The 212,941-nt window shown below is 36.9% G+C and carries 161 protein-coding genes, 7 tRNA genes and 3 pseudogenes; 101 read left to right on the forward strand and 70 right to left on the reverse strand.

What is annotated here, in order from left to right; translation table 11 throughout:
- Window positions 1-68: 68 nt before the first annotated feature.
- Window positions 69-1,061, reverse strand: a complete 993-nt coding sequence (locus BWI92_RS11310) for a DUF6089 family protein (protein WP_141234757.1) — start codon at window positions 1,059-1,061, stop codon at window positions 69-71.
- A gap of 499 nt (window positions 1,062-1,560) precedes the next feature.
- Between BWI92_RS11310 and BWI92_RS11315 the strand changes: the two genes are divergently transcribed.
- The 22 genes and pseudogenes from BWI92_RS11315 to BWI92_RS11425 all read left to right on the forward strand — a co-directional run bounded on the left by BWI92_RS11315 (window position 1,561) and on the right by BWI92_RS11425 (window position 25,651).
- A complete protein-coding gene (locus BWI92_RS11315; RefSeq protein ID WP_095163378.1) occupies window positions 1,561-3,207 on the forward strand; it encodes a hypothetical protein in 1,647 nt (548 codons plus the stop codon).
- A 20-nt stretch (window positions 3,208-3,227) separates the two neighbouring features.
- Window positions 3,228-4,028, forward strand: a complete 801-nt coding sequence (locus BWI92_RS11320) for a polysaccharide biosynthesis/export family protein (RefSeq protein ID WP_095163379.1) — start codon at window positions 3,228-3,230, stop codon at window positions 4,026-4,028.
- 18 nt (window positions 4,029-4,046) lie between these two features.
- Window positions 4,047-4,277, forward strand: a complete 231-nt coding sequence (locus tag BWI92_RS11325; RefSeq protein ID WP_095163380.1) for a hypothetical protein — start codon at window positions 4,047-4,049, stop codon at window positions 4,275-4,277.
- A gap of 62 nt (window positions 4,278-4,339) precedes the next feature.
- Window positions 4,340-6,376, forward strand: a complete 2,037-nt coding sequence (locus BWI92_RS11330; protein ID WP_176464399.1) for a tyrosine-protein kinase — start codon at window positions 4,340-4,342, stop codon at window positions 6,374-6,376.
- A 457-nt stretch (window positions 6,377-6,833) separates the two neighbouring features.
- Entirely contained in the window at window positions 6,834-7,703 is an 870-nt protein-coding gene (locus BWI92_RS11340) for a lipopolysaccharide biosynthesis protein (RefSeq protein WP_095163383.1), read from the forward strand.
- Window positions 7,704-7,714: 11 nt separating this feature from the next.
- The gene (locus tag BWI92_RS11345; RefSeq protein WP_095163384.1) at window positions 7,715-8,905 is read left to right on the forward strand and encodes a glycosyltransferase family 4 protein; all 1,191 of its coding nucleotides are present in this window, start codon (window positions 7,715-7,717) and stop codon (window positions 8,903-8,905) included.
- An 89-nt stretch (window positions 8,906-8,994) separates the two neighbouring features.
- Window positions 8,995-10,230 (forward strand): hypothetical protein, encoded by a 1,236-nt coding sequence (locus tag BWI92_RS11350; protein ID WP_141234758.1) that lies wholly within the window; start codon window positions 8,995-8,997, stop codon window positions 10,228-10,230.
- A 19-nt stretch (window positions 10,231-10,249) separates the two neighbouring features.
- The gene (locus tag BWI92_RS11355; protein ID WP_095163386.1) at window positions 10,250-10,687 is read left to right on the forward strand and encodes a hypothetical protein; all 438 of its coding nucleotides are present in this window, start codon (window positions 10,250-10,252) and stop codon (window positions 10,685-10,687) included.
- Window positions 10,684-11,358 (forward strand): glycosyltransferase family 4 protein, encoded by a 675-nt coding sequence (locus BWI92_RS11360; protein ID WP_176464400.1) that lies wholly within the window; start codon window positions 10,684-10,686, stop codon window positions 11,356-11,358. The genes BWI92_RS11355 and BWI92_RS11360 overlap by 4 nt, the downstream gene beginning before the upstream one ends.
- A 13-nt stretch (window positions 11,359-11,371) precedes the next feature.
- The gene (locus BWI92_RS11365; RefSeq protein WP_095163388.1) at window positions 11,372-12,463 is read left to right on the forward strand and encodes a glycosyltransferase family 4 protein; all 1,092 of its coding nucleotides are present in this window, start codon (window positions 11,372-11,374) and stop codon (window positions 12,461-12,463) included.
- On the forward strand, window positions 12,441-12,992 hold the full coding sequence (locus BWI92_RS11370; RefSeq protein ID WP_095163389.1) for a WcaF family extracellular polysaccharide biosynthesis acetyltransferase: 552 nt from the start codon (window positions 12,441-12,443) through the stop codon (window positions 12,990-12,992). The genes BWI92_RS11365 and BWI92_RS11370 overlap by 23 nt, the downstream gene beginning before the upstream one ends.
- 7 nt (window positions 12,993-12,999) lie before the next feature.
- Window positions 13,000-14,172 carry a glycosyltransferase family 4 protein gene (locus tag BWI92_RS11375; protein ID WP_095163390.1) on the forward strand — a complete coding sequence of 391 codons (1,173 nt, stop codon included), beginning with the start codon at window positions 13,000-13,002 and terminating at the stop codon, window positions 14,170-14,172.
- 7 nt (window positions 14,173-14,179) lie between these two features.
- Window positions 14,180-15,120, forward strand: a pseudogene (locus BWI92_RS11380) (GDP-L-fucose synthase family protein).
- Window positions 15,121-15,183: 63 nt separating this feature from the next.
- On the forward strand, window positions 15,184-16,248 hold the full coding sequence (gmd, locus tag BWI92_RS11385; RefSeq protein ID WP_095163391.1) for a GDP-mannose 4,6-dehydratase: 1,065 nt from the start codon (window positions 15,184-15,186) through the stop codon (window positions 16,246-16,248).
- A 57-nt stretch (window positions 16,249-16,305) separates the two neighbouring features.
- Window positions 16,306-17,610: a UDP-glucose/GDP-mannose dehydrogenase family protein gene (locus BWI92_RS11390; RefSeq protein WP_095163392.1), complete on the forward strand. Its 1,305-nt coding sequence runs from the start codon at window positions 16,306-16,308 to the stop codon at window positions 17,608-17,610.
- A gap of 213 nt (window positions 17,611-17,823) precedes the next feature.
- The gene (locus BWI92_RS11395) at window positions 17,824-18,813 is read left to right on the forward strand and encodes a UDP-glucuronic acid decarboxylase family protein (RefSeq protein ID WP_095163393.1); all 990 of its coding nucleotides are present in this window, start codon (window positions 17,824-17,826) and stop codon (window positions 18,811-18,813) included.
- 303 nt (window positions 18,814-19,116) lie between these two features.
- The gene (locus BWI92_RS11400) at window positions 19,117-19,551 is read left to right on the forward strand and encodes a VanZ family protein (RefSeq protein ID WP_095163394.1); all 435 of its coding nucleotides are present in this window, start codon (window positions 19,117-19,119) and stop codon (window positions 19,549-19,551) included.
- Window positions 19,548-20,405: a dTDP-4-dehydrorhamnose reductase gene (rfbD, locus tag BWI92_RS11405; protein ID WP_095163395.1), complete on the forward strand. Its 858-nt coding sequence runs from the start codon at window positions 19,548-19,550 to the stop codon at window positions 20,403-20,405. The genes BWI92_RS11400 and rfbD overlap by 4 nt, the downstream gene beginning before the upstream one ends.
- A gap of 304 nt (window positions 20,406-20,709) precedes the next feature.
- Entirely contained in the window at window positions 20,710-21,390 is a 681-nt protein-coding gene (locus BWI92_RS11410) for a hypothetical protein (RefSeq protein WP_141234759.1), read from the forward strand.
- Window positions 21,391-21,413: 23 nt separating this feature from the next.
- The gene (locus tag BWI92_RS11415; RefSeq protein WP_095163397.1) at window positions 21,414-23,009 is read left to right on the forward strand and encodes a hypothetical protein; all 1,596 of its coding nucleotides are present in this window, start codon (window positions 21,414-21,416) and stop codon (window positions 23,007-23,009) included.
- Window positions 23,010-23,166: 157 nt separating this feature from the next.
- Window positions 23,167-24,543: an undecaprenyl-phosphate glucose phosphotransferase gene (locus BWI92_RS11420; RefSeq protein ID WP_255406693.1), complete on the forward strand. Its 1,377-nt coding sequence runs from the start codon at window positions 23,167-23,169 to the stop codon at window positions 24,541-24,543.
- Window positions 24,544-24,580: 37 nt separating this feature from the next.
- Window positions 24,581-25,651 carry a mannose-1-phosphate guanylyltransferase gene (locus tag BWI92_RS11425; protein WP_229362980.1) on the forward strand — a complete coding sequence of 357 codons (1,071 nt, stop codon included), beginning with the start codon at window positions 24,581-24,583 and terminating at the stop codon, window positions 25,649-25,651.
- Window positions 25,652-25,705: 54 nt separating this feature from the next.
- On the opposite strand, the gene BWI92_RS11430 is transcribed toward BWI92_RS11425, so the two are convergent.
- Window positions 25,706-26,116, reverse strand: a complete 411-nt coding sequence (locus tag BWI92_RS11430; RefSeq protein WP_095163399.1) for a LytTR family DNA-binding domain-containing protein — start codon at window positions 26,114-26,116, stop codon at window positions 25,706-25,708.
- 414 nt (window positions 26,117-26,530) lie between these two features.
- Window positions 26,531-27,211, reverse strand: a complete 681-nt coding sequence (locus BWI92_RS11435) for a tyrosine-protein phosphatase (protein ID WP_141234761.1) — start codon at window positions 27,209-27,211, stop codon at window positions 26,531-26,533.
- Window positions 27,212-28,425: 1,214 nt separating this feature from the next.
- On the opposite strand from BWI92_RS11435, the gene BWI92_RS11440 reads away from it, so the two are divergent.
- The gene (locus tag BWI92_RS11440) at window positions 28,426-31,158 is read left to right on the forward strand and encodes a PAS domain S-box protein (protein ID WP_095163401.1); all 2,733 of its coding nucleotides are present in this window, start codon (window positions 28,426-28,428) and stop codon (window positions 31,156-31,158) included.
- Window positions 31,159-31,497: 339 nt separating this feature from the next.
- Complete coding sequence (locus BWI92_RS11445) at window positions 31,498-31,905, forward strand: response regulator (RefSeq protein ID WP_217903406.1); 408 nt, start codon at window positions 31,498-31,500, stop codon at window positions 31,903-31,905.
- A gap of 248 nt (window positions 31,906-32,153) precedes the next feature.
- On the opposite strand, the gene BWI92_RS11450 is transcribed toward BWI92_RS11445, so the two are convergent.
- The 3 genes from BWI92_RS11450 to BWI92_RS11465 all read right to left on the reverse strand — a co-directional run bounded on the left by BWI92_RS11450 (window position 32,154) and on the right by BWI92_RS11465 (window position 35,207).
- Window positions 32,154-33,167 (reverse strand): sensor histidine kinase, encoded by a 1,014-nt coding sequence (locus tag BWI92_RS11450; protein WP_095163403.1) that lies wholly within the window; start codon window positions 33,165-33,167, stop codon window positions 32,154-32,156.
- Between the two features lie 373 nt (window positions 33,168-33,540).
- Window positions 33,541-33,981 (reverse strand): response regulator, encoded by a 441-nt coding sequence (locus BWI92_RS11460; RefSeq protein WP_095163405.1) that lies wholly within the window; start codon window positions 33,979-33,981, stop codon window positions 33,541-33,543.
- 383 nt (window positions 33,982-34,364) lie between these two features.
- On the reverse strand, window positions 34,365-35,207 hold the full coding sequence (locus BWI92_RS11465) for an MBL fold metallo-hydrolase (RefSeq protein ID WP_095163406.1): 843 nt from the start codon (window positions 35,205-35,207) through the stop codon (window positions 34,365-34,367).
- Between the two features lie 59 nt (window positions 35,208-35,266).
- Between BWI92_RS11465 and BWI92_RS11470 the strand changes: the two genes are divergently transcribed.
- From BWI92_RS11470 to BWI92_RS11550, 19 genes are all read left to right on the forward strand, one after another.
- Entirely contained in the window at window positions 35,267-36,181 is a 915-nt protein-coding gene (locus BWI92_RS11470) for a patatin-like phospholipase family protein (protein WP_095163407.1), read from the forward strand.
- A 370-nt stretch (window positions 36,182-36,551) separates the two neighbouring features.
- Entirely contained in the window at window positions 36,552-39,743 is a 3,192-nt protein-coding gene (locus tag BWI92_RS11475; protein WP_095163408.1) for a SusC/RagA family TonB-linked outer membrane protein, read from the forward strand.
- Between the two features lie 83 nt (window positions 39,744-39,826).
- Complete coding sequence (locus BWI92_RS11480; RefSeq protein ID WP_229362982.1) at window positions 39,827-41,428, forward strand: SusD/RagB family nutrient-binding outer membrane lipoprotein; 1,602 nt, start codon at window positions 39,827-39,829, stop codon at window positions 41,426-41,428.
- A gap of 33 nt (window positions 41,429-41,461) precedes the next feature.
- The gene (locus tag BWI92_RS11485; RefSeq protein WP_095163410.1) at window positions 41,462-42,037 is read left to right on the forward strand and encodes a hypothetical protein; all 576 of its coding nucleotides are present in this window, start codon (window positions 41,462-41,464) and stop codon (window positions 42,035-42,037) included.
- A 489-nt stretch (window positions 42,038-42,526) separates the two neighbouring features.
- Window positions 42,527-42,883 (forward strand): carboxypeptidase-like regulatory domain-containing protein, encoded by a 357-nt coding sequence (locus BWI92_RS28670; protein ID WP_310588898.1) that lies wholly within the window; start codon window positions 42,527-42,529, stop codon window positions 42,881-42,883.
- A 3-nt stretch (window positions 42,884-42,886) separates the two neighbouring features.
- Complete coding sequence (locus tag BWI92_RS11490; RefSeq protein WP_310588900.1) at window positions 42,887-45,703, forward strand: TonB-dependent receptor plug domain-containing protein; 2,817 nt, start codon at window positions 42,887-42,889, stop codon at window positions 45,701-45,703.
- 81 nt (window positions 45,704-45,784) lie between these two features.
- Entirely contained in the window at window positions 45,785-47,419 is a 1,635-nt protein-coding gene (locus tag BWI92_RS11495; protein ID WP_095163411.1) for a RagB/SusD family nutrient uptake outer membrane protein, read from the forward strand.
- 767 nt (window positions 47,420-48,186) lie between these two features.
- Window positions 48,187-49,833, forward strand: coding sequence for a TldD/PmbA family protein (locus BWI92_RS11500; protein WP_095163412.1), 1,647 nt, complete (start codon window positions 48,187-48,189; stop codon window positions 49,831-49,833).
- 24 nt (window positions 49,834-49,857) lie between these two features.
- Window positions 49,858-51,174: a TldD/PmbA family protein gene (locus BWI92_RS11505; protein WP_095163413.1), complete on the forward strand. Its 1,317-nt coding sequence runs from the start codon at window positions 49,858-49,860 to the stop codon at window positions 51,172-51,174.
- Window positions 51,175-51,603: 429 nt separating this feature from the next.
- Window positions 51,604-53,244, forward strand: coding sequence for a TldD/PmbA family protein (locus BWI92_RS11510; RefSeq protein WP_095163414.1), 1,641 nt, complete (start codon window positions 51,604-51,606; stop codon window positions 53,242-53,244).
- Between the two features lie 42 nt (window positions 53,245-53,286).
- Complete coding sequence (locus tag BWI92_RS11515) at window positions 53,287-54,627, forward strand: TldD/PmbA family protein (protein ID WP_095163415.1); 1,341 nt, start codon at window positions 53,287-53,289, stop codon at window positions 54,625-54,627.
- A 230-nt stretch (window positions 54,628-54,857) separates the two neighbouring features.
- Window positions 54,858-55,472 (forward strand): DUF4159 domain-containing protein, encoded by a 615-nt coding sequence (locus tag BWI92_RS11520; RefSeq protein ID WP_095163416.1) that lies wholly within the window; start codon window positions 54,858-54,860, stop codon window positions 55,470-55,472.
- A gap of 108 nt (window positions 55,473-55,580) precedes the next feature.
- Window positions 55,581-56,567: an AAA family ATPase gene (locus BWI92_RS11525; RefSeq protein WP_409024748.1), complete on the forward strand. Its 987-nt coding sequence runs from the start codon at window positions 55,581-55,583 to the stop codon at window positions 56,565-56,567.
- Window positions 56,568-56,656: 89 nt separating this feature from the next.
- Window positions 56,657-57,235, forward strand: coding sequence for a DUF58 domain-containing protein (locus tag BWI92_RS11530; RefSeq protein ID WP_229362984.1), 579 nt, complete (start codon window positions 56,657-56,659; stop codon window positions 57,233-57,235).
- Entirely contained in the window at window positions 57,232-57,516 is a 285-nt protein-coding gene (locus BWI92_RS28185) for a hypothetical protein (RefSeq protein ID WP_229362986.1), read from the forward strand. Before BWI92_RS11530 ends, BWI92_RS28185 begins: the two co-directional genes overlap by 4 nt.
- Before the next feature lie 39 nt (window positions 57,517-57,555).
- The gene (locus BWI92_RS11535; RefSeq protein ID WP_095163417.1) at window positions 57,556-58,740 is read left to right on the forward strand and encodes a BatA domain-containing protein; all 1,185 of its coding nucleotides are present in this window, start codon (window positions 57,556-57,558) and stop codon (window positions 58,738-58,740) included.
- Window positions 58,737-60,944, forward strand: coding sequence for a hypothetical protein (locus tag BWI92_RS11540; protein ID WP_095163418.1), 2,208 nt, complete (start codon window positions 58,737-58,739; stop codon window positions 60,942-60,944). The genes BWI92_RS11535 and BWI92_RS11540 overlap by 4 nt, the downstream gene beginning before the upstream one ends.
- A gap of 94 nt (window positions 60,945-61,038) precedes the next feature.
- Window positions 61,039-62,697, forward strand: coding sequence for a hypothetical protein (locus BWI92_RS11545; protein WP_095163419.1), 1,659 nt, complete (start codon window positions 61,039-61,041; stop codon window positions 62,695-62,697).
- A 165-nt stretch (window positions 62,698-62,862) separates the two neighbouring features.
- Window positions 62,863-62,946: transfer RNA gene (locus tag BWI92_RS11550), tRNA-Leu, on the forward strand.
- A gap of 71 nt (window positions 62,947-63,017) precedes the next feature.
- On the opposite strand, the gene BWI92_RS11555 is transcribed toward BWI92_RS11550, so the two are convergent.
- Complete coding sequence (locus BWI92_RS11555) at window positions 63,018-63,983, reverse strand: 1-aminocyclopropane-1-carboxylate deaminase/D-cysteine desulfhydrase (protein ID WP_095163420.1); 966 nt, start codon at window positions 63,981-63,983, stop codon at window positions 63,018-63,020.
- Window positions 63,984-64,222: 239 nt separating this feature from the next.
- Between BWI92_RS11555 and BWI92_RS11560 the strand changes: the two genes are divergently transcribed.
- From BWI92_RS11560 to BWI92_RS11585, 5 genes and pseudogenes are all read left to right on the forward strand, one after another.
- Entirely contained in the window at window positions 64,223-65,242 is a 1,020-nt protein-coding gene (locus BWI92_RS11560) for an RluA family pseudouridine synthase (protein ID WP_095163421.1), read from the forward strand.
- Window positions 65,243-65,476: 234 nt separating this feature from the next.
- On the forward strand, window positions 65,477-65,695 hold the full coding sequence (locus BWI92_RS11565) for a hypothetical protein (RefSeq protein WP_095163422.1): 219 nt from the start codon (window positions 65,477-65,479) through the stop codon (window positions 65,693-65,695).
- Between the two features lie 156 nt (window positions 65,696-65,851).
- Window positions 65,852-66,301, forward strand: a complete 450-nt coding sequence (locus tag BWI92_RS11570) for a GNAT family N-acetyltransferase (RefSeq protein ID WP_095163423.1) — start codon at window positions 65,852-65,854, stop codon at window positions 66,299-66,301.
- Window positions 66,302-66,573: 272 nt separating this feature from the next.
- Window positions 66,574-67,257, forward strand: coding sequence for a pseudouridine synthase (locus BWI92_RS11580; RefSeq protein ID WP_095163425.1), 684 nt, complete (start codon window positions 66,574-66,576; stop codon window positions 67,255-67,257).
- 90 nt (window positions 67,258-67,347) lie between these two features.
- A pseudogene (locus BWI92_RS11585) lies at window positions 67,348-71,138 on the forward strand (hydantoinase B/oxoprolinase family protein).
- A 118-nt stretch (window positions 71,139-71,256) separates the two neighbouring features.
- Here the strand turns inward: BWI92_RS11585 and BWI92_RS11590 are convergent.
- Both BWI92_RS11590 and BWI92_RS11595 read right to left on the reverse strand, forming a co-directional pair.
- A complete protein-coding gene (locus tag BWI92_RS11590; RefSeq protein WP_095163426.1) occupies window positions 71,257-72,060 on the reverse strand; it encodes a ThuA domain-containing protein in 804 nt (267 codons plus the stop codon).
- A gap of 104 nt (window positions 72,061-72,164) precedes the next feature.
- Window positions 72,165-73,181: a GntR family transcriptional regulator gene (locus BWI92_RS11595; RefSeq protein WP_095163427.1), complete on the reverse strand. Its 1,017-nt coding sequence runs from the start codon at window positions 73,179-73,181 to the stop codon at window positions 72,165-72,167.
- Between the two features lie 805 nt (window positions 73,182-73,986).
- Here BWI92_RS11595 and BWI92_RS11600 point away from each other — a divergent pair.
- From BWI92_RS11600 to can, 6 genes and pseudogenes are all read left to right on the forward strand, one after another.
- Window positions 73,987-74,343, forward strand: coding sequence for a hypothetical protein (locus BWI92_RS11600; protein WP_095163428.1), 357 nt, complete (start codon window positions 73,987-73,989; stop codon window positions 74,341-74,343).
- A 684-nt stretch (window positions 74,344-75,027) separates the two neighbouring features.
- A pseudogene (locus BWI92_RS11605) lies at window positions 75,028-75,704 on the forward strand (response regulator).
- Between the two features lie 13 nt (window positions 75,705-75,717).
- Window positions 75,718-77,100, forward strand: a complete 1,383-nt coding sequence (locus tag BWI92_RS11610) for a HAMP domain-containing sensor histidine kinase (protein WP_095163429.1) — start codon at window positions 75,718-75,720, stop codon at window positions 77,098-77,100.
- A gap of 502 nt (window positions 77,101-77,602) precedes the next feature.
- Window positions 77,603-77,926: a hypothetical protein gene (locus BWI92_RS11615; RefSeq protein WP_095163430.1), complete on the forward strand. Its 324-nt coding sequence runs from the start codon at window positions 77,603-77,605 to the stop codon at window positions 77,924-77,926.
- Between the two features lie 208 nt (window positions 77,927-78,134).
- Window positions 78,135-79,730: a SulP family inorganic anion transporter gene (locus BWI92_RS11620; protein ID WP_095163431.1), complete on the forward strand. Its 1,596-nt coding sequence runs from the start codon at window positions 78,135-78,137 to the stop codon at window positions 79,728-79,730.
- 187 nt (window positions 79,731-79,917) lie between these two features.
- Window positions 79,918-80,547 (forward strand): carbonate dehydratase, encoded by a 630-nt coding sequence (can, locus tag BWI92_RS11625; protein WP_095163432.1) that lies wholly within the window; start codon window positions 79,918-79,920, stop codon window positions 80,545-80,547.
- 186 nt (window positions 80,548-80,733) lie between these two features.
- Here can and BWI92_RS11630 read toward each other — a convergent pair whose 3' ends face one another.
- The 4 genes from BWI92_RS11630 to BWI92_RS11645 all read right to left on the reverse strand — a co-directional run bounded on the left by BWI92_RS11630 (window position 80,734) and on the right by BWI92_RS11645 (window position 83,603).
- Entirely contained in the window at window positions 80,734-81,210 is a 477-nt protein-coding gene (locus BWI92_RS11630; protein ID WP_095163433.1) for an NUDIX domain-containing protein, read from the reverse strand.
- Window positions 81,211-81,226: 16 nt separating this feature from the next.
- Complete coding sequence (locus BWI92_RS11635) at window positions 81,227-82,375, reverse strand: MFS transporter (RefSeq protein ID WP_095163434.1); 1,149 nt, start codon at window positions 82,373-82,375, stop codon at window positions 81,227-81,229.
- Between the two features lie 36 nt (window positions 82,376-82,411).
- Window positions 82,412-82,945: a 5' nucleotidase, NT5C type gene (locus BWI92_RS11640; RefSeq protein ID WP_095163435.1), complete on the reverse strand. Its 534-nt coding sequence runs from the start codon at window positions 82,943-82,945 to the stop codon at window positions 82,412-82,414.
- A gap of 271 nt (window positions 82,946-83,216) precedes the next feature.
- The gene (locus tag BWI92_RS11645) at window positions 83,217-83,603 is read right to left on the reverse strand and encodes a VOC family protein (RefSeq protein WP_095163436.1); all 387 of its coding nucleotides are present in this window, start codon (window positions 83,601-83,603) and stop codon (window positions 83,217-83,219) included.
- Between the two features lie 101 nt (window positions 83,604-83,704).
- Between BWI92_RS11645 and BWI92_RS11650 the strand changes: the two genes are divergently transcribed.
- Window positions 83,705-84,454, forward strand: coding sequence for a DeoR/GlpR family DNA-binding transcription regulator (locus BWI92_RS11650; RefSeq protein WP_095163437.1), 750 nt, complete (start codon window positions 83,705-83,707; stop codon window positions 84,452-84,454).
- A 186-nt stretch (window positions 84,455-84,640) separates the two neighbouring features.
- Here the strand turns inward: BWI92_RS11650 and BWI92_RS11655 are convergent, their stop codons facing one another.
- The 5 genes from BWI92_RS11655 to BWI92_RS11675 all read right to left on the reverse strand — a co-directional run bounded on the left by BWI92_RS11655 (window position 84,641) and on the right by BWI92_RS11675 (window position 92,560).
- Entirely contained in the window at window positions 84,641-86,092 is a 1,452-nt protein-coding gene (locus BWI92_RS11655) for a hybrid sensor histidine kinase/response regulator (protein WP_095163438.1), read from the reverse strand.
- 8 nt (window positions 86,093-86,100) lie between these two features.
- A complete protein-coding gene (locus tag BWI92_RS11660) occupies window positions 86,101-87,654 on the reverse strand; it encodes an ATP-binding protein (protein WP_095163439.1) in 1,554 nt (517 codons plus the stop codon).
- 375 nt (window positions 87,655-88,029) lie between these two features.
- Window positions 88,030-89,436: a sigma-54 dependent transcriptional regulator gene (locus BWI92_RS11665; RefSeq protein WP_095163440.1), complete on the reverse strand. Its 1,407-nt coding sequence runs from the start codon at window positions 89,434-89,436 to the stop codon at window positions 88,030-88,032.
- A 327-nt stretch (window positions 89,437-89,763) separates the two neighbouring features.
- Entirely contained in the window at window positions 89,764-90,834 is a 1,071-nt protein-coding gene (locus tag BWI92_RS11670; RefSeq protein ID WP_095163441.1) for a M42 family metallopeptidase, read from the reverse strand.
- A gap of 169 nt (window positions 90,835-91,003) precedes the next feature.
- The gene (locus tag BWI92_RS11675) at window positions 91,004-92,560 is read right to left on the reverse strand and encodes an acyl-CoA carboxylase subunit beta (RefSeq protein WP_095163442.1); all 1,557 of its coding nucleotides are present in this window, start codon (window positions 92,558-92,560) and stop codon (window positions 91,004-91,006) included.
- Window positions 92,561-93,001: 441 nt separating this feature from the next.
- Between BWI92_RS11675 and porQ the strand changes: the two genes are divergently transcribed.
- From porQ to BWI92_RS28500, 4 genes are all read left to right on the forward strand, one after another.
- A complete protein-coding gene (porQ, locus tag BWI92_RS11680) occupies window positions 93,002-94,030 on the forward strand; it encodes a type IX secretion system protein PorQ (RefSeq protein ID WP_095163443.1) in 1,029 nt (342 codons plus the stop codon).
- Between the two features lie 153 nt (window positions 94,031-94,183).
- A complete protein-coding gene (gene hslU / locus BWI92_RS11685) occupies window positions 94,184-95,575 on the forward strand; it encodes an ATP-dependent protease ATPase subunit HslU (RefSeq protein WP_095163529.1) in 1,392 nt (463 codons plus the stop codon).
- 120 nt (window positions 95,576-95,695) lie between these two features.
- A complete protein-coding gene (locus tag BWI92_RS28495; RefSeq protein WP_095163444.1) occupies window positions 95,696-96,193 on the forward strand; it encodes a serine hydrolase domain-containing protein in 498 nt (165 codons plus the stop codon).
- Window positions 96,190-98,070: a ChbG/HpnK family deacetylase gene (locus BWI92_RS28500; RefSeq protein ID WP_176464402.1), complete on the forward strand. Its 1,881-nt coding sequence runs from the start codon at window positions 96,190-96,192 to the stop codon at window positions 98,068-98,070. Before BWI92_RS28495 ends, BWI92_RS28500 begins: the two co-directional genes overlap by 4 nt.
- A 168-nt stretch (window positions 98,071-98,238) precedes the next feature.
- Here BWI92_RS28500 and rpoN read toward each other — a convergent pair whose 3' ends face one another.
- Window positions 98,239-99,645: an RNA polymerase factor sigma-54 gene (gene rpoN, locus BWI92_RS11700; protein ID WP_095163446.1), complete on the reverse strand. Its 1,407-nt coding sequence runs from the start codon at window positions 99,643-99,645 to the stop codon at window positions 98,239-98,241.
- Window positions 99,646-99,884: 239 nt separating this feature from the next.
- Here rpoN and BWI92_RS11705 point away from each other — a divergent pair, with 239 nt between their 5' ends.
- On the forward strand, window positions 99,885-101,285 hold the full coding sequence (locus BWI92_RS11705; RefSeq protein ID WP_095163447.1) for an ATP-binding protein: 1,401 nt from the start codon (window positions 99,885-99,887) through the stop codon (window positions 101,283-101,285).
- Window positions 101,282-101,716 carry a response regulator gene (locus BWI92_RS11710; RefSeq protein ID WP_095163448.1) on the forward strand — a complete coding sequence of 145 codons (435 nt, stop codon included), beginning with the start codon at window positions 101,282-101,284 and terminating at the stop codon, window positions 101,714-101,716. Before BWI92_RS11705 ends, BWI92_RS11710 begins: the two co-directional genes overlap by 4 nt.
- An 84-nt stretch (window positions 101,717-101,800) precedes the next feature.
- Here the strand turns inward: BWI92_RS11710 and BWI92_RS11715 are convergent, their stop codons facing one another.
- Window positions 101,801-102,001, reverse strand: a complete 201-nt coding sequence (locus tag BWI92_RS11715) for a YtxH domain-containing protein (RefSeq protein WP_095163449.1) — start codon at window positions 101,999-102,001, stop codon at window positions 101,801-101,803.
- A 249-nt stretch (window positions 102,002-102,250) separates the two neighbouring features.
- Here BWI92_RS11715 and BWI92_RS11720 point away from each other — a divergent pair, with 249 nt between their 5' ends.
- The gene (locus tag BWI92_RS11720; protein WP_095163450.1) at window positions 102,251-102,637 is read left to right on the forward strand and encodes a response regulator; all 387 of its coding nucleotides are present in this window, start codon (window positions 102,251-102,253) and stop codon (window positions 102,635-102,637) included.
- A gap of 665 nt (window positions 102,638-103,302) precedes the next feature.
- On the opposite strand, the gene BWI92_RS11725 is transcribed toward BWI92_RS11720, so the two are convergent.
- The 10 genes from BWI92_RS11725 to BWI92_RS11770 all read right to left on the reverse strand — a co-directional run bounded on the left by BWI92_RS11725 (window position 103,303) and on the right by BWI92_RS11770 (window position 112,058).
- A complete protein-coding gene (locus tag BWI92_RS11725) occupies window positions 103,303-103,803 on the reverse strand; it encodes a Spy/CpxP family protein refolding chaperone (protein ID WP_176464403.1) in 501 nt (166 codons plus the stop codon).
- A gap of 57 nt (window positions 103,804-103,860) precedes the next feature.
- Window positions 103,861-104,313 carry a hypothetical protein gene (locus BWI92_RS11730; RefSeq protein WP_095163451.1) on the reverse strand — a complete coding sequence of 151 codons (453 nt, stop codon included), beginning with the start codon at window positions 104,311-104,313 and terminating at the stop codon, window positions 103,861-103,863.
- A gap of 185 nt (window positions 104,314-104,498) precedes the next feature.
- On the reverse strand, window positions 104,499-105,044 hold the full coding sequence (locus tag BWI92_RS11735; RefSeq protein WP_095163452.1) for an RNA polymerase sigma factor: 546 nt from the start codon (window positions 105,042-105,044) through the stop codon (window positions 104,499-104,501).
- Between the two features lie 152 nt (window positions 105,045-105,196).
- Complete coding sequence (locus BWI92_RS11740) at window positions 105,197-106,156, reverse strand: transketolase family protein (protein ID WP_095163453.1); 960 nt, start codon at window positions 106,154-106,156, stop codon at window positions 105,197-105,199.
- Window positions 106,157-106,166: 10 nt separating this feature from the next.
- Window positions 106,167-106,751 carry a hypothetical protein gene (locus BWI92_RS11745; RefSeq protein ID WP_095163454.1) on the reverse strand — a complete coding sequence of 195 codons (585 nt, stop codon included), beginning with the start codon at window positions 106,749-106,751 and terminating at the stop codon, window positions 106,167-106,169.
- Window positions 106,745-107,770 carry an AAA family ATPase gene (locus BWI92_RS11750; RefSeq protein WP_095163455.1) on the reverse strand — a complete coding sequence of 342 codons (1,026 nt, stop codon included), beginning with the start codon at window positions 107,768-107,770 and terminating at the stop codon, window positions 106,745-106,747. The genes BWI92_RS11745 and BWI92_RS11750 overlap by 7 nt, the downstream gene beginning before the upstream one ends.
- Before the next feature lie 54 nt (window positions 107,771-107,824).
- A complete protein-coding gene (locus BWI92_RS11755; protein WP_095163456.1) occupies window positions 107,825-108,682 on the reverse strand; it encodes a transketolase in 858 nt (285 codons plus the stop codon).
- 42 nt (window positions 108,683-108,724) lie between these two features.
- Window positions 108,725-109,177 carry a thioredoxin-dependent thiol peroxidase gene (gene bcp, locus BWI92_RS11760; protein ID WP_095163457.1) on the reverse strand — a complete coding sequence of 151 codons (453 nt, stop codon included), beginning with the start codon at window positions 109,175-109,177 and terminating at the stop codon, window positions 108,725-108,727.
- Between the two features lie 180 nt (window positions 109,178-109,357).
- The gene (locus tag BWI92_RS28560) at window positions 109,358-111,232 is read right to left on the reverse strand and encodes a M23 family metallopeptidase (RefSeq protein WP_095163458.1); all 1,875 of its coding nucleotides are present in this window, start codon (window positions 111,230-111,232) and stop codon (window positions 109,358-109,360) included.
- Between the two features lie 214 nt (window positions 111,233-111,446).
- A complete protein-coding gene (locus tag BWI92_RS11770) occupies window positions 111,447-112,058 on the reverse strand; it encodes a fumarylacetoacetate hydrolase family protein (protein WP_095163459.1) in 612 nt (203 codons plus the stop codon).
- A gap of 315 nt (window positions 112,059-112,373) precedes the next feature.
- On the opposite strand from BWI92_RS11770, the gene BWI92_RS11775 reads away from it, so the two are divergent.
- Window positions 112,374-113,225, forward strand: a complete 852-nt coding sequence (locus tag BWI92_RS11775; protein WP_095163530.1) for a M48 family metallopeptidase — start codon at window positions 112,374-112,376, stop codon at window positions 113,223-113,225.
- A 264-nt stretch (window positions 113,226-113,489) separates the two neighbouring features.
- Here BWI92_RS11775 and sucC read toward each other — a convergent pair whose 3' ends face one another.
- Complete coding sequence (gene sucC, locus BWI92_RS11780; RefSeq protein WP_095163460.1) at window positions 113,490-114,689, reverse strand: ADP-forming succinate--CoA ligase subunit beta; 1,200 nt, start codon at window positions 114,687-114,689, stop codon at window positions 113,490-113,492.
- 540 nt (window positions 114,690-115,229) lie between these two features.
- Here sucC and BWI92_RS11785 point away from each other — a divergent pair.
- The 3 genes from BWI92_RS11785 to BWI92_RS11795 all read left to right on the forward strand — a co-directional run bounded on the left by BWI92_RS11785 (window position 115,230) and on the right by BWI92_RS11795 (window position 120,532).
- Entirely contained in the window at window positions 115,230-118,283 is a 3,054-nt protein-coding gene (locus tag BWI92_RS11785) for a TonB-dependent receptor (RefSeq protein WP_095163461.1), read from the forward strand.
- Between the two features lie 40 nt (window positions 118,284-118,323).
- Window positions 118,324-119,685 carry a RagB/SusD family nutrient uptake outer membrane protein gene (locus tag BWI92_RS11790; protein ID WP_095163462.1) on the forward strand — a complete coding sequence of 454 codons (1,362 nt, stop codon included), beginning with the start codon at window positions 118,324-118,326 and terminating at the stop codon, window positions 119,683-119,685.
- 193 nt (window positions 119,686-119,878) lie between these two features.
- Window positions 119,879-120,532 carry an ABC transporter ATP-binding protein gene (locus tag BWI92_RS11795; RefSeq protein ID WP_095163463.1) on the forward strand — a complete coding sequence of 218 codons (654 nt, stop codon included), beginning with the start codon at window positions 119,879-119,881 and terminating at the stop codon, window positions 120,530-120,532.
- Between the two features lie 57 nt (window positions 120,533-120,589).
- Here the strand turns inward: BWI92_RS11795 and BWI92_RS11800 are convergent, their stop codons facing one another.
- Window positions 120,590-120,997, reverse strand: coding sequence for a VOC family protein (locus tag BWI92_RS11800; RefSeq protein ID WP_095163464.1), 408 nt, complete (start codon window positions 120,995-120,997; stop codon window positions 120,590-120,592).
- 741 nt (window positions 120,998-121,738) lie between these two features.
- On the opposite strand from BWI92_RS11800, the gene BWI92_RS11805 reads away from it, so the two are divergent.
- The 7 genes from BWI92_RS11805 to BWI92_RS11835 all read left to right on the forward strand — a co-directional run bounded on the left by BWI92_RS11805 (window position 121,739) and on the right by BWI92_RS11835 (window position 129,390).
- Window positions 121,739-123,076 carry a hypothetical protein gene (locus BWI92_RS11805; protein WP_095163465.1) on the forward strand — a complete coding sequence of 446 codons (1,338 nt, stop codon included), beginning with the start codon at window positions 121,739-121,741 and terminating at the stop codon, window positions 123,074-123,076.
- 1 nt (window position 123,077) lies between these two features.
- On the forward strand, window positions 123,078-124,226 hold the full coding sequence (locus BWI92_RS11810) for a glycosyltransferase family 4 protein (protein ID WP_095163466.1): 1,149 nt from the start codon (window positions 123,078-123,080) through the stop codon (window positions 124,224-124,226).
- A gap of 84 nt (window positions 124,227-124,310) precedes the next feature.
- Complete coding sequence (locus BWI92_RS11815) at window positions 124,311-125,399, forward strand: acyltransferase (protein ID WP_095163467.1); 1,089 nt, start codon at window positions 124,311-124,313, stop codon at window positions 125,397-125,399.
- Window positions 125,396-126,550 carry a glycosyltransferase gene (locus BWI92_RS11820; protein WP_095163468.1) on the forward strand — a complete coding sequence of 385 codons (1,155 nt, stop codon included), beginning with the start codon at window positions 125,396-125,398 and terminating at the stop codon, window positions 126,548-126,550. Before BWI92_RS11815 ends, BWI92_RS11820 begins: the two co-directional genes overlap by 4 nt.
- An 11-nt stretch (window positions 126,551-126,561) precedes the next feature.
- Window positions 126,562-127,470 carry a glycosyltransferase family 2 protein gene (locus tag BWI92_RS11825; protein WP_095163469.1) on the forward strand — a complete coding sequence of 303 codons (909 nt, stop codon included), beginning with the start codon at window positions 126,562-126,564 and terminating at the stop codon, window positions 127,468-127,470.
- A 54-nt stretch (window positions 127,471-127,524) separates the two neighbouring features.
- Window positions 127,525-128,076, forward strand: coding sequence for a WcaF family extracellular polysaccharide biosynthesis acetyltransferase (locus tag BWI92_RS11830; protein ID WP_095163531.1), 552 nt, complete (start codon window positions 127,525-127,527; stop codon window positions 128,074-128,076).
- Window positions 128,077-128,187: 111 nt separating this feature from the next.
- The gene (locus BWI92_RS11835) at window positions 128,188-129,390 is read left to right on the forward strand and encodes a glycosyltransferase family 4 protein (RefSeq protein WP_095163470.1); all 1,203 of its coding nucleotides are present in this window, start codon (window positions 128,188-128,190) and stop codon (window positions 129,388-129,390) included.
- Between the two features lie 55 nt (window positions 129,391-129,445).
- On the opposite strand, the gene BWI92_RS11840 is transcribed toward BWI92_RS11835, so the two are convergent.
- The 8 genes from BWI92_RS11840 to BWI92_RS11875 all read right to left on the reverse strand — a co-directional run bounded on the left by BWI92_RS11840 (window position 129,446) and on the right by BWI92_RS11875 (window position 138,445).
- Window positions 129,446-130,570: a hypothetical protein gene (locus BWI92_RS11840; RefSeq protein WP_095163471.1), complete on the reverse strand. Its 1,125-nt coding sequence runs from the start codon at window positions 130,568-130,570 to the stop codon at window positions 129,446-129,448.
- Between the two features lie 132 nt (window positions 130,571-130,702).
- Complete coding sequence (locus tag BWI92_RS11845; RefSeq protein WP_095163472.1) at window positions 130,703-131,680, reverse strand: hypothetical protein; 978 nt, start codon at window positions 131,678-131,680, stop codon at window positions 130,703-130,705.
- Between the two features lie 17 nt (window positions 131,681-131,697).
- Window positions 131,698-132,729 carry a glycosyltransferase family 9 protein gene (locus BWI92_RS11850; RefSeq protein ID WP_095163473.1) on the reverse strand — a complete coding sequence of 344 codons (1,032 nt, stop codon included), beginning with the start codon at window positions 132,727-132,729 and terminating at the stop codon, window positions 131,698-131,700.
- Between the two features lie 59 nt (window positions 132,730-132,788).
- Window positions 132,789-133,769, reverse strand: a complete 981-nt coding sequence (locus tag BWI92_RS11855) for a glycosyl transferase (RefSeq protein WP_095163474.1) — start codon at window positions 133,767-133,769, stop codon at window positions 132,789-132,791.
- Window positions 133,770-133,843: 74 nt separating this feature from the next.
- On the reverse strand, window positions 133,844-134,998 hold the full coding sequence (locus tag BWI92_RS11860) for a glycosyltransferase family 4 protein (RefSeq protein ID WP_095163475.1): 1,155 nt from the start codon (window positions 134,996-134,998) through the stop codon (window positions 133,844-133,846).
- Between the two features lie 94 nt (window positions 134,999-135,092).
- Complete coding sequence (locus BWI92_RS11865; protein ID WP_229362989.1) at window positions 135,093-135,923, reverse strand: glycosyltransferase; 831 nt, start codon at window positions 135,921-135,923, stop codon at window positions 135,093-135,095.
- 219 nt (window positions 135,924-136,142) lie between these two features.
- Window positions 136,143-136,922, reverse strand: a complete 780-nt coding sequence (locus tag BWI92_RS11870; protein WP_095163476.1) for a queuosine precursor transporter — start codon at window positions 136,920-136,922, stop codon at window positions 136,143-136,145.
- Between the two features lie 296 nt (window positions 136,923-137,218).
- On the reverse strand, window positions 137,219-138,445 hold the full coding sequence (locus BWI92_RS11875; protein ID WP_095163477.1) for a pyridoxal phosphate-dependent aminotransferase: 1,227 nt from the start codon (window positions 138,443-138,445) through the stop codon (window positions 137,219-137,221).
- A gap of 720 nt (window positions 138,446-139,165) precedes the next feature.
- On the opposite strand from BWI92_RS11875, the gene BWI92_RS11880 reads away from it, so the two are divergent.
- Window positions 139,166-141,766, forward strand: coding sequence for a carbohydrate-binding domain-containing protein (locus BWI92_RS11880; RefSeq protein ID WP_095163478.1), 2,601 nt, complete (start codon window positions 139,166-139,168; stop codon window positions 141,764-141,766).
- A gap of 251 nt (window positions 141,767-142,017) precedes the next feature.
- Here BWI92_RS11880 and BWI92_RS11885 read toward each other — a convergent pair whose 3' ends face one another.
- The 3 genes from BWI92_RS11885 to BWI92_RS11895 form a co-directional block, all read right to left on the reverse strand.
- Window positions 142,018-143,376, reverse strand: a complete 1,359-nt coding sequence (locus tag BWI92_RS11885; protein WP_095163479.1) for a Gfo/Idh/MocA family protein — start codon at window positions 143,374-143,376, stop codon at window positions 142,018-142,020.
- A gap of 59 nt (window positions 143,377-143,435) precedes the next feature.
- Window positions 143,436-144,311 (reverse strand): sugar phosphate nucleotidyltransferase, encoded by an 876-nt coding sequence (locus BWI92_RS11890; RefSeq protein WP_095163480.1) that lies wholly within the window; start codon window positions 144,309-144,311, stop codon window positions 143,436-143,438.
- Between the two features lie 246 nt (window positions 144,312-144,557).
- A complete protein-coding gene (locus tag BWI92_RS11895; protein ID WP_095163481.1) occupies window positions 144,558-145,631 on the reverse strand; it encodes a mevalonate kinase in 1,074 nt (357 codons plus the stop codon).
- Between the two features lie 179 nt (window positions 145,632-145,810).
- On the opposite strand from BWI92_RS11895, the gene BWI92_RS11900 reads away from it, so the two are divergent.
- The 7 genes from BWI92_RS11900 (at window position 145,811) to BWI92_RS11930 (ending at window position 153,399) form a co-directional block, all read left to right on the forward strand.
- A complete protein-coding gene (locus tag BWI92_RS11900; protein ID WP_095163482.1) occupies window positions 145,811-146,812 on the forward strand; it encodes a LacI family DNA-binding transcriptional regulator in 1,002 nt (333 codons plus the stop codon).
- A 190-nt stretch (window positions 146,813-147,002) separates the two neighbouring features.
- Complete coding sequence (locus BWI92_RS11905; protein WP_166576821.1) at window positions 147,003-147,848, forward strand: VWA domain-containing protein; 846 nt, start codon at window positions 147,003-147,005, stop codon at window positions 147,846-147,848.
- A 76-nt stretch (window positions 147,849-147,924) separates the two neighbouring features.
- Window positions 147,925-148,584, forward strand: a complete 660-nt coding sequence (locus BWI92_RS11910; RefSeq protein ID WP_095163484.1) for a lipopolysaccharide assembly protein LapB — start codon at window positions 147,925-147,927, stop codon at window positions 148,582-148,584.
- A gap of 66 nt (window positions 148,585-148,650) precedes the next feature.
- On the forward strand, window positions 148,651-149,826 hold the full coding sequence (locus BWI92_RS11915; RefSeq protein ID WP_095163485.1) for an acetyl-CoA C-acyltransferase: 1,176 nt from the start codon (window positions 148,651-148,653) through the stop codon (window positions 149,824-149,826).
- Window positions 149,827-150,058: 232 nt separating this feature from the next.
- Window positions 150,059-151,000 carry a phosphoribosylaminoimidazolesuccinocarboxamide synthase gene (locus BWI92_RS11920; protein WP_095163486.1) on the forward strand — a complete coding sequence of 314 codons (942 nt, stop codon included), beginning with the start codon at window positions 150,059-150,061 and terminating at the stop codon, window positions 150,998-151,000.
- 274 nt (window positions 151,001-151,274) lie between these two features.
- Window positions 151,275-151,694: an anti-anti-sigma factor gene (locus BWI92_RS11925; RefSeq protein WP_095163487.1), complete on the forward strand. Its 420-nt coding sequence runs from the start codon at window positions 151,275-151,277 to the stop codon at window positions 151,692-151,694.
- A gap of 781 nt (window positions 151,695-152,475) precedes the next feature.
- A complete protein-coding gene (locus tag BWI92_RS11930; RefSeq protein ID WP_095163488.1) occupies window positions 152,476-153,399 on the forward strand; it encodes a ribonuclease Z in 924 nt (307 codons plus the stop codon).
- A 52-nt stretch (window positions 153,400-153,451) separates the two neighbouring features.
- Here BWI92_RS11930 and BWI92_RS11935 read toward each other — a convergent pair whose 3' ends face one another.
- Entirely contained in the window at window positions 153,452-155,671 is a 2,220-nt protein-coding gene (locus tag BWI92_RS11935) for a gliding motility-associated C-terminal domain-containing protein (protein WP_095163489.1), read from the reverse strand.
- Window positions 155,672-156,569: 898 nt separating this feature from the next.
- On the opposite strand from BWI92_RS11935, the gene gltB reads away from it, so the two are divergent.
- Window positions 156,570-161,138, forward strand: coding sequence for a glutamate synthase large subunit (gltB, locus tag BWI92_RS11940; RefSeq protein ID WP_095163490.1), 4,569 nt, complete (start codon window positions 156,570-156,572; stop codon window positions 161,136-161,138).
- Window positions 161,139-161,212: 74 nt separating this feature from the next.
- Complete coding sequence (locus tag BWI92_RS11945) at window positions 161,213-162,703, forward strand: glutamate synthase subunit beta (protein ID WP_095163491.1); 1,491 nt, start codon at window positions 161,213-161,215, stop codon at window positions 162,701-162,703.
- A gap of 314 nt (window positions 162,704-163,017) precedes the next feature.
- Here the strand turns inward: BWI92_RS11945 and BWI92_RS11950 are convergent, their stop codons facing one another.
- On the reverse strand, window positions 163,018-164,055 hold the full coding sequence (locus BWI92_RS11950) for a hypothetical protein (protein ID WP_095163492.1): 1,038 nt from the start codon (window positions 164,053-164,055) through the stop codon (window positions 163,018-163,020).
- 332 nt (window positions 164,056-164,387) lie between these two features.
- Here BWI92_RS11950 and BWI92_RS11955 point away from each other — a divergent pair.
- The 4 genes from BWI92_RS11955 (at window position 164,388) to BWI92_RS11970 (ending at window position 164,879) form a co-directional block, all read left to right on the forward strand.
- Window positions 164,388-164,477: transfer RNA gene (locus tag BWI92_RS11955), tRNA-Ser, on the forward strand.
- Window positions 164,478-164,503: 26 nt separating this feature from the next.
- A tRNA-Pro gene (locus BWI92_RS11960) sits at window positions 164,504-164,580 on the forward strand.
- 72 nt (window positions 164,581-164,652) lie between these two features.
- Window positions 164,653-164,726 (forward strand) — tRNA-Arg (locus BWI92_RS11965).
- A 79-nt stretch (window positions 164,727-164,805) separates the two neighbouring features.
- Window positions 164,806-164,879 (forward strand) — tRNA-Pro (locus BWI92_RS11970).
- Window positions 164,880-165,015: 136 nt separating this feature from the next.
- Here the strand turns inward: BWI92_RS11970 and BWI92_RS11975 are convergent.
- The gene (locus BWI92_RS11975; protein WP_095163493.1) at window positions 165,016-166,533 is read right to left on the reverse strand and encodes a malate:quinone oxidoreductase; all 1,518 of its coding nucleotides are present in this window, start codon (window positions 166,531-166,533) and stop codon (window positions 165,016-165,018) included.
- A 644-nt stretch (window positions 166,534-167,177) separates the two neighbouring features.
- Here BWI92_RS11975 and BWI92_RS11980 point away from each other — a divergent pair.
- Complete coding sequence (locus BWI92_RS11980; protein ID WP_095163494.1) at window positions 167,178-168,068, forward strand: SMP-30/gluconolactonase/LRE family protein; 891 nt, start codon at window positions 167,178-167,180, stop codon at window positions 168,066-168,068.
- A gap of 38 nt (window positions 168,069-168,106) precedes the next feature.
- Here the strand turns inward: BWI92_RS11980 and lysM are convergent, their stop codons facing one another.
- From lysM to BWI92_RS12010, 6 genes are all read right to left on the reverse strand, one after another.
- Window positions 168,107-168,574: a peptidoglycan-binding protein LysM gene (gene lysM, locus BWI92_RS11985; RefSeq protein ID WP_095163495.1), complete on the reverse strand. Its 468-nt coding sequence runs from the start codon at window positions 168,572-168,574 to the stop codon at window positions 168,107-168,109.
- Between the two features lie 171 nt (window positions 168,575-168,745).
- Window positions 168,746-171,976: a S41 family peptidase gene (locus BWI92_RS11990; protein WP_095163496.1), complete on the reverse strand. Its 3,231-nt coding sequence runs from the start codon at window positions 171,974-171,976 to the stop codon at window positions 168,746-168,748.
- Window positions 171,977-172,168: 192 nt separating this feature from the next.
- A complete protein-coding gene (locus BWI92_RS11995) occupies window positions 172,169-172,990 on the reverse strand; it encodes an aminotransferase class IV (protein WP_095163497.1) in 822 nt (273 codons plus the stop codon).
- 17 nt (window positions 172,991-173,007) lie between these two features.
- On the reverse strand, window positions 173,008-173,850 hold the full coding sequence (locus tag BWI92_RS12000; RefSeq protein ID WP_095163498.1) for a transglutaminase family protein: 843 nt from the start codon (window positions 173,848-173,850) through the stop codon (window positions 173,008-173,010).
- Window positions 173,851-174,201: 351 nt separating this feature from the next.
- Complete coding sequence (locus BWI92_RS12005) at window positions 174,202-174,942, reverse strand: peptidase (RefSeq protein WP_095163533.1); 741 nt, start codon at window positions 174,940-174,942, stop codon at window positions 174,202-174,204.
- Window positions 174,943-175,306: 364 nt separating this feature from the next.
- Entirely contained in the window at window positions 175,307-176,275 is a 969-nt protein-coding gene (locus tag BWI92_RS12010) for an alpha-E domain-containing protein (RefSeq protein WP_095163499.1), read from the reverse strand.
- Between the two features lie 781 nt (window positions 176,276-177,056).
- Here BWI92_RS12010 and BWI92_RS12015 point away from each other — a divergent pair.
- Both BWI92_RS12015 and BWI92_RS12020 read left to right on the forward strand, forming a co-directional pair.
- Window positions 177,057-179,771 carry a TonB-dependent receptor gene (locus BWI92_RS12015; RefSeq protein WP_095163500.1) on the forward strand — a complete coding sequence of 905 codons (2,715 nt, stop codon included), beginning with the start codon at window positions 177,057-177,059 and terminating at the stop codon, window positions 179,769-179,771.
- Window positions 179,772-179,964: 193 nt separating this feature from the next.
- A complete protein-coding gene (locus tag BWI92_RS12020; protein ID WP_095163501.1) occupies window positions 179,965-180,453 on the forward strand; it encodes a Spy/CpxP family protein refolding chaperone in 489 nt (162 codons plus the stop codon).
- A 92-nt stretch (window positions 180,454-180,545) separates the two neighbouring features.
- Here the strand turns inward: BWI92_RS12020 and BWI92_RS12025 are convergent, their stop codons facing one another.
- Entirely contained in the window at window positions 180,546-180,926 is a 381-nt protein-coding gene (locus BWI92_RS12025; RefSeq protein ID WP_095163502.1) for a hypothetical protein, read from the reverse strand.
- Between the two features lie 424 nt (window positions 180,927-181,350).
- On the opposite strand from BWI92_RS12025, the gene BWI92_RS12030 reads away from it, so the two are divergent.
- A complete protein-coding gene (locus BWI92_RS12030; RefSeq protein WP_095163503.1) occupies window positions 181,351-181,809 on the forward strand; it encodes a hypothetical protein in 459 nt (152 codons plus the stop codon).
- Between the two features lie 139 nt (window positions 181,810-181,948).
- Here the strand turns inward: BWI92_RS12030 and BWI92_RS12035 are convergent, their stop codons facing one another.
- From BWI92_RS12035 to BWI92_RS12065, 7 genes are all read right to left on the reverse strand, one after another.
- Entirely contained in the window at window positions 181,949-182,872 is a 924-nt protein-coding gene (locus BWI92_RS12035) for a sugar phosphate isomerase/epimerase (RefSeq protein ID WP_095163504.1), read from the reverse strand.
- Window positions 182,873-182,924: 52 nt separating this feature from the next.
- Window positions 182,925-184,640, reverse strand: a complete 1,716-nt coding sequence (locus tag BWI92_RS12040; RefSeq protein WP_095163505.1) for a GMC oxidoreductase — start codon at window positions 184,638-184,640, stop codon at window positions 182,925-182,927.
- 150 nt (window positions 184,641-184,790) lie between these two features.
- Window positions 184,791-185,777: an alpha/beta hydrolase gene (locus tag BWI92_RS12045; protein ID WP_095163506.1), complete on the reverse strand. Its 987-nt coding sequence runs from the start codon at window positions 185,775-185,777 to the stop codon at window positions 184,791-184,793.
- 431 nt (window positions 185,778-186,208) lie between these two features.
- Window positions 186,209-187,477 carry a DUF4105 domain-containing protein gene (locus BWI92_RS12050; RefSeq protein ID WP_095163507.1) on the reverse strand — a complete coding sequence of 423 codons (1,269 nt, stop codon included), beginning with the start codon at window positions 187,475-187,477 and terminating at the stop codon, window positions 186,209-186,211.
- 180 nt (window positions 187,478-187,657) lie between these two features.
- A complete protein-coding gene (gene rsmI, locus BWI92_RS12055; RefSeq protein ID WP_095163508.1) occupies window positions 187,658-188,335 on the reverse strand; it encodes a 16S rRNA (cytidine(1402)-2'-O)-methyltransferase in 678 nt (225 codons plus the stop codon).
- A 24-nt stretch (window positions 188,336-188,359) separates the two neighbouring features.
- Entirely contained in the window at window positions 188,360-188,590 is a 231-nt protein-coding gene (locus BWI92_RS12060; protein ID WP_095163509.1) for a 4a-hydroxytetrahydrobiopterin dehydratase, read from the reverse strand.
- A gap of 221 nt (window positions 188,591-188,811) precedes the next feature.
- Window positions 188,812-189,960 (reverse strand): DNA-binding transcriptional regulator, encoded by a 1,149-nt coding sequence (locus BWI92_RS12065; RefSeq protein ID WP_095163510.1) that lies wholly within the window; start codon window positions 189,958-189,960, stop codon window positions 188,812-188,814.
- A 132-nt stretch (window positions 189,961-190,092) separates the two neighbouring features.
- Between BWI92_RS12065 and BWI92_RS12070 the strand changes: the two genes are divergently transcribed.
- Window positions 190,093-191,178, forward strand: a complete 1,086-nt coding sequence (locus BWI92_RS12070; RefSeq protein WP_095163534.1) for a mandelate racemase/muconate lactonizing enzyme family protein — start codon at window positions 190,093-190,095, stop codon at window positions 191,176-191,178.
- 2 nt (window positions 191,179-191,180) lie between these two features.
- Window positions 191,181-191,936, forward strand: a complete 756-nt coding sequence (locus tag BWI92_RS12075; RefSeq protein WP_095163511.1) for an SDR family NAD(P)-dependent oxidoreductase — start codon at window positions 191,181-191,183, stop codon at window positions 191,934-191,936.
- A gap of 194 nt (window positions 191,937-192,130) precedes the next feature.
- Here the strand turns inward: BWI92_RS12075 and BWI92_RS12080 are convergent, their stop codons facing one another.
- From BWI92_RS12080 to BWI92_RS12100, 5 genes are all read right to left on the reverse strand, one after another.
- A complete protein-coding gene (locus tag BWI92_RS12080) occupies window positions 192,131-192,928 on the reverse strand; it encodes a DUF3667 domain-containing protein (protein ID WP_095163512.1) in 798 nt (265 codons plus the stop codon).
- A 224-nt stretch (window positions 192,929-193,152) separates the two neighbouring features.
- Entirely contained in the window at window positions 193,153-193,335 is a 183-nt protein-coding gene (locus BWI92_RS12085; protein WP_095163513.1) for a hypothetical protein, read from the reverse strand.
- A gap of 238 nt (window positions 193,336-193,573) precedes the next feature.
- Window positions 193,574-193,661, reverse strand: a tRNA-Ser gene (locus BWI92_RS12090).
- A 209-nt stretch (window positions 193,662-193,870) separates the two neighbouring features.
- Entirely contained in the window at window positions 193,871-195,115 is a 1,245-nt protein-coding gene (gene fabF / locus BWI92_RS12095; protein WP_095163514.1) for a beta-ketoacyl-ACP synthase II, read from the reverse strand.
- A 151-nt stretch (window positions 195,116-195,266) separates the two neighbouring features.
- A complete protein-coding gene (locus BWI92_RS12100; RefSeq protein WP_095163515.1) occupies window positions 195,267-195,851 on the reverse strand; it encodes a TetR/AcrR family transcriptional regulator in 585 nt (194 codons plus the stop codon).
- Window positions 195,852-196,183: 332 nt separating this feature from the next.
- Here BWI92_RS12100 and BWI92_RS12105 point away from each other — a divergent pair, with 332 nt between their 5' ends.
- Window positions 196,184-196,534, forward strand: a complete 351-nt coding sequence (locus tag BWI92_RS12105) for a hypothetical protein (protein WP_141234762.1) — start codon at window positions 196,184-196,186, stop codon at window positions 196,532-196,534.
- 36 nt (window positions 196,535-196,570) lie between these two features.
- Here the strand turns inward: BWI92_RS12105 and BWI92_RS12110 are convergent.
- Window positions 196,571-196,658: transfer RNA gene (locus tag BWI92_RS12110), tRNA-Ser, on the reverse strand.
- Window positions 196,659-197,071: 413 nt separating this feature from the next.
- Here BWI92_RS12110 and BWI92_RS12115 point away from each other — a divergent pair.
- Window positions 197,072-199,663 carry a penicillin-binding protein 1A gene (locus BWI92_RS12115; RefSeq protein ID WP_095163517.1) on the forward strand — a complete coding sequence of 864 codons (2,592 nt, stop codon included), beginning with the start codon at window positions 197,072-197,074 and terminating at the stop codon, window positions 199,661-199,663.
- Between the two features lie 155 nt (window positions 199,664-199,818).
- Window positions 199,819-200,715 carry an oxygen-dependent coproporphyrinogen oxidase gene (gene hemF / locus BWI92_RS12120; RefSeq protein WP_095163518.1) on the forward strand — a complete coding sequence of 299 codons (897 nt, stop codon included), beginning with the start codon at window positions 199,819-199,821 and terminating at the stop codon, window positions 200,713-200,715.
- Between the two features lie 184 nt (window positions 200,716-200,899).
- Here hemF and BWI92_RS12125 read toward each other — a convergent pair whose 3' ends face one another.
- The 3 genes from BWI92_RS12125 to BWI92_RS12135 form a co-directional block, all read right to left on the reverse strand.
- A complete protein-coding gene (locus BWI92_RS12125; protein WP_229362992.1) occupies window positions 200,900-201,703 on the reverse strand; it encodes a murein L,D-transpeptidase family protein in 804 nt (267 codons plus the stop codon).
- A gap of 61 nt (window positions 201,704-201,764) precedes the next feature.
- On the reverse strand, window positions 201,765-202,169 hold the full coding sequence (locus BWI92_RS12130) for a hypothetical protein (RefSeq protein WP_095163519.1): 405 nt from the start codon (window positions 202,167-202,169) through the stop codon (window positions 201,765-201,767).
- 152 nt (window positions 202,170-202,321) lie between these two features.
- The gene (locus tag BWI92_RS12135; RefSeq protein ID WP_095163520.1) at window positions 202,322-203,416 is read right to left on the reverse strand and encodes an o-succinylbenzoate synthase; all 1,095 of its coding nucleotides are present in this window, start codon (window positions 203,414-203,416) and stop codon (window positions 202,322-202,324) included.
- Window positions 203,417-203,839: 423 nt separating this feature from the next.
- Here BWI92_RS12135 and lpxK point away from each other — a divergent pair, with 423 nt between their 5' ends.
- The 4 genes from lpxK to BWI92_RS12155 all read left to right on the forward strand — a co-directional run bounded on the left by lpxK (window position 203,840) and on the right by BWI92_RS12155 (window position 211,018).
- Complete coding sequence (gene lpxK / locus BWI92_RS12140) at window positions 203,840-204,898, forward strand: tetraacyldisaccharide 4'-kinase (protein WP_095163521.1); 1,059 nt, start codon at window positions 203,840-203,842, stop codon at window positions 204,896-204,898.
- A 51-nt stretch (window positions 204,899-204,949) separates the two neighbouring features.
- Window positions 204,950-206,920, forward strand: a complete 1,971-nt coding sequence (locus tag BWI92_RS12145; protein WP_095163522.1) for a putative porin — start codon at window positions 204,950-204,952, stop codon at window positions 206,918-206,920.
- Window positions 206,921-207,134: 214 nt separating this feature from the next.
- Window positions 207,135-207,716 (forward strand): tRNA-(ms[2]io[6]A)-hydroxylase, encoded by a 582-nt coding sequence (locus BWI92_RS12150; protein WP_095163523.1) that lies wholly within the window; start codon window positions 207,135-207,137, stop codon window positions 207,714-207,716.
- A gap of 287 nt (window positions 207,717-208,003) precedes the next feature.
- On the forward strand, window positions 208,004-211,018 hold the full coding sequence (locus BWI92_RS12155) for a PD-(D/E)XK nuclease family protein (protein WP_095163524.1): 3,015 nt from the start codon (window positions 208,004-208,006) through the stop codon (window positions 211,016-211,018).
- A 97-nt stretch (window positions 211,019-211,115) separates the two neighbouring features.
- On the opposite strand, the gene BWI92_RS12160 is transcribed toward BWI92_RS12155, so the two are convergent.
- Complete coding sequence (locus BWI92_RS12160; protein ID WP_095163525.1) at window positions 211,116-211,553, reverse strand: FKBP-type peptidyl-prolyl cis-trans isomerase; 438 nt, start codon at window positions 211,551-211,553, stop codon at window positions 211,116-211,118.
- A gap of 179 nt (window positions 211,554-211,732) precedes the next feature.
- On the opposite strand from BWI92_RS12160, the gene BWI92_RS12165 reads away from it, so the two are divergent.
- On the forward strand, window positions 211,733-212,737 hold the full coding sequence (locus tag BWI92_RS12165; RefSeq protein ID WP_095163526.1) for an oxygenase MpaB family protein: 1,005 nt from the start codon (window positions 211,733-211,735) through the stop codon (window positions 212,735-212,737).
- The last annotated feature ends 204 nt before the right edge of the window (window positions 212,738-212,941 follow it).

A 212,941-nucleotide genomic window follows, 5' to 3' on the forward strand; every position in this document is an offset into this window, starting at 1 on the left:
CCTAAMTCCTAAGCCCTAAGCCCTAAGCCCTAAGCCCTAAGCCCTAAGCCCTAAGCCCTAAACCTAAATCAATAGCTCGGGCATCTAACAGCATTCGGGAGATGATAAATCAAATGAACACTTAGCGTCATGTAACTATCCTTAAGTTTTGAAGTACCTCTTACAGAACCGGGAGACCCAAAGTTCAATAAAGTTCTCGAGGTAAAGGGATTCAAACTAAGGTCTGCGCCGTAGATAGGTTCATATTGTGCCACAAAACTTCTAACACCATCAATACGACTTTTACCACTATAAGCATCAACAAGCTCAGTAGAGCGATTGGCCATGGTCACCGATAAACTTCCATTCGCGATCAAATCATTAGGATTAGCATATTTGCCATTAACATCATCTAAGTAGTCTGTCAATGAATACTGGAATAGAGCTTCTAGACCAAGATCAAACTTCTCATTAAGTTTAATTTTTATCCCTGCCCCCCCTGTAATAGCACCTGCCCAAGCCTTGTAAGGAGAGTCATATCCCGCCAAACCTTGTCCTTCGGTACCCAGAGGACGCAAGCTTACCCAATCACCATTAGGTGTTTTGGCAACAGGGTTATGCAACAAGAAATTGATACCACCAACCAGATAAGGTGAAAAAGCATTTCTTTTGCTGTAATAGATCGCAGCTTTATTAAAATCATAAATCCCTGCGACACTCAATTCCTTGATATCGTTCCTAAAATGCAGGTTTCGGATATATCGGTCAGATTTGTCATTGGTATTTAGCATGTGGATATCATTGCCTGCAATCCTAACATAGCGAAGCCCAAGGCGCGCACTCCAGTGCCCCCCAAAACTATGCGTATAATAGCCACCTACATTCCAACGGATTTCATTGAGTGTCGATTGGATTGGATGACTGTAAGAAGATAAGTCTCCATAATAGCTAGCACTACCCAAGGCAAAAGAAAGAGTATTATGAGGAACCTTATAGGAGTTTTGAGCCTTTGCACTCATAAAAAATAATACCATTATGGCAGCAGCAACAGCCCTAAAATTGATAACTATCCTCCTAAGCATGAAATGAAATGGTTTTATTAACAAGAAATTTTCTGCAAATGTAACTAATAATTTGTGTTTAAAATCTTGTAAGTTGTTCAAATAATATTTAACGGAGTAAATTAATTGTTATTGTTCTATGGAAAGTACAAAAAAAATGTGAGTGCTTTTTGACATTTATTTAAACATTCGTTTGGTAAGGATTAATCTAGTATATGAGTATATTTAGATAAAATTAGATTATACTGAAATGTTTTACCGTTTAATAAATATAGTATTGAAGACTAATGGTTATCTAATTCTTTGCTATTATTTTTGGTAAATAGTTTAGGCGAAATAAAAAGTTAAGATCATGCTGAAAGAGGTAAAGTAGAATTTCTAATCGACTATTACTGAGGGTTGATTTTTGTTTAATAATTTCTTACATAATCCTAGTTTAGAAGTTATCAGATAACAAATTAGCTTTGAAAAGGAAGCTAAAATTGACTATTCCAAGTCTTACCATACTTACACGTTAGCGATGATACAAAAATATTTACTCATATTCATACTCATATTAAATGCAATTTTTAGCAGAGCTCAGGTAGTATATGAACCTGCATATCACACAGTATACCCATTTCTATCAAGATTATCACAAAAAGGAGCTGTCGATTTGGATGATATTGTTTTACCTCTATCTAAAGACTATATTTATTCAAAACTTGATGAACTCTCTAAAAAAATACATCTTTTAACGCCTCTAGAAAGAGAGGAGTTAGCATTCTATCTTAAAGAATATACACTTTGGTGGCGAAAAGATCCTAAAAGCGGCTTTGAGGGAGAATTTAAGGCTTTACTTAATACCAGAATTGGAGATAGGTTTCGAACATACGCCTATCAAGATAGAGACTTTTCTTTGAATATTCAGCCTATTATTGGGTTTAGGAGTGAATCCAGAAATGAATATTCTTACATCAAAAATTGGAAAGGTTTTTGGGTATATGGAATGCTTGGAAAGCATCTAGGTTATAGTATGGACTTTCGGGCAACTAGTGAAACAGGTAGATTGGAAGACTATCAAAGAAGATTTTCAACAGAGACAGGTGTAATTGGTACAATGCCTAATTTTAAAACTTTTGATTTTAATGAGACAAATATATCGATAAATTATTCCTGGAATTGGGCATCTGTGTCATTGGGTAAGAATTATATGCCTATAGGATATGGTTATGGTGGTAAGATTATTTTATCCGACAAGGCTCCATCGTTTCCTCAAATTAGATTAGATATAAAACCTAAAAGTTGGTTGTCTTTCAATTATGCGCATGCGTGGTTGAATTCTAATATTGTAGATTCAGCCACCATAAGGTCTACTTCAATTCTAGGGAAATTTGAATTTCAGTACAGAAATAAATATTTAGCTACTCATAATGTTACAATTAGACCTACTTCAAACTTTGCTTTAACTGTCGGAGAATCCGCTATATATTCAGATAAACTAAGGATAGAATATCTTATACCTTTGTCTCTTTTCAGTGGAATGAGTCATTATATGGGTGAATTGGAAAATAATTCCATATCCAACTCATCACTTTATGGTCAGCTATCAGTTAGGAATATCCCAAGAAATACTCACATTTTTGCAAGTATATTTATAGATGAATTAAGATTAAAAAATGTTCAAGGTGATTCTACAAGTTCTAGAAATCATACCGCATACCAATTAGGTATTAGTCTAACAGACCTACCGATTAAAAATTTATTCTTTCAATTAGAATATATTAAAGTTCAGCCGTTTGCATACATTCATTTTTTGCCAGCACAAACTTATCAGAATAATGGTTACAATTTGGGTAATTGGACTGGTCCAAATTCTGATGAAATATATATACAATTACTTTACAGAATTGCAAGGGGGTTAGAACTAAGAGCTGATTACTATCATGTTAGAAGAGGTACTGTAGGCACTGCGAAAGAGCAGGTTGCAGATAACCGAAATTTATACCCTTTTCTATGGGGTGATGTTGTTAGTGATGATATATTTCAACTACAAGCACAGTATGAGCCTATACATGACCTTTTCTTCAGGCTCGGTTACAAGCACCAAAGTTCTGTAGATTTTAAAAAGAACAATTTATTAGTTAATTTTGATCATGTTTTTTTTAGTGCAAGCTTTGGTTTTTAGATATAATAACAAATTTAAATATGAAAATTTCTAATCAGTTTTTATGGGTAGTAGTTTTACTACTATTAGGTGGTTGTTCAACAGTAAAACAAACTGTTTATTTCCAAGGTGACACAGCTCAAAATGTTCAATTGGCTAAAATAAAGCCTCAAGTCCTACAAATATTACCAAATGATATTCTAGGTATCACAGTAGTAAGTTTGGATGATGAGTCAAATAAATTATTTGAAATGCCATTAGCCCTCGGCCTAAGATATTCATCATTTGCTGGCTCTCAATTAGGAGCACAAGGAATGCAACCCCTCGGTTACTTAGTTGATTCTCTTGGATTTATAGAGATGCCACTAATTGGGAGAATTCAACTAGAAGGATTAACTCTTAGTCAAGCTTCAATCAAGGTAAAAGAATCTCTTGAACCTTATTTAAAAAAGCCTTCGGTGAATGTGAGAATATTGAATCACAAATTTACAATTTTAGGTGAAGTGGGTAAACCTTCAATTTATAACTTACTTGATGACAACACAACATTACTGGATGCACTAGGTCAAGCAGGAGATTTAACTATATATGGTCGTAGAGATAATATTATGTTGATTAGAGATTCAAATGGTACAAGAGAATATATTCGTTTAAATCTATTGGATAAAAATATTTTGAATTCTAAGTACTTTTATTTGAAGAATGGTGACGTGATTTATGTTGAACCTTCCCAAGTAAAATCAACATTTAATGATAGAAATTATCAGTTGGTGCCTATAGCTACTGGTATAATCTCTGCCGTGACTGCACTTGGGGTTTTGATGTTAAATTTATCCAAATAACAAAATTTATAATTATTTATGGAAAATATGTTTGTTGAAAGTTCAACTGATACAGGAATCGATTTTAGAGTTTTGCTTACCAAATATTTAAGAAATTGGTATTTATTTGTTGGATTTTTACTCTTTGCAATTGGTGCAGTTTTTTTATACACAAGATATTCTCCAAAGGTATATCAGGTATCCTCTGTAATATTGATTAAAGATGAAAAAAAGGTATTGATGCTGGGAATAATATTCTTAAAGATTTAGAACTGTTGGGAGGGAATAAGATTGTCGAAAATGAAATGGAAGTCTTCAAATCTAGAACTTTGATGAAAAAAGCAATAGAGGCGTTAAACTTAAATGTACAATATTTCTCAGAGGCAAATCCCTATGATATTGATTTATATGGAAAAAGTCCAATCATTGTGACCTTGATAGACGTGGATTCTTCATTAGGTGTTAGTAAAATGAAGATTCAAAAACTTTCAAATAGTAAATTCAAGCTTTATCTTAATAAAAAAAATTTGGGTGTTTATGAGTTTAATAAAATATTAAACGTATCAACTATTGGTAAAATTACGATAAGACTAAATGCAAATTTTGTATTTCCTGACAATAATAATGTATTGGTCAATATAGTTCCAATCGATAGAATAATAGAGGCTAACCTTGAAAAATTAGATGTGTCATTGTTAAATCAAAAAAGTACTGTATTAAAATTAGCGTTTCAAGAAACAATTATTGCGAGAGGAAAAGATATTTTAAGACAGTTGCATCACGAATATCTTCTATCTTCACTAGTTGATAAAAATATAGAGGCTTCCAATACGCTTAAATTTATTGATGAGAGATTGGGACTTATTACATCTGAGTTGCAGCAAGTAGAGAGGGATGTACAAAATTATAAAAGTAAGGAGGGATTTACTGACTTGAGTTCAGAAGCAAATTTATTTTTAGAGAAAGTTAAAGAAGCAGATTTAAAATTGAATGAAGCATCAATCAGGTTGAATGTGCTAGATAATCTTGAAAAAAGTATTCAGAGCCCTTCTTCGAATCTAAACGGACTATTCAGTTTGATTGAAGATCCAATTCTTTTTAGACTACTAGGTCAATTAGAGGAGTTGGAAGTTCAGAAACAAAAATTAGACAAGACTGTGCAACCTAGCAATCCACAATATCAAGTTGTGCTTAATCAGATCAATTCTGTGAAACAATCAATCAGGGAAAATATAAATAATCAAAAACGTACTATATTAATCACAAAAAATACTATTGTTAAATCAAACAGCGCACTTGAAACATCGATAAAACAAATACCTAAAAAAGAAAGGGAATTCATTTCAATTAAGCGCCAACAGGAGATAAAAGAGAGTCTTTATCTTTTGTTGTTACAGAAGAAAGAAGAAACAGCTATTTCATATGCTTCAACCGTAGCAGACAGCAGATTAATTGATGAAGCTTTTGTAAATCCTACGCCAATAAAGCCCAAACCTGTTGTTTTGTACACTTTAGCTTTGTTATTCGGAATAGTTATTCCTCTTTTAATTGTTAATCTTAAGACTGCATTAAATGATAAAGTTGTAACAAGAGCAGAACTAGAGTCATTTATAAAGAATCTTCCAATTTCTGGAGAAATATCACTTAAACCAAAGAGTATTGGAGGACCATTGCTTGATTTTAGTGGCAACCAATTTATTCATGAGCAATTCAGAATGCTTCGTTCTAATTTGAAATTTCTTACTCGGTCGGAAGGAAGTAATGTTTTGTTATTAACGTCAAACATCTCTGGAGAGGGGAAAAGCTTCATAAGTTTGAATGTAGCCGCATGTATCGCTTCATATGGAAAAAGAGTGCTGCTTATTAATGCGGATTTACGAAAACCTAAACTACATGAATATTTAGGTGTGGATAACACAATAGGATTTGTAAATTTTCTTATTGGGGAAGAGACACTTTTGAAAGTTATTAGAAATACATCACATGACCATTTCGACTTTATATCGTGTGGTCCTATTCCACCTAATCCATCCGAACTTCTAGAAAATACAAAGTTGAATGAGCTTATATCTGAAGCAAGAACATTATATGATTATATCATTTTTGACTGCCCTCCAGTTGGTTTAGTATCTGACGCGTTAAATATTGCTAATTTTTGTGATACAACTTTATTTGTAGTTAGAAGCGAATATACTCCCAAAATTGTATTACCAACAGTTTTAAATTTGTTCAAAGAAAAAAAATTCCCTTCTATGTCTGTTGTATTTAATGGTACAAAAGGGATGAATGGTTATTATGGTTATGGCTATGGTTATGGCTATGGTTATGGATATGGAGAGAATTTTTTTGGAAAAAAGAAGAAGTCATAAGAATGCTTTTAATTATTTAAATGAACATATTAAAATCTTTGTTCGGTGATAGGAGTATAGCATCCTCCATAGGTGCGAATTTGTTAACAAAAGTTGTTTTGACAATATCACAGCTTATTTTAATCCCTATTTATTTGAAGTATTGGGGAAATATCATCTACGGGGATTGGTTGATAATCACCACAATCCCCAATTATTTAATGATTTCGGATTTTGGATTAAATGCAACTGCATCCAATGAGTTTTGTAGATTAATTGCCCAGCAAAAGCATCAGGAGGCATTTAAACTTTTTCGAGCCGTGAATAGTTGCTTTTTAGTTTTTGGTATATGCTTGTTGTGTCTTTTTTATACAACTATTTCAATAGCTAACCTTAAAGAACTACTTAGCATAAACGAATTATCAGAAATTGATACTAGGCTTATCATTTTTTTTATTGTATAAATATAACAGCATCTTTGCTTCAAACATTTATTTCTTGTGTTTTCAGGGCACATGATAAATTCTTTATATCACAAAACTATACAACATTAGTTTATCTAGTTGATTTAGTCATCATTGTTTTTGTAGTAGTATCTGGTAATAAGGCATTTTTTATTCCTCTTTTGTTTATTTTTAACAGAACTCTGATAATTATTTTTCAGTTAACACATGCTATAAAAATGAGTTGGTTGGGGGAGATAAATGTATTTTCGAAAAATTTGAGAAGTGCAGTTACTTTAATTCCCACATCTTTCAATCACTCACTAATTACTCTAGGATTTGCCATCGTATTGCAAGGAAATACGTTTTTGGTTGGCCGTTATTTAGGATCACAAGCAGTTGTTGAGTTTAATACCATCAGAACTTTAGTAAATTCAATGAAGTCTTTCTTTAGTGTTGTCTATGCTTCTTTTTTTCCTAAGTTTACAGTCTTGTATGCGAAAGGAAATTTAGAAGAACTTGGTTCTAGGTTTAAAGACCTCATGGTTATTGTAGTGGTAGGATCGTTGATTGCATGTGGTATATTTTTATTTTGGGGTAATGATATTTTTTTAATATGGACAAAAGGTAAAGTTTTATTGCGATTCCCGTTTTATTACATTATGTTGGTTGGTGCATTAATACAGATTATTTGGAATGGTGCAAGTTCCTTACCTTTTTCCTTGAATGAAAATAAACTCCTAAAATATTATCCACTTATAGCAATCTTAGGTATAATTTTATGTATCCCCTTTATGTCAAAGTGGGGTTTGAATATCGTCGCCGTAAGTTTAGTTTTTGTCGATTTTATAATGTTAATTTTAGTTCTATATGTCTCTAGAAAAATTATAAACGGTAAAATTTAAATTGCTATTTCATGAAATCAAGTGGTATTAAAATCGATTATCTTATTTGTGGACGCTTTCATCTACATAAGTATCTTAAATTTGTAGAAAAAAGAGGTGCACTTGGAAATTTCTATTACTCATATAAAGTCAACTATAACTTTGGCGTAATTAATAAAACGAGATTACATAATTTTCCACTAAAAGAGTACCTTCTTTATGCTGGTTTGAAATTTTTACCAAGGATTTTTTTTGATAGATATCTACGTTTTTTACATAAAATTTGGCAAAAGCAAGTTTTAAATAGTTGTACATATAATGGCGATATTGTTGTCTCTTTACTTCACGGAAACACTCATGAGATTCTGAAGGAATATAAAAAGAAAGGCATTCCTGTAGTTGGATATGCAGTTAATGCCCATCCTTTACATCAATATGAAATACTTGACCTTGAATATCGTAAAAATGGTATTGAATATAAGCATGGCGAATTATTTTTTTCGGATTTAATCCAAAAAGAAGTAGAGTTGTGTGATGCAATAATTTGTCCTTCTAATTGGGTAAAAGAGTCATATTTACGTTACTCTAAAAAAGATTTAACAAAAAAAATATTTGTAATTAACTACGGCTTAGAGGTTGAAGATAAAATATCTACAGAATCTGAAATAAAAACCTTAGATAGAACTAAAGAAATAAAATTGTTATACGTTGGCCTTCTAACCTTTAGAAAAGGTATTTCTTACCTGTGTGAAGCTTATGAAGTTTTACTACAAGAAGGTTATAAGGCGAGCTTGACATTGGTAGGATCATTGGATGATTTGTATGCTCCAATAATATCCAAGTTTTTAAAAATGAAAGGTGTAACTCACGTACCTCACATAGAAAACGGTAACATGATATCATTCATGAAGAGGTATGATTTATTTATTATGCCTTCCTTAGAAGATGGCTTTGGTGTTGTTATTTCAGAGGCATTATCTAGTCATTTACCAGTAATAGTCACTCAGTCATGTGGGGGGGCTGATTTAATTCAAAATGGAATTAATGGTCTAATAATTCAGCAAGCTAATTCATTTAAAATAGTTGAGGCCATAAAACAATCTTTTGACATTCAGTTTAAATTTAACAATAAGGAATTGAAGCAGAAATCTTGGGAGCACTACGCTGAGGTCATGATTTCTACGCTTTCAAGTATTGAAAATAATATAAACTTATTTCAATGATTTACATTATTATTGCGATCATCTCGCTCCTATGCATAAGAACTATACTTAAAAAAGATGTGATATCTTTCACTTTCTTATTCTCAATTATGGTGTTATTTCTTTACGTAATACCGTATATTTTATTATGGGATGTCTTTAAATACAATCTTTTAGTTTCTGAAAAATATATAAATGAGTTCTTTTTTTATATATTATTGTGTTTTGGCGCTTTTTTATTGGGAGATGAAGTTCATAATTTTAGCTACAGATTTAGAAAGTCGTTGCTAATACAAGAAGAGTCAACAGAAAAATTAAGTTCTAACAAAGTCGAATACTATTCAATAATTATTGGAATTATTGGTGTCATATTTTACAGCTATTTTATAGCTGTATCTGGTGCTGAATATTTTAAAGGACATGGACAGGGAGACTACTCTATAGGCGGATATATTTATGAGCTTAGATACTTTGTCTTTTCAAGCATTCTTCTCCTATACAATTTGTATTTAAGAAAGTCGCTTTCTTCAATAGGTAAAATTTGGCTTTTAATGTTTTTTATATTTTTGTTATTTGATGCTTATGTTCAACAGCAGAGGGGAAGTTGGATAAGATTTGGAATAATTTTTCTGTTTTCAAATATTTTTTATGGTTATGATGTGGGGCAAAAGACAAAAAAATTTACAACATTATTCAAAGAAAATAGAAAGATCCTTTTTGGAGGTATGTTTTTTCTTTTCATTTTAGTTTTTACTGTTCAATCTAGAAATTTTTACAGCTCTTCGGCTAATGTTGTGGATGTAATATCTGGAACTTTGGAACTAATGACTAAATCTCCAGAATTGCTAATTGCTGGATCTGGTATAGATCATGGTAATGAATTTGTGGTTGCATACAATGCATTTTATGGTATGTCTGAAAGTAGTGGTATAGACTATGGTTTTAAATGGCTATATCCTTTCTTAAATTTTATCCCAAGAGCGTTATGGAAAGACAAACCTACGTGGGAAACTTTTTCTACGAATGCTCATCAATATATTGATAAATACTCTGTTATTGTTCATGCTGTTGGGTCAGCGGAAACGGGTTTAGTTGATACTTTTTATAGATTCGGGTGGTTTAGTCCCATATTTTTCTTTTTCATGGGTTATTCCTTGAGTTTATTGTACAGACGTGCTTCTAAGACAATATCCAGTAGGTCTCTATACATATGTTTATTTGTTGGTTTTTTTTATTTTTTAACACAAACTATGCTCCCTCTAATAATTTTCTCCATATATATGTATTTACCAATTAGGCTTGTATTAGCTGGGAGTAAAGTGAAAACATTTAGATTGGCCAAGTAAGAGGCACATAAAAATAGAAATGAGAAAAGAAAGATTAATTTTTTTTACAAATATACCTACTCCGTATCAGCTTGATCTATTTAGTTCCTTGTCGAAAATTGTTCATTTAACAGTTGTGTATTCAGCCAAATCAGAGAATAATCGTAGTTGGGTTCTTTCAGATCATAAAGATTATAAATCGATTTATCTCGATAATAATTTTTTTGCGAGGATTGTTCAAAATAAGTTTGTTGACTTTCACTACGCAGGGGATTTAAAAAAGGTATTAAATAACCTTAAATCTGACGGTCAATTTGATTACGCAATTGTTGGAGGATCTTACTGGAATCCAAATGGTGTTCGTCAGTTATATTGGGCTCGAAAAAATTGTAGAAAAGTCGCCTACTTTTCAGAACCACTTTATGATACTAATTCTATAATAAAAAAAATATTAAGCGGTTGTTCATTAAAAACTTGAATAAATCGATTGATTATTTATTTTGCATTGGCCAGAAAGCGATCTCAACATTTTTATCTTATGGTATTACAAAGCCTGTTGTGAACATTCCATATTCAATAGACAATAACAAGTACGATTGTTCTCATTCTGTTCAAAGTGAGGCAGATGGTTTAGTTTTTCTTTGTGCTGGTGCTCTCATTTATAGAAAAGGAATTGATATTGCAATAAAAGCATTTAAAGAGAACAGGGCTTTTTTAAATTCAAAGTTACTAATTATTGGAGGAGGTGAACTTGAATTTGAATTGAAAAACCTTGCCTCAGATGATTCTAGAGTTGAATTTCTAGGTTTTTTACCACACGATGAAATAGTTAAATATTTCAATAAGGCAGATGTATTTCTATTTCCTAGTAGATATGATGGATGGGGTGTTGTCGTTATGGAAGCCATTGCATCCGGATGTGTTGTGATTAGTAGTGATAATGTTGGTGCCTCATTAGATTTAATCAATTCGATGGAAAATGGCATATTATGTAAATCTGAATCTATTTCAGAGTTTGCTAATGCCATTAATTTATTACAGTCCAATATAGAGTTATACCATTCCATGAAGAACTCTTCAATGTCTTTAATCCATAAGGTTTCATCAAACTATCGAGCAAAACAAATCATGGAAATATTTAATAGTTAGAAAATTTTAATCTATGAGAATTACTGTAATTGGTCCATTCCCTAATCCTATCACAGGGTGTTCCTTAGCGAATAAAGTTCTTTCTGAAAATTTAGAAAGAAAGGGTGTGATTGTTAATAAAATCGATACTAAATCAGAACAACTAGTTTCTAATAAATTTGGAGAGTTTAGTTTTAGAAAAATTTTCAGTTTCTTCAAGGTATATTTTAATATTTTGTCTATCTCCAATAGCGAGCTTGTTTACTCTACCCCAGGTCAAACATTTTTTGGTATTTTAAAATACTCACCCTTTTATTTATACTGTATTTTTTTCAAAATACCTTATTTAATTCATCTACATGGTAATTTTCTTGGTGAAGAGTTTTCTCATCTAAAAGGAATAAAAAAAAGCTTATTTAAATATTTTATCTCGAACGCTTCTGTCGGAATAGTGTTGTCAGAATCTTTACAAGCTAACTTTAATCAATTATTAAGTCCATCAAAAATAAGAGTAGTATATAACTTTGCCGAGGACACATTTTTCAAAACTGATTTAGAACTTAAAAACAAAATACCAACAATACTTTTTCTGAGTAATCTAATGGAAGAAAAAGGCATTCTTGATTTTCTAGACGCCTTAATATTACTGAAAAAGTCCAAAATACAGTTTGAAGCTCACATTGCTGGTCAAGTTGAACCCTCAATTGAGAACGTTATCAATGAAAAATTATCTAAACTAGGTAAAAATGTGATTTTCCATAATTCAGTTCACGGAGTTACGAAAACTCGTTTGCTGACTATGTCAAATATTTTTATCCTTCCAACCTATTATAGAATGGAAGGACAACCTATAGCGATACTAGAAGCTTTAGCTACAGGAAATATTATTTTGACCACGAAACATGCTGGGATAAACGATATTATTTCTGATAGAAATGGATTTTGGATAGATAAAAGAAATGCTAGTAAAATTACTGACACTTTATTAAATATCATACCACTTCTTGATTTTTACATTGCTGAAAAAGGCTTACCTAATCGTGAGTATGCATTTTCCAGGTTTACAGAAAAATTATTCACGGAACAACTATTTTTAATATTTAATGAAGTTGCAAGAATTAAATAAGTTTAAGCTCCCTAAAAATTTTAGAGGAAGATCAGGATTTATCGTACAAACTTGGTGGATTATTCAATCAATTTTCTTTAAGAATTCTCCTCAATTTATGTACAGTTGGCGAAAATTTTTATTGACATTATTTGGTGCCAAGATCGGAAGAAATGTTTTGATTAGACCATCTGTTCATATACAATTTCCGTGGAAATTGGAGATTGGAGATGACTCTTGGATTGGTGATGAGGTTGTCCTCTATAATTTGGGGAATATAATAATAGGATCTAACGTTGTTATATCTCAACGAAGTTACATATGTACAGGAACTCATGACTACGCCAAAAGTGATTTCCCTATAATAGCTTATACAAACATTATCGAAAATGAAGTCTGGATTGCTACAGATGTATATGTTGCTCCTGGAGTAAAAATAGGCAAAGGGGCGGTTGTAGGTGCTCGAAGCTCAGTATTTAAGAATGTAAGAGAAAATACTATTAATTTCGGCAGCCCTGTAAAAGAAGTAAGTTCAAGATACATTAAATAACGAAGACATGAATATAGTTGTACATGATTATGGAGGTTATCCATTTATTTATGATTTAAGCCTTGGGTTATCTGAGCAGAATCATAATGTCATTCATATTTTTTCATCAGCTAGCGGTTCACCAAATGGAGTATTTCCGAGTAATCAGAATTTGAGAATAATAGATTTAGGTGAATTAAATAAAAAAGTCAATAAATCAAATTTTTTTAAACGCTTTATTCAGGAGTATCAATATGGCAGAAAACTAGTTAAAACATTAGGACATTTTTCCTCTGACATTGTACTATCTGCAAATACACCACTTCTAGCGCAGATTCAATTAGCTTTCTTTTGTAAACGAAAAAATATTAGGTTCTTATTTTGGCTACAAGATTTATTAAGTATTGCTGCAAAAAATGTAATTAAAGAAAAAATACCTATTTTGGGTAATATAATCGGAGCTCTATTTTTTCAAATTGAAAGAAAAGCGCTTTTATTGTCAAACCATTGTATAATAATCTCAGAGGAATTTAAAGAATTCGTACTAAAGTGTGGGGTCGACAATAATAATATTACTGTTATTCATAATTGGTCGCAGATTGACTCTATTTCAATTACTCCCAAGAGGAATTCATTTGCTGAGGAATATAATATTCAAAAAACTTTTAACTTAGTTTACACTGGTACGTTGGGTATGAAACAAAATCCTGATATACTATTAAAAATTGCCAAATCTTATAAACATGATAATAACTTTAAGCTTATAGTAATTGCTAATGGAATAGGTAATACTTATTTGAAAAAATATTGTAAGGATAATAATCTTGACAACATTATCTGTCTTCCACTTCAACCATATGAAAAACTATCAGAAATACTGGGTTGTGCTGATCTTTTGATAGCGACTCTTACTAGTGCTTCTAGTGAGTATTGTGTACCTTCTAAAATATTAACATACTTTTGTTCTGGAAAGTGTACTTTATTAATTATGCCTCAGTCAAATCCTGCGGCTAAACTTGTAAGTTCTAATAATTTAGGCTTTGTTGTTTCACCAGATGATTTTGATTCAATTAAGTCTCAGATTGATTATTGTTTGGAAAATCCTCAAGTATTATTTGATAAAGGGCAAAATGCACGAAAATATGCTGAAGACAATTTTAATAAGCGAACTATTGTTAAACTGTTCCTTGAGGTAATTTGATATAGACATGAATAAAAATAGTAAAATTTTTATCGCGGGCCACAAAGGCATGGTGGGTTCTGCTTTACATAGACTTTTAATCAGTTCAGGTTATTCTAACATCCTTGTTAGAAATTCTAAAGAATTGGATTTAAGAAATCAAAAGTTAGTTAATGATTTCTTCATCGAAAATAAGCCAGAATATGTCTTTTTAGCTGCAGCCAAGGTAGGAGGTATAATTGCGAACAATACTTACAGAGCTGATTTCATTTTTGAGAATTTGTCTATTCAGAATAATGTAATTCATAGTTCTTATTTAAGCAACGTAAAAAAGTTAATGTTTTTAGGTTCCTCTTGTATTTATCCTAAGTTGGCTCCTCAACCGTTAAAAGAGGAGTATTTACTAACGGGACCACTAGAATTTACTAATGAACCATATGCAATTGCTAAAATTGCAGGTATAAAGATGTGTGAGGCTTATAGATCACAGTATGGGTGTGATTTTATATCAGTCATGCCTACAAATTTATATGGGCCAAATGATAATTACGATTTGGAGAATTCTCACGTATTACCTGCAATGATACGAAAGTTTCATGAAGCAAAAAAAATAATGATTTGTCGGTTACGCTATGGGGAACCGGTTCACCGATGCGAGAATTTCTTCATGCAGATGATTTAGCAGCAGCATGTTTGTATTTGATGGAGAATTATAGTGAATCTGAACTTGTAAATGTGGGAACAGGTGTTGATGTTACTATTAAAGAACTGGCAGAAACAGTAAAAGAAATTGTAGGTTTTGATGGTCAAATTATATGGGATACGGCTAAACCTGACGGAACACCTCGTAAGTTGATGGATGTATCAAAGCTTCATAATGTAGGTTGGCGACATACTATTGATTTAAAAGAAGGTATTGCATTAGCCTATGATGATTTCCTTGTAAATCATAGCTCTTTGAGATTATAAATCCTCATTTCTTGCTATTCTTAATACATGGTTTATTATATAGAGCATTAATTATAATATAATATGAAAAAAGCCCTTATTACTGGTATTACAGGTCAGGATGGTGCCTACCTGGCGGAATTTTTATTAGCGAAAGGTTACCAAGTGCATGGTATCAAACGTCGTAGCTCTTTGATTAATACAGCTCGTATTGACCATTTATATGAAGATTTGCATGAAGAAGGAGTAAACTTTATTATGCATTACGGAGATCTTTCTGACTCTACCAATATCATTCGCATTATTCAAGAAGTGCAACCAGATGAAATTTATAATTTAGGTGCGATGTCTCATGTAAAAGTATCTTTCGATGAGCCTGAATATACAGCTCAAGTGGACGGTATAGGTACTTTACGTATATTAGAAGCGGTAAGATTACTAGGTCTTATTGAAAAAACTAAAATCTATCAAGCCTCGACTTCTGAATTGTATGGATTAGTACAGGAAGTTCCACAATCGGAAACTACTCCATTCTATCCTCGTTCACCATATGCAGTGGCTAAAATGTATGGTTTTTGGATTACGGTAAATTACCGCGAAGCTTACAATATGTTTGCAGTCAATGGTATTTTGTTTAATCATGAGTCTCCTCTACGCGGTGAAACTTTTGTTACTCGTAAAATCACACGTGCAGTTGCGCAGATAGCCTTAAGTCAACAACATAAGCTATATTTAGGAAATTTGGACGCTCAACGTGACTGGGGACATGCCAAAGACTATGTAGAGGCTATGTGGTTAATCTTGCAACAAGAAACACCTGAAGATTTTGTAATTGCTACAGGTATTACCACAAGAGTACGTGATTTTGTAAAAATGGCATTTGCTGAAGTTGGTATTGAAGTTGCCTTTTCAGGTGAAGGTGTAGATGAAAAAGGAACAGTTGTTGCTTGCCATAATCCGCTTTATCAAGTAGAAATTGGTAAAGTCGTCGTAGAGGTAGACCCTCGTTATTTCCGCCCTACAGAGGTAGAACTATTGATTGGTGATCCAACTAAATCAAAAACTAAATTAGGTTGGGAACCTAAATATGACCTACGTGCGCTAGTAAAAGATATGATGCAAGCGGATGTTAAACTTTTTACAAAATAGATAAACTCCAGAGCTATCGCATGAGATAGCTCTTTTTGTATATTTTATATAATATTTATGAAAATCGCTGTAATTGGAACTGGCTACGTGGGTCTTGTAACAGGGACTTGCTTCGCCGAGACAGGAAACCAAGTAACCTGTGTGGATATCGACGAAAAGAAAGTCGAAAAAATGAAGAATGGCATCATCCCAATTTATGAGCCAGGATTGGACGTATTGTTCAATCGTAACACTGCTGAAGGGAGATTGAAATTCACGACCAATTTGGCGGAAGGTATCAAAGATGCAAAAGTAATCTTCTTGGCTTTGCCAACCCCTCCAGGCGAAGATGGCTCAGCAGATTTAAAATATATCTTGAAAGTTGCTGATGATTTAGGTCCTATCCTTGATCAATATGTGGTAGTGATTGATAAAAGTACTGTACCAGTAGGTACGGCAGAAAAAGTACATGCTGCGATTGCTAAAAATGCTTCTGAAGAACTTTTTGATGTGGTATCAAACCCAGAGTTTTTGCGTGAAGGTGTAGCGGTAGAAGACTTTATGAAGCCTGACCGTGTAGTAATTGGTACTCGTTCGGATAAAGCAAAAGCTGTAATGAACAAGCTATATGCTCCATTGGTACGTCAAGGTAACCCTGTTATCTTCATGGATGAGCGTTCGGCTGAAATGACCAAATATGCTGCAAATGCTTTCTTGGCAACTAAAATCACGTTTATGAACGAGATTGCCAACCTTTGCGAAAAAGTAGGTGCAAATGTAGACGATATTCGTCGTGGTATTGGTACAGACTCTCGTATCGGAAAACGTTTCTTATTTGCTGGTATTGGATATGGTGGTAGTTGTTTTCCAAAAGATGTTCAGGCTTTAGCAAAAACGTCTTCTGATAACGAATACGAATTCCAAATTTTGAAGGCCGTAATGAACGTAAATGAAGGCCAAAAGACGAAGTTAATCCCAACGATCAAAGAACACTTCGGTGGTGATTTGAAAGGCAAAGTGTTTGCGATGTGGGGTTTGGCCTTCAAACCATATACAGATGATATTCGTGAGGCACCAGCTTTGTACAATATCGAAGAATTATTGGCAGAAGGGGTAACTATCAAAGCATTTGACCCAGAAGCAATGGAAAATGTGAAGGGGGTAATCGGCGATAAAATTACCTATACAAAAGGTCCTTACGAGGCTATCAAAGATGCAGATGCAGTATTGATTATGACCGAATGGCCACAATTCCGTACACCAGAGTTTGAGGTGATGGATGTGTTGTTGAAAAACAAGGTAATTTTCGATGGTCGTAACTTGTACGAACTTGACCAAATGAAAGAACTAGGCTATACTTACTATTCTATCGGTAGACGATAAACAAGATAAAATAAAATAGCATATAGGATTCAGTTAGTAATTAATAGTATTTTTATTTATTAAATTAAACTTCGTTTTTTTATTAAATTTTAAGGAATTTCGTGTGTTATTTTTAAATTACTTTTTTTTAAGTAGAACTCATAATTTATGGCTTAGTAAATTAGTGTTAGAGCTTTATAATTTTACTTTTTTGAAAAACACTAATTCAGATATATGAAGACAGTATTGATTACTGGTGGAGCTGGTTTTTTGGGGTCTCACCTTTGCGATAGATTCATCAAGGAGGGTTATCGTGTTATAGCCATGGATAATCTTATTACAGGTGATTTAAGGAACATTGAGCACTTGTTCAAATTACCTAACTTCGAGTTTTACCACCACGATGTATCGAAGTTTATCCACGTTCCAGGCGAGTTAGATTATATTCTTCACTTTGCTTCGCCAGCTTCACCAATCGACTATTTGAAAATTCCAATTCAGACCCTTAAAGTAGGTTCATTGGGTATTCACAATTGTTTGGGATTGGCTCGTGTAAAGAATGCTAGAGTATTGATTGCTTCTACTTCGGAAGTTTATGGTGACCCAACTGTACACCCACAAACAGAGGAATATTGGGGTAACGTAAACCCCGTGGGTCCACGTGGTGTATATGATGAGGCAAAACGTTTCCAAGAGGCAATGACAATGGCATACCATACGTATCATGGCTTGGAGACCCGTATCGTTCGTATCTTCAATACTTACGGTCCTAGAATGCGATTGAACGACGGACGTGTATTGCCAGCATTTATTGGTCAAGCCTTGCGTGGTGAGGATTTAACGATGTTTGGAGACGGTTCTCAAACACGTTCATTCTGTTTCGTAGATGACTTAGTGGAAGGAATCTATCGTTTGTTGTTGAGCGACTATCCTTACCCAGTAAACATTGGTAATCCAGATGAAATCACGATTAAAGAATTTGGTGAAGAAATCATCAAATTGACAGGTACAAACCAAAAGTTGATTTCATTACCATTACCAAAAGACGATCCAAAACAACGCCAACCAAACATCACAAAAGCGAAGGAGCTTTTAGGTTGGGAACCAAAAGTAAATCGTGCAGAAGGTCTAAAAATCACTTACGAATACTTCAAGTCATTACCAAACGATGAACTGTACAAAATGGCAGATCACAGAGGTTTTAAAGATTATGAGAGGAAGTAGTAGTTCCATCGGTTATCTAGTATAATAACAAAAGGGTTCAAAGTACTTTGAATCCTTTTGTTATTATACTAGATTTTATTATGATTCACTTATTATTTTAGAGACTTGTAATAAGGTTTTTTAGGTATTTGAGAATTATCAATTTGATAAATTGCGGATTTCATTTTTCGAAATAAACCTGATTATATGATTAACAACATAATCAGGTTTATTTTTATCTTTGATGTTTTAAAAACAGGATGATACTTGTTGAATTTTAGTAAAATCACAGGAATATTGTTTTAATTTTTTAATGAATTTCTTATGATTAAATTTAAAAACAAGGCATTTATTTTAGATTCTATTGCAAAACTTTCAATTGTATTGTTGGTGGTCACAATTTCAGTATTAAGCTGGATTAGTGATCCAGTTTTTATGCATTTGGATATATTGCCAGATTGTGTAGGAAGATGGTGCGATGAATTTCCAAGATTCAGGACGGCAATTCCTTTCTTTTTTCTCTCCATTTTAGTTATTTGTGTAGAAAGAAATTTTTTTAAATATTTAGTGATAAATTGTGCACTTGTAATATTTGTAGAACTATTCCAATTATTGATTCCTACAAGACATTGCGATGTATATGACATGCTTTGGGGATGTGGTGGTGTGATTGTTGGGCTGGTGCTAGGCCATTTATTACAAGTTTTTTATATTTTTAGAAGTAAACAAGCTCGTAATCAGAGTCAATTGGAACAATGAAAAATATTTTAGTATTCGGAGGCGTTGGCCAATTGGGACAATGTATTCAAAAAGCCTCTGCTTCATCAGAGCAATTCAATTTTATCTATCTAGATGAGGTAAAAGGAAATATTTTAGATAATTCTTTATTGAGTGATTTGTTTGAAGAATATAAACCAGCATACATCATCAACTGCGCTGCTTACACGGCGGTAGATAAGGCAGAGGATGAGTTAGAGCTTTCTCGTAAAATCAATGCAACAGGCGCAGAAAATTTAGCTAATCTCTCAGAACAGTTTGGTAGTATCATGATACATATCTCTACAGATTTTGTGTTTGAAGGCAATCAAACGGGTTTGTTGACAGAGGAAGATATCGCTAAGCCAGTAGGTGTTTATGGTTTAACTAAGTTAGAGGGAGAAGTAGCCATTCAAAAGGCAGCTCAAAAATACTTTATTCTGAGAACCAGTTGGTTGTATTCAGAATTTGCCAACAATTTTGTAAAAACAATGTTAAGACTGGGAGCCGATAGACCTGAGCTTGGAGTTATTGTAGATCAAGTGGGTTCACCTACTTATGCAGTGGATTTGGCAAAGGTGATTTTGCAAATTATTGAATCTGGGTCCGAAGCTTATGGCCTCTATCATTACAGTAACGAAGGAGTAACCTCTTGGTATGATTTTGCTTCGACCATATTTGAACTTGCTGGCCTGAAAGTGAAGGTAAAAGCGCTCAAAACTAGCGAATATCCTACTAAGGCGAGAAGACCATTTTATTCAGTAATGGACAAGACTAAAGTAAAGCAAAACTTAGGGGTTGAAGTTCCCTATTGGCGTGATAGTCTTAAAACATGCTTAGTAGAATTAGGGTATTAATTTGTACTTTATTGGTAATGTGATTGAGATAAGGTTTTAAGAAAATTAAATTTTTCTTGAAACCTTATTTTTTTATACCTAATGTGCTTAAGGAAGGCTATACCGTTTACACATTTTCGCCTTTTTTTTATAAGATTGTCAATTTGAAATTTGTACAAATCTAAGAATTGAGATATATTTGAGTATAATAAACACAACTAACATTTTTTTGCCTCTAGAAAAACACGCCAATGTTTAACCGCTAAAATGGATTTATATAAAATCTAACATCTGTTTTGATCGTACATCTCTAAATATGCCTGCAATGAATAGACTTTTTCTAATTATCTTACTTTTTTTGAGTAAGGTGATGTTGGTTCGTGGCCAACAATTTTATCAGAATTTGGGTTTGGGGATTTCTGCTTCAACGATGGGAATCGGTCCTGAGCTATCTTATTACCCTGCAAAATATCGTCATTGGGGTGTGCGTGCGCACTGGGTACAGTTTAGTTATAAGGACCCTATACACATCGGCATGGCAAATGAAAAGAGCTTAGATATCAAACCAACTATCCAAAAACAAGTAGGTGCTATTTATCTTGATTATTTTCCTTTTAAGAAACAGCGATGGCATGTGTTTGGTGGACTATCCTATAATCTCAAACAAGATTACTTATTTAATGTAACGACAAAAACAGGCGTATCGCTTGGAGGAATAGATATACAGGCTACTGATTTTGGGAGTATTAATCTCGGTATAAAATGGAGTGAATGGATGCCTGCCTTTGGCTTAGGGTATTTGGGTAATATATATAAGAATAGACTATTGCTAGGAGTAGATTTTGGATTGAGCTATATGGGAAGTCCAAAGTTACAAGTAAGTTATGAAGGTTTTTTGGAGACAACTACCCTCGACGAGCAAATCCCAAAACTAGAACGTAATATTCGTAACTACTCTTATTATCCTAATTTGAACTTTCAATTAAAATATCTTTTAGGTAAATAGTAAAACCTCAATACAGAATAAATATGAAAAAGATTCTCATTCTAAGTATAATAGTTTTGCTTGGCTTTTGGGCTTGTCAATCGCCATTAGAGGGTTTTGAACTAGGTTTCAAAGATCCGATAGAAAAAGCTAAGATAGAAATTCATTTTTACAACCCTTCTGGGAGTTTGCCAACAGATTTGAAGATAAGTTTTGCAGGACCAGACTCAAACTTGGTTGTAACCAATCTAAATACCAAGAAATTTAAAGTTAGTCCTGAGGGTTTGTTAATTGTGGCAGTTTCACCTGAGGTAATTCCTTCGAGTGATAAACCCGTGAAGTTTACCATCGTCGCAGATGCAAGCGGATTCACTAAATCAACACGAATGGTAGTATTTACCAATCAGTCAAATCAGGGAGTCTGGATTCCGATGTTTAACGAAAACAATCCACCTGCAGGCGTGAGTAGTAAAGAAGTTATCATTCCGAATGCACAGGGAGGAGTACTTTCTTCCAATCAGACCATTTCAACGGGTACTCAAAAGCCTGAAAACGCGAGTCTTGTTTTAGTAGCTGGTACGCAATTGACTGATATAGACAACAAACCTGTGGCTGGAAATCTTAATGTGAGTATACAACATTTTGATAATAGGGGAGCAACCATAGGTTTTCTTCCTACTGGTGGCGTTGCTACTAACCCCGTAGATGCAAATGGTAAAAGTTTAGCCAATCCTTTTGATTTGCCAAATTTTGCAGGGTTTGTTTCTGTCGTGATGAGTAACGATCAAGGACAAATAGTCAAACAATTATCCAAGCCACTTGAATTAAGTTTGGAATTGAACCCAACTACCTATAATCCCAGAACAAAAACTAATATTAAAGCTGGGGATATGTTGCCCATTTTTAGCTTTGATATTGACAAAAACCAATGGAAAGCAGAGGGAGAAAGCAAAATTATTCAGGAAGGTAGCAAATTGATTGCTAAGTTAAACATCAGCCATCTCACTGACTGGATTGCAGGTTGGGATAGAGAAATATGTCGCCAAGGACCTACTTTTGTTTTTAAAAGTAATTTTAATGATGTAGATATGTGGTATTACTGTCAGGTTATAGATTCCAAGACTAATAAAGTATTAATAGAATATTATCCTTGGGTAAATAATGGTTGGTCATTTAGTATTTCATATAAACCAATAGATGCTGAAAATATTAAATTAAAGGTTTATGATTATAGTGGATATTGGGGAGGAGATAATATTAATCCTATTGCTGTTACCAAAGAGGTGCCATTTTGTACTCAACAAAATGTAAGTGTAGATATAACTTCAATTCCTACACCTCCATATGTTGAAGTTGCGTTTGAAATAATTTGCTCAAATGGTAAAAAAATAGATTTAGATGCACTTCCAGCTACATTTAAAATCCAATTTTCTGAGGTCGGAAAGAGTGCTTGGCAAGAGCTATTAGAAATTAAAAGACCAAACATGAATGGGAGAACATATAGAGTTAGAGAAAAAAGATCATACGATTTTAGGGCAAGCACTGATGGTGGCGTTACTTGGCCCTACAAACAGCTTAATAAATACTTAGAATCTACAAAAATCTCTTACAGAATAGAAGACAAAGGTTTCTGTAAATAATGCTTCGCAAATGATTGTTTAGGGATAAAGTTATTTATTGGCTCAATATCATAATATTTATTTTCAAAAGGCTAGTAAAATATCAGCAACTTTGATATCCTTTAATTGTAGAGAAAGAAGGTTAAAAAATGTAATTTTTACGTATATGCATAGTTCAATGAAAAAAAGGGAGACTCTACGTCTCTTCTCAGATCTTAGCTTTTTAATAGTCTCTTTCTATGTGGCAGCAGAGGTAAGTGGGCATGGAGTCGGTAGACTCGATGGAGGTACTATTATATTTTTGCTGATTTCTTGGTATTTCTCCACAAAAGCAACCAATCTTTATGATGATTTAAAAACAGTGCGTTTTGTACATGAGTTTCTATTGTTGATTCCAAATATACTGATACAATCAGCAGTATTAATCATTGCATTGTTTATTCTCAATGAGCATTATTTTGGCAGAACGTTTGTCGGCTTATATACAGTGTTGCTTATCGGTATTTTAGCATTTAAAAAGTTTCTTTCTAGAAAATTGATATATACCTTCAGTAAGGGAACCAATAGTATCAAAAACGTACTGATTGTAGGTACCAATGAGGTAGGTATGTCTTTTTATGAAACACTCAAAGGAACTCCTCATTATGGTTATCAAGTGGTTGGCTTTTTAGATCAGACCAAACCTCTACATCTAAATGGAATGTACAAAGGGGATTACAAGGAAATTGAGCGTATTTTATCCAATTCAGGAGTTGATGAGGTAATAGTAGCTTTAGACGAAGCTAACAGTGCACAACTTTCTAATATTATCAGAATAACGGATAAGTATGCAGTAAAAACAAGAATTATCCCTGATTATCTTAAATTTAATACAAGTCGCTTTAGTGTCGAAATGTTTGGGAAGTATCCGTTAATAACGGTCAGAACAGAACCATTAGAGTATTTTCACTGGAGATTGTTAAAACGTGCACTAGATTTTACCCTAAGCTTTATTGTAACAGTACTTATTTTATCATGGCTTTTACCAATTATTGCATTGTTAATTAGGCTAGATTCAAAAGGAAGTGTCTTCTTTTTTCAACCACGCCTAGGCTATAATAATAAAGTATTTAAATGTTTTAAATTTAGAACCATGTATGTCGATATCGACAATTCTTCATTTAAAGCAACTGGTAAAAGAGATAATAGAGTCACAAAAATTGGTGCATTTCTAAGAAAGACGAATTTAGATGAGGTACCTCAAGTACTGAACGTATTGTTTGGGGATATGTCTTTGGTAGGGCCACGACCTCAGGCAATTCCATTTTACGAAGAATACAAAAGTTTTATCGAAAATCTAAACTTACGTCATAATGTAAAACCAGGTGTCACTGGTTGGGCACAAGTTAACGGTTTAAGGGGGGATGCGATAGATCCAATTGAAAACAAAAAACGTATCATGAAGCGATTTGAGTGCGATTTATGGTATATCGAAAATTGGAGTTTTTGGTTAGATATCAAGATTATGTTTTTAACTGTATGGGTGTTTTTGAAAGGTGATGAAAATGCTTATTAATATTCACTAAAACGTCTATTACAGAAAATAATTACTTATGAATAACAACAATTACGTAATCATCATGGCTGGTGGGGTAGGAACGAGGTTTTGGCCATTTAGTCGAGTTAGTAATCCAAAGCAGTTTCATGATGTATTAGGAACTGGTAGAACTCTCTTGCAACAAACCGCAGATCGTTTTGAAGGCATTTGCCCTAATGAAAATATCTTTGTGGTAACGAGTGAGGACTACATTGACTTGGTGCAAGAGCAATTACCGTTTTTGTCGACCGAGCAAATTTTAGCTGAGCCTATTCGCCGTAATACTGCTCCTTGTGTAGCTTATGCTTGTTATAAAATAGCGAAACAAAATCCCGACGCAAACATCGTGGTAGCTCCTGCTGACCATATTATTTTAAAGGAAAAGGCTTTTCAAACTAAAATCTTGACAGCACTCGAGGCATCAGCCAAAGGCGATGTCCTTGTCACTTTGGGTATCAGCCCTAGTCGTCCAGATACAGGGTATGGTTACATTCAATATAAACAAGAGGAAGGCGAAGTGAAGAAGGTTGAGTCCTTCAGAGAGAAGCCTAACTTGGAACTAGCAAAACAATTCTTGGCTAGTGGTGAGTACGTTTGGAATGCTGGTATTTTTATCTGGACAGCTAAAAGTATTATTACGGCTTTTGCCAAGCATTCACCTCGTTTACACGAGATTTTTGAAGATGGGACTCAATATTACTTCACGGAAGGCGAGACGCATTTTGTTGAAAAAGCCTACCAAATTTGTGAAAGTATCTCTATTGACTACGCCATTATGGAAAAATCGGATAATGTACATGTGGTACTTGGAGAGATTGGCTGGTCGGATTTAGGTACTTGGAAATCATTATACGAAGTATCTGGCAAGGACGAACTCGGTAACGTGATAGATGGAAATACAATGCTTTATGATGTAAAGGATAGTATTATCAAAACGCCTCAAGGCAAATTGGTAGTGATAAAAGGCTTAGAGAATTTTATCGTAGCTGAGTATGATAATGTTTTAATGATTTGTCCAAAAGACCAAGAACAAAAGGTAAAGGATTTTGTGGCAGATGCTGGAGAAAAAGACAGTTGTTTTATTTAATCCAGAATAATACATTCAAAAAAAGCCCTGTGGTTGCCAACCACAGGGCTTTTTTTAAGCTGCCTTGACATAAAAGCCAAAGGTTGACAAGGCATTATTCACTTCTTTCCATCTACGTTTAGAAATAGGAATCGATTTGCCTGATTTGAGTATAATAAACTTGTTAGTATATTCTGCTACATAATGAATGTTTATGATGTACGCCTTGTGAACTCTAATAAAATGATTGGCTTTGGCTTCCAACCTAGGAAGAAGGTTTTTGATGGTAATTGAAAATACTTTTGCGGGTTTATGATGTTGATAAATAACTGAATAGTTTACCTGTGCCTCAATAAAGAGAATATCACCTGTAGGAATTGTAACATTGTATTTAGGTTTGTCAGCTAACTCAGGTGGACACTTTTCAAAAAGGTAGGGGTAAGCAATTTTTGATGCATTAGGCATCTGGTTTGTATGTGTTCTCATAATTTTAAAGCTTTTAAAATTCTCTTAAGATACGGAAGTGTTATTTTTAAGTAAAACTATGGTGTTAAATAATAGCACTTTAAGGTGTTCAAAGAGATTGTTTTAGCTAAAATGGTTGTAAAACCCAAAAGGTTAAAAAGAGTATAACGGATAAATAAAAAAAGGTATGAGCGTACTCAGTAATCGTGTAAAATCAAATTCTTGAGCTTCCAACTGTCCGCTGTGAGCAATAGAATCAAATTCAAATATTTTGCCTACAGCGTGTACATTAAAGTGTAAAAATCATCTAGTTCGAATATTTAATTTATATCGAGTAAAAAAGGCTTCTATCTCAATTCCAAAATTTGTACTAGATTAGAAGCCATCGTAAAGTTCTTGTACCTACTCTATAATACTTAATAATCAACTTTTACCTTAAATTCCAAATAAGGCCTTATTTTGAAAAGAATAATTTTCTAATAAATTCATTTCTTTGCTCATTCCCGATAGCTTTTTGATTCTTTGTATATGCCTATCATGGTGCACATCAGTACCAATTAAGTCATAGAGATTGTTTTTTAATAAATGCAAAGCAATCTTTTTGATATCTGCTCCGTAATAGCCTTCAACAGCTAATATATTTAATTGTAAAAGACAACCTAGGTTTTTGAGTCGCTCAAAAATTTCAGGATTTTGATGCCAGTAGCGATATCTCTCTGGGTGTGCAATTACAGGTGTATAACCTCTTTTGGTCATTTCAAAAATACGCTCTTCATAGTTAAGTAGAGGAGCAATCATGGGATATTCCGCAAGAAGATATTTGCTGCCAGCCAAGGAAATCAGATGGTCTTCTTCCAGTAACTGGGTGTAATTGTCATCTATGTAATACTCTGCCGAGGCATCTATTTGAATGCCGTTTATCTGAGATTGAACTTCGCTCAATTTGCCTCTAATGATACTCGGTGTGTTTGGATACACCTCCATTCGAATATGGGGTGTGGTTATTAGCTTCTGAAAACCTAGCTCCTGAAATTCTCCTATTAGCATAAGGCTTGTTTCCATATCAGGAGAACCATCATCAATGCCTGGTAAAAGGTGTGAGTGAATATCGGTCACAATCGTTTGATTGAAAAAATCAAAAATTCTTAGTTTATCAGTTTTATTTCGTTTGAAGAATGAAAACATAATTATTAGTCGATAAAACAGCAAAAGTTTAAGTATATGAAACTTAAGATGGAGAAAGTAACTTATAAAAAGTACAAATTTAAAATAACTCTCACAGAGTTTGTTATGAATGTGATTGTTTTTGGAAAATCTCTATCTTTTTGCTATTAGAATCGAACTAAACAAAGTTATTTTATGGGTATATGGAGAATTCCTCCACTAAAATACGAAAAAACTCTAAATATGGATTTATGTAAATGTTCGATATTTGTCATAAAAGAGGAATTTTACCTATTAGTGGAATAAATCATTTTGTTTATTGTAATAAATAAAGAATAAGTTTTCTTTTATTAATTACTCTTCATTTATGGCTTCAAATGGCTAGTTGAGAACTTCTAACTTTAATATTAAAATTCTACGATTAATAGATTTATTGCTCATTTATCACTACTGTCTACCGAATAATAAATTATATTCTTCGGTGACATACAAAATATTGCAACTATCAAATAAGTACATAAAAGTATGTTACTAGAATAAGATTATTTAATTAAACTTTTGTAATATTGTATGAAATAAAAAGACAAAGTATCCAGTACTATTATTTCATAAGATTCGTTATACCATTGTAATTTACATACTAAATAATCACTAAATAATAATGACTACCGTAATTGTTGTACTTTCAGCCGTAATTGCTTCTTCGTGCATCGAAGCAATCATTGAGACTAGCGACTTCTTTTCAAGCCGTCGTTCTAGATAAAAAAGAAATCAGAAAGCCAATCGGGAGTGATGGTGAGTTATGAGATGAGATTTTGACGTAAAACAATTATTACGAAATGCCTAAAGGTTGTCATTAATTACTCATTTAGTTTTCGTAAAATTAGCTAAAAGTAATAATAAAACGCCGCCTTCGTCAGTATTTCATGTAGCACGCAAACGAGCTAATAAACATCAAGTCATTCTTCATGTTTAATAGCTCGTTTTTCTTTTGTAAAAGCTCAATATTCAAGTATCATAACCGTAGGGTCTGAAATTTCTAACTTCTTGCAAAATCGTCGAGTAATGTCTCATTATTGACTAATCGACGAATATTCTTATAATTCTTTTCTCAGATGTGTATCTTTAACACTCGTTGAAACGATGTGAGATAACCACTGATTCCCATGGATTTATTTGCTAAAAAATTAAATATATTGATAGTTGAGGATGATGATGAAGAATACAACCTTTTGCTGGATTGTATTCAAAATGCTTGTATCCTTACCGAGCATATTCTACATGCTAAAAATATCGCCCAAACAAAGGAATATTTGCTTGGCGAAATTAGGTTTGATCTAGTTTTTATGGATTTAAACATACAAAATCATCAACAAGCAGATTTTTTGTTTCAAATAATGGACTGGGCAGATCATAAATTGCCTATTGTAGCACTTTGTGAGGTGGCGTCTCCTGAAACTACTCTGTTGGCGCTCATCAATGGCGCCAAACACTATCTTATTAAAGGGGATTATGATGAACTGGCGGTTGAGAAGGTAATAAAAGACTGTTTTTCAATCGTAGACTCTTCAGGGGGATATTTTGAGAATCGAGAGTTTTTAGGCGATGGTATTGCACTTGGTGCAGTTTGGGATATTGATTTGATTCAACATCAAGTGAAGCGCTCTGGTAAACAGTTTTATGAATCGCTAGGGTACAGGGACGATGAATATAATCAGGAGTTTGATTTTTGGGAAGCAAGATTATATCCAGATGACTATCAAAGAGTTATAAATACGATTCAAAAATCTCTGGCCGATAATACCAAACGTTATTGGGAGGTTGAATATCGATTTCAAAAAGCCGATGGCTCATTTATATGGGTAAATGAGCGTGGATATATATTAAATGATGCCTTAGGAAGGCCTTTACGCATCATTGGTGCGATTATTGATATAAATGACAGGAAGGAAAAGGAGGGGCAAATCCAATTCCTTGATCATCAACTAGGTGCGTATTTTTTCCATAATCCCTATCCTATGTGGATTTATGACAATGATAGTTATGCATTTTTGGAGGTGAATACTGCCGCTATACAGAAGTATGGCTATACGCGTGATGAGTTTCTCCAAATGACCCTCAGGGATATTCGACCAGCACAAGATTTGGTGCAACTCAGAAATCTTCCCAAAGATATTGTGTCATCAAATCCTGTTAGACACTGGCAGGTGAGACATCAAAAAAAGAATGGCGAAATTATAGATGTTGAAGTTACTGCAACGGATATTCAATTGGATAATGTGATGGCAACCAAAGTGATGGTCATTGATATTACAGAGCAATTAAGAGCTCGCAATGAACGCACTTTTGTGTTAGAAGTAGTAGAAAAACTTCGTCAAGAAGCTCATTTGTTAGATGGGCTCAATGCCATTCTCAAATACGTCAGAGAGTATATTCAGTGGCAATATGGTGAAATTTGGCTCACTGATTCTTCGTGTGATAATATCAAAATGATAACTCACGATTTTGATACCAATTCCCCTGTTGATTTTCAGGCTTTTGCTACTCCTGTTTCATTTACTTCTATTCCTATCGAACAAACGGTGTTTAGACGAAAATCTAAACATCAAAAAACGTATTGGATTGAAGACTTGGCTACAGAGGAGCTTTTCATGCGTAGGCAATTAGCTCAGGAACTTGGATTACGTTCAGCATTTTCGGTGCCTATTAGTTATAAAGATAATTATGTGGCATGGGTGGTTTTCTTTACTGATAAATTTAGTCGTAAAGATGCTGCCTTAATAAATTTAGTCGAAAGTATATGCCGTCAGTTGGGTTATGAAATCCGAAGACGCAACTCGGAAGAGCAACTTCAATATATCTTCAAGTTTAGTAGAGATTTGATGGGAATGGCCAACAAGCGTGGGTTTATGACGCAGGTCAACAATGGTTTTAAAAAGGTATTAGGTTATGATGAGCATACCCTGACAACCAAGCCTATTCAGCGTTTTATTTATCAAGAGGATTGGCCGATTTTACATACTGCTTTAGAGGAGTTACGTAATGGCAGTGTTAGTGCGCCATTTGAGTTACGCTGTTTGGCCGCAGATAATAGTATTAAGTGGATTAATTGTACTGTAACTCAGATTCCGACTGAAGATTTAGTTTTTATTTCAGGTAGAGACATCACACGTAGGAAAAAAAGCGAGGATGAACGTGAAATGCTGATTAAAGAGTTGAGGGAAAGTAACAAGGACTTAAAACAGTTTTCCTATATTACATCGCACAACTTACGGGCACCGTTGTCCAACCTTTTGGCGATTTTAGATTTAATAAATCCTAATAATATAAAGGATGAAATGACTTTGTTTTTATTAGAAAAATTTAAAGAGTCTACTCATGCCTTAAATCATACGGTAAATGATTTACTGGACATATTAGTTATCAAAAATAATGTTAATATTGAGCAAGAATTGCTAGACTTAGAAAATGAGCTACATAAATCTTTTGAAAGATTGGCTTATTTACGTCAAGACAAGGAAGTGACTATCTCGATGGATTTTTCGGGGGGAAAGGAAATCAATTTTAATACCACCTATCTCGAATCCATTTATCAAAATTTGATTACCAACGCGTTCAAATACCAGTCGCCTGAACGTAATCTTGAGCTGAAAATCTTTACAAAAGAAACCAAAGGTTTTTTACAACTCTATTTTTCTGACAATGGATTAGGTATCAATTTGCAGCGCCACGGGGACAAAATATTTGGTTTGTATCAACGCTTTCATCATCATCCTGATAGTAAAGGCTTAGGTCTTTATATCATTAACTCACAAGTAAGAGCACTGGGTGGTATGATAGACGTACAAAGCGAAGAGGGAGTTGGAACTACGTTTATTGTTTCATTCAAGAAAAATTAATTGATATTGAGATTATTCAAATCAATCTCATCCTGATAATAGATTGATTTAATAAAGTAATGGAAATCGCTGTGTTATAGAGGCGATTTTGAGATAAATAAAAATCTGGTTTATACACTAAAATCCTTCGCTCGTACGATTTTGTGTGAAAGTCTAAAATAGTATTAGTTAATTAGTAATTCAGAATATGAGTTAGGCATTATGGATGTAGATGAAACAGCCGCTTTTAAAATAGGAAAGTATGAATAAAATACCTTATTGTTGGTGCTGACTATTGCTGTGAAACCTTTCTTTTTATCCTAATTTGAGTATTTGAGGTTCGTAAATTTATAATTTAAAATGATGATTGAAAGTGTACTCGTTGTAGATGACGATTTGATAGCACTCTCACTTTGTGAGTTTGCCATCAAGAATAGTGGCTTTTCGAAGAAGGTTCAGACGGTAAAGAATGGTAGAGAAGCCCTAGACATATTTTTTGCCCTAGAAGATGGTACATCTCCAGATGGAATCGTTCCTACACTGATTTTTTTGGATTTGAATATGCCAGTAATGGACGGATGGGACTTTTTGAAAGCATACCTTCAGAAATTTGCTGCTCAGTATCCAGAAACAAAAGTGTGTATTCTTTCTTCGACTATCGACCCAGAAGACTTTGTAAAGGCTGGGAAATATAAGATTGTACTTGAGTTTATAAGCAAGCCTCTTACTATGGAGATTTTGAATGAACTCAAAAAAGCAGCCAATTGAAGAAATACTTTAATTAAGTTTGCCCGCAATAGGCATTGGGCTTTATGCTATACTCAAAAAGAATCAAAGTTTCTTGCGAAATTATTAATGCATTTATGCCTAGTGCCTATGGCTTTTATCAAAAGCGTACTAATACAATTTTATTTTACATTGTCTTTAATGGAGTACTACATCAGATGTTAGATTTATGACTTGAAATTTTCTTTTTCTTGGAAATCTTGAATCATAAATTCGCCTTCTGAAGTATTTTACTCAATAGGAATACACAAAGTCGCTATTACCATACCTTCTTGTTCGCTGAAAAGCAATTGAGCTTTTCCCTGATACATGTGATTGAGTCTTCTTTCGAGGTTTTTAAGGCTTGTTCCATAAAAATTATCCTTCTTTTCTAGAACTCCTGTATTTCTGACTATAATATACAAGTGGGTTTCTTCGCTACGAGTGTGAATAAAAAGCTCACCACCCTTTCTCAACTTACTTACGCCATGCTTAATGGCATTCTCCACTAGTAAGTATAACGACATGGAAGGAATACGAAAATTTAAGGATTGATTTTCAAGCTTGAAATGATAGGTAAGTCTTTTATCAAATCTAATTTTTTCTAAATCAAGATATTGTTGCATCATCAATAGCTCATCCATGAGTTGAATCATTGGCGTTTCGCTAATAGTCAAGGATTTTCGTAGAATATCCGATAATTGAATGATGGATTTCTGAGCTAAAGGAGGATCAATTCTTACTAAAGCTTTGATAGAATTTAGCGAATTGAATAAAAAATGAGGATTTAGTTGGCTTTTCAAACTATCAAGCTCTGTGCTACGAATCAAATTTTGAACTGTTGCTTCAGTACGTAGGTCAACATAAAATTGTTTGACTGTGCGAATTGAAAAGTATAAAGAGAGCCATATTCCAGTACCCAATAGACCTATCACAGAGGATTGAGTCCAGGTGATGCTATTGAAAGTTGGTGCAACGAGAGCTAAACACTCTTTATAGGCAAGGGAAAACAGTAACGAAGAGACAATCAGAAAGCCAAAGCCGTATTTGATGTTGCGATTGAGTAGGTGCAAGCTAAATTGAAATTTGGCAAGAATACCATGTAAGGCATAGCCAATAGCATGGCCAATGATATTAAAAGGTATGAGTAGCACTATCCATTCCCAAACCGATGGTGACGATTGGAGGATAGCCAAGAGCATACATATACTAAAACCTAGCCACCCAAAAATTTGAGCGGACCAGTAAAGGCGGTTCATTTTCATCGAATCAATGAGTTGTAACTAAGAGCGTTTCTTAATGGGTTTGATAAAATGCGGTATCAGTTCACCAGAAACTGGTCTGTAGAATTGTTTCTACAACCTATAATAAATGGTATAAATCAACTCTATATCTGTAAAAAAAAGTTGATTTTGTTGATTAGAGATAAAAAAAAACGAGTGAAATGTTTGAATTACATTGCACTCGGTTACAAAAATAGAATAACTATTGAAATATCCGAATTCTTCAGGAAGGAAATAAAATCAAAAAAAACCTTTAAAATAATTCTGATTATAAGAATTTCAATACCTTGAGCTAGTTAACAATCTGTTTTCTAGTGAAGTATTGTCACAATTTAAGGGTTTTGTTTTGTAACATTTAAGAAAAGTGAGGTACTAATGCTGAGTGTTGTTTGATCTCCTTAATTACCTTCAAGGTAAGAGGCTTGCTGATAAACTCGATAATGATGTCGTAATTACTCGCTCTCTGAATATCTCTAGGGTCGATACTCGATGATAGAACGATGATGCGAGTATCTGGAAAAAGTTTATTGAATCCTTTACGGATAAACTCATCAAGAAAATCCCAACCGTTCATAACTGGCATATTCAAATCTAAGAAAATGACTGCAGGTACATCTGTGTTCGAATTGTTAGAGTCGTCTACAATATCGTTGAAATAATCAATTGCCTCCTGCCCATTTTGTGCTTTATCTACCTCTTCGGCAAAGGTAAAGCGTTTTATGACCATATCACAAAGTGATAAAGTGACAGAGTCATCGTCTACAAGTAAAACTTTCTTCAACATGTTGGTAATCATAATTTGACAGTGGTATATGAGGCAGAAGCGCTCTTGTAACAAAATTAAAAGGTGTTAGCAATCACATTGTGCCTAATATACGAAGATTTTTGTTGGGCGGATTTTCGTAAGAAACTTAATATCAATGATTTTATGGGTATGGTTTAAAACCACATAAAGATATTAATTATTTACAATAAACCAGAAAAATTTTAGTGGTTATATTTAGATTGTTTTGCTAACTGAGTAAATGGTAATACTAAAACCTTGCCAAAGTGTTAATGCAATATAATTTTTCGTGAATTGGGCAATAATGAGGGTTGGCTGACAAGAAATACTCAATTTCATGCCCAAAATTGCGGTTGAGATTTTTGTAAACCCTTATCAGCCATTTGTCCCAATTTTTATTTAAGTTCAGTCAACGGAAATGTCTGTTCAATTTTAAATCCTTTTTCGGTCGAAATTACCGTTGCGCAGTCATGATTGGGATCATGGTCAAAAAAGAGTACCCAGTTTTCTTCAACGGCCTTAGAAAGAATATTAGCTTTTTCTTCCATCGTTTGAAGTGGTCGTACATCGTAACCCATCACATAAGGCACAGGAATATGCCCTGCCGAAGGAATAGTATCTGCTACAAATAATAATGTTTTTCCTTGATATTGTATTTTGGGCATTATCATTTTCTCTGTATGACCATCTGCCAATAAAAACTCAATATTCTCAAAGGAGGCTTGGTCTTTATCAATGCAATATAGTTGCCCTGCCTCGTGTAGCGGTAAAATGTTTTCTTTAAAAAATGTTGCCTTTTCACGCATATTGGGATTCAATGCCCAGTCTAAGTGCTTAGAATGTGTCCAATATTTAGCATTTGAAAATGTACTTTCGAAATGAGTGCGACTATTATTCCATTGGACTGCGCCACCACAGTGGTCAAAATGTAAATGACTGAGTATTACATCTGTTATGTCATTTTCCGAAAAACCAGCCTTACGAATTGAACTGATTAAGTCAGCATCACCATGTCTATAATAATACGATTGCCACTTGGCATCTTGTTTGTCGCCCATGCCTGTGTCCACCAAGATAAGTTGATTGCCTTGTTCGATTAGCAGGCAGCGCATTTTCCATGTGCAAAGATTGTTTTCGTCGGCAGGAGACCATTTATTCCAGAAAGTTTTTGGAACTACTCCAAACATCGCTCCTCCATCTAATTTGAAGTTGCCAGCATCAATGCTATAAAGATTCATAGTTGTTCTTGTGTTTTGTCTTGTTAAACATTTGCAAGATAAGGGAAGTTGAGTAAATTATGTATGTGATTGGGAAAAAGGGAACAGGGTATAGGGGTGAGGGGATAGTGAAAAAGGAGATAGGTATAGGGAAGAAGGGGGACGTGGAAATGAAATTTACAAATACACAAATAACAGATAACAAATACACAACTAACGGAGATACAGATAACGTCTATATGAAAAAAATTGGATTAGTATTATCAGGAGGAGGAGCTAGGGGAGTTGCACATTTGGGTGTACTCAAAGCGCTGGTTGAGCAAAAAGTATCTATTGATTATGTTTCTGGGTGTAGTGCAGGCTCTATTGCTGGAGTCATGTTTGCTGCAGGGTATTCACCTGATCATATATTTGAAATAGTGGTTTCTACTAATACCCTCAAAGCCTTTCGACCAGCATTTAGTCGTTTGGGTCTATTACGTATGCAAAAAGCGGAGGAAATTTATTTAAAATACTTGCCACATAATTCCTTCGAAAATCTCAAACTTCCTTTGTTTGTAAACGCCACCGATATTACGCAAGGCGAAAGTGTCTTTTATTCTTCAGGTGAACTCATCAAGCCTGTTTTGGCATCTTGCAGTATTCCTGGTTTATTTGAGCCTGTATCTTTTGAGGGACGTGTTCTTGTGGATGGGGGGGTATTGAATAATATGCCAATTGAGCCGCTTCAGCCGCTTTGCGATTTTATTATTGGAAGTCACTGTAATCCTTTTGGTAAGAACCCTAATCTCAAATCAATACCGAGTGTATTACAAAAGAGTCTTTATCTGGCTATTAATAATAACTCTAAGCCTCGCCTCGCACAGTGCAATTTATTGATAGAGCCGCCAGCTTTGGTAAATTTTGAACCACAAGATGTGAGAAAAGCAAAGGATATTTTTAAAGTAGGTTATGATTTTTCCAAAAATATAGATTTTAATTCTCTGATTCAATAATTGTAGCTTCTTGGAAAAGTTCAATTCTTTAATAGAATTGGTATGCCGTAAGATTTGTGGAGAGGACCTTTTTTCGTATTTATGAAAAATGACGCTTTCTTCTCATTTGTAATGCGATAAAATAAAGGTTTGTGTAGATAAAAATACCTAATTTGTAGATAATATATTGCCGATTTTGATAATTACAAATTATGAGTATCCTTGTTTATACCTAATAAAATACTGTGAAATGTTATATTTTCAATAAAAATGACTTTTTTTTCATTAATAATTAATAAAAAATTTTGTTAGATAAGTTGGGGTGTTATAGAAAAATTACTAATTTGAGACCGCAATACAAATTTTTAACCTTTACTAAATACTACAATTTATGAAGAAAAGTCTCCTTTTGACTTTTCTCGCTACCTTATTGTCCTGTGCATTTTTACAAGCACAAGAACGTAAGGTGGTGGGGAAAGTGACGTCTTCCGAAGATGGAGCTACCTTGCCAGGTGTATCTATTACACTCCTAGGTACTACCAAAGGTACCCAAACCGATGCTTCGGGTAATTTTTCTCTCCCAGTCAATGGTACAAATGCCGTTCTAAGATTTTCTTTCGTTGGTTTTGAATCCAAAGATGTTCCTGTTGGTGCTCAAACTACCATAAATGTACAGCTTAGTAGTGATACTAAACAGCTATCAGAGGTTGTAGTTACAGCGCAAGGTATTGTTCGTGAAAAGCGAGCTTTGGGTTATTCGATTACAACATTGGATAAGAAAGTGATGGAAGACCGTCCTCAAGCGGATGTTGGTAGGGTATTACAAGGCAAAATTCCTGGTGTGAATATTACTTCTACTTCAGGGGTATCAGGTACTGGTACCAACATCACTATTCGAGGGTATTCTTCTATTACAGGTTCTGTACAACCTTTATTTGTGGTGGATGGGGTTCCGTTTAACTCCAATACTAACTCTCGTGGAGGATTTACAGGTGGTGGACAATCATCTTCAAGTCGTTTTTTGGATATAGATCCTAACAATGTTGAAAATGTAACGGTTTTGAAGGGTTTGGCGGCAACGGTTACTTATGGTGACCAAGGACGTAACGGGGTAATCTTAATTACTACCAAAAACGGTACCAAAAAACCGCGTCAAACTGAATTTTCAGTAACCCAGTCAGTATTTACAAACACGGCACATTTGCCTCGTTATCAGAATACTTATGTGGGTGGTTTTCAACAAAACTTAGGTTATTTCTTTAGTAACTGGGGACCATCTTTGGCGGAGGCTAACTTGTATCCTTCTCAAAATACCAATGCAGCTTTGACAACCCACCCTTATGCCTTCTTAACGAATGCTACCACGCGTGCGGCTATGGCTGATTATGTAGCCTCGGTGAGTCCTTATAAAATGGAGATTTATCCGAATAACGTAAAAGACTTTTTCAGAACTGGTCTTATTTCCAACACCTCATTGAACATTTCGGGTGGTGGTGAAAAGGTAAGCTACAACGTTTCTGCGGGTTACAATGCTGAACAAGGATTTATTCCAGAAAACGGTCTGAAAAGATTGAATATCGGTTTGGGTTTGAATGCTCAGTTGACCAAAAAGTTATCAGCGACTACCTCATTTAATTTTGCTAATACCGACCAGTATGCACCACCATTGAGTGCTGGTCAGGGTAACAATGCCAATGATTTCCCTTCTGTGTTGGCAAACGTATTATTTACGCCGCGTCAGGTGGATTTGATGGGCTGGCCTTATGAAAGTCCAGTGGATGGTAGTTCAGTATATTTTAGAAGTGGCAATGACATTCCGAACCCACGTTGGATTTTGGCGAATTATAAAACCACAGGTGTTGTAAATCGCTTTTTCGCAGCCACTACATTCAACTATGATTTAGGAAAAGATTTGATGTTATTGTACAAAATTGGTTTGGATACTTACGACGAACAACAAGAATATATGTTGAATAAAGGCGGGGTAGCCTTGGTAAACGGCTTGTACAATACACTTAATTTTAAAAATACTATCTGGGATAACTCATTGATTTTGTCATATAACAAAACTTTGTCAGACAAACTGACTATGTCTGGTAAAATAGGAGGTAATATGCGTAACGATAGATTTTCGTCATACAACATTACCAGTCAAAATCAGTTAGCACGTAATTTATTCCGTCACTCAAACTTTATTGATAACGTAGCAAGCAACTTTACTAGCGAACAAACTCGTTTGGGGGTATTTGGTGAAATTACAGCAGATTATAACAACTATTTGTTCTTGAACTTGGCGGGTCGTAACGATTGGACATCTACTGTAGAAAAAGAAAATAGACAGATTTTCTATCCATCAGCTAGTTTGTCTTTTGTTCCAACAACCGCTTTTGAAGGTTTGGCAAACAATACTATCAATTTCTTGAAAGTTCGTGCTGGTATTGGTACTTCCGCGGGTTTCCCGAATCCTTATCAGACACGTAATATCTTGAATCAGAATGCAAGAGGATGGTTTACAACAGGGCCAATTCAGACACACTCTGTAGACAATACTTTGGGTAATCCTAACCTAAAACCAGAGCTTCACACTGAAACAGAATTTGGTTTGGAAGGGAAATTATTCAACAACAAATTAAGTTTTGACCTAACACTTTACCGTCGTGATACTCGTAACTTGATTACTTCAGCACCTTTGGATGCTGCAACAGGTTATACAAGTACGACTATCAACGTAGGTAAAATTCGTAACCAAGGTATCGAATTAAGTCTATCAGGTACGCCATACACTAGAGGAGATTTTGGCTGGGAGACTACTTTCAACTTCTCAAGAAATACGCCAGAAGTGTTGGATTTAGGTGGAACTATCCAAGAAGTACAGATTTCGGGTTTTGGTTCGGCATTAGGTAACTATGCCATCGTAGGAAAACCTTTCAACATTATCAAGGGTACTGGTTTCCGTAGAGATGACCAAGGTCGTTTGTTGATTGATGCCTCTGGTAACCTTCAGGCCACTACATCTCCTGTAATCTTGGGCGATCCTAACCCTGCGTTTGTCACAAGTTTAATCAATACATTCAATTACAAGAAGTTTTCTTTGAATGTAATGGTGTCTTATCGTCATGGTGGTGCAATTTATTCTTCTACAGCTGGAGCTTTGTTGGGTAGAGGTTTGACGATTGAATCAGGTCCGGAAACAGGATATGACCGTGCTCAAACATTTATTTTCCCTGGGGTAAAAGCTGATGGTTCTCCAAATACCACCCAAATTACTGCCTCAGACGTTTACTTCAACAACGTATTCTTCTTCGGCGACGAAGGCCGTATGTACGATGGTTCTACGGTTCGTTTACAAGAAGTATCTGTTTCTTATAGTTTACCAAAAACTTTCTTGAAACGTTTTGGTATCAAAGGAGCAAGTCTATCATTATCTGGAAACAACCTCTGGTATAAAGCTTTGAATATTCCAAAAGGACTGAATCTTGATACAGATAACCTAGGTCTAGGAGTTGGTAATGGTCTTGGTTTTGATTTCTTGACAGGACCGAGTGCTCGTAGAATTGGTGGAACTCTCAAACTATCGTTCTAATATTCTTACACAAAACGTGTAGAATTTACTTTAAATCTGATGAGATGATGATAAAGAAAATACATTTTTTATGGCTCGCGTTGATGTCGATAGTCATAAGCTCGTGTAAGCTAGACTTATTGGACAACCCTAACGCCGTGACTACCAATAATACCGATATTAACTATTTGGCTAGTCAAATTCAAGTGAGTTATGCCACACATTTCAACCAAGTGGGTGACCCAGGTATGCGATTGACTCGTATGCTTAATGCTGGTGCTGCAATTTATGATAATGCCGTTACGCCAGGTGGATTAGATGGTACTTGGACTACCGCTTACGCAGGTATTTTGAATGATGTAAAAACCTTGATTCCTTTAGCAGAACAAGGAGAGTTTTTCATTCATGCTGGCGTTGCTCGTGTAGTACGTGCCTCGGTGTTGATGAACTTTGTGGATATTTTTGGCGACGTACCTTATACAGAAGCCTTGGATCCATCCAATTTTAACCCAAAAGTTGATGGTGGTGCTACTATTTATACAGTTGCATTGGCGGATTTAGATAAAGCTATCGAAAATTTCAACGCCAAATCAAAATCAGGTCTTACTGTTGATTTGTATTATGGTGGAACCATCGACAACTGGATTCGTGCAGCAAATACTTTGAAGTTGAAAATCTACTTAAACAGAAAGTTGATTGATGCCGCAGGTTCAAGAACGGGAATTAATACCCTGATTGCTGGGAATAAATTGATTTCTACTACGACTCAAAACTTTACCTTTAAGTACGGAAGCAACCAAGTAAACCCTGATAACCGCCATCCAAGATATGCAGGACAATATTCTCCTACAGGTGGTGGTGACTATCAGTCAAATGCTTATATGGGTTTGATGTATGATAAAAAAGACCCTCGTATCAGAGCTTATTTCTACCGTCAGGTAACTGTAAACTCGAAGGATGTAAACGAAATACGTTGTATTACCAACCAAAAACCTAATCATTATGCAGCAACGGATTATTACTGTTTGCCAACAAACGTAGGTTATTGGGGACGCGACCATTTGAGCAACGAAGGTATTCCACCAGATGGTTTGAAAAGAACAGCTTGGGGATTATATCCTGCGGGTGGGTTGTATGACAATGATGCTGGTAGACCAGTAGCCTTGGTAGCAGGAGCGGCTGGTGCAGGAATTCAGCCTATGTTAATGTCTTCTTTTACAGATTTTATGTTAGCAGAAGCTGCCTTGACCTTGGGTACGAATGGCGAACCAAGAACTTTGTTAGAATCGGCTATTCGTAAATCAATGGCAGATGTACGCGCATTTATGTTGGCTTCAGCCGAATCAAGTAAAATTACTGCTTTCGAAACTAGCAATAATATTGTTTGGGCTGATCAGGTGAATAGCTATGTGCAAGCAGTTTTAACTGCCTACGACGCAGCCGCTTCAACTTCGGCTAAACTCAATGTGATTGCAACTGAATATTGGTTTGCATTGTATGGAAACGGTATAGAGGCCTACAATCTCTATCGTCGTACAGGTATGCCGCTTAATTTGCAGCCTGCATTGGATCCAAACCCTGGTTCATTTATTCGTTCGTTCTACTATCCAACAGCTTTTGTAAGTAGAAACGTAAATGCGAAACAGAAAGCCAATATGACAACGCCTGTATTCTGGGATAACAATCCTGCAAGTTTATTCAAATAGGCGGCTTCTTTTCAAAGTTAAACAATTGATACAATGAAACATCTTAAGATATATTCAATAATGCTGGTTTGGGGGCTCTTGGTAGGAGCTTGTAAAACCGAAATGGTTGAGCCTATCGATTTGAATGCCTTAGAAACGGGTGGTTATATCAGAACGGTATCTCCCTATCCTGTTAGCGCAAGTTCTTTTACATTCAAGACTTCTGCGCTCTCAACCAGTAAAATGGAGTTTTTGGCAGAGGCGATTACACCCAACTTTGGCGCTCTTTTTTCATCTTACGATTTGGTAATTAAGTTTGTAGATGCCACTCCTGCCAATGGTACCAAAACAACCTCTCAGGTTGCTTTGAAGAGTATTCCAGCTTCTAGTTTTACAAAAGACCCGACTTCTGGATACCCTCGTGCAACTATCTCAGTTTCAGCTTCGGAGGCTTTAACTGCCACAAAACTGACTGCTAGTGATATTTCTGTCGGAGATAGCTTTGAAATTACGGGAACTATGAAGCTAACCAACGGTAAAACCTTTACCAATACCAATACCGGACCAAATATTACAGGTGGGGCTTTTTATAGCTCTCCATTTTTCTACAAAGTAAACGTAATTCAATAACTGACAATTGAATGGTTTCCTAAAACCGAGCTCTATTTGAGCTCGGTTTTTTGTTTTAAAGACTATCGAAACGAGCGTTTGAAATGAATATTTCTACATTAGAAATGTTCAATTTTTGGAAATGTATATTTAATTGAGCACGATATAGATACAAAAAATTACTATACAGGTCTACACATTAGAAAAAAATTAAGATTTGATTAGAATTTTTTTTAAACGGTTATTAGACTACTTAAATGGTATGTTTTATAGTAGTTTATACTCATAAAATAGCTTAATTTTAAATGTTTTATGGAAAAAAATAGGTAGTAACGCATTAAAATACACAGAAATAAAATTGGCTAATTAGTAGATTTTAAGGGAAAAATGAAGGTGATTTTGAGAAAATGCAAAATGTCATTTTGAAATCCTATTGTGAGTTTCTTGATAATTTTATAATTTGGCACAAATAACCTTAACAAATAATATCAACCTTAACTAAATTAGTTCATGAGAAAAAGTCTATTAATGACTTTCTTGTTGACTATGCTTTCTTGTGTATTTATTTTGGCACAGGACCGCAAAGTCACAGGAAAGGTGACATCTGCTGAAGACGGATCTAGTCTTCCTGGAGTAACTGTTCAACTCAAAGGAACAGCTAAAGGTACTCAAACTGACGCTAACGGAGTTTATTCAATTCTAGCTCCTGCCAATGGCACACTTTCGTTCTCTTTTGTGGGTATGTCAAGTCAAGATGTAGCGATTAGTAATCGTTCGATTATTGATGTGAAATTGACAGTTAACGCAAAACAACTTTCTGAGGTTGTTGTTACAGGTACTGGTGCTGCTGTAGACAAAAGAAAATAGGCTATTGATGTACAATCTGTAAGTGCAAAAAATTTACCATCAGTCCCATCAGCTTCTATTGACCAAGCTTTGGTTGGTAAAATTGCTGGTGCGCAAATTACTTCTGGTAATGGTATGCCTGGTCAGCCAGTAAACATTTTGTTGCGTGGTATCAACACAATCAACCGTGGTACTTCTCCAATGATTTTGTTGGATGGTATTCAGTTGGGAACTACTGATTTAAACTCAATCGACTTGAATACTATAGATCGCGTTGAGGTGGTTCAAGGTGCTGCTGCTGCTACCATCTATGGTGCACAAGGTGCTAATGGTGTTATTCAATTGTTTACGAAAAAGGGTAAAAATGGTCAATTGACTATTGATGTTTCTTCTAGCGTAATTCGTTCTGAATATTTGAACATTGGCGGTTTGAAAAAAGCAAACATGCACGGTTTTGTAACCAACGCTAATAATGAGGTAGTTGGTGGCTCAGGTAAGCCTTTAACTTTAGATCCTACGTATGGTTCTTATTCTGAAAACGTAATTTGGAACTCGACTGACCCAACCGTTCAAATCAATAAGCCTTACGACAAAAACTTGCAGTATTACGATCACTTCTCGATGTTCTTCCAGCCTTCTACTAACCACCAACATTCGGTGGCAATCGCAGGTGGTACAGCAAAAAGTGATTTCAGTATGTCATTGTCGCACGCTCAACAAGAAACTAACTTCAAAAACTTGGGCGGTATAGGAAGAACAAACTTTACCTCAAATATTGGTGCAGAATTGGCTAAAGGCTTGAAATTGCGTTCAATCACTCAGTTGATTTACACTAAAAATACCATCAATGATGCAACTGGTAGAAGTATCATTTACTCAGTATTCAACTCTCGTCCTTTTGCTAACTACGATTTCAAAGATACAGATGGGAACTATCCTGTGTACTTTGGTGATGCAGTAGGGGTAAACGGTGCAAACCCTAACTTTGTAAACCAGTATACTTCTTCTTTGATTAATAAGGTTGATGTAGTTCAAAACTTGTCTTTGAATTATCAGTTTCCAAAATTTGTAGAATTGGATGCTAAATATGGTATCAACTACCAACATCAAGAAAATATTTATACTTACTTGAACCAAACTGGTAACAAAAATGCTGTAGATCAACAGTACTTCTACAGCAACTATGGTACAGATGGCTCAGGTGAGTTAGATAACTATACTTACAATACCACTTTCCAAAACTTCTTGGCATCAGCTTATTTCAAAACTGATTTCCAAAAAGATTTCGGTTTGAGTTTACCAATCCGTACTTCAACGCAAGTATCATTCGACTGGAGAGATCGTTATTACAAAGAATACATTACTTACGGTTTAGGTTTGCCAACTTATACGCCATTCAACGCCTCTCAGACGCCTACAAACCGTATTGCTAGTGATTACAAAATCCCATTTGTTACGTATGGTTATTTAGTAAACCAACGTGTTGATTACGGTGAGGTAGCAGGTATCTCTGGTGGTTTCCGTACTGACTACTCTTCTGCGTTTGGTGCTGCTTCGACGCCATTTACTTTCCCACGTGGTGATGGTTATGTTCGTCTTTCAGCATTTGATTTCTGGAAAGATTCAAAAATTGCGAGTACTGTTGAAGAATTCAAACTTCGTGCAGCTTATGGTGAGGCGGGTATCCAACCAAATCAATTTGACCGTTATGTAACATTGAATACTAAAACCATTGGTACAAGTAACTCATTCTACTTCCCATTGTCACAGTCGAACCCAGGTTTGAACGTAGAGGTTTCAAAAGAACTTGAAATTGGTACAGATATTGGCTTATCATTAGCTAAAGGTACTCCTTGGTTCAATGACCTGTCTATCAACGCTAGTTACTGGAAAAGAAGTACAGACAATGCGATTTATAACATTGATGCTGCTCCATCAACAGGGGTTGGTACTTTGAAAGATAACGCATTCTCATTGGCTTCAAGAGGTTTTCAATTCTCATTGAACGCTTCAATATTCAAAAACAGCGATTTCTCTTGGAACTTTACTACTAACTTCGGTAAGCAAACTTCTGAAATTACAGCTGTACGTGGTGGAGCTGAGGTGGTTATTACTTCGGCTGCAGGGTCTACTGGTTATGTATTGAGAGCTGGTGAAAAAATCGGTCAGTTGTATGGATTCTATGCGATTCATAGCCTAGACGAAAAATTACCAGATGGAACTTTCGCCATTGCTGAAGCAAACCGTGGTAATTATGAAGTGGCAAGTAATGGTTGGGTTGTAAACAAAACCACAAAAGCTCCTTATTTCTCTACAAAACAATTTGCATTTGGCGACCCTAACCCTAAATTCAACATGTCATTCATCAATGACTTTAGCTGGAAAGGTATCGTTAATTTCAACTTCCAAGTTGACTGGGTATATGGTTCACACTTGTACAACCAAACGAAAGAATGGATGTATCGTGATGGTATTCACTCTGATTATCAAGTACCAATTACAATTAATGGACAAACTGGTGCATGGTCTGCATTCTATCGTGGTGTTTATGCTGAAGTTTCTCGTAACGGTACGAAAAACTATTTCTACGAAGATGCTTCATTTGCTCGTTTGCGTAACCTTTCTGTTGCTGTAGACTTAGTAAAAGCTTTCGGTATCAAAGGTTTCAGAAAACTACAATTGGTAATGACTGGTCGTAACTTGACTACTATCACTAAATACACAGGTATGGATCCAGAGATTTCTTCTGGTGCAAATGCTTCTGCTTGGGATAGAGGTACAGACCACAACACTATGCCAAACCTTCGTTCTTACCAAGTAGGTTTGAATATCGGTTTCTAGTCAGCCAAATTTTCTCCAATAGAAGACTTTATTGTCAGTCTTCATTTTCAGAAATAAGTATCAGTTTAAACGACACAAGGAATGAAAAAGATAAAAATTACTGCACTCTCAGTGCTACTCATGGGTAGCATGATGATGTCGTGCAAAGACCAACTCGATATTCAAAACCCTAACCAACCAACACCTGCCAGTGCTGCAACAGAGTCTGGGGTTGTGGGCTTGGCTCAAGGTGCCATTTATATTAATGGTTTTACTTCATCTGGTGACAAATACTATGATGGTGTTGTAGGGGCATTCTACAACGGAGTAATTGGTTTTCATGAAATGATGGGTGATGTTGTAGCTGCTGAGGCTGCTAACACGTATATGAACAACCTGTCAGCTCCTAACTCAGTTACTCTTGATGACGGAACTGTAGTACCAAACCCGAACTCTCCAAGTCAGCAAATTACTTTGCTACGTAACGTAAATGTAAATGCTCAACAAGGTGGTAACCCAGGTTTTCACGAATGGGCTTTAATGTATGGGTTGAATAATGCAGCAAACTCAGTTTTGGAGGTAGTTGAAAAAACAACTTTCTCAGGTGATGCTGCAACGAAAAAGAACACAATTAAAGCTTGGGCTTACCTTTGGAAAGGATACGCATATTCGCGTATTGGTTCAATCTATTATGCTGGTTTGATTAACAATGCATCAAGTTCAACTAATGGAAACTATTTAGCGAAGGAAAAAATTATTGACGAATCTAACGCTAACTATGACAAAGCGGCTGCTTTATCAGGAGCAATCACTAATACAGCTGATTATTCTACCATAATGGGTGCTTTGATTCCAAGTTATTTCCAAACAGGAAAAGGTGCTGTGCCTACAACTGCACAGTTTATCAAGAACTTGAACACCTTGAAAGCTCGCAATATTATCGTAAATACGCCTGTGGCTTCGATGACGGCTGCTCAATGGAATCAAATTCTAACATTGACAAACGCGGGTGTTGGTGCATCTGACCCTGTATTTGCTGGTAATACCAACACCGCTGGTGATATTTTCTCACCTTTGAATTACTCAGTTGCAGCACGTAGTGTAGGTGCTAATGCTTCAGGTGGTACTTACAAAATTTCTGAACGTTTGATTCAAGATTTCAATACTGGTGACAAGCGTTTGGCTAATAACTTTAACCAATTTGCTGTTTGGGTTGGTAACTCTGACCGTGGTAATGCTTTCAACACTCGTTGGGGTATCAAAGATGGTGGTAATGGTTTAGCAGGTGTAATGGTTTATACAAACCGTACAGCTGGTATGGCCGAATTGTATATGTTAGGTAGCTACGAAGAAAACGAATTGATGAAGGCTGAAGCTAAATTATACACTGGCGATATCGCTGGCGCTGCTACTAGCATCAATACTGTACGTACTTACCAAGGTGCTGGTTTGGCTGCTCTTGCTTCAACAGACTTAGCTACAGTTAAAGAAGAACTTCGTAAAGAAAGACGTGTGGCTTTAGCATTCCGTGGTTTATCATTCTATGACGCTCGTCGTTGGGGTGTATTGGATAGCGGTCGCAAAAATGCGGTAGTTATTTCTAAAGATGGTAAAACAATCAATACCAAAGCATCTATTACTTACGGATACTTAGATTATTGGGATGTACCAGATAATGAGTTGGCATACAACCCTGCTGCTGCTGGTAGTGCTCCAATCAAAAACCCTAAGCAATAAAGTTGAGTGCTGAGTTGTGAGTGTTGAGTTTTGAAAATTTAGACTCATCGAACCAACTTAATCATTTATTGCTTTCATACAAACGCCCCTTTGCCACGGTAGAGGGGCGTTTTTGTTTATTCTACCATGTTAGAATTTAAGTTAATTTTCGCTTTTTGTCATCTTAATCAAACTGAAACAACCACATTATAATGGACAAGGATTCCAATCATAGGTATTCATGCAAATTGAGATTATTTAGCTTTCGAAAGTCATTTATGTGTGTGGTAAAATGTTTAATTAGGAAATACATTTCACCACGTATCTAAAATTTTCAAACACAACCATCTCCAACGATTCAATCAAAACATGATAGCCTAAAGCCGAACGCTCAATGCCAATTCTCAAAACAATCTTTCCTACAAAAAGTCCTAATCTCCCAATTTTCTTCTGCAAAAAGTGCTATGTACCAATATTTTCTTTTACAGATGTCGATAAAAGCCCGCATTTTGTCGAATAACGTATTGGATAATAGTCCAGATTTTGTATTTTTATTGTTAAGCACCACACAATATTCCAACAATACAATCTGAATGCTCTCTTTTAGATTGAAAGTTGTACATTAATAAATCCACATACCAATAATTATTAATACAAGTTAATGTTGGCTTGTGTTGGGGCTTAAAAACGTAAAAGTATTTATTCAGGAGTACATCCAAACGGATAACCTCTTTTACAGAATCTATCTTATTTCAAAATTTATTTAACTTCAATCAGCAAACCCCAATATGAGAAGAAGGGATTTTATCCAGTTGTCTGGTATGGGCTTAGGTGCGCTTATGGGTGCATCAGCTATACCTGTCTTGGGAAATGTTGTTCCAGCCGAACATTTAATTGGTTCGGGTGTCGACGTAGCAACAAAGAAACGTTTAGCAGACGTAGCACTAAACGCTGCTAAATCCAAAGGCGCCACATACACCGATGTTCGTATCGGACGTTACCTCCAACAGTATTTATTTACCCGTGAAAACAAAGTTCAAAACGTAGTCAATGCCGAATCTTATGGTGTAGGTATTCGTGTAATTGCCAACGGAACTTGGGGCTTTTCTGCTACTAGCGATGTTACGCCTGAAGGTATTGCTAAATGTGCGGAAACAGCTGTTTCCATTGCAAAAGCAAACTCAAAAATCCAAAAGGAACCAGTAGTTCTTGCGCCACAAAAAGGGGTAGGAGAGGTTTCTTGGAAAACACCACTCAAAAAGAACTCTTTCGAAGTTCCTGTTCAAGAAAAAATCGATTTGTTGATGAATGTAAACGGCGAAGCTATGAAAAATGGTGCAGCCTTCGTTACATCTAACTTGTTTTTCATCAACGAACAAAAATATTTTGCCTCAACCGACGGCTCTTATATCGACCAAGATATTCACCGTATTTGGCCAACATTTACCGTAACTGCGGTAGATAAGCAAGCAGGTAAGTTTAAAACTCGTGATGCGATATCTTCTCCAATGGGGATGGGTTATGAGTATTTAGATGGTTTAGCTTCTGAAAAAATCCCTGGTCCAAATGGTTTGGTAGGATACCGCAATTCTTACGACATGGTCGAAGATGCGATTTTTGCTGCTAAACAAGCGAAAGAAAAATTGACGGCTAAGTCAGTAATGGCTGGAAAATACGACCTCGTGCTTGACCCAAATCACCTAGGTTTGACAATCCACGAATCAGTAGGTCACCCATTAGAGCTTGACCGTGTGTTAGGATATGAAGCTAACTATGCAGGGACAAGTTTTGCTACTCTGGACAAATGGAAAACTAAATCATTTAACTATGGTAGTAAATTAGTGAATATCGTGGCTGATAAAACTCAACCATATACCTTGGGTACAGTTGGCTACGACGACGAGGGTGTTCCTTGTAAAGAATGGGATTTGATTAAAGACGGCGTTTTGGTAAACTACCAAGCGATTCGTGACCAAGTAAATATCTTGGGTGAGAAAGAATCCCATGGCTGTTGCTATGCCGACAACTGGGATTCTGTACAATTCCAGCGTATGCCAAACGTTTCTTTGCGTCCGGGTAAAGAGAAGTTGAACGTACAAGATATGATTAAAGGTGTTGAAAAAGGTATCTATATCATTGGACGTGGTTCTTATTCGATTGACCAACAGCGTTATAACTTCCAATTTGGTGGACAGTTATTCTACGAAATCAAAAATGGTCAAATCACAGGAATGGTCGATGATGTAGCGTATCAATCAAATACACAAGAATTCTGGAACTCATGTGCTCAGATTTGTGATAAAGATGATTATCGTACATTCGGTTCGTTCTTCGATGGAAAAGGTCAGCCTTCACAAGTAAGCGCCGTGTCACATGGTAGTGCCACGACACGCTTCAACGGAGTGAATGTGATTAATACAGGAAGAAAAATCTAAAACTTACCTTAAACAGCATCAACAATGACGATTTTAACGAAAGAAGAAGCTAAAAAAATCATAGATAAGGTTTTGTCTTTTTCAAAAGCTGACGAGATGAGTGTGGCACTTTCAGGAGGTCGCACGGGTAATATCCGTTATGCTCGTAACTCGGTTTCGACGAGTGGAGAATCATACAACTTATCACTCTCTATTACAGCAGTATTTGGCAAGCGTTCGGGTACCTCTACCATCAACGAATTCGACGATAAATCTTTGGAAAAAGCCGTAAGACGCGCCGAAGAAATTGCTCGTTTAGCACCAGAAAACCCTGAGTTTGTTCCAGCATTAGGTCCACAACAATATTTGGATCCAGCTAGCTTCTCTCAAAAAACAGCTGATATTTCTCCAGATTATCGTGCCAATGCTGCATTTGATAGTATCGACCCTTGTAGCAAGAAAAACTTGACTGCTGCGGGTTATATGGAAGATCGCACAGGTTTTAATGCCATTGGCAATAGCAAAGGACTTTTTGGATACAACAAAGCTACTTCGGTAGATTTCTCTATAACAGTACGTACTGCCGATGGTCTGGGTTCAGGCTATGCCATTCGTGATTTCAACGATGTTTCTAAATTAAGTACCAAGCAAGCAACAGAGATAGCGATGCAAAAAGCAATGGCTTCGACATCTGCTCGTGCTTTGGAACCAGGTAAATACACCGTAATTCTCGAACCAGCGGCTTCTATTGATTTGCTTCAGAATATGATGAGAAGTATGGACGCACGTAACGCCGATGAAGGTCGTAGTTTCTTGAGTAAAAAAGGAGGAGGTATTCGTTTAGGCGAAAAACTCTTCGACGAAAGAGTAAATATTTACTCAGATCCAATGAACATCGAAATTCCGGGTTCTCCATTTGCTGGTGATGGTCGTCCGCAAGAAAAAGTATTTTGGATTGAAAATGGTGTGGTAAAAAACCTTACTTATTCTCGTTTCTGGGCTGAGAAAAAAGGGGTAAAAGCTGTACCAAACCCAGGTGGTTTTATCATGATGGGCGGTACAGAATCTTTGGCCGACTTGATCAAAGGTACAGATAAAGGTATACTTGTAACACGCTTCTGGTATATCCGTGCGGTAGATCCTCAGACCTTATTATATACAGGTCTTACACGTGATGGTACTTTCTATATTGAGAATGGTCAAATCAAATACCCAATCAAAAACTTCCGTTTCAACGAAAGTCCGGTGATTATGCTCAACAACCTTGAGGCTATGGGCAAGCCAACTCGTATTGGTGGGTCATTAGTGCCACCTCTCAAAATCCGTGACTTTACCTTCAGTAGCTTATCGGATGCAGTATAGGTATTATAGCCTTTAGCTATCAGCTGTCGGCAGTCAGCTTTACATAACCAAAAGCTGATTGCTGATAGCCAATATCTCATTGCCGAAAACCTTTTCCGCTTACAACGAAAAAAAGCCATTCATCAAAATCAGCCATTGGCTAGCTGGGCATCTTCTTGAAATTTTGGTAAATTAAGATTGGGAAAACCTCTCAATTAGGCTCTTATTGCCTTTTGTAAGCGTTTGAAGTCTTAATAGGTTATTTGTTAGAAGTTGATTTGTTATATGGAAGTATCCATAAGTGTAAAAAATCAAGTCATCCACGATTTATACGATGATTGATGATTTCCTCTTTCTATTAACAGATAAACATTTAACAAATAACTACTTACAAAAAATTGAGAGAAGGCCTCTTTTAAACGATTTTTCAATTAATAAACTAAAAAAAACTTGAAAAGAAGAGATTTTATCCAGATGTCGGGTCTAGGTTTAGGAGCAATGATGCTTCCTAATATTCCGATTATGGGCAGGTCCGTTGCTGCCGAATCCTTTCTCAATGAAGGTATCGATGTAGCCGTGAAAAAACGTTTGGCAGATGCAGCCCTCAATGCTGCCAAGGCAAAAGGTGCAACTTATACGGATGTTCGTATTGGTCGTTATCTCAATCAGTTTGTGATTACTCGTGAAGACAAAGTGCAAAACATCGTCAACACCGAGTCGTATGGTGTAGGTGTACGTGTCATTGCCAATGGTTGTTGGGGTTTTGCGGCTGTGGTAGATGCCAAAACAGAGGCAGATACAGCTAGAGCTGCCGAGCAAGCAGTGGCCATTGCAAAAGCGAATGCAAAACTGATGAGTCAGCCTGTAGAACTTGCACCACAAAAGGGTTTTGGTGAAGTAAGCTGGAAAGCGCCTATCCAAAAAAATGCTTTTGAAGTGCCTATTCAGGAAAAGGTAGATTTGTTGTTGGGTGTTAATGATGCTGCTATGAAAAATGGCGCAAATTATGTTAACTCTCTTTTGTTTTTGGTAAATGAACAAAAATACTTCGCTTCATCTGATGGCTCGTATATCGACCAAGATGTACATCGTATCTGGCCAGTATTTACGGTAACGGCCATTGATCCTAAAACGGGTAAATTCGAAAATCGTCAGACTTTGAGTGCTCCTTCGGGTATGGGTTATGAATACCTTCAAACCAACCCTAAAGATAAGATAACAGGTGTAACTACTCGTTATAACAAAGGCTATGATATGATGGAAGACATCATCGCAGCCTCGCAACAGGTAAAGCAAAAGCTGGCCGCTAAGTCAGTGGAAGCAGGAAAATATGACTTGATTCTAGACCCATCTCACCTTTGGTTGACCATCCACGAGTCAGTAGGACACCCGCTCGAACTTGACCGTGTATTGGGATACGAAGCAAACTTTGCAGGCACTTCTTTCGCTACTTTAGACAAATGGCAGAGTAAAAACTTCAACTATGGTAGCAATATCGTAAACTTCTTTGCTGATAAAACTCAAGTAGGTTCATTGGGTGCTGTAGGTTGGGATGACGAAGGCGTAAAAACCAAACAATGGGATTTGGTCAAAGATGGTAAGTTAGTAAACTATCAAGCTATTCGTGATCAAGCAAAAATCATTGGCGAAACTGAATCGCACGGCTGTTGCTATGCAGATAGCTGGTCTTCTGTTCAGTTCCAACGTATGGCAAACGTTTCACTTGCTCCAGGCAAAGAACCATTGTCGGTAGACGAAATGATTAAGGACGTTAAAAAGGGTATCTATATCATTGGTGATGGTTCGTTCTCTATTGACCAGCAACGTTATAACTTCCAATTTGGTGGACAGTTATTCTATGAAATTAAAGATGGAAAAATCGTGGGTATGCTCAAAGACGTAGCTTACCAATCTAACACGCAAGAGTTCTGGAATTCTTGTGCCAAGATTTGTGACGATCGTGATTACCGTTTAGGTGGTTCGTTCTTCGACGGAAAAGGTCAGCCTTCTCAATCTAGTGCTGTATCACATGGTAGTTCAACGGCTCGTTTCAATGGCGTAAATGTCATTAATACAGCTCGTAAAATCTAGTAGCAACCAAGCTTTAATCCAATTTAACTTCTCAAGAAAACTATGTCTGTAATATTAACCGAAGAAGAAGCAAAAGCCTTGTTAAAAAAGGTGATGAGCTATTCAAAAGCCGACGAATGTGAGGCTAATTTGTTAGGAAACATTCGTGGCAATATTCGATATGCACGCAACGAGGTATCAACTAGTGGTGCATTAATCAATCAGAATTTACAAGTACAATCTGCATTTGGTAAAAAAGTAGGTGTGGCCACCATCGACGAGTTTGATGATGCTTCTTTAGAAAAAGTAGTTCGTCGCTCAGAAGAATTAGCTCGCCTTGCCCCAGAAAATCCTGAATATGTAGGACTTTTGGGACCACAGCAATATAAAAGTCACTCATTAGGATACATAGAAGATACAGCGAATATCAATCCTGATACTCGTGCAGAGATGGTCTTCAAAAGTCTGGAGTTGGCTCGTGCACAAAAATTAGTAGCGGCAGGCTTTCTGGAAGATCAAAAAGGCTTTTCTGCCATGATGAATTCTAAAGGATTGTTTGCTTATTATAAAGACTCAGGTATTAATTTCTCCCTGACCGTTCGTACAGAGGACGGTACAGGTTCGGGTTATGTAACTAGAGGGTACAACGACGTTAAAAAATTGGATACAGTGGCTGCTACCAAAATTGCGATGCAAAAAGCAATGGGTTCTAAAAATGCCAAAGCATTAGAGCCTGGTAAATACACGGTAATCCTCGAACCAACAGCCGCAGCGGTATTGCTCGAAAGCATTTATTTTGATATGGATGCTCGTAGCGCCGACGAAGGTCGTTCGTTTTTTAGTAAACAAGGTGGGAAAACCAAAATAGGCGATAAGATTGTCGACGAACGTGTCACAATTTTCTCTGACCCTGCTTATCCAGCGCTTCCTGGTGCTCCTTGGGCAGGTGATGGTCAACCACAAGAAAAAGTGACTTGGATAGAAAAAGGTGTGGTCAAAAACCTAGCCTATTCTCGCTATTGGGCACAACAGAAAAAAGTAAAGCCTTTACCATTTCCAAGTAATGTGATTATGGAAGGGGGGACTGCCACGCTCGAAGAAATGATTAAGAGTACAAAACGAGGTATTTTGGTTACAAAACTCTGGTACATTCGCCCTGTTGACCCGCAGACTCTATTACAAACAGGTCTAACACGTGACGGTACTTTCTTGATAGAAGATGGAAAAATTAAGTATCCAGTAAAAAACTTCCGCTTCAACGAAAGCCCAATCATTATGTTGAACAACCTAGAGATGTTGGGTAAAACAGAGCGTGTTGTAAGTACTGAATCAAACGCCAACTATATGGTACCACCAATGAAGATTCGTGAATTTACGTTCTCATCATTGTCGGATGCAGTGTAGTAATGATGTCGGATTTCTGATTTTTGATTTCGGAAGTAAAAGAGACTTTCTAGGATATTACGATATAAAATAGAGGTTTTTATATTTCCGAAATCAGAAATCTCAAATCCACAATAGTTTTTAGAAAATAGAGAAAATTTGAGTAGAAAATCAAAGAATTCAAATTTTCTTAAGCACAAAGCCCAAAGCCCAAAGCCCAAAGCCCTTACAGTATCACGACTCTCAAAATTATGAAACCATTTGTATTTACTCGTATTCAATATAACTCAGGCGACTGGGATACCGATCAACGAATGCCCTCCAATCTGCTTAATTCGTTGGTTGAGTACACCACTATTCCAATTGATGAAAAGGAAAAAGTGGTTTTATTGAGTAGCAACGAGATTTTTAAAAGCCCTTTCTGCTATTTGAGTGGTCATAAATTAGTAGAGTTTTCGAGTAAAGAAAGAGATATTTTTCACCGATATGTACAAAACGGTGGATTTGTATTTGTAGACGATTGTAATCACGATATTGATGGGCTATTTGCAAAGTCATTTGAGCAAGAAATGGCTAAAACTTTCGGACAAAAAGCCCTTCAAAAGATTCCTAATACTCACGAAATTTATAGATGTTTCTTCGAATTTGAAGGTCCGCCAACTACCAGCTTTGAACTCAATGGCTGGGGCGACGACCTTGTTCATGATTATCTCAAAGCGGTAACAATCAACGGACGTATTGGCGTATTGTATAGCAACAAAGACTACGGTTGCGAATGGGATTATGATTTTCGCAATAAACGCTGGCTTGCCGAGGATAATACCAAATTTGGCGTCAATATCATCAACTATGCTTTGACCATGTAAGATTTTAAGAATCTTTCTCAAAGGCAAAATTGCTAATGATGAGCACTCTCAATTACGACAATTAATGGCTAAACAAATAGAGCCATCTCACTATATTTTCATTAACAAATGACACTGGAAACAAAAGAGCTTCAGTATTATAAATCTTTGGTAAGCAAATTACCGCTTCTCAAAAAGGAAATCGCAAAAGTTATTATCGGACAAGAGGAGGCTATCGATGAAATCATCATTTCCCTTTTGGCGGGTGGACACTGTCTACTCGAAGGTGTGCCGGGTTTGGCCAAAACTCTCATGGTAAAAACGATTTCTGAGGCGCTCGAAATGCAATTCAAACGTATCCAATTTACGCCAGACCTAATGCCAGGCGATATTGTTGGTACTGAGATTTTGGAGGAAGACCACGAAACAGGCAAGAAGTTCTTTAAATTTAGTAAAGGACCTATTTTTGCCAATATCGTTTTAGCCGATGAAATTAACCGTACGCCACCCAAAACGCAAGCAGCTTTGCTCGAAGCCATGCAGGAATATAAAGTGACTTATGCGGGTACCAACTACGATTTGCCAAAACCATTCCTCATTATTGCTACACAAAACCCGATCGAACAAGCGGGAACTTATCCACTACCAGAGGCACAACTCGACCGCTTTTTGTTGTATATCAAACTAGGGTATCCTTCCGAAGCTGAAGAATTACAAGTATTAAAAAGCACCACTGGTTCTGGAAAACCGACTTTATCAGCCGTCATGAACGATAAAGATATTTTGGATTTACAAAAACTAACGCGTCAAGTACACATCAGTGATGAATTGATAGAGGAAGTCAATCGCATCGTAAGAAGTACTCGTCCTGATACTACAAGCTCGGCTTTTGTGAAAGAATGGTGCGATTGGGGTGCTGGTCCACGTGCGGGACAAGCCTTGGTGTTATGTGCCAAAGCCCGTGCCGTGTTAAATGAACGTTTTGCTGTTATTCCTGAGGATATCCATACACTAGCTTATCCTATTTTGCGCCACCGTATTTCTCTCAATTTCCGTGCAGAAGCCGAAGGTATCGCTCCTGATGATGTAATCAAAGCTATGCTTTCAGGAAAATAGAATAATGATAAATGGATAATCATTGAGCTAAAGAGTTGAAGGACAAGCTGTATTTCATCACTCAAAACTCATCACTCACAACTCAAAGAATGGCTTTACTCAGTTCCGAATTAGTAAAAATTACCAATCTCCAATTAGCCAGCAAATTGGTAAGTGAGGAACTAATGTTAGGGATTCACGCCAGTAAAAGATACGGCTATGGGATTGAATTTGAGCAATATAGACATTATGAAATAGGAGACGATCCCAAACGCATAGATTGGAAACTTTTTGCTCGTACTCAAAAACATTTGGTGCGAGAGTCTTCTACCGAAAGTAATTATCATATCCGTTTTGTACTTGACCTTTCGGGGTCGATGAATTATACCGAAGAGGGTGTAAGTCGACTGCAATATTGCAAAATACTGTTGGCTTCGATTGCCTACATGGGTTTTCGACAAGGCGATCAACTGAGTTTATATGTGCTGAAAGACAACCAAGTACATACGTTGGTAGCTTCAGGTAAACAGGCTTTTCAACGAATATTGTACGCGTTGGAAAAAGCAGAAGCATCTGGAAAATGGACAAGCGATACGAAGAGCTTTCCTGTTTTTCAGCAAAAACAAAAAGAGATACTTTTTTTGCATCAGACCTTTTACAATTGGATAATGAATGGATTCAGTTATTGAAAAAATTAGCGAATCCACGACGAGAAATCTATGTTTTTCAGGTACTTGGACAACATGAGCTAGATTTTGACTTAAAAGGATTTTACCGCTTCAAAGATTTGGAAACAGGACAAGAAGTGGAACTTCAGGCAGAGCAAATTAAAGCAGAAGTCAAAGCCAATGCCGAATCGTTTTTGTCACAAATCGAATCAGATTTAAAAGTGCCTTTTGTTTACTGGAAAAAATCAGTCTCAAAGACCCTATCGCAGGTATTATCCGAGAGATACTTTGATGTAACATAAATCAAGCTGATTTTGAACTTTCAAATTTTGACTATTCTAATGATAGATTTTAATACGCCAACATTGCTTTGGGGCTTGTTTGGTCTAGCGATTCCGATTCTGATACATTTCTGGCATCAGAAACAAGGAAAACGGCTAGATTGGGCTGCAACTCAGTGGTTAAGCGAGAAAAACTTACAGCAAGCTAGAGGAATACGCCTTGATAACATTTGGCTATTAATCTTGCGTTTGGCGATTGTCCTTTTGCTATGCTTAGCTTTAGCCAAGCCACTTTGGAATACTTTTCAAACGTCTTCCTCCTTCTCTAAAATCCATCTGATAGAGCCGAACACATTGGTTACCAATAACTTTCGATTTGAAATAGAGGAGGCTCTCAAAAAAGGTGAACCTTGTTTTTGGATAGAAAACTCTCCCAGTGAACTGAAAGATTTGTCTGAACAACCTAAAGAAATTATAGAGGCAAGAGTATTACAAAATGCACTTATTGACTTAGGGAAAAAGTATCCAAAGCAGTCTGTGGAAATGTATGTGGTGAACCAACAGTCATTGACAAATTTACCCGTAATTTATCACTCAACTCCACTGAATTTACATGCTATTTCTGATAGTACTAGGCAACATCAAGCAAAGGTTTGGCAAGTAGATGGACAGAAAAATGTAGGTATAAATCCCGAAAGACAATTAGGAATAGTAACCGCCAATAATCTAGAAATAGTACAAAAAGGCGCTTTGAAAGTTTGGATTTCAACTTCTGAATATGCTCAGAAAACGTTGAAGGCTAGTTTGAAAGCAATTGAAGAAGTGTATCAACTTCCGATTCAACTTTTGGATAAAGAACAAAAGGAGCAAGCACAATTAGTTTGTACTAGTCAAATCCCTCAAGTGCTAAATCCTGAAGTATTATACTTGATTCCTGAAAGTGATAAGCATTCGCAAAAGTCCTTGGCGTCTAATGTAATAGAATGGTCAGGCTCTATGAATCCTCAAACTGATGATGCGGTATTTGAGGGAAAATTTCCTGCATGGTTATTAGAGAAAATTCTGAACTTTCAAGGAATAAAAGCTGAGAATAATACTATTTCAAATCGCCAGTTGAAAGCCTTGTTTAAGGAACAAAAATTAGTCAAACCGCTCGAAACAGAATGGTTTACCGCAGTATTAATCACTCTCTTGGTTTTATTGCTTAGTCTTGAGCGCTGGCTCGCAATTCACCGAAACGTATGAATCCTTTTTTTCAAATCATATCAAAAGTTAAATGGCAATTGCATACCGAGGATTTGCTCAGAGGGCTATCCGTTTTCGGCGTAATGGCTATTTGGCTTCATTATTACTTCCCCGATGCCATCTGGACATGGGCTTTGTCTTTTGTCGTTGCCTCGGCTTGGTCTTTTTGGAAAGGCTTTTTTTCCACAAAACACCAACAAGCGATTCGCTTGGTGCATCAAAAAATCGATAATACCGAATATAGCCTAGACTTATTAGCGAAAAACGAGCTCAATATTGCTGAGCAGCTTCAGCTCAATCGATTGCTTGAAAAAGGTAATATTCAAACACCTTGGGTTTTTACGCATCACTTATGGTATTATTTAGGAGCTGTTGCTGCATCGATTTTATTGACCGTTTTGTTTGACCAATCTTTTGTTCAAAAACTTTCTGAAAAGTCTTTGACAGAAATTGTTTCTGGAAAAAAAGATACGCCAGCCATACCACCCCAATTTGAAAAAGCACTTTTAACAGTTGTTCCACCAGCTTATACTGGTTTGAAAACGGTACAATCCGAGCAACTAAATGCTTCAGCTATTGTAGGCTCAAATTTGACTTGGCAGTTGTCATTTTCACACCAAGATCAACTCAAAGTAAAGCTCAGTAATGCCAGAGGAGCTGAACTTCCTTTTACCCTGAAAGAAGATAAGTATGTCTATCAAGACCAATTGTTGAGCTCAGGATTGTATGCCATAAAAGCTTATTGGAAAGACTCATTGATTTATGCTTCAGACTATTACCGTTTGGAAGCACTGCCAGACGCTGCGCCTAAAATAGAACCTAGTAGCAAAGAATTGTATAGTTTTCATTATCTCAAAGATCCTAAAACAGTACAGTTGAATGCCAAGGTTTCGGATGATTTTATGGTAAATGAAGTGTATATGATTGCGACTTTGGCAAGAGGTAGTGGTGAAAATGTAAAGTTTCGTGAAGTAAAAATGCCTATCACACAAAAGGCATTCAAATCATCACAATTGAGTAAATCTATTGACTTAAAATCACTCAATTTTACCCCAGGAGACGAATTGTATTATTATTGGGCAGCTAAAGATAACCGTCGTCCAAAGCCAAACTTTACAAAATCAGATACCTATTTTATTGTTTATAAGGATACCACTAAGGCAGAAGAATCAGATTTGGCAACGATGGCCATGAATATCATGCCTGAGTATTTCAGAAGTCAAAGACAGATTATTATTGATACTGAAAAACTGATTGCCAAACGTAAAAAAATAGCAGACAAGGAGTTTAAAAGTGCTTCTAACGAGATTGGGTTTGACCAAAAAACGCTGCGTTTGAGATACGGACAATATTTGGGTGAAGAGTTCGAAAATTCGATAGGAGGAGGCAATCCCCTGCCAGACAATGCTGACAAAGATGGCGATATTCTAAAAGGTTTTCGTCATGCACACGATGAAGGCGAGCATGAACATGACCAAGCTGAAAAACATGAGGAAGAGCATCATCATCATCATGAACAGTCAAATGACGACAATAAAGACCCTTTGGCCAGTATGTTGGCTGATTATGTACACTCGCATGATGATGGTGAGGCAAATACCTTTTACGAACAGTCAACCAGAAGTTTGCTGAAATCTTCACTAGAACAAATGTGGCAATCCGAACTACATTTGCGTATGTATGAGCCAGAAAAGGCCTTGCCTTATGAGAAAAAAGCGCTAGAATTTTTGAAAGCAGCCCAACACAAAGCCCGAACTTTTGCCAAAAAGACAAGCTTCGATCCGCCTCCAATCAAGGAAAAAGAAAAACGCTTATCGGGAGAGTTAACTAAGTTTAATGCAAAATTTAGTTATGCAAGAAATCTTTCTCAAGCACAATTAACGGCTTTGGCAGCCGAAGTAATGGGCTATTTACAAGAAGAAAAATCGCTCAATGGTTTGCAAAAACAAAAGGTGCTTGCATTGAGTATGGCATTGAGCCAGAAGGTATTAAATACAGGCATAAATCAATGGAGTATTTTGTCGGATTTACAAAAACTGGCCAGCGGAAAAGTTTTAGATTCCATACAAGCCAAACGCCTGAACACTCGCATTTTTGCCTTACTCAATACAGATTTACCCAAACCGTCATCAGCAACGCCACAAGGCAACGTATCTGAAAAAAGATTGGAAAAATCCTTTTTTAAAAATTGGGCAAACAATTAGGTAGAGACCTTTCGTGCAAGGTCTTCAAGTAGATAAATCAAAAATCTATAGGAAATAGCACGCAAAGTCTCTACAGAAAAATATTGAAAACCAGATGATTTTACAGATAAACTTTCAATTCCAACTCAATACTGCATCCAATATAATCTTATTGGTAGCTGTGTTGATTATGGGAATAGTACAAATAATAGCCCTTGGTCGAAATCGCTCAAAAGGAAGATGGCGTATAAAAGTATTGCTCAATTTTTTACTTTGGATAAGCATATTGGGCTGGATTTTACAACCCACTTTTACACGCTCTTCCGATTCAAATCAGATTTTAATTTATCAACAAAATATACCACATACAAACCTTCAACATTGGCAAGATAGCCTTCATATAGCTGAAAGTTTTACAGAAAAAGAATTACTACAAGCCATTAACGAGCATCCAGCTTGGATTACCCAAATAGGTACTGTTTATTTGGCTGGAACACATTTTGAGTCAACTTTGCTCAATCAATTGCTCGATAAAGAATGGAAATGGCTACCAGCTTGGAATAGTAATCAGCTTCATTCTATCCGTTGGGAAGGGGTTTTGTACAGAGGAGATTTACAACGTGTGAGTGGTAAAATATTGAGTGAGCAAAAACAAGTGTTAAGCCTGAAAATTGGAGAACAAGTGTTGGATAGTCTTATGCTCAAAAAAGGCTTGATTGATTTTAACCTTATCTTTCCAGCTTTTGTTAAGGGAAAAGCCAAATGTGAGTTGTGGCTTGGTAAAAAGCTTTTACAGCCTATCCATTTTGCGGTAATGGAAAAACCCACTAAAAGCGTTTTGGTATTGCAAAGTAACCCCGATTTTGAAAGTAAAACCTTGGCCGACTGGATGGGCAAACGAGGATATAAAGTAGAAATTTGGACTAAAGTAGCGAAGAATACCCAAAATCAGTTTCAAATCAATACTAAGCAAAGTATTAAATCCTACGATTTGATTGTGACAGATCCTAGCTTAGCCGCCGATGCCAGAGTCAAGAAAGTATTGGGCGAAAACAAAAGCGTTTTAATCATCAATTTAACCAATCCCGAAACAGAAACCCGTATCATCAATCAGGCGTTGGGAACACAATGGCGACTAACAAAAAGCTCAACACAAGAAGCTATCCAATTATCCAATGATTTGACAGCCTTACCTTATCAAATACAACCCAATACTTGGCAGAAAAGCTTGAAGGAATATCCCATTGCCGTACAACGCCAAAAGGGGAGAGTAGGACTTAGTTTGCTTAACGAAACTTATCCTTTGATGCTTAGCGGCGATAGTGTTACCTATAACAAAATTTGGGCTTCCACCTTAGAGGCTGTTCTTCCTTCCGAACCAATATCGGTACAAGTGAACGCTCCTGTATTTGTCGATATTCCCACACAAATCAGGTTGAATACTCTTAAGAAAAATGTAGATTGGCAAGTCGGAGAAGATACGCTGAAACCATCGGTGTCGTCATTGAACTCGCAGAACGAGTACCAAAATTACCGATTTACGAAAACGGGTTGGCAACCACTTTTTGATAGTTTATCAGTATATGTCGAAGACTCAACACAGGATTTAGCGTATTTGCAACGACTAAAAATGTATGTTGGAAATAATTTTTCAGAAAAAAAACAAAAAAATATAGATCTCTCAATTGCCCGACAATCTAGCCTTTCTCCTTGGCTTTGGTGGGGGCTTATTCTATTCATTCTTACGGTTTTATGGGTAGAACCAAAATGGTAAAAAAGCCCTTGGAATAGATAAAAAAGCTATTTTTTTACGATACGGAAGAAAATAATTATTGATTTTTCTTGTGGAGAGATTTGGAGGATAAATAAAAACTCTCTACCTTTGCATCACGAAACGACAGAACAACGATTCGCATTCAAGTTTACTTGAATACCAAATGCCCAGATGGCGGAATTGGTAGACGCGTTGGTCTCAAACACCAATGCCTTCATTGGCATGCCGGTTCGACTCCGGCTCTGGGTACTAAGAGGAACAAAGAAATTTGTTCCTCTTTTTTTGCTCTTTTTCTACCTGAACTTCTATTGGTGATATCTTCATCTGATCTGCGTAGTATTGTAATTCAATCGGGTATTATTTCGTAGTGTATTATTTCTTCCCTGCAAACCGCCAGTATGCACTGCCACGACTTGACTCCCTTTCTTGAAAAATCCCTTTTCCGCTAAATCGATGATGCCATACAGCATTTTGCCTGTGTAGACTTGTTCGAGTTGGAGGTTTGGATTGTAGCTTTCAAGTTGTCGGATAAAGTCTAGTAATACAGGAGTATGTTTTGCGTATCCACCAAAATGATAGGCGTCGAGTAGGGCAAAGCGCGTAAAATCAATGGTAGAGTTTTCGGAAAGGAGGTCTTGAATATCATTCAAAAGTCCAGAGATTGCTCCTTTAAGTGCCGTTATTCCGATAACTTGAGTCGGTGCTTTACTCGAAGCAAGTATGCCTGCAATGGTACCGCCCGTACCGACTGCCGAAACGATATAGTCAGGTTGGGTTTGTTGATAAATTTCTTGACTCAATTCTGCTAAACCTTTTAAAGCTAAATGATTGCTACCACCTTCGGGTAAGTAATAGGCTTTTTCTAAAGCTACATTTTCCTGCTTCAATTGTTCTAAAATCTCCTCTTTATCTCGATAAGCTGTTCGACTTACAAACCTGAACTGCATTCCATTTTCGGCGGCATATTGCAAGGTTGGACTCGATTGTGGGTTTAGTTCATCACCACGAATGATTCCTAGTGTATCAAACCCAAAAACTTTCCCTGCGGAGGCAGTGGCATAGATATGATTTGAATAAGCCCCTCCAAAAGTAATGAGCTGTCTGGCGCCTTGCTGTTGGGCTTCTACCAAATTATACTTCATTTTTCGCCATTTGTTTCCTGAAATACTTGGATGAATTAAGTCATCGCGTTTCAAAATCAATTGGACACCTGCTTTTTCTAAAACAGGATAAAAAATTGTATGTATTGGAGAAACAGGAAGATCAAATGATGAGGAAATTGGCATATTCAAAATCTAAAATGTTGGGTTTGGGAGTGAAATTTCGATAAAAATATCTTGATTTTCATCCTGATGAAAGTAGTTTCCTATAGCTCAATTGCCTTTTTAGAATAACTAAAACAAAGAGTATATTGCTGATTTTCAGCAATTTGGTTTGTTGTTTTTTCGATATAAGATTTGCTTCGCAACTTATTCAGGTTTTCTTTCTTAAAAATTAATAATTTTGTATTTGAAAACACGAAATTATGCAAGAACTGGAAGAAGACGAAGAAGAATTATACGAACATCATCGAATTGTAGTAGAAAAAGGTCAAGACCTTGTGCGTCTTGATAAATACTTGATGATGCGAATGCAAAATGCCACTCGAAACAAGATTCAAAACGGCATAGATTTAGGTCTCGTAAAAGTCAATGATATTGTAACTAAGGCAAGTTATAAAGTAAAACCTTTTGATGTTATTACGGTATCGTTGCCTCACCCTCCGCGCGAAGGTGGTATCGAGCCTGAGAATATTCCTTTGGATATCGTTTATGAGGACGACGATTTGTTGGTGGTTAATAAGCCTGCTGGAATGGTGGTTCACCCTGCTTTTGGACATTGGGAGGGTACACTGGTGAATGCTTTGGTATATCATTTTCAAAATTTGCCCACCCATCGTAATGGGGAGGCACGCCCTGGCTTGGTACACCGTATCGATAAGGAAACATCGGGCTTGCTCGTAATTGCCAAAAACGATTATGCCATGACACATTTGGCTAAACAGTTTTTTGACCATAGCATCGAGCGTACGTATTATGCCTTAGTTTGGGGTGAACTCAAGAATGAAGAAGGAACCATTACAGGGCATATTGGTCGTAGTATAAAAGACCGAAAAATTCGAGCAGTATTTCCAGATGGTTCGGTTGGTAAACATGCCGTGACACACTACAAAGTTTTGAAAAACCTACGTTATGTGTCCTTAGTAAAATGTAATCTCGAAACGGGACGTACTCACCAAATTCGTGTGCACTTCAAGCATATTGGGCATCCTCTTTTCAATGATAGCACTTATGGAGGTGATAGAATTTTGAGAGGAACTTTGTTCTCTAAATATGAGCAATATGTAGGAAATTGTTTTAAGATTTGCCCTCGTCATGCTTTGCATGCAAAATCGCTCGGTTTTATTCATCCCACTTCTGGAAAGTTTATGCAATTTGATTCAGAATTACCTGAAGATATGCAAAATCTGCTTGAAAAATGGGAGAAATACGTGAACAACGAATAGTTTTTTTTTATTATTTTGTAATTCAAAGCGGATACTTTTCATCGTAATAAGGGTTTATTATTCGAGAAATATCTTATTTAAAATAGAGTATTGACACTTATTCATGAAGCATCGCTAAAATAGTATTGATTATTTTCTGAAAAGTTTTTCTGATTTTTTAGTTAATGTGTAAATAGATTTTTACTCATATTTACACGATTTTTTGAGTTCTTAACAATTTGTTCTTGTAAAGCCATGAATACCTTTGTTACCGAAACAGAAGATTTAGTCGATTATTTAGCAGGCATCGAACGAGCTAAAAGACCTAAAAAGGCCAAGTCCTTAAAAAACTACATTGCCACGTTTTTCGTGGATATGCAACCTCCACAAAATCCTCATAACCTCTTGCGCGATTTGGAGCAAAAAGGTTGGATTTTTATCGGATTGAATGGAGATATTATTTACAATTTTTAGAAAAATTTCATTTGTCTAAAAATGTTAGCTTAGTCAGTTGTTAGGTAAAAGCCTCGCAACTGACTTTTTTATTATATTTGAAAAATCATCATAGAAATAAATAGACTTTCAACAGAGCATATTCAGTCTTTCTTTATTTCCTAAAACCATTCCTCAATGTCTGTTATTATAAGAAAATTTACTCCTGACGACCTCCCAGTGATGTTTGACTTGATTATGGAGTTGGCAGTATACGAAAAAGCTCCTGAACAGGTAACTAATACCGTAGAACAAATGTATATCGACGGATTTGGTGAAAACCCTGTTTATGGGGCAATCCTTGCTGAAGTAGATGGTGAAGTGGTAGGTATGTCGCTGTATTACTACCGTTATTCTACTTGGAAAGGCAAACGTTTGTATTTGGAGGACTTGGTAGTTCGTGAAAAAATGCGTGGGAAAGGCGTAGGTGAAAAACTCTTGGAAGGAACTTTTGATATTGCTAAGGCAAATAACTGTACGGGTTTGATGTGGCAAGTCCTAGATTGGAATGAACCTGCGATTAATTTCTATAAAAAATTTGGCGCCCGCTTCGATGCAGGTTGGATTAATGTGCATATTGATTATTAGGGAATAGGGAAGAGGGTTTAGGCAAGAGTTTCATAACAATTGCGGATTTTGGATTTCGGAGTTATTACTAGTCTGTAAAATTCCGAAATCCCAAATCCGCAATCCAAAGGAATCTCTACTAGTTCAAGACTTAGTCTTGGACTCATTTTTTCAACAGTTTTCAACTGTTTTTTAAAAAATCCAATGAAAAAGTCTAAATACCAAAAAGTTTTTCCCAGAGCCGATAGCCAAAAGCCGATAGCCAAAGCATAGAACCCGTCCAATACAAAGCCATGACTTTTAGGAATAGACTTCAATATTTTTTAGTAAAACGCTTACAGATTTCCAATAAAAAAGCGCTTGAGCTTATTTCAGTTGGTGCGTGTAGGGTGGCGAGTAAACAGGTATTTGAAAATGTAGAAATACAGCCCTTTGAGGAGATTATTTGCGAGGGTGAAATATTACGAGAAGAAAAAAAACTGTATTATATCGCTTTTTATAAACCTGTTGGAATAGAAACAACACTCAACCAAGCTATACCAGATAATTTGCAAGCTATTTTACCTTTCGAAGAAAAACTCTTTCCTGTCGGTCGTCTCGATAAAGCATCAGAAGGACTTTTACTGCTCACCAACGATGGAAGAGTTTTTGATAAAACACTCCGCAAAGAGCATCAAACCGAAAAGGAATATATCGTAAAGGTTGATAAGCCGATTACAGCCTCTTTTATTCAGCAAATGTCTAGCGGCATTACGATTATGGGACAAACAACGCTCCCATGTTTGGTAGAGGCCATTGATGAGTACAATTTCAGAATTATTCTAGTTCAAGGCCTCAATAGGCAAATACGTCGAATGTGTTACAAACTAGATTACGAAGTTTTGTCTCTCAAAAGAATAAGAATAGATCAAGTCCATCTAGGTGACTTACAACCTAATGAATACCGAGAAGTTGGAGAGTTGATAGGCGCATTATAGGTGACTTTTTCATCAGACTAATAAATCATCGGATATGAATGAGCTAGACTCCAAATCCGAAATCAAAAATCCCAAATCCCCAATCGAAAGATGTCTTTGCATTACAATGTGTCAATAGATACTGGAGGAACATTCACTGATTGCATAGCAACGGATTCCGAAGGAAAAATATACCGAAAAAAGATTTTATCCAATGGTACTTTGCGTGGGCAAGCCGTAGCCGTAGTATCTGAAAAGTGCCTCAAAATTAAGGAATCATGGTATTTGTCAAAAGATATTTTGTCAGGTTACCAGTTATATAGCCTCGACCAATCATTTGAGTCGAAGGTTGTATCTTATGATTTTAAGGAAAAAATATTGACGCTTGAGCTACCAATCCCGACTGATTTGATTGGAAAAAACTTTGCGCTCACTGCCTTCGAAGAAGCGCCAGTATTGGGCGCAAGACTCATTACTGAAACAGCTTTACATGAGGCTTTTCCTTCCATCGAATTGCGTGTAGGTTCTACCAAAGGGACTAATGCTTTGTTGGAATTGAAGGGTGCAAAGACGGCTTTTCTCGTGAGCAAAGGATTTAAGGATTTGTTGGTTATTGGTAACCAAGCTCGACCTGATATTTTTGCGATGAAAATCGAGCGTCCTGAACCCTTGTATGCCTTGGTCGAAGAGATTTCGGAGATAACAGACGCCAATGGTGAAGTTTTACAAGCAATAGATACTACAACTATCGACGAGCTAGTTCAAAAACTTAAGGTTGCTGAAATAGAATCTGTAGCAATTTGTTTGAAAAACTCTTATCGAAATCCTGTTCATGAAATTGCGCTCAAAGAGGCTTTAAGTCCACATTTTGAGTTTATCCATATCTCCACAGAATTAAGTTCACAAATCAAGTTTCAACAACGTGCCGAAACTACGGTGGTCAATGCTTATTTATCACCTGTGATTCATAGTTATTTGAGCAATATTGCTTCCAAAGTTGGGGAAGGCAATATGAAGGTAATGACTAGCGCAGGGAGTTTAGTTAGATATGATGCTTTTCATCCCAAAGATAGTCTTTTTTCAGGTCCTGCGGGTGGTGTAGTAGGGGCTTCTAAAGTGGCTCAGAAAGCTGGTATCCACCAATTTATCGCCTTTGATATGGGCGGTACAAGTACCGATGTGGCTCGTTATGACCATGAACTTGAATATCAGTTTATCCAAAAAATTGGGAATGCCCAAATTTTTAGCCCAGCCTTGGCCATCGAGACGGTAGCCGCAGGTGGTGGGTCTATCTGTGCTTATGATGGATATAAATTGAGTGTTGGTCCCGAAAGTGCTGGCTCATGGCCAGGACCCGCTTGTTATGGCGCTGGTGGACCTTTAGCGATTACAGATGTCAATTTGTTATTAGGACGTCTGGATAGTACACAGTTTGGCATACCTGTGTTTGTGGATGGTGCTAAAAAGCGTTTGGAAGAAATTCTATCAAGCATCGAAAATAATACAGGAACTCGTCCCCAAGCAGAGGAGATATTGGAGGGTTTTAGAGCTATTGCCAATGAGAAAATGGCAGAAACTGTTCGGAAGATATCCATAGCCAAAGGATATGCCACTACTGATTATGCGCTTGTGGCTTTTGGTGGAGCAGGTGGCTTGCATGTGTGTGGAATAGCTGAATTATTGGGTATTTCAAAAATACTATTACCGCTGGATGCTGGTTTATTGTCGGCTTACGGCATATCGCAGGCGCAAGTAGAGCGTTTTGCAGAGGCATCGGTTTTGGAGATTTATGATGAAAATCTTGATAAAGAGTTAGATAAAAAATATCAAGATTTGGCAACAAAAGCTATGATCGAACTGAAGAAAGATGGTATAGAACCTCATCAAAGCTATATTAAACATCGATATATTTATTTACGCCTGAAGGGACAAGATGCAAGTTTGGAAATAGAGTGGGAGGGTTTCGAGAAAAGTATTCAAACATTTGAAGAAAAGTATCGTCAAATTTATGGTCACTGGACCGAAAATCGTGCCATTGAGGTAGAGAATATCCGTTTGATTGCAGCTCAAAAGCAAGATACTTTTGAAGAAAAAAGTCGAGTAGTTTTGACGAAAAAGCAAGCTATCCCCTCACATACGATACAAGCTTGGGTGGATGGACAGTGGCAAGAAATTTCAGTTTTTCTACGTGAACAATTAGAGGAGGGTTCAGTAATTACAGGTTTTGCTTTACTACTCGATCGATTTAGTACAACTGTTGTTGAGAAAGGCTGGGAGTTACAATTGTCCAATAACGGCGCCGCTATTTTGACTAAGATTGATACTGTTTTACAGGAAAAAGTCATTTCTACAGAACAAGATATAACCCAACTCGAGCTTTTTACGAATCGCTTTATGTCTATTGCAGACAATATGGGTGTTTTGTTACAGAGGACTTCGCTTTCGGTCAATGTAAAAGAACGTCTTGATTTTTCGTGTGCCTTACTAGATCACCACGCCGAACTCATCGCCAATGCGCCACATATCCCTGTGCATTTGGGGAGTTTGGGTGTATGTGTAAGAAAACTTTTAGCTCAAGTTACCCTTAAAAAGGGGGATATCGTTATTACAAACCATCCCAAATTTGGAGGCTCTCATTTGCCTGATGTAACGCTGATAGCACCCGTTTATACTAAACATGGGGATAAACTGATTGGCTATGTAGTAAACCGCTGTCATCATTCAGAAATAGGAGGGATTCGGCCAGCTTCGATGCCACCCGATGCCAAAAATTTAGCAGAAGAAGGCGTTGTGATTTCACCAGTTTTTTATCAAAAAATGGAAAAATTGATTGGACAGAAATAACAGAATTACTGCAAAATGCGCCATATCCTTCGAGAGCAGTTGATGAAAATTTAGCAGATTTGAATGCGGCTTTAGCCTCAATCAAAAACGGAGAGTTGGCACTTCAGCAATTAGTAGAGGAACATAGCCTTGATCGTGTGCATTATTACATGAACTTACTCAAGATTTATTCTGCTGAGAAAATGCTTGAGCGTTTGCGAAAATTCCCTGATGGAGCATATCATGCTGTCGAGCTACTCGATGACGATACCCGACTTGAAGTAAATTTGACCTTGAAAGAGGGGCGTTGTTTGATAGATTTTACGGGCACTTCTGGTGTTCACCAAGGGAACTTGAATGCTAATGAGGCAATTGTTAATTCGGTGGTAATATATGTGCTTAGAGTTTTGTTACAGAGTAATATTCCTCTCAATGATGGATTGTTGAGAGTTGCCGAATTAGTTATTCCGAATAATACGTTATTGAGTCCTATTTTTTCAGAAAATCCAGAAGAATGCCCTGCGGTAGTTGGCGGTAATGTGGAACTTAGTCAACGTTTAACAGATACCTTGTTCAAAGCTTTTGGAATTATGGCTTGTTCACAGGGTACGATGAATAATACTCTTTTTGGTAACGATTCGTTTGGGTATTACGAAACCATTTGTGGTGGAAGTGGAGCTGGCAATGGATTTGATGGTACATCTGGAGTTCATACGCACATGACCAATACCCGAATAACTGACCCTGAAATATTAGAAAAGCGCTATCCTGTTCGTCTCGAATCTTTTGGCATTCGTGAAGGCTCAGGTGGAAATGGGCAATATCGAGGAGGAAATGGTATCACTCGTGCCTTTCTCTTTTTAGCACCTGTGAAGCTATCTATTTTGACTCAGCATCGAAAATATGCACCTTATGGAATAAATGGTGGAGAGAATGGACAGTGTGGTGAACAGTTTATTTTGAAAGCATCTGGCGAAAAAATCTTATTGGCTGGAGTTGATGGTGCCGAATTGGAAATAGGAGATAGGCTGATCATGAAGACGCCAGGGGGAGGGGGCTACGGGAATTCAATAGCTTGATTGACCCACAACTAGTTCGAGACTTTGTCTCGAACTAGTTGTGGGTTCAGTTTTAAACTGTTCAAAAAAAAGTCCAAGACTAAGTCTTGAACCAGTAGTGTTAGACAGTATTAAAAGATTATTTCTTACCTAGCCACAACAGCGTATTTGTAATCAACAGACGATAGTTTTGATTGGCAAATTGATATGATAATGTAGCGTTTGTTCCGCCTTCATAATCCATATCGTTGTGTCCCATATTGATGTATGCCATTTTATATTTTTTGTTAGTCCACATCACAGGATAATATCCACAATACCAAATTTCATGATTTTTGGGGCCTGTTCCCAATGGGTAACTTTTCTCAGAAATAGCTAATAGAATCTCAATATCAGGATTTTGACGTAAATCATGTTCCCAGCTATACCATTCGTTGGGCGCAGTGGTAAACTCTTTTTCTAATTTCTTTAAACTAGGATGCCCCTTTTTCTCCATTTTCAAAATGGCCGAAGTGGGTCTCCAAGTGTTTCCTTCATATTGTCCTGCTCCCAAAAATTGATTATGATACCAATCCCAGTTTTGAGGATAGGCAGACTTGTCCAGTGCAAACGCCGCAAAGTGAAATCCTAACCAAGCACCACCATTTTTCATGTAGTTTTCAAATGCTTCCCTTTGCGCAGGTTGCTCAGGTCGAGTATCCAGAAATAATACAACATCTACTGATTTTAACACTTCAGTATTTAAAGAGTCCCAATTGCTGGTAGCATGGTAACTAAACTTTTTTTCCTTGGCTAGTTGCCCAAACCAAGTGTTGGCCTCTTTCACAAAACTGATATGCGCCAAATCATTCTTTCCTGTATAAAATGCCAAGACCTTAAACTTTTGAGCAATAGTGATTTGCACACTAAAGAAAGTGAAGAGTAGGGTGATTAAAAATTTCATAGTTTTAGATTAATCAATTGGGTTTGTTGAAATTATACTGATGTATAAAAGTACTTATCCTATATTGGATTAAGTGTTTGATATAGAGTTGTTTGCGTGTAAGTTTATAAAGATTTACGTTTAATGAAACTACATTGATTAACGATTCGACCTTTTTGTTTAGTCAAAATCATTTCGGCAGCACGTTTTCCCATCGCCTGAAAGTCGTTAGAAATAACAGATATACCTTCTGCCAAAATCTCTTTAATAGGAGTATCATCATAAGAAATCAGACCTATGTCTTTGCCTAACTTCCAGCCTTTTTTGTTTGACCAGTTGATAAAACGAACTAAATCATTTTCTCGGAAAACTAAATAGGCATGATCTTTTTGTAAATGTTCCTCTTCTTCTAAATCTGGAATAATTTCAAAAGGTATTTGATTTTCGAGACAATATTTCTTGAACCCATTAATAATCCCAACAGGGGTGTATTGAAAACTTTTGCTGCTCAGGACTAATGAAAGAGTTCGATATTTGGCAATCAAATTCTGAGCTTCTGATAAACCTTGATAAACATTATGCTCAAAATCTTGGTACAGCAAGGCGAAGTCTTCCCCAAAAGAAGGAACATCAATATCCAATAATAACAGCTTTTCTTTGGGAATCTGTTTCAAAATATCAGAAACATCCTGATTGAAGTGTGGCATTACTACATAGAAATTGTAGTGGCCTAAGTTGTTGAGAATCAAGTTTTCAAAAACTTTGATATTGTGGTGATGGAAAAAAATGTTGACATTGACATCTTCTCCGAGTCCTTCCACAATCGCATCGTATAAAATTTCTTTGTAGGGAGTAAGAGCATCAAACAACACAAAAATGTTCATCTGACTCCGAGTATCGGTACTATTCACGTAAAAGCCTTTCCCATGATGTGATGTCACCAAGCCTCTCTCGCGCAATTCGTCGTAAGCCTTAGTCACAGTCATACGAGCCATGCCAAAATTTTGGGCGACTTCATTGATTGAAGGAAGTTGTTGACCTCTGGCGAGTCTTCCGTTCTCAATCGAATCTATGATATATTCTATAAGTTGCTGATATTTAGGTTTACTCGATTGCGAATCGATTAGAGCAAAATCTTTCATTAATGAGAATAGAATCTTTATAGTATTTATTCATCGTAGTTGAAAAATTTCTTAAAATCAACTACAAAACGTTGTCATACAGTTTGACTAATAAATAAGGAAAATGTTTATTAAACTATACGAAATGACCTGAAAGAAGATGGTAGAAAATAGCTAATGATATTTTCTACAGAAAAAATCATTAGCTCAAAACTTTATTCTTTCTTCACTCAAATTTGCTTCTTCGGTAATATAGTAGTTTAAAATAACTAAAAAATAATGCGAACATCAAAAAAATAGAGGAATTCTAACCAATTTGTACAAATTATTATTGAAATTATTTTGAATAGCAAAAAATGTCTTTATATTTGCCTTGAAATTTTAGCATAGCATAGTGTAGCATAGTTTACTCATTTAAAGTATCTTCTTTTAGATAAAGTACAACTAGCTTTCAAAATATACGTTCGATATATCAGATGCTTAAGCACTCGATATTTGGTTAGTTTTTGTTTATAAAAATGGTTAATGGTGTACAATGTCTGACGGAGTCACACAGCGGTGTCTCCGCAGGCAATTGTCTTAAACATTTCAAAAAAGATTTCTCCTACTTTTAATATATAGACAGAATCCATTTGGTTTACAAATGGATTTTTTTTGTTAGATTTTTTAAAAATTGTTTTAAATTAATTTTTAGTTGCATTATTTAAGGTAAAATACAAGAGGGGTAAAAAAAATATAAAAATTATTGTCAAATGATTAAACCATTTTTTTAATTTGCCATCAGAAGTCACAAAACAGTGATTCCACAGTATTTCAAAATTGATACATGAGATTATATCTTAAAATATTCTTAATCTTTGTCCTTGCAAGTTTCAAGATTGCCATCTCTATGGCCGCTGATTTGGGACAGACAAATGAGAATATTAAAAGATGTGCTGTATCAGCTTCGAAAAATACAAATGCTCTTCAGTTTAGTGAAGAAAGTCTTTCAGAAAGTGAAGAAAATGAAGAAGACGCTACTCATCCTTTTGCTTCTGCTGCAATATTGTCTTTTTCTCCATTTTACGATTTATTTACCAGTTTCCTGATTGCTGAACAAAATCGCAAGATCAATTATATATTCTTCCAAAAATACTCCTCAGATCAACAGCTCTTTATGCTGTTCAAAAACTTTAGAATTTAGGACTTTATGATTGGCAACATTTCTTTTTAAAGAGATGTGATAAACCACTTGGTGTAGATCAAGATTGATCAGCTCCTGAGGTAGGCACATTCTTTTCAAAGAAATGGATTGCTTAGTTTTTTCATAAATTTCTTATGAGCATTTTGTTTCGCCTACCAAAAAATATACTTTAGTGTAAAGTTGAGATAGCCAATAATTATTTAATTTTAAAGCATAGCAAATACTTACTTTTGTAAGTAAACTAGTTACGTATAACCAATAGTTTGAACTAGATATTGGTAACAACGAAACTAAATAAAACTACTCGTAGGAGGCAACGTTTTGAGAAAGGGAGTAGTCAAAAATTATACCTGTTAAGGTAAACAAAATGATAAATTGGTGTGTAGAAAGTAACTGAGGTGTTGTTCCATTTACATTTTGGACTCGAAAGGGTCGAACACTTTCACCGAAAGTGTCTGGATTTAGAAAACTGATTATAGCAATAATTTAGTTTGTATGTGGTTTATTATATCTATTGGGTTGACGAGATTCGTCAACCCAATGTTGTTTTTAGACGATTACATTCTTACAAGCCACGAACTAAATGATAGAAAGTCTATGTTTTTTCTGTAGTTTTGAATAAATATTATTAACCTGATTGGAACACTGTCGGGTTGGCGCATACAGAGTTAAAACAGTAACCTTATGAAGTTATTATTGATAGAAGATGAAGCAAAAACTGTTCAGTCCCTCAGCAAAGGATTGAAAGAATCAGGTTTTGAGGTGGATTATTGTTATGATGGTTTGATTGGCAAACACTTAGCTAAAAAAATACCTATGATGTTATTGTCACCGACATTATTATGCCAGGGCTCAATGGGATCGAATTATGCAAAGAATTGAGAAAAGAAGGTTTAACCACGCCCATTTTGATGTTGACGGCCTTAGGTGATCTTCAAGATAAAGTTGTAGGGTTTGATGCTGGAGCTGATGATTATTTGGTAAAGCCATTTGAATTTGTAGAGCTCTTAGCCCGTATCCGTGCGTTGTCTCGCCGTAGTACAGGTGTGAGTATACACAAAAATACCCTGACATTTATGGATTTAGAAATGAATCTAGATTCGAAAGTGGTATTGCGTTCGGGTGTAAAAATTCCCCTAACAGCCAAAGAATTTGAATTATTAGAAATGTTGCTTCGTAATCAAGGAAAAGTGCTTTCAAAAGTAGAAATTGCCGAAAAGGTTTGGGATGTTAGTTTTGATACAGGTACGAATGTTATTGAGGTGTATATCAATTTGTTACGAAAAAAAGTAGATAAGGATTTTCCTCAAAAGCTTATCCATAATGTGTATGGAATGGGTTATGTGTTGAAATCAGAATAAATGCTCAAACGCTATGCGCATTCGCTTTAAACTTACTTTACAATTTACCCTTTTGGTATCCCTAATTGTGCTTTTGTCATTTTTAGGGATTTATTATTTTACCCATACTTATATTGAGAATAGATTTTATTCTCGTTTGAGGTCGAAAGCTATTACCACTGCAGAACTTCTCGTAAAAGTTGACCAAATTGACTCAAAGCTATTGAAGGTCATCGAAAAAACGAATAAGGACGTTTTGTACAAAGAGAAAATTTCGATTTACAATTATAAAAACGAGGAAATTTATACCAACAATGACACCGTAAAAGTTGTGGTAACACGGAAGTTTCTTAACGACGTGCGCCTCGAAGGAACTGCCACTACAACTTATCAGGACATTCAGATTTTGGGAATTCCGTATTACGATAAATATAACCGTTTGTTGGTATTAGCGGGTGGTGTCGATCAGCAAGGTCTTGAAACTCTGCGAGATTTGCAACGTATCCTTATTTCCTTATATATCATTATCGTTTTTACCTCTGCCATATTTGGGTGGATTTTTGCGGGAAGGGCGTTATTGCCAATTGCCGAGGTAATAAATGAGATGAATGATATCTATCCTAACAACCTCAAAAAGCGCTTAAAAGTCCGAAATGTGAAAGATGAAATAGGGCAGTTGACATTTACCTTTAATAATCTTTTGACTAGGGTAGAGGAGGCTTTTCAGCATCAGCAGGTATTCATTTCAAATGTGAGTCATGAGCTTAAAAACCCCTTGACTAAGATTATTTCTCAGCTGACTGTATCGTTGCTCAACCGACGAACGGAGGAGGAATATCAAGAAACGATGGAGTCGGTTTTACAAGATGTAAAAGACTTAAACCTTTTAACAAATACTCTACTCGAACTTACTAAACTAAGCGACGATAGTCTGCCCAATAGATTTACGAGCATCAGAATTGACGATATTATTTGGGAAGCAAGAAGCTCACTACTGAAAGTGCACAAAAACTACGGCATTTCGATTGAGTTTTCTGAGAATATCGATTCCGATGAGCAATTGAGTATTTTGGGCAATGGTCAGCTTTTGAAAGTAGCATTTATGAATCTTATTGAAAATGGCTGTAAATTTTCTAATAATCAGACGATTAATGTGAATATTGGCTTTGATAAAGGGCTATTTTTGGAGTTTATCAACAAAGGTGCGGTGATTGATACCAAAGACCAAAAACTAATTTTCCTTCCCTTTTTCCGTTCTAAAAAAACAGCAGATACGCGAGGTTATGGGATTGGATTGCCTCTCGCTGAGAGAATTATCAAACTTCATAAAGGGAATTTATTTATTAAAGAGTCTACCTTAGATAGAACTGTCTTTAAAGTACAATTCTTTGAAGAAAAAGTTATAGTTGTTAACTAGATTTTAATTTTATCTTCATTTAATCTTAAAGATTTATCCCTTATTTTATGATAAGAAAAGGCTATAGCAGGGTGGAAATGAAATAGTCGAGAAACGCTTTTTCATTAAAAAAAGATTTTAGTACTATTAATATAGGTGTTTAAGGTGCTTAGTTTCTGCAGTTGTATGGAGCTGCAGAAACTTTTTTTGCTATTTTAACACAACAATCCTTCGTTATATCATTTGCTTGTTATTAATAAAATTTTTAATTTAAGGTAAGTGAAAACGAATGTTGGTACTAATGCAAAATACGATTTAATTATAGGGCTTTCTACACTAAGCTATTGGTATTGGGCAAAATATAATCAAATTGAGTGTAAAGTTTTGATGTTAAAATTTACATCCTGAATTCAGTACTAATACTTAAGTGATAGTAAGCGACCAGCAAAATGAAAATTATTTTGTTAATCTCACAGTGAAGTAGAATGGCGGAGTAGGAGAAATCGTTTTAGTCAGAGAAATTATGATTGTAATCAACCAAAAAAATACAAACGTGACCACCAAAAATGCGACCTTGTCCAAGCTCTATTGGGTGACTGGTCTCGTTACAATTTGTTTTATGGGGTCAATCGCTGCAAATTGGTACCAATGGCGCGAACGAATTGTTGTCGTTGAAAACCTCAGAGAAGCGCTCATTAAGCAAGACTCAACATTGGCTAGTAAATTAGAGTCAGATAAAGAAATTGAAAGATTAAAGAAAAAGTTAATACGCCGTTCCAAAGCCTCCCGCAGAGTTGTTGCTCCACAAAATGGGAATGTTATCCTCACCCAATCTGACATTAGATAGAGATTAGAATTTCTTTAATTATTGCTACATTTGGTTGTTTTTTATGGATTATTTCTATTTTATATCGGAATAGTTATGAAAATGTATGTTCGTTTAGCAAAAAAACTCTAATCGTATTCTAATCTGAATTAAAAAAACTATATGTTTGATGTAGAATTACAAAGAGCCTTTTCTGCTCTGATTCCATTATAAACCAACATCAAACAAAATGCATAATTCAGTTCAATATTATAAAGACGCTTTATTCAAAAGCGACTGGAAATCTGGTTTGTCAGTATTTCTGGTAGCCTTACCTTTATGTTTAGGTATCGCACTCGCCTCTGGCGCTCCTCTCTTTTCAGGTATTTTGGCAGGTATTGTCGCAGGAACATTTGTAGCTCTTCTTTCTGGCTCAGAAATTTCGGTAAGTGGACCAGCCGCTGGTCTAACGGTAATCGTGGCAACAGCCATTCACGACATAGGCTCTTTTCAAGGGTTCTTGGTCGCAGTTGTGCTGGCTGGAGTCATTCAATTGGCACTTGGACTTATCAAAGCAGGTAAGTTTAGCGCTTATTTTCCCGAAAGTGTAATACGAGGAATGTTAGTTGCCATAGGTATCGTGATTATTTTAAAGCAAATCCCGCACGCACTTGGCGACGACCAAGACTATGAAGGCGAGTTTGAATTTGAGCAAGTAGCTGATCATCAAAATACTATCACTGAGTTGATTCGCTCGGTAGTAGATTTTAATTACGGTGCTGTCACGATTGCTATTGTTTGTTTGGCTGTAATATTGCTTTGGGAGCGTGCTGCCAAAAAGTACAAGGGGATTTTTGCCATGATTCCTGCGGCCTTAGTGACTGTATTAGTAGGTACGCTCATGAACGAAGCTTATCGTATATATGAGCCGTTTTATTATTTGGGAAATTCTCCAATTCACATGGTAAATATTCCTAAAATGAGTGGAGTGAGTGATTTTGTATCAGCATTTTCTTTTCCTGATTTCTCAGCACTGATGACCACCAAGGTTTATATTGTTGCATTTACGTTAGCAATTGTAGCAAGCCTTGAAACATTACTCAATTTGGAAGCTTCCGACGCTATAGATCCTCAGAAAAGACAGTCGTCGCCTGATAAAGAATTGGTTGCGCAAGGAATAGGCAATATGATTTCAGGTTTGATCGGTGGATTACCAATTACTTCCGTTGTTGTAAGAACTTCTGCTAACGTATATTCGGGTGGACGTACACGTATGTCCTCAGTAGTACATGGAATGTTGTTGTTGGGCTCTGTGCTTTTAATTCCTAATTTACTAAACAAAATTCCTTTATCATCGCTTGCGGCAATACTTTTGACTGTTGGTTACAAACTGGCACATCCTAAAGTATTTGTGAAGGTATTTAAAGAAGGGTATGACCAATGGATTCCGTTTTTGGTAACTATCGTGGTGATTGTGTTCAAAGATTTGTTATTTGGTATTTTTATAGGAACAGGAGTGGGGTTAATTTTTGTATTATCAACTAACTTTCACTCTGCGGTTTCGTTTGTGAGAGAAGGGAAACATGTACTTATTCAATTTAATAAAGATGTATCTTTTTTAAACAAGCCCAAAATCAAACAAATATTGCTTAGCCTAGAAGATGGTGACGCCGTTTATGTTGATGCTACCAAAGCACAGTTTATAGACCATGATATTTATAATCTATTATATGAATTCAAAGCGGCCGCATATCGTCGAAATATAGAGGTAGATTTCAAAAAAGTATCAAGAAAAATACAAGGAGACATAAATCAGTACTTACCAGAGTCGGTTTCCGCGCATTAATTCGTAACTTTGAGCATTCAATAAAATAACTCAAAGTTCATCAGCAATAAAAATGAAATTTTAATGGGTGTTATTCCATTCTTATCATTTCATTTTCTAGTTATAATCAATGTTCGAATATACTCTGACAGTAAACCTATAGCTTTGACAAAGTATCAGAGTATTTACAAGTTACAAACAAGTTTCGATGAAAGATTACAAAAAACTATTGCTCAACAACAAGGCTTGGGCAGCTGACCGCTTGTCGATGGACGAGACCTATTTTGAAAGATTGGCAAAAGACCAAAAGCCTGAATTTCTTTGGATTGGTTGTGCTGATAGCCGTGTACCTGCGGAAGAAATCACTAATACTCAGCCAGGTGATGTGTTTGTTCATAGAAATGTGGCTAACATGGTGGTACATACCGATATGAACCTTCTGTCGGTATTACAATATGGCGTTGAAGTTTTGAAAGTAAAGCATATCATTGTATGTGGTCATTACAACTGTGGTGGTGTAAAAGCTGCAATGGGAAATGATGATTTTGGTTTGATTAACAAGTGGTTACGCAATATCAAGGAAGTGTACGCTAAGCACGAAGTAGAGTTAGGTGGTATTGAAAGCGAATCTCAAAGATTCAACCGTTTGGTTGAACTTAATGTACATGAGCAAGTTAAAAACTTGGCTAAAACAACTATTATTCAGCATGCTTGGCAAAAAGGTGAGTATCCTCACTTGCACGGATGGGTATTTGACTTACATACTGGATTAATCAAAGAAGTATTAAATATTGATTCTCCTGATCAGATTGATCCAATCTTCCGTTATAACTTCTAGGGAAGAAAACGTTATTAGTTAATCGTGTATTTGTTCTTTTAAAGTATTCATAATCGGAAGACTATAGGCAAATGGCAACTTAGATATACTATTAATTTAACCTAAATTCTAAAGAAGTCATAAAAAAAGCCGATAAAAGGAGAGTGTTCCTTCGTATCGGCTTTTTTGCTACGTTTTTGTCCCTATTTAAACAATTTTTACATTTTCAATTTCTTCTATCATCGAAATCAATTCCACCTCTTCTGTATACACGGCATTAAAGGCAAATGGTTTCTTTTTGAGTACATATTGATAAATAAAAAAGTCTGTTTCGGGTGTTGGAAATGAGTCTATGTTTGTAAAATCATGCCATTCTAAAATTCCTTCATTACAAATAGGAGGTTCGAAATAATCTACTTCTGCCTCATAAATAAAGCTCATCCAGTTGTATTTAGAAGGAGATGTTTCGACCAAAGTACCACAAAAACGCATAGAGTCTAATGACAAACCTGCCTCTTCGCTAACCTCTCTTATAGCTGCATCCTTTGGATTTTCGTAAGGGTCAACTTTTCCACCTACAGGTACATATAGCCCTTTGAGAGGTTCGTTGAATCTTTTTAGTAGTAAAAAGTTGGTCTGGTTTCGGAGAATACAAATCACCGCTACTCTTTTTAGTCCTTCCATTTGTGTAATTTTCCTCCTAATTTTTAATTCTGGTACTCAAGATAGCTCCTAAGCCTCCTAAGATTACTAATGAAGACAGCGCAATTTTCAAAGATGTAAACTCGGCAATATAACCAATCATGACTGGCCCAATCATAAAACCTGATATTCCAACAGTTGAAATCGCCGCTAATGCTACTCCCGCTGACATAGTTTTAGAATGTCCCGCTTCGCTGTAAATAAGTGGTACGACGGTTGATAATCCAAGTCCTGTAATTGAGAAACCGAGAATAACAGTCCAAGATATAGGCAATGCAAGCGCTAAAATCATTCCGATTGTTAGTAGTGAACAGTTGAGAATCAGAGTTTTTTTAAGACCTAATTTTGCTACTGTTTTGTCACCGATTATTCTGCCTATAACCATTGTAATAGAGAATGCTGTAAATGCTGCTGTGGCATATTGTGACGCATTGCCCAATATTTGTTTATAATATAATACACTCCAGTCGGCCATTGCGCCTTCGCAAAGCATTCCACAAAAACAAATAACTCCTAGGAGCATTAGTGCTTTGTCGGGTAAGGCAAATAATGGTTGTGCCTCCGACGATTTGAAGTCTTTTGCTATTAAATATTGGTAAACAAACAAGGCTACAATGATGTCCAAAATACCAACTGTACTCAAATGCCATACCGTAGAAATGCCTTGTGAAGCCAAAATACCACCCAAAGCGGCTCCAATCATAAAGCCTATACTGAAAATGGCATGAAACGACGACATGATGGATTTGCTCATGGTTTTTTCAACATTGACTGCCTGCACATTCATCGAAATATTGAGAAGGTCACCTCCGAAGCCAAATATGAAAAGCGCTATGGCTAGTTGCCAACCTTGGCTAGCGATTCCCAAAAAAGGCATGGATAGCAAATAAATAATAGCAGCAATCACCGTAACTTTTCGGCTACCTATGTAGTTGATAATCACACCAGCCAATGGCAAAGCTGATAAGCTCCCAATGGGCATAGCAAACAAAACGGTGCCTAATGCGGCGTCGCCTAGGCCTAATTTCTCCTTTACATCTGGTATGCGTGAAGCCCAACTTGAAAAACTGAGTCCAGAAATAAAGAATAGTGCGTTGGTTGCCAAACGAGCGGCTTTAGCATGATTAGACGTTAGTGATAGTTCCATAAATTTTAGTATGAGTGGAAAGAATGTACAAATCTACTAAACTTCGGCGGGAAGTAGGAGAGAGCCAATTTCTTTCCAAGAATAAACACGCTGATAACCTTCGATATGGTAATTGTGAGGGGCATCGTATAACAAGCCTGTTCCTTCAAATTTTACTAAGTTTTTTTCATGGTCATCTATCAAATAATCAGCTTTAATCATGTATTTGTGTCCACAAAAAACCGTATGTTTCCAACCAATGTACGGGAAAAACTCCTCAAGCCATTCTAGTTTTTCGCTCAACGAATTGGGAAACTCCGTAGCCGCCGAAACAATGAATATTTCGTAATGGTCTTGCAATTTTTTTACAGTTTCAATCGCATCATCAAAAACAGGAAGATTACGGAAAAATCCTTTTTCATGCAAAAAGTCACGAATCGGGAAATATTGCTCATAAAATTCTTTTGCCTTTTCAGGATTACTAATGTCTTCTCTGGTAAAATTTGTTCCAAGACGGAGGTTGGTTTCGGTGAGAATACCTGATGTCGTGTCAGCCAAAACATCATCCATGTCGATTGCAATACGTTTCATAAAATAAAGGGAGATAAAGTAAACAATTATTATTTATTGGGATTGGTAATTCTGAGTGCTGAATTATGAGTTGTGAATTATGAGTTGTCCTTTGTCCTTGCTTAAAGCTTATTACCTACAGCATTAAAATTATTCAAAAGTACATTTTAATATTTATTTAAGTCGTTGTGCAAAATAAGATTTGGTCAACTTTGAGTGTAAAGTATTGATATTTAAATATTCACCATTCACAAATCACAATTCATAACTAATGCTTGTATGTTCTTTTGAATCAGGCTACTAGCTCGATTCTATTGTTTTCGGGATCTAAAACTACACTTTCGTAATAGCCATCTCCTGTATGTCGGGGTTCGCCGATAATCTGAACACCCTCTTTTCGCATCAATTCAGTAAGCTCATCAACTTTCTGTTCACTGCCCAACGTAAACGCAAAATGGGTAATACCCAAGGTTTCGGTTTTTGGGTTTTCTCTTTCGGGAATTTGCGGTTTTTGCATTAATTCTATTCTTGCTCCCGATTCAAAACTTAAAAAATATGACTGAAATTCCTTTACTGGATTATGGTATTTGGTATTACTTTTTGCCCCAAAATAGCGTATATAAAAGGTTTTTATCTTTTCTAAGTCATTTGTCCAGATGGCAATATGTTCAATAAACATAGTCTTAAGATTTAGTTGATGATGCAATTTTCCGAATAAAAACGTAAATATCAAAATGTTTTTCATTAAATTTGGGAATAAAACCGAAATAAAACGAATTTATGCTAAGAGAAGAACGCCTTCAAATTATCCTCAAAATGTTGGAAACCAATCAAAGGGTTTCGTCGGTAGAGCTATCCGAAATTCTAAATGTTTCGGACGATACCATCCGACGTGATTTGAATGAGCTAGCCGAAAATGGATTACTGAAAAAAGTGCATGGTGGCGCTGTGCCTAGGTCGGCACATCCCTATAAATTGAAGGAAAGAATCAAAGTGGCTCATGAAGAGAAGATGGTTTTGGCACAAAAAGCCCAAGCTTATTTTCATGACGGACAAGTAATTTTATTGGATAATGGTTCTACCAATATGGAGGTGGCTCGCATGATGTCGCCCGATTTGAAAGCAACTGTTTTTACGAATAGTCTCCAGATTGCTCAAATTTTGTGTGAGCATCCGTCGATACAACTGTTCTTTTTAGGAGGAAAAGTTTTCAAAGATGCACAAAATACTTACGGTGCAGAGGTGATTGAAATGCTTCAAAAAATTAGAGCAGATATATGTATTTTGGGCGTTTGCGGAATTCACCACGACATAGGTGTGACGATTCAGGATTGGGGTGAAAATCAAGTAAAACGAAAAATGGTAGATATTTCTCAAAAAGTGGTGGCTCTTGTAACGGCTTCAAAGGTAAATACCGCAGAAAGTTACGTCGTATGCACTTTGGATGAACTGGATGTGATGCTAACGGATGATTGTATAGATGAAGCACTGTTGAAAGACTATCAGAAACATGATATTGTGATTCAATAGTTGGGGAAAGTGTAGAAATTTTTCTACACAAAATTGTAGAATATAATCTACTTAGCTAGCCAAAATACACAGAATGGCAATTGGCACGAATATTTCAATAATAGAATTAAATATAATAGTGGTTAGGTATAGTTCAGAAAGGTGAGAATGATAATTCTCACCTTTTTTCTTTTTCTGCCGATGTCATCAGGCTACTTGTTGAGGAATGGGAAGACTGATAATAAATTGACTACCTTCCCCAAGCGTAGATTCTACTTCGATACTTCCTTTATGTGCTTGAATAATATTAAGCGTTGCAGAAAGACCTAAGCCCAAACCAGTTGATTTGGAAGTAAAATAGGGCTCAAACAAACGATCTATTTGTTCGGAGGACATTCCCATCCCGTTGTCTTTGATACTAATTAGATACGACGAACCCCTTACTGTAGACTTTACCTCTAGAATACCGTTACCTGTCTCCATAGCCTCAACGGCGTTAATAACGATATTCAATAAAGCTATTTTGATTTGTTCTGCATCAATTTGCAAAAGTGTATCAATGGATAAATCTTTCTTGAGCTGAATGTTTTTGAGGTTCAAACGGTCTATTGCTTGCTGAATACTTTCTTCAATAACCAAAGAGCCAGAATACATATTAAGTGAAACCGCCGCTGGACGATATGAATTAAGCAATTCCGAAATTAGGTCACCGATTCTTTTGCTATTGCGCTGTATAATTTCTAGGAAAAAATGTAGTTCTTCATCCTCAAGTTCTGAAGCCAGTTGGTCTAAGGAGAGATTTATATTGGTCAGAGGATTACGGACTTCATGCGCAAGGGTGCGAATAAGACGCCCTGTGGCAGCTACTTTTTCAGAAATTACATGTTCTTTTTCTGCTTTTCTTACATGCGTAATGTCTCGAACTACTCCTAAAAAATGCTCCAAACCATTGCTGTCGGTTCGTTTGAAGGCATTAATCTGACAAAGTTTTTTTTCGCCTGATTTTGTCGTTAGCCATGTTTCGTAATTATCCAACTGCCCATATTGAGCCAATTGAGTCGCAAAGTTTTGTCGACTAGCGTTGCTACCAAACATACTAATTGTTGTCATATTTCGAAGCTCCTCTGGACTATATCCCGTAAGTACAGATACCTCTGGATTGAAATACAAAAAGCTACCATCTACGGGGCTTGTAAGTACAATCGCTTGCTGGATATTGTCAAAAATACTTTTGTACTGAGCCTCGCTTTCTCGAAGGGTTTGTAATGTTTGAGCGCGTTCTAAGGAGTAACGAATACATCTTTCAATTTTTTCGGTATCCAACTCACCTTTGATCAGATAATCCATCGCTCCAAGTTTCATAGCTTCTTCATCAATTTCTTTATGACCTTTACCCGTAAGCATAACCATAGGAGTCGATATACGATGTTCTTTTACGATTCTGAGCAAATCAAGACCAGTTTTTGCTCCTAATCTAAAATCAAAAAAACAGATATCGAACTTGATTTGGGTAAGTTTGCTAATGGCCATTGAAAATGATTTAGCCCATGTGACCTCAATATTTTGACCGGGTATTTGTTTTAAATAATCACAAGTAAGAAAATAATCGTCTTCATCATCATCTACCAGTAGTAGTTTTATATTTGAGCGGGATAACATAATAGTGTTTAAGGTTTAAAAGGTAAATATAGGGTAAATACGGAACCTTGTTGTAGGGTACTTTGGGCGCTTAGGTGCCCTCGATGATTTTCAACAATTTTGGCACAAATCGCCAAACCTAAGCCAGTTCCTTCAAATTCGGCATTGCCATGCACACGATGAAACATGGTAAATATTTTTTCTTTATACTCTTCTTCAAAGCCGATACCATTATCGCTTATGGTAATTTTCCAGTATTGAGTGTCTGTGAGTTTTAGTTTAAGAATTTCTTCTAGAGAGGCTTCTTTTACCTGTATGTTTACTATTGGTTGCGTAGATTCGTCTACAAATTTTATGGCGTTTGAAATTAAGTTTAAAAATAACTGGTGCATTTGAGATGGAAAAGCCTGAATAATAGGCAATTCTTCCACTGTAATTTGTGCATTTTTGTTAGCGACTGAAATCTCTAAATCACCTATGGCATTTTGAACAATTTGGTTCAAATTTACCTCTGCCAATGGGAGAGGAATATTATTACGGGATATTCTTGAATAAGCCAGTAGATTATCAATCAAGCTTTTCATTCTATCACTCGAATACAAAATTCTATCAATAAAGAAACGACCCTCCTCGTTCAGATTATCTGAACTACGTTCAATCAGCTTGTTGGCAAAAGCAGCGATTTTGCGCAAAGGCTCTTGTAAGTCATGTGAGGCAATATAGGCAAATTGCTCCAAATCTTGGTTAGAGCGAAACAGCTCTTCAATCTTTTTCTCAAGGGCTTGTTCATAATTTTTAATCTGGGTAATATCAGCAGACGTACCTAGTACTTTTATGACATTTCCTTCCGCATCTAAATAGCATTTCCCCTTTACTGCCAAATACTTGAATACCCCTTTGGCATCAATAATCGAGTGTTCAAACTCATAATAGGTCTTTTTGTCTTGTACAGACTGCATGGAAATGCTTCTGGTATATTCTAGTTCATGCACTGGAATATGCTTCTGATAGAAACCAAAGGTCATCTCCTTTTCTTCAAAATCTTTGGCATCGTAACCAAAAACTTCATAAAGCCCGTCAGACCAACTAACAGTGTCAGCGCCAACATACCATTCCCAACTACCATATTTAAAAATTTTCTCAGCTTCATTGAGTTGATTTCTTTGTTGAAGTATCAGCTCATTATGCTTTTGAAGTTGCGTAATATCTTCTGCAATATGAAGTATTTCAAATTGGGCTTCGGGGCTTTGGCTTCTCAAAACCATACTTCTATGGCGCAAAATAACCTTCGACCCATTTTTATGTTTTAGTTCAATATTGTGTTCAATGCGTTCGCCCGTGTTGATGATTTTATTATATTCTTCGAGCCGGAGTTCCCATTTTTTTAATTCACTTTCACTTAGTGCAAAATCTAATGAAAAGTCATTTTGAATCAAATCTTCTTTCTGATACCCGAGAATATCTGTAAATTTTCGATTGATGAAAGTGATTCTTTTCGATGGAAATTCCTGTATATAAACCAAGTCGGGAATGAGCTGGATAAACTTCTCTAAAGGTATATTATCTCTTTGATATAAAGGCATTTGTATTCTATGTTAAGTTTTGGAAAGGAGATACTTATCAAACTGAGAACAAACAACATAGTGTATTGTTTGTGATAATGTTTTTCTTGAAACTACCCATGGTATTTTTAGAAAAAACTGTTCCTAGTCTTGGTTTGGTAAGTAATGTTGTAAGTTTCTGACTTACGTTTTATTGGAAATATATGTCGTATTGGAAGAGTATAAGTATCAATGTAGAATTGTGATGCATTGAGCTATTACTGATTTTTGAGATGTTAAAATTACATGGTCAACTATCAACAATCGATTGCCTAAAGTGTAATAGTACAAAATGATACTTAGGTGATTTTTAAATGCAAAGTTTTGATAAATAGTGATTTATATTCAAACTACTATTTACATATTATAGTTGTTCATTTTGTTGTAAAGTGTTTTTCTATCTATCCCTAAAAGTTTGGCTGCTTTGCTTTTATTATAGTTAACTTGTTTTAAAACCTGCAAAATTGTTTCGTATTCGGCGTCAGAAGCTACAGATTTAAGGTTGAGCTGTTGGGCTGAATCTGGGTAATTGTTTTCTGGAATACGTTGCTCATAGGGGTTTTCAAAGACTAAGAGACGCTCATGATTCATAAGTTCAAAAGGTAGACTTTTAGCTTCTATATAATCCTTTTCTGAAAGTAGCGTAGCCCTTTTAATCACATTACGCATCTCGCGAAGATTGCCAGGCCAACCATATGTTTTGAAGACTTCTTCTACTTCGGGCGCAAAGGTGGTGATATTTTTATCCAGTTCTTCGTTGGTCTGAGCCAGAAAGAAACGAGCAAACTCCATAATATCTGATTTTCGCTGACGAAGAGGAGGGACTTCGATACTAAATTCGTTGAAGCGATGGTACAAATCTTCTCTAAATTTACCTTTTCTGCTAGCCTCTAAAAGCCTTTCGTTGGAGGCAACTATAATTCTTACATCTACCGAAATTTCTTTTGTACCGCCTATTCTTCTCAAGGTTCTTTCCTGCACCACGCGTAAGAGCGATACCTGAACGTCATAAGGCAAATTTGCTACTTCATCAAGAAAAAGCGTACCGCCGTTTGCCATTTCAAAATGCCCAATCTTTTGATTGATGGCACCTGTAAATGAGCCTTTTTCATGACCAAAGAGTTCACTAGCGGCTAATTCTTTGGAAATAGCCCCACAGTCCATTGCTACAAAAGGGCCATTGGCTCGTTTGCTTCTTGCATGAATTTCCTGTGCTATGGATTCCTTGCCTGAGCCACTTTCGCCATAGATAATCACGCTATAATTGGTAGGAGCTACAAGGTCTAACTGTCTGAACAAGTTTTTAGATTCTTGTCCCGAACCAGCAATATGGTCTTTTTGTATTAAGCCTTTTTTAGGACTAGCAGTCTTTGATTTGCTTGGTAAAGTACTTGATATTTGAGTTGCTTTTTGTAAAGCATTTTGAATAGTGACCAAGATTTCATCAGGAAATAAGGGCTTGGTGATGTAGTCCACAGCACCCATTTTCATGACATTTACCGCTGTTTTTATATCCGAATATCCAGTAATGATTAATACAGGAAGTTGAGGTTTTTTCTCATGAATTTTCTGTAAAATAGTAGCTCCTGTCATATCCCCTAATCGGAAGTCGGTCATGACTAAATCAGGGTGAAACTCATCAAGTAAAACAAGTCCACCGTTACCACTTTTTGAAATTGCTACCTCATAGCCATTTTTTGTAAGAAAGCGGCGCAACAGCATACAGATGTCTGTGTCGTCGTCTATTACAAGAATTTTTTGCATTCTTTAGTTTGTTTAAATTATTAATAACGTATAATAGTTGGTTGGGATATAGCGATAATTTAAGCCAAATGGATAGGTATTAGCAATTCATAATATTTATGAAGTACAGTAAGTAAAAGTAATTCCCAGTGACGGTAAGGGTAGAATTACTTAGAAATCGAAGTTAGTTGATTTTTGATTTTTTCCCTAAAAGAGGTAACAAAATAAATTCCCAGCAAATGAGAAAATATCACTTACTGGGAATAATTCGTATTCTTACAATGGGATTTCAGAATTTCTTGTGTCATGAAAACAAATTATGAAACCTGAAATTTCCCTGTGAGTTGACTATTTGATGTAACGCCAATCTTCGTTTCCTTTCAATGCCAACAAAGATTCATAAATCAAGCTAATAACAGCCTGAACATCGTCTTTGTGAACCGTTTCAACGGTTGTGTGCATGTATTTTAATGGCAATGAAATCAATGCTGAAGCAACGCCTTCGGTAGCATAAGCAAACGAATCAGTATCTGTACCTGTAGAACGAGAAACCGCTTGACGTTGGATGGCAATTTCTTTTTCAGAAGCAACATCGATGATAAAATCGCGAAGGTTATTTTGTACTGCTGGTCCGTAGCAAATCACAGGACCTTTACCGCATTTCAAGTCACCTTGTTCTTTTTTGTTGTACATAGGTGATTGAGTATCGTGAGTTACGTCAGTTACGATAGCCACGTCTGGTTTCAAACGGCGAACAATCATTTCGGCACCACGAAGACCAATTTCTTCTTGCACGGCATTTACCACATACAAAGTGTATGGTAGTTGGATATTGTTTTCTTTTAAAAGACGAGCCACTTCTGCAATCATAAAACCGCCCACACGGTTGTCGAGTGCACGACCTACATAAAAGCGGTCATTGAGTTCAGTAAGTCCGTCCTCAAAAGTAACTACGGTACCTACATGAACGCCCATTTCTTCCACTTCTTTTTTGTTTGCTGCACCGAGGTCGATAAAAATGTCGTTAACAGTTGGAGCTTTATCTTTACCTAAGTCACGCACGTGGATGGCAGGATACCCAAATACACCTTTCACAACACCTTTTTTGGTATGTAAGTTACAACGCATTGACGGAGCAATAACAGCGTCAGAACCACCATTGCGACGAACGAAAATATAACCGTTATCGTCGATATAGTTTACAAACCAAGAAATCTCATCGGCGTGTGCTTCAATTACAACTTTGTAAGGCTGTCCAGGATTAATCACCCCAACAGCAGTGCCATAGACGTCAATGATGGTTTCGTCGATATAAGGTTTTAGGTAATCCAACCAAATTTGTTGACCAGACGCTTCAAAGCCAGTTGGCGATGCGTTATTCAAATATTCGTAGAGGAAGGTTTTTGATTGTTCTGTCATTGTAATAATGAGTTCTATTGTTGTAATAATATCCTTTTAGTAAATAACACCGAGAATAGGATATTAATTTTTGAAATAATAAAAAATCTGCTTTTTACAAAAATACAAAACCCCAAAGGTTTTAAAAGCCCTTGGGGTTCTAAATGTAAAATAATACCATCAATGCTGATTATAATGGAATATTTCCGTGCTTTTTGCGTGGAAGATTCGCTACTTTATTCTCCAACATTTTGAATGAGCGAATCAATTTTTGACGAGTATCTGATGGTAAAATCACTTCGTCGATATAGCCACGGTGCGCAGCACGGTATGGGTTAGCGAATTTCTCAGTGTATTCGTCTACTTTTTCTTGTAGTTTTTCTTCTGGATTTTCGGCCTCCGCAATTTCTTTTTTAAAGATAATTTCGGCAGCACCTTTAGCGCCCATTACGGCGATTTCGGCAGTTGGCCACGCAAAATTCATATCGGCACCAATATGCTTTGAGTTCATTACATCATAAGCTCCTCCATACGCTTTGCGGGTAATAACCGTAATACGGGGCACAGTAGCCTCGCAAAAAGCATAAAGTAATTTTGCACCATGATTGATTATACCGCCCCATTCTTGATTGGTACCTGGCATAAAACCTGGCACATCTTCGAGTACCAATAAAGGAATATTAAAACAATCACAAAAACGTACAAAACGGGCGGCCTTCATACTGGCCTGAATATCTAGTACTCCTGCCATTACAGCGGGTTGATTGGCTACAATCCCGATGCTACGACCGCCTAGACGAGCAAAACCTACCACGATATTTTCCGCGTAGTTTTTGTGTACCTCAAAGAAAGAGTCGCTATCAACAATATGGTCGATAACTTCCTTCATATCATAAGGTTGGTTAGGATTTTCAGGAATAATTTTATCTAATTCTTTTCTGATTTCGTTAGCAGATTCGTATGCTAGGGCAGGAGCAGTTTCTTCACAATTTTGAGGAATGTAAGAAAGCAATCGCTTGATATCGTTGATACAGCTTACTTCATTAGAGCAAGAAAAATGCGTCACCCCAGATTTTGTTGAATGAGTCGAAGCGCCTCCTAGTTCTTCTGAAGTAACTACTTCATGTGTAACAGTTTTGACAACGTTTGGCCCAGTTACAAACATATATGAGGTATTTTCAACCATCATGATAAAGTCTGTGATAGCTGGAGAATATACTGCGCCACCAGCGCATGGTCCCATGATAGCCGATATTTGTGGAATTACGCCCGAAGCAAGGGTATTGCGATAAAAAATATCAGCATATCCTGCTAATGACATTACCCCTTCTTGGATACGAGCTCCACCAGAGTCGTTTAAGCCAATTACAGGTGCACCACTTTTCATGGCTAAATCCATGATTTTGCAGATTTTTTCGGCGAAAGTCTCAGACAAAGCACCTCCAAACACAGTAAAGTCTTGGGCAAAAACATACACCAAACGACCATTTACGGTACCATAACCCGTTACAACGCCATCGCCTAGATAATATTCGTTTTCTAGACCAAAGTCTTTACAACGGTGCATGACAAATTTGCCAATTTCCTCAAAAGAACCTTCGTCCATCAACAAAGCGATACGCTCACGAGCTGTCAGTTTGCCTTTTTTATGTTGAGCTTCAATACGTTTTTCGCCACCTCCTAAAAGAGCTTCGGCGTTTTTACGCTCTAAAATTTCAAATTTCTCTTGGTTTGTCTTTACCTTCATGGTATTCCTATGGTATTTGTTTTGTATTTGTGTCAAATATAAAGGGCAGAAATTAGATAACGTGTAAAATTGATATAGTTTATTTAAAATTGTATATTTTGAAGTTTTAATTTTGAATTATTTTGAGAAAAGCGATGATAAGTTATTCGTTAATGGTATATACGTTACTTCGAACAACACTAATAATCAGAAAGATATTCTCAAAGGATGACACATATATATTTTTCTCGAATCTTTTCTGTTACTCAATTATCAAAGTAGAATAAGATTTTAAAAACTCTATAGAAACTGATAAGTCCTTACTCAAAATTCAAACTCGTACTTACTTAATAATGAGAAATCCTATCTTTGTGCTTCGTAAGTATGTGGAGGAGGTTTTTGATGAATGTATTCATCATTTGACATAACAATAAAAATAGCTTTGCCGTGTTAAAAAGGTATATGTTAAGAAGAATTACGGAGATAATCTTGAGCGTACTACTCATTGGAATAGGCATAGATGTATTTGCCCAAAGTAATGACACGCAAGCCTATAGTTTTTTGAAAATACCAACAGCGCCTTCTGTGGCTGCTTTGGGTGGTCTCCAGAATAACCTGAAAGATGTAAATGGTTTTTTCCAAAATCCTGCACTCGTAGATTCTGCTCAAAAAGGTAAAATTTCCCTCAATTTTATGCCTTATTTTCAACAGGCAAAATTACTTTCGGCTACGAGTAATTTTGCTGCTTTGGGACGTAGTTGGGGTATAGGTGTACAGTATTTGGACTATGGTGATTTTGCCACAACCGACCCACTTGGCAATCAACAGGGGCAGTTCAAAGCCAATGATTTTGCCCTTAGTTTAGGAACAGCACAGCAACAAGGAAATATCCGTTTTGGGGCAAGTCTCAAACTGGTTGGTTCAACTATCGAACAATATAACTCTACAGCTTTATTGGCAGATTTTGGGGGTATTTTTATACATCCCAATCAAGAACTTTCGTATTCTTTGGTAGTCAAAAATTTTGGATTTGTGCTCAAAGATTATTCTCCAACCAGCAATAGTCAAGTGCCTTTGGATGTGCAAATGGGATTACATTTTAAGCCTATTAATATGCCAGCCAAGTTTTCGTTAATGGCGCATCATCTCTATAAATATGACATAGCCTACACCAATCCTAATGTGGTGGTTACTGACCTCAATGGAAATGTCATAAGTCAAAAAGCAGGAGTGGTTGACCAACTGGCACGGCATTTGGTTTTTGGTGTGGAACTATTATTTAGTAAAAATCTCCAAGCGCTGATCGGATATAACCACCTTCGTAACCGAGAATTAAGTCTAACAAAAGGCTCAAACTTTGGTGGCTTTTCAGTTGGTTTGCGTTTCAAGACAAAATATCTTGAACTGTCCTATAGCTATTCTGGTTATCATGCTAGCGCCTCAGCGAATAGTTTTGGGTTGATTTTGGACCTGAAAAAAATAGTAAAATGATATTTCTCTTTGAAAAATCTTATGATTGCGCACTAAGAATTCAATAAATTTACCGAAAAAATACGTTAACTAATTTCCCTAACGAAAACCTTAGAATTACTTGAGTTTGGCTTATACTTACTGATGTAATTCTCACGCTTGAAAAATATGAAGATGACAAACTTAGATGTATTAACTCCAAAACAGATTGTAGAAGAGCTAGACAAACATATTATAGGTCAGCACGATGCAAAGAAAAACGTTGCGATTGCCTTGCGTAACCGTTGGAGAAGAATGAATACCCCTGCTGATATTCAAAAAGAAATTACACCTAATAATATTTTAATGATTGGTTCGACGGGTGTTGGTAAAACAGAAATTGCTCGTCGTTTGGCTAAATTAGCAGATGCCCCATTTACGAAGGTGGAGGCCTCTAAATTTACGGAGGTTGGTTATGTGGGTCGTGATGTCGAATCTATGGTCAGAGACTTGGTAGAATCTTCGGTACATTTGGTACAACTTTCCAAAAAAGAAGCCGTGAAAGATAAGGCTACCGAAGCTGTTGAAGAAATTATTTTAGAAGCGCTCGTGCCAGCGATGCCAAAGGTTTCGAAAAAAGCAAAGGCTGAGGCAGCAGCCAATCCTGATGCTATGCCTGTTTCGGACGAGGAGTTGAATCATAAAACGAGAGAGTTGTTTCGTGAAAAGTTACGTCGAGGCGAATTGGAGCATCGTAAAATAGAAATTGATGTGAAAGCCTCAAATTCTCCCAATATCGGTGTAATGGGCGGACCTATTGACGAGATGTCCATGATGAACATTCAGGAAATGATTGGGGGAATGATTCCTAAAAAGCAAAAGAAAAGAAAACTTACGATAGCTGAAGCTCGCAAAATTTTGATGGAAGAAGAATCTTCAAAATTGATTGATATGGACGAGGTAAAAGAGGAGGCGATTCGTAAAGCTGAAAATTTAGGAATTATTTTTATTGATGAAATAGATAAAATTGCTTCTAATCGTAGTGGCGGTGGTGGTCCAGATGTGAGCCGTGAAGGGGTACAACGTGACCTTTTGCCAATTGTGGAAGGTTCAACCGTAAATACTAAATATGGCGTGATCAATACCGACCATGTGTTGTTTATTGCGGCAGGTGCTTTCCATGTGTCGAAGCCAAGTGATTTGATTCCTGAATTACAAGGTCGTTTTCCTATTCGTGTCGAACTACAAAGTTTGAAAGAAGAAGATTTCTACAGAATCTTAAAAGAACCAAAAGGCGCGTTGACCAAACAATATGAAGCATTATTAGCTTCTGAAAATGTTGAATTGTCATTCAACGACGATGCCCTTCAGGAAATAGCCAGTATTGCTTACAATGTCAATACAGAAGTTGAAAATATTGGTGCTCGTCGATTGCAAACCGTTATGTCTCATTTATTAAATGATTTGATGTTTGATATTCCTGATGTAATTACGCCAAATGCCAAGGTGGTTGTTACAAAAGAATTGGTAAAAGAACGTTTAGGAGGATTGGTGAAAAATCGTGATTTAAGCCAGTTTATTTTATAAATTGTATTAGAATAATGAAAAAGCTCTCTAGCAATAGAGGGCTTTTTTTATGTAAATTGATAAATTTGTTAAAAGCTTCAGGCTTTTTTATTATCCAAACAAACACTAATTATAAATCCTATGTTTAACTATTTATTAACCAGAGGCTTAAAGATTTTGACTTTGAGTCTTTTGAGTATTAATTTACTTTTTGCTCAGACCAATCGCTCCTTACCTCGGAGTACTCCCGAAGCCGAAGGCGTATCCTCCGAAGCCATCAATCAATTTATCGAAGCTGCTAGTAAAAGCAAACATGAATTTCATAGCTTCATGTTGTTGCGCCACGGCAAAGTGATTTCTGAAGCTTGGTGGGCTCCATATCGCTCGGATTTGAAACATACCATGTATTCGGTTAGTAAAAGTTTTACGGCGACAGCTGTGGGGTTTGCAGTAAGTGAAAAAAAACTTTCTGTAAATGACCTTGTAATTTCATTTTTCCCAGAAGAAACACCCGCTCAACCTTCTGAATTTTTAAAGAAATTGAAGATTAAAGATTTGCTTTCGATGAGTGTAGGGCACAAAACTGACCCAACATTTGAGATTGCGAGCAAGAATGAAAATTGGATAAAAGCTTTTTGAATACGCAAATTGTCAACGAGCCAGGCTCCAAGTTTTTATATAACTCGGCAGCAACTTACATGCTTTCGGCGATTGTTCAGAAAGTTACAGGTCAAAAGATTTTAGACTATTTAAAGCCACGCCTATTTGAACCGCTAGGCATAGAAGGAATCGATTGGGAAGTGGATCCACAAGGTATTAATGTTGGTGGTTGGGGTTTACGTCTCAAAACGGAGGATATGGCTAAATTTGGACAATTATTCTTGCAAAAAGGTGTTTGGAATGGCAAACAAATTTTACCAAAAGCATGGGTTGAGGAGGCTTCTACCATGAAAATTATGCAAGACCCATCAGCTCCGCAGGATAAAAAAGATGCAAGTGATTGGTTACAGGGATATTGCTATCAAATGTGGCGTTGCCGAAACAATGCCTTTAGAGGTGATGGTGCTAATGGACAATTTATCATTGTTATGCCAGAACAAGATGCCGTTGTAATTATCACAGCGGAAGCGCCAGATATGCAATCTGAAATTAATTTGGTTTGGGAATATCTTTTACCAGCACTCAAAACGCAAAAAGTACCTACCAATAAAGCAGCTTATGCAAAGTTGAAAAATACGATTCAGAACCTCAGTTTGCCAATTCCACAGCAACAGGCCAACTCTACGATTCAGGCGAATATTCAGGGAAAAACCTTTGCAATTACCGCTGGTGATGTAAGTTTTAAGAATATCAAATTTGATTTTCAAGATGGCGTATGTGCCGTAAAATTAGGAACAGACACGATAACGCACGATTTAAAGTTTGGTTTAGGCAAATGGATTTTTGACCAAACTACCAAACGTGGGCCTTATTTGGTGGCAGGTGCAAAAGCTAACCGCACGGGTTTGCCAGCTTTTAAGATTGCAGGAAGCTATACTTGGCAGGATAATAATACCTTGATACTTACTTTGCGCTATATCGAAAGCCCACATACCGAAACCATTGTTTGTAAATTTGATGGCGATAAAGTATCTGTAGATTTTCAGAATATTTTCAATCAGAATACCAAACGAGCACTTTTCAAGGGGATTCAAACAGTTTCTCGCCCAAATGCTCCTAAATTAATTATTCGTGGCGATGATATGGGTTATTCACATTCTGGAAATGACGCTTTGATTCAATCATATCGTAACGGAATCGAAACCTCGATTGAGGTCATTGTGCCATCACCATGGTTTCCTGAAGCTGTGAAGCTGTTGAAAGAGAATCCTAATATTGATGTTGGTTTGCACTTTGCTATTACTAGTGAATGGGACAATGTAAAATGGCGTCCGCTCACAGATTGTCCTAGTCTTAAAAATGCCGATGGTTATTTTTATCCCATGCTTTTTCATAACAAAAACTACCCTAAACAAGCGGTAATGGATCAAGATTGGAAAGTGGAGGATATCGAAAAAGAGCTTCATGCTCAAATCAAAATGGCTTTGAAGTATATCCCGAGATTGAGTCATGTTTCGGGTCATATGTTTAGTTTGGGCTTTGCTCCAGAGGTAAAAGAAATGGCTAAAAGAGTTGCTAAACAGTATAATTTACCCATGGTGGACACAGACGGTACTCAGGATTATAAGATAAACTACACGGGTTTTGATGCTAGAGGCTTGAACACGCAACAAAAAATACAGGCATTTATCGAAATGTTTGACAAACTCGAAGATAGCAAAACCTATGTATTTGTAGAGCATCCAGGATTAGATAATCATGAATTACGGGCTATTTCGCATATTGGTTACGAAGATGTTGCCGAAGGTCGTCAGGATGTAACGACTATTTTTACAAGTGAGGAAGTAAGAGCAGCTGTGGTAAAAAAAGGGATCGAGCTAGTGAGTTATAAAGATGCATTACAAAAGTTGAAATAACATTTATCAACTAATCAATAGGCAATAAGCTAGAAGAATGGTGCATTCTTCTAGCTTATTGCCTTCTTTTTAGATTGACTTAAAATTAACTATGAGTGCTGAGTTTTGAGTGTAAAGTATTGATATTAAAAAATTCACAATTCACAACTCATCATTCAGCATTAATTCTCATAAAACTTTCCGTAACTGAGCTGGTAATATGCCTAATTGTTCGCGGTATTTGGCGACTGTTCTGCGAGCGGTTGGAAATCCTTTTTCTTTCAAAACATCCGTTATTTGTGAATCGCTTAGAGGAATTTTAGGGTTTTCGCTCGTGATAATTTCTCTAATTACCTGCTGAATAGATTTGTTTGAAACCCAATTACCATCTTCTTTCTGTGTAGCTTCTGAAAACAAATCTTTTAAATGTATTAATCCAAAAGGTGTTTGCGCATATTTACCACTTGTAACCCTCGAAACTGTTGCAATATCCATATCTATAATTTGCGCAACATCTTTCAAAATCATGGGTTTGAGTAACTGAACATCTCCCGATTGAAAATATTCTTTTTGTAACCTAAGAATAGTTTTAATGACTTTCTGCATCGTTTTTTCTCGTTGCTCAATCGCCTGAATAAGCCACTCAGCTTGGGCAACTTTTTGCTGAATAAAGGAGGAAGCGTTTTTAGAAAATTGCTGTTTTAGATTCTTCGCAACAGGCTCGTTGATTTTGATTTTTGGAAGCGAGCTAGAATTTAAGCTTGCCTCTAACTGATTCATTCCCTGAATAATAATATAGTCGGGTACGACGTACTCTTGTGAAGAAGTGGTTAGAAGTTTGGCATGAAGTGGGTGAACATTGAGTGATAAAATGAGTTTCTGTATTTCTTGTAACTCATCCTCGCTCAGTGCCAGCTCTCGCATGATTTTGTCAAACTGCTTATTAGCAAATTCTTGAAAATATTGAGCAATGATAACTTTTGACTTTTCGGCAAGCGAAGAAAAATTGTTTTTAAGCTGGAAAAATAAATATGAGGCAGGGTTTTTGCTTGCTAATCCTTGTGGCTCTAGTTGCTGAATAAGTAGAATGGCCTCTTTTACCTCAGATTCTTCTACGAAGGTATTGTGTGCAAAAGAGATGTCATCAGCTAAATCGTCGGATTCGTAAGGTAAAAAGCCATGTTCGTCTAATGAATGTATGATATATCGACAAATTTCTGCTTGTTTGTGAGAAATATTCAAATGGTGAATTTGCTCTAATACATCATCAAGTAAAGAGGTATCTTGTCGAAGTTGAAGAGTTTCGATTGAACTGCTTGAATTTATTTCTGTAAAGTTATAATTCGAACTACCTTCTTCATCTATTTCGTCCCAATCCTTAAAATTGGACTTTTCTGACAAAGAAGAAGCATTCAAAACATCATCATCAAATTCGTTGTTGGGACTTTCTTCTAATTCTAATAGGGGGTTTTCGGTAAGTGCTTCTTCTATTTTTGTATGAAGTTCGAGGGTAGAATGTTGAAGGAAATTAAGCCATTGGATTTGTTTAGACGATATTTTAAGTTGTTGTTTGGTATTTTGTGTTAGGTTCAGCATATTTTCAAGTATAATGTATCAGTGTATATATGTTATGTCAAAGAAAGCACCGAATTTTAAAAAATTATAAAAAAAAAGTGAAATTCCGACGAATATCGGACATATAGGAATAAACCGTAAAAAAAGGCCAAGATATTGTTGAAAAATCTCTGAAAGCCTGTAAGTTTGTACCACAGCTAATTTGTTATTATAGAGAAATCTCTACATTCTGTAGAAAACTTACCACATTACTTTTATTCATGTATAACTCTCTCCGAAACGTAGTCATATTATTTGCGGGAAGTATTGTGCTACTAGGTATGCTTTCGTTTTCGGCCTACCAAGAAGTACGTGAATCTCTCGAATACGCTAGGTCGGTAGAGTATATGCACATAATCCAGCATGAAGCAGAACGATTAGGTGCGACAGTCAAGGAGTTAGAAAATTGTCATAAAGGGTATGTTTATAAGCAAGAGGCTGAATACTTAAACTTGATTTTTGCGAGTAAGGAGCAAATCATTCGATTGCTTACCACATTGCAACAAAGGGTAAAAGATAATGATAGCCAATTGGCTCGTTTGGAAGCATTCAAAAGGGGTTTTCGAAGACATATTGCCATATTGAATAGCAGTATTCGCTATACACGAGCCGAAAATAAAGTTGATGAGTTGGCCGTTTCGAAAAGCCAAATTCAAGCAAACCAAATGCTACGCGATTTGAGTAGCTTTCAAAATTATCAGAAGCAATTGTTGTCGGTTCGAGGTATGCAAAAAGACCAGACTGACAATCAGATGAGCCGTAAAATGTTCTTGTTTGCTTTGTTTACGGTACTTTTGCTATTGGTAAGTTTTGGGTTAATCTTTTCAGAACTACGCAAACGTATTACTTTTCAGGATGAATTAGAACGTAAAATTGAAGAACTCAAACGTTCCAATTCAGAACTTGAACAGTTTGCTTATGTAGCATCGCATGATATGCAAGAGCCTTTAAGGAAAATTAGGGCTTTTAGTGATATGTTACTAATCAGACAAAGGGCTGTTTTGAACGAAGATGGTAAATCTACGCTTCAAAAAATTGCTAAAAGCTCTGAGCGACTACAAAATCTTATAAATGATTTGTTAGCATTTTCGAGATTGGTCAACAAAAATGCACAAAATGTAGAAACCGTATCCTTAGATACGTTGCTTTCTGAAGTGCTCAAAGATCTCTCAATGTTGACAATTGAGAAAAATGCAATTATTGAATATGATCACTTGCCAACTATCTCAGGAGTAAGTTTTCAGTTGCATCAGCTTTTTTTAAATCTGATTAGCAATGCTTTAAAGTTCAGTAAAAATGGAATTGCGCCTCACATTACTATTCGTTACAGACTATTGCTAGGAAGTAAAATATTTAATATTCAAGAAGTTAAACCATTTTTAACCTATCATGAAATAACCATCTCAGATAATGGGATTGGTTTTGAACAGGAGTACGCCGATAAAATCTTTATGATTTTTCAACGTTTACATGCTAAAAGTCAGTTTGAAGGTACTGGAATTGGCTTAGCGGTTTGTAAGCGAGTTGTGACTAATCATAATGGTTATATCAAAGCAGAGTCTGTTCCCAATCATGGTGCAACATTTACTATTTATTTGCCAAATAACCGCAACGAAGAATGAAACACTTACCAATCTTAATTGCCGATGATGACGAAGATGATAGATTTTTAATTAAGGCAGCATTTGAAGAATGCGGCTCTGATATTCCATTATTTTTTGTACAAGATGGACTAGAACTAATGCAGTATTTGAATAACGAAAATGCTTATACAGACGCTAGTGTGTACAAGCAACCTTCGTTGATTCTGTTGGATTTGAATATGCCAAAGAAGGATGGAAGGGAAATTATTCAGGAAATGCGTGCTAATAGCAATTTTAAAGCAATTCCGATTGTAGTCTTGAGTACTTCAAATGCTCCTAGCGATATAAAAACTTGCTACGAATTAGGTGCCAATAGTTTTATTACAAAGCCATCTTCTTTTGAGGGGCTGCTCGAAATCATTAAAAATCTTCAACAATTTTGGTTTGTTACTGCTTCGTTGCCGCAATAAAAAACAAAGGCCCTCAATACAATTGAGGGCCTTTGTTTTTGAAGGCTTTTGAGTAAGGATAAGACAATTTATCACTCTATAAAGTTATGCTTTGTTTGTTACCTCTTGCAATTTGGCTTTACCAGTCTTTAATGTAGAAAGCAAATCGTCTGTCAGATTGCCAGTGCCATCCTTAATTTTCTTACGTAAGTCTTTTCCTTTTTCAGGTGCTAAGAGCATACCAACCACTGCTCCAGCTGCTGCAGCTGCGAACAAGCTCAATGCGATTTTCGTGTTTTTTGTCATGGTACAAAGGATTTATAAGTTGGAGACGTTTTTGATTATATATTTTTAACGTACACAATATCATAAATGTTACCGAATAGAGCTTAAAATTGACTTAAAATTTGAGTAAGCGGTTAGATAAAGTGCTTGGCATGATTTTTTTGTATTACCTATATGCATACCAAAGCACTTTAGATTTCAGAAACAACTCTAGATTTTTTGATATGTCAAGTTAAAACCTTTTTTATCCCTAATAATTACTGCTTTTGCATGTTGACAACAACTGATGTTTTACAGTCAGAAAACTCAGGTAATTTAAAGCCCTATGCCCTGATTGTGGATGATGAGGTAGATACTTGTTTGCTCATCAAACTTTTTTTACATAAAAAAGGAATAGAGGCCTTTCAGGCACATTCCTTAAGTGAAGGTATTTCTAAAATTATAGACCTTTCACCTAAATGGTTGTTTCTAGATAACAATTTACCTGATGGACACGGAATTGATAAAATACATGACATAAAAAAAATTTCTCCTGAAACCCAGATTGTGATGATTACAGCTTTGGGGAAAATTAAGGATATGGCGTTTAGCTTGGGTGTAGACAAGTTTATAGAAAAACCATTATCATTTGCTTCAATTGAGTTTGCGATCAATTAGCTGATACATAAAAATTAAGGAGAGTCTAATTGTTAGACTCTCCTTTTTTATTAAAGTAAGGATTATAATTCAGATATTTATTCGACAAAATGATGCCAAATTGTTGTAGTTAGATTAAGTGTTTGGTTTTCAGTGTTTTGAGAGTGAGTGGAAAGTGTATAGCACACTTCATGTGAGAAAAATTCTACAAAATAGGGGAGAGAATTCTACACTTGGAATCTTAAAAAAAGTCAATATCTGTTTATACTAAAACTAAATCCTTTTGACATAAAAGCTTAGTTGTTGAGCTAAAAATATCAACACTCAGGCAGTGATAGCGGTTTTGGGGCTATCTTTGCATCATTGTTTCAAGAATCTTACTTTGCTCCGCCCTTCTGAAGTAAGAGTATATAGCCAATCTTTTTCCCTAGCATATTTGAGAACGAAATTTTACTAGCACAGAAATACGTTTTTCAAAATATTCATTTTCAATGTTGTTTCGCATGTATTTTCCGTGCGTATATAGATAACAATGCCTAGGCATTGATGCCCTTCTACCTGTGTCACACATTGTAATCTGAATGGACGGCTTCGCGATTGTGAAGCCGTTTCCACTAAAAAGCCCTTGAACGTAATGCTCAAGGGCTTTTTAATATACAACGATTCAAAAATCGATAGCTTATTTGTTATCTATTTTTAAAATGTTCACGCTTTCCTCCACGGTCGCCTTGCTCACGAGGATCACCTTCTCCACCTCTCAATCTTTTCATTAACATTTGATTGAAAAGTTGTTCTGTTTTGTATAACTCAGATACTTGACGAACATTTAGCACCTTTAAAAATTTGCTTTGATATTCTTTCTCTAAGTCAACTTCTTTTTGTCTCAGATTAAGAATTTCTTTCAAGTTGGCAGCAATCTTATCATCGCTGGTCGTTAAGCTGCGAGATTCAGCAGTAATTTGGCGAACATTTTTACGAATTTCACCTCTCTTGGTATCATAATCATTAAAAATTGGCCAGAAAGCTTTTGCTTGCTCTTCTGTCAAATTTAATCGGTTTGTAATAAGTCCAAGGCGAGCGGCTTTTATCTTTTCTTTACCACCGCGTTGTTGTGGATCGTCCTGTGCAGTTGCAGCAAAATTCACAGCAAAACCTAATAGTGTGATTAAAACAAATAACTTTTTCATGTTTTTGGTAAGTTTTAAATAATCTATTTGTTGTTTAGATACAGAAAAACCAAAGACTTAGATATCCTCGACAACATCTCGCGTGTCGATGCTTTGAATAATGTCTTGAGATGATAATTTTAATTCATCTAACACTTCAGAATCTTCGATGTTGTTAGAAGCACTAACTTCTGTTTCGTCGATATGCTCGATGTAATCGGCCTGATGAATATTTTGATGAACTAAATAGCCTTCGATGTCCTCTGTTTTTACACCAGAAAGAGATTCTTCACCTATTGAGTCTTGACGAGGCATTAAAGTAAAATAACCCAATACCGCTACGAGTGTACAAGCAGCTAGGCTTGTCCAAGTGCGTCTTGCCGACCATGTTACCAAAGGAACCGTTTGGTTTTTGGCAGAAGTTCGTGCTTGAATTCGCATTGGCAAATCCTCAAAGTACCCATCAGGAACTTGAAATATCGTTTCCTTTGGGAGTTTATCAAGATCAAATTTATCGGATGAATATTCCATGGTATAAAATTTAGTAAAGGATAAATATCGAGGCCTCAATATTGTTCTTACTATTTTGGTTCTTTGACAGGCCAAATTTTGTAAGGTTTAATACAGGACAAAAAATGTTTGAAAATTAGTTAAAGAAAATATGGGATGGTTTACAACTTCCAATGAACTTCAAAAATTTCAAAGAATACTAGGCTCTAGTTGTCATGCTCCTCAAAATACAGTTCAATCTTCTTCACCGCCAAATGATAGGATGCTTTGAGTGCACCCACAGAAGTACCTGTAACCTCAGCGATGTCTTCATATTTCATATCGTCGAAATATTTCATATTGAAAACCAAGCGTTGTTTGTCAGGAAGGGTAAGGAGGGCTTTCTGTAATTTAAGTTGAATTTGCTCTCCCGATATCAAATCGGCAGATTCAATCTTGTTAGAAAGTTCTTCGGTAATATCGTTGATAGGAAGAAAAAAGCGGCGTTTTTTCTTAGCGAGAAAGTTCAGGCATTCATTGGTGGCAATTCGATATAGCCAAGTGTAGAGTTGTGATTCGCCTTTGAAATTTTCAAGACCACGCCAAGCCTTAATGAAGGTTTCTTGGGTAAGGTCATCGGCATCGTCATGGTCAATAACCATTTTTCGGATATGCCAATATACCTTTTGTTGGTATTTACGTACCAACAAATTGAAAGCATAATTTCGAGAATCTGGGTGGTTAAATTTTTCGATTAACTCGTGATCGTTCATATAATTCTCTCATTGTTTAGAAAGTCGATAAGAAGAAGTCTATCAACTAACGAAAACGTAGGCAATTTCTTTCAAAAAGAAACTATCTTCATTGGGCTAACAACTAAGATAGTCTCTTTATGAAAGATAAAAAAGAGAATTATCTCAGAATATTAAGCATTTTTGCGTTCGATAGCTTTAAGTGCTTTTTCGACGATGCTAGCAGCATTTAAGCCGTATTTTTCCATCAATTGTGCAGGAGTTCCAGACTCACCAAATGAATCGTTTACACCTACGTACTCAAGAGGTACATAGTGATGTTGTACTAATACTTGCGCAATTGAATCGCCCAAACCACCATTTACTTGGTGTTCTTCAGCCGATACAGCACAGCCCGTCTTTTTAACAGAGGCTAAGACAGCTTCAACATCCAAAGGTTTAATTGTGTGAATATTGATGATTTCAGCATTGATACCTTTTTCAGCTAAGATTTCACCCGCTTGGATAGCTTCCCAAACCAAGTGTCCTGTAGCAAAGATACTCACATCAGTACCTTCATTTACCATCCATGCCTTACCAATTTCGAATTTTTGGTCAGCAGGAGTAAATACTGGAACTACTGGACGACCAAAACGCAAGTAAACAGGACCTTCGTATTCAGCAACAGCGATAGTCGCAGCTTTTGTTTGGTTAAAGTCGCATGGGTTGATTACAGTCATACCTGGAAGCATTTTCATCAAACCGATATCTTCCAAGATTTGGTGAGTAGCACCATCTTCACCCAACGTCAAACCTGCGTGCGAACAAGCGATTTTAACGTTTTTGTTTGAATAGGCTACCGACTGGCGAATTTGGTCATATACACGACCAGTACCAAAGTTAGCAAAAGTTGTAGCGAAAGGGATTTTGCCACCGATTGTCAAACCAGCTGCAATACCCACCATGTTTGCCTCAGCGATACCTGTTTGGAAGAAGCGCTCAGGGTTTTCTTTAATAAAAGCGTCTAGTTTAAGAGAGCCAATTAAGTCAGCACAAAGTGCTACGACATTTGGGTTGGTTTGTCCCAACACCTGCATACCAGCTCCGAAACCTGAGCGAGTATCTTTTTTCTCTGTGAATGTGTATTTTTTCATCTTCCTATTTTTACTCGATTGCTTTTATCGAGGCACATTGCTTTAGTTTTGTTAAAAAATAATTTGCACTAGGGCAATTGGGATGGTTAGCTGCATTTTCAATGGAGAAACCTGAGTTAATCATTTTTTGAGCGAGCCTTTTCTTTTCATTTCTCCCAACAAGTCCTCTGTTAAACTTTTCCAAATATTTATTTCGAATAGTTTCAAAAGGAATATCTTCGTTTTCAGGATATTCAAATGAATAATCGCCTTGAAAAATCTGATTCATTGCGGAATTATCTGATAGAAACCAAGACTCAATCTGCTTAACAGCTACGATAATAATTTGATTTTCAGATTCAGTAATCCTCAATCGAGTTTTAGTAATACATTGGTCTTGGTCAAGGTCTGTTAAAATAAAAATAACTGAGGCACCTTTTTTGAAAAGATTCTCCCTGTGACTTTTAATATTGTGGGGTAATAGGTTGCCATTTCCTTGGACATTGATTACGCCAACAGAATGAAGTCCGAGTTGATTCAAAAGAGCCTTAAAATTATTAGATTCTAAAATGAAAAGCTCAGTATAACCTTCACAAATAAAACCAATGTTTACCATGGCAACCCACCTCCTAAGGTGTTAGTCAGCCATGCTTCATCCATACTTAAACCATTAAAATCTTCTCCTTTGAACTGCTTTATTTTTGTTTCACCCTTGATTTTATTTACCGTGATTATTTCATCAGGACTGAGTTGAGACACCAATGATTGCGAATGGGTGTTGAGCCATATATAATGACCTTTTTCTTCACAAGCATTTCTGAAAAAATTAACCATCTCTTTAATAACATCGGGAGTAAGTCCATTTTCAGGTTCTTCAATACATAAAAACTGAGGTTCATCTGATTGAAAAACGGCTGTTAAAAGAGCGAGAATATTGTATGTACCGTCTGAGATAAGTTCTTTAGTGAAATATTTTGGTGAAAATCTTTCTTTCACTATTAGAGTATCTGTTCTACTTAAATCAGAAGATTCAATAAAAACATCGTCAAATTCAGGTATAAATAATCTTAACCAATCAAGAATTTCTTCTTTTTTAGATTCTTCTTTTAATATCCTTTTTAAGACTTTTTCAAGATTGTTTGCAGAAAAGGATAAAGTTAAATTATCAGAATAATTGACTTTCTGTTTATCCTTATTTTTAATGAATAGTCTTGAAAATTGTTTTTTATAGAAATTATTCTTAGAAATAACCTTCTTGATTGGGTGGTCATCAGAAAGCTGTTGAAACTCTTCACTTTGAAGTGACAAAGCATTTTTTTCAATATCTTTTTCCGAAAGGTTATTAAGATATTCTAGAAAAGCTTTTTCTTCAAATGAGTCAATTTTCAAACTCCAGTCATCTGTTTCAAAAGAAAATATACGAGGATGATCTATTTTCGATATATTGTCTTCTCCACCAAATAAACCAATACCATTAGTTTCATCACGATACTTAAGATAAAACTCCAACGCCTCAAAAATATTACTTTTCCCTGACCCATTTGGACCAACAAAGACCGTAAATGGATTGGGTTCAATGATTTCTAAATCTGCAATAGATTTAAAATTTTTGATATGTAATTTTTTGATTTTCAAAGTGATAAAAGTTTAATATTCACTCATTCAGTAAATCACTAATTCACTCAATGATTAATAGTCGCCTAAAGTTTCAGGCAATTGCGCTAATGCTGCTGCCAACTGTTCGTCGTTTGGAGCAACACCGTGCCACTTGTGCGAGCCCATCATGAAGTCAACACCTGCACCCATTTCTGTGTACATCAATACCATGATTGGTTGACCATTTCCTGAAAGCTCACGAGCTTGATTCAAGACGCTTACTACATCAGCCATATCATTACCTTTCATGGTAATAACTTTCCAGCCAAATGCTTCGTACTTAGCACCCAAATCACGGTTGTTCATAACCTTTTCAGTTGGACCGTCGATTTGCTGACCGTTCAAGTCAATAAATGCTACTAGGTTGTCAACTTTGTGGTGTGGAGCATACATGGCTGCTTCCCAAACTTGACCTTCATTTTGCTCACCATCACCCATCAAGCAGAAAACCAAAGAATTGTCGTTATTCAATTTCTTTGCTTGTGCTGCACCAATAGATACTGATAAACCTTGACCCAATGAACCTGAAGCAATACGAATACCTTCAAGATGTTCGTGCGTTGTTGGGTGACCTTGTAAACGAGAATTTAATTTACGGAATGTTGCGAGTTCTGCTACTGGAAAATACCCTGCACGCGCCAACACTGAATAAAATACTGGAGAGATGTGACCGTTTGACAAGAAGAACAAGTCTTCGCCAGTGCCGTTCATATCAAATACTCTTTTACCAGATTCGTCAGATTTTAGCGTCATTTGGTCAAAATAAAGCCCTACAAGCAAATCTGTACAGCCTAATGAACCACCTGGGTGACCAGATTGGCATGCATGAACTTGTCTCACAATGTCACGTCTTACTTGTGAAGCAACTTTCTGTAATTCTGAAATTTCCATTATTGATTAGTTATAAGTTATAATGCTTTTTGAGACATACGATTACTCGGTTATTACCTGACTCGTATGGTTTTTGGTATCGACTTTGCTAATGATGTCCTGAATCACGCCATTTTCGTCAATAATAAAAGTAGTACGTGCAGTACCCATGTAGCTTCTTCCATACATAGACTTTTCGACCCATACGCCATAGGCCTCCACAACACTGTGATCTTCATCAGAGATAAGTGTGAAACCTAAACCGTATTTTTCAATAAACTTCTTATGAGATTTTGGACTGTCTACGCTTACCCCTAATACAACGTACCCTTTTGCTTTTAGCCCATCCAAATTGTCATTGAGGTTACAAGCCTGTGCAGTACATCCAGGAGTACTATCCTTAGGGTAAAAGTATAGGACTACTTTTTGTCCTCTAAAATCCGAAAGCTTTACTAATTCTCCATCTTGATTCTTCTGTTCAAAATCTGGAGCTACTGAGCCTACTGTTAGTGACATATCTTCATGGTTTTATTCTACTACAAATATCGGGAAATATTGGGACATAATCCGAGAAAAAAATCCCCCTACTAGTAGGTTTTTGATTTCTAGAGGCTTAAATATATGGTGTCAAAAAGACACGATTTGAATATTCCACAAATATATGAGAAAAATTTTATTTAGAACAGTATAGAACACTTATTTTTTTCTATTTTTTTCGTGGCCTTTATCGAGGCTTTTTTTAATAGCTTGTGGTGCTTTTAAGCTGTCGATAACTGCTGTATATGTTTTACTATTCCCTTGATTATCTACTAACTCCAAGGCCAAGTCTCCGATAAAATTCTGAGTAGAATCACTTTTTACGGACCATATTAACGACTTCTTATATTCGTAATCACACAAAACAAACTTCCCATTAATGGTGGCTTTGAAAGACTTAATTCCAGATAGATTATCAGAAACATGAAATGAAAAACCGTCTTGGGTTTTATTGACTAAGGTTGCTTTTGGTGGGATGGTGTCTGACAATACCTGAAAATCGCCAAGAATATCGGTTTTGAAAGTTACCTCACCATTTCTCCAAGTTCCCCCAAGGAATTTACGATCATGATTGTAAACCGCTGTTTTATCAGGAGAAATAATAGATATTAAAGGCTTGAATGTGACCGTTATTGGCTTCTTCAATGGTGTGAGCGCATCTGCAATTTGAATTTTATTTTTCTCGATTTTAGTGTTTAGATACAAGGTATCATATAGCGATTCGGCTGGGAAAAATATACTTGTGCCAAGAGTCTTAAATGTTTGGTCGACACCTGAATAAATCGCTTTTTGGATGCCAAGAGGAAACTCTGTGGAGTCGATACGTATGCTCGAAGGGATACCTTTTCTCAAATCCCAGAGATAAATAGCAGTATTATTTTTTACAAATTTGATAGGTAGACTCTCCACAGTACTCTGTGTTATTACTTTACAAACTTGGTTTGAGTTTTTAAGATTTTTGGCGCTGATAATCAATGTGTTGTCTTTTGTTGAAGTCGCTACCTGAGTTGGGGCATTGCTTGGAGTTAGAGTTGGAGTATTAGTGCTGATGGCTTGACCTTTTACCGTAAAATGCATTACACTCATATTTTCATTAGTGTCCCATATTTTTATGGTTACTTGGCGGGTTTCTCCTTCCTTTACAAATATTTTACCTTTATTGACTAAAGGTTTATAAACAGGCAGATTTATATTTCCATCATCAATAAAAAGCTTTTGCATTTTCTTACCCGAACTTTTATAGGTAGGGTAATCAAGATGTATGTTTATATCGTTTGAATATGCATCAGGGAATTTCTCCAAATGAAAAAAGTAGGCTTCTTGATTGTCTACAAGCATTTCTACACAATTCAAACCGTTTGTGTGATGTGTATAATTCATGCGATCAACAGCCATTAATTCAATTCCTACCCAGCCATTAGCCAAAATTTCACCTCCAGCAATGGAATAAGACCCGTCATTGGACTTAGTAGGGGAATATCTGTGAGTTTCAAAGTCACTCATCACTCGACTATCAATTTCCAAGGGTTTTATGGCAATCTCCTGAAAAACGGGTGGAGTATTATCCACAATTTCAGTAAAGCCAAAAAGTAAAGGATTCAGAAGGTTGTTACGCCCATCACGAATCTCGAAATGTAAATGTGGCCCAGCCGAACCTCCTGTATTTCCTGAATAGGCAATAAGTTGTCCTTTTTGTACAGGGAATTCGTTTGGCGCTGGTTTTACAGAAATTTCAAAGGTTTGTTTTTTCAAACGTTCTTGTTTAACGTAAGAAGCCATTGGCTCAGCGAACGCCTTTAAATGACCATATACAGTGACTAAGCCAGTTTTGGGATGGGTTACGTACATTACATGTCCATACCCACGTGTTTGGATACGCATTTCTGAAATATACCCCTCATCGGAGGCATACACAGGCAAGCCCTCTCGTCCTTGAGTTTTTATATCTAAACCAGCATGAAAATGATTATGCCTTAAATCGCCCATTCCACCAGCCAAATGGTTTAATTTATTGGGGTTGATAGGAAAAAGCATGCTGCCTTTTGGATAAGGCAAAGTAAGTTTTTGAGAAAAAACTATGTGAGATAAACTACAGAATAAAAGGAATAAGACTTTCTTCAAAACACTCTATTATTAAAAGGTGAATCTACAATTAATTCTATAATAGGGTAGAGGATTTTAACTTTGAAGCGTTGATGAAATGAGGAAGTCAGCAGGAATGAACCTGCTGACGAGTATACAAACTAAATTACTTGATTTCGAAATCAAGCATTTTTCTATCTTCAATATAAGCGGTAAGGCGGTCACCAATTTTTACGGCGCCTACACCAGCAGGTGTTCCTGTAAAAATTAGGTCGCCTGTTTTGAGGGTAAAATATTTAGTAATTTCGGCGATGATTTCGTCAAAATTCCAAAGCATCATCGACGTATTTCCATTTTGGCGAATTTCATTATTTATTTCTAGACGAAAATTTAGATTATTCATATCTGCTATTTCTGATTTTGGAAAGAATCCAGAAATAGGAGCGGAGCCATTAAAACCTTTTGCTTTTTCCCAAGGAAGACCTTTTTCTTTCAATTTGGCTTGTACATCGCGAGCTGTAAAATCGATCCCAATACCGATTTCTTCATAGTATTTATTGGCAAATTTTGCTTCGATGTTTTTACCCATTTTATTGATTTTCAACACGATTTCTACCTCGTAATGTAAATCATTCGAAAATTCAGGAATATAAAAAGGCTCATTGTCACGAAGGAGCGCGGTATCTGGTTTGATAAAAATAACTGGCTCTGAGGGACGTTCGTTTTGAAGTTCAGCGATATGTTCGGCGTAATTACGACCTATACACAAAATTTTCATAAAAAATCGTTAATAGTGAAATTGAAGGAGTTCTCTAAGTAATTTTCATCGAGTATACCCAAAAACGATGATTTTCAGCGTCATAGCATTGAGCTAATGCTATGATATCATCAAACAATGTATTCTTATCTGATTAGCAAGGTTGACGAATGTTATACTTTATTACAAAACTACGTCGAAATACTAGAAAATTTAGTACCTTTTTACAACTTTTGCGTCTGAATACAAAATATGTATAGTCATAAAGGCATTTTCAATTATTTAAGCCTCGAAATGCCAACCGTCATTTTTTTATTTATCAATTTATATATCATTATGAAACGTATCTTATTATACATTCCGCTTGTAGTAGCAGGATTAGTTTGGGCTTGTAGTAGTGTACCTATTACTGGACGTAAGCAATTTTTGTTGGTATCAGACGACGAAATGAACTCTATGGCCTTGACGAGTTACAAACAATTTTTGGATACTAATAAAGTAATATCTCCAACTACCCAACAAGCTGCAATGGTAAAAAAGGTAGGAGATAAAATTGCCAAGGCTGCCCAACAATACTTTGAGCAAACTGGTAATCCTAATTATTTGCAAGGATATCAATGGCAAACAGAGCTAGTACAAAGTAGCGAAGTAAATGCTTGGTGTATGCCAGGAGGTAAGATGGTTGTTTATACAGGTATTTTGCCTGTAACACAAAATGAAACGGGTCTTGCTGTAGTAATGGGTCATGAAGTATCGCATGCCATTGCCAAACATGGTGCTGAGCGCATGAGTCAAGGTATGTTTGCTCAAGGTCTTTTAGCAGTTGGTCAGGCTGGACTTAGTGTTGCGATGAAAGATAAGCCACAAGCAACTCAGAGTTTGTGGAATAACGTTTTTGGTGTAGCAGCACCAATTGGTGCTCAAGTGACCTTATTAGCATATGGTCGTGGACAAGAGTCCGAAGCAGATCACTTGGGATTGATTTTTATGTCAATGGCAGGATACGATCCTAACGAAGCGATTGGTTTTTGGGGTAGAATGGCAAAATTAGGTTCGGGCTCAAAACCTCCAAAAATATTATCGACACACCCAACGGATGAGCAGCGTATTGCTGATATCAAAAGACTCCTTCCCGAGGCATTAAAATATTACAGACCAGCAGGTTCGGGAGGAATGCAGAGAAACTAGGAGAAGTGGTGATTTTTGAATTGTGAATGTGATTTTTAATTTTCAGTATTTTACATTTACAATTATCTACTAGGACTGTACGAAAAATTTCAAACTATTGCAGATTTAGAATTTCGGAAATAAAGTAAAATACCTTTGTTTATCACAAAATACAGAAGCTTATACTTCCGAAATCCAACATCCCAAATCAGCAATATCTGGAATTGCGTTAAACAAAAAAAGCTATCCCGAAGGATAGCTTTTTTGTTTTGGGTATATCTTAAATTAGATAGTTCCAGCTAAAACTTTCTCTACTTTCTCAGCAGCTTCTTTCAAAACTACAGCAGAGTAAACTTTAAGACCTGATTCATCGATGATTTTAGCACCTTCAGCAGCGTTTGTTCCTTGCAAACGAACGATGATAGGTACAGGAATATCACCAATAGCTTTGTAAGCTTCAACAACACCAGTAGCAACACGGTCGCAACGAACGATACCACCGAAGATGTTGATAAGAATAGCCTTAACGTTTGGATCTTTCAAGATAATACGGAAACCAGCTTCTACTGTTTTAGCGTTTGCACCACCCCCAACGTCAAGGAAGTTAGCAGGCTCGCCACCAGAAAGTTTGATGATGTCCATTGTAGCCATTGCCAAACCAGCGCCATTAACCATGCAACCAACGTTACCGTCAAGTTTTACATAGTTAAGGTCGTTTGCCGAAGCTTCAACTTCCAAAGGATCCTCTTCGCTAGTGTCACGCAAAGCGATGAAATCTGGGTGACGGAACAAAGCGTTGTCATCAAGATTCACTTTAGCATCAACAGCTAGGATTTTATTATCTGAAGTCTTCAACACAGGGTTGATTTCGAACATTGAAGAGTCAGTATTCAAATATGCTTTGTAAAGCGCATTGATGAATTTCACCATTTCTTTGAAAGCCTCACCAGACAAACCAAGTGCGAAAGCAACTTTACGAGCTTGGAATTGTTGAAGACCAACACGAGGGTCAATCCATTCTTTGATAATTTTTTCTGGAGAATGTTCAGCCACCTCCTCGATGTCCATACCACCTTCAGTAGAAGCCATAATTACATTACAGCCTTTAGCGCGGTCTAACAAAATAGAAAGGTAGAATTCTTTAATTTCAGAAGGACCTGGATAGTAAACATCTTCCGAGATCAAAACTTTGTGAACTTTTTTACCTTCTGGACCAGTTTGGTGAGTAATCAACTGCATTCCTAGGATTTGTTCTGCTTTTTCACGAACTTCTTCTAGGTTTTTAGCAAGTTTAACACCACCTCCTTTACCGCGTCCACCTGCGTGGATTTGAGCCTTCACTACGTGCCATCCGGTACCAGTTTTGGCCGTTAATTCACGGGCAGCTTCTACTGCCAGTGCTGGTGTATCAACAACGATGCCTTCTTGGATGCGAACACCGTAGCTTTTCAAAATGTCTTTAGCTTGATACTCGTGAATGTTCATTTGATATACAATTGTTTATGAAACTTTAATGTACAATGCAGGAAAAAGCTTCCTTTTGGGACAATGACCCAATAATGCTGGTGAATTTGCGACAAACAATAGTACGCATTTCACTGTTATTGGAGAAATCGCTCGCTAAATTACTGACAAAGTTCTAAACATAGTGTTTTTCTTTGCTAAATATTTATAGTCTGTTGATTATTTATCCTTAAAATGAACCGTAACAGGTACAGAGACAGGCTTGAAAATAAAAATTATTTTTATCCTTCGGAATGAAAAAATTGACTTGTTAATGATTTTTTTACAACTTGGCCTCACTAATATAATATTACCAATAATTATATAATTTCTCTTCTCATAATTATAACTAAACTAAGCTGAGGTTTGTTGCTATTAGTAGTTTATACTCATTTTATGGCTATTAATTAGTGAATTTACTTTCATTTTGATTTTTACGGGTGTAAACTTGTGAGGTGCGTTGTGCTCAACGTAACCTGATTTTTCTATTTTTTTCATTTTTTAACTAAACACATACACTTCATGAAGAAGCTTTTACTAATGAGTTTCCTGCTTGTGGTTGGTATTTTCTTTCAATCGAATGCCCAAGAACGCAAGATTACAGGAAAGGTTACATCTTCGGCTGATGGCTCAGCTCTTCCAAGCGTGACGGTGCAAGTAGTGGGTACTACAAAAGGTACACAATCAGATGCGTCTGGTAATTTTACTATTACAGTTCCAAGTTCAAAATCTGTATTATCGTTTCGTTTTGTTGGTTTTTTGTCACAAGAAATTACTGTGGGTGGACAATCTACCATCAATGTTGTTTTGAAAGAAGATTCCAAGGCGCTTGAAGAGGTTTTGGTAGTTGGTTATGGTACGCAAGCCAAAAGAGATTTGACTGGTAACGTTGCCCAAATCAGCTCTAAAGCCATTGAAGGTTTGCCGGTAGTTTCTACCGAACAAGCTATCCAAGGTCGTGCAGCGGGTGTATTTATCGAGTCTGGTAACGGTAAAGTAGGACAAGGCGTAAAGATTCGTATTCGTGGCTCTTCTTCAGTTTCGGCTGGAAACAACCCTCTATATGTAGTTGATGGTATTCCTATTACATCAACAGACCAATCATCAACGGGGGGGCCTACCAACCCAATTGCTGATATTAACTTCAATGATATTGAGTCGATTGAAATTTTGAAAGATGCAGCAGCATCTGCTATTTATGGTTCGCGTGCCTCGAATGGTGTGGTTCTTATCACAACCAAAAGAGGTAAGTCTGGTAAAACAAATGTAAACATCAACTACTTCTCAGGGTCGAGTGAGGCTACTGGCCATAGAGAGTTTTTGAATACAGCACAATACGTAGAGTTATTTACCGAAGCTCGTGTAAATAATGGCTATTCTGCTTCAGGAGGTTATACCAGATTTGATAGATACGCATTGGGCGAAAGAGCTCGTTGGCAAGATCCAACTTCTGCTAATTACACAAGTACAAACTGGGAGAAGCAAGTATTAAGAACTGGAAAAATCAATCAGTTTGATTTGAGCATCACAGGTGGTAATGACAAAACTAAATTTTATGCTTCAGGTTCTTACAGCAAGCAAGATGGTATTATCGTTAAAAACAGTTTCGAGCGTATTTCAAGCCGTTTAAATGTTGACCACAAAGCTTCTGATAAGGTATCATTGGGTATCAACTTTAGCATGGCCAGAACATTCAATACTCGTTTGTCAAACGATAACGCGTTCTCAACTCCAATGCAAATTGTGGCTTTGTCACCTATTTCACCAGTAATTGACCCACGTACAGGAGAGTATACAGATAGCTATAACGGCGCTGTGGTTACTCAATATTACAACCCATTGTTGTCGATAAAATATACTGATAACAATACAGAAGTATATCGTAGTATTGGCAATGTATATGGACAGTGGAATATTCTTCCGTCTCTATCTTTCCGCTCGGAGTATGGTTATGATATGTTATTCCAAAACGAAGAGCAATATTACGGTAAAGAAACTGCAAGAAATAATACTACCGCAGTAAACGGAGAAGCATACAAAACGAATACGTTGATGTTCAACTACTCGACTAACAACTTCTTTAGTTTCAATAAAAATATCAACGACTTGCACGATATTCAAGCAGTAGGGGGTATGTCTTACCAACAATCAAAAAGAAATTATATGGATGCAACAGCAAGAAGCTTCCCAAGTAACTCTTATAAAATGTTGGTTTCAGGTGCTACAAAAGCGGATGCTAACTCTACTGAAACATTCTTTTCATTCTTGTCATATTTCGGTCGTTTGAACTATAAATTTAGCAATAAGTATTTGTTCGGATTTACAGGTCGTGTAGATGCTTCTTCTCGTTTTGGTGCAAACAATAGATACGGTTTCTTCCCGTCTGCCTCGGTAGGTTGGATTGTGTCGGAAGAAGAGTTTATCAAAGATATTCCTCAGATAAGCTATTTGAAATTGCGCGCAAGCTATGGTTTGACTGGTAATGCCGAAATTAATAATAATGCTGCCAATGGTTTATACTCAGCTGCTTTTGGTTATGTAGGTACACCAGGACAAAGACCTGTTCAATTGGCGAACCCTGACTTGAGATGGGAAAAAACTGCGCAAACAGATATTGGTGTAGAATTTGGTTTCTTCAACAACCGTGTTTCTGCTGAGGTAGATTATTATTTCAAGAAAACATCAGATTTATTACTTAACGTAAACGTTCCTGGTACAAGTGGTTATTCTTCATTGTTGAAAAACGTTGGTGAATTAGAAAATAAAGGTTGGGAGTTTGTATTAAGAACTGATAACTCTTTTGGTGATTTGAAATGGAAGGCTGCTATCAACGCTGCAACAAACGTAAATAAAATCTTGAACTTGCAAGGTCAGGTAATTACGGGAGGTTTCTTAAACAGAGCGGTAGAAGGACAACCTTTAGGTGTTTTTGTTGGGCCTGAATACGCTGGTGTTGATCCTGCAAATGGTGATGCTCTTTATTACAAGAATACAAAAAATACTGATGGATCATTAGATAGAGCTACAACTAATGATGTAAACCAAGCTGAGTATGTGGTAATTGGTAATCCTAACCCAAAATGGATTGGTGGTCTTACAAACGAATTCTCATATAAAGGTGTTGATTTCTCTTTCACATTCCAAGGAGTTTATGGTAACTCAGTATATAATGGTGCTGGTAAGTTTATGTCTGCAAATGGAGATTTCTATGATAATCAGACTGTAGATCAAATGAACCGTTGGCAAAAGCCTGGGGATATAACAAACGTTCCTCAAGCCAGATATTTGGGTGGAAATGGTACTGCAGAATCTTCACGTTATTTGCAAGATGCAAGTTATACACGTTTGAAAACAATCACATTGGGTTATACTTTCCCTAGCTCTGTAGTAAATAAGTTGAAATTGAGCAAATTGAGAGTTTATGCAACTGCTAACAACTTGTTGACATTTACCAAATATACAGGATGGGATCCTGAAGTTAACACGGACTATTTGGGTGGTGTAGCTGCTGGTAACGACTTCTATTCGGCACCTCAACCTAAGACTATCACGGTAGGTTTGAATTTAGGTTTTTAATTAGAGAGAAGTTGAAAGGTTAACTTAAAATCGAAAAACAATGAAATTGAAACATAAATTAATATATACTATCGCTCTTGGCTTGTTCTTGTCAAGTTGCGACAACAAACTAGACGTAAAGCCTGTAACTAATATTGATGCCTCAACAGCGGTACAGACGTCGGCAGATGTGGAGGCAATCTTGATTGGTGCATACGACTCAATGGGTGATGCAGATGTTTTGGGTGGTAACCCACAGCGTGATGCTGAGCTAATTGGTGATAATGGCGATATCGAGTGGCAAGGTACTTTTGTGGCTCCTGCTCAGATATTCAATAAGAATATGTTGAGAGATAATGGTCAGGCTGCTACTACTTGGTTAGATACCTATCGTACTATTAACGTTGCCAATACGGTATTGGCAAACCTTGGTGTAGTAACAACTGCTAAGAAAAGTAAGGTTGAAGGCGAAGCTAAGGCAATTCGTGCTTGGATGCTATTTAACTTGGTAAGAGCTTATGCCAAAGCTTATGTAGATGGTGATCCAAAAACCAATTTGGGTGTACCTGTTGTAACTACGCCAACTGCAGCCATTACTGAAGCAAACTTTGTTTCAAGAAATACAGTTGAGCAGGTTTATCAGCAAGTAATTACAGATCTTACTAGTGCGGAGTCGTTGTTGCCAGCAACCAACGGGATTTTTATCAGTAAATCTACTGCAGCTGCACTATTGGCACGTGTATATTTGTCTCAAGGCAACTACGAATTGGCTCGTCAAGCTGCCAACCGTGTAATCACTTCAGGTGCGTATTCTCTTGTTGCTTCTTTTGATTTGGCGTTTAACAACCGTTCAAATTCATCAGAAGATATTTTTGCTGTACAACAAACAGAGCAAGACAACGATAATGGTTATAATACTTTCTTTGCTTCGCCAGATTATGGTGGTAGAGGAGATATCAAAATCAATGATAAACACTTAGCTTCTTACGAATCTGGTGATGAACGCGGGTTGTTCTTCTATGAGTCTGGAGATATTTTTACAGCTAAATGGGCAGACCAGTTTGCCAACATTCCACAGATTCGTTTGTCTGAAATGTATTTGATTCGTGCTGAAGCTAATTTCCGTTTGGGTGGTGCTCCAGTGGGTGCTACAGCTTTGTCTGATATCAACCGTGTAAGAGCTCGTGCTAATGCATCGTTATATACTTCATTGACTTTAGATGCTATTTTGAAAGAACGTCGTTTTGAATTAGCTTTTGAAGGTCATTTGATTCACGATATTAAACGTAATAAGGAAACAATCGTAAAAACTATTGGTAATGATGTAAGAGTGTATCCTTTCAACTCACCCAAATTGATATTCCCAATTCCGATGAGAGAAACTGACGCAAACACTCAGTTGGTTCAGAATGAAGGATATTAATACTAGAATTATCTAAAACAAAAGGCATCAGCTCTTAAGAGTTGGTGCTTTTTGTTTTTAGGGATATTTCCTTTTTCAGAAATATTATCGTTTTTTTGCTATCTCAAAATGAAGCAATCGGTTTTACCGTTTTAATCAAGATGCAGAGAAAGGTCGTATAAAATATGAAGGGCATCTAAAACAGCAGTTAAGAATGTTAATAGCAAAAAATATCATCAAACGCTACGCTTCCTTGCAGGTACTTAAAGGAATAGACCTGAATATCAATAAAGGGGAGATTGTCTCAATTGTTGGTGCTTCTGGGGCAGGTAAAAGTACCTTATTGCACATATTGGGCACATTGGATCAACCAGACTCAGGAAGTTTAATTATCGATGGGCAAGATGTAACTCAGCTAGGAGAGAAGGCTTTGGCTACTTTTAGAAATGAAAAAATTGGATTTATTTTTCAATTTCATAACCTACTAGGCGAGTTCTCAGCACTTGAAAATGTTTGTATGCCTTCATTTATTAGTGGAAAAGGAGATAAAGCCGTAAGGGATAGAGCCGAGGAATTATTAGTAATGCTAGGACTAAAAGATAGAATCAATAATCTACCTTCACAAATGTCGGGTGGTGAGCAACAACGTACTGCCGTGGCTAGAGCGCTGATGAATGCACCTGCGATTATCTTTGCCGACGAGCCATCGGGTAATTTAGATTCAAAAAATGCACAGGAGCTCCATGAACTGTTTTTTACCTTAAGAGATCAATTTCAGCAAACTTTTGTTATCGTAACACACAACGAGGAGTTGGCCAATATGGCCGACCGTAAACTCATTATGCAAGATGGCTTGATTGTAAATTAATTATAGTTGTCTTACCCTAGGTTTCAAAACTCAGCAGTCTAGGGTAAGACAATTTTATTAGCTTGTTCTGCTATTTACGATTTTATCATATTCGGTGTCATAAGGCTCCCAAAGCTCAATTTTATTGCCTTCAAGGTCTAAAATATGAACAAATTTTCCAAACTCTAGTTCTTCTATTTCATCCAAAATAGTGACACCTTCAAGGCGAAGTATTTCTACTAATTCTCTCAAATTATCGACACGATAATTAATCATGAACTCCTTATTGGATGGCGCGAAGTATTGAGTGCTATCAGGAAAAGGACTCCATTGAGTGAAGCCTTTTTGTTCGTCCATTTGACGCCACTCAAAATTTGTTCCGTATTCATCGGTGTTAAAGCCTAGATGCTCTTCATACCAATTTTTTAATTGTTGTGGGTCTTTACATTTAAAAAAGACACCACCGATTCCTGTCACTCTCTTCATTTATTATATGTTGTTAACTTGGATTTTAGACTAAGCAAGGGGGATGATTCCAAATTTACCATTTAGGACTCAAAATATGATACAATTTCTATGAAAAAAACAGAGATAAACTAATAGTAATTGATTGAAATTCAATTGTCTGTAGAAAAGCTATAACAGAGATGGGAATGTAGCAAGTAAGTGGGTCACATTAAATAAATTGTACATGTAATAGGTACTAGACTTTAGGCTACAGGCAAAAAGAATCAAAGTATTTCTAACGACCTTATTCATATATTTTTGCTGATAGCCTATAGCTTAAAACTGAATGCAATGTAAAAACTAACTGATTGCGAACATAAAGTGTTGATAATAGTAATATTACATTTAAACCTAAAGCTTTACGAAGGATTTTAACGATTACGGATTTGAGATTTCTAATTTCGGAAATAAAGTACAATACCTGTATTTTTTACAAAATATAGAAGGTTATTCTTCCGATATCCGATATCCGAAATAGATAGTCAGTTTTAGAATCCTTCTTGCACTATTAGCTCAACATCTAGCATTTATGCTTAGGAATCCATGTCAATACTGATAATGAAAAGGCAAGGGGAGAAATAGAATTAAGTAGATTGACTTAGAAGTTTGAACAAATCAAATACGAAGTTCATGATGAGATTGTTTACTTTACTAACAGATTCGTATTAAATTGCGTGTTGTTTGGTAAGATAGTGTGGTCGATTCGTTATTTTTGCAAAGATGAAACTTTTTGATTTTAAATATACACGCCAATCCATTGGTATTTTCCTCGTATTTATGGGGTCTCCTTTGATATTCTTTTTCAAAGAGACATTAGGATTTGGTGGTTCTTCAGCTTTTACTCTAGCAGGTTTTTGCTCTGGATTTGTTTTTATGGTATCTACGGATACTTTTAGGAAATTCTACAAATTAAATACGCCTATTTTTCGATTAGGAGTGATTTTTACGCTTGTTTCTCTGATTTATTTTTATGCGTATAATGATGTTTATACGGATACCTATATTGTGGGAAGAGATATTGCCAACTATATCTTGATAGGAGTTTTTTTCTTTATGCTGGTGTCTGTTTCGAACGAAGTAAAGGATTATTTCTTACCAGTAACAGTAGCTTTGACGTTTTTGGGGAGTATATGTTTGATCTACTCAATGGCGACTAATCCCTTGTTTGTTCTTGGACAAAGAGCAACGGTTGTGTTTGGTGACGGTACATCTGCTTCTAATGGTAACCCTCACGTATATGCAAGGAATGCGTTTGCTGGTATTTTTGCTTCCTACTTCATGTTTCAAACTCGAAACTCTCTTTGGAAGCTTTTTTGTATTACCAATTTCTTCATTTCACTGGCCGTATTAGTCATGGCTCAGGTTCGTACTATTCTCTTGGCATTCTTTATGGCGGTTGCGCTGTATGTCTATTTTAACTCATCTCCATCAAGTATCAAAAATGCAATAAAAGGATTTTTTAGTCCTCGAAATATATTGATTATGCTCTTGTTGATTGCTGGAGTTATTTATTACTTTATAACACATCAGCAATTGTTAGATATTTTAATAAGCTATTATGAGAACTCAAGTACAGCTCTTACAAAGGCTGTTTTGACTGCCGCAGGAATGGCTGATGAAAAAAACATTGACTATTCTGCCATGGGACGTGTGGGAAACTTAGAGTTTTTTAAATCAATACTCTATGGTGAGCCACATTCTTTGATTTTGGGTAAAGGGTATCGATTTTGGTACATGGATATGCCAATAGTGGAAGCTTTGTTGGATTATGGTATCATCGGATTGTGGAGTTTTGGCTTAATGAATTTATTGATTTTAAAGGAATCATTAAAAGCAATGAAAGCTAGAAATAATCCATTCACGATGTTTCTTGCCTATTTTTATTTGACTTACTTCTTAGGACTTTTTACGGGTGGACGACCAAACGATACGCCATATTGGTTTGTATTTGCGGTAATGATTCGTTTTATGGGAGTGACCTATCTTGACTTATTACCAAAAGGAACAACGTCTTCTGTAGAAAACAGCAATCCAACAAGTCCTGCGACACAAGTTTAAAATGAAAGTTTTGATTATTCATAATGTGCTATGGGCACATTACAAGTCTCTGATTTTTGATGAATTGCAAGAGATTAGTCATCAAAACAAAGATTTAAGTTTACTTGTCGTTCAGATTGCCACTACAGAGCGTAGTCGTCTTTCGATGGGTAGTTTAGACCGTTCTGGTATTAAGTACCCGTATGAGTTGATAGAGGATGGCGTTTTAGAGGATGTACCTCTCAAGAAAAGAGTTACAGGTATGCTTGCTGCTATCAGACGTTTTAAACCTGATGTAGTAAATATCACAGGATATTATGATCTGGCTTTTTGGGTTGTACTTTTTTACTGTAAAATAGTTGGAATCAAAACCATTCTCTCTAATGAGTCAACTGCTGGTGACCATCAGCGCAAAGGTGTAAAAGAGCAAATCAAAGCTTTTTTTGTGCGACAATTTGATGGATATTTTAATTTTGGCTCACTTTCGGCTCAATATATGCTTGACCTAGGAGCTAAACCAGAGCAATTACTTGTCAATAAAAACTGTGTCGATAACAAAAGTATTCGAGCGATTTATGATAAAGCCAAGCTAAGCAGAGCCGAAAAACAACTTCAATTAGGATTGGCTAAAAAGAATTTTATTTTTGTAGGCAGGCTTATTCCTTTTAAAAACCTTCCCTTGTTGCTTGAGGCATTTAATGAAGCTTTAGGCAAATCTAAGGGCGATTGGGGGTTAATACTCTTGGGAGAGGGAGAGCAAAAGGCTGAGCTAGAAAAAATCATTTCAGACAACAACTTTCAAGGAGTTACTTTTCTGCCAAGCGTAGGTTGGAGAGAAGTACCAAAATATTTGGCCTTATCGGATGTATTGGTTTTACCAAGTTATTCAGAACCTTGGGGCTTGGTCGTCAACGAAGCTATGGCTTGTGGAATGCCAGTAATTGTTTCAGAAAAATGTGGTTGTGCGCCAGATTTAGTGCAAAATGGTAAAAATGGCATTTCGATTAATCCTTATGATGGTAAAAGTTTAACAGATGCGTTGAATTTTTTTATCGAAAATCCTACTAAAATCGAAGTGATGGGACGTGTTTCCAAAGAAATTATTGAGGAATATACTCCACAAAAAGTTGCGCAAGAGATGTATTTGGGATTCAAACGGTGTTTGAAATAATCTCATATTTTACCATTAGTATTTCTAATTCAACTATTCTTGCATAAATATTGAACCCAAAGGCAGAGAAAAAATATCTCATATATGCCTTCTCTTTCTGTCTTTCTCAGCAAATATGTCTCAAAAAAATTAATAAATTCCATTCAAATACTTCGAGGTGTCGCAGCGGTTGTGGTATTGGTTTATCATGTATCGGGTTACATGAGAGTGCATTATTCCCAAACTATTTTTGGCGATATTTTTCGAATAGGATTTGCAGGAGTTGATTTGTTTTTTGTAATAAGTGGGTTTATCATTTATTTTACGGCAAAGGATTATTTGAATAAGCCCAGTAAATTTAAGGATTATTGGAAAAAAAGAATCATTCGAATTTTTCCAATATATTGGATTGTTGTGCTAGGAATTCAATTGTTACAATGGATTTTGTCCAAACAATTAAAAGTGGCAAGCTTTGCAACAGAATATGCGGGTGGTTTTCTACAACATTTAGGTACTTATACCTTATTCCCGCATCACGTAGCTGTAGATCCTGTTACGTGGACATTGAGTTATGAATTATATTTTTATGCGCTATTTTCGTTATTAATCCTATCTCGAAAACTACTGGTAATTCTTGTGTTGGTGCTGTTGTTGTCTATTCATAATTCTATTTTTCATCCTGTTCTAGACCCATCAAAAGGCTTATCTTACTACAATTATCTGTTTAGCAATTATAATTATGAGTTTTTGCTTGGTGTTATAATCTGTCATTTTTTCGATAAAATACGCTTTACACCGATTATATCTTATATAATGCTGGGGTGTGCTTTGGTTATTATTGCTGTTGGAGGGTATGATGTAGGAGACTATGATAACTTTAAAAGAATTATGATATTTGGTTCGTCTGCCTCTTTGATTTTGGTAGGAACACTAAACTTAGAACAGGCAGATAAGTTAAAAACACCTTCGTTTTTAATGTTATTAGGTAGCGCATCCTACGTTCTGTATCTAATACATTTTCCATTTTTATTGATTTTAAATAGAATTCCCAATATGTTTGGCGTGACTTTAGATGCCTTACAGATGTCGATATATAATTATGTGGTGGTGGTCATCAATATTTTGGTGGCAGTGTTTTTGCACAAAAAATTAGAATTACTACTAACCTCTTATTTAAGCAAAATTTTCAAGTGAGTCAATCTTTAAGAATTTTACATATTTGTGCCTATACTTGGGATATTGGTGGCCCCCCAAAAGTGATTTACGACAATGCGGTTGTACAATTAGCTAATGGTGCAGAGGTTACAATATTGACTCCTATTTCTGAAGGTCAAAAACTATATCCCGTACCTGATGGTGCACAGATTGTATGCTGTAAGCGACACGGTTTAGCTCGTATTTGGGCCGAGTTTTCTCCTGAGTTATACCAATGGTTGAAAAAGCACGGAGAAAAATTCGATGTGATACATATTCATGGTATTTGGCATTTTGGTAGTGTAGCGCCGTTTTTATTGAATTTGAAAGTGGTAAAATGTATTACCGTACATGGCTTATTAGACCCTTGGGCGTATCGAAATGGCTATTGGAAAAAGAGAATATTTAGATGGCTTTTTCAGAAAAATGCATTACAAAAAGCTGAAATGATCCATGTTTTCAATGCAGACGAGTATCGAGATGTTACGAATTTTATAGGGGAGAGTCACCCCAATATTGTCATGATTCCGAATGGTATTGATTTAAAACCTTTCGAGAATTTACCAGACAAGGGATATTTTGCACAAGAACTGGGTTTTTCAGGAGATAAAAAGGTTATCTTATTTTTGAGTAGAATCAATATCAAGAAAGGACTAGATTTGCTACTTCCAGCGGTGAGAGATTTAGCCAAAGAGCGAGAAGATTTTATTTTAGCCTTGGCTGGTCCTGACGATGGGTATCTGGAGGCAACCCAAGATTTCATCAAACAGCATCAGGCAGAATCATATATCAAATGGATTGGTATGAAGACTGGACAAGAAAAATTGGCGGCCTTTGCTGATGCAGATATTTTTGTGTTACCCTCGCATTCGGAAGGATTCTCAATTGCCACTTTAGAGGCTTTAGTTTCAGGAACTCCTTCGGTATTATCGGATAAGGTTGGCTTTGCTGACAATATCATAGCCACAGAATCCGCTATTATAGTTGACCTTGATTCTGACTCTATCAAGAATGGTATTAATCGTCTTCTTGATGATACTGAGTTAGCAAACAAGATTGCTAAAAATGGACAACATTTGGTCAGAACTCAATATGATATTCGCGTCGTAGGAAAACGTATCATGAATGAGTTTTTTAAAATTATGAAATAAACCATTGCAATATGCAACAAGATATATCGGTAATTATCCTAACCTTTAATGAGGAAAAACATATTGCCCGTTGTATTAAATCGATTTTGCCATTTACCCATAAAATTTTTATCGTCGACTCTGGTTCTACCGACAAAACGGTAGAAATAGCTGAAAGATTAGGCGCAATTGTCCAGTACAATCCTTGGGTGAATTATGCACAACAGTTTAATTATGGTATTGAGAATAATCCTCACAAAACCAAGTGGTTGATGCGAATGGATTCGGATGAATATATCATGCCTGAGTTATCAGAAGAGATTTCGAATAAACTAGCGGGTTTGGATGACCAGATTTCAGGTATTTATGTAAAACGCCGTGTGATGTTTTTTAACAAATGGATTCGTCATGGGGCATATTACCCTATTTGGTTACTCAGAATTTGGAGAAATGGACGAGGGGTTTGCGAAGAGACTTGGATGGATGAGCATATCAAAATTACAGAGGGTATTACTCAAAACTTTTCACATGATATTGTTGACCATAATCTAAATAATTTGACATGGTGGACTCAAAAACATAATTTGTATGCAATTAGAGAAGTAATCGACTTGCTCAATATGAAATATGATTTTAGAGATTTTGAGTCGGTTGAACCAAAGTTGTTGGGTTCGCAAGAACAAAGGAAAAGGTATTTGAAAATGAAATATGCTTCTTTACCTTTATTTACCCGTCCATTCATGTACTTTATCTATAGGTATTTTTTTAGATTAGGATTTCTGGATGGAACTAAAGGTTTGGTATGGCATTTTTTACAAGGCTTCTGGTATCGTTTTTTAGTAGATGCCAAAATATATGAGGTTTACCAGCGTGTTGGAAAAGATAAAAACGCGATTGTTGACTTTTTTCAAAAAGAGTATAATAAGAACCTTCGTTCGTAGTTAAGATAATAAATGGAGGGAAACGAAAATAGTGTTGGAGATAATTGGAAGACAATGTTTAAAACAGATTTGTCTAAATATGATAATTCATGGTACAAACCTGGGTCAAAGGCAAAAATAATCCTTTGGTTTTTGGTAAATACCTGTGTAATCAATAATTACTTGCCCATTCCTGTGAGTCTAAAGATTTGGGTATTGCGGTTGTTTGGTGCTCAAATTGGCAAAGGTGTTATGATAAAGCCAAAGGTTAATATTAAATATCCTTGGTTTTTGCGAATTGGAGATTTTGTTTGGATAGGCGAGGAGGTCTGGATTGATAATTATACGTGGGTAAGCTTGGAAAATCACACTTGTATTTCACAAGGAGCAATGTTGTTGACGGGCAATCATAATTACAAAAGTTCAGGCTTTGGATTAATGATTGGTGAAATCAAATTGGCTGAAGGGGCATGGATAGGCGCAAAAGCGGTTGTTTGTCCAGGAGTGACCGTTCACTCACATGCTGTACTTTCTGTAGGTTCTATTGCAACCAAAGACTTAGATTCTTACTCTATATACCAAGGTAACCCAGCTGTTAAAGTCAGAGACCGAAGCATTTTATCCTAGTAATTCTTGTTGTTTTATAGAATAGTTGTAAATTCGATAATTAAATTTAAGGAGTTTTTCCGAAATTGCTCTTGCTAAAAATTGAACTTTAGGGCACATAGTTAAGTGGTTATGAATAGTATTTTTACTGAAATATACAATGACAGGCTTTTTCAAATTATAGTTTCAGCGATAGTAGCAGCTATTGTTTCAGTGGCGGCTATACCTGTAATTATTAAGATATCTCGTTTGAAAAACCTTATGGCTGAGCCTGGCGAAAGAAGCTCCCATATCAAGAAAACACCTACTTTGGGAGGTGTCGCTATCTTTGCATCCACGCTGATCAGCTACTTTCTTTGGAGTAATCCAGATGAGGGCGAATTTGTGCACCTTTCTATTTCAGCGATGGTAATATTGTTTTTCCTCGGTGTGAAAGATGATATTTTGGTGCTTTCTCCCAAAAAGAAAATGTATGTACAAATTGCTGCATCTGCTTTAGTGGTGGTATTTGGTGATGTTCGCCTCGAAAACTTGTTTGGGATTTTTGGTATTGACGAGGTTCCTTATCTTCTAAGCCTACCGCTCACAGTATTTGTCTTCATTGCCTTAATTAATGCGATTAATCTTATTGATGGTATTGATGGTTTGGCCGGTGGTATTGGGATGATTTGCGGAGGATTGTTTGGTTTGTGGTTTTACTTGAATGGCTACTTTGCGATGGCTTGTCTGGCAGCCTCAATGGCAGGATCTCTTTTTGGTTTTTTACGTTTTAATTATTCTAAGACGTCCAAAATCTTTATGGGTGACACTGGTTCACTGATTGTAGGCTTCTTGCTAACAATGTTTGCCATTAAATTTGTACAGTTGAACATTGCCTATCGTTTTGACCCAAATGCGCTGTTTAGTGCTCCCATCTTAGCTATTGTGGTATTGATTGTTCCCATTTTTGATACACTTCGCGTATTCATTGTTAGATTGAAAGATAAAAAATCCCCATTTGTTGGCGACAGAAACCACTTACACCATATTTTGATTGACAGTGGTATGACTCACCTACAGGCTTCGATGGTTCTTTGGGTATTTACTGTAGTATCAACGATTGCATTTTTGTTTATAACTAAAAATAGTGACAATACTACCTCTCTTTATATTCTAGGAGGTTTGTTTGGAGTATATATGTGGCTGTCTCACATATTGAAAGCCAGAAATGCTAAACGTCAGGAATTGCTAGAGGCTGAGGAGGCCGAAGCAAAAAGACAAAAAGAAATTCAAGAACAACAGGCTATTATCTTGGAAGAGAAAAAATTAGCTAAGCCTGCCTTAGAAATTCGTTAAGATATACAATGAAAAATAAAAACCTGTTAGCATGCTAACAGGTTTTTTTATGGTGTTAGGGAAGGTATTTCGCAGTTTCTTTGAGTTTCTTGTCAATTCTACCAAGTACCATTTCGCTATTTTTAAGCTTCTCAATACTCTCTTTGGAGCCATTGTCAACCTCTTGTTGAAGTGCATCTCTGATGGCAGTCCACTTGGTTTTTTGCTGATTTAATAACTCTTGTTGAAGAACAGCTTCGTCTTGAGTTAAAACTCGTTTACTTCTAGTACTACTTTTGGTAGAAGAGCTCTCTGATGTACTTTTTTCTGAAGATTGAAAGCTTTCTGTTGAGGTACTTGACTTTTCTTTTGAGTCTGGTACGCTGGTTGTGCTTGAAGGCGTACTTGCATCACTACTATTGGTGTCAATACCTAATTCCTCGCTTAATTGAGCATTCGCTTTTGCAATCGCAGCAGAGTCGCTATTACTTGCTTTATTAAGTTGAACAGAATCGATTATTGGTACCGAATCGCCATTTAGGCGATGACTATTAGAGTTGTACCATAGAAAGAATGCAATCCCTCCTGCGATTAAGCCCAAACTTGTCCAAAGAATAAGCGAATTAGTTTCTTTGTCTTTGTCTTTTGGTTTGCTTACAACGGGTGCAGGCGTGATTTTTTTCTCTACTTTCGCTTCTACAACAGGTTGAGAAGAATTAACAACTAAGGGCTCCTCTGGGGCTTTACTATTAATAACTTCTAGTATAACAAGATTGATTTTTAGTTTCTTTTGCGGGTCAACTACATTTTGCAAATTTTGAATACCATTTTCTGGAGTATCACTTTTCTGCAAAATCTCATCAATTTCATTGTCTGATAAATGTTGTCTTAAACTTTCGCTACAAATCAGTAGTTTATCCCCTTCATTGAGTGTAAAACTAATAATATCAAGCTTAGATGGACGAGCTAAAAATTGGAGTTTGTGCCCTTTTCTGCTTAAATAACAGTGAGTATCACTAATCCAATTCATTAAAGAGGTATCTGCCAAGTCCCATGAAACTTGTAGTTCATGGTCTGGGTTAGATTCTTTAGCGATTTTGGTACCCAAATGAAAAACCTGTAAAATAGAGTCTCTCATGGCACGGTAGGCTGTTTCTGAATCTTCAGGTTCAAGGATATTTTGTGAATGATTTGTATCCATCGTAAGGATTAAGGAATGTTGTGAATTCCGTAGTAGAGGTTATAAGATTGATTACTACTTTGCAAATAACTAACGATTGGAAAGAACAAAAAACATGCCGAATCTCAATGCTATTCGACATATTCCATTAAGTTATTGTACCTCAAACTCTTCTATCCAATCAATCATTTTTAAACACCCTTTCTCGATAGCAGTGCTCAAAAAGTTTTTAGAGGCTTTCTGTTCTATTTTTCCCATACTCGGAACAAAGCTGTTGAAGCCAGTATACTTTTTGAGATTTGAGAGATAGACGTTTTGTAATTTCTTTAAAGTTTTGAGAGTGGACTCGCTAACTCCAATTTGATTTTTGAAGTAGCCTTTTTGAGTAGCCAATGACAAATTTTGCCATTGAAGAATTTGTAATGGAAATGACTGCGCTATGACATAATTTCCCTTCTCATCCATTGTAAGCGGATTTTCGACCCAATTATATGGGTGATAATGAACGCCAATTTCTGATTGTATATATACATTTTCTTGAAAAATAGGGATGAAGTTTAACCAGAGTTGTTCTGCCCCAAATCCGTGGCAGAAATCGAAATAGCCTTTTTCCTTCGTTCTTTCTTTCCAATAAGTCAAAAAACTCTCAGCTTGCGTACTTGGTTTATATCCCCAAAATCCTGCATTATAAAGTCCAGCATTCAAAAATGATGGTTCATTGATTGGGTGCTTGGGATTACGTTGTTGGGTTATATTAGGACTCAAAACGATATCATATTCGTTGAGAATTTCCCATGTTTTTGATAGAGACTGAAAAAGTTGAGTTTGACTTTCAAGAAAAATAATTTTATTCGCTTGATATTTTTTTGCTAAAAATGAAGCAAAATAGGGTTTCAATGAACGGGTAAGTTCATCTACGGTATATCTATTGGCCATTTCAGATAAAAAAGGTAATCCTAGTTCATCCGCAGCTACGATGGGAAATGCTATGGCTGGCAAATCGCTAGGTAGGCGGTCTGCAAGACCAATGACAAATTGTGTATTAGGTTCGTATTTTTGTAAGTCTTCGCCCAATGCTAATGCAAATGGTATTTGAGAAATTGAGCAAACTGTATAGACTAATTGTGTCATATTCGAATAGAGTAATGTTAGGATTTTGAAGTGCTTTGAATATGTTTTTCTACCACCTCCCAAACTACTTCAAATGGCAAATCAGCACAAGGTTTTTGACCGTCAGTAATCATGATGGCATTGTTGGTCGCGTATCCACCTGAGTAAGGAAGATATTTGTCAAAATGGACAAACTTCCCGAATAATAGCAATCCATACGTTCCAACAGCATTTGCCAAATGCGCAGGGCCACTATCTACACCCATGAAAAACTGCGCTCTGCGGATAATTTCGGCGGTTTGGAGTAAACTAAATTTTCCACAGCAATTGATGTATCCTGGCAACGATTGATTCAAACTACTTTTTAACCCTACTTCAACAACATGATAACCTAGTGTATAAAGACGTTGAATGAGATTTTCCCAATGATACGTTTGCCAATCTTTAGGCGAAAAGTTAGAGTGACAATGGATCGCTACAAACTTTTGTGGTAAAGCCTGCTGGTCTATTTTTTGTTTATCATTTTCGCTGATATACACCTTTGGCGTTTCTTGACTCAAGGGTAAGCCACCTACTTTGGCGAACACTTCCAATAAATTACCAAATTCAAAATAGTTTTTTACATGAATGCCTAGTTGCTCAGCATATGGATTGGTCAAAAATGTAAGCGTTGGTATGTGAAGGCGCAACTCAGGCATGTGAAGATTATAAAAAATATCAAAGTTATGGTGTCTGCTGGTGAGGATACTTTGATACAAATTGGTTTCTTCAATCGTGTAATCAATATTGGGATTACTATCGATGAGCTCTCTAAATGGTTTTCTAACAATCCAAAAAACTTTACTATCAGGATACTTTTGCTTAATAATGCGAGAAAGAGGCTCTGCTGCTACAATATCTCCAAAATGTTCTGCCAGCAGTACGCCAATTATTTGTTTCTTGGGATTATTTAATTTGACCCAACGCACCAACAAATAGCTTTGAATGAATCTCCAAGCTGGAACATATTGTTGAAGTATGTATTTATTGTAGCGATGTTTCCAGAGGTCGATAAAACGCTGAATACCCATTTTTACTTTAAGATTTGTCTGAAATTGATTAGATAGCTCAACTATCCAACCTATATAAATTAACGATTCAATAGAGAAACCACTTTGCGAAAAGGCATTTGCAATGCTTTTCTGACACGCTTATAACGTTTGACTTTGGGTGGTTTGATGTAAAAACAAGGAATTTTAATGTAATAATCGTTAAAATTATCTTTCAGCTTTTGGGCATAATATTGAAATAGAGGAACAATATCTGGTCTGTTTTCGAAGCTCGAACGGTTTTGATATTTAGAAACTTCGTTCGGCTTTTTCAACTCATATCCACTGTAATGGAAGAAAATCAAAGGCTTACCATTGATAAAGTATTTACCATCCTGAATGCTTACAGTGCGCTCGTGCAAGTTCCAATAGGCCATATTATAGCCTGGGTATTTATCTACCAATACGTCATTGGGGTAGAATAGAGGCACAAAATTAATCCAATGCTGGTCTACAAATAGTCCATTGCAGAGATCAATTCTACAATCTTTTTCTAAGCGGTCTTTCCACCAGCTCACCATGTGGTAAGTCGCCTCACTTCTTGAGGTAGCAATAAATCCAAGGTTGTATAGTCCTGTACTTAAATGGTCAGTTTCTTTTGTATTGAGGTCATCGTTGATAGGAGAACATATGTGCGGCGTCACTACCATCGGGTATTTTTTCAAAGAATCTTCAAGTGGTTTCAAGCTGTCAAAAACAATGATGTCTGGGTCAAAGTAAATAACGTTTTGAATATCAGGACGATTTTTGTAAAAATAGTCAATGAAGTAGGGCTTTACTGCGGTATTAAGTTCGGTGATATTATAAATCTCACACATTTGGTCAAACGATTCGATATTGATTTTGTCAATTTCGAGCATTTGGAATGGAGGAATTTTGTCTGGTTCAAGCTCTACTTTGTCGAGCCTGTCTACCAAACCAATCACAAATTCTATGGAAGGATTTTGTTCTTGCAACGATTGTCCCAAGGTTTGAGCTTGAGCCAAATAGTTAATCGAACAAATGGTGAATGCTAATGTCATAATCGTTTTTCAGCTAAACTGTTGGCATGTTGCGCTAGTTTAATTAAGTTGGTTTCGGGTTGGGTTGTGAACTATTATGAAATATGTAAAATTGTCAAAAACTCTTGAAAAGCTTTTTCTGTCGAATGTCTTTGAAGGACTTTTTCTCGTGCTATTTGACCCATTTCTATGCGACGTTCTGGATTTTCCTTAATTGTAAGAATAGCCTTTGACATGGCATCAAGTGATAAATAGGGAACAATCAATCCTGCATCTGTCTCAATCAAATCCTGAGCGCCACCTGCCTTTTCAAAACAAACCATAGGTTTTTGTAATAAAGCAGCCTCTAATACGACCAAGGGATAAGGATCTTCGCGAGAAGTGAGTGCAAAAATATCGAAAACTGACAAGTAATCCAGCGGATTGCTCACAGCTTCCACAAACTTGATGTTTTGAAGGCCTAGACGCTGTGCATCAATGGAAAAAATCTTGAAATCATTTTGTGAGTGCGAGCCACCTATCCAAAGAAAATAGATGTTTTGTTCCTGTAAAATATGAGCAAGCTGAACAAACAAATCGGTTCCTTTTCTCAAGTCAATCGTACCCATGCCACCCACTACGAAGGCATCTTGCGGTATGTCAAGTTCTTGTTTAAGGGTATTTACTTTAGTGCTAGAAATCTGATATTGTTGTGCAGATTCGGGGAGTAGTGAACACAAAATCTCAATTTTTTGCTCAGGAATTCCAAATTGTTGTAGCAAATTTTGTTTAACAGAATTGGCACAAGCAATGAATTTTTGAGTGCCACGAAGGGTATTTTCTATGGCTTGCTGAGTTCCGTTATACATTTCTATACCCATATGCAGTTCGTGGATATATGAGTAAATAGGGCAGTTGAAATTACTTAACTCTTCAAAAATATCGCCATTGGTAAAGGTATTTGAAACAATCAAATCAAACTTCTGACTAGCTAGAGTCTGCCAAACGGGGTTAACCACAGTATTGGTTTGACCTATTTTAGTTTTAATTTTTTGTAGGATTTGACTTTTTAGTCCTACGACCTGTTCTTGATGGAGGATATAAGTTGGCGCAACTGCTGCATACTCTTGAACGAGAGGTCCGTCGTGCTTGAGAAGTATCGAAAACTGTACTTTACCATACGCTTTTAATAATTTCAAAAACCTAAGTAATAAAATTTGAGAGCCTGCACGATTGGCATCATGACCCACAAAAAGTATGTTTTGTATCATAAAAATAAGCCTCGACGGAAATTTGGATTTCAAAATTACAAAATAATCTCGGATTCTCTGAACCTTCTACTCGTTCATCGCATGAATGCTCGGCTTATTGAGATAATTTCAAGCCCTCAAGAATTTCATCGTAGCGCTGTATGGTTTTAGTTAAAGTTGCTTGAAGGTTTTCATTAGATTCAGTCAACAGAGCCTCAAACATTTGTTTTCGATTCTCTAGAAAAAAGTAGTTTTGAGGTGTATGGATATTGGTCATCCCGCCACGATGTTTACGATAACAACCCATTGTTTCGGGGAAGTACTTTATCTTTCCAAACTTTACTGCTTGTATAAAAATCCCGATGTCGCCACTGGCGCTTTTCCACCACCAAGGGGCTAATCCATTTTTGAAAACATTTCGAAAAACAGTACTAGCGGTGCCCAAAATCCATTCTTCATCTTGATATAAGTCCTCTAGTGTCGAAACTTCCTTTTGGTCTAAGCGATTAAAAGGATGACTTTCGGAACCATCTTCATATATAACTTCAAGTTGATGATGCGTAAGGGCAAAATCAGGATGTTGGTCTAAGAAATCTACTTGTTTTTGGAGTTTATGTGGGTTAGTCCAGTAATCATCACCTTCACATAGAGCAATATATTCGCCTTGAGCTTTGCCAAAAATAAAAGCTACATTGTTTTTACCACCTAACTCGCGAGGAGAACTTGGTCCAAGATTGGTTGGATGCAAATACGCTTTAATCTGAGGATAACGCTGGCTATATGCCTGAATGATTTCGGCACTGTTGTCTGTAGAAGCATCATCACCAATGACAATTTCATATTCAAAATTCACCTGTTGAGCGAGTGCGCCCTCCAACATTTGAGCAATGAATTTACCATGATTATACACAGGTACGAGGATACTTACTTTAGGCATTCTTTCCATAAAACAATTTTTTAGCTTTGTTTAGACAACGAGCCTACAAAAATGCTAGGAAAATGCCGAGGAAGCAAAAGTTAATTTAGGGAATTGGGAGTATGGATTGAGGAAAGGGAATGAAGAGAGGATTTCAGTTGCGAATTTCTTCCAAAGCAAATGAGCCTCAAACGATACCATTAAGGTTCTATTTGAGGCTCATTATTGTGTCTCTTTAAAATTCTTAATTTATTCCTGCTGACCTGCCTCAGAAATTAATTGGTCGGATAGTTCTTTTCCTAAATAACCATCAATCAGATTGTGGGCTAAGTAAATTAATGGTGTCATAAGAATCGCTGAAAAGAATTTGTATAGATAATTGTTCAAAGAAGTAGAAATCCATTGGTCTATTGTCCAGTTGCCAAATACCACGAAGGCAATACCAATTACCACAAAGCTGTCTATCAACTGCGAAACCAAGGTAGAACCTGTAGCACGAAGCCAAATTTTTTCTCCCTTTGTTACTTTTCTAATCGAATGGAACACATACGCATCCAGAATTTGACTAATCAAAAATGCACTTAATGAACCTGTGATAATACCTAATCCTTGACGGAAGATTTTGGCAAAAGCTTCATTGATATTAAAGTTATGGTCGCCTTTGTTGACATCCAGCCAAAAGTCTGCTGGAACCAACAGGGTTGCTCCATAAATAATCAAAAAGCTGTAGGCGATAAAACCAGCCGTCAAATAAGAAATACGTTTTACGCCTTTTTTACCAAAATATTCGTTGATAATATCGGAAGTAATAAAGACAAATGGCCAGTTGAGCGCTCCAGCGGTTTGGTTTAAGTCCCAAATGCCAAAAAAGGTATTGAGGTGAAGTGGTTCAAAACCCAGAGTTTTTTCTACTGAAAAAATCTTGGCACCAACAATTTCGGCTACGATGGCATTGGTAAGGAATATTCCAAAAAGAAAGATATACAGTTTAGTACGTTTCGAGTCTAAAGTCGAAGTTTCGATGTGCATAAGTTAGTGCGCTTAAGAATAAAGCTGTTTATTAGTTGAATTGCTGGTTTTAGGGTAAAATCACCACTATTGAGATAGATTTTAGTTCTAAAATACAAACAAACCCGTAAAAGTTCAAACAGAAGGGTTCGAAAGCTAGAGGTTTAACTTATAAAAGCTTAAAAGTGTTTGCGAGAGAGTTTTGTATTATCGATTAAATTATAGGACAAATACAAAAAAAAGCATCTGAGTAACCTCAGATGCTTTTGCAAGAAAAATTTTCATTTTCAAATCTTCAAATTCCCAAATCAGAAAAATTAACTTTTGGGTTTACCTTTTCTATGGTTTTCGAAATGCGTTCCGATTTTGCCGAGCGCTAATTCTAATTGTTCCAAATGTGGTAAAAATACGATTCGGAAATGGTCTGGTTCTTTGAAGTTAAAGCCTGTTCCTGCTACAACCAAAATACGTTGTTCTTCCAACAAACTTAAGACAAAATCACCGTCATTTTTGAAGTCGAATTGCTTTAGGTCAAATTTTGGGAAAAGGTACATTGCACCTTTAGGCTTCACACAAGATACTCCTGGAATAGCTACCAGTTTTTCGTGCGTCAAATTCATTTGTTTGTACAAACGACCCGTTGGAATCACCAAATCATTGATAGACTGATAGCCACCTAGGGCTGTTTGGATACCGTATTGCGTAATTACGTTGGAACACAAACGCATACTTGCCATAAAAGTCAAACCTTCGATGTACGATTTTGCTTTATGTTTGGCACCTGTCAATACCATCCATCCTCCACGGAAACCAGCAGCACGGTAGTTTTTGGACATACCACCCATTGTTACGATAAGTGTCTCCTCCGACATACCAGCTGTGGTGTGGTGAACCGCTCCGTCGTACAGGATTTTATCATAAATTTCGTCTGCAAAAACAATTAATTTATGTTTTTCAGCAATACGAACAATTCCTTCTACAATTTCTTTTTCGTAAACTGCTCCTGTTGGATTATTAGGGTTAATTAATACGATACCTCTAGTTTTCTTGGTGATTTTAGATTCGATATCTTTCAAATCTGGATTCCAGTCCGAAGCCTCATCACATACATAATGCACAGGCGTACCACCAGCAAGTCCTACCGAGGTAGTCCAAAGAGGATAGTCAGGTGAAGGAATCAAAATTTCATCTCCATTATTCAACAAAGCAGTCATTACCATGGTGATCAACTCACTTACCCCATTTCCGATGAATACATCCTCGATTTCGACTTTTCTTACGCCACGACTTTGGTAATACTGCATAACGGCCTTGCGGGCGGCAAACAACCCTCTAGAATCGGCATAACCTTGAGCATTACGAATATTCATGATGATGTCATGAATGATTTCGTCTGGTGTCTCAAAGCCAAATGCCGCTGGGTTGCCGATGTTTAGAGAAGTGATTTTATAGCCCTCACGTTGTAATTGGAGAGCCTTCTCATAAACGGGACCACGAATATCGTAGCGGAGCGCGTCAAGGCGACTACTTTTTAGGATTTCCATAATTGTTTTTGTAAGAAATATTTAGTCTTAGTGCGGGAAATAGACAAGAATAGGACCTAAGTTGGGGGAAAGAGAATCTGCGGATTGATTTATTTGGGCTGGTTAACACTACATCTTTTGTACTAGATTTGGTTTTACTCAAACTCCTCTTGCGACACTACAATACCTTAAACTAGATGGCTGCTCTTGACTAGACTCAAGCTTGGGGCTAAATAGTTTTGTTTCAAATAAGTAATGAGGACAAAGTTCCGAAAAAAATATGAATCCTACTTAAGCACTAGAGATATTTTTTGTCAAGAAGCTAGGTGTTTCGACTTGCTTACTACAACTCTAGCTCAGTGATTTCTCTCAAAATATACCATTTTGTGTAGATAAAAGAATATACGTTTTATGCGTATTTGTCTACAATTGAAAGAAAGTTAATGACTATTAATTAACTATACTTTTTATGTAATATGAAAAATTAAACTTAATTTTTTGGGTTTTTATTTTGTTTCAATGTATTGATATTCAATAATATAAAATGATTTATTGTGTATCTCGCATGTCGTTTTATTTTGATTACAATACCTTTATTATTTTATAATTTTTCTAAATAGTGTTATTCAAAAGGATACTATTTTTAGTAAAGCTGTAACGTTTTTACTTCTTTTTAGGTCATTTGTTGTAGCAGGATAAAATAAAATTTTGCACCAATATATTTCCTAAAAACACATACTTATGACCAATAGAATTTTGATTGTGCTTAGCCTATTGCTAACATTCATCTTAAGTATCCAGTCGTGTAAGACTGATGATATTACTGCCTCAGCGAGTATTACAGGATTAAATTGTAGTAATGCCACATTTTCAGCGACGGCAACTAGTGGTACATCTTACACTGCCACAGCAACTGTCCCTTACACAGGTGGTAATGGTGCTGCCTATCAGGCAGGAACACCTGTAGCATCCACAGGGGTTACAGGATTAACAGCAACTTTATCAGCAGGACAATTGACAAGTGGGACGGGAACTGCACTGTATGTCATCACTGGTACGCCTGCTTCTGCTGGTACCGCTACTTTTGCGATTGATTTGGGTGGACAGTCGTGTACCTTGTCTTTGCCAGTTGTCGCCTCAAAAGCTACTCTTTCTAGCTTGACTTTGAGTAGTGTAGTTCCTCCATCAGGAGTTAGTGGCATGGCTTATACAGGTGTTGCTACCTTGGCATACACTGGTGCGAATGGCGGTACTTATGATGTATCCACAGCATCCTCGACAGGAGTAGAAGGGCTGATTGCTACCTTGGAGGCTGGAACGCTTGTTGCTGGTTCGGGTACGTTGACTTACAAAATATCTGGAACACCAACTTCTGCTGGTACTGCCACGTTTAATATAAGTTTAGGTGGACAGACCTGTACTATCACGATTACAGTTACCGCTGGTAGTTCGGGGACGGCTACTCCAGCGGTTGATACAGTGGTAATTGCCTATTCGGGTACAACTGCCTCAGTGAGTAATCCATACCAAAGCGCTGGAGTTACCGTGACTACAAGTGGAGCAGATGTAACTGTAAAATCGACAAATACTACCAAAGAGATTGTCTATTTATTGTCAGGAACTGCCAGTAAAGGAAGTTTCAAATTGTACAGTGATTACAAATACAATATTGCCATGAAAGGGCTAAGTTTAACCAATAGTGTAGGGCCTGCGATTAATGTTCAATCCAGTAAAAAAGGCACAATTAATATCGTAGCAGGAACGACCAATACGCTGGTAGACGGCGCCACTTATACTACTAGTAGCGAAGATCAAAAAGGTACATTCTTTAGCGAAGGACAATTGCTCTTTCAGGGTACGGGTACTTTGAATGTGACAGGCAACAACAAACATGGTATCGCGGCCGACGACTATATCTCTATCAGTGAAGCAACTATCGTAGTCAAATCGGCTGCTAGTGATGGTGTTCATGCCAAGGACTATTTTCAAATGGATAATGGAACATTATCGGTCACATCTTCGGGTGATGGAATAGAGGCTGATGAAGGTTACATTGTAGTAAATGGAGGAACTATCAATGTATCGAGTGTTGACGATGGCATTACGGCTTCATATGAAGGGACAGATGCTTCGATTACACCTTATGTTTTGATAAAAGGGGGAAAAATTACTGTAAATACTTCAGGAGAAAAAGGCAATGCGATTAAAAGTGAAAGTTATACCACTATTGGTACTTCCGATGCTATGACTCTGACTGTTTCTGGTAAAGGATCGAAAGGAATCAAAACAGGAGGTGATTTTACCCTAACTTCTGGTACAGTCAAGATTACAACCACAGGTGCCGCCTATTACAATACCACAGACCTTGATATTGCCGCCCCAGCGGGTATTAATTGTGATAAAAATCTTTCAATCAAAGGTGGTGATTTGACTATTGTTAGTACAGGACAGGGTGGAAAAGGGATAACCATTGATGGAACCGCAACCGTGAATGGTGGAACAACCACTATTACTGCATCTGGTACCACATATACTTATACCTCAGCTAATACTAGTGAAGCGAAGGGATTTAAGAGTGATGGCGCATTTGTGATGAATGGAGGAACTTTGAATATATCAGCATCTGACGATGGTTTAAAGTCAAATACATCAATTACCATTAATGATGGAAATGTAAATGTTACTAAGTCGTATGAAGGAATGGAGTCAATCTTCATTACCATTGCGGGCGGTGTATGTAACCTGACTGCCAGCAATGATGGGATCAATACATCCTACGGAACAGTTTCGGGTGGTACAGAATCAAACGATAATAGTCATTTGAAAGTTACGGGAGGTGTGTTAATTGTAACAGGTTCTGATGCAATAGATAGCAATGGTAATTTTACAATTAGCGGAGGATATGTGATAACTAATGGAAATGAAGATATAGATATAAACGGAAATTTCTTGGTAAATGGTGGAACTTTGATGGGAGCAGAACCTGCAAGTAATATGACAAAAGCTATGGGAACAGCTTCTACTCAAGTAGGGTTTTTTATCAAATCAAGTGCGTCGGTGGCAACATCTTCGCTATTTCATATTGAAGATGCTAACGGTAAAGATATTGTAACCTTCAAGCCTAAAATTAATTCGGGATATTTCCATGTCTCGACTCCAAGTATGGCTAAGGGAGCTCAATATAAAATCTATTTTGGTGGAGCATATACAGGAGGTAGTTATGTTGGAGGTTCATCGGGATGGGGTTTATATACAGGAGGAACCTATTCTACTTCTGGCGCGACGCTGAAATCAACCACCACGACTTCCACCTCCAGCACTGTTAATACAATAACGTTCTAGGAAGATGTTATTGGTTATTAGAATATTCGTTGTTTTATAATATTCATAATCAATAGGTTACAAGAGATGTGTGACTTTCGTCTATGAATTTTATCATGAAAAAGGTGGTCGAAAAATTAATTTCGACCACTTTTTTATTTTTAGTAAATCTTGAAATATCTAGTTCAAGACTTAGTCTTGGACTTATCTTTTTAACAGTTTAAAAACTGAATAAATCACTCATCCACTCAATCACCACCTACTCAATAAATCTACACTTCAAACCCAAAAATCGGCTTATTCGTTTTCCATTTTCCACGAGTAAAATCAGGAATTTGAACTGGTGCTGAACCTTTGGCAATCGACATTTCTGACAACGGACTAATAGCAGACCAAGCAGCGGCATCGTACACGTCGATAGGAGGGGTAGTTTTGTTTTTGACAGAATTAATAAAATCCCTTAAAACAAAATAATCCATACCACCATGGCCAGCACCTACAGCTTCTGATTCAAATCTTTTCCAAATACCATGATCATATTTCTTCATATATGCCTCATCCGATTCCCAAACATCTGCTTTGGCAGATACGTTTTCTACATAAATCTGGTTACCATCATCCATCCATAATCCGCTATCACCTTGTACTCTAAAACCAAGCGAATACGGGCGAGGAGAGTTGGTATCATGCGTAATGAGGATTGTTTCACCGTTGGCACACTTAATCATTGTTTGAACAACATCGCCAAGTTTGAATTTGACCTTCGCATTCGGGTGATTAGCACCGCCTTTGTCAACTATGTATTTGTGCAATGCCACTCCTTTTGAAGCCATAGAAGTCAAATACAAAAATTGATTTCCACGGTTGATATTAATCATTTCAGCAACTGGACCTAAACCATGTGTAGGATAAAGGTCACCATTGCGGTCTACCGAGTGTTGTGTACGCCATTTGGCTTCGCTAAAGCCTTTTTCACCAAATTCTACGCCACCGCCATACGCTTGTTTTCCATCATTGAATTTGACATGACGCAAATCGTGCTCATAGCCACATTCTAGATGAGTGATTTCACCAAATAGGTTTTCTCGCACCATATTGAGCACCGCCATCACATCACGACGATAACATACGTTTTCGAGTAACATACAGTGAGAACCTGTTTTTTCAAAAGTATTCACCAAGTCCCATGATTCCTGCAATTTGACCGTGGCTGATACCTCCAAACCTGCATATTTTCCTGCATTCATAGTAGCCAATGCCATTGGTACGTGCCATTCCCAAGGTGTGGCAATAATTACACCGTCGATATCATCACGTTTTACCATGTTTTCAAAATCGCGCTCATTTTTTCCATAAGTCACTGCTTCCTTGCGGCCTTTGTCTTTGAGGATTTTTTGAGCTTTTGCTATGGCATTAGGGTCAATATCACAAATACAAGTGACTTCCACCTCTGGAAATGCCATGGCATTGGCAAGGTGGTTTCGCCCACGGAGACCTGTGCCAATAAAACCAAGGCGCACTTTTCTATCGTCTTCTTTTGCAAAGACATCTTTCGGCAAAACCAGTCCTGCTGCTAAGGCTAAGCCTCCTTTTTGAATAAAATCGCGTCGTTGAAGTGTATTATTTTTCATTGCCAATTATTTGGGTTTAAATGGTAAATTATGAGGTATCGACTTTCCTGAAGTCTTCGTTAATGTAATGTCAATGTTTTTACTTTTTTGAGGTATTCTTGTACTACTAATATATCTTGTTTTGAAGTTAAATCGGGTACATTTTCTGCCATTGGGATACAAGAAATTGGTTTTCCTAGTTCTTTCGTCATGATGAGCAAAGCCGTTGGTAATTCCTTTTCATTTCTTACAGGGTGAAAAGGAGTTTTCTGTAAAGCAGGAAACAAATCTGAGGCTTCAAATACAAAAGCATTCATACTTACCCCAATGCGACCATAGCGTTGAGCAATAGCTTCAGCTTGTTCGTCTGAGGGTTTTTCTATGATATATTGTAAACAATTTTTTTCATCTGGTTCTACAATGGCAAAGGCTTTGATACGTTCCAAAGGAAAATCTAAAGCATCTCTATCATAGCTAATCAAAGCATTGGGGTTTGGACTATGCCAAAGTGCTTCAAATGCCTGTGTCGAATACAAGTTATCGCTGTTACAAACCACAATTCGCCCTTGTTGCCAATCAGAATGTTGCTCTAATGCTTGTAAAACAGCATCGGCAGTTCCTGCGGGTTTTACTCTATCTGCATGAATATGTTGTCGTGCAAATACAAATTGCAGTCCCCAACTATTGCCTTCTTGCGCTAGCTTTTCGTAATACTGTTGTGTAAAATCATCGTCTGGATGAAGTAACATCAAAACCTCATTAAATCCTGCATTTGAGGCATTTTCTAACTGATAATCTATTAAAGATTTTCCTGAATCCCCCAGACCAATCATCCCTTTTGTCAACGTATCGGCTTGATTAGCCAAAGTCGGGTCTAGGTCTTTTAGGTCAGGTGCAGCTTTCTTCATGCGAGTAGCTGCACCCCCTGCAAGGATTACAATTCTTTGCGTTTTCATAGAAAATTGGATGTATGATTTGATGGTAATGAGCTGTTATTAGTTATGTTAGTGCGCAAAATAGAATTTAATATTGTGCTTTAGGCTTTCAGATATCGGCTTTCGGCGGTGGGCTTTCGGCAAAAATATTCCTAGTGAATTCAAAAAAGCTTTTTGACTTAATGCCAATTGCGGATGAAATGAATTCCATTTAGCCCACTAACTTATTTGGTAAATCGGTAATGATATTTTGCTGTCTGTTTATGACTAAATCTCTTCTTTTGAACCTTCCGCTACTTCGATGATATAGGCTTTGCCTCCTTCTCTTTCGATGGCTTCTACCACGGCTTCGGTGTTGGTGGGTGCATAGGCAAACATACAGCCTCCGCCTCCTGAACCGTTGATTTTACCTCCCAAGGCTCCAGCATTAAGGGAGGCTTCTATCATTCTATTAATTTTAGGTGTAGAAACTCGTTTTGCGTCTCTTAAGTTGTCCTGATGAGCGCTCAACAACTGTCCCAATTTTACATCGTTAAATGTATCTTTTCCTTCAAACATCGTTTTGGCTGTGCGCAAAATATCTCTGTCTGAAAGGTTGCTGTAAAACAGTGCATATTCGTCTGGATTCAGCAAAGATTGATATTGCTCTGCGCTTTCGATAGGCGCTTTGCTCAACTGAAAATCTGGATAAACTTGTTTGATTTTGTTGATAGCATCGAGCATACCAAATTTGACATGTTTTAAAATTCCAATAGTATCTTTTGGCTCAAGCGAGTCGCCAAGGACAAATTTGCCCAAGGGTGCTTGATAGGCTTCTACCAGAATATTTGGCTTGGTTTCCAAATACATAATATTGCCAATCGAAGTGGCATATTCGTCCATGCAGCCCCCTGGTTCGCCAAATTCTTCTACTTCAGCTAGATAGGCTAATTGTCCAACTTCAACTGGGTCAATAGGATAATTGGCTGTTTTTAGTAAAAAATGTGTCCAAGCCACTACCAATGCCGAGGAACTCGATGTGCCAGAATTGATAGGGATATTGCCGTACACTTTTGCTTCAATGCCTTTTTCAAAAGAGATACCTTTTTCTCTTTTCAATACATTTAAAACACTTTTGAAATAATCTCGGTCTTTATGGTAGGTGACGGCTTCTATTAGGGGAAAAGATTCCTCCGACTGAATATCAGGTAATTGAATATGAATGGAAGGCGTGTTTGAAACTCGTCCTTCAATATGAATACGTCTTGAAATGGCAGCAGCTATAACAGGCAAGCCTAGGTAATCTTGGTGCTCGCCAAATAAGCAAATTCTGCCAGGGGTTGAGATGTGCAAATCTTTCATAGTTGGGAAATTGGGTAAGCTAATCCTTAAACAAAGATAGTTTTCTCAAGCAATCAAAATATGCCTCAAATGTGCTTTAAATGAGATTTTTGGTTGCGCAACCGATTGTGCAAAAGCGTGCAACCGATTGTGCAATTTGTGCAAAAGTTCTAACTTGCTTGCACAATTGATAAAAGCTTATGAGTCAGATAACTATGAAAGAATTAGCGAAGCGCTTAGGAACCTCAGTTTCAACGGTTTCGAGAGCTTTGCAAAACCATCCACGTATTGGTTTGAAGATGCGGGAAGACGTGATGGCGTTGGCAAAAGAGCTAAATTATAGCCCTAATACCACAGCTATAAACCTAAAAAAACAGTCTACCAAAAACGTGGGTGTTGTAGTGCCTTGGCTCACTGAGCAGTTTTTCTCAATGGCTATCACTGGTATTGAGGATATACTTTTTGAGAAAGGATATAGGGTTGTTTTGCAACAATCAAGAGATGATTTTGAGCGAGAAGAACAAGCCATTCAAGCACTAATGAAACATGGTGTCGACGGTATTATCGTGTCGATGGGTTCGGGAACTTACAATCATCGTCACTTTTTGGAGGTAAATCGCAAAGGGATTCCCTTGGTGTTTTTTGATAGAGTCGTGAAAAGCCTTCCTAATAGTTGTGTTTATACCGACATTACGCAGGCGTCATTTGAGGCGGTAGAGTTATTGCTCAACAAAGGGTTGACAAAAATTGCGTTATTAAACGGCCCAAATACCATGCAGTCGTCCAATGAGCGATTGATGGGATACGTCAATGCGCTTAAGTTACATGAAATAGAACTCAATCCGATTTATATCAAAACTACAGATTTGAGTTTTGAAGATACCGTCAAGAAAACACATGAACTGCTGGATTTGACAGTCCCTCCACAAGCCATTTTTGCTTTTCATGATTATATGTCCCTCGACGCTATGCAGATAGCCAAAGAGCGGGGATTAATTATCAACCAAGACATATTTTTTGTGAGTTTTTCAAATTTAAGTTTTTGTAAATATCTCGAAAAACCACCTTTTGCCAGTATCGAGCAGTTTCCTTATGAAATGGGCGCCAAAGCTGCCAATCTATTAGTGGACGCTATGAAAAAACCAGATGATTATGTGCGTGAAGAAGTAATCATACGTTCAAAGTTAATCGTTAGAGTTTGATGGATTCGTTAATGAGAATTTTGCTTTGGATATGCTAAAATTTGCTTTTCTTACAAGTTCTGTACAATTTTAGGATATGAACTGGAATGCTGATTTGGGACAAACCGAGAGAATGTTCATTGTCCTGTTTATTCTCATATATGTTTTTTACCTTGTCAGGGTTTTTTTAATTGCCAGAAAATTAAAAACCGTGGCTAGGTCGAGTATCTTAAAGTTTGTGCTGAGAAGTTGCTATTTTACTTTACTCATTTTAGCACTGCTAGACCCATCTTTTGGTGAAATTAATGGTACTATTCGAGCTGAAGGTCGAGATATATTTTTGTTGGTGGATGTGTCTAAGTCGATGGATGCTACAGATGTTCAGCCCAGCAGAATTGAAAAAACTAAATTTGAAATTAGTCGTATTGTTAATCATTTTACAAGCGATAGGATAGGGGTGATTGTATTTTCGGAAGATGCTTTTATGCTTTCTCCACTTACCTTTGACCATAATGCCATCAATTTATTTATTCCGAGAATTAATTCTGAACTGTTACCTGCTGGAGGTACTAATTTTACGCCAGCCTTAGAATTAGCTTTGGATAAACTTACCAAAATCAAAACAAGCAATAAGTCCAAAGTTATCGTGTTGATGAGTGATGGTGAAAACTTTGGCAATCTTGATTATAGTTTACTCAACAGAATTCGAAGAAACGGAGTCAACCTCTTTACAGTTGGGGTAGGCACTGCCGAAGGTAGTACTATCAAAGACGGTAAGTCGCTCAAAAAAGATGAAGATGGAAATGTGGTGGTGACAAGATTAGAGCCTGATTTGATGAGAAAAATGGCTGCTGAAACAAGAGGAGGCTATTTTGAAGTACATAGTGTGTCAGATAGTTTTGTAGATTTGATCAAACAAATCGAAAATATTTCTGCCAATTTGATTGACCAAAGAACGGTCACGGTAACGGCAAACAAGTATTTTTACTTTTTGGTGGTTGCTTTATTTTTGCTAGGCATAGACGTATTTTTTACAGTAAGGGCTTTCCAATTGTAGAAAATTTAGGTTAAAAGTTTTTTATAGCGCAGTTTTATACGAATTTTGCATAAAATATTACTTAGGGTATAATAAGTTGAATTATTTTATTTTTTACATATTCCTCTGGATTTTAGAAAACGCGTCTTTTACGAAAGTAAGTGCTCGAAATCTGGCTAAAATAGAGTCAGAAAGGGCATTTCGAGAAAAAAGATATAAAGACGCTGTAAAATATTACCAGACAATATCGGACAATTCTTATTTTACTCCGCCCGAGGTTGTGCTAAACCAAGCGCATGTGTATTTGCTATCCGAAGATACCTTGCGTGCACAAGGCCTATACAAAAGGCTGATTCACCTCGAAGATTACAAAATGTCCTCAACAACCTACTGTCAACTGGGCGTAATTAGTAGTGCCTTCAAAGACAGTGCTCAAGCATTAGTCTATTTCAAAGAAGCACTTAAGCTAAATCCACAGAACCAAATTGCCCGTTTCAACTTTGAATTATTAAAACTTAGATTTCGAGGAGCCTCCGAGGATCCCAAGCCCGAACAACAGTCTAAATCCATGCCACCACCAAGAGCCAATCACGCTGAAGTGGAGCATACAGATGCGCAGGATGAAATGCTGAAAACGCTTAAGAATTACGGACTTTCTCCCGAAAAGGCTAGGAGTATCCTAGAAGCTATGAAAAACAACGAAGTACAGTATATTCAGCAAAAAAGGGATTACTCAAGAAGAATAAGTCTAATATGAAACAATCTTGGTAAATCTTAAGATTACTATTTAACCACCATTACAATACCAAACTTTAACTTTATTATGCAAGAAGTGTATATCGTCTCAGCCGTTAGAACTCCTATCGGAAGTTTTGGCGGAGCTTTATCGAGTTTATCAGCAACAGATCTGGGCAGTATTGCCATAAAGGGCGCAATTGAAAAGGCTGGAATCAAACCAGAATTAGTAGAAGAAGTACTCATGGGTAATGTTATTTCTGCCAATTTGGGTCAAGCTCCTGCACGTATAGCAGCCCTCAAAGCTGGTCTTCCTCACGAAACACGCTGTACAACTATCAACAAAGTATGTGCATCTGGCGCAAAAGCCATTATCTTTGCAGCGCAAAGTATCATGCTCGGAATGGCCGATGTTATCGTGGCGGGCGGTATGGAGAGTATGTCTAATGCTCCGTATTATGTGCCTCGTGCTCGCTTTGGCTACAAATATGGCTCAAGTACTTTGGTCGACGGACTCGAAAAAGATGGTCTTTCTGATGCCTATGATGATTGTGCAATGGGTATCTTTGCAGACAAAACTGCTCGTAAATACGGTATCACTCGTGAAGATCAAGATGATTTTGCGATTGAATCTTACCGTCGTAGTGCTGAGGCAACACAAAAAGGTTATTTTGCAGACGAGATTATTCCTGTCGAAGTACAAACTCGTAAAGGAGTTGTAACGATTTCAGAGGATGAAGAATATAAAAATGTCAATTTTGAAAAAATCCCTAACTTAAAACCAGCTTTTGAGAAAAAAGGGACAGTAACCGCAGCTAATGCGTCTACCTTGAATGATGGTGCCGCTGCGCTGGTTTTGATGTCAAAAAAGAAGGCTGAAAAACTCAAATTGACTCCATTAGCAAAAATTATTGGCTTTGCCGATGCCGAACAAGAACCTGCATGGTTTACAACCACCCCAACTGTAGCAGTGCCTAAAGCTATTCGTATGGCAGGACTAATTAAAGAGGAGGTAGACTTGTTTGAAGTGAACGAGGCGTTTGCTGTTGTTCCTTTGGCATTTGAAAAATTGTTGGATATTCCCCAACATAAAATCAATGTTTTGGGTGGAGCCGTTTCATTGGGTCACCCACTGGGAGCTTCAGGTGCACGCATTGTTACAACTTTGATAAGCGCTCTTACGCATAAAGGTGGCCGTATTGGTGCTGCTGGTATTTGCAACGGAGGTGGCGGTGCTTCCGCGATTGTGATCGAAAAAATGTAACTTCAATCGGTAGAGATTTTAATTAGTACAAGTATTAGTGCTGAATTATATGTTGCTAGTGTAAGGTTTTGATTTTCATTAATTTTATCCGCAGTAAACTCTATGCAATAAGCAAATTTTTTTTGTGCTTCTTAAGAAACCCAAAATACGTTTTGCTGAGTGCCCATAGCTGATTACCGAAAGCCCAATAATACACTCATACTTAGCTATTTTTAATACTACCCAACATAAAATGAACGTAATAAAAAGTACCAATTTCAATTTTCCCAATCAAACGGGCTTTTACAAAGGTAAGGTAAGAGATGTATATTCGTTTGAAGACCTCCTTGTAATGGTGGCTTCTGACCGTATTTCAGCTTTTGATGTAGTGCTTCCAGAAGCGATTCCTTTTAAAGGACAGGTGTTGAACCAAATCGCTGAACATTTCTTGAAAGCTACTCAAGCAATTGTTCCAAACTGGTTATTGGCAGTGCCAGATCCTAATGTAAGTGCTGGTCTCAAATGCGAAGCTTTTCCTGTTGAAATGGTTGTTCGTGGATACTTGGCAGGTCATGCGGCTCGTACATACAAGTCAGGACTTCGTACACTTTGTGGAGTAACATTGCCTGAAGGATTGAAAGAAAATGATAAATTGCCTCAGCCAATTATTACACCAACTACCAAAGCACACGAAGGTCACGACGAAGATATTTCTCGTGAAGATATTCTTGCTAAAGGATTAGTAAGCGAAGAGGATTATATTCAGTTAGAGCAATATACTTTGGCATTGTTTGAAAAAGGTACACAAATGGCTGCCGAACAAGGTTTGATTTTGGTTGATACAAAATATGAATTCGGTAAAATCGACGGTAAAATTGTATTGATTGACGAGATTCACACGCCAGACTCTTCTCGCTATTTTTATGCGGACGGTTATGCCGAAAGACAAGCAAGTGGTGAATCTCAAAAACAACTTTCAAAAGAATTTGTTCGTGAGTGGTTAATCGCTAATAATTTTCAAGGAAAAGAAGGACAAACAGTTCCTGAAATGACTCCAGAGTGGGTAAATCAAATTTCAGAACGTTATATTGAGCTTTTTGAAAAAGTTACAGGTAAAGCTTTCGAAAAATCTGTCTCAGATAATGTCTTAGAACGAGTTGAGAAAAACGTGTTAACTTTCTTGGCGAACAGATAATAGTCGCTAGAAATTTTAAACATTTTAGTAATAAATTGTACTTGAATAAGCTCTTGTTTTGCAGGAGCTTATTTGTAGTTATAAGTACAAATTTTTTTCGTGAAAATTGCTAAATTGCACAGCATTTGTAGGTAAGTCATGTGAAGTGAACGTATTCTTATTAAATACTTATTTCCATGAACTTTGTACCTTCGAGCATACAAACTAGGGGCGAGTCCCTAAAGCATTTTTAATTCCAAAAAAATCTACTGCGATTATATAAAGTAGTAAAAAGATGAATTTTAAGATTGAAAAAAACGAGCAATACGCTCTTATCGAACTTAACGAAACAGCTTTAACTCAAGAAAATCACGCTGATTTCGAAAATATTATCCGTCAACTTTTCCGTGCTGGTTACGGTAATGTTATCGTAAAATTTGATGAAATTGTTGAATTGGATGGTCATGGCGTTTCAGTAATTCGTAAAGGCAATAAAATCTGTTTAAACGAGCTAGGCTTGTTCATCATCGTAACTAAAAATGATGAAATCATTGACCAACTAGATCGTGCCAAAATCGAAGATTTAACCATCATGCCAACTGTTCAAGAGGCAATTGATGCAGTATTCTTGAACGAACTCGAAAACGATTTTCAATCAGAAGATGAAGATGAGTTTGGCGGTGGCGAATACAGCGAGAGCGAAGAAGACTATTAATCAAATTGTATAATACAAAGACTTAAAAGTATTCATCAAAGGGTATTTTTCTGTTTTTCGAACAAAAAAACCTTATTAGACGTTAGTCTGATAAGGTTTTTTTTTATATTGAATCCCCGTTATGTATTAGTGCTGAATATATGAGTTGCGAATTTTAAAGGTAAAATTTTTATTGTCAATATCTGATTCTTTCAATTTATTTAATCTAATGAGATAAAATATTGGTAATCATGAAATTACTCTCCAAATTCAATGCTTCTACTAAAGTTAGTGGGCAAAATAAAATTGAATTAATATGCTATAGGCAATAAGCCATAGGTATTGAGCAAAAATTTCATAGCGAATATTTTTTGCAGAAAGCCCATTGCTGAAAGTCGAAAGCCCTAAATTTAATTTTACCCGCAATAGGTATTATTCTTTATGCCTGACGCCTACAGCTTATAGCCTAGAGCGTAATAAGTTAGTGGGCAAAATAGAATTTAATTTTTGTGCCCAAGGCATTCAGGTATCAGCTTTCGGCGGTGGGCTTTGTAAAAAAGCATGGCTGTGGTTAATAAAAACATTTTAACACTCTGTGCCTTGTGCCTAAACACATAACTTAAATCTAATTCTGCACGATTACTTAAGTAATCGTGCAGAATTAGATTTAATCAATTGGAGATGTAAGATATTGATAATTATAACTTTACATTCACAATTCACAACTCATAATTCGGCACTAATACTTAAGTGCTTTATTACTTAATTATTTTGTTTACCAGTAATTTAAAATTATAACAATTTGAGTTTCCATCTTACTATCCTAGGTACGGGTTCTGCCAACCCAGTAGTAACACGTAATGCAACTTCCCACTTTTTGATGGTGGAGCAAGAAGGGTATCTGTTTGATTGTGGAGAGGCTACCCAAACGCAATTGCTTCGTTTCAAACTCAAGGCCACTCGTATCAAATATATTTTCATTACGCATCTTCATGGAGATCATTTCTTTGGGCTAATTGGTTTATTGTCATTACTTAATATGCATCACAGAGTTGACGATTTATATATCTATGGTCCCAAAGGGCTTGCGGAGATATTGACACTTCAAATGAAGTATTCGGATACACGTCTTAATTTTAAGGTACATTTTGAGGAAACCCGTGCTGAAGAGTCCTACCTCTTGATGGAAAATGACCATGTAAAGGTCACAACAATTCCATTGGTGCATCGGGTAGCATGCTGTGGTTTTTTGATTGAGGAAAAAGAAAAACCACATAAAATTCTAAAAGAGCTATTGCCTGCGAATATTAGTATCGAGCAGATTAAACTCCTCAAAGAAGGACAAGATGTATTAGATGACAATGGTGAAGTGTTGTATTCATGCGACTATTACACTATTAAAGGGCCTGAGCCAGACAGTTATGCTTTTTGTACTGATACAGCGTATCATCCTCCCATATTGCCAATTATAAAGGGAGTAAAATTACTATATCATGAAACTACCTTTTTACATGAATTGGTAGAAAGAGCTAAAGAAACCTGCCATTCTACCGCCTATCAAGCTGGGCAAATAGCAAAAGAGGCCAATGTGAAAAACTTGTTAATTGGGCATTTTTCATCCAGATATAAAGATTTGACTCCATTTATTGACGAAGCTAGACAGGTTTTTGACAAAACTATTCTAGGAGAAGATGGAATGACGATTGACTTTAGAGATTTGACATAACAAAAAAGTAATGGCTTTCGAAATCATTTTTCGAAAGCCATTACTTTTTTGTTTATTTCAGTACACTTATCCAACCTTTAAAATTTTGCCTTGTAAACTTTAAGAGGTAATAATAATCTCCACTCACTATTTCATCAGCAAACCACTCAAATTTTCGGTCATAGGACTGATATACTTGTTGTCCCCAACGGTTAAATACTTGGATATATTCAAATCTGTCAAAACATGAGTTTTCGGGAAGATTCGTAATCGTAAACGAATCATTTTTTCCATCGCCATTGGGCGTAATAACATTCGGTGGGGTAAATGTATAAGCAGTTTCTTTGTTCTTGACTAAAACGGTAACTTTGGTTGTGTCAAAACGCATGGGGCTACACGAGTTATCTTCTGTGACAAAATTGATTACAAAGGTTTTTTCTTTCTCCTGACCTAATAGCTCGCAAGTAAGATTCCACTGAAACGGAGAGGTTAGTGATGCAATACCATTTTTATTGCTCCAACTAATGCCCACACTTCCTAAATTAAAGCCTTGTCCAATGCCATATAGCTGAATGGGATCGCTATCAGGATCTTTTGCATTTACATCAAAAGTTAATGGGATGGCATTTTCTCCGTCCAAAACAACGGTTATATTCTGATCTTTTAGGGTGGTGCTCACATGAGGTTTGTTCGATAGAATAGGGGTAGGCTTGAATGCAATCGTTAAAGTATCACTTTTGCTTCGACTACAATACCTATCAGAGACGATAAAATCGACCAAATAATCAGTCGTTCTAATTTGGTCACAAAGTGGTTTCCATGTAAAAGGTGACTGGACATTGCCAATACCCGAACTTCCATTAAACGTAATACCTGCCTGCGATAACGTAAAACCTCGTCCTACGGCGCGGAGGCTCAAAGAATCTACATCCACGTCTTTCCCAAAAATATTGTAAGACAAAGTAGAGTTAATGGGTGCAGATAACGTTCGACTAATGGCGTCGGTGCTAATAATAGGTTTAGCATTATCTCTTGGTTGACGATATACTTTCACCGTGAGAGTATCACTCAAGGACTGTGGACAGCCATTGTCACTTGTGAATACTTGAAAAACTAGGGGTTTTCCATCAAAACTTTGGGAACATTCATCCAAACATATTTCGGCTTTGAGCGTATCGGCCTTCGATAAGATATTGTAAGCAATTGGAATATTAGCAAAACCTTTATCAGAAAAATTTTGTCCAACTACTTTTAATCGTATTTGAGTATATGGATTAGGATCGGTAAAGTATAGCTCAAAACAGGCGTTTTTTTGTGTATTTGGAATGGTAATAATCTCATCCTTTCCAATCTGGTTCAAACTTCCTTTTAGCTTGGCAAAACTTATGGGAGCATTATTGATAGGACAGTCTACCACCTTCAACTGAAAATCTCTCAGCGCATAGCCTATTCTTTTTCCTGCCCTATATTCTTCAACTCGCACCGAAAAAACAAATAAGCCCAGTTGATTAGCCGTCACAGAGAGTCTTCCAGTTCGGGAGTTTACGCTCAAAGCTGGATTACCCGGAATAGCATTCGTATTAGAGTATCCCGTTGCCCAAGTAACTCTTGGATAATTTGAGCTACCAGTAGGAAATTGTGGGTTAGGAGATTGTACAGAGCTAAATCCAGCAAGTGGACTTACCACACTATACACCAGACTGTCTCCATCTGCATCAGTAGCACTAAAATCAAAGTTAAATGGTCTGTTGATACAAATATAGTCGCCCGATAAGTCTTTAAATTTGGGAGTTGAATTGATAAATTCTTTATTGTCGACAAGAATGGCAGGGAATTCTGTGTAGAAAAGTGAAGAAGTACGGCCCGGATTTTGAATATTTGAGATTACATCATTTCTACAACATCTATCCCATGCTATGTAATACCCCTCAGGATCGTTGAAATTGGCAGATGCAAGCGTCACTAAAGAAGAATATTTGATTAGTCTCGTTCTAACGTTTCCATATTCTGAGCAATCGGGATTGGTATAGGGGATTTGCAAATTTGAAATCAGCGGAACCACAACGTAACCCATCATTACATTATCTTTTTTTCTGAAAAAGCCCAAAGTAACAGTCTGATCTAAGGCTCCGGGTTGACCATTAATCGCATCAAAGTATAAATTTAGAGAGAGTCTGTGAGTGAAACCTTGGTCACTTATACGTTGCAAATCAATATCGCCTCCCACAATATGTGTAGCTCTTGACGTTAAGCATCCCAACAGTAAAAAAACACATAGTAAAGCTTTCTTCATAAGTTGTTGTAGTTTCGAGTTTAGTAAGATAAACTAGGACGAGCAATTGTAATAGTTTAAGAGTTTGTGTAAATTACAAGTAAATTATTTAACACCAGAACATTTCAACTATACGACAGGTTGTGGAAACGAAAGGTTGCCATTACTAAAGTTTTTTTTCTGGTAACTGCTTGTTTTCCTATTTTTTAGCGATTCATTTTTCCCACTTCATCACACACAGTAAGTTACAAAATCCTAACCTTTTATATTGAATAACAGTAGATTTTATTACAGTTTGAAAAAATAGTGATTAGTCTATTTTGAAGATAAAAGATGATTTAATCTATATGTTTTGTAGTCTATTTTTTGCTTCCAAAAGGGCTTAAAAACAGTAGTAAAATGTAGATTTAACGGTATTCTTTGAAAAAAAAGAAGGTTTTTTTTATAAAAGGAGCAATGTTTTGAAAAAAGCCATTTTGTGTTATTTTTTTGTAAAAACATTTAAAATAGGTTTTAATTTTCAGTGTAATTCAGGCAAATACTGCTAAATTGGCATAAATAGGTGTTATAAAATCGGATTTTTGTAAAAATACTTATACGTGCAGGAATTGTATCTAACTAAGAATATTTTTTGCAAAAACTTGATTTTGTTCAATACCGATGATTATTCGGCGAAATGCTATTTTATCCAAATAATTTTTTGTATATCTTTGTAAAAGCGAAATAGAGTGAAGTATATATAGCCATAATCACAAAGAAAGGTCGTTAGATATTTTATGAAATAATTTTGATTTTGTCAATAAACCGTCTAAAATATTTACAACTTTTCAAAAGAAGAAGGATAATAATACCACTATAATAAATAAAGGCTACCTAGAACAGGTTAAATTTTAAACTTAAAAAAACAAACCCCATTACCATGACTAACTTTGATAATCAAGGGTTGTATCGCAAGGAATTCGAACATGATGCTTGTGGTATCGGTTTCGTAGCGAACATGAAAGGTAGAAAGTCACACAAAGTAGTGGCTGATGCAATTCAAATGCTTATTCGCATGGACCACCGTGGAGCTTGTGGCTGCGACCCTAACTCTGGTGACGGTGCTGGTATTTTAGTACAAATTCCTCACGAGTTCTTCCTTGAAGAGTGTACAAAACTTGGCATCGATTTGCCGGCCGCCTTAGATTATGGCGTCGGTATGGTTTTCTTTCCAAAAGATGAAACTACTCGTAATGAGTGTAAGGAAATCATTGCACGAAAGGCTAAAAAGTTAGGTCTGGAAATTTTGGGTTATCGTGTTGTCCCTTGTGACAATTCAGAAATTCAAGGTGCTGAGTCTGGAAACACTGAGCCTCAAATGGAGCAATTGTTCATCAAGCGTCCTGAAGACCAAGATGAATTAACGTTTGAGCGCAAATTGTACGTTTTCCGTCAGTACTCTGCAAGAGTAATTAACGAAACGGTGAAAGCAGTGGAAGGTAAATTCTACTATGCTTCACTTTCGGCTCGCACGATCATTTACAAAGGTATGTTGACTACTATGCAGGTACCTGGTTATTTTGATGATTTGCGCCGTGATGAGTTTACATCTGCTTTGGCAATTGTTCACTCTCGTTTCTCAACAAATACATTCCCAGAATGGCGTTTGGCTCAACCATTCCGCTATATGGGTCACAATGGTGAAATTAACACCGTAAAAGGTAACTCTTCTTGGATGCAAGCGCAGTCTGCATTGTTCCAGTCTGACTTGTTCAGCAAAGAAGAAATGGATATGATTTTGCCAGTTTGTCAATTAGGTCAGTCTGACTCGGCTGTACTTGACAACGCCGTAGAATTATTGACTTTGTCGGGTCGTTCATTGCCTCATGTAATGATGATGCTGATTCCTGAAGCATGGGATGGTAACGAGCATATTGAAGATTACAAACGTGATTTCTACGAATACCACGCTGCTTTGATGGAGCCTTGGGATGGTCCAGCTTCTATCTCTTTCACAGATGGTAAAATCATTGGTGCTACGCTTGACCGTAATGGTTTGCGCCCATCTCGTTTCTGGGTAACTAGCGACGATTTCGTAATCATGGCTTCTGAGGCTGGGGTATTGGATATTGACCAATCTACAGTTGTCAAAAAAGGTCGTTTACAGCCAGGTAAAATGTTCATCGTCGATATGGAACAAGGTCGTATTATTCCTGACGATGAATTGAAAGAAAAAATCTGTAAACAACAACCTTACGGAGAGTGGTTGAAGGCTAACAAAATTAAGGTTGAAGACCTTCCTGCTGCTGGTGCTGAGTACCGTGCTCCATTCGAAAGAGAATTGTTGTTGCGTCAACAAGTATTTGGCTTCACCACCGAAGACCTTCGTGTAGTATTGTCACAGATGGTTGAGACTGGTAAAGAGGCATTAGGCTCAATGGGTGTAGATACCCCATTAGCGATTTTGTCTGACCAAGCGCAACATTTATCATACTATTTCAAACAATTGTTTGCTCAAGTAACCAACCCTCCAATTGACCCTATCCGCGAACGTACGGTAATGTCATTGTTGTCGGATATTGGTGGTTTGAAAAACTTGTTGAAAGAAACGCCTGAACACTGTCGTCAAATCGAAATTCGTCAACCAGTATTAACCAATGCTGAGATTGAGAAAATTCGTTGGATTGATCACAAAAACTTCCATACAAAATCGATTCATACAACTTTCAGAGCTAATGGCGAGAAAGGACAATTGAAGCGTGCTTTGGATAGAATTTGTCAATACGCTGAAGATGCAGTAGATGATGGTTATGCAATTTTGTTGTTGACCGATCGTGGTGTAGATAGCTCACACGCGCCAATTCCTTCTTTATTGGCTACAGCTGCGGTTCATCATCATTTGATTCGTAAAGGAAAACGTGCACAAGTAGGTCTTATCGTTGAGGCTGGTGACGTTTGGGAAACACATCACTTTGCTACCTTGATTGGTTTTGGTGCTTCGGCAGTAAACCCATACATGGCTTTCGAAACTATTCGTGGTATGAAAGACAAAGGTATTTTGCAAGTAGATTATCCTTACGAAAAATTACAACAAAACTACATCAAAGCGGTAAATGGTGAGTTGTTGAAAATCTTCTCTAAAATGGGTATTTCAACACTTCAATCTTACCAAGGTGCTCAAATCTTCGAAATCGTTGGTTTGGCAAAAGAAGTAGTTGATAAATATTTCTCTGGAGCTGTATCTCGTATTGGTGGTATCGATTTGGAAGGTATCCAAAAAGAAGCCCTAATCAAACATACAAATGGATATCCTGAACAACCAGTAGCTAATCCAAAACTAGAAGTAGGTGGTGTGTACCAATGGAAACACCGTGGTGAAGCTCACTTGTTCAACCCAGAAACAATCCACTTATTACAACAGTCTACTAAAACAAACAACTATCAGTTGTTTAAGAAATACTCGAAGATTGTAGATGATCAAACGGAGAAAGCGATGACGCTTCGTGGATTGTTGAAATTCAAAAAAGGTACTCCTGTTCCAATCGAAGAAGTTGAACCAGTTGAAAGTATCTTCAAGCGCTTTGCTACGGGAGCTATGTCATTCGGTTCTATTTCTTACGAAGCTCACACTACTTTGGCTATTGCCATGAACCGTATTGGTGGTAAATCAAATACAGGTGAAGGTGGTGAAGACCCAATCCGTTTTGAGCCAATGGCTAACGGTGACTCTATGAACTCTGCTATCAAGCAGGTTGCTTCGGGGCGTTTTGGTGTAACTGCTCACTATTTGACAAACGCACAAGAGCTACAAATCAAAATGGCTCAAGGCGCTAAGCCAGGTGAAGGTGGTCAGTTGCCAGGTCACAAAGTAGATGATTGGATTGGTAAAACTCGTCACTCAACGCCAGGTGTAGGTTTGATTTCGCCTCCTCCTCACCACGATATTTATTCAATCGAGGACTTAGCACAGTTGATTTTTGACCTTAAAAATGCAAACCGTGCTGCTCGTATCTCAGTTAAATTGGTATCAGAAGCAGGTGTAGGTACAATCGCGGCGGGTGTTGCTAAGGCACATGCTGATCATATCTTGATTGCAGGTCACGATGGAGGTACTGGTGCTTCGCCACTTTCTTCTATCCGTCACGCAGGTTTGCCTTGGGAACTTGGTTTGGCTGAAACACACCAAACATTGGTTCGTAACAAATTGCGTGGTCGTGTGACTGTACAAACGGATGGTCAAATCAAAACAGGTCGTGACCTTGCCATCGCAGCCCTATTAGGTGCTGAAGAATTTGGTGTAGCAACAGCTGCATTGGTTACAGCAGGTTGTATCATGATGCGTAAGTGTCACTTGAATACTTGCCCAGTTGGGGTTGCAACTCAAGACCCACGCTTGCGTGCAATGTACACTGGTAACCCAGATCACGTAGTAAACTTGTTCTATTTCTTGGCACAGGAGCTTCGTGAATTAATGGCTGAACTTGGTTTCCGTACCGTTAATGAAATGGTTGGTCAAGTGGATCGCCTAGAAATGAAAGAAAATATCCAACACTGGAAATACAAACATTTAGATCTTTCTCCAATCTTGTTCAAACAGCCAATGTCATTAGATGTTGCATTATACAAACAAGAAGAACAAGATCATGGTTTGGATGTACAAGTTGACTGGGATTTGTTAAAAGCTGCGAAACCAGCTATTGACAACCAAGAAAAAGTATATGGTGAATTTGAAGTAATCAACGTAAACCGTACGATTGGTACCATGCTTTCTAACGAAATTACGAAAGTATACGGTGCAAAAGGTTTACCAAATGATACAATCCACTTCAAGTTTACAGGTACAGCTGGACAATCGTTTGGAGCATTCTCTGTCAATGGTATTACATTTGAACTAGAAGGTGATGCTAACGATTACATCGGAAAAGGTCTTTGTGGAGCTAAATTGATTGTTTATCCAAACAAAAAAGCGCCATTCAATCCTTCTGAAAACTCAGTAGTAGGTAACGTATCATTCTACGGTGCAACTTCGGGTGAGGCTTATTTACGTGGTATGGCTGGTGAGCGTTTTTGCGTACGTAACTCGGGTGCTAAAGTAGTAGTAGAAGGTATCGGTGACCACGGTTGCGAATATATGACTGGTGGATTGGTCGTGATTTTGGGCGATACTGGTCGTAACTTCGGAGCAGGTATGTCGGGTGGTGTAGCGTATGTGCTGAATGCTAAAGGAGATTTTGCTTCTAAAGTAAACCCTGAAATGGTAGCTATCGAGGAGTTGACCCAAGAAGATGAGTCAATCTTGAAACTATATGTTGAGCAACATTTGCAATATACTAACTCAGATGTAGCTAAGGGAATCTTAGACAACTGGTCTGAATCACTTGCGCAATTTGTTAAAGTAATGCCACAAGACTTCAAAAAAGCACTTGCTTCTCGTAACGTTACAGTTGCAGAGGTTCTTGAAAATAAAGATGTGGTTTACAAGGACATCCAAGTTGAAATTGCTCACTAATCCATTTTGAAAGTCTGAATCTATTCATGCAATATTTTCAGACTTTTAAATCCTAAAATTTTCAAATTAAGACAATGGGAAAACCAACCGGATTTTTAGAGGTAACAAGAGAAACTCCAAAGAAAAGACCAGTCGCTGAACGTGTTGGCGATTACAAAGAAATAGATATTGATTTTACAACAGATAAAGTAACAGCACAAGCGAGTCGTTGTATGGACTGTGGCGTTCCTTTCTGTCATAATGGTTGTCCACTAGGCAACATTATCCCAGAGTTTAACGATGCAGTATTTGACCAAAACTGGGCTTATGCATACGAAATTTTATCTTCAACCAACAACTTCCCTGAGTTTACAGGTCGTATTTGTCCTGCGCCATGTGAAGCTGCTTGTGTATTAGGTATCAATAAGCCTCCAGTAACAATCGAGTATATCGAGAAATCGATTATCGAATACGCTTTTGGAAATGGCTTAGTAAAACCAAATGTACCAACCAAAAGAACTGGCAAGAAAGTAGCAGTAATTGGTTCTGGCCCTGCTGGTTTGGCTTCTGCTGCACAATTAAACAAAGCTGGTCACTCAGTTACAGTATTTGAACGTGCTGACGAAGCAGGCGGTTTGTTGCGCTACGGTATTCCAGATTTCAAATTAGAGAAATGGGTAGTTCAGCGTCGTGTTGAGGTAATGAAAGAAGAAGGTATAGTTTTCAAAACTTCAACAAATATAGGTGTTGACATCAAAGGTGAAGAGTTGTTGGAAGACTTCGACTTGATTATGTTGGCAGGTGGTTCAACAGTTCCGAGAATGTTGCCTATCCCGGGTTCTGACTTGAAAGGAATTTACCCAGCGATGGAATTTTTGTCACAACAAAACAAGCGTGTAGCTGGTATTGATCGTCAATTTGATCACCGTGGTGCTACTTATGCAAATGGTGAATTGTTGGCTACAGACAAAAATGTTGTGGTGATTGGTGGTGGTGACACAGGTTCTGACTGTGTTGGTACTTCAAATCGTCATAAAGCAAAATCTGTTACTCAAGTAGAGGTAATGCCAATGCCTCCTGCAGAACGTGCTTCTCAAACTCCATGGCCTAACTGGCCGATGATGTTGCGTACTTCTACATCTCATGAAGAAGGAGCTGATCGTCAATGGTCTATCGCCGTGAAAGAATATGTAGGTGATGAAAATGGTAATTTGAAAGGTATTAAAATCGCGGATATTGCTATGGAGGTTGTTGACGGCAAAGCTCAACAAGTTCATACAAATGAGCGTGAAATTCCTTGCGAATTAGCCCTTATCGCTGCTGGTTTCTTACATCCACAACGTGAAGGCCTTTTGTCTCAATTAGAAGAAAAAGGACTTGAGTTTGACGAAAGAGGAAATGTAAAAGCTAACAATTACAAGACATCTGTAGATAAAGTATTTGCAGCAGGGGATATGCGTCGTGGACAATCATTGGTAGTTTGGGCTATCTCTGAAGGTCGTGAAGCTGCTCGTCAAGCAGATATTTATCTTCAAGGTTCTTCAATTCTTGAAGCTAAAGCGGTGTCTACATTCTCTGTAGTGTAGTGATTCATCTCTGATTGAGTGAATTGTGAATGAGTGATTATCTTTTAAAGATGAGTCACTCAGCATATAGTAGGAGTTATCCTGAGGGATTACTCTCCAAATTTTTATCAAAAAAGCGGTCGGAAATTGTTTTTCGACCGCTTTTTTGATATTATCATGCTGGATAACTTATCGTTAGGCGTAACAATTTACATCTCTACTTGTGAAAGGTAAATTTTAAAAATAATCACTCATTCACTCAATCTCAATTCACCCAATTAATGCTGACACACGCTTGATAATTGGCTTCAAACGTGTGTTTTATCATTGAAATCTCAGTAATCAATATCAATAGCCTCGGGAGAAAATGTGGAAGTATATCCTCTAATAGGAGCGACATTTCCATTATCTCCAAAACCAAAAACAAGAATTTTCTTATTAGCCTTTTCTGCTACATAGATAAACCCTTTTATACTACGATCATCAATGGCAATATCTACAGGATTTCCTAAGCCAGTATTTGAGCCAAAAATGGCTCTATTAGCGAGGATTGAGCTGTTATTGGTAATCTTTGAGACTTTATCTATAATATAAATTCCTCCATCTTTATCAAAATTTGTCCCAGAAGCATTTCCAATTTCTGTTACAAACAGCATATCTCTTTGTGATGAATAAGCAATGCCATGTAATCGCGCTGTTGCTCCATTGATTTTATATCCATTTATAAAAAATCTAAGACTGGCAGCAACTTTTCCTGCCTCTATGCCAGAAGGATTGTTATAAATTTCTACTCGAAGCGCATTTTTATCCATCACAACAAATAGTCGATTGTTCTTTTTGTCGTACGTAATTCCCCATGGCTCGCCACTTAGTTTAAGTTTTTTCCCCACATACTTTCCATTTAAGGTCGAAACTTTTTCATAGACTCTAATTGTACTGTCGGTATTGTTTGCTACGAATAATGCGTCATTTGTCTCATCATAGGCGATTTCTCTTCCACTAGATAGGGTAGAGTCGATAATGATATTATTAGGTAAAGACGCCTCAAATACAGAAGAGGCATTGTTGTAAAGCCTAATACTTTTTTGTGCTCTACTTATTTGAAACAAAAAGTTTTTACTTGCAACAAATAAAACTCCATTACCATCTTGCGCGCCATTGTTTAGTTCAACCTTAGGAACTAATATAGTAGAGTCTGCTGGTTTGAAAATTTGCAAGTTTTTGGCATTAATCGTCGTTTCAGCATTAGAAACAAAAAGGGTCGAAACTTTAAAAATTTCTAACGGCTCGGCATCAGAATTTTTAAAACAGGCGCTCAAAAACAGGATACCCCAGAAGCTACAAAGTGTGAATAGTAGAAATGATTTTTTCATATTGTAGGCAATTCAAAGTTTTTGTGGATTATATTTTCAGATATACGTAGATGATGAACTTTTAGATTGAAATATTAAATCTTAGATAAATCTGAAAATGCGTCTAAAATCAAGTAGAAGTGGTTTTTGGATAAAAAAACTTTCAAAAAAAGTGCCTTTGTAATGGTTGTTTTAAGTAATTGTTAATCAGAATTGTATGGTATATGTTGTGAAAAACTTTCAAGAAAATGCATTTTTTTTTCATTTCCGACTTGCATCTTAATCAAAAAAAGCCGTACCTTTGCATCACCTAAACACAAGGGAGGTATCTAACGAGATACTTTAAGTGTTAAGGAGAGATGCCTGAGAGGCCGAAAGGAACAGTTTGCTAAACTGTCGTACTGGTAACGGTACCGAGGGTTCGAATCCCTCTCTCTCCGCCACTTTTAAAGTGGAATGGCCAAAAGTTCGGGATGTAGCGTAGTCCGGTATCGCGCCTGCTTTGGGAGCAGGAGGTCGTAGGTTCGAATCCTGCCATCCCGACCATAATTTAGGATTTTGAAGATTGACATAAGTGAATTTTCAGTTCCGTCTGGAATCAGAATCCTTTTTTATTCCGGTTCCGTAGCTCAGCTGGATAGAGCAACTGCCTTCTAAGCAGTAGGTCTCAGGTTCGAATCCTGACGGAATCACACCTGAGAATAAGATACACAGTAGAGTGAATCTTTTACAAAATACTTTTCTAGTTAATGTTAATTAATATAGGAAATTCGGGATGTAGCGTAGTCCGGTATCGCGCCTGCTTTGGGAGCAGGAGGTCGTAGGTTCGAATCCTGCCATCCCGACAAAGCCTAACTCATTGAGTTAGGCTTTTTTGTTTTGTAACAGTTCCCGAACTTTACTTGTAACAAAAGAAGCCAACACAAAAAAGCCTTTCCTTGTATCAAGGAAAGGCTTTTTTGTGAGAAATAGTATCTAAAATTAAGCTAATTCAGCTGATTTAAGACCAAGTACATCATTTGTCCAATGATTGATTTGATTAAACAACTCATCATTGCTAATCAAAGATTGTCCAAATGAAGGAATCATTGCTTTTAATTTACTTTGCCATTCTTCTGTATTGTATTCCTCTTTAAAGCAGCGCTCTAATAATTTCAACATAATGTCAACCGCCGTAGAAGCTCCAGGAGAAGCTCCTAGTAAGGCAGCAATTGAACCGTCAGAAGCTGCAACAATTTCGGTACCAAATTCAAGCACACCACCTTTTACTGGGTCTTTCTTAATTACCTGTACGCGTTGTCCGGCTACAAGCAATTCCCAATCTTCCATGCGTGCATTCGGGAAGTATTCTTTCAACGCCTCCAAACGGTCTTCTGGTGATTGTCTTACTTGCTCAATCAAATATTTCGTAAGGTCGATGTTCTGCAAACCTGCTTGCATCATTGGTACGATGTTGCTCAATTTGATAGAAGAAGGTAAGTCTAATAAAGAACCTTCTTTTAAGAAACGAGTCGTGAACCCTGCATACGGACCAAAAAGAAGTTCCTTCTGACCATCAATCATACGAGAGTCTAAGTGTGGAACTGACATCGGTGGAGCACCTACTGCAGCCTTACCGTATACTTTTGCGTTGTGACGTTCTACAACTTCAGGATTGTTGCATTTTAACCATTGTCCACTTACAGGGAAACCTCCAAAACCTTTACCTTCTTCAATTTTAGATTTCTCCAATAATGGCAATGCACCGCCTCCAGCACCAACAAATACAAAACTTGTGTAGATTTTCTTTTTATTACGCTTTTTGGTAGCAAGGTTATCTAAGGTAATACACCAGTTTCCGTCTTCTAGTTGTTCCAAATCGGTTACTTCATGCTTCAAACGGATTTTAACACCATCCATGTTTTTGAGGTGATCAAACAACATACGTGTTAAGTTGCCGAAGTTAACATCAGTTCCTGCATCGGTGTAAGTAGCTGCTACGGGTTGATTTGCATCACGACCTTCCATCACCAAGGGAATCCAATTTTTAATTTCTTCTGGATTCTCAGTATACAACATATCTTTGAAAACGTGATATTGAGTCAATAAATCAAAACGCTTACGAAGATAGCTTACGTTTTTTTCACCATGAACGAAACTCATGTGAGGTACAGATTGAATAAAGTCCTCAGGTGAAAGGATATTTTTTTCGACTAGATATGCCCAGAATTGGCGTGAAAGTTGGAATGAATCATAAATTTTTAAAGCCTTAGACCCATCAACACTACCATCTGGTTTTTCAGGAGTATAGTTCAGCTCACATAATGCAGCATGACCTGTACCTGCGTTGTTCCAAGCTTCCGAACTTTCTCCTGCAATCAAATCAAGACGTTCGAAAATAGTAATTTTTAAATCAGGTTGAAGCTCTTTTAACAACACCCCGAGCGTCGCACTCATAACGCCTGCCCCAATCAAAACAACATCTGAATAGTTGGCAGCACTCTTTAATTTTTTACGCATTTCTCACAAAAAAATTATCTCGTTAGTTATATTATACTTATTCGAATAGGTAACAAAAAATAATCTTAAAATTGCACAATTCCTTTCAAATAATAATTACTTTCTTGTTCTCTTTATATTTTTTCTTTATAATAGTATATTAAATTGTGCCTCAAATTTCAATTTTAAAGGCTTTTCAATTATTTAACATAAAAAGGACATAAACGGTGCATATTTACTCAAAAAAATAAAATATGATTTTTTGAAGATTTTATTTACTGCTTGTATTTCTAAAAATGTATTGATATCCAGTGTATTAAGTAACTACTAATTGTAGCAAAGTGTTTGGAAAAATTGATGTATTTACAGCTATTTTTATTTAGCAGCGACTCTATTTAAAGAATATATTATGGGAAATAGCATGAATTTTCGATGTTTTTACTCTCTATTCAACTAATTGTATTTTTACAAGATTAACGATTGTATAAAATCAAGTGCGTTGTAAGAGTGCTACAAGTAGTTTTACTTATATTAACATCTGGTAATTAATGAGTATATTCATTATGAAAAATATCTGCGGTTTTTCGCAAAATAGCTTGTGAAAAAAACTATTATTGTATCTCTCTATTCTCTCATCAAAAACCTTTAAAAGAATCCAACTTACTATGAAAAAAGTATATCAAGCTGAGGTGCTATTAGAATCGAGCTGTAGATTGGGAGAGGGACCAGTATGGTGTTCGTCAACCAATGCGATTTATTGGGTTGATATTGAGGGTCGAACGATTAATTGGTATTTATTGGATTCTCAGGTACATCATTTTAGTGCTATTTCCAAACGTATTGGCATGGTTGCCTTGACCGAATCACCCTATAAGTTGCTTTTGGGCTTGCAGGGTAGCTTATGCTGGTATGATGTCAAAACTGGAGCATTAGAGCTATGGAAGCCTATGGAGGCGCATTTGACCTATAATAGATGTAATGATGGACAAATAGATCTAAAAGGGCGACTCTGGGTAGGAACTATGCAGATAGAAAATCAGCGGAATGAAGGAAATCTATATTGTATTTCCACAGCTGGAGAGCAAATACATTTGTTGTCGAAATTAGGTATCTCCAACGGAATGGCTTGGAGCTCGGATGGAGCATTTTTTTTCTTTATAGATTCACTTAAAAGAAATATTCGAAGATTTGTCATAAATGAAGAGGGAGCTTTGGTTCTAACCAAAGAAAAAATAATCTATCAATCTAAAAATCGTGGTGAACTACCTGATGGAATGTGTATGGACGCTGAGGGGAATTTGTGGGTAGCCTTTTGGGGTGGTTTTAGGGTAGCTTGTATTAATACCAAAACAGGGGAGGAGCTGGCCGAAATAAAGCTTCCTGTTCCTAATGTAACATCGTGCAATTGGATAGGACCAGATTTTAGTGAATTGGTGATTACAACTGCGAGAGAAGGTTTGGATGAGCACGAATTATTGACCTATCCAATGAGTGGGCATGTATTTAGGTGCAAAGTAGATGTGAAGGGAATAGAAGCTCGTCGGTTTGCGATATAAAAAATAAGGCTAGTCAGTTTTGACTAGCCTTAATACTTTTATTTCAATGGTGGAATTCTAAGCAATTGACCCGGATAAATCAAATTAGGATCTTTCAACATCGGTTTGTTTGCTTCGAAAATCACAGGATATTTCATCATGTCACCGTAATAGTGTTGAGCAATTTTTGATAATGAATCACCTTTTACTACTTCGTGATACTGTGCTTCTTCTTCTGGTTCGTCTACTGTAAGTTGGTTATCCACCACTTTTACTCCTTCAACGTTACCTACTGCTAATGCAATTTTCTCTGCATCTTCTTGTTTGGCAACTTCTCCAATGATTGAAACAGTGTCGCCATTGGTGCGGATAGTTAATGAATTGTAGGCTAGACCTAATTGTTTTACGTGTGCTAAAAGAGCACTAGCTCTTAGAGGTTCTACTTCGGCAGCTTTTGCTGGCTCTACTTGAGTGTGGTTTCCGAAAATTTTTTCACCAACACCCTTAAAGAAAGACATAAGTCCCATAGCGGTATAAGTTTGATTTAAGTTTAAATTAATCTACCTCTAAACGTTGAACAGGGCAAGAAGTCACAATTTTGTGAAATAAAATAATTCAACGTCTTTAGGGCGCCTAAAAATACAAAAAAGGGCTTCCGAAACAAATCAGAAGCCCTTTAATTATGTAATAAATTTTAATTATTTTTTCGCTGAATCAATATCTTTTAGTAATGTTTCCACAGCTACTTTTAATTGGTTGTCTGTACCTTTTGAAATCCACTCTGGTTCGTTTTCTACAATAACATCTGGAACTGCTGGTCCGAGTTCTTGGTTTTTGTCTGTAGTTTTAGTGTACCATCCACGACCAGGAAGACGAACAAATGAGCCATCCATCAATGATTTACCACCTGTTGAAATTACAGAACCATTTGTTGGTAAACCTACTAACTTACCGATGCCTAATGATTTATAAGCATGTGAGAAAATTTCAGCATTCGAATAGCTTCCTTCGTTACATAATGCAATTGACGGTTTTGTCCAAGCTGCATAAACCAAACGCTCTCCAATTGGATAATAGTCGCGGAACTTCAACTTGTCTTTTTCCAAATTTTCACTAGCGCCTCTTGGAATAGTGTAGGCATGTTGCTTATAGTTCAAAATAGTCATTAAGTAATCGGTTGTAGAACCACCACCATTGTAGCGTACATCTATCACGATACCATCTTTGCCATATCCTGCTGCTGTAAACTCACGCTCTACCACTTCAAAGCTAGGGAAGTCCATACTCTTGATGTGGATATATCCCAAACGACCGTTAGAGAATTTTTCTACTAACTTCTTACGATTTTCTACCCATTCATCATAAAGATTACTACTAATGCTATTAGTTAGACGTACAACCACCTCACGAGTTTTACCTGTTGCATCATTTACAGAGACGATAACTTTTTCATTTGCCAAACCATTCAATAGTTCATAAAAGTTGTCAGATTGCCCAACAGCTTGTCCGTTGATAGCTACAATCGTTTCACCTTCATTGATGATACTTTTTGATTTGGTCACAGGAGTTTCTGGCACAACGTGTGACACTTTCATTCCATTTGCGGTAGGAGTCAATTCGGTTCCTAATAAACCTGTTATTTCTCTTTGAGTTTCGGCACGTTCAGGCGCCGTTAAGCCCATGTGACTAGAATTTAGTTCGCCTAAAAGTAAGTTGAACATATCTCTAAAATCACTTGAGGTACTAGCATTAATACAACGCTCTTTGTATTTATCGTGCAATTTCGCCCAGTTATTTCCGTGGAATTGTGGGTCGTAAAAACCATCACGGATTGTACGCCAAGCCTCTTCAAATACTTGAGTGCGCTCGCCAGTATAGTCTACTTTCATTTTGGCACTTACTGGCAACGATTCAGGCAGACCAGCTTTGGTATCGATACGAGCTAAGCCTCCGCCACCAAAACCGCCCATACGGCTGTAGTAAATGTATTTTCCTTCTTTATCCAAATACAAACCTCCAGGGTTACTACCACCTTTGGTGATTTCTTTTAAATCTTTACCATCCCATTTGATGCTATATAGATCTCGACCTTTTGCCGAGCTACTATTGGTTACATAATAGAATGTTTCTCCGTCTTTAGAGATAACAAAATCAGATTCAGAACCTGGGAAGTTGGTCACCTGAACTACACGGTTGTGAATACCATCGAAGTCGATAACGATTGGCTTAACACCTTTTTCTTTTTTATCTGACTTGCCAGCTGCACCTTCAGCAGGAGATGAATCTTTTTCTTGCCAGTCTTGCGCTTCTTTTTCCCAATCTTCTTTTTTCAACCAAACAAACCATACGTCTGCACTACGACCAGAACTACGTTCTGAAACAAAACCCAATTTTGAACCATCACCACTCCAGAAAGGACGTGAATCACGGCGTGGGTGCATGGTTACATTTACCGCTTTACCTGTATTATCAGAAGCTTTGATGAAAATTTCTTGGTTATAATACAAGTCGGTTAAGCTATATGCCAAATACTTATTGTCTGGACTCCAAGCGATGTCATTAGGTGATGCCCAGCTATCATTGATAACCTTTTCATTAGTCAATTTTCCATCTGCGCTAATATCAGCCACGACAAATTTGCCTCTACCACGCACATAGGCAATTTTTTTACCGTCATTTGAAACTACCAGATTTGACTCGTCGTCTGGGGTAGTAGTCAATTGTGTAATTTTATGCTTTAAAGTTTTGAAGATGTTCTTTTCTGAAGCATCTGCTGACTGTACCATGAACATTTCGAAGTTGCCGCCAGTACGGTCACTTGTGAAAAGTAGAGTAGAGTCATTTAACCAAGCTGGTTCTACATCACGAAAAGCGTGTGAAGAAACGTTGATACTACGAGCTTTTTCTTTATCAGCTTCTTTGACGAAAATTTCACCACGGATGCCGTAAGCTAATAATTTACCATTGGGAGATACCTTAAAATCTTCGATACCAGAAGTAAATGTTTTGCTTTCTGAAGCATCAAATCTATCGTCTGCATTGATAGTAACATTGATTTTTTGGATAGAACCATTTGCCACTTTGTAAGTGTAAAGATTCATATCTTGTTCAAAAACAATGGTATTGCCATCTGTAGAGATATTGATATGACGAATAGATTCATCCTTGAAGTTGGTCAACTTTTTAGGAGTTCCTTCTGCTTTACCATCATTTGAAATTTTCAATTGGTAAAGGTTATATGCTCCATCATTACTGCTCAAGAAATAAAGCGTATTGTTTTTACTCCATTGAGGCATAACGTCGTTGGTAGCGAATAAAGGAAGTTTATTATAGCTTTTTGATTTTGTGTCAAAAATCCAAATTTCACGATTAGAACTACCAGTGTATGCTTGACGAGCTACAGGGTTGATATCGCCACGAACTAAAGCCACAAAACGTCCGTCGGGTGAAACAGTCGGCTCGAAACCAAGGACATCTAACATTCTTGATTCGGTTCCTCCTTTTGGAGAAATAGAATACACTTCAGAAGGACGTTCGATTTGACGGAATTCGCGAGAAGTTGAAAATAGAATTTTGTCTGCTTGCGTCCAACTAGCGATATTATCTTGGCTTGAGTGGAACGTCAAACGTTTTGGCATTCCGCCAGTAGTAGGCATGATAAAAATATCGTTATTGCCAAATCTTGCACCAGAGAAAGCAATTTGTTTTCCATCTGGACTAAAGGTTGGATTACTCTCATAAGCCTCATGAATTGTCAAGCGCGTAGCTTGACCACCAGTGCTTGGTACTGTCCAAATATCGCCTTGGTAGGAGAATGCTACCACAGAGCCATCATTGTTGATACTCGGATGACGCAAAAGCAGTGGTTGTTGCGCTTGTGTCGCCGATGCTCCTAATAATGAAAAAAGTAATAGGAAGGTCTTTTTCATAAATTACACAAAAGGTTTGTTGAATTTTGTATCTAAATAAGTAATATTTAGCCTAAAATATAAATAATTGAGTAACTATTCGCCCAATGGGCTGATTGTAGAGACATATTACTACGGATGTAAACAATTAGATATAGATACGCTTAAAAACAATACGCACTCGAAAATTGATTTTCGAGTGCGTTGAATTTGCTATCCATTTTGCTTTTCGTAAGCTAAAAACAGCTCTTGCAAGTGCTTTGTGACTGACCCCGTTTGTCCATTATTAAAAACCACTTCATCGGTTTGAGCAATAGGAACAATACGTTTGGTACTTCCTGTGGTAAATACCTCGTCTGCTTGTAGATATTCTTCAAAACTAATATCTCTTTCTTCTACCTTATAATATTGAGAGGCTAACTTGATGACATGCTTTCTCGTAACGCCAAACAATGCTCCATCTTTGGGTGTGGCAATGGTGTTATTTTTGACAATAAATATATTACTTCTCGAAGACTCCGAAATAATCCCATCGCGATGATAGAGGACATCGTCTGCTTGTTGAGTACGGAGTTGAGGTTGAATTCTGATAGGAACGATATAGTTGAGGGTTTTAATCTCAGGTATTTCACGCTTGTATTCCAAACTCAAGAGCTTCATGCCTTTATCAGGATTCTTGAACTCAAAAGACTTAGCTGTAACGATAAGATTGGAGGTTTCGGCAGGAAGATAGCCATCCGAAGAAAAACCACCTGTTAGTATCATTTTGATACCCAATAAAGGAAGTGGGTGACGTTGAATACTTTCTAAAATAATAGCTCGAAGTTGGTCACGAGTGGCAGGAATGGGAAGCCCCATCAAACGAGCCGAGTTTTCAAAACGATCTAGGTGATCTTCTAGGAAAATAGCTTTACCGTCAATAGCTCTAAAAAAATCAAAAATTCCATATCCACGTACCAATCCTAAGTCAGAAACATGAATTTTGGCATCTTCAGCCTTTACGAAGGCATTATTCAAATAAATAAACTCTTGCATGAATTGGGTGATTATTATTACTCTTCTATTTTTCTTACTGAGACCTCTGCCTTAAATACAGATTGGGCGCTGCCTCTAAATGTACCATGAATTGGCGAAATCAGATTGGGCATTGCAGAAGTAGCTAAAGGAATATGACGTCCCGAAACCAAACAGTTTTGTGTAGGGTCGTAGCCTCTCCAGCCACCACCAGGCAAATATACATTGACCCAAGCATGAAGATACTGAGGTTGATTGGGGTCACTAAAGTAATAGCCACTCACAAATTTAGAAGCAATACCTAGTGCCCTACACATCGCCATAAACAACACCGAATAGTCGCGACAAGAACCTCTACGCTCCAATAAGGTTTTTTCGGGTGAATAGGCATCACCTTCTTCACGAATTTCGTAGGCAAAAGAGTGAATAAACTTATTGAGTTCAGAAAGAAAACTGCTAGTATCCCAGTTAACACTTGCCGCAATTTGTCGGGCAGTTTGGTCTACATAGGTAGTTACCCCTTTTCGATTTAGGTATGATTGTAAGGAATCATTCAAATCGTTGGCATATTTTATGGGTAGTCTGCTAGATTCAAATGGATGATATATAAATGAATACGGATTAAACTCGGTAACTTCAATGATAGACTCGGCCTTGATGCTCAGATGTCGGGTGCTATTATTGAAGAATACAATATGTTGAATATTGTCAGCCGAATCGACATTCTTTGAAATAAAGTCGGGTGTTGGTGAAATTTGTAAGGAATATTGGTCAACCTTGAGATAGGGCCCTTGCTTGGGATGCAGATATAAATAATGTGGTTCGAGTCGAACATCATTACTATAATCGTACAGCAAAGTGTGGGTAATCGCTAGTTTCATAAGATTGTTTGATGAAATGAATCAATAATAATTTAGTGGGCTTATTTAGCAAGAAAAGAGTAAAATACAAGAAAGTACAGATTCAAGTATTTTACTCTTTTTCAACATTTGTTCTATGAAATGGTTTTAGAGCATGTTTAAATTTTATAAGTCAGTCATTAAAATGAAAAATTTTGTATTTATCTCTATGAAATCCTACTGTTTGAGCCGAAGGCGAGTTTAGGATTTCTTGACTTTCTTTTGCGGCCGCCGCGCGGTTACTTTTCTTGTGTCAAGACAAGAAAAGTAAGGAGTTGAGAAGAGAAATTTTGTTTTTTCAACAAATGCTAAATAAAATTTTTAAATATACTCTTACTGTTCTTGCGAAATCAAGGATTTATCCATGATATTTTGAACCCAACTGTCGTTTAGGCTATTCATCGATTCTTTCAACAAGCCTGTCCATTGCTTACTGATACTTTCCATTTCTTCTTTCTCAAGACGATGTTCGATTAAATGGAAACTATTTTTTTGATATACAATTACATCAATCGGATAATCTACATCTGTTGCACTCACCTGAGTAGCATCAAACGACAGGAAGCCTAATTTGATAGCATCTTCCAAAGACGTTTCGTAAGTAAGTCCACGGTTCAATAACGGTTTACCATAATTGGAGTTACCGATGATTTGAAAGCGAAGTCCTTCATTGATTTCAATCCAGTTTCCTTCAGGAAAGACCAAAAACAATTTATGCTCATCATCTTTAGACATTTGTCCACCGATGATTGAGTGAAGATTGAAGTTATAACCTTCCGATTTCAACATTTCTTTATCTTCTTTGGCTACTTTTCGCAACATATCTCCGAAAGCATTAACAGCTTCGAACATATAGTCGAAAGTTACACCCTGTTCTTCGGTCATTCTATTAAAATAGGTAATAGATTTGTCACGTACCGAACGCAGACCCGCTGTCATGATGAACAAAGAGTGTTTCCCAACCTCATGTACTGATACCTTTTTGTTTGAGTACATTTCTGTTCCCGCAGTGATTCTTGTATCAGCAATTGCCACTAGTCCGCCTCGGACCTTAATTCCTAAACAGTATGTCATTTGATTTGTAGTGATAAACATTGTTACAACTTTCTGTAACGAATGTTTTGTGGTTAAATATGTCTCAAGTTTTCCTCAAAAGCCTTTGAATGGGTATCTTAAAAACAATGAATTGTGGATACAGAATGAAGAGATTAAGTTTTGATAATGAGTCAGATAACTATGTCAAAAGATTCTGGTATTAATAATTCTATGATTTTATTTATGAGTGCAAATTACAAAATGTATCTCCTATATCTTTCTGTTGCTTTTTAGTAGACAAGAAGATATTTGGTTGATTTACAGATGCATAATGAGAAGCCATTCCCTTAAAAGCATGACAAAGATAAAAAAACTTGAGACTAAGCACTAATACTCGGATGTATTATTCGCTTACAACGGGTTTTAAGTCGAAGTAGGTTTCGAAAATCGCGCGACCAACACCATTGTTTTTGGTCTGGAATTCGTCTAAGTATTGATGTAAACCTATTTCAAAAATATCTTCAATTTCTGTAAATTCTACTTCAGAACGCAAACGACTAATAGCTTTTTCGGCTTCGTTAGAATAACCATTTGTTACTGATGTTCCCGAAATTTCGTACAAAGACAATTCTGCCTGACGTAAACAATGCATCACAGAACGAGGGAATCGCTTATCTAACAACAAAAATTCAACGATTTTGGTAGGGTTCATCACTGGGTATTGCTGACGGAACATATTATAGGCGCTCACCGAACGTAGTACCGCTGACCATAACATCAAGTCAAGAGGCGAACCGATCGACTCGATACTTGGCAATAAGGTAAAATATTTTACGTCCAAAAAGCGAGTAGTTTTATCAGTACGTTCAATCAATCTACCTAAGCGACCAAAATGCCAGCCTTCGCCACGTGTAATGGTGGAGTCTACGATTCCGTAAAACAATTGACTACCTGTTTTGATATTTTCCAAAAAGCCTTGATACTGCGATAACTCCCAAGATTTACTTTCGTGCGTAGCATTTTTGACAGTCCAATAAATCTGGTTGACATATTCCCACATTTCCTTTGAAATACTCTCGCGAATAGTACGAGCATTTTCGCGGGCATTTAGCAAGCATGAAAGAATAGAGTTCGGGTTGCGAACATCAAATGTCATGAAATAAAGGATATTTTCACGCGTAGGTTCGTCGTAATGCTCCCTAAAAATAAAGTGGTCGGCAGTAGCAATGATTAAAGGTTCCCATTGTTCAGGTACATTGGGAGGCAAGTCAAGCGCCAAGTTGAAGTTTACAGAAATAAAACGAGCATAATTGTCGGCACGCTCAATGTAGCGATTCATCCAATAGATAGAATTAGCAACTCGACTTAGCATAAGTTTCTAGGATTAAGTTGGAAAATTGTTTTTGATTAAAAGCTCATGGAACCTTTAAGTATAAATGCTTAATTATTTTATGAGTTATTGAATCACCCAAATAAAATTAAGTTATTTTTGCAAAAAACCAATGTTTGTAAAATAAAAAACTGTGAAATGCCGAATAAATAAATTTTAATTTGGACATACTAGATAATAATTTAGATTATTTGGTTGTTTGAAACATTTCACGAAATTTTTGCAGTAATTTTTTACTGATTTACTTGATTAATATTCTGAAATTTTACGTAATTGCGAAAGAATATTAATGGATGCTTAATATTTGCTTTAATATAACCTTTTCTAAATTATATGATAAACACTTTACCAACTACTCAATTAACCCCAAATAAGTACAAATTCATATTGTATTCCAGATTGGGAGCTTTGTTTCTACTCAACTGTACAGTGGTGTATATATTCGGTCATTAAACTTTTGGCAAGTTAACTTTTATCTTTCTCAATTCTTATCTCTAATATAATCGAATTCCGTTTTTCGATTCCTATTCATTGATTTTCATCAATGGCTTTAAGTGCTATTTTTCGACTCTAGCTTTGGGCTAGGTGATTTTCTTGTTGAAAAAATTGAATAATCGAGCTTCAAATTTTGAAGCTATGAGGTTTCTATTTTTAATTTTTCATCATTGAATACACCAATCTGCCATGTTGTTACCCAACGCTACCGAGTAATCTGGAATCATTTATCATTCATACTATAATCTTAACTAAATTAATTATTAACATGACTAAAAGACTCTTTACTCTTTTGTTTGTAATGCTGTTAACAAATGCTGTAATGGCTCAGTTCAGCGTGAAAGGTATCGTAAAGGATGCCAAAACTAATGCTCCAATGCAGGGTGTAACAGTATCGGTAGTGGGCAAAGCTATTGGAACAACTACAAGTTCGGGTGGTGAATATGTGCTTAAACTCAGCAAAGGAACAGCACAGGTTAGATACTCATTTGTAGGGTATGGCTCAGTAACTAAGTCTATTACAATTTCGGCTTCGGATGTTACTGAAGACGTGAGCTTGGATCCTTCGACGGATCAACTGGCAGAGGTAGTTGTTGTAGGTAGCCGCGCATCTCAACGTACTTCTACTGATACGCCATTACCGATTGATATTTTGTCGGCACAAGAGTTGAAAACTACTGGACAAACATCATTTGATAAAGCATTGCAATATCGTGTGCCTTCATTTAATACCGTAAGTACTCCAGTAAACGATGCAACTTCATTGCTTGACCCTTACGAAATTCGTAACATGGGACCAAGCCGTACCTTGATTTTGATTAATGGTAAGCGTAAAAACACCTCAGCCTTGATGTATATCCAAACATCACCAGGTCGTGGAGAAAGTGGTGCAGATATCGCTGCTATTCCTCAGCAGGCTATCAAACGTGTGGAAATCTTGCGTGATGGAGCTTCGGCACAATATGGTTCTGATGCGATTGCAGGGGTAATGAACATTATTTTGAAAGATAAATTTGAATATGGTTCTGCTACATTAAGCTTGGGGACTACTCACAAAGGAGATGGAAATAGCATAAGTTTTGCGGTTAACAATGGCGCTTCTTTTGGTGAAAAAGGGTATGTTAACTACACTATCGAATTTAATAGAACTTCATTAGCTAACCGTCCCGGAATGGTAAGTGCTGAAGCTGAGGCAGATGCAAATTTAGGTTTTGATGCACCTTTAGCAACTGTTAAAAGCTTTTTGGCTCAAAAACCAGATGCAGGTAATATCAACGGCCAGCCTGAAAACACAGCTGCTAAATTTTTGATTAACAGTGGTATTCCTTTGACAGAAAAATCTCAATTGTATTTCAATGCGGCTTATGTTTACAAAAAAGTAAATTCATTTGCTAACTATCGTACACCATATTGGAGAACTACTGATGATGGTTTATTGACACCAGCAGGACAACCTTATATGGGGTATGTACCAACATTTCAAGGTGATTTGAATGACTACAATGCAACAGTTGGTGTGAAGAGTGATAATAATGGTTGGAGTACAGATTTGAGTTTTACAACAGGTGGAAACAAACAATTGTACACAGTTTCAAATACTCGTAACAGAAGTTTGGGTAAAAACTCACCAATTTATTTCAAACCAGGTGGTTATGAGTTTACTCACAATGTAGGAAACATTGACGTTTCTAAACAACTATCAGATAAATTAAGCTTTGCTTTTGGTTCTGAGTTCCGTATGGAGCAATTCACAGTATATGCTGGTGATACTTCTTCTTATGTAGGATCAGGGGCAGATTCATTCCCAGGTACAACGCCAAATAATGCAGGTACTTTCTCTCGTTTCAACTTTGGTGGTTACATCGACTTAGGTTATGATATCACTAAAGATTTCTTGGTTAATGGTACTATACGTCAAGAACGTTATAGCGATTTTGGAGATGCAACCGTATACAAACTAAGCTCACGTTATAAATTCAATGATGATAAAATTACGCTTCGTGGCTCATTCTCAACAGGTTTCCGTGCACCATTATTGCACCAAATCTATCAGCAACAAGCTCAAGCGAGTTTCGTGCCTGGACAAGGTATTCAAACAAAAGGTATTGTAAACAACGTATCTCCTCAAGCATTTGCATTAGGTGTACCAAAGTTGACGCCTGAGAAATCAACAAACTTTACATTAGGTTTGGGTTATAAGCCAAACAAGAACTTGAGTGTTACGCTTGACTATTACAACATCGTCGTGAAAGACCGTATTGTGTTAGGTTCTGAGATTGCAGGAACAGCAAGTGGAAATACAGCTTTAGACCAGATTTTGGTGAAAAATGGTATTGTAGCAGTAAGTTTCTTCTCTAATGCCTTGAATACAGTAACTTCTGGTTTGGACTATGTCGTGTCTTTACGCAATATCGAATTGGGTTCGGGTAAATTGGCTGTTAACTTGGCTGGTAACTATACATTTGAAAATAAGTACACTTCTATCACAAATACTAAATTGATTGCAGATGCAGGTAAGTCTGTATTTGATAGAACTCAAGATGCATTATTGTTCCAATCAAGACCAAAATACAAAACAATCTTAGGTTTGGATTACACAGTAAAAGGTATCAATGTTAACTTGAACAATACTTTGTTCGGTACAACTCGTTTCCACCAAAATGGTTTGGACGCAAATACCGATACAGAATTTGTGCCTGCTGTTTTGACGGATTTAGCTATCTCGTTGCCACTTTCAAAAGATATTACTTTCAATTTCAACGTAAACAATATCTTGAATGTAATGCCAAAATGGGACTTTATCGACCTAAAAACAGGTGTTAGAACGCGCTACGATGCTAGCAATAACGTACCTTCTCAAAAGTATTTCGAGCAATTTAACTTGATTACCTTCAATGGTCGTTATTCAAATGTTACTTACGATGGTTCACAGTTTAGCCAGCTAGGAACTACTTTCCAAGCTAGTTTGAATGTGAAGTTCTAGACAAAGATAATTTGGTAGCCATCTGTGAAAGCAGATGGCTTTTTTGTTTTAGAAATAGAAAACAAAAGAAGAAACTGCAAAAAGGGGCTTTTAGTCTTTTTTTTATGCGATTTTGTCGCATACTATATGAAAGTTCACTGTATATACATATTTTTGCTACTGATTCTATTGCAATAATCACAAGAACAAAACAATGTCCGTTACAAAAAAAGTACTCGCTGCGCTCTTGATGGGAGCAGGCTTGTTTATATGCTCAACAAATGATGCTGACGCCCAATATGGCGGAGGCTATGGTGGTGGATACGGCGGTGGCTTTGGTGGTCGTCGATTTGGTAGCGGTATTCCGCAGGCTGGTCAAGGCGATGAACGAAAAAGAGATAATACTCCAGACCCAGAAAAAATTGCAGAAGAGGAAACTCGTTGGATGACCAAGAAATTGAGTTTGAACGAGGAGCAACAAATGAAAGTCGAAGATATCAACATCAAATATGCTTTCCAGCGATTGGACATGTATGAAGCGATAAAAAAGGCTACTAACAACGGAACAACCCCTCCTTCAGATGAAACACGGATTAAACTTCGTGAGCAAATGCAAAAAATGAAGGCAGATAAAGATAATGATTTTAAAGCCGTTTTGACACCAGAGCAATATGAGATTTATCTCAAAAAGCGTAAAGATTAGGTCACGGCAAAAGACTTTTTGATTGAGAAGTTTAAAGAGGTTTATACAGCAAAGTCACTCCTAGCTTAGGAGTGACTTTCTTTTTGTATTTACTACAAACTCTCTGACAAGAACCTTCTGAAATCTGTTTTATTTTCAGACCAAATTTTTTCAAAGACTGCTATCTTATCTCTGAGCTCAACCAAATCATCAAACAATACTCGGTCGCCAGCAGGATTGCCTTTTACTTTATCTCCCAAATTGTTATCTGTAATTTGTAACTCGTGCGATAATTCATCGTTTACTTCGTCCTGTCTGATAAAAATACTTTCAAAGTGGCCTACCTTCATTTTGATTTCCTGAGCGGTATTTTGTGCTGAAACAGAAGCAAGTTGATCTTGAAATGTTTTTAACTCATCTTTTACAAAATTTACTTTGCTCTTCCACTCATTGATTTCTGTGTGCAATTCGGTGATATGCTTTTTGGTACTCATGGTTTATAATGGTTTTGGGTACAATGATGCTAATGTTACGCCTGAATAAAAGTCAGTTGCTATTCAGTTGGATGAAGATTTGAGATGTTTTTGATGATCAATAAGCGAATCTTCTGAGGCAAAGTTGTATCTATTTTGAGATAGGAGGTATGAGAACGGTCAGCAAAAAAGCCAACCTTACTCAGTTATAAATACTTCAGGAAAAGAGACTACATCCTAACAAAATCCTATTATTGGATAAATAACTTGAGAAGTTAGTGAAAGGGTATTTTAAAGATATTGTATTGTTTATCAAATTGTTAAATTTGAGTATTGTGAAAACTTGTAAGAATTGAGAGGCGGGAAGTTGTCTTAATTTACTTATATTTGTACTAAAAGTTTCTAATTACCGTTTACAAGAAAATATCAAATCAAATAATTTTTTATGAAGCATTTAGCCCTTGTCCTCGTAGGATTGTTATTAGTTATCTCATCTAGTTGTAAAAAGAATAACGTTTCTACAAAAACTAACACTGAAAAATTGACTGCCAAAGTATGGATGGTTTCCGAAGTTTCTTCAACAGGAGGCTTGGTAGTAGTGTACAAAAGAGATTTGGCCAGTAATGGATATGATTTATCAAAAGTACGTTTGGAGTTTCTTACAAACGGAACAATTCGCGGTGTAGATAACAATGGAAATACCTCGACAAGTGGTACTTGGAAATTTGTGAATAACGAGACTCAAATCGAAATTTCAGGAATCAACTTTGCAGGAATCAACTTTGGTACGATTACAGTAACTCGCTTAGAGGATGCTAACTTCGACTTTACAGGTACTGCATCAATTCCTCAGTTGGGTATTCCTTCAACTGATGCAACGGTGAAAATGATTCCAGCAAACTAATATTTAGTGAGTTAGGGTTTATGATTAAGTGATTATTTTATCACAATTTCATTATCCCAAATTAAAAATCCCCACAGAACAAAATTTATTTGTCCTGTGGGGATTTTTAATTAAAAGAAGGGCTATCGTGTATCTTCTGCTAATATGGCAAAAACTGTTTTAGATAGTTTCTTGCAGTTAGAATAGCTTTTTCAATATCTGCACTTGAACCTTCGTAGGCTTTATCCTCTACTTCAATAACAATCGGTCCACGGTATCTAACATCATTGAGTGCTGAAATGAATTTTCCCCAATTGATGTCTCCAAGTCCAGGGAGTTTTGGAGAATGGTATTCCAAAGGATTTGCCATAATGCCAACTCTGTCCAGTTTTTCTTTATATACTTTGGCATCTTTCAAGTGAATATGATGTAAGCGCTCAGTGTAATCATAAATCGGGCGGCAGTAGTCCATTTGTTGCCATAACAAGTGCGAAGGGTCATAGTTTAGCCCTAGCGTTGCTGAAGGAATAATGGTAAACATTTTGTCCCAAATAGCTGGAGTGGTAGCAAGGTTTTTGCCCCCTGGCCATTCGTCGTCAGTAAAAAACATTGGACAGTTTTCAATCCCTATTTTTACGCCGTTATCTTCTGCTAGTTTGACAATCTCTGGCCAAACTTCCTTGTATTTATCAAGGTTGTAAGCAACATTTTTCGAAATATCTCTTCCTATGAATGTATTCACTACAGGAACTCCCAATTGCGCTGCCGCCAAGATGATTTTCTTGATATGGTCTTGAAAAAACTTAGCCTGCGTTTCATTAGCATCTAATGGATTAGGATAATAACCCAAACCAGAAATATAGATTCCTTTAGCAGCTACATATTGTTTGATATAGTCAATTTTTTCTGGAGTTAAAGATTCAACGTCAATGTGCGTAACGCCTGCATAACGGCGAGCATCGGCATTGCCTGCTGGCCAGCACATAATTTCAACACATTTGAATCCGTTTGCTGCCACAAAATCTATGGCTTGTTCGAAGGTATTATCTGCTAAAATGGCACTTACAATTCCTAAATCTAACATGTTTTTGGAGGTTTTATCTTAGTTTTTTATTTGGATGTTTTTATAAAGAGCTTTACAAATTTTTCTTTTTAAGTTCACTGACAGCAAAATTCACAGCTCTGGCAGTTAGCGCCATAAAGGTCAACGAAGGGTTTTGATTGCCTACCGACGTCATTGCTGCACCATCTGTTACAAATACATTTTTGCAGTGATGTAATTGATTATGAGCATTGAGCATAGATGTTTTTGGGTCTTTTCCCATACGTACGCCACCCATTTCGTGAATGTCTAGCCCAGGAGACTGTTTGGTATCGTACATGAAAATATCTTTTATGCCTGATTTTTCCAATATTTCACTAGCTTGATGATGAAAATCTTGCACCATCTTAGTGTCGTTAGGCTCATTGTACCCCACAGAGGTAATTAATTGAGGGATTCCCCAAGCATCTTTAAGCTCAGTTGATAGGCGCACATGATTTTGCTCCTGCGGAACGGTTTCGCCTTGCATCATGATAAATACGCCCCAAGGACCTATTTCGGTAGATTCTCTTTTAAAGTCAGAACCAAATGCATCGCTATGGATGTCACGATTCCAGCCAGTTCGATAAGCGGAAAAAGCGACCATATAGCCACGGAGAAAATCAGTTTCTTGTTTACGCAAGTTTCTGAAAGAAGGTATAAAGGCCGTAGTTGGACGTCTGCCTAGATAATACTCTTTGTCAAAACCTTCATAGGTGCCGCCTCCAGCGCCTCGGTAGTTGTGAAACGCTACGTATTTCCCAAGAATACCATTATCGTTGCCCAAGCCATTTGGGAAGCGATTCGAGGTCGAATTTAATAGAATCAAATTGGTATTTAAACAAGCAGCATTGACAAAGATTATTTTAGCGTAAAACTCTGTCATTTCTTTGGTTTGAGTATCGATGACTCTCACGCCCGAAGCTTTTTGTTTTTTTTCATCATAAATAATTGAATGAACTACCGAGTGAGGTCGTAAGGTGAGATTACCTGTTTGGGCAGCCCAAGGTAGGGTAGAAGAGTTACTGCTAAAATACCCACCATACGGACATCCCCTGTAACATAAGTGTCGAGCTTGGCATTGCCCTCTGCCTTGCTTCAGATGAATTTCTTTAGGCTGAGTCAAGTGTGCACACCTACCAATAATTACTTGTCGATCAAGGTAGTTTTGTTTGACTCTTTGTTGAATATGTTTTTCGAGACAATTGAGTTCCCAAGGAGGTAAAAACTCACCATCAGGAAGGCTATCAATGCCATCTTTATTACCACTAATTCCTACAAATTTTTCAACTTTGCTATACCAAGGAGCTAAATCTTTGTATCGTATTGGCCAATCCACCGCAAAACCATCACGAGCTGGTCCCTCAAACTCAAAATCACTCCAACGTTGTGTCTGACGAGCCCAAATCAGAGACTTTCCGCCAACTTGATAGCCACGAATCCAATCGAATGGTTTTTCTTGAACATACGGATGTTCGTGGTCTTTGACAAAAAAGTGTGAAGTAGCTTCGTCATACGCATAGCAACGCTTCACGATAGGGTCTTTTTCTTGTTCTGCTAATGGAATTCTACCATGATGGGGCATATCCCAAGGGTTGTACATGGCAGTTGGGTAGTCTTCAATGTGCTTAACCTCTCGGCCACGCTCAAGGACAAGCGTTTTGAGACCAGCTTCACAAAGTTCTTTTGCTGCCCAGCCACCACTAATCCCAGAGCCAACAACGATGGCATCATAGGTTCTTGATTTGTTGGAAGTAATATTCAAATTCATCTTTTTGAAAATTGGGAGTTTATTTTCTAGTTTTATAAAATGGGGTAGAGGAAAAAAGTTGACTTAAATAAAAAAGGAATAGCTTTTCATTCCTGAATTTAAGCTATTCCTTCAATAAAATGTTGTGGGGCTATAAGGTAAATAGAGGGATTATTTATCCAGAAAACCTTTTATGTGGGCAATCATTTGATCTGATTGACAGGAGGTTGCCATGTGTCCACAGTTGCCCTCTAACAAAACCAATGGGCACTTGAGTATTTTTGAAAGCTGAATAGCAGCTAACGGGTTGACCATTTGGTCTTCTGGAGCCACCAAAATCATGACCTTAGCCTTTACCAAAGGAGCTATTTCTTGTGGTGTTTTGCCTTGATAAATATCCTGCTGGAGCATGGCACGTAACTGCGATGCCCAGTCATAAGCATTGAGTGTTTGGGCTTCTTTTTCTAATTTACCAATCAATTCTGGATAGGTGGTGGTTGGCGTATTCTGGGCTCGATACGAAGGTGTCCAAAGATGCATTTGATGTAGCGCGTTCACCGATGCCATCGCTTCAGGGCTATAATTGCCTCGTTCAATCAGATTCAATTGAAGATTCCAGAACAGTTTATCATAGCTACTTTGCTGGGGTGAACCAATAATTGGAACTATCTTATCCATGTAATCAGGATAACTGAGCATCCATTGGAAAGTTTGCATACCACCCATAGAAATACCTGTGACTGCGTATAAATGAGATAGTTTGAGGTGTTCGCTACTCAATTTATAACTTGCCACTACCATATCTCGAATATTGAAAGTCGGGAAAAGTTGATTTTTTTGTGAAGTGCTATTAGAAGGTGAAGACGATACACCGTTGCCAAGGGCATCTACTATAATGACAAAATATTTGGTACTATCCACGAAGCTTTTGGGATCGGCTACGAAAGATTTCTGTTGGCTATTTCCTGTAAACCAAGTAGGGACTAATACAGCGTTGGATTTGCTTGCATTCAGTTTACCAAAAGTTCGATAGCCAATTTTACAATCTTTAATAACTTGACCATTTTCGAGTTTGAAATCGCCAAGATGATAAAATTTTTGTTGAGCTGTAGCCCAATTAGCAAGCCCACACAATAGTAGGAAGAGGATTTTTTTCATAGTTGGTAAAATAAGTTATTGGTTAGTTGTTTTTATCGGTTATTGGTTAGTTGTATATCAGAGAGTTATGGTGAAAGTGTATTTCGAAAATACAATTAAGTAATCGTGCAGAACAAGATTTAAGTTTTTTGTTGAAGGCATAAGGTAACAGGCACAAGGCAAAGAGTGTTAAATCGTTCTTTTGTAAGGATAGATAAATTTTTGCCGAATGCCCATAGCTGAAAGCCGAAAGCTAAAGAAAACAAAGAGATTTTTATTAAATTATAAAGACTTTTTGCCTAATGCCTACGGCTTACAGCCTAGCACTTAAATCTAGCTAAACGAAAAATTTAACTCACAATTCACTCAATAAAAAAGGGATTAAGGATTTTGTCCTTAATCCCTTAAAACTTTGATAGTTTTTGGGAAATGTGTCCTTGACCTAGACTGAATTATTCTTCACTGTCGTAATTGATTACCTGCATCTTGCGACCTTTGATAACCTTACGGAATTTGTTCATTGTCAAGCGGTGTTCACGTTCGAAGCCTACATGATACATGGATCTTACTAAAAGTGTAAGAACAATAAGTACTAATTCAATCATGTAAGGAGCTACGAAAACCAAAGCTAGTGCTGAGGCCACACCCGTTACTACAAAATAATACACATACCAATCCTCACCATTTTTTTCTCTTAATCTAAAAATTAGAGGCAAATGAAAAGGCAATGCCCATAAAATATTCTTATTATTCTCTGTTACTCCATGATTAGTCCCGAACCATAAAAATACTAAAATCCAACCAATAAAACCAGCAATGCTGAATAGTATTTTATCTAATTTATAACCTTTTTGTCGTCTTTTCCAATGGTCGTAAGTTTTCCAACAGGTAAACAATAAAACCATTAAGAAAAAGAATGCAGGTTGTAAGAAAAACGGCATTGGTTTTACTTCCTCTTTTACTAATGGAAATAAAGGTGCCTCTGTATCAACTAAATAGCGAAGAACTCTGTGGGTCATTCTTTTGGCTGCGCCTAAACTTCTGTGCAAGTTGGCAGGAATATAATTTGCTTCAAATTGAGTCGTGCGTTCATCCGCCTCAGAACCCAATGCTATATTCATCGCGACTGCTGGCCAACGCATATCTCCAGCATAAAGTGACTTATTCATCCATTGTCTGAATGTCGTATCACTCATAGTTTGCAAATTTGCAAAGTGTACGCTGTCAGTACATGCTACTACAATTGCTTCACGTACACGAGTGGCACAGTTGTCGGTAAAGAATTTATATTGATAGATGCGTTTTGCTGGGTCGTTATAGGTTTTGTCCAGCTCATCAAGAATTCGCTGTTTTTGAGCTAGAGCCATATCCAATACTTGCTCGCTCATGCCACGCTTCATATACTGGTAGTAGGCGATGTAATCACCAATAGGACGATACTCCATTTTGTAAGGCAACGTTCCTTGGATAAATTTCCAGTAAAAGTTAGGGGTGCTAAAATCGTATACGCCCCAATTATAGGCACGGTCAATGCCATTAGCTGGGTCATAAATCCATAGGAGAGAGTGCCCAAAAACATCATTCAACTCTTTACCAGGGTCGATTGTAATGACACTTACTTTAGCACTTTCTGAAAGTTTCTGAGCATTGGCTGACAGGAAACAACTACCCAGAAAACAAAATAATAAAATAATTTTAGATAGAATGTTGAGGTTTTTCATGTAGTTGAGGTTTTGCAATGGCGATAAATACACCCGTAAGAGTTGTATAAAAACCAGATGGTTCAATTCTAACAATACAACTCAAAAGGAATAGACTCTATTTAATTTTGGCTTTGGTTTCTGTAAATTATTAATATTTACTGAAAAATAGAAACCAAATGACAGGTAATTACCGAAAAATTATTCTTTCCCTGCAATTACCAAAACGATTTCACCTTTAATCGTATTTGGATTTTCTTGATAGTGTTTTAAAACTTCTGCCAAGGTGCCTCTAATATTTTCTTCAAACATTTTGGTCAATTCTCGTGACACACAAGCTTGGCGATCAGCACCCAAGTATTCTCCTAGTTGTTCAAGGGTCTTAATTAAACGATGCGGAGATTCGTAAAAAATCATCGTACGCTCTTCGTTTTGAAGATTTTGTAAGCGCGTTTGGCGTCCTTTTTTATGTGGTAAAAATCCTTCAAAAGTGAAGCGGTCAGACGGTAGTCCCGAATTGACGAGTGCAGGAACAAATGCCGTGGCTCCTGGGAGACATTCAATTTCTAATCCTTGTTTCAAACACTCACGAACCAATAAAAAACCAGGGTCTGAAATGGCAGGTGTGCCCGCATCAGATACAAGGGCAAGATTTTTCCCTTCTTTCAACATTTTGATAATACCCGCGGTACTGTGGTGCTCGTTGTGGGCATGGTGTGCAAAAAGGGGCTTAGAAATGCCCAAATGCTTTAAAAGCATACCAGAATTGCGAGTATCCTCTGCCAAAATACCATCTACTTGTTGTAGTATTTTAACAGCACGAAGGGTAATATCATCAAGATTGCCAATGGGAGTTGGCACTAAATACAATTTACTCATTAGTTCAATGTCCAATAATAATCTTTATAAAAGTGCATCTATTGCCTTAGCCAAGGCATGGTCTTTCTCCGTAACGGTATTACCAGCATCGTGAGTAGTAAGCTCGATGGTAACTGTATTCCAAACATTCGACCACCACGGATGATGATTATGTTGTTCGGCTAAAAGTGCCACACGGGTCATAAAGCCAAAAGCTTCTGAAAAATCCTTAAACTGAAAAGTACGTTGTAATTTTTGGTCTTTTTCTATCCACATAGTCGATGAAGAGGGCTAAATGCAAAAGGGATGCTTAATCAAGCCCGAAGATACTTGATTTTTGAGGGAAAATGATGATGTCGAGGGAAAAATAGGGTAAAAATAGGGAACAGGCACTAAGGCATAAAGTGACATAGTATTTTCAGAATCTTTTACGAGCTTTTTAAACAAAGTAAATTTTACTTTCAATCACTCTGTGCCTGTTGCCTGTTCCCTCTTATTTATCCCCCCATTTTCTTTCGCCATTCCAGAGGCGTTATACCTTCTGATTGTGAAAACCATCGACTAATATGACTATGGTCGTTGAAACCCAACTCAAAGGCAATTTCTTTTATACTCTTATTGGTGGAAAGTAATTGCTTGAATCGGGAGAGTTTTCGTACTTGTATTTCTTGAAAAATCGAATGCCCGATGGCTTTTTGGAATTTTTGATTTAATACTTTTACAGAACTATTACTTACTTGTACAACGTCTTGTACTTCAATAGCTTTGTGAATATTAGCAGAAATAAATTGTATTGATTTGTTTACTTCCTTGTCAGTAATAGCCACAGTATCTGTAGAGGTTCGTTCGATAACTTCTAGGGCTTCGGTCGAAATAATTTGTTGATTTGGTACTTTTCCCTGCAACATATCACTAAGTGTAGAGCAAATGTTGAAGGCTGTACTTTGATGATTGCGAGCAATGCTCGAAAGGTTAGGATAGGTAATATTACAAATTAATTCATCGTTGTCTATCCCTAATACTGCTATTTCATGCGGTACTTTTACTTGTGCCATCGAACAGGCATTGATTAAAATTTGTCCAAAATCATCGTTACAACATAAAACACCCGTGGGTTTAGGAAGAGATTTTATCCACCTAACTAAGTGCTCAAAATTGTACGAAAGTACATCTTCTTCATTGCCTTTGAGCAAAAATGAACTAAACTGAGCATTTGAAGAAATAGCCATTTCCCGAAAAAACGTTCTTCTTTGTAAAGACCATTCTAGGTTTTCTATTCCTAAAAAAGCCAAACTTTTGAATCCTTTTCTGGTAAAATATTGGATGGCTAACTGAGCATCTGATAAATAATTTCCTTTTACATACGGAATACCCTCCACATGATTGACAGAGGTAACCTGAATCATGGGAATGCCCAATGGTGCCATTTGGGCAATATCTTCACTATTTTCTAAAATACAGGCATCTGGTTGTACCGATTGAATCAGATTGATTCTATTGTTTGCCCGATGGTTTTTTAGAAAATAAGCGGGTTCAAAAATAATATCCCAATGACTTATCTGATTATTGTAATCATAAATGCCACGCAACAAATCACGACTATAACCCCGATTGGATTCAAGATGGATAAATACTTTGTGAGACATGGCTTTTTGTTTTGAAGAATACTTTTCCAAAAATACATTATTTGGAAATAATTGGCGATAGAATAACCAAAAATGGTGTCATATTGTCAATTTTCGCTTTTTACTTTTGTGAAAAATCAAAAAGTAAAAACCATGAGTTCTTCTGTTAATATTAGAGATTTTAAATTGTACAAGGCGGTTGCGCCCTTGAAAAAGCCAATTGCTGATGCGACACATACGCTACACGAAATTTCGTTTTTGGTATTGCGTCTACAGCTCGAAAATGGTGTTATTGGCGAATCTTATCTGCTTTCATTTCAATATTCTCCTTATGCCATTCAAGGGGCTTTTAGAGATTTATTGCCACTAGTAAAAGGCTATGCAGCGTATGAAACGGGAAAAGTTTACCAAAAATTAGACGAAGCCAACGAATATTTTGGAAATCAAGGTATCAATCGCTGGGTGCAGGCTGCTGTCAATATCGCCATGTGGGATGCTTGGGGAAAATGTTTGAATCAGCCTGTTGGCAAGCTTTTGGGTACTTATCGTGATAAATGTGCAATCTATGGCAGTGGGGGCTGGCTTTCCTATACGATTGACGAGCTAGTTGCAGAAGTAACAGATTATGTGTCTCGTGGTTTTCAGGCTGTAAAAATCAAAGTGGGCAATCCTGATTGGCGTACAGATTTGGAGCGATTGAGAATAGTTAGAGAAGCAGTGGGTAGTCAGGTAAATATCATGATGGATGCCAATCAGGGGATGAAGTTGCCTTCTGCATTACAATTGGCAAAAGCAGCGCAAGATTTGAATATCTTTTGGTTTGAAGAACCGCTTCACCATCAGGATTTTGAAGGATATAAGGCACTCAAACAACAAGCGGGTATATCTTTAGCGATGGGCGAGCGTGAATATGATACCTTACCATTGGTGGAGTTATTGAAGCGAAATGCATTGGATATTTGGCAACCTGACATTCTCAGAATTGGTGGAGTAGAAGCTTGGCGTGAGTCTGCCTTACTGGCTAATAGTCATCATATTCCTGTTTTACCTCACTATTACAAAGACTATGATGTGCCATTGGTTTGTTCTATTCCAAATGGAGTAGGCGTAGAGTCCTTCGATTGGATTGACCCATTAATCGATAATCCGATGACGGTAAAAGATGGCTTTGCTTATCCACATCAAGGAGCAGGCTGGGGATTCAATTTTGTCGATGATACCTTAGAACTGATTTTTTAGACATGAATATATTTTCATTAAAAGGCAAAAGAGCCTTAGTTACAGGCGGAGGCACAGGTATTGGCTTAGGAATCAGTAAAGCCTTCATTGAAGCAGGTGCGGAGGTTGTTATCACAGGAAGAAGGGAGGAAGTCCTGCAAGATGCTTTTAAGGAGTTAGGCCAAAATGTACGCTATCGGGTATTCGATATAACGTGCAAAAAGGAAATCCCAGCATTTATTCAAGATTTAGAGACCCAATTTGGTGGCATAGATATCTTGGTTAATAATGCAGGTATACACTTGAAAAAGTTTTCAAATGAAACAACCGATGAAGAGTTTGAAAGTATCATTCAGACCAATTTGTTATCCGTTTTTTCCTTTACTAGAGAATGTGCCAAATACATGGCGCAACGCAAAGGCGGAGTCATCTTATTTATTGGTTCAATGGCAGGGATATTTGGCATAGACCGTGTCTCTGCCTACGGAACCTCCAAGGCTGCGCTGACAGGTTTGATGCAAAATCTAGTAACGGAGTATTCTAAGGATTTAATTCGAGTAAATACCATTGCTCCAGGTTGGATAGAAACCCCCATGTTTTTGAATGCCATCAATGCAGATTTAGCAAGGAAAGAAAAAATCACTAATCGCATAGCCATGCCAAGTTATGGTACACCTGCCGACATAGGGCATACGGCGGTATTTTTAGCTTCGGATGCCGCGCGATATATTACAGGTGTTGTATTACCTGTGGATGGTGGTGCATCAGTTAATTTTTAACAAAAAACCTGATTCAATTTTGTTGAATCAGGTTTTTTGTTTTACAAGTTTAGGTATTGATTGAAAATATAGTCATGATTTTATTAGAAATAATTTGTGCTTTTTGCTTATGAAACATAGCCTAACTAACCGTGAACACAAAGTGGCAATCATTAGAAAATTACATTCAAAACTCATTATTCAGCAATAGTACTCTATTTTGGTTTGGCATATTCTAGTACTGCTTTATCTACAAATAATCCATAAAGTATGAATGCGACCGTAGACACAATAACAACAAGTATGTATGCCAGCAAAGTAAGTGCCATCACTGCAAGAATTTTGATAATAATCTTTTTGAGAGGAATCTGATTGTAAAAACCTTTGAAAAACCAAACTAAAATAAAGGGAAGTATCAAAAAAGAACTTTGTGAAACGAGCATCAATTTTTCTGGACTTTGTCTAAAAAGAAAGAGTATTGGGTACAAGACAATTATGCTTACTAGGGTGTAATAAGACACTACATACGAGTTCATAACGATATGCTCATAATAATTATGTCCCAGCTTTTTGAATGGAATTCGGGTAATAAAAGCAAAAACGGGTAATAGCAATATCATGAGTATTGCATAATAACTTGAAATAGCTGCAAAGATATCCGACATGAGCTTTGAATTAATGTGCTGCTGCTCGGTATATTTTTTCATGATATCGTTTAAATTCAATAAACTTACTGATACAAAAATTGAAATACCAGCTAGCACAAAAGTAAGAGCGATAGGTTTGTAATGGTCGACTCGGTTGCCTTCCATGTACTCACGAGCGGTTTTGCCGGGATTACGAAGAATTTTTAACACTGAATAGAAAAAGCCTTTGTTGACATCTACAAAAATGTCTTGAATCTCTTCTAAGACGTAAGCTCGATTAATTCTTTTGTATCTTCTTTGACCACAGTTAGGGCAGAAGTTTCCTGTGATGGCTTCTTTGCAGTTTCTACAATTTTCTTCAAGCATAGTGTTTCAATTTGAGTTTTGGAAAATGAAAATTCTCCTGAGTAATAGGTTACACAGGTTTTAATAATGGAAGAGGAAAATTAGAATTAGCTTCAAAACAAATCTGTCGTAAAGCCGAGTAGACATTGTTATAGATAAAATGCCAGCGGTTGAGAATTTGAAGGTTTAAGGTTTAAAGTATTCATAAAGGTCGGTTTAAAAATGTATTGAAATGGAGCGCTTTATTATTCATTTTCCTTTTTGCCCTTAAACAGAAAGTATAATCCCGCTGTCAAGGAAATACCATAAACAATGTCGAGATAGGGTCTTTTAAAGGTTAAGGTCGCAAAGTCGAAATCCTTGTAAAGACCAGTGCCAATAATGATGACAACAAGTAGCATCGGAAAATTTACATTTTGGTTTTTCATCTTGATTTTTTTTAGAGATAATAAAATAGAAATCGCACTAGAATCGAAGCTGAAATTTTACTGGAAGATATTTCCATGTAGGAGATGAGCATAGAAATCAACTCTCTTTTGGAAATTTGAAAATATAAAATAGTAGAGGTAAATTCTAATAAAGCCCTAAGTTTTTATCTATTCAAACCTAGAATAATGGATTAGGACTTAAAAACAAAAAAGCCCACCGTAATGGTGGGCTTTTTCTTGGTAGAGAGCGAGGGATTCGAACCCCCGGACCTGTTACAGTCAACAGTTTTCAAGACTGCCGCAATCGACCACTCTGCCAGCTCTCTGTGTTTTGATGATGCAAAATTAGTCTTTTGGACAATACGATGCAAACTTTTTTTGAAACTTCAATTGAAATATTTCCTAAGAAATCACTTAAAGTTTTAGTAGTATTTTCGTAATCAGAATATTACGAGGAGGGGTAAATCTTGAAAAAAATGAAAATATTTTTGAAATAGTCACTAGCGAGTACTTAAAAACTCGCTAGTAATGCTTGTTATGCCTCAAATTTTTTGAAAATAGAGGAGGCTGTATGTCCTCCAAAACCAAATGAATTGTTTAAAGCATATCGAATTGGCTTCTCTAATTTTTCTCCTAAAACTATCTGAAGATGTTGAGGAATCTCTGGGTCTAAGTCCGTAACATTCATCGTAGGAGGGGTAGTATCATGCTGAACAGCCATTACGCAGTAAATACTTTCAATAGCTCCCGCAGCACCCAATAAGTGTCCAGTCATAGATTTTGTAGCTGAAATGGCCGTGTTGCTGTTGCCAAAAATGGCAGAAATCGCTTTTATTTCACTCAAATCGCCTACACCTGTTGAGGTGGCGTGTGCATTGATATAGTCAATATCTTCGGGGTTTAACCCTGCATCTTTTAAGGCATTGAGCATTCCCAATTTTGCGCCCAAGCCGTCTGGCGATGTACCAGTCAGGTGATAGGCGTCAGCGGCCATGCCACCTCCAGCAATTTCCGCCAAGATAGTTGCTCCTCTTTGCACAGCATATTCATAATCTTCCAAGATTAAGGCGCCTGCGCCTTCACCTGCTACAAATCCTGTACGATTAACATCAAATGGTTGTGAGGCTGAACTTACATTGTTTTTTGATAAAGCTTGTGCTGCCCCAAAGCCACCAATAGTCCCAGGCGTAATAGCTGCTTCCGAGCCACCAACAATCATTACTTTGGCACGCCCCAGTCTGATATTATCAAGTGCATTGATTATGGCAGTATTCGAGGAGGCGCAAGCAGAAACAGTACAGTAATTAGGTCCTAACAAACCATTTCTGATAGAAATAACGCCCGCCGCAATATCTACAATCATTTTTGGAACAAAATATGGATTGAATCTAGGCGTGCCATCGCCTGTAAAGAATTCTTGTAATTGATCCTCAAATGTTTGCATACCACCTTGACCAGTTGCCCAAATTACACCTATTTCGGCTCTTTGGGCTTCAGTCATTGTGGCAAATTGCAATTGCGATTGTTGAATCGCCTGTTCACTCGCTGCCACGGCATATTGAGTAAACAAATCGTATTTACGAATTTCTTTTTTCTCAAAATAATCGAGCGGATTAAAGTTTTTAACTTCACCTGCTATCTGAGTTTTAAATTTGCTTGCATCAAATTTGGTAATGGGGCCAATGCCCGAAATACCTTTGAGACTATTTTCCCAAAAACTAGCAACATCATTTCCCAAAGGAGAAATAACACCGAGTCCTGTGATTACTACACGTTTCATAATGCTGAGTTTAAGGCAGTAAATGCCTGTTCTGGTGATTGAAGATAAAGTTGAAATAAAGAATTGGTTAATCCAACATCTACTTCATATTGAAGCTTCATTTGAATACTTTACAAAAATGTACCGTTCGGTATATTTTTGTGTAAAAAAATTATAACGAGTTTATTAAATTTTCAACAGTCTTCATCAGACTTTGCATATAGTCTAATTTACCACTGACTTTGGTAAGCATAACAGCTCCTTCAATGATGGCTATAATTTGCAGCGCTAAATCTTCTGCTTTGTTTTCTGAACGAAATTCTCCTGCTTTTATACCTTCATTGATTAAAAATATTAGGGTATTTTTCCAAGAATTAATCGCTTTGCTAACCTCTTCACACATAAATGGAAGTGTGTCGTCTACCTCGATAGCGGTATTAAGAATCACACAACCGCCCACAGGAAACCTAGGGTCATTAAATAAAGTATAGATTCGTGGGTAACAAAGAATCTTGCCTCTGAAGGTTGATTCTCTTGCCATTTCTTCTGCAACAAGGTTGGTAACCTTTTTGAAATTATAGCGAAATACTTCAAGCGCAACTTCATCTTTATTTTTGAAGTTGCCATAAATACTTCCTTTAGTCAGCCCAGTAGCCTCCGTCATATCCTGCAAAGAAGTAGCCGCAATACCTTTGGTATTGAAAAGAGTTGCGGTTTTCTCTATGATAAACTGTTTGGTTCGTTCGGCTTTCCCCATGACTAAGCAAATACTTATTAAATTTTATGAAGTAAAAATATACCGTTCGGTATTATTTTGCAACTGTTTTTTGCTTTTTCGAAAGGAAAATACGCATCTCCTTTAAATGAAGAGTATAAATTGTAATAATTTAAAGTTTTAATTATATTTTATTTAAAATGCAATAAATTAGTGTAGAAGACGAACGCTATTGCTTCCTTCAAAAAATTAGCGTGTCAACCTAAATATAGAAACAAATGAAAATACTTGCTTACTTATCTATTGTGCTCGTAGGACTTGTATTTAGCGCCTGTTAGCGTGAGATTCAGCCGTATGTCTTATATTATAGCAGTGTGCAATTCAAAACGCAACAAGGTGATACTTTAGCGTCGTTGAAGACAATCAAAAATGGGATCATCTTTCATAAAAATATCACATTGGTGATGCGAGATGGAAGTCGTAAAGAAATATCGAAGGAAGGACTCTGGGGTTATTCACAAGGAGATAAAGTGTATCGAAATTATGGAGATAGGTTTATTCGGGTAGTTACGCCATATTCAGATAGTACTATAAAGTATATGGCGGATAGAAGTGTTACTTTTTGGACATCTAATGGCAATCGAACTATGAACCAAGTGATGTTATTATATAGTAAGGATTTAGATTCGAAAGTTTATACTTCTGTAAAAAAGGCAAAGCGATAGAAACAAAAAAGCCCACCGTGACGGTGGGCTTTTTCTTGGTAGAGAGCGAGGGATTCGAACCCCCGGACCTGTTACAGTCAACAGTTTTCAAGACTGCCGCAATCGACCACTCTGCCAGCTCTCTGTGTTTTGATGATGCAAAATTAGTACTTTTTTACTTTGCCTCCAAATTCGTTTTGCAAAAAAAGTAAAATAAAATAAGAAGAAAATTCTCCTACCTTTGATTTTCAGGAAGATAAGGGCAGAAAAAAAAGCGAAAAAAATGTTTTCAGCACTGGTTTAACCCATGATTTTTCCAAAACTTAATCCTATTTGTAGCGATTCTGCACCAAAATTGACTGTATCAGCTCCAGTGCTTAGCAGAATTATTCAGGATTGTTTCTGATGTTTGTAAAGAGGATTTTTGCTCAATGAATATAATCTTGTTAAATGAGCTTAAAAGGAGCTTAAATTATACCCTCAATGCCACGTTTGGACTTGGAAGTATTACCACTTTTATTGTAACTTGTCATTCGTTTTTCCCAGACAGAAAAGTATATGATAAATAAAATAGGTCAATTCCTTAAAAATCTTGGAGTTAAACTTTTTCGACTGATTTGGTTCCTGCCAAACCTTTTGTTGGAGAAAGTACTCGGAAAACAGAAACTCGCTGCTTTCTATCAACAATTTAACTCTGCTCAAGAACAATACGAAGAAAAGAAAAATCAACTGCTCGACTCTCTCGGAGTAGATAAAGAAGCTCAATATTATCTTCAGGTTCGTAAACTTTGGAAGGCTTTTGCTTGGACGGTCTTTGCTGGTGTTTTCTTTATTTTCACGATTGAAAACAACTTTTTATGGCTTACAGGAGAAATGCCTTCAGTAGGTGAATTGCAAAATCCCAAACTTTCCCAATCATCAGAGATTTATTCTGCTGATGGTGTTTTGTTAGGTAAATTTTTTCAAGAAAATAGAACCCCTATTAAAAACTACAAAGAGCTTTCTCCTTACTTAGTAAAGGCTTTGATTGCCACCGAAGATGCTCGTTTTTATGAGCATTCGGGGATTGATTACCGTGCTATGTTTGGTGTGGCTGTTGGTATTTTGAAAGGTGGCGAACGTGGAGGTGGTAGTACAATCACGCAGCAGTTGGCCAAAAACCTTTTTAAGACTCGTAAAAAAGAAGGTATCGCCAAAAAAGGTTTACTTGGGGTTATTCCAGGGGTAAAAACGTTGATTATCAAAACTAAAGAATGGCTTACTGCCATCAAATTAGAGCGTTATTATACTAAGGATGAAATCATTTTGTGGTATTTGAATACGGTTGATTTTGGTAGTAATTCTTACGGAATTAAAGTGGCTGCCAAACGTTATTTCAACACTTCACCCGATAGTCTAAATGTTCAAGAAGCAGCTGTGTTGGTTGGTATGCAAAAAGCTACAACTACCTATAATCCAATCAAATACAGAAATAAACCTTTGGGTGAAAATAAATCTTGGAAAAGAAGAAATGTAGTGTTGTCTCAAATGGTAAAATATGGCTTCCTGAAACAAGCTCAATATGACTCACTATCAACTTTGCCAATTGTGTTGAAAGAGCATGAAGAGTCACCTTATGATGGTACTGGTAACTATTTTAAAGTGGCCGTTGCGAAATACTTAAATGAATGGGCTGCAAAAAATGAAATTGAATTAGACTTGTATCGTGATGGCTTGAAAATTATCACTACCATTGACTCTCGACTACAAACTTATGCTGAGGATGCTGTATCGGAGGGGATGCGTAATATTCAAAAAACATTTGATGGGCACTGGTCTGGTAAAAATCCATGGGTGGACGAAAAAGGAACGGAAATCCCTGGGTTTATAGATACCGTTGCCAAACGTACAGAATATTATAAGTCTTTAGTAAAGCGTTTTCCGACCAATCAAGATTCTGTTTGGTACTATATGAAGAAGGTAAAACGCAAAATGTGGGTATATTCTCGTAATACTGGTGGCGAAGAGCAACTAGAAATGACACCATACGATTCGATTCAGTATTATAAAAAATTCTTACAAGCTGGGATGATGACCATGGATCCATTCACTGGACATATCAAAGCTTGGGTAGGAGGTTTGGATTTCAAATATTTCAAATACGACCACGTCAAACAAGGGAAGCGTCAGCCCGGTTCAACTTTCAAACCTTTTGTATATACTGCTGCTATTGATGGTCCAAAAGATCTTTCTCCGTGTTATACAATGAAAGATGAGCCATTTGAGATTGAAGTAGAGGAGAAAGGAGAAATGAAGCTATGGCGTCCAAACAACGCTGATGGACATTTTAGTTATCAGACTATGCCAATCAAACGTGCTTTGGCAAAATCTATTAACTCTATTACTGCAAGACTAACAGATGAGGTTGGAGCGGATACTGTTATGTATTATGCCAAACAAATGGGTATCGAAAGTCAATTGCGCCCAGTAGCTTCTATTGGTTTGGGTTCTTTTGATGTATCATTATATGAAATGGTGGGTGCATATTCAGCCTTCGTAAATGAAGGTATTCATGCTGAACCTTTATTGGTTTCCGAAATTCAAGATCAAAACGGTAATGTAATCCAACAGTTTGATCCTCAAATCAAGCGTGTAATTAAAAAGGAATCAGCTCAGCTATTACTCAATATGCTACAAGGAACAATCTATGAAGGTGGTACTGGTAGTAGCTTGTTGTGGGGAGATGGGGCTACGTTGTTACCCGAAAAAAATCGCTATGCGCCAGCATTTGCAGGTAAAACGGGTACTACCTCGAATCACTCTGATGGTTGGTTTATGGGGATGACTACAAACCTAGTAACGGGCGTTTGGGTTGGTGGTGACGACCGATCTATTCACTTCCGAACGGGTGCGTACGGAGAAGGCTCCAAAACTGCAATGCCGCTGTATCGAAGATTTATGCTTAAAGTGAAAGGTGATCCTGATTTAAAACAATATCATCCTGTGCCTTTTGAAAAATTGGATCAGAAGAAATTTACCAAACAGTTTAACTGTACTGGAAACTGGTGGGGAGAAAGTCGTTCTAGCAATGATAGTACTACCGTTTCTACAGACTCTTTGGGTGGAGGTTCTGGTGGTGGTGTCGAAGTAAAACCTGACTCGACGAACTAAAATCAAAGATTTTATATTCTAAAACACTTAAATAAACTTACATTACAAGTTGAGATGCAAGTTTATGAAACAAAGTATAAATAGGCACAGGGTAATTTTTAGTTTCTGGCTAAAAAATACTCTGTGCCTATTACCTTTGTAAAAACAACAATAAAATGGTTACTAAAGAGGAAATAAAACTATACTTCGAAGGTTTACAAGACCAAATTTGTGCTGCTTTGGAACAAGCGGATGGTGCTGCCAAATTTCATGAAGATTTATGGATTCGTGAAGCTGGTGGCGGAGGTCGTAGTCGAGTAATTCAAAAAGGGAATGTTATCGAGAAAGGTGGCGTTATGTTCTCGGCAGTTTGGGGCGATCTACATGAAAAAATGCTGGCTTCGATGGGTCTGAAAGAAAAAGTAGATTTTTTTGCTACTGGCGTTTCTATTGTTATTCACCCGCAAAGTCCAATGGTGCCAATTATTCACATGAATGTGCGTTATTTCGAAATGAGTAACGGGGTATTCTGGTTTGGTGGTGGTATTGACCTGACTCCGCATTATATTGTCGACGAAGATGCGCAGTGGTTTCATCAGCAATTAAAAGATGCTTGTGATAAGCACAATGCAGAGTATTATCCTAAGTTTAGGACTTGGGCTGATGACTACTTCTTTAATGCTCACCGAAACGAGACTCGTGGTATCGGCGGTATTTTCTTTGATTACCAAAAAGTTGATGAAACAAGAGATAAAAATCAGCTATTTGAGTTTGTAAAGTCAATAGGAGAGGCTTTTGCACCGATTTATACCCATTACATGAACAAGAATAAAGATATTCCATATACCGAGCGTGAGAAGGAATTTCAGGCACTTCGTCGTGGTCGCTATGTAGAGTTCAACTTGGTGCATGACCGTGGAACGAAGTTTGGTTTGGAAACTAACGGTCGTACAGAGTCTATTTTGATGAGTATGCCACCTATGGCTCAATGGGTGTACAATTACCAAGCCGAAGAGGGTTCTGAAGAAGAACGTACCCTTTCGTTGTTGAAAAAAGGAATGGAATGGGTGTAGGGTGATTTGAAAATTTGATGATTTGAAGATTTGAAAATGTTTTATAATTGAATTATAAAATTTGAAAGATAGTCTGTTAAAAATGATAACTAACTTTCGATAGTACTAAAAAAGGCTGTTGATTTCTTAGAAATCAACAGCCCTTTTTAATTAATATTAGCCATTAGTTCAAATCTTCAAATCATTAATATACATATTTCCCATTTCCAGTTACCTTAAATGATTTTAGTTGTCGGTGAGATTCAAAATATTGATAGCGAGGTTGGAGTTGTGCCCAAAATTGTTGCATGGCATCGCTATTGATGACTTTATTACCGAGCCAAGGACGCCAGTATTCAATATATGCTGGACTTTTACTGTAAGCTTTTAATTCCTCAAAAGATTTCTCATCTAGTCTTGCTGGGAATATATCAACTGGGATTTTTTCTTGACCAGCATTTCTAGCTTCAATGGCCAAGATATATACCTCTTTTATTTTGTCGTCGGTAATAGGAATACAACCTGATGTGACATTGGTGCCATGTATGAAGATATCAGAGCCTGGTTTTGACTTATTTCCTAAAATTCGGTCTGATTGATTCGGATAGTTTAGTCCTAAGGAGAGGTAGAAACTACTCATAGGATTAAAACGATTTATATGGTAAAGCCCTTCGGGAATTTGCATATCTCCCTCTTTTCTTTTGGGACCCAATGATCCGCAGTAGCCCGCAAAAGCATAATTCATGATATGCTGAAATGATGCATCAGTGCGGTTTTTACCCCAAATCTCTAATGTTTTTTCGTTCTTAATTGCTCTGAAATACAACTCTAGTTGATTGGGTTGTAAATGTTTAGACACCAATAAAGCAAAAACCGCTTCTGATTTTTGGTCATAAGCGGTTTGTACTCGGTCATATTTCAACTGCAATGCCTTGAAATCCTCTACCATAAATGCTGTTGTCAGGAAAATAGAAGCAACTAAAGTGCTGATTAAATTGAAGTTACGCAATGGGAATCTGCTTTGTTTAAAAAATAAATTTTAATTCTTCTCATCATTGTAACCCAATATTCTATTCTGCTTTCCAAACGATTTTCTTTTGTTTTCCTACGATAAATACGATGCGAGTAGGACTAGGTAACAATATCAGACGAGCATTTGCGGCTGGATCGTCAACAAACTCTACTTCAACACCTGCATCTCTTCCGACTTCAATCGCACCATCGGCAGTTACTACGAATTTCTTCGCTAGGTAAGCTGTTGGTAATAATACGTCAGACTCTGGACAATATTCATCGTGTACTTCTTTCAAGATTCCTTCTAAAAAGTCTCCATATTCGTCGTTGAAGTCATCTTCCAAATCGTGAAGTTCTTCTTCAATGTCATCATAGCTAGCGTGGTCGTAGCCCATTTGGCTCAATTCTACTCTTTTCTCGAATAGGGCTAGTAAAGCTTCGTCTAATTTTTGCAAATCCATTGTTGGGAATGTTTCGTGTTTTGACTTTTTCCGAAACTAGGTTCGGGGGGTTATTTCAAGTTTTTTTATATACTTGAGATAAAAGAAATTTCACAAAAATAACAAATGCCCTTTAACCTAATAGCATAAAATGAAAAATTTCGCAGAATCGTCTACACCAAAAAGTTGAGAATAGACAAATCCCAAGGTTTATCGGCTTGATAAGTCATGAATCCTTTTTCTATAACTAAGGGCGAAGGAATATTGTTATGATAAAGTTGACCAGTACCTAATCCTTGCGGAAGAGGGTTGGCAAATTCGGCAGCAAACTGGGTAATAGCGTTGAGTCCAACGTTTGATTCAAGCGCTGAAGTCATCCACCAACCAATTTTGAGTCGGTTGGCATTTTCTATCCATTCTCTACATTGTTGGAATCCTCCCACCAATGAAGGTTTTAGGATAATATACTGAGGCATGATTTTTTTGAGTAATTTATATTTCTCAGGATATTCCATCATACCGATTAATTCCTCGTCGAGTGCGATAGGGAGAGGGGTTGTTTGGCATAGCTCAGCCATGATCTCGGCATTGCCTTGCTTGATCGGCTGCTCAATAGAATGAAGATCGTACTCCGATAAGCGCTTGAGTTTTTCTAGGGCTGTATCAAAACCAAATGCACCATTGGCATCTACACGTAGTGTAATTTCATTTTTGGAAAAATGCTTGCGAATATAACCTAACAACTCACATTCTTTCTCAAAATCAATCGCACCTACTTTCATTTTGATGGTTGTATAACCCGCCGCTAGTTTTTCATCAATTTGACGAAGCATAAACTCTTTGTCTCCCATCCAGATTAGCCCATTGATAGGCAAATTGCGTTGGTTTTGATGGAAACCATTGTCATAAATGACCCTTTTTCCGCCATTGAGCAAATCCAACATGGCCGTTTCGAAACCAAAAACAATAGAAGGGAAGGATTTGTCAAGAACTTGATCTAAAATAATGCTTAGATTCCAAGAAAAAACCTCGAGGTCGAGTGTATTAAAATATTCGCAGATACTCAATAACTGAAGCTCAAAATCTGGACGGTCATCGATGCTTAATCCTTTCAAGGGCGCACATTCTCCTAAACCGAAGACACTAGGATTTTCGGTATCAAAAATTTTAATAAAGTAACTATCTTTTTCTGTTAGAACACCCCTCGACGTTCCTGCTTCAAACTTGAAGTTGAGTGTATGTTTTGAAAAGACCGCTTTGAGACTCATTTTTATGTATTAATAAGGACGCAAATAGGAGGATGCTCCGTTTGGTTGATGACTGTTAAATTAGTAGGCAAAATAAAATTTATTTTACCTGCTCTGGGCATTAGCCTTTACGCTAAGGCAGATAATGTGAAGACCTTAGAGGTTACATAATAAATTCTTCAATTATCATAAAGCTCTTTTAGAAGCCCTTAGAAAATCTACTTGGCGTGGCAACAAAGTAAAAATTAAAAAACAATTTACGATTTTTTTACTTTGTAATGAATTGACTTTTAGAATATTGTCTAAAATTGTTTTGCCCTATACTCGTTAAACTTTCTTAAAAGGGAGGTGAAATTAGTAAAAAGTCGTTACTCTTTCAGAATTTTGTCTTGTAAAATCAGTCAAATAATTGAATTTATTTAAAAATCGATGTTCAATTAACTTATGAATATTATACTAGTAGGTCTATTGCGACCTTTTTCGATATTATACGGTTGGATTACAACTTTCAGAAATCTACTTTTTGATTGGGGAATAAAATCGTCAAAATCATTTGATTTCCCAATCATCAATGTCGGTAATATCACCGTTGGCGGAACAGGCAAAAGCCCTCATGTAGAATATTTGATTCGGTTGCTACAACCACATTATTCACTTGCAACCTTGAGCAGAGGTTATGGTCGTAAAAGCAAGGGCTATTTACTAGCCAATCCGCATTCAACTGCGGAAGGTTTGGGCGATGAACCTATGCAGTTTTATCAAAAATTTGGACACCAGATTTCTGTAGCAGTTTCCGAAAAAAGAGTTTTGGGCGTATCTGAGCTCATAACAGGTGTTCATCCCGAAGTCATTGTATTGGATGATGCCTTTCAACATAGAGCTATTAAACCCTCGTTGAATATCGTTTTAATTGATTCTCAAAGACCCATTTTTCATGATTTTCCCTTTCCTGCAGGAAGATTAAGAGAAAACCGAAGTGGGCTCAAGCGTGCAGATATTGTGATAGTATCCAAATGTCCTGACAACTTTGGTAAAGCCCAACAACAAGGTTTTATCCAAAAATTGAAGCCCTATCTAAACCCAACAAGTCCCGTGTTTTTTTCAACAATACAATATGGTGAAGTTACTTCTTGCATAGACGATTGGGTGCTTCAAATACCTCAAAAAGTAGTCTTGGTATCAGGGATAGCCCAACCTCAACTGTTTGAAAAATATGCTAGAGATACCTTTGAAATCATCGAAAACGTAACCTTTCCCGACCATTACTCTTATACCAGAGCTGATGTTGAAAAAATTTTGCTTATCTTAGAAAAGGCTGAATTAGGCGCAAAAGGCGTTTTGATGACAGAAAAAGACATGGTGAAAATAAAGCCATTATTGGTTGATTTTCCTGATAAACAGCATCTTTTCTATTATTTACCTATTCAAATTGGCTTTGAAGTCAATCAGAAAAAGCAATTTGACGACTTGATTTTGAATCATTGTCAAATGTACGTGTCTTAATTCTCACAGATATTATGCCGAAGGATTCGGATAATGGATTAATTTTGCAGGGTGAAAACATCGCAATATCTTATACTCGTATTTACACTGCTGATTTCAGGCAGTATTTTTTCCCAAACTACCACCAGTAATACCTTTTCTACAGGTGGTTTAGGGAATAATAATGGCTTTCCACCAGCCCAAACCCAACAAAAAAAGACCAATCAAAAAGGCGGATTAGATGATTCCACAAAAGTAATCTATGGGCCAACTTCAAGTAGATATTTTCTAGAAGAAGACGTTTTTAATAATAGAAAAAAACTCTATACCATTGATACCCTTCTGAAGGGCTTTCATAATTATAGTCCTATTTTACAACGGAACAACACGCAGGTTGATTTAGGTATTTTAGGATCAGCTTCACGTCCATTATTTTACCAAGCACCTGACCAATTGGGAACGAGGATTGGCTATGATGCATACACTTTTTATGCCATCGAACCCAAGGATGTAAAATATTACAATACTCGCTCACCTTATTCGGATATTTACTACGTGACTGGTGGTCAGGGGCAAGATATTTTAAATTTTGACTTTAACCGAAATGTTGACTCGCTTTGGAACGTTGGTCTGACTTTACATAGAATTACTTCTACCAAACCTCTCGTAGGTGGTACTACCACTAGTACTATTCCCAATGCTATAGGACACTGGGAGTTTATGCTTCATTCTAATTATCAAAGTAAAAACAAGAAATACAGTATTATGGGCTATCTAAACCGATTTGACCATAATATTATTGATGAAGGTGGCGTCGCTCGAAATGGAGTTCCATATGATTCATTACTATTGTATGATGATAACAATGCTATTTTGACCGCTGCCAATAGTCGTGATACTTGGAATAACATACATATATATCATGAATATGCAGGGTATAAAGCATTTCAAATTTTTCAAACCTTAGATTTTGAAAGTAGAAAAACTCAGTTTGTCGACAAAGGATATTCTACCAGTTTGACAAATAAGTTTTACAATATGAGCTATTTGAAAAGCCCTACGACAACCGACACCCTTTACAATGGGTTTAGTGCCACGACTTTTCAACATAAATCAGGGATAAAAGGATTTTATAGAGGGTTTAACTATCGACTCCATTTTCGACAAAGAATCTTAAATTATACCAATTTATTGAATAACGAAAAATTGAGCCGCAGTGAAAACTTCTTGGGTATTTGGCTCAATCAATATTTAAAAGATAGTACTAGATTCTTCGCCGAAGGTGAATACCATGTAGGAAGTGGCTATCGATTGAATGCAGAATTGAGAGGAAAATGGCTGAATTTTGGAGGAACATTTTTTAGAAATGTCCCTACTTTGGCGCAACAGTATATGTACAATAGCTCTTATCGTTGGCCAAACGATACCATTAAGCAAGCCAACCAATTGAATAACTTACAGGTATTAAGTTTTTATGCTAATGGTACTTTGAAAATCAAAAACTTCGTATTTAGTCCTTTTGCAAGTTTTCAGACCATAGATAATTATATTTACTTTGACCAAAAAGCTCTTATTCAGCAATCTACGGGTAGTCCGATTGCGATTTTTAAAGCAGGAGGAACCGTAGGGTTTCAGTCTGGGAAATTTACGAATACCAACAATATTTATTGGGCATACACCAAAAGTTCTGATTTAATCCGTATGCCAGCCGTTACGATAAATTCTCGTTTGGCACTCGATATTTTGTATGCCAAAGTGCTCTATATTCAAGCAGGTTTGGAATTATATTACAAGTCGGGCTATTATGGCGATGCCTATATGCCAGCTACTCAACAATTTTATTTGCAAGACAATCAGTATTTGAACAGCAACTTCCAGGCAGATATTTTTGCGGATATGCGTATCAATCGTGTGCGGGTATTTTTCAAATTATCACATGCTAACCATCGACTGTTGGGCTCTAGGGGCTATTACATCGCGCCAGGATACGCAGGTGTAGGTAGAACTTTTGGCTTTGGTGTTAGATGGTTGTTGTTTGATTAATTTAACAATAGAATTCCCAAATTAAATTTTATAGGCTTCAGGCTATCAGCTGTAGGTATTAAGCAAAGGCACATATGAATTTTTGAAAAGTATTTTGCAGAAAGCCAAATGTCAAATAGTTGATTTTAGATTTTCATTCTTACCTGACATCTAATAGCCGATATACAATTAACAGATAGCGTCTATTACTAAAGAATCTTAATTTTAAACTTCCATGCTTGGACTTAAGCTTCCGACTGACCCGCGTTGGGTAAATATTGCTGAAAAAAATATCGCAGAAATTCTCGTTGACCATGCTTATTGTGAGCAAAAAGCGGCCTCCTCCTGTATTTCACTGATTATTCAATATCCCGAAAGAGAAAAGCTAAGAGAAGTATTAATGCCCGTAGTTTCGGAGGAATGGGCACATTTTCGCATGGTGATTCGGGAGCTCGATAAAAGAGGCCTGCCTCTTGGTAAGCCACGCAAAGATGAATACGTAATCCAATTGAATGCTAGTATCCGTCATGGAGGAACTCAAGATCAACAGTTGGGAGAGCGACTTTTTATCAATGCGCTCATCGAAGCCCGTAGCTGTGAGCGTTTTAGAATATTGTCTCAAGAAATTCAGGATGAATCTTTGAAAAAGTTCTATCATGAGTTAATGATTTCTGAGGCAGGTCATTATGTCAATTTTATAGACCTCGCCAAGGAATATCTTCCAGCAGAATATGTAAAACAACGTTGGAATGAGTGGCTCGAAATAGAAGCCAATATTATTACGAATTTAGAACTTCGTGGTGATAGAGTTCATTAGTGGAGTTTTAAGTTGTGAATGATGAATTGTGAATGATGAATTAGGATTGTCCGAAGGATTTTATATTGTTCGGAAGAGTTCATTTCATGAACATTTTTGCAGTAGCGGCAACGCTTGCGGTTGCCATGTTGAGTTGGGCAACCGCAAGCGTTGCCGCTACCACAATTTTATTTTAAACATAAAACTTAATTCTTCGTACAGTATTGATTCAAAATTCATCATTCACAATTCACAACTCATCATTCACAACTCTCCGATTTCACCTAAAAAACCTTAAAGGCTATTACATGGAAACCTTTCTCGAAAAAGCTGCCTCTCATATTTTCCAAAAGCACAGTATTCATCAACTCAGTAATATTTGTATCGTTATTCCGTCTCGACGTGGGGTTTTGTATTTCAAGCAAGCTCTTGCTAATCAGGCAGATGCTCCATTTTTGGCGCCTGATGTGATGGCAATCGACGACTTTGTGATGAACGTAACGGGACTTAAGCAAATAGACCCCGTTGCTTTGCTTTTTGAACTATATGACGTTTTCAAAACAATTGATCCGCTCGTTGTTTTTGAACGCTTTATGACTTGGGCTCCCACTTTACTGAATGACTTCGATAAAATAGATCAATATCTGGTCGAACCCAAAAAGCTTTTTAGTTTTATGTCCGAGGCAAAAGCTTTGGAACGCTGGCAAATGCAATTGGGCGAATCTCAACGTGACCGTCTTAAAAGCACCGAACGTACCGACCGATATTTCAAACTTTTTGAAAATATTCATGAGGTATACAACCTTCTACAAGCTCGCTTGCGTGAAAAAGGTTTAGTCTATCGTGGAATGGCATATCGTGAATTAGCCGAACACGTGGATACTTATTTGTTGGATAATCCGCAACATAAAAAATACTATTTTGTGGGTTTCAATGCGCTCTCTAATGCGGAAGAAAAAATCATTCGTTCCTTACTAAAAAGAAAAGAAGGAAATGATTTTTTTGCTGAAACACTATGGGATTCAGACGCTTACTATTTAACAAACAAGGACCAAAGGGCAGGAAATTGGCTTCGAGATTACCGTACAGGTAACAATATGCCCGACCAATTGCCTTTGTTCAACAATGAGTGGAATTGGGTATCAAATGAGTTGCTAAAAGGTCAAAAAAATGTCCAAATCATAGGCGTTGCCAATGCCTCAATGCAGGCTAAAGTCGCAGGGAAAATCTATGCCGATTGGAATCAACAGATAGAAGGGCAAACTCAAACGGCCATTGTATTGGGCGACGAAAACTTGCTGGTTCCAGTAATGAACTCACTGGGAAAAGATGTTGCCAATCTGAATATTACGATGGGGCTTTCGCTCAAAAATTCGATGCTTTTTACCCTCATCGACGCCATGTTCGAGATGCAACGCAATTTGGTGGAGTTCAAAAATGCAGACGGAGAAACCAAACGTATTCCTAAGTTTTCGTACAGACAAGTAGTTCGTATTCTCAATCACCCCTTTGTGAGAAGATACGAGGCTATGCATTATCCTTTGGTAGAGGAGCTTACCGAAAATGAGCAATTGCAAAACCCTATCAGACAGACCCTTCGAGATATAACCGTTCATAATAAAGTCTTCTTGAGCTCGAAAGAATTGAAGGAAATGGGACAAGATGACCGACTTTTTAATATCGTCTTTAATCACTGGGAACAAAAACCTAAAAAAGCTGTCGAACAGTTTTATGCCCTTATCGATTTGTTACGTGAGGTATATCGTGAGCGTCAGGATGCGGTCGAAAATGAATATTTGTATCAGTTTTATTTGCTGTTACAACGTATGGAAATGATTTTGGCAGAACGAGGAGAGTCCGTTTCTATCAAAAGTTTCAAGACCTTTTTGTATGAGCTAATCAAACAAACCAAAATACCATTCGAGTCCGAAACAGACCAACGTTTGCAAATTATGGGTATGCTCGAAACACGTACCTTAGATTTTGAACGCTTGATTATTTTATCGGTCAATGAAGGCGTTTTACCACAAGGAAAAAGACAAAACACCTTAATTCCCTACGAGGCGCTTTCTGACCCACAGTTTAATTTACCAACCCATAATCACGCGGATGCTGTTATGGCATATCACTTTTTTAGACTTTTACAAAGAGCTAAAGAAGTGGTATTGGTGCATGTATTGCCATCAGATACGTATGGCGCAGCCGAAAAAAGTCGCTTTATTTTGCAAATAGAACACGAACTTCGTCACCTTAATCCAAACTTGAATGTAACCCAAAATCAAGTCAATTTCGAAACTGAGATTACGGAAGATGAGGAGGAAAGCGGACTGAAAATTGAAAAAACTCCCGATATGCTCGCGATGATTGAACAGGAAATCAACGAGCGTGGTATCTATCCTTCGCATATTAATCAGTTTGTGGATTGTTCGATGCAGTATTATTTCAACAAAGTGGCAGGTATTGCACCAGAGGAGGAAGTCGCCGAAAAATTGGCTTCTGATTCATTTGGTAACTGGATCCACAAAACTTTTGAAAATATAGATACAGCATTTTTAAAAGGAGATGATTTAATCGAAAAGACGGATGGTATTATCCAACAATCAGATTTGGAGTTTGTTCTGAAAAATATAGATACCTATTTGAAAAAAGCATTTGAACAAACCAATCCCGGACTTCGAATGACTGAGGGCGAAAACTATATTTTGTATCAAGTAGGCGAAACCTTGGTCAAGAAGTTCTTGAAATTTCAAATCGCCAACGAAGCCTTTCCTATTGAATTATTAGATGCTGAGAAAACCTTGAAAGTTGGCCTAGAAGTAGAAGTAAACGGCAAAACCATTCCCTTTAAATTGGCTGGACGTATCGACAGAATTGATAGAATTCATGGGCGAACAGTGCGAGTGATTGACTACAAAACAGGTTTGGTAAAACCCGAAGATTTGAAAGTCAAAACTGAGTTGATAGAGGAAGTCTTACTAGAGGAATCAGAGAAAGGTAAACTCCGTCAACTATGGCTGTACAAATACATGATTCTGAAAAGGATGATGACACAATATGGCTTGAGTATTAGAGGAACAAGGTTGAAGGCAGATGAAAATAAAGTGGTGTCTGGAATTTACTCTTTCCGAAATATAGAGGCAGGTTTATTAGAACAAGATTTTAAGTTTTCCGACGATGAGACAATAGAGGAATTTATGATTTCGTCAGAACAATATTTGGCTAAATTTTTAGAAAAACTGCTTAATCCTGAGATCCCATTTTCTCGTACAGAAGATAGAGATATTTGTACCTTCTGCGATTTCAAACGCATTTGCGGAAGATAGGGAGGGAAGAAGTTTTGAATGATGAATTGTGAATGGTGAAAACTAAATTAAAAATAATCACTCATTCACAACTCTCTCATTCACAATTTAAAAAATGCTAGTTGGTTTTCAACAACTCAACTTCAAAAATCAATACTGCACCACCAGGGATATCTGGACCTGCACCACGTTCGCCATAAGCTAAGTTATGTGGCAAATAGAATTTGTATTTACTTCCTGTAGGCATCAATTGCAAACCTTCAGTCCAACCAGAAATTACTTGGTGCAATCCGAAAGAAATTGGGTCATTGCGCAAAACGCTACTATCAAAAACAACACCGTCGATAGTTGTACCGTGATAATGTGTCAAAACTTTGGCAGTCGGGCCCGATGGTTTTGGACCAGTACCTTCTACCAATACTTCATATTGTAAGCCACTAGCGGTTTCGATAACCTCTGGTCTTTTTTTATTTTCTTCCAAAAAAGCCTTACCTCTAGCGATTTCGTTTTCTAATACTTCACGAAGTTGTGCACGCTGACGCTCAAAAATGTTCATGTGATAAAAATTTATTAAATGAAAAATGCTTCAGATTCAATTGCCCGAAGGCGATACAAAATTACAAACTTTCCTTTTATGAATACCTTTAAACAAAAAAGGATTACAGTCCGTTAAATTATTGAGATAACCAAAGCGATGATAGCTTGGTTCAAAATAGTCCAATAGATTAGAATTTCATGAAAAAACAAGCCATCAAACCTGCCAGATATTTTTCTAATCAAATACTAGCCGACGCCCGCCAACGAGGCGACCAACTGGCAGATGTTTGTATTCAATCGGTATTTGAACAAGTTGGGATGACTGGCTTGAGAACCTTTTTCCAATGGTTAGTCAAGGAAGATTTTGATTGGAAAAGTCAGTTAGATTTTGTGCAAAAGTATTTTCAGGATAATGCTGTTTTTCCTTCTTTTTACCAAGAAAAACAATTTCAAAAAGGTTTAGATTTTGCCCAAAAGCATCAGGCTGATATTGCACTAATGCTCGGATGCTTATCATTGCCTTATTGTTATGCAGGCGCAGATGGAGCGAAGGTTTTATGGATGTCGGAGCGAATAGGCAAAGATACACAGAAGAGATTAGAAGAAACGGGAAATTTTGTTTTTGGGGTATTAAATCCCAAGCAATGGAAAAGCTCAGAAGCAGGCATTCCAATAGCGATGCTACGTATTTTGAAAGTTCGATTGATGCACGCATCCATTCGATTTTTTACCTTATATCATCAAACTTGGGATACAAAGGCCTTGGGATTGCCTGTAAATCAGGAAGATATGGCAGGCACAAATCTGGCATTTAGTTATATTGTGATTGTAGGGATGCGCAAAAATAACCTTTTATTCACCGATCAAGAAGCTGAGGCATACCTACATATTTGGAATGTTATTAATGCCATGATGGGTGTGGAGATAGAGCTTTTACCCCAAAACCCTCGGGAAGCATTTGTTTTAGCAAAAGCCATTGTAAAACGTCAATTTCGTACCTCCGAAGAGGGTATCAACTTAACCAAAGCACTATTGAAGGTTTTAGAAAGATTTATTGACAACCCATTACTTAAGCCTATCCCAAGTGCTTTTATGCGTCATTTATTAGGAAAAGAAGTAGCAGATTTACTCCAAATTCCAAATAATCCTCTTGAAGAGCGATTGGTGCCTTTTATTCCAGTTAAGGCAGTGTTTGGGTTTTGAGGGAGAGTGGCAAAGGCACAGAGGCACAGCGTCTAGTGGCAAAGGCACAAAGTGGCAAAGTGTTTTTTTAAAGTGGCAAAGGCACAGAGGCACAAAGTGGCAAAGTGTTTTTTTTGAAGTGGCAAAGGCACAGAGGCACAAAGTGGCAAAGTGTTTTTTTTMGAAGTGGCAAAGGCACAGAGGCACAAGTGGCAAAGTGTTTTT

The sequence above is a fragment of the Flectobacillus sp. BAB-3569 genome (assembly GCF_002270355.1).
GTDB classification, from domain to species: Bacteria; Bacteroidota; Bacteroidia; order Cytophagales; family Spirosomataceae; genus Flectobacillus; species Flectobacillus roseus.

Excerpts from the sequence above, each read along its gene's own strand:
- BWI92_RS11310 (WP_141234757.1), bottom strand. The coding sequence starts at position 1,061 with ATGCTTAGGAGGATAGTTATCAATTTTAGGGCTGTTGCTGCTGCCATA.
- BWI92_RS11315 (WP_095163378.1), top strand. The coding sequence starts at position 1,561 with ATGATACAAAAATATTTACTCATATTCATACTCATATTAAATGCAATT.
- BWI92_RS11320 (WP_095163379.1), top strand. The coding sequence starts at position 3,228 with ATGAAAATTTCTAATCAGTTTTTATGGGTAGTAGTTTTACTACTATTA.
- BWI92_RS11325 (WP_095163380.1), top strand. The coding sequence starts at position 4,047 with ATGGAAAATATGTTTGTTGAAAGTTCAACTGATACAGGAATCGATTTT.
- BWI92_RS11330 (WP_176464399.1), top strand. The coding sequence starts at position 4,340 with ATGAAAAAAGCAATAGAGGCGTTAAACTTAAATGTACAATATTTCTCA.
- BWI92_RS11345 (WP_095163384.1), top strand. The coding sequence starts at position 7,715 with ATGAAATCAAGTGGTATTAAAATCGATTATCTTATTTGTGGACGCTTT.
- BWI92_RS11350 (WP_141234758.1), top strand. The coding sequence starts at position 8,995 with ATGGTGTTATTTCTTTACGTAATACCGTATATTTTATTATGGGATGTC.
- BWI92_RS11355 (WP_095163386.1), top strand. The coding sequence starts at position 10,250 with ATGAGAAAAGAAAGATTAATTTTTTTTACAAATATACCTACTCCGTAT.
- BWI92_RS11365 (WP_095163388.1), top strand. The coding sequence starts at position 11,372 with ATGAGAATTACTGTAATTGGTCCATTCCCTAATCCTATCACAGGGTGT.
- BWI92_RS11370 (WP_095163389.1), top strand. The coding sequence starts at position 12,441 with ATGAAGTTGCAAGAATTAAATAAGTTTAAGCTCCCTAAAAATTTTAGA.
- BWI92_RS11375 (WP_095163390.1), top strand. The coding sequence starts at position 13,000 with ATGAATATAGTTGTACATGATTATGGAGGTTATCCATTTATTTATGAT.
- gmd (WP_095163391.1), top strand. The coding sequence starts at position 15,184 with ATGAAAAAAGCCCTTATTACTGGTATTACAGGTCAGGATGGTGCCTAC.
- BWI92_RS11390 (WP_095163392.1), top strand. The coding sequence starts at position 16,306 with ATGAAAATCGCTGTAATTGGAACTGGCTACGTGGGTCTTGTAACAGGG.
- BWI92_RS11395 (WP_095163393.1), top strand. The coding sequence starts at position 17,824 with ATGAAGACAGTATTGATTACTGGTGGAGCTGGTTTTTTGGGGTCTCAC.
- BWI92_RS11400 (WP_095163394.1), top strand. The coding sequence starts at position 19,117 with ATGATTAAATTTAAAAACAAGGCATTTATTTTAGATTCTATTGCAAAA.
- rfbD (WP_095163395.1), top strand. The coding sequence starts at position 19,548 with ATGAAAAATATTTTAGTATTCGGAGGCGTTGGCCAATTGGGACAATGT.
- BWI92_RS11410 (WP_141234759.1), top strand. The coding sequence starts at position 20,710 with ATGAATAGACTTTTTCTAATTATCTTACTTTTTTTGAGTAAGGTGATG.
- BWI92_RS11415 (WP_095163397.1), top strand. The coding sequence starts at position 21,414 with ATGAAAAAGATTCTCATTCTAAGTATAATAGTTTTGCTTGGCTTTTGG.
- BWI92_RS11420 (WP_255406693.1), top strand. The coding sequence starts at position 23,167 with ATGAAAAAAAGGGAGACTCTACGTCTCTTCTCAGATCTTAGCTTTTTA.
- BWI92_RS11425 (WP_229362980.1), top strand. The coding sequence starts at position 24,581 with ATGAATAACAACAATTACGTAATCATCATGGCTGGTGGGGTAGGAACG.
- BWI92_RS11430 (WP_095163399.1), bottom strand. The coding sequence starts at position 26,116 with ATGAGAACACATACAAACCAGATGCCTAATGCATCAAAAATTGCTTAC.
- BWI92_RS11440 (WP_095163401.1), top strand. The coding sequence starts at position 28,426 with ATGGATTTATTTGCTAAAAAATTAAATATATTGATAGTTGAGGATGAT.
- BWI92_RS11445 (WP_217903406.1), top strand. The coding sequence starts at position 31,498 with ATGATGATTGAAAGTGTACTCGTTGTAGATGACGATTTGATAGCACTC.
- BWI92_RS11450 (WP_095163403.1), bottom strand. The coding sequence starts at position 33,167 with ATGAAAATGAACCGCCTTTACTGGTCCGCTCAAATTTTTGGGTGGCTA.
- BWI92_RS11460 (WP_095163405.1), bottom strand. The coding sequence starts at position 33,981 with ATGATTACCAACATGTTGAAGAAAGTTTTACTTGTAGACGATGACTCT.
- BWI92_RS11465 (WP_095163406.1), bottom strand. The coding sequence starts at position 35,207 with ATGAATCTTTATAGCATTGATGCTGGCAACTTCAAATTAGATGGAGGA.
- BWI92_RS11470 (WP_095163407.1), top strand. The coding sequence starts at position 35,267 with ATGTATGTGATTGGGAAAAAGGGAACAGGGTATAGGGGTGAGGGGATA.
- BWI92_RS11475 (WP_095163408.1), top strand. The coding sequence starts at position 36,552 with ATGAAGAAAAGTCTCCTTTTGACTTTTCTCGCTACCTTATTGTCCTGT.
- BWI92_RS11480 (WP_229362982.1), top strand. The coding sequence starts at position 39,827 with ATGTCGATAGTCATAAGCTCGTGTAAGCTAGACTTATTGGACAACCCT.
- BWI92_RS11485 (WP_095163410.1), top strand. The coding sequence starts at position 41,462 with ATGAAACATCTTAAGATATATTCAATAATGCTGGTTTGGGGGCTCTTG.
- BWI92_RS28670 (WP_310588898.1), top strand. The coding sequence starts at position 42,527 with ATGAGAAAAAGTCTATTAATGACTTTCTTGTTGACTATGCTTTCTTGT.
- BWI92_RS11495 (WP_095163411.1), top strand. The coding sequence starts at position 45,785 with ATGAAAAAGATAAAAATTACTGCACTCTCAGTGCTACTCATGGGTAGC.
- BWI92_RS11500 (WP_095163412.1), top strand. The coding sequence starts at position 48,187 with ATGAGAAGAAGGGATTTTATCCAGTTGTCTGGTATGGGCTTAGGTGCG.
- BWI92_RS11505 (WP_095163413.1), top strand. The coding sequence starts at position 49,858 with ATGACGATTTTAACGAAAGAAGAAGCTAAAAAAATCATAGATAAGGTT.
- BWI92_RS11515 (WP_095163415.1), top strand. The coding sequence starts at position 53,287 with ATGTCTGTAATATTAACCGAAGAAGAAGCAAAAGCCTTGTTAAAAAAG.
- BWI92_RS11520 (WP_095163416.1), top strand. The coding sequence starts at position 54,858 with ATGAAACCATTTGTATTTACTCGTATTCAATATAACTCAGGCGACTGG.
- BWI92_RS11525 (WP_409024748.1), top strand. The coding sequence starts at position 55,581 with ATGACACTGGAAACAAAAGAGCTTCAGTATTATAAATCTTTGGTAAGC.
- BWI92_RS11530 (WP_229362984.1), top strand. The coding sequence starts at position 56,657 with ATGGCTTTACTCAGTTCCGAATTAGTAAAAATTACCAATCTCCAATTA.
- BWI92_RS11535 (WP_095163417.1), top strand. The coding sequence starts at position 57,556 with ATGATAGATTTTAATACGCCAACATTGCTTTGGGGCTTGTTTGGTCTA.
- BWI92_RS11540 (WP_095163418.1), top strand. The coding sequence starts at position 58,737 with ATGAATCCTTTTTTTCAAATCATATCAAAAGTTAAATGGCAATTGCAT.
- BWI92_RS11545 (WP_095163419.1), top strand. The coding sequence starts at position 61,039 with ATGATTTTACAGATAAACTTTCAATTCCAACTCAATACTGCATCCAAT.
- BWI92_RS11555 (WP_095163420.1), bottom strand. The coding sequence starts at position 63,983 with ATGCCAATTTCCTCATCATTTGATCTTCCTGTTTCTCCAATACATACA.
- BWI92_RS11560 (WP_095163421.1), top strand. The coding sequence starts at position 64,223 with ATGCAAGAACTGGAAGAAGACGAAGAAGAATTATACGAACATCATCGA.
- BWI92_RS11565 (WP_095163422.1), top strand. The coding sequence starts at position 65,477 with ATGAATACCTTTGTTACCGAAACAGAAGATTTAGTCGATTATTTAGCA.
- BWI92_RS11570 (WP_095163423.1), top strand. The coding sequence starts at position 65,852 with ATGTCTGTTATTATAAGAAAATTTACTCCTGACGACCTCCCAGTGATG.
- BWI92_RS11580 (WP_095163425.1), top strand. The coding sequence starts at position 66,574 with ATGACTTTTAGGAATAGACTTCAATATTTTTTAGTAAAACGCTTACAG.
- BWI92_RS11590 (WP_095163426.1), bottom strand. The coding sequence starts at position 72,060 with ATGAAATTTTTAATCACCCTACTCTTCACTTTCTTTAGTGTGCAAATC.
- BWI92_RS11595 (WP_095163427.1), bottom strand. The coding sequence starts at position 73,181 with ATGAAAGATTTTGCTCTAATCGATTCGCAATCGAGTAAACCTAAATAT.
- BWI92_RS11600 (WP_095163428.1), top strand. The coding sequence starts at position 73,987 with ATGAGATTATATCTTAAAATATTCTTAATCTTTGTCCTTGCAAGTTTC.
- BWI92_RS11610 (WP_095163429.1), top strand. The coding sequence starts at position 75,718 with ATGCGCATTCGCTTTAAACTTACTTTACAATTTACCCTTTTGGTATCC.
- BWI92_RS11615 (WP_095163430.1), top strand. The coding sequence starts at position 77,603 with ATGATTGTAATCAACCAAAAAAATACAAACGTGACCACCAAAAATGCG.
- BWI92_RS11620 (WP_095163431.1), top strand. The coding sequence starts at position 78,135 with ATGCATAATTCAGTTCAATATTATAAAGACGCTTTATTCAAAAGCGAC.
- can (WP_095163432.1), top strand. The coding sequence starts at position 79,918 with ATGAAAGATTACAAAAAACTATTGCTCAACAACAAGGCTTGGGCAGCT.
- BWI92_RS11630 (WP_095163433.1), bottom strand. The coding sequence starts at position 81,210 with ATGGAAGGACTAAAAAGAGTAGCGGTGATTTGTATTCTCCGAAACCAG.
- BWI92_RS11635 (WP_095163434.1), bottom strand. The coding sequence starts at position 82,375 with ATGGAACTATCACTAACGTCTAATCATGCTAAAGCCGCTCGTTTGGCA.
- BWI92_RS11640 (WP_095163435.1), bottom strand. The coding sequence starts at position 82,945 with ATGAAACGTATTGCAATCGACATGGATGATGTTTTGGCTGACACGACA.
- BWI92_RS11645 (WP_095163436.1), bottom strand. The coding sequence starts at position 83,603 with ATGTTTATTGAACATATTGCCATCTGGACAAATGACTTAGAAAAGATA.
- BWI92_RS11650 (WP_095163437.1), top strand. The coding sequence starts at position 83,705 with ATGCTAAGAGAAGAACGCCTTCAAATTATCCTCAAAATGTTGGAAACC.
- BWI92_RS11655 (WP_095163438.1), bottom strand. The coding sequence starts at position 86,092 with ATGTTATCCCGCTCAAATATAAAACTACTACTGGTAGATGATGATGAA.
- BWI92_RS11660 (WP_095163439.1), bottom strand. The coding sequence starts at position 87,654 with ATGCCTTTATATCAAAGAGATAATATACCTTTAGAGAAGTTTATCCAG.
- BWI92_RS11665 (WP_095163440.1), bottom strand. The coding sequence starts at position 89,436 with ATGCAAAAAATTCTTGTAATAGACGACGACACAGACATCTGTATGCTG.
- BWI92_RS11670 (WP_095163441.1), bottom strand. The coding sequence starts at position 90,834 with ATGACAGAACAATCAAAAACCTTCCTCTACGAATATTTGAATAACGCA.
- BWI92_RS11675 (WP_095163442.1), bottom strand. The coding sequence starts at position 92,560 with ATGAAGGTAAAGACAAACCAAGAGAAATTTGAAATTTTAGAGCGTAAA.
- porQ (WP_095163443.1), top strand. The coding sequence starts at position 93,002 with ATGTTAAGAAGAATTACGGAGATAATCTTGAGCGTACTACTCATTGGA.
- hslU (WP_095163529.1), top strand. The coding sequence starts at position 94,184 with ATGACAAACTTAGATGTATTAACTCCAAAACAGATTGTAGAAGAGCTA.
- BWI92_RS28495 (WP_095163444.1), top strand. The coding sequence starts at position 95,696 with ATGTTTAACTATTTATTAACCAGAGGCTTAAAGATTTTGACTTTGAGT.
- rpoN (WP_095163446.1), bottom strand. The coding sequence starts at position 99,645 with ATGCTGAACCTAACACAAAATACCAAACAACAACTTAAAATATCGTCT.
- BWI92_RS11705 (WP_095163447.1), top strand. The coding sequence starts at position 99,885 with ATGTATAACTCTCTCCGAAACGTAGTCATATTATTTGCGGGAAGTATT.
- BWI92_RS11710 (WP_095163448.1), top strand. The coding sequence starts at position 101,282 with ATGAAACACTTACCAATCTTAATTGCCGATGATGACGAAGATGATAGA.
- BWI92_RS11715 (WP_095163449.1), bottom strand. The coding sequence starts at position 102,001 with ATGACAAAAAACACGAAAATCGCATTGAGCTTGTTCGCAGCTGCAGCA.
- BWI92_RS11720 (WP_095163450.1), top strand. The coding sequence starts at position 102,251 with ATGTTGACAACAACTGATGTTTTACAGTCAGAAAACTCAGGTAATTTA.
- BWI92_RS11725 (WP_176464403.1), bottom strand. The coding sequence starts at position 103,803 with ATGAAAAAGTTATTTGTTTTAATCACACTATTAGGTTTTGCTGTGAAT.
- BWI92_RS11730 (WP_095163451.1), bottom strand. The coding sequence starts at position 104,313 with ATGGAATATTCATCCGATAAATTTGATCTTGATAAACTCCCAAAGGAA.
- BWI92_RS11735 (WP_095163452.1), bottom strand. The coding sequence starts at position 105,044 with ATGAACGATCACGAGTTAATCGAAAAATTTAACCACCCAGATTCTCGA.
- BWI92_RS11740 (WP_095163453.1), bottom strand. The coding sequence starts at position 106,156 with ATGAAAAAATACACATTCACAGAGAAAAAAGATACTCGCTCAGGTTTC.
- BWI92_RS11745 (WP_095163454.1), bottom strand. The coding sequence starts at position 106,751 with ATGGTAAACATTGGTTTTATTTGTGAAGGTTATACTGAGCTTTTCATT.
- BWI92_RS11755 (WP_095163456.1), bottom strand. The coding sequence starts at position 108,682 with ATGGAAATTTCAGAATTACAGAAAGTTGCTTCACAAGTAAGACGTGAC.
- bcp (WP_095163457.1), bottom strand. The coding sequence starts at position 109,177 with ATGTCACTAACAGTAGGCTCAGTAGCTCCAGATTTTGAACAGAAGAAT.
- BWI92_RS28560 (WP_095163458.1), bottom strand. The coding sequence starts at position 111,232 with ATGCTTTTTCCTATCAACCCCAATAAATTAAACCATTTGGCTGGTGGA.
- BWI92_RS11770 (WP_095163459.1), bottom strand. The coding sequence starts at position 112,058 with ATGAAAATTTTGTGTATAGGTCGTAATTACGCCGAACATATCGCTGAA.
- BWI92_RS11775 (WP_095163530.1), top strand. The coding sequence starts at position 112,374 with ATGAAACGTATCTTATTATACATTCCGCTTGTAGTAGCAGGATTAGTT.
- sucC (WP_095163460.1), bottom strand. The coding sequence starts at position 114,689 with ATGAACATTCACGAGTATCAAGCTAAAGACATTTTGAAAAGCTACGGT.
- BWI92_RS11785 (WP_095163461.1), top strand. The coding sequence starts at position 115,230 with ATGAAGAAGCTTTTACTAATGAGTTTCCTGCTTGTGGTTGGTATTTTC.
- BWI92_RS11790 (WP_095163462.1), top strand. The coding sequence starts at position 118,324 with ATGAAATTGAAACATAAATTAATATATACTATCGCTCTTGGCTTGTTC.
- BWI92_RS11795 (WP_095163463.1), top strand. The coding sequence starts at position 119,879 with ATGTTAATAGCAAAAAATATCATCAAACGCTACGCTTCCTTGCAGGTA.
- BWI92_RS11800 (WP_095163464.1), bottom strand. The coding sequence starts at position 120,997 with ATGAAGAGAGTGACAGGAATCGGTGGTGTCTTTTTTAAATGTAAAGAC.
- BWI92_RS11805 (WP_095163465.1), top strand. The coding sequence starts at position 121,739 with ATGAAACTTTTTGATTTTAAATATACACGCCAATCCATTGGTATTTTC.
- BWI92_RS11810 (WP_095163466.1), top strand. The coding sequence starts at position 123,078 with ATGAAAGTTTTGATTATTCATAATGTGCTATGGGCACATTACAAGTCT.
- BWI92_RS11815 (WP_095163467.1), top strand. The coding sequence starts at position 124,311 with ATGCCTTCTCTTTCTGTCTTTCTCAGCAAATATGTCTCAAAAAAATTA.
- BWI92_RS11825 (WP_095163469.1), top strand. The coding sequence starts at position 126,562 with ATGCAACAAGATATATCGGTAATTATCCTAACCTTTAATGAGGAAAAA.
- BWI92_RS11830 (WP_095163531.1), top strand. The coding sequence starts at position 127,525 with ATGTTTAAAACAGATTTGTCTAAATATGATAATTCATGGTACAAACCT.
- BWI92_RS11835 (WP_095163470.1), top strand. The coding sequence starts at position 128,188 with ATGAATAGTATTTTTACTGAAATATACAATGACAGGCTTTTTCAAATT.
- BWI92_RS11840 (WP_095163471.1), bottom strand. The coding sequence starts at position 130,570 with ATGGATACAAATCATTCACAAAATATCCTTGAACCTGAAGATTCAGAA.
- BWI92_RS11845 (WP_095163472.1), bottom strand. The coding sequence starts at position 131,680 with ATGACACAATTAGTCTATACAGTTTGCTCAATTTCTCAAATACCATTT.
- BWI92_RS11850 (WP_095163473.1), bottom strand. The coding sequence starts at position 132,729 with ATGGGTATTCAGCGTTTTATCGACCTCTGGAAACATCGCTACAATAAA.
- BWI92_RS11855 (WP_095163474.1), bottom strand. The coding sequence starts at position 133,769 with ATGACATTAGCATTCACCATTTGTTCGATTAACTATTTGGCTCAAGCT.
- BWI92_RS11860 (WP_095163475.1), bottom strand. The coding sequence starts at position 134,998 with ATGATACAAAACATACTTTTTGTGGGTCATGATGCCAATCGTGCAGGC.
- BWI92_RS11865 (WP_229362989.1), bottom strand. The coding sequence starts at position 135,923 with ATGGAAAGAATGCCTAAAGTAAGTATCCTCGTACCTGTGTATAATCAT.
- BWI92_RS11870 (WP_095163476.1), bottom strand. The coding sequence starts at position 136,922 with ATGCACATCGAAACTTCGACTTTAGACTCGAAACGTACTAAACTGTAT.
- BWI92_RS11875 (WP_095163477.1), bottom strand. The coding sequence starts at position 138,445 with ATGGAAATCCTAAAAAGTAGTCGCCTTGACGCGCTCCGCTACGATATT.
- BWI92_RS11880 (WP_095163478.1), top strand. The coding sequence starts at position 139,166 with ATGACCAATAGAATTTTGATTGTGCTTAGCCTATTGCTAACATTCATC.
- BWI92_RS11885 (WP_095163479.1), bottom strand. The coding sequence starts at position 143,376 with ATGAAAAATAATACACTTCAACGACGCGATTTTATTCAAAAAGGAGGC.
- BWI92_RS11890 (WP_095163480.1), bottom strand. The coding sequence starts at position 144,311 with ATGAAAACGCAAAGAATTGTAATCCTTGCAGGGGGTGCAGCTACTCGC.
- BWI92_RS11895 (WP_095163481.1), bottom strand. The coding sequence starts at position 145,631 with ATGAAAGATTTGCACATCTCAACCCCTGGCAGAATTTGCTTATTTGGC.
- BWI92_RS11900 (WP_095163482.1), top strand. The coding sequence starts at position 145,811 with ATGAGTCAGATAACTATGAAAGAATTAGCGAAGCGCTTAGGAACCTCA.
- BWI92_RS11915 (WP_095163485.1), top strand. The coding sequence starts at position 148,651 with ATGCAAGAAGTGTATATCGTCTCAGCCGTTAGAACTCCTATCGGAAGT.
- BWI92_RS11920 (WP_095163486.1), top strand. The coding sequence starts at position 150,059 with ATGAACGTAATAAAAAGTACCAATTTCAATTTTCCCAATCAAACGGGC.
- BWI92_RS11925 (WP_095163487.1), top strand. The coding sequence starts at position 151,275 with ATGAATTTTAAGATTGAAAAAAACGAGCAATACGCTCTTATCGAACTT.
- BWI92_RS11935 (WP_095163489.1), bottom strand. The coding sequence starts at position 155,671 with ATGAAGAAAGCTTTACTATGTGTTTTTTTACTGTTGGGATGCTTAACG.
- gltB (WP_095163490.1), top strand. The coding sequence starts at position 156,570 with ATGACTAACTTTGATAATCAAGGGTTGTATCGCAAGGAATTCGAACAT.
- BWI92_RS11945 (WP_095163491.1), top strand. The coding sequence starts at position 161,213 with ATGGGAAAACCAACCGGATTTTTAGAGGTAACAAGAGAAACTCCAAAG.
- BWI92_RS11950 (WP_095163492.1), bottom strand. The coding sequence starts at position 164,055 with ATGAAAAAATCATTTCTACTATTCACACTTTGTAGCTTCTGGGGTATC.
- BWI92_RS11975 (WP_095163493.1), bottom strand. The coding sequence starts at position 166,533 with ATGCGTAAAAAATTAAAGAGTGCTGCCAACTATTCAGATGTTGTTTTG.
- BWI92_RS11980 (WP_095163494.1), top strand. The coding sequence starts at position 167,178 with ATGAAAAAAGTATATCAAGCTGAGGTGCTATTAGAATCGAGCTGTAGA.
- lysM (WP_095163495.1), bottom strand. The coding sequence starts at position 168,574 with ATGGGACTTATGTCTTTCTTTAAGGGTGTTGGTGAAAAAATTTTCGGA.
- BWI92_RS11990 (WP_095163496.1), bottom strand. The coding sequence starts at position 171,976 with ATGAAAAAGACCTTCCTATTACTTTTTTCATTATTAGGAGCATCGGCG.
- BWI92_RS11995 (WP_095163497.1), bottom strand. The coding sequence starts at position 172,990 with ATGCAAGAGTTTATTTATTTGAATAATGCCTTCGTAAAGGCTGAAGAT.
- BWI92_RS12000 (WP_095163498.1), bottom strand. The coding sequence starts at position 173,850 with ATGAAACTAGCGATTACCCACACTTTGCTGTACGATTATAGTAATGAT.
- BWI92_RS12005 (WP_095163533.1), bottom strand. The coding sequence starts at position 174,942 with ATGACATACTGTTTAGGAATTAAGGTCCGAGGCGGACTAGTGGCAATT.
- BWI92_RS12010 (WP_095163499.1), bottom strand. The coding sequence starts at position 176,275 with ATGCTAAGTCGAGTTGCTAATTCTATCTATTGGATGAATCGCTACATT.
- BWI92_RS12015 (WP_095163500.1), top strand. The coding sequence starts at position 177,057 with ATGACTAAAAGACTCTTTACTCTTTTGTTTGTAATGCTGTTAACAAAT.
- BWI92_RS12020 (WP_095163501.1), top strand. The coding sequence starts at position 179,965 with ATGTCCGTTACAAAAAAAGTACTCGCTGCGCTCTTGATGGGAGCAGGC.
- BWI92_RS12025 (WP_095163502.1), bottom strand. The coding sequence starts at position 180,926 with ATGAGTACCAAAAAGCATATCACCGAATTGCACACAGAAATCAATGAG.
- BWI92_RS12030 (WP_095163503.1), top strand. The coding sequence starts at position 181,351 with ATGAAGCATTTAGCCCTTGTCCTCGTAGGATTGTTATTAGTTATCTCA.
- BWI92_RS12035 (WP_095163504.1), bottom strand. The coding sequence starts at position 182,872 with ATGTTAGATTTAGGAATTGTAAGTGCCATTTTAGCAGATAATACCTTC.
- BWI92_RS12040 (WP_095163505.1), bottom strand. The coding sequence starts at position 184,640 with ATGAATTTGAATATTACTTCCAACAAATCAAGAACCTATGATGCCATC.
- BWI92_RS12045 (WP_095163506.1), bottom strand. The coding sequence starts at position 185,777 with ATGAAAAAAATCCTCTTCCTACTATTGTGTGGGCTTGCTAATTGGGCT.
- BWI92_RS12050 (WP_095163507.1), bottom strand. The coding sequence starts at position 187,477 with ATGAAAAACCTCAACATTCTATCTAAAATTATTTTATTATTTTGTTTT.
- rsmI (WP_095163508.1), bottom strand. The coding sequence starts at position 188,335 with ATGAGTAAATTGTATTTAGTGCCAACTCCCATTGGCAATCTTGATGAT.
- BWI92_RS12060 (WP_095163509.1), bottom strand. The coding sequence starts at position 188,590 with ATGTGGATAGAAAAAGACCAAAAATTACAACGTACTTTTCAGTTTAAG.
- BWI92_RS12065 (WP_095163510.1), bottom strand. The coding sequence starts at position 189,960 with ATGTCTCACAAAGTATTTATCCATCTTGAATCCAATCGGGGTTATAGT.
- BWI92_RS12070 (WP_095163534.1), top strand. The coding sequence starts at position 190,093 with ATGAGTTCTTCTGTTAATATTAGAGATTTTAAATTGTACAAGGCGGTT.
- BWI92_RS12075 (WP_095163511.1), top strand. The coding sequence starts at position 191,181 with ATGAATATATTTTCATTAAAAGGCAAAAGAGCCTTAGTTACAGGCGGA.
- BWI92_RS12080 (WP_095163512.1), bottom strand. The coding sequence starts at position 192,928 with ATGCTTGAAGAAAATTGTAGAAACTGCAAAGAAGCCATCACAGGAAAC.
- BWI92_RS12085 (WP_095163513.1), bottom strand. The coding sequence starts at position 193,335 with ATGAAAAACCAAAATGTAAATTTTCCGATGCTACTTGTTGTCATCATT.
- fabF (WP_095163514.1), bottom strand. The coding sequence starts at position 195,115 with ATGAAACGTGTAGTAATCACAGGACTCGGTGTTATTTCTCCTTTGGGA.
- BWI92_RS12100 (WP_095163515.1), bottom strand. The coding sequence starts at position 195,851 with ATGGGGAAAGCCGAACGAACCAAACAGTTTATCATAGAGAAAACCGCA.
- BWI92_RS12115 (WP_095163517.1), top strand. The coding sequence starts at position 197,072 with ATGATAAATAAAATAGGTCAATTCCTTAAAAATCTTGGAGTTAAACTT.
- hemF (WP_095163518.1), top strand. The coding sequence starts at position 199,819 with ATGGTTACTAAAGAGGAAATAAAACTATACTTCGAAGGTTTACAAGAC.
- BWI92_RS12130 (WP_095163519.1), bottom strand. The coding sequence starts at position 202,169 with ATGGATTTGCAAAAATTAGACGAAGCTTTACTAGCCCTATTCGAGAAA.
- BWI92_RS12135 (WP_095163520.1), bottom strand. The coding sequence starts at position 203,416 with ATGAGTCTCAAAGCGGTCTTTTCAAAACATACACTCAACTTCAAGTTT.
- lpxK (WP_095163521.1), top strand. The coding sequence starts at position 203,840 with ATGAATATTATACTAGTAGGTCTATTGCGACCTTTTTCGATATTATAC.
- BWI92_RS12150 (WP_095163523.1), top strand. The coding sequence starts at position 207,135 with ATGCTTGGACTTAAGCTTCCGACTGACCCGCGTTGGGTAAATATTGCT.
- BWI92_RS12155 (WP_095163524.1), top strand. The coding sequence starts at position 208,004 with ATGGAAACCTTTCTCGAAAAAGCTGCCTCTCATATTTTCCAAAAGCAC.
- BWI92_RS12160 (WP_095163525.1), bottom strand. The coding sequence starts at position 211,553 with ATGAACATTTTTGAGCGTCAGCGTGCACAACTTCGTGAAGTATTAGAA.
- BWI92_RS12165 (WP_095163526.1), top strand. The coding sequence starts at position 211,733 with ATGAAAAAACAAGCCATCAAACCTGCCAGATATTTTTCTAATCAAATA.